Genomic DNA, 230,686 nt, shown 5'->3' on the forward strand with positions numbered 1-230,686 from the left:
TATTATTCCAATTCAGATTAAAAGATTAAAAGATTAAAAGATTAAAAGATTAAAAGATTAAAAGATGAAAGATGAGGGGTGAAAGATGAAAGGTGAAAGGTGAAAGGATAAGTTCCAAGGAGATTGCTTTTCAACGAGATAGTCTTATGCTACTTCAATTATTCCTATTGCTACTTTAATTATGACTACAGCCAAAAATTCAAATCTAGTGTCCATTGTCATTATCATTGGTTTGCTGATAACTGTCATTACTTCGGTAGTGATGATTAATCTATCAAACCAACATAAAGGCCCAGAAATCTGGAGCTCTTTTGTATATAAAAATGGTTATAACTCAGCCGCATATGAAATGGAAACCGACTTTACCAGTTACGAATCTTGTAAGGTTCATGCTCAAAGCATTTCAGCTCAATACAACAATGCGCCATGGCAGTGTGGCTCGCAATGTCGCTTTGACTCAATGCGCCAAGGCTTTGAATGCGAGTCGATGGTGAACGATTAATATAGCCAATACAGAATATAAATGTCCGCAACTATGTTAATTCTATAACCATTAACGATGATTAATATTAACGATTGTAAAGGTAAGCTTCAGTACAGGTTTTATGTCGTAAGATACTGCTATCAAACGTCATCTATCTTGAGGTCATAAAATGAAAAAAATATTAGTCTGTGGCGTGTTATTCGCATCAACTACAGCCATTGCTAGTCAGCCAGAAGCTTATACTGATACGGCGCTGATTAAACCAGCGGTTAAGCAAGCTGGTGGCTTTACTGGTCCTAGCCGTGGAGAAGTCTATACTGCGGCAAATGCGCTTGAAGCAAAAGATGATACACCAGCAGTTTTAACGGGTTATATTGTTGAGTCTTTAGGTGATGAGGAATATCGATTTAAAGATGAAAGTGGCGAGATCATTGTTGAAATTGATAACGATGATTGGAGAGGAATTAGTGCTACTCCAGATACCAAATTAACCTTGCTAGGTGAAATTGATACTGAATGGACATCGACGTCTATGGATGTCGATGTGGTGAGTCTAGCGGATTAATCATCTCAATCCAGTTTTGTGAGTAAGAGTATTTCGTACTTTAAAGTGAACCTCATTAAATCATCTAGCAGTGTGTTAGAACACGCTGCTAGATGCTTTGATATATAACTTATTGATTAAAAACGCGCGTTCATTTCTATACCAAGAAGTAACCCATCTTGAGCGCCGCCATCATCATTTAACAATTTACTGGCGCTAAATTTGGCAGAAAAATTGGCTGATATCTGCCACCAGTAAGCCGTGTTAAGACCGTAATTATTGACACTCTCAGAGAGTTCGATTGTTTCACCTTCAGGGGTGAAACTGCTGCTATTAAATTGCTTTTTATCAATATCTTGCCAAGCATATTGCGCGCCTATTGACCACGACTTATTGATGTAAAAATCAGCGGCTATAAAAATGTGGTTGAAGGTATTATCAATGTCAGTGGTGAAGTAGCGTTCTGGCATAAATCCATCTTGCGCGAGTCGATAATAATAATATTGACTCGCATCGGTGTACTGCCAACGTGCAAACAAATTCAGCCCATTAATTGACTCCATTGGAATATAACTCTGAGCCTCTAGGCCAAAGGTATCGGATTGGTTATCAAAATTAGCAGCGAGTAAGCCGATTTGGAAATTCTGGCCACTGCCACTAGTGTGTTGATAACTATCTGATCCACTTTGGTTTTGGTAAAAAATGGAGATTTGCGAGCTTTCGTTTAAGTAATAACCTAGCTTAAGACCATAAAGTGACTCGTCGTAATTATATGGCCAGGCAAAGGAGTCATCGTCATCATTTATTTGCTGATAATTTGCGCCAATGAACCAGTTTGATTCAAAAACATAAGTGCCATCGACTTGATAACTGCTGGATTCGGCTAGATCTGATTTTAGGTAGTTTACGCCGAAGTTTGAAGATTGAGCCAAGAAGGTATTTAGGGCCCAAGGACCTATTTCAGTACTGACGGCATCAAAATAATAACGATAACTGGCAAATAGATAAGCGTTGTCGCTGTTGTCTGTATCAGTGATATATGAAGCACTAGTATCGTGATGAAAACTGTTATTAGCTGATGCTAGCGTATCATTAGCTTGAGCAGAAAAAGCCACAAAGCTAATAGCAATCGCAGCGGTCAGTTTGAGTGGCTGAGAGTGGCATCGTTTCATATTTTACATCCTTGTCTGTTTACTGATTTAAATAACAACTTCAGCTGTTACTGTTTGGCAACACTTGTGTGAAAATGTATCAATTATTGTTATTTATCAATGGTTTATATTTTATTTAATTTATATAAAAGTGTGAGCGATGTAAAGACTGAAGTGATGAGGCTTGAATTGTGTGGTTTCGTTTATTAGCGAATTTAAGCTATTTATTGGCTTTGAATGGCAGTGAGATTACGTAAGCTATCAATTAGCCGTTATAATCGAGAGAAAATGAGCTTATATAGACGTTGATATGCAATTAAAACCGCTTGCGAAGGGAAGGTTTCGAGATCAGTGGCAGCAGCATCATGATTCGATTGAGAAGATCATGAGGCAATGTATTACAGAAACGAAAACCGTAGAGCGTCACTATAAATTAATGGAGCAAGGTCAGCAGGTGAATGAGCTGATTTATGTTCCAAGTGGCAGAATTTCTATGGGGTATACCGCCAGAAATGGTCGTAGTTTCCAACTAGGTACCATGACATGTGATTCGCAAATATTTGGCGAAATGGAGTTTTTTACTCAATATCTTTGTCAGTTGGATATTATTGCTGAAGAACCATTATCTATATCAATTATTAATGGCGATAAGTTACATGAGGCATTAGTTAAAACCCCACAGTTTGCATTATTTTTTGCCAGTGCAATTGCAATAGACTACCAAGATACCGTGGATATTTTGACTCGAAGAATGTTGTATCCCATTGCTTACAATATTGCCTACGATTTATATCATCAGTACCTGCATGACCAGCCCGTTGAAGGATTTAATCGGTGTTACTTAGAGGCCGAGCGCTTTGCTACCACTGACAGAGTATATCGAAGAGCAGTTAAAAAGCTGGAAGATTTAGCACTGATCAAGCGTGAAAAAGAAGGCATTATTATTCAAGACTTAGCTGGACTGAAAGCTTTTATAGAACAATAAAATGATTACATTAACGGTTTATATAAAAGCCTCTGTATCATTTTGATATCAGAGGCTTTTTTAATAATTTATTTTCCGTTTATGCTGTAGCTTTAGTCGCTAATGACGCTTGTTGGCGACGAGAAGCAATTAACATCATAATAATTAATGCGTAAATGACAGGGATAGCATACATCACAGTTTGCAGGCCAATGATACTTTCAAACATTGAACTAATCGCTGGGCTGAACATTGCGCCAGCACTACCACTGATTAAGATATAAGACACATTTTTGCTACTTGCTTGTTTGACGAATGATACGCCGTAAGCAATGAAAGCATTATACAGCGCCGCACAAGCAAAACCGTAGCCATAGGTTAAGTAGCCAATCCACTCTAAGTTAGTTGTCGTTACAATTAAGCTGGTAATGACTAACGCGAGGGAGATCATTCCCATAATAAAGTGCTGAATTTTAACTCGCGATACAATGGCTGTTGAGACTAACGCACCGATTAATGCTGCTGACCAGTACTGAGTAATAATATTGCCAGCTTCTTCAAATGGGATAGTAAATTTTTGCGACACAAATGTCGGTGCCCAAGTGAGGAAGGTATAGAGGCTCAGCATGCCCAGAAACAAGCCTACACCACCACTAATGATGCCAAGGTTCCATTCTGACTTTTCTTCAGCTTCATCGGTTGCAGATGTAGACTCACAGAGGTCAAAATTGGTTAGCAGCGCAATAGCAGCTGTAGCGAGTGCAACGATACCCACAGCTAAATAACTGTAACTCCAAGAGAGTGCATTGGTTAGGGCGTATGTGGTTATCATTGGGAAGATGACACCTGCAACATTGAAGGTGGCATCTTGTACTACAAGCATGGTGCTTTGAATTTTATCTTTCCAGACTGATACCACAATGGTGCCCGCGATACATAGCCCAACACCTCCACACAAACCAATCACTGTCATGGCAATCATGACAACGGATAGTGAACTGGTGAAATGCAGCGCTGCAGCACTTAATGCGATAGATACGTAACTGATCAGTGTGATGCGTTTGACGCCGATTTTTTCAATCAAAAAGAAAGCGGCGATGGTACCTGCTAATGCGCCGCCATTGAGTAATGAAAAAATAGAAGCTACTTCATTGATGTTAGCGGAAAACTTATTAGCAATTGGCTCGATTAGCATGCCAAATTGTGTAGCAAAACCTGCCATCACAAAGTTGGCTAAGAAACTGAGCAGAGTTAAGGATATTTTATTTTTCATAATTGGTGCCCTTTATGCTGTAACAACCCTAATGTTGTTTTATTGACTTGCTGTTTCTAATGCCAGCTTTATCATTTGGTTAAAGGTTAATTGTCTTGCTTCGGCGGTGGTTTCTTCGCCCGTTAAGCAGTGGTCTGATACTGTCAAAATCGCTAATGATTCAATTCCGTGTTGATGAGCTAACCCGTAAAGGCCTGCGACCTCCATATCGATGCCTAATACACCAAAACGTTCAAGTGCTGGGATCATATCTTCGTCTGGATCGTAATACAGATCGCCAGTGAAAATATTGCCCACCTTAACGTTAATCTGTTCTTGTTGAGCAATAGTGTAGGCTTTGTTTAATAGGCTGAACGTTGCCGATGTAGCCATTTGATAACCACTACTTCGTTTAGCGTTGGTTGGTGAGTCGGTGCCTGCTGCTTGGGCTAAAATGACGTCGTTAATTTTTACATCATGTTGCGTCGCACCTAAACTGCCTACTCGAATAATGCGCTTTACGCCAAAGTCATTTACTAATTCATGGGCATACAGCACCATCGACGGGATCCCCATCCCGTGTCCCATGACTGAAATTCTTTGGCCGTTATAAAAACCGGTATAACCCAACATGTTTCGAATGTTGGTCACTTCGACTGCATTGTCTAAGAAGGTTTCTGCAATGTATTTAGCGCGTAGCGGATCGCCCGGCATAATAATGGTTTCGGCAAAATCACCCAGTTTGCCATTGATGTGTGCGGTCATTGTATTTCCCCTTTTTTTAATTAACTCGATAATAAGTGGCGAGAACTTAAGCTGTGAGGACAAAAGTCCGCATAGATTGAAAGAGCAGCAAAAACTATCAGTGGATCACAAAATTGGCGTATGATGCGCCTTTTCAACTATTGTGATTCTCGTTACTTGCTTATGCGCCATTTAAAAACCACTCATCATCCCGATACCCCCATTGAATTTGTGAACGATACAAATAACGTCATGCTGACTCGACGAGCTGCAAGGGCGATTGTGCTACAAGGTCAGAAAATACTGATGTTGTATACCGCCCGCTATCATGATTACTCATTGCCAGGCGGTGGTGTTGATGATCACGAAGATATTGAGCAAGGCTTAGTCCGTGAGTTGAGTGAGGAAACGGGCGCGCGTGATATTCGAAATATTAACGAGTTTGGTTTATATGAAGAGTACCGCCCTTGGGCTAGGAATGGGGCAAACCTCATGCATATGCTGTCTTATTGTTATACCTGTGAAATAGATCAAGAGTTAGGTGATCCCCAATTTGAGCAGCATGAAATTAATAATGGCATGAAGCCTGTTTGGATGGACATTGATCAAGCCATTCAACATAACCTTGATACGATGGCCAATAGTGACAAGAAAGGCTTATCCATTGAGCGTGAGACCTTTTTGCTGAAGTTAATTCAACAAGAGCTACTGTAATACGCTGGATGTTTGATGGCTTAAAAGTACGACTTGTGTAACAAAAGCGTAATTCTACCAACAATTTAAAACCTTTTTGTTACGTATGTAGTGGTTGAGTTTACGGACTTCATATATGCTGCGGCTATTATTAATCTTATTGATTTTGATAGGGTTTGGCTTGTTTTAAACCTATTGAAATATCATGTTATTTGAGAAGTATTATGAGAAGCAGTTATTCACAACGTGGCTTTACGTTAATAGAACTTGTGGTCGTCATTATTATTTTAGGTGTGTTAGCTGTTGTGGCTGCACCTAAGTTTTTAAATCTGAAAACAGACGCAGTGACTGCCAACTTACAAAGCTTACAAGCGAGTTTACAATCGGCGAATTCACTGGTTTATTCAAAAGCGGCTATCGACTCGCAAACGAGTCTGGAGTCAGGTGAAGTTGAGGTTAACGGCGTAAAAATCGCAACGACAGTTGGCTACATTAGTGCGACTAAAGTGAATATACCTAAAGCTGTAGAAGGGGACTTTGCTGAGTTAGCCAGTCCAGCGGAAGCATTTACTCAAGATTGGGGGATCTATGATGTACCCAACTCTGGTGTGTACATTTTCCCACAAGGATACGATATCAATAGTAATTGTAACTTACGCTATAGCGTGACAGCGAATGCTGCAGAGCCTGCGTTTTATGATTTAACCGTTACGGGTTGTTAACTTCATCGAAAATGATAAAGCCTGAAATTTTTATTTCAGGCTTTTTTTTGGCTGTTTATATGCGGATTACATATTTTGTTAGCATAAAGCTAAAATCGATATTGGTTATTTAGCAAATTATATATGAGGTATCACTGAAAATACCTATTTCGAGGTATGCTAAATTAGTATTAGTTAATGATCTTGCTCACAATTATTGATACGTAATTGTAGTCTTTTTGTAACATTGTTTTAGATCAATATTTATAGTTTATTTCACCTATATAACATCACTCGAGATGATGAAATATAAGGATTACAATAAATGAAATTAACTACCCTCACATTAGCTGTTCTTGCCGGATTAGCGACATCTGCAGCTTACGCTGAATCAGAAAGCGTCGATCCATTAAAAAAAGCGTTTATCGATGACTCTTCAGTGAATGTGCAGTTTAGACTTCGCTATGAAGATGTCGATGTGGCGAATGTTGACCAGCAAAATCAAACCACATTACGTACTCGTTTAACTTATCAAACCGGTGATATTTATAATCTATTTGCTTTAGCAGAAGTTGACGATGTGCGTTCAACCGATAATGAACCTTTAATTGGTGATTACAAATATACTCAAATAAACCAAGGCTTTATTGGTTACAAAGGGCCTGCTGAAACCTTAGCTAAATTAGGCCGTCAACGCATTTTATTAGATAATCAGCGTTTTGTTGGTGGGGTTGGCTTCCGTCAAAATGAACAAACTTACGATGCGGTATCTGTTAAAAATACGGCGATTGAAAACCTCACTGCTTATTATGCGTATGTGGCCAATGTGAATCGTATTTTCCCAGAAGGCTCAGGTAAAGAAGAACACGAGAACGAAACCAGCTTAATCAATATCAATTACAAAGGACTCGAGTTTGTTAATTTAAGTGGTTACGGCTATTTGATTGATAATACTGATGTTGCTGCATTCTCAACTGATACCTTTGGTGTTCGTGCAACGGGTAATATTAAGTTAGATGCACTGAAAGTGAGCTATGAAGCTGAATATGCTCAGCAGTCTGAAGGCGGTGATAACCCAGTAAGTTACAGTGCTGATTATTACAAATTAGGTGCCGGTATTGATTTTGATGCTTTTGGCGCAAAAATTGGCTACGAAGTACTTGGTTCTGACAGCGGCAAAGCTGGCTTTATTACACCATTAGCAACATTACATGCCTTTAACGGTTGGACTGATAAGTTTTTATTTGGCGGTAAAGGTAACTGGGATAATGGTTTAGTTGATACCCATGTGATTGTAACGGGTAAAATTGCCGGCCTTAAACTTTTGGCTAAATACCACCAGTTTGAGTCAGATTATGGTGATATCGATATGGGTACTGAGTGGGGCGTTGCTGCTACATACCCATTTGCGAAGCATTATAGCCTAGGCGTTAAATATGCAAGCTTCAGTGGTGCTGACGAAGGTTATGATTTCTCAAATGATACCGATAAATTATGGCTGACATTCCAAGCTAACTACTAAGTTGTAAACATCTAACCAACGGCAGTTTAGGTGAGCTGTCGTTGTTGACGCTCCCCCACCTAGTTTGCAGGAATCGATTAGATTCCTGCTTTTTTATGCCATTACTTATACCGCTTTAGCGCGAAACTTCTCGCTCGGATTAACTAATTCATTTTGCGCAGCAATGGTTTGCAGTTCCCATTCTTGTCTTTGGTGAGTCTCTTTTAATACGCCGTAACAGGCATTAGTTGCATGCTCAAATGCATCGACTTCGCTCATGCCATTTAATAGTCCACCAGTGAATAAAGCGGAGATTAAGTCACCGACACCAACAGGTTGTTTATCAAATTCAAGTTGTGGGCGCTGGGTAATATAACAACCTGACTCAGTGGCGAGCATCATGGTAAAAGTGTCATCAGCAACAGAGTGCAGGTGTTTTACCAACACCATTTTAGGCCCCATCGATAACGCTTTTTGACAAGCCGCTTTGGCTTGCTCAAGGTTGTTGATTTCCATTTTGGTAAACTGAGTTAACTCAAATTGATTCGGCACAATCACATCTGCAATCGGCATCACTTCATTTATCAATTGCTCGGTAATACCATCTGCGAGAATGCAGCCCTTTTCAGGATCGCCCATCACAGGATCGCACACATAAAGTGCAGTAGGATTTTGCTGTTTGACAGTATTGACCGTGTTAATAATAGCTTGGCATTGTTCTGCGCTACCTTGGTAGCCTGATAATACCGCCTGACAGTCTGCTATTTTGCCTATATTGTCGATACCAGTGACTAGCTGATTGATATCATCTGCTGAAAAAGCGCGGCCTTTCCAGCCTTGTGAGTATTGGGTGTGATTTGAAAATTGTACCGTATGAATAGGCCAGACTTCCATTCCCATGCGTTGCAGCGGAAATACTGCAGAGCTATTGCCAGCATGGCCAAATACCACATGAGATTGAATTGAAATAATGCCTTTCATTTATGACCTACTTTTATTGAGTTGTTTGATGCAGTTATCGCTTGAATCGAGCTTAATACAACGCCTGATGTGCTGACTGAGCTATGAGCTTTTTACGTGTTATAAGTTTTAGCTTTTAAGATGCTAATTCATCGTTAGCTTATAGTCGCTTAGTATGGATATATCAATAATAGACATAGTAGTCTGTGATCTTGAAGTGTTTAAGCTACACATAAACCACAACTTAAGCGCTGAGTGCATGGCAAAACCTGCATGAATAAACGTAATAAAACGCCAATCTTATGATTGGCGTTTATCGTCATGCTAATAGATTAACTTATTAAATCAATTAAGCTTGAGCGGCTTGGTATTCAGTGAAGTAGTCATCTAAAACTGAGCGAGTTTCACGGCCAATTAACTCATATTCATAGTGAGTTAAATTAGCTAGAGAAACACGTACAGATGGATGAACAACATCAAAGCCTTTACCTGGTAGTAAAATCACGCCAGTTTTATGGGCTAAACGGAATAGGAAGTCTTTACCTTTACCGTGTTCTTTAAACCAGGTGACAAACGCGTCACCATAAAGCTTGCCACCTAAAGTATCTAGCTCAAGTAAGGTGTAGTAATCAACACGATCTTCGTTGTCTTCAACTTCAACACCCATGTTTTTATAGAGTGTGATGTAACGTTCACGAATAATACGTTTACAAGCCGCTTTGTAGTTATCTTCTAAGTCCATTAAACAGTTTAGAGAGAATAAGGCCATTTGCACTTGCTGTGGTAATGCTAAACCCGCAGTGTGGTTTAGTGCTACCGCGCGGCTATCTGCAACGATACGGTCGATAAATTTAATGCTACGTGGATCGGGCGTGATTGTTTTGTAACGGTTATCCAACTCTAGTTGATGTGCTTCAGGTAAGGCGCGCATAGCATCATCAAATACATTGCTGTGATGAATACCAATCGTACCTAAACGCCAGCCGGTTGCACCAAAGTATTTTGAGAATGAGTAAACACATAAAGTGTTGTATGGCAGTTTGGCAAACAAAGACACAAAGTTGTCGGCAAAAGTGCTATATACGTCATCAGTAATGATGAATAAGTCGCTACGTTGGGTGCTTACAAAGTCAGTTAAACGGTTAAGTGTATCGTTTGAAAACTTAACCGATGCTGGGTTAGCAGGGTTAACAACACATAATAGTTTGATGTCTGTATCCGCTAATTTTTCAATTTCTGACTGTGGTAACTGCCAAGTGGTTTCGTCTAGACGGATCTCAACAATTTCAAGGTCGTACTCAGCTAGCTCTGGGATCTCTAAGTAAGGCGTAAAGATTGGCGTGATTAACGCGATTTTATCGCCTTTCTTAAGTAAGCCATTGTTAGCCATTGTCGCAAAAGTATAGGTCATTGATGCTGTGCCACCTTCGGTAGAAAACAGGTCAAAGTTAGTGGTCATTGGCATATCGCCATACATTTCTTCACCGATGTACTGTTTTACTACTTTCTCGATGTTGGTTAGCATGCGTGAAGGGACAGGGTAGTTACAGGCTAAAAATGCGTTTACAAATTCGTGTAAGAAAGACTGCTTTTCAATGCCTAAGCGATCTTTTGCGTAGCTAATGGCTTTTTGTAAAAACTCAACGCCTTCTCTGCCTTGATTAGCTTTAGCAAACGTATCGAAACGTTCAACAACGCCTTCGCCATCAGGGATACCACCAAAGCCTTCATTTAAGTAAGAATAGCTGCGCTCTGACTCTTCTAATGCAAAGTCACCTAAGCGTAAAAATGCTTTACGTGGCAGGGTTGCTAGGAAGTTTGGGTTACCACGACCTGCATCTAATAAGGTGCGATCAGGTACTGTTTGTGCCACTTCAATCAACTTATCTTTTAGCTCAAATGGGCTTAAGTTAGCAAATTGGGTGAAATCGATAGCCATTGCTGTATCAGTGTGTTGGTTATTCATAATGTTTACCTGTTTATATTTAATAAAATTAATGTGTTGGCGAGTAAGTTGAGTTGAACTCACTCGCCGAATTCATGCTATTTAGTAGAAATTAATGAGTAGAAACTATTGAGTTGAAATGATGCCGACAATGATTGGGCCCCAAAGGGTGAGCAATACATTGGCAATGGCATAGGTCACGGTGAAAGCAAAAACCGGTGTTGCGTTACCTGCTTTTTCAAGTAAGGCTGCGAATGCTGGGTTTGCGCTTCGGCCACCAGATACACAAGCTAATGCTTCAATTGGGTTCTTAATTTTCAATACGTAGTAAGAAATAAAGAATGAAATGATTTGCGGAATAATGGTTACCGCCATACCCAAGAACAATAAAGTTAATCCATGTTCTTTAATGGTATTAATGGCTTCTGGCCCGGCTTGTAGGCCGACAATACCGACAAAGACTGCTAAACCAAAATCACGTAAGAAGTTAGACGCACCTAAAGGTAGAGAGCCTATTGCTGGTTTACGACTACGTAACCAACCGACGAATAAACCTGAGATTAAACAACCTGCACCAGAACCGATGGTGACCGGAATGCCAGCAATTTCGAAGCTGATTAGGCCAATTAACAGACCTGCAACCATACCTAGACCAAAGAAAATAAAGTCTGTAGCAAAGGCTGAACCCAAACGTTTACCGATAGATTTTTCAACACGGTTAATGTCTTTTGCGTTACCAGTTAGTTGGATGATGTCGTCTTTCGCTACGACGAAATCAGCACTGATAACTTGTGAATGACCACCACGGATAATATCGGTGATATACACACCACGGTATGTATCGATATTGGCTTGTGCTTTTATTTGCGCAATTGTTTTACCGACCAATTTGGCATCTTTAGCAATCAGTTGACGATTTTCTTCGATTAACACTGTGCCTGTCGGAATAGCGACTTCACTAGTGGCTGCACCCATATGACCCGCAATCGCTTCACGGCGACCCGTAACAATCACTATGTCACCGGCCTTGATTGAAACCGCTTTGTCGAGCTCTATGTCGCTGCCATCTCGAGCAATCATTTCGATAGCAATAGCAAGCATGTCTTTATTGATTTGCTGAATCGTTCTGCCAATAAATGGATTATTCTCATCAACTTTATAAGCACGTGAAACTAAATCAGTGATGGCGTTAAACTCACCAGGTGCCAGTTCAGGTTTACCCCCTGACATTGATTCAGCTAGTTTGATTGCTTCACCACGGATATCCCATTTCATAAAGGTAGGAATTAACCATGACACCATCAAAATTGGACCTAAAGAACCAAAAATGTAGGTAACGGCATAACCTACAGCCACATTGGTCTGCATCATTTGTTTGGCTTCTTCAGTGACATTACCTAACTGAGATATTGCATCACCAGCGGTACCAATGATGGCTGATTGAGTGAGACCACCTGCAGCAAGACCTGCGGCGGTGCCACTATCAAGATCAAACATCATTGCTGCAGCAAGTACACACAATAAGCCTGTTACAGTCATGACAACTGCTGATAGGAGGATATTAATGGTTCTAAAGTTGAGCGCACTGAAAAATTGTGGCCCGCCTTGATAACCGACGGCGTAGATAAATAACGCGAAAAAGATGGTTTTTACACCAGGATCTATTTGAACTCCGAATTGGCCAATTAGTACACCCATGATCAAGGTTCCTGCCACACCACCTAGCACAAAGCGGCCGATAGTGATTTTACCAATGAGGTAACCTAGAGCGAGTGTTATAAATAAAGCGATATAAGGAGATATGGCAAATAGTTGTTCGATAATGCTCATAGTATTTGCTGCCTTAAAAATTAATAGTTCTTTAGTGAATGTTCACTGATTTAGTTGAAACTCAAACCAATTCACCGAAGAACTGAACTTGTAAGTGAGGGGCGTGGTTTCGGCAGCAATGTTAGGGGGATAAATTAAACATGTTTAATCTTATATGAAGGATCAAACCCTCTATAAATTATTGGTAAATTTGATGAACAACTGGAAGTGATTTTTAAGCTAATGATTATAAGAGATAAAGTCTCTAACCTTGGTAAGGTCGCCGAAAATACATATTTAGAGTTTTTACTCAAATATATCCATTAAGAGATATAAAAAAAGCCAGATAAATATTGAAGATGACAAAAAAAGAGTGGATTTAGATAAAAAAAGACTGCAGCTTATCCGAAAATAAGCTGGTGCTAGAAATGGTGCTGAAAAGCTTAACCTTGGTAATTGGCGAATACCTTAACGATATTCTTTTTAATCGGTGCCACTTGTTTTGAGGGGGGGGACCACATTGCAATCGGGACGTTCAAATGGTCTTGTATTTCATCGCATTCAAAGGTTACGAGGTTCTCTTTAAAAAGTTGAGAGTTGATGACTGAACTCGGTAACACTGCCCAGCCAATATTCTGTTGCACAAATTTTATTACCAATGCCATTTGATCAATGGCTTCATAATCGGCAGATAAAACCACTTTTTCTTTCATGTCGTCATCAATCATCGACTTGAGCACGAGCTGTCGTGATGATTTCATCACAGATAAGGCTTTACTCTTTGGGGTTGTTGCTAAGGGGTGTTCTTTACCAGCATAGAGAAGAAACTGTAAATTTTTTAAAAACGTAAAGTCGATGCTATTAACGATTTTACTGCTATAAACGTTGACTATCGCAACATGGATAGTCCCATTTTCAATGCCTTTCTTAATTTCCGGTTTGGTTCGTACAACAAAGTGGACTTTCATATTCGGAAATTCAACATCAAGACTTTTACGTATTTCAGCTAATATCCCTTGGGGTAAAAAACTGCAATACGCAATAGTGATAGATTCAAGCCCACCATAAGATAAACTCAAGGCGACTTTATCAAAGGTCAGTGCTTGTTGAACTGTGGTTTTAGCGTATTGATAAAGTAACTCACCATCTTCAGTGGCTTCAACACTTCTACCAATTCGATGAAATAATTCTACTGCAACCTGATCTTCAAGATTAGTAATGACTTGTCCAATGGTGGTTCGATGTTTTTCAAGTTTGGCAGCAGCTTTACTAAAGGAGCGCAGCTCATATACTGCAACGAATGCGCGTAACTGCTCTAAGCTAAAATTCATTGGTTATTGGCTCCTATATCAATTAAGTACGCAAGTTTACGCAGCACTAGTTTTACGAGATTAAACACAAAGTTAATTAAGTTTTTACTCATCATTTCAGTGTAATCAAGCTTGAGACTAAATGATACCATTTGTCTATCACTATGCTGTGAACGGACTATTCTTTATCGGTTTGTGAACAGAGTGGGCGCGGTGTTAAGCAGCTTGTTTAGAGACTGTGTTACATCAGATTACGCATCCCTCACTAATAAGCGGCAGAAGGTAATGTTTAGCTTGAAGGGTCAAGTCCTCCCAAAGCGATTACGACGATGTCCCATAATCCCATAAAATAATGCCATTAATGAGTGAAATGACATTGTGTCCTCCGTTTTGCTCTTTCGTATATAACCTTATTGGTGACTCAGATGCCTCATGAATTTGCTATTGGAGAAGTGTATTTTCCGCCCCTGCTCATTACTGTGATGTTGGCTTATTTTATAACCGTCGCGTTGGTGTTTATTGCAAACAAACTCGGTTGGCAAAGAGTGATCGTTATGCCTGCTTTAGTCGAGCTTTGTCTGGTGGCGATTATCACCGTGTTATTAAGCAGATTTATTGCATTTACCTAATTCATCAGATTTTTGGAGTTTGTTATGTTTCGTATAATTACTACGCTGGTGATGGTTGCGATTGCTGCCGTTGCAGTGTTAAGCCAATACCAAGATTACAGTGCTAATCCGTGGACTCGAGATGGTCAGGTAAGAGCTCATATTATTCAGATAACCCCGAGAGTGACGGGACCTGTGACTCAGGTATTAGTGGAAGATAATAGCCAAGTAAAGAAAGGGCAATTGCTGTTTGAGATTGATCCTAGCCTTTACCGTGCAGAGTTAAGCAATGCTAAAGCAAAACAGTTGCAGGCTATGGCTTTATTAGATAAAGCTAAAAATGAGAATCACCGGGCTATGGCGCTTGAAAGTCGTAAGCACGGAACGGTTTCAGAACTTGATTTAAATAACTTTCAAAATGCTGTGCAAACCGCACAGGCTAATTTGGCCGCTGCAGATGCTGTTGTAGAACAGGCAGAACTCAATATGGCCTATACCCATGTCACAGCACCTACCGATGGCTTTATTACTAACCTTAATTTAAGACAGGGCGCCCAGGTTGTGGCAAACAATCCTGTTGTAGCCTTGATTGATCAAAATAGTTTTTGGATTGAAGGCTTCTTTAAAGAAACGGATTTACAAGGCGTCAATATTGGAGACAAGGCTCAAGTCACCTTAATGATGAATCCAAATAGCCCTATTAATGCTCAAGTAGAAAGTATTGGGTACGGTATCGCCAAATCAGATGGCAGCACGGGTAATACATTATTACCAAACGTGAACCCTAACTTTCAGTGGATCCGTCTCGCGCAGCGCATTCCTGTCAAAGTGCATCTAGAGCAAGTGCCTGAGAGTGTGCAACTGCGAGTGGGGACAACGGCATCTGTACAAATATATACCGGCGTTTAATTTCTGGTTAACCGAACCGTTTATATCGGTGAGTTGAGCTGCATGAGTTGGTTGTGATACTCACTGAAATTGGGGATAAAAAAATGTTAAGTCGCGCAATGAAAGAAGCGATTAAGGTTTCGTTAGCCTTTACCAGCGCAATTGTACTGGCAATATTTTTTGGCTGGGACAAACCCTATTGGGCGGCCATCACAGTCGTGACCTTAGCGTCAAATGAATCATTTAGCCACTCCATTAAAGCTGCGCATAACCGTATTTTAGGTACACTTGTTGGTGCCAGTATGGCGATTGGTTTGGTTGCTTTTTTTGCTCAAGATCGATTCCTGTTTATTGGTAGTTTTATACTACTGGCTGGCATATTTACTGCGATGTCTTATGACCGTAAGAATGGTTACTTTTTCAGAATCGCATTTATTGTCTGTGCATTAATAAGCTTTATGGGCAGCTTTGATGATGCAATATCAGTCAAGATTATCTTTTTAAGGCTACAAGAAACCATACTAGGAGTTGTTGTATTTTCATTGGTATATCAATTTTTATGGCCAATGAATTCAGAGGTAGAGTTTTACGAGCAGCAAAAAAGCACATCAAAGGGGCTACATGATTTGGTGGTGGAGTTGACCGAATGTGTCAGTGGTAAAAGAGCCTACACCCAAGAGACAGTAGCTGACTATCAAGCAAGATTATTGGCAATGTCGAATAACATTAAGTCTCACAGTTTAATTTTAGATTTACCTGCTGCAGGTAGCTATCAGCTGTCACAACAGCGTAAGCACTGGAGAAAACTGACTCTTGCTAGCGATGAAGCCATTGTTAAATTACAAGCTTGGTTAGACAAAGCGGCGCCATTAGTGAATAACACAGCGCTTCCATCTGACTCTGAACATCAACAGGGGAGCACTTTACTTAGTGAACTTGCGAATGAAGCCGTCATTATTGAACTGAATGAACAGCTAATTGAAATCAGTGACACGGTTAGTTTAATTAGAGAGGCAAGGCGTGAGCTGCACAAGTCAGCAGGCCAACTGAATCATTCTTTTGATGCAGTCGAAAAGATTAAAGTTACGAGTCATTGGCAACATGTTATTAAGCAATGGAATAATCCAACACCATTATCAATACGGCTTAAAGACTCGGCGATTGTGATGGTGTCGCTAATGGCCAGTTTTGCTTTATGGATATATTTGCCGCTGCCAAATGGTTATATGTTCCCCATGTTAGCGGCTGTATTCGCCATAAACCTTGTTACTATGCCAAAGTTCATTGTTAATCAAGCCTTGGTAGGGATGTGTGTATCAGGCACGTTAGTGCTACTACAATATACGTTCATCATGCCAGCATTGACTGAAATCTGGCAGCTTGCGGCATTCTATTTTATAAATTTACTGATTATTTGGCGGGTATGTTCAACGCCTGAATTGGCGGTTCAAAAAGTGATTGGAGCGAATTTATTAGTTGTATTAACCATGAGTGCATTGTATCTCACCCCGAGCTTCGATATTACCGCCTCACTTAATATGTTCGTACAGGTATTTTTAGCCTTAGGCGTGATTCGCTTTTTTATTGCTTGGTGCAAAGAGGGGTAAACAATTTGAAGAGTCTAGTGACTTAACAATCGCTAGGCTTATTTTGTCATTGGGCTAGAAACCCCCATAAAAGCTGACTTTTAAATGTTAATTTCAATTAATTGATTGCGTCATTAAGCTTGCGAGGATGTGATTGTTTATTGAGCTTAACTTTGCAAGGCTTAACAAAAAATCGTTTTACCTACGCTGCTTTTTTACACAGTTTACCCTCGGTTAACATTAAAGGTAATAACACTTTAATTCTCAAATTAGTCTTGTAGTATGCCAACAAATTATATTGTTCCTTCATTTTTTTCGTGAAAATGATGTGTGCTGAGTTGGGAATAACATCATGCTTATTGAGCATCAAACTGTTCGTTTACAAGTTGATAATGTACTAGTGCAGTATCATATTTTTGATACGAATGAACCTTTGATGGTGACTTTCCCCCCTAACTGCCAAGCTTTAACACAAGATCAAGTTGATGCCGATAAGCAGGCTTGGAGCTTTCAATTTTTTAGCAAGCGGAAAATGAATATTATCGCCTTTAATCATATTGGTGGGGACGATCATTATTTTGATTCTTTCATTTTTGCGCAATTTCTTCAAAAATTGTCACTCGCGCTGCAGCAATTCCCGAAAAGAATAGGCTATGGCGTGAGTAAAGGTGGATTTGCTACCGCCTTTCATGCCGACACGCTAAAGTTGGATAAAGCGTTACTGTTAATGCCGGTGAGTACCTATTGGCAGCCTTCAGCGCCTTGGGACCCTAAACTCGAGAAGCATTTTCAACTGCAAAAAGGCAATATGTCCCATCTCAATGCGAGTGAGTGCAAAACGCCTTTGACCATCATTTATGATCCTTTATACAAACCTGATGCTAATCATAAAGCCTGCTTTAAAAGCTGTAATGCTAGCTATCGTTTACCTGGTGTAGGACACCGAATAGCAAGAGCATTGGTTGATATAGGCTTATTAAAAGACATTATTCTAGCGTTCAGGGAAGGTGAAATTGATTCTGCTCGTTTTTACCAAGCGGCGCGCAAGAGAAGGTATTTATCTTATTACTTTCGTTCTCTTGATAAAGTGCATGTCGGAACCGTTTCCAAAAAACGTTTAGCAATAATCTACTTACACAAGTTTTATCGATATAAAGAACAAAGTATTGATCTTGATAAAATCAAAGCTAGATTACAAGAAAGTGTGTGTAAACGCCTAGATTATGTATGTTGCCTTGTACACGGGAAAAAAATACTTGCCATAAGAAATGTTGCAGCGGGGTCGGCATTGGTTTTCTGCTAACTCACTTTTACATCGATAGCATAAGAAGAAAACGAGCTTTGACTCGTTTTTTTATGCCTACATATTGATGAATTCAAGGTTGACGCCTTTTTTATTTACTTCCTTATTTACTTTCTTATTTACTTCCTTATTTACTTTCTTATTTACTTTCTTATTTACTTTCTTATTTACTTTCTTATTTACTTTCTTATTTACTTTCTTATTTACTTTCTTATTTACTTTCTTATTTACTTTCTTATTTACTTTCTTATTTACTTTCTTATTTACTTTCTTATTTACTTTCTTATTTACTTTCTTATTTACTTTCTTATTTACTTCCTTTCTTCCTTTCTTCCTTTCTTCTACTCGGTATATTTTTCATGATTGGTTGTTATTCATTTCTTGCAACGACGAAATAAATACAGTTGGCGCTTAATGGTAACTAATGTCAATTGAAATAGGTGATTATTTGTTCATCGAATACTTCGTTGAAAAGGAAATAACATGTTTACATTAACCAATAAGTCGCTAGTCCAATTTACTGGAATATTTTCGACTTTTGCTCTTGCTATAGCAATTAACTTTTCAACGGTGAACGACAGTTATGCAGCCCAGTATGTTTTTCCTCAGCAAAACCAAACCAGTGAACAGCAGGCTGTTGATGAAACGAGTTGCAACAGCTGGGCGGTATCTCAAACTGGCTATAACCCAAGCCAACCGCATACAGTAACAGTGGCTTCACAATCTCAAGCTGCACCTGATAACAGTGATTCGGCTGAACGAGGTTCTGGTATGCGCGGTGCAATGGCAGGCGCAGCGGCAGGAGCTATGATTGCTGAATTTGGGGATGATGACAGAAGTGATGCGGCGCAAAATGGTGCAGCCATTGGTGCAGTCGCTGCTAGACGTCAAAGTCGTCGCAGTAATATGCAACAAGCAGAGCAACAACAGGCGGCTGCTCAACAGGCAGCGCAGCAACAAGCTCAAGTACAAGCTGCAAATGTCGAAGGTGAACAGAATTATTATCAAGCTCGCGCAGCTTGCCTTGAAGGTAAAGGCTACAGCGTGAACTAATCTATTAACTCAATCCAATTATGAGCAAGGGTTATGATTCTATGCCATTACGTTGTAACTCTTGCTCCAATAACTGCCTGCCATTACTCTGAATATGTTCTAAAAATTGTTGTGCAATAACAGTTTGTCGTTTTGATTTAGACCAAACAAAAAACCATTTTGCATTTATCGGAAGCTCTTTAATTGGCAGACGAATTAAGTCATTTTGGCCGCCATATGTCAGCGTGTGAGCTGATAGAATCGAGATCCCTAACTTGGCCATCACACAATGTTTAATTGCTTCGTTACTTTCGATAGTCATCTTTACGTTTGGGTTTAGTTCATGCTCTTTAAAGAAAGCCTCAATCGCATGGCGGGTGCCTGAGCCTTTTTCTCTTATCAGAAACGGTGCTTGGCAAAGCTGTTTAAGGCTAACTTGTTTTTGTTGAGCAAGCGGGTGCGCTTGATGGGCAATGGCCACTAATGGGTTTTGTAACAGCTCAATGCTGTCAGAATCACTATCAATTGGCGGATGACTGAATACGTAAAAGTCATCAATACCTTGCTTTAAACGCTCAATGGTTTGTTCACGGTTACCTACATTTAATTGAATATCAATTTCAGGAAACTGCTCGCAAAAAGGGCCCAATAAATGCGGAATAAAGTATTTGGATGTGGTCACAACTGCAATACGTAATGTACCAGACTGACCTTGACGCATTTTACCCAGTGACATATCTAAACGAGCAAAACTGTCTAAGACTTCCACAGCTGTTTTGACCATTTCTAAGCCTGTTTCAGTAAAGACTAATTTTCGGTTAGTGAAACGGTAAATGGGTTCACCGACGGCTTCTGCAAGCTTTTTCATTTGAATTGAGACCGTAGGCTGAGTGAGGAATAATGCTTTAGCGGCTTCGTTTATGCCACCTTTATCATGAACAGCTAACAGAATTTCTAATTGCCTGATGGTGCCAATGTGGGCGTGTAATCTTGATTGCATGTTAACGACTCTTAGATGAACGATTACTTTTCGATTCAATTTACTTTGTGAGCTTACTTGAAAAATCAATATAGATACTAGTCTATTTGACCTATAGGTAATATCAATTTTTATCTATTTTATTCTGTTGTCATAATGCCGTCATAAATATCATTGAGCAGAGGTGAACATGATGGATAGGCAATGGGTGTTTTGTGTGGTGGTGGCAGTGTTAATGATGTTGCTTGGCGCTTGGGTCGCAAAATCAGACGCTGTTGGTCTAGGATTAATAGCTGCTGGGTTAGGCTTGTTTCTATTGAGCTTTTTTACTGCGTATTTAGGCCGAGATAAGCTAAAGACACCTGATTTAGTTCAGTCTGTTATAAAGGATAAAAACGAATTATGTTAATTAACATTGGTTTTTTCCTGTTGGGTGTTTTTGCTGTCTTGTCAGGAACCAAAATTGCTTTTCCTAAAAGTTTCTATCAAGCCTTAATGCTGTTTTTAATGATTGCCATTGGGTTAAAAGGGGGCGTGGCATTGGCTGAGCACGCGTCATGGACATTGTTTACCCAGTCTTTATACATATTAGCTTTTGGCTTGATACTACCGTTTATAGCCTTTGCTATTTTGTATTATATCGGTTTGTTTGAACGTCATGACGCCGCATCAATCGCTGCACATTATGGCTCGGTGAGTGTAGGCACATATGCTGTCGCCGTAGCGTATTTAGAAAGTCAGCAAATACGCTATGAAGCTTACATCCCTTTATTTGTCGTCCTACTCGAAATGCCTGCAATTGTGGTGGGTATTATGCTGGCTAAACCGAGTTTATTTAGGCAGAAAAAATCAATAGCCCAAGAGGAAAATGATAAACACGCTAGTAAGGCCTTATTACATGAAATGTTTTTCAATCAAGGGATAGTATTGATGGTGGGCAGTTTAGTGATTGGGTTTGTGGCTGCCGATGAGATTCAATCAATTACACCAGTATTTTTTAGTTTATTTAATGGTGTGTTGGCATTGTTTTTACTGGAAATGGGCATGGTTGCAGCAAGTCGTTTAGAAGATATTAAGCGAGCTGGAAGCTTTATTTTAGCCTATAGCATGGCAATGCCGCTCATTGGCGGTGTGTTAGGTTGTGGTTTAGGTGTGTTGATGGGGCTTTCAAGTGGCGGGGCGATTTTAATTGCAGTCTTGGGGGCAAGCGCGTCATATATTGCCGTACCCGCGGCGATGCGAGTCGCATTGCCACAAGCAAATCATAGTTTATCTATTAGTGCCTCTTTGGGGATTACGTTTCCGTTTAATGTGATGATTGGGATCCCTGTGTATACCGTGATGACGCTGTGGTTTGTCAATTAACGTTCCCATTACTGCGATGGCAGGGAAGCTGTTTAATGGGATGAAAGGCTGTTGCTAGATGAAACGATATCTTCACAGCCTTTTACATATAGGCGATAGAATTCTGCTTTAGTGAGCGGTTTTGAAAACATAAACCCTTGTAGATAATCACATGACAGTTGTTTTAATAACTGTTGCTGAGCAGGCGTTTCAATGCCCTCGGCGACGACTTTAACACCTATGTTATGTGCCATTGTCGTGATCGCTCTGACTAAGGCTGCGCTGCTCTCATTGGTGGTGATATTGGTGATAAAAGAACGATCAATTTTAATGATGTCGATATCGAGTTCTTGTAAATAGGCTAACGACGAATAACCTATGCCAAAATCGTCAATAGCGACTTTGATGCCATTGTTATTGAGCAGCTTTAATTGCTGCTTTATTGATGAGTCCGGTGTCATTAAGGTATTTTCAGTGACTTCAATGAGAAACGAGCCATGGGGTAGCTTGGACTTGTTACAGTCTAATATCCATTGGTCAATCCAGGTGCCAGAACGATCTATCTCGATAGGGGATGTATTGACACTAATTTGAATGACGTTTCCGCTGGTTTGATAAAACTCAATTGCATCGGCAATGGCTTGTTTACGCACCCAATTGCCGATGTCGACTATTAAGCCGTTTTCTTCTGCTAGAGGAATAAAATCATCGGGTTCTATTGTGCCTAGTTTAGGGTGCTGCCAGCGGATTAAGGCTTCGACTTTTTTGACTACAGAACCATTAATATCAAGGATAGGCTGATACATTAATAGGAATTGCTCTTCTTTTACAGCTTGTCTTAATTCCTCTGTTAATCGTCTTTTAGCAAGCGCTTGTTCTTCCATAGCGAACGAGAAAAACTCATAGCGATTACGTCCTTTATTTTTTGATAAATACATGGCCTGATCAGCATGTTTGACCACATCTTCTATGGTTTCCCCATCGTTTGGATAGAAAGTTAATCCGATACTGCTGGTAATATAAACCTGCTCATCTTTAATGGTGATTGGCTTCACTAAGCTGTTTTTTATGACCTCTGCAATTTCGCTAGCACGGCGCTGTTCATTGATGCCTTCGACAATTAATGTGAATTCATCGCCACCTAGGCGAGCGACAGTGTCATGGCCTCTTACACAGTTTTTCAAGCGTTTAGCGACTTGCTGTAATAGTAAGTCGCCATAGTCATGGCCAAGGGTATCGTTAATCTCTTTAAAGCCATCAAGGTCAATAAAGATTAATGCGAAAATCATATTGTCAGTGTCAATTAAGGACTGAAGTTTCTCATAAAAATAACGGCGATTAGGTAGGTCTGTTAAGCCATCTTGATAAGCATATTGGTGTAACTTTTCATTGGCGCTTTCAAGCTCTTCAGTGCGACTTTTTACTTGGCTTTCTAGGCGTTTGTCCCGTTGTTCAATGGTTTCAAGCATGTCGTTAAAGTGCGAGCTTAATTTTCCGACCTCGTCATCGGATAGCTCCTTCGCGCGTAAGCTATAGTCGTTAGAGTCAGACACTCGCTCTGCAATGGTGGCTAGATGTAAAATAGGGCTTAAAAAGCGTCGACGTAAAATTAACGATATTGAAAAACTGATCCCGAGTGCGAATATCAATAAAATAATAATAAATTGACCGTAAAACTTCACTCGGGTGTTGATGTAGCTGTCATCGGCTAATATTTGAATTTGGCCATATTCTTGTCCATCTAATGTCAGCGCATTACTAATTTGTGTCACATTTAGCGCAGTGCTGAGTATGCTATTGGAGTCATCGGTTTCTTGGCTGACAAAAGCAATGACGTTACCTTGGTTATCGGTCACAGTCACTGAAACAATGTCACCACGAAGCAAGATAGGTGTAATTAATTCATTGATGGCATCTTGATCATCAAATAATACCGCGGCAGTAATATTAGGAGACATCATCTTAGCTAATGTACTTAGCCCATCAATTTGTTCTCGTTTTGCGCTTGTTAATTCGTAAGCACTGAACACAAAAGTGACTGTGATAACGGAGGCGAATGACACCCCCATTAAAATCATGAGTAACTTTTTGCTGATGGTGTTCATTGAGAATAATTTAGTCATCACATCACCTTTCCAGCACGCGACCAAGTCGCAGTACTTTAGAACTCATAGTGATGCCGGATTGCTGTAATTGCTGCGGGGAGACTTCAAACCTGACTTTACCGCTAGCAATGAAAAAACGAATATGTCCGCCTGCCTCAATTAACCCCTTTGATTCGCCCACAACCATTGTGTTTTCAGCAATATAGTCTTGCTGTTTTTGCCAGCTTAACCAATCAGAAAGCGACGCAGATGAAATGAAAAGTAATTGGCATCGATTCACTTGCTCTAATTCAAATTGAATATGTCGAATAGTAATCGGGCGTTTATTGACTGAGCGTTGGTTTAATACTGACTTGGCGGTTTCTGTAAATGATGCATCAGGGCTACATATGACAAATTTATCAGGACTTAATGCGCTGTCATGCCATTCACCGTAACGGGCAAAATTATATAAAAAGCCCGCTTTAAGTGCGTATTCTTGCTCAGCAGCAGCTGCACTTTGGCTAGTTAATAGCAAAAATGAGAATAGTAATACATGCAGAAGCTGAGTGATTTTATGCATTAATTCATTTAAAAATTAGCTGTGACTTTGAACAGCACGCTTTCATCTATGTAGTTGGGGATTGTGTAGGTTTCTTGTCGGTTTGCATATTCAAGATGACTACCAGCAAATAAATTCTTCCCGGTGACTGATACTCCCCAATGCTGACTTACTGCCCAATTCCAGGTTAAATCTAACAAGGTGTAGTTTTCCGTAAGGTATGCATCGCTATTTTCTACTCTGACAGTGGCAAAGATATTATGGCTGTCAAATAGATGGACATCGGCTTTAGCAAAAATCTGTCGAGTCGTAGAGTCTCTGCCAATGGCGGGAAACGTATTTTCAGGAAGGTCGTACTCAAAGGTGTTATAGCTATAACCAAGTTCAGCGTTAAACATATCTGCAGGTACCCAAGATAAAACGATATCGCCACCTTGGGTTGTTAGGTCGGCAGTCGACACAATATCAAATTGAATTGTCGTTTGCGTTAAGGCTTGTAATGCTTGCTGTAATTGACCTGATTGAAATAGGGCAAGGGCCGGGTAAAACTGTTCAACATTAGGGTTGATATCAATAACGGCAACGTCTTCAGCCTCGGTATGATACAGCGAGACATCAAGGTTCCATGATTGCTGTGATAATCGATAACCTAACTCGTAAGATAACGATGTTTCAGCTTCAACGTCATCGTTACCGTTTAAATAGGTTTTAATATGGTATTCATCAATCGCTTCTATGCCTGTAGAAAAAGGCAAAACCTCACTGACTTTTTGACCATTAATCGCGTAATTGTCATTAAATTCAATTAAAGATGGAATACGAACGCTTTGAGATACTGCGCTCCATAGCACTTGGTTCTCTTGCGGTTTCCATAATAATCTTGCTAATGGTTGGTATTCCCAATCAGTTAAGTCATTGTGCTCGGCTCTCGTGCCGAGAACAAGGTCAAGCTCCTCTGGAATAAGAGCAAACTGAGCTTGTATAAAGCCACCATATTGCTGCAGATTATCGAACTCTTTGTCGCTATGCAGGAATAAACTGTCTTCAAAAGAAATGGTACTGTAGCGGTAATTTAAACCCCAATCGAGTTGTAATGCTTGATAAATAAAGTTCATCTGATAGTCGACATCAAATGATTCGAACTCTTCTTGTAGGTAAGTTTGCGAGCCAGATTGATTAAGCCAGGATACTTGTAGCATTTGATTCGCTGAGTCCGACATTCTGTTTTCAAGTCGCGCCATGACCCGTGAGTCTGTTCGCTCTAGTTTGTCGGTAAAAGTGATGTTTCGGTTAGTGTCATCAATCACACCACGATAATTTTGCCCCAATTTTGATTCAGTTATATCGCCTTGCACGAAACCTGACCAATGGTCGCTGGTTGAAAAATCCATCCTCCCACCAAACGAGTACTGCTGAGTGACATCATTAGGCTCTAGTACCAAGCCTTTTTCAGATGCGTCACCATCTTTTACATGACCATAAACCCGATAGCTGCCTATATCACTGATGTCATTGCCATAACGAATATTTGCATCAATATTAACTTGGCTGCCACTGGCGGCATCAGCATATAAGCCTCGTGTATCTAAACTGTTTTTGGTAATGATATTAATCACACCATTGTTGGCGTTACTGCTCCAAAGCTGTCCACCTTGGCCACGAATGACTTCAATGCGTTCAATATCATAAAGCGGTACGTTTAACGTTTCCCAGTACACCGCGGAAAACTGTGGCGTGTAAAGGCTTTGACCATCAATCATCACTAACATTTTACTGGAGAATCTTGATGCAACTCCGCGCGCTGAAATTGCCCACTGATTGTTATCAAGTTGACGTACAACGAGGCCGGGTACCATTTTTAATGCTTCTGGAATAGAGGTTGCGCCAGAGTGGGTAATTCGTTCTTTACTGAGGACATAAATTGAGGTGGCAGTGTCAAATGCGGATTGAGATCGTTTCATTGCAGATGTCACTTGAATGTCCATCGCCATCAGTGACTCTAAATCTAAATCATCGAGGGAGCCTGCGGCATAAGTCATTGGTGACAAAATCACTAGAGGCATTAAAAAAGGTAAATGTGTTCTCAATATTTCATCTCCGACAGTCTATATATGCACGAATTACTTCATGGCGCATTGTGTGCGGCTGTTACATTTTACTTTATCATGTTGAGAAAATGTTAGTGGTCTCGTCTGGTGAAATTATTTCCTTTTGCGATGTGGATCGGCTAAAACGTTGACCAAGCTGAACGTTTGAGTATTGTTGATGCTGACACCAATGTTGATGTTACCAATAAGTGTATATCAAACATCGTCTTTTTGCGTTTTCTTGAGGCGTGAATGTAATAAAAGCCAACAAATGATCTTGTCGGCTTTGATGATAAGACTATGACTGTGAATAAGTAAGCTTGACTCATTGAAGAAAGTAGTAATACGAACGTTCGAAGCCAGGGAGGACAGAGCGTTGGTATTGTTAAGCGAGTTTTGCCTTTCTATATGCTCGTTTTCTTAATGAGTCAGCTTTTAGACAGTCATCGATTAATAGGCATAGCCATTATGCTTATTGCTCAATTTATAAAATGTTGCTTGAACATAATCATCTGCGTCACCGGTATTATTTTGGTTATAAACACCTGCTTTGAAGTACATGTATTGCTCGCCTGCATCATAAGAACTGCCACTCATATTCACTTCTTCAACAACATCAGCCTTACCTTCGCGCATGATCGTTACGGTTAATGTATTACCCACTACTTTGACTTGGTAACTGAACTTTTCATCAAGGCTGATACCATCGGCAGGATCTGAAGCTGAGCTGCTACGAGACCCAATCATTTCATAGTATTGCTCCGATCCTGTAATGGGTTCATGAGCGATATAAATTGATCCTTTACTGTTAGATGGCAGTTTACGGTAGTAAAGACGTAATGGCTCATCATCGTTAGCATGAATTTGACCGACAATCACACGTCCCACTTGGCTACTATCACCTGTGGTGGTGACATAGTTAACGGCGAGTGTCGCTTCTAGGGTGCCATCAACACCGCCTGCTGCATTTTGATCTGATGAAGGTGCGCTACTAAATACCCAGTTGTTGCCCCCCACACCTTGAGTGCTATAACTGGTATCTCCGCGGCGTAACATTTCACGTAACTCAGTACGGGCGTAGCTGGTATTGGTTGAAGTTTTTGGGGCATCAATAGGGCATCTAAATACCATGCCACCATCTGCAGCAGTAAAGAAATATGGAGAACGGCTATAGCCACTCGATAACTCTATTTCTTTGATTGTGTCAGATTTTCCATCATTGTTTTCATCAACAGGGACACCTAGGGTCCAATCCACTAGTTCGAAATTTCCGGATGGTGGTAAGTCAGGATCTAAGTTACCGATAGGATTACTAGGTTCAGTAGGATCTGTAGGATCAGTTGGTGCAGAACCATCTGAGCAACCATTAATTTTGGTTTCAACAATACTATTCCAAGTATTAGATGAATTACCGTAACCCGTTATTCTAACTAACTGAGCACTGGTATCCGTTACATCGTACTCTTCTAGCCCTGCATTACTGCCACTTGATTGACCTGAGGATAGGACTGATGTCCAACTGCTACCATCTGCTGAGGTTTCCATATCAAAGTACGATGCACGCTCATTGCCTTTAAACCAAGCAACAGACACTGATTTCACTTCAGACTGAACGCCTAGGTCATAAGTAATGGTTTTACCTTCTCCATTAGATGACCAACGAGATTCAGTATCGTAGCTGTTATCAATGGTATTGCTCGGACCGTGACCATCATTAGTGCCGTTATCTGTTGCGGCTACAACGGATAGGGCGCTACTGCCTGTACAAGTGACAGGTGTAGTTGGCTCAGAAGGTTCAGTTGTGTCAGATGATGTTGTGAGTTCGAAAGAGTCAAAACGACCTTCATTACCAAAGTATTCCCCATATATGGTAACGCTAGTTGCTGAGCCACTATTAAATGATACGCTGGCCTGTTGCCAATCGCTGCTACTGATGTTGGTTGATTCGTTAAGACCGCTGCCCGATACTCCTAGCTTACCTCCACCTACAACGTAGGCAGTTAAAGTGTACGTAGTGTTGCTATCGATAGTGAGGCTTTGCTCAACTCTACCGTTACTGCCTGACATTTTTGCAGACTTACTGCCTTGATAAGCCACACCCGATACTGACGAAGGATCAATATCAGTCCAGCCCTCAAAGCTATTTTCGAAACTAGGGTTTGTAATATTGATAGTTTCAGCATTGATGAAACCGCTGGTTAAGCTGGTGGTGAGAGCGGTTGCTAGAATAGAAGCAAGCTTATGCTTTTTATGATGTTTTATCATTTTTATACCTTAGGTCGTTTCCCCATTTGAGTTAACAACTTATTCAGCAAGATCGACTGCTTTATCTCAGCAGTTTGATCTGATCATTCTATGACTAGTGAATGGCAACTGAATAAGCTGTTGCTGCCTAATACATAAAATGACCTCAGTAATGTAATACACTATTTGAAGCATTAGGTGTTATTGGTTATATGATCGTGTTACCAATTTGTAAAACTAATTCGTGAGTAAATAATGTAAATTGGTAATATTATTTTGACGCCAAAATCTTATTTGTAATATAAGCTCTATTAAGCTTTTGTATTTGTTTGAATATCTATGTAGTCAAATTTTAGTTGTTGGTCTGATTAATTCTTATACTTTTTTCATCTATCTATATAAGTATTAGCTAGGAATAAATGGGTTAACTGAAATATATTGCCTAAATTAAAATTGGTAAGGTAGCTTTTCATTTGTCGGTGATTCTTTGCAAGGAATCTTGATGTGAATAATTCAGGTATTAAAATTTGATGGCGATTTGGAATGACTTAACCAAGACTTATTCAGTCATGAACATTTATTTCATGTATGGCTCGAGGGAGAACTGTAAGAGATTAGTGATATTTACACTCTTTAAAGTATGAGCTTACCTCTCATTTTTGAACATCTATTAACAGGCTTGTAAATTTGTATCTCAGTGACAAAACTTACTGTTTTGAAAGTATTTTGTATTAACATTTCTCGTTTTTTTTTAGCTGAAATTTATGCAAGTTGTTAAAATGACTAATAAAATCAATCAATCTAGTTTATATCTCTGCTGTTTCTATAGTGGCCAAAATAAAACGGCTTTTAAGGGTTTACACTTATTTAACATCCCTCCTGCAATAGTGGTTTGAGGCTGGCAACCCCTACTTTGGTATAACACCTAGCACCTTGACCTAACCCACTAAGTGAATGACACTCAATGCTATTCAAATACCCTACAAAGTATGGATGACTATAAAAAATGTTAATTTTCTTTATTTGTATTGCGTTGTTAATCCTCGCTTACAAGTTCTACAGCCCTTTTGTAGAACGCCAAGCGGGCATTGACCCCAACGTAAAAACACCCCAAAAACGTTTCGAAGATGGGGTTGACTATGTCGAAGTCCATCCTGTGAAAGCGTATCTTATTCAATTTCTAAACGTTGCTGGTGTAGGTCCAATCTTTGGTCCTATTCTGGGCGCTTTGTATGGTCCAATCGCCTTAGTATGGATTGTGCTAGGTAATATTATCGGCGGCGCTGTACACGATTATTTCTCTGGTGTACTGAGTATTAAAAATGACGGTAAGAGTTTGCCCGAAATTGCAGGTCACTATTTTAATATTTACTTTAAAGGTGTGATGCTGATTTTCACCGCGATGTTACTGTTCTTCGTGGGTGTTGTATTTATCATGAGTCCAGCTGGACTATTAAGTAACCTTGATTATTTTGAAGGCACTATTTTTGCCAACAACGTATTCTGGGTGTTATTGATTTTAGGTTACTACTTCTTAGCAACCTTGCTGCCTATCGATAAAATTATCACTAAATTATATCCATTATTTGGTTTATTAATGATTGTGATGACCACTTCAATTGCAGTTGCTCTACTTATCAGTGCACCGCAATTGCCAGAAATGGGTGATATTTTTGCCTATTTCGACCACAGTCATTACAACAATGATTTACTTGAGCCTAATCCTGACGGATTGCCAGTTTGGCCATTACTATTTGTGACTATTACCTGTGGTGCAATCAGTGGTTTCCACTCCACACAAGCGCCAATTATGGCTCGTTGTTTAACTAACGAAAAATACGTTCGCCCTGTGTACTATGGCGCAATGATGTCAGAAGGTATTGTGGCTTGTGTTTGGGCATTAGCCGGTATTGCAGCCTTCCCTGGTGGTTACGTTGAGCTTAAGAGTATTCTTGATGCCGGCGGCCCTGGATTAGTTGTTAATCAAGTGGCGAGCACTTACTTAGGTGTCGCTGGTGGTATTATGGCGATTATTGCAGTAGCTATTTTCCCGATTACTTCAGGTGATACTGCGTTCCGTTCATTGCGTTTAACCATCATTGATGCGTTTAATATTCCACAAAATATGCGTAACCGTTTGTTAGTGGCAATTCCAATTTTGATTATCGCTTACTTCATGACTAAGATTGATTTCTCTCTTATCTGGCGTTACTTTGCGTTCTCAAACATGCTGCTTTCAACCAGTGTATTGTGGTTAGCAACTAAGTATTTATTTGACCGCGGTAGCTTCCATTGGATTGTGAGTTTACCGGCAATTATTGGTACTTGTGTAACTGTGTCATACATCATGACTGCCGGTATTGGCTTAGGCTTGCCACAGTCGATGAGCCAACCAGTTGGTATCGCAGTCGGCATTGTTTGTTTAGTCGGCCTTATCATTATGCATAATAAACGTAAGGCGGTAGCGCAATAATTATTGCCTATTAACTTAGTGTGAATAAAGGACTGCTTAGGCAGTCCTTTTTTGTGGAAGAGTTTAGGCTGATAAGCTTAAACCTAGTGATGCTACTTCAGTGATTCAATAAGATTGAAAGGGGTTATTTTGAAGGTGTACAAACCCCTGTGCCAGTTAATGCAATATGATTTAAGTTCTTTTTAATCACGTTTGACCCCACATCGTATGAGGATTCAGGGCGGCTGATAAGATATCCCTGTACACAATGGATACCGAGGTTTTTAACCAGTTCAAACTGTGAGGCGACTTCTACCCCTTCAGCAACCACTTTAAGGTTAAGGGTCTTACCTAAATCACTGATTGAATTTAAAATCTTTTCGTATTTTGGGTTGATGGTTGCTTGGTCGATAAATAGCTTATCAATTTTGATGATATCAACAGGTAAGTTGGCAAGTGTTGATAACGAACTAAAACCGGTGCCAAAATCATCTATGGCAATAAGTACGCCTTGTTTACGTAGATTTTCTAGATCTTCAATGATTTTGTTTGAGGCGTGAAATAAGCAGGACTCGGTGATTTCAAGAAGTAGAGCATTCGGTGGTAAACCTGTTTTTGTTAAGGTGTCCATTACCCAGTCGTAAATAGGCACATGCTTTAGCTGCACACCTGAGATGTTAACTGACATTCTAACTTTGTTCATGCCGGCGTTATACCAAGCTGACATTTGACGGCACGCTTCAAATAAAATCCAATTTCCTAATTCGAGTATAAGGTTTGAATCTTCTGCAATGGGAATAAATTCAACAGGTGAAATAGGGCCTTCAATGGGGTGATTCCAGCGGACTAAAGATTCAAAGTAATCGATACTGCAATCGTCAACATTGACGATTGGTTGGAAAGATAATGTAAAGCTTTGGCTAGCGATAGCCAAACGCATCTCCTCTAAAAGGTAATGGAAACGGCGAATTTTGCTGCCCATTTCAGGGGAATATACACGGAAGATACCTCTGCCATCAGTTTTGGCGCGGTACATGGCGACATCGGCCATTTGTAATAATGTATTAGGATTTGATGCACTATCAGGAAAAGTGGCGATACCAATACTGGCACCAATTTTAATCACCTTATTGCCCAGTACAAAATCACGTTCGATTTCTTGTAAGACATTTTTCGACACTTCAACAGCGCGTAAATTATCGGGAATATTTTCAATAAAAATAGAAAACTCATCACCACCTAAACGGGATAAGTTCAGTTCTAACTCAAATGACTCGCTGACTCTACTGAGCTGGTTATTACGGACAACGGTTTGGAGCCTATGAGCGACCTGAATGAGGATTTCATCACCAAAGCTGTGTCCAAATGAATCATTCACTTGTTTGAAGCCGTCTAAGTCAATGAAAAGTAGTGCTTGTCTAGTTCCGGCTTCTTCAGCTCTTTGCAGTTGTTTTTCAAGGTGTTCTAGATATGCATGCCTGTCTATAAGACCTGTAAGCTTATCTTGATAAATACTTAACTGAGTTTGTATATTTTGGGCTTTTACATGTTTGTTGAGCTCATTGAGGGCGATGCTTATCTGCGACAGGGTATTAGGCTGCTTACTTGGAGGTAATTGAATGTTAAAACTAGCCAGCAATTTGTCGGTTTCATTATTGATGAAATCTAGCGATGCATTGTTTTTACGAGCAATTCGAGACTTAATATAAAATGGAATAGCATAAGCTAATAACACCATCAACAATAACGGCATATTACTGAACATCATCATCTCGCTAAACACATCTTTAACGCGCACCACGTTTAAGTGCAGGTCCGTGCGTTCTAAAACAGCAAAGTAATGAAGTTCTGATTTTACAATATCACCTTCTAGAAACAGCAAAGCTTCCCAGCCAGCATTGGCATTAACCACATCGCTTACATCGATGGAGGTGATTTTATGGTGAAAATTATCACTATGAATTGTTTCTAAACCTTGGCTAAAGCTTATTACCAACAGTACATATAGCATCATTAAGAAACTTAATATGGTTAATAATAACTTAGAAATTCTAGTCATAAAATATCTTAATAAGTTGTTGGTTTGGGGTGTGATTTTTGTTTCATTTTTGTGAGCGGGATTATATGAGTAAAAAACATTGAACACAATAATAAATCAAGTGTTTATAGTTGTGAAAATGTCATTGTTTTATAGTGTTCTGTTAGCGTGAAATAATTTTTAGCGCTGCTTTTAAAAGGCATTGCAATAAGGTGGTAGAGGGCGCGTTTTAAATCTATAGAGTGTGATTAAATAACTGAATATATTTAAGCTATTTTCGATTAAGGCATCACTGAAAATGTTTGCAAAGGTATCAGGTTTAGATAAATCATTACATAAAAACTGGGATAACAGCTGGGGCAAGAATAAAGAACAACTCGCCTTATTACGACTAATCAACTGGTTGCTCAAGTTAGGGTTAATATTTTTTGGCACAGAGCTGTTTGATTTAACCCGTCCGCCAGTTGGGCTCACTTATGTATTTATCCTCGAATTAGTCTATGTGGCTTGTTGTTATCGCTTTCGGTTTCAATGTATAAATCGCCCTTCAATTTTATTAATGACATTAGTGCTTGATACGTTATTTTGGGCTATCTGGCTATTTTATACTGGCGGTGCGACGAATGCCTTTGTGTCATTGTTATTGCTCCCAGTTGCTATTGGTGCTGTGACATTGCCGAGATGGGCTCCATGGGTGCTGACTTTATTATCAACAGGAATGTATAGTTTGATGATGTTTACTATGCCTGAAAATCGAATTCGTCATCATGGCATGGACATGAGTTCGCATTACTTAGGCATGTGGTTTAATTTCGTCATTTCTGCCTTAGTGCTTACGGTAACCGTAGGCTATATTGCCAAACGTATCCGTCAGAAAAATGCTCAGCTTAGCTACCTTCGTGAAGCACAATTACGCCAAGAGAAACTATTAGCACTTGGCACTGTATCTGCGCAAATGGCCCACCAAATGGCCACACCGTTATCAACGTTAAGGCTATTAGTAGATGAATTAGCTGAAGAGGGTGTTGCTAACGATATTGAGCCAGAAATGCAGCAAGCGTTAATCCGTTGTGAAACAACATTGGCTGAACTGCGACTCGCTACCGAATCTATTCGTCAGCAAAAGTCTTATTCACTTAGTGTTGAAAAGTTGGTGCGCGATACACAAGAGCAAGTGCAATTATTAATGCCTGAAACTCAGTTAAATATTGAGGCTGAAAGCGAGGCTAGTGCAACTAGAGTTAAGGCTGATACTAGCTTATTGCCAGCGATATTGGCGTTAATTGAAAATGGTGCTAGAGCAAGTTTAGAGCACACATCAACGTCGAAGGTCAGTGTGTTTGTGTCAGCAGTTGAACCCAACAGTGTCAGCTTTACAATTAGAGACTATGGCTGTGGTATGGAGCCAAATCAGTTAACAGATTTAGGTAATAATATCGCTAACAATCCTAAAGGAATGGGGATTGGTGTGTTACTTAGCCATGCAAGCTTTGAGCGCTTAGGTGGCCAACTTAGTTTACGAGTCCACCCAAATGGCGGAATGATCGCCTCAGTGACGCTACCGGTAACTCAAAATGAATAAATTACTAATCATTGAAGACGATGCAGCATTGTCAGCAGCGTTAGCAAGGAGGCTAACTAAACAAGGGTTTGAGTGTGCTCAATGCGACGATGCCAGTGAAAGTTTACTAATGGCGAGGCAGTTTAATCCGAGTCATATTTTACTCGATATGAAAATAGCTGATCAAAATGGTTTGAAATTAATCAAGCCGTTAAGGCTACTTTTACCTAAAGTTAAGCTGGTGCTTCTAACGGGATACGCCAGCATTGCCACGGCGGTTGAAGCGATTAGATTAGGGGCGGATAATTATTTAGCAAAACCTGTTGATACTCAGACGTTAATGAATGCATTAAATGCACAAATTGAAGATGAAGACAGAGCTCAAACTGAATTTACCGAGCAACCATTAAGTCCGAAAAGGCTAGAATGGGAACATATTCAGCAGGTGCTGGTGAATAATAACGGCAATATCTCAGAAACTGCTCGGGTGCTGGGTATGCATCGACGCACATTGCAGCGTAAGTTACTTAAAAAGCCGGTAGCGGATAATCGATGTGCCTAATACGATTCTCCTTGCATTGCGCATTTTAATGGTCAATTTGGAAGTTGTTGTGTAAGTTTTGCTGGTTCATATAGTCCTTAATCAGCACCATAGCTCGTTCATAAACTGGACCTAATGGATGGCGACGACTAGACAAGCAATCGACAGTATTTATCCAACCGTTAGGTTCGTAATCAATATCGAGTTTGATGAGCTTACCCGCCTGAATGGGGCTGGTTACCATTTCTTCAGGTAATATTGCCCAACCAATTCCTTGCTGGGTTAGTTCATTGATGGTGTTGTGATTATTGGTGTACCACAGCTGCGAGCTAATTCCGTTACTAAACCATAACTCTTGACCAGCGGTTGCCCGCAAGACGACTTGGCGATGATGACGCAGGTCGATATCTTTAATTTTTGGTTTACTAGAAAGAGGGTGGTTTGGCGCTGCTACTGTGATAAATCGAGTATAACCAATGGTAGTAAAATCAACTTGATGATGGATTTTTCCGTCGGCATACACAATACCAATATGCGCGCAGCCTTCTTCAACTAGCTTGCCTATGTCTAAGGTGGACTCGGCAATGATTTCAATATTGGTGTTAGGAAATTCATCAGCAAGCAATGCCAGTTGTGCCAGCAGTGCAGGGCTAATTAGACTTTCTTCAATGGCGATAACTAACTCATGTTCATGTTGCTGCTCAAGCGAGGCAATTTTTTGTTCTAAATGGAGTTGTTGTAGCATCAGTGCTTTTACCACAGGTAAAAGTGCTTCACCTTCAGATGTCAGCTCTGGAACATTGCCGCTTCGGTCAAATAAGGTTTGATTGATACTAATTTCTAAATTAGCGATAGCTTGGCTAATGCCTGATTGAGCTCGGTTGAGTTTTCTTGCGGCAGCTGAAAATGAACCCGTTTCACATACTGTGATAAATATTCTAAGTTGCTCGAAACTATACATTGCCTGCTCCCAACCATTATCTCAATGCGGTAAAGGTATCACTAATCGTGATAGCTGTTAACTTTTGTTGATGGATTCAGCTTGCCATAATCTCGCTTGTTTTCAGCTATAGAACTGAATCTATAGCATCAGTTGAGGTTAATATGTCTACGTTAGAGCGTGTGTTTCATGCGGTGTTGTTTGAGTTTTTGGCCATAATTGGTTCAGTGATTGGATTGATGTTGTTTACTGAACATGAATTGGCTTCCCTTTCAGGAACCATGATAGCTATTGCGACTATCGCCATGGGCTGGAATTTTGTATTTAATCTTGGATTTGACCGTTTCTTTATTGGAGCTCGTGAAAAGAGAACCGTAAAACAGCGCATAATACAAATTGCCTTGTTTGAAAGCGGCCTATTGATACTGACCATTCCTGTGATGGCCTATATTATAGATATCAGTGTGATAGAGGCTTTTTGGCTTGATATCAGTGTGACCTTGTTTATCACAATTTATGCCTATGTTTACAATTATGCTTACGATCATATTCGCGCCAGCATCATCAGTAAACGGCAAGCACATGACAGTCTAGAGCTATCATGACATTGCCGCTTACTAACGCATGTGCATATTGCAGTTAGTCGTATGCGCTAAAGGTGTTACTTTGGCGTATCGGCTTTTTTACTCGCAACCACTTCAGAAGCCAGCTTAACAATAGGAACTAATGCAGCAATTCCTCCTTCACTAAAGGCTTTAATATCTTTGCCAATGCGCTGCATTCGCTCGACCGTAATGGTGACATCTTCAGCAGTGGTCGTGAGTTCCGTTTTGAGACTGTCAGCAAGTGCATCCCTAATTTCCATAGCAGCGGCATCAGGTTGATGATTTGAGTGGGCAAGCAGCAATAACCCAGGAATAACCGTAAAAGTGCCGTTCAAGGCCACTAACCACCATGCTTTTTGTGCATATATGCCTAAATCAGCAATGCTTAGATAAATAGCGACATTTAGCGCTAATACGGTTAAGGCAAAAAAAGACATGGCAATGGCCAGTAAAAAAGCGGCTTTGCGTTGATGTTTAAGCTCAGTTTTTAATAAGCTTTTTTCAAGGCTATACAGCATTTGAATTTTTTCAAAATCCATCTTCATGTTGAGTCCTTTTGGAAAATTCTGTTGCAAAAAATAAATGAAAATATTTAGTGAATTTAATTTGTTATGGCAATCAACTATAGCTGAGTATGGGGGAAATGTAACTTTACTCGCTGATTTGAGTCATTTAACCACCTGTTTTATTTGAAACATTCAACGGACTGCCAGTGTTTGTCATCAAGCTGTATTACTGCCTTAATAACCTTATGCCAAGGTGACAAAAGTAAGTTAAGTAGGCATAGGAAATGGGAAAATTTTCATTCGAGCATAGTTTTGAAATTGATACGCTTAAGCGGTTGATTGCCCATCATCAAGGCAAGTTTCGGCATCAATCCTTGCTTGATTTACATTACCGCGGTGAATCATTATCTGTCACAGCAATTGAATTAGGCCTGCAAGACAAGCCTTGCCCCACGGTGTTATTTGTAGGTGGGGTTCATGGGGTAGAGCGTATTGGCGCACAAGTCGTGTTGTCTTTTTTAGGTAGCTTACTTAATCGCTTACCTTGGGATAGGCATTTGCAAGCTTTATTAAAAGAAGTGCGGCTATCCTTTGTGCCAGTGGCTAACCCCGTGGGCTTTTTACAAGGCTCACGCAGTAATGGTAATCATGTTGATTTGATGCGCAATGCTCCTATCGATGCGGAAGAAAAAGTAACTTTTTTGGTGGGCGGTCACCGATTAACAAATAAACTGCCTTGGTACCGAGGTAAGAACGGCATGGAGACTGAAACTAAGGTGCTGGTGGATTATGTCCATGAGTTACAAAAAACCAGTACTAGTGTCACTGCATTAGATGCTCACTCTGGTTTTGGCTTAGCTGACCATATATGGTTTCCCTATGCTCATACTAAAAAGCCGTTTGAAGGTATGGGCTATATCTACCATTTAAAGCAATTGTTCGACCGTGGTTATCCGCATCATGGGCATTATAAAATTGCACCGCAAAGTCACTATTATCAAACCCACGGTGACATTTGGGATTATCTAGCCAAGGCCAATCCAAGTGACAGACCGTTTATTCCATTGACGTTAGAAATGGGTTCTTGGGCGTGGGTGAAGAAAAACCCAAGGCAAATTTTTAACTTTTCTGGTTATTTTAATCCGCAGAAAACCCATCGGCATCACCGTATTTTAAGGCGTCATGTGGTGTTAATGCAGTTCTTGATTGAAGCGGCTTATGCTAATGTTTTAGAAAACATCGACACTGAACAATTAGGCCGCTTACAAGTGGATGCCGAGCGGCATTGGGCGCGAAATCGATAAGACTAACAACTTGTATATTGCAGTTAACTTAACAGCAAACCACAGAGGTGTGTCATGGCAACTTGGGTATTATTACGTGGCTTAATGCGGGATAAACGTCATTGGTATGGTTTTGACGAACAGTTACGTCAAGCGGGCATAGATGTGATTACGCCTGACGCCTGCGGCAATGGCGTATTGTTAGGGCAAGCTAGCCCGTTAACCATAGGTAATTACTGCCAAGATATTTGGAATCAAATAGATACTGAATTAGTCGAAAAACAACATTATGATAGCCAATTAGTGATTGTTGGTGTGTCTATGGGTGGCATGATAGCCATTGAGATGGCCCGCCAAAGACAGCACCAAGTGCGGCATGTAGTACTTATTAATTCGAGTGCTGGAAATCTTTCACCTTGGTATCAACGTTTTCAACTTAAGTCCTTGCTCAAATCCATTTGGCAGCGTCATAAAGCGGCCAATTTAAGCTTGGTTGAATCCAGTGTTTTAAGCTATACCACCATGACTAAAGGCCATGATGAAACCGTTATTCGAGATTGGGGGAAGATGCGAGATGAAAAGCATACTTCTATTATTAATGGTGCAAGGCAAATTCTAGCGGCGGCTCGTTATCATTGCTCATCAACACACGATATTCCTGTAAGTGTGATTTGTGCGAATGAAGATAAACTGGCTAACCCGCAATGCAGTGAGGCACTAGCTAAGTATTATCAGACGCAATTATTCCGAGTTGGACATTGCGGTCATGATGCAACACTTGATCAACCCGAGCAAATACAGCAACTCATTGAAGATGCAATTATGAGTGAAGCACCAAAGTAGCGCGATTTAACTTATTGAATTGATTCTGACTTAGCGATAATAAATGCAAGTTCTGCAATATTATGCACCTGCATTTTTTGCATGACTTTTTGACGGTGCAATTCAATAGTGCGCTGGGCAATATTCAGCTCAGCTGCTATCACTTTATTTAATTTTCCTTCTAGAACCTTAAGCAAAACTTCGTGTTCACGGGCAGTTAGGCTGGCTAATCTTTGATTGATATCACTTTGTTGATTTAAGTGACTATATGCTGTTTCAGTTTCGTTTTGTGCGCGTTTTAAAAGCTGTAATAATTTGTCCCCATCTACAGGCTTTTCGATGAAGTCTATTGCACCTTGTTGGATGGCCTGAACTGCCATGGATATGGTGCCATGACCACTTAGCATGATGACACTCAATGGACTTTGAGAATGTTTGATATCATGAAGCAGTTCAATGCCGTCTTTTCCTGGCATTTGAATATCCAAGATAACAATACCTGCTTGGCTTAATTCTACTTGCTCTAAAAATGCTTCAGCAGAGGAGAAGCAGTGAGTTTTAATTCCTAAGCCATCGAGCATCCAACTGAGCGAGTCGAGTACATCTTGATCGTCATCGACCAGAAATAAATTAAACATGATTTTGCCTTTGGATCGGTATATTGATGATGATTGTAAGTCCTGTTGAATATAGCATCGCATGTTGAGTCACATTAATACCATAATCATGTGCTGATTCAGCAACATCGATATTATTCACTGCTTTAATTTTACCACCGTGCTCTTCGCAGATTCTTTTACATACGACCATGCCTAGCCCTAAACCATGGGGTTTTGATGTTTCGAATGGAAAAAACAATCGCTCTAACTTAGCTTCGCTGAGCCCAATACCATTATCCATGATAATCAGTTGAGCTTGCTCATTTACTTCAGTGACATTGATGAGTAACTGGGGTGAGTGACTATTTTCCATGGCATCTAAAGCGTTACGAATTAAGTTAACTAATACTTGCTGTAAAAGAGAAGCATCGGCATTAATGGTAACGTTATCTAGAGATAGCTTAGGTTGTAGTTTCAATCTATTAAAATCTGGTTTCATTAGATTCAGCGTATCGCTAATGAGCTCTGCTAAAGAGCATTGCTGGTATACGCTAGGCTGATGACAAAATTGCCTAAATTTTTTGATTGTGCTTTGCGCCCTGTCAACCTGTTCAATGGTTTTGTTCAATGCTGTGTGAAGCTCAGTTTGTTGCTCATCAAGCCGGTAAATACACCCTTGAGTTAAGTAGCGAATCCCTGCCAATGGTTGATTAAGTTCGTGAGCAATCCCAGAAGCCATTTCACCTGTCAGTAATACCCTTTGAGCTCTATAAAATTGTTGTTGTTGCTCAAATAATGCTTTTTGTGTGGCTTTGTGCTCCAGCATCTCATCGTGTAGCGCTTGAGTTCTCTTAACGACTAATTGCTTCACTCGTAAATGGTGTAAGTAACCTATAAATAGTCCGATGAAAATGGCAATCGCCCAGGGAGTTGCATCTTGTAGCAACCGAGTCCAGTTGGTGACGAATGGCCATCGCTTCAGTTTTTTCAATAATTCAAATACATGGCTGTCTTTCACAGGAACAGTCCAGTATTGGTATTTACCTGCAGAAGCTGCTTCATCTGAATTTTGTATACTCAATAAGGATTGAGCAATGATTTTGGCAGTTTCATGGTCGGTTTTACCCACCTTTGAAAAAGTATAATAAGGATATAACTCACTTGATACTTGGCAATGATAGTCTGAATAACTTCGGGGAAAAACCACCTGTAACTGTTCTGCAAGTTGAGGGTTATCTTGTATCGCAGCCTCTAATACACAGCTTGGTAAAATGGCGACATCGGCTTGATTATCGACTATGTATTGCAGTAACTTTCGCTGCGGAAAACCAACAAATTTTAACTGTTCAATATCTTTCTGTGGGTTGATACCTAGTTCTATTAACTGGCCCGCCATAATCTGAAAACCACCAAAAGCATTAAGATCTGTGGAAATGACCCTCATAGTGGTGATGTCTTGTATTTTTTTAATATTACTGTCTTTACGGGTAATTAAACTGGAGCCAATAGCATGCTCTGGATAGTCACTATTTTGCGGTAACAAGCTTAATAAATTACTGACTCCGTAGTCTTTTTTGAATGCGACAGTGATGAGGGCATTACTAATAATGAAATCTAATTGCTCATTCGCAACTTGTTGTACCATTTCATTGGGTGTTAAGGGGACTAAAACAAGATTTAGGCTTGTTTGAGTCGCAACATAATCAAGTGTGGGCTGCCAACGATTTAAAACAGTATTTCGAGAGTTAAAGTTAAGCACACCAATTCTAAATATTTTTTTTGGTGCCTCTAAGGTAGAAGTTGATGTTGTCGTGTTTGTGAAAGCTGAGCTGTCATTAGTGCTTTCTGGTAACGCGAAAGCGCTGAAAGCTATAAGACTCATCAACATAGCTAAAGTGGCATAAAAAGATTTAATCATTTATCACCCAATTAAATAGAATCATTCTATTATGTACTAGAGTACAAAAAATAATAATTTAATTATAGAGTAAAGTGATCTAATACACATAATGAATACCATTGCGGTTTTCCGCAATGGTATTAAAACTTCATATATGCTGTGTGATTATATTTGTTATTTATGTGCGTGCAATGGTTTGGTTGAGTTGTTATTTACTCACACTATTAAAGTTGTCTGACTTTATTTTATTTCCTTCTTCATCTAAATACCAAACAGCTTCAATAAAGCTGTTGTTATTGACATATTCTATAGCTTCTTCTAAAGGCATTAAAAATAATGTTGTCGAAAGTACATCAGCAAATATTTGATTGCCTTTTAAAACAACCGTGGTTGCTACCCCTTCAGGTTTGGGATAATTAGTTTTAGGATCAATTAAGTGATGATATTGTTTTCCGTTGACCTCAAAGTAACGCAAGTAGTTACCACTGGAAACTACGGTGATATTTTGTCCGGTAATTAGCTCATGGTACTGACCTTCAAAAGATGCACATTGCGGCAATTGGTATTGAGACTTTTTACATAGAGGGTCTTCTATGGCGGTTACAAATTGACGGTTTTCAGGGTGTAAGCCTAAATGTCTAATATTCCCACCCGCATTAATCATAAATTGGCTTGCGCCATCTAGTCTAAGTTGAGTAAACACTTTTTCGGTCATCCAGCCTTTAGCTATACCGCCTAAATCAAGGCTCATACCTGGCTTGATTACTATCGTTTTCTTGTCTGGATTATAATTTATTTGTTTAATATCAGTAAACTGTGAGGCATTGTCTAATGCGTTTTTAGTTGGGATAGAACAATCCTTCCCCTGATTTTTATCGCATTCAAAGCGCTTTTGACGCCATAAGTCAATAACGGGAGAAAGGGCAATATTAAAGTAACCATGGCTTTTTTCGTGCCAATCAATACTAGAAGCAATCAATTGAGAAAGTTGCGGGTCGATATGGTGCACTACATTAGGTGTGTTGTTAATTGTCTTAATATTTGTGACATGTGGATAGGTGGAATAGTTAGATGCTAGGTAGTGGTACTCTTGAATGACATTTAATGCATTACACAGCACTTGCTTTTCAGTTCCCTGTGGAAGATTAAATACGTCAATACTAATTGTTGTACCAAAATACTTGACCGTATGCAGTGTTGCTAGATTATCAGTAACAGTGATCATGGCATTGCTATCGCACTGATAAAACTCATTACGTATTTCATCTGAATATTTAGCAGCTATTTTGTCGGTAATTGATATGGCTTCATTTAAAATTTGTGAAGCACCAGTTGAATAACAAATATTGCTAGTGAGTAATCCACTTAATAATACTAATTTAAATATATTCATTTTATTTGCCGAAAATTGTTGCTTACTTCTATTGCGAGTGAAATAAACAAGGTGGTTATTACTTAAAAACTGTTAACTTGATCATAACTCTAAATTTTATTGATTAAACCTGCGGTTTTCCGCAATTGTCGTAATTTTTTATAAGAATATGCTGTATGTCATTAAATAAATGTTGAAGGCATTAGAAATGATAAATAGCAAAAGTTTTAAGAAGAGTTTTATTTATAGCGCAATCAGTCTTGCTTCATTAATGACGTTAGGCTGTGCAACATCAACACCTCAAGGTAAATATGTTGATGGTGTTCATGATGTACAAGCTAAGGGCAAAAAGAGTCAAATTGTTCTAGAAGTACATGTTAGTAATGGCAATATTACAGATATAAAAACCAAATCTCATAACGAAACTGAGTCTCTTTTCTTAAATGCTGAACGCTTACTGACAAAGGTGGTTGCAAACAATGGCCATGAAGGTATTGATGCTGTTTCAGGTGCAACCTACTCATCAAACGGCATTCTTGAAGCAATCAATAAACTTCCTAGAGCTGATGGCTCGACGCCAGCATATGAATCTGTCGGTTCTAAAGATGAGTCTGCTAACGATGACTTTAAACTCAAGTGGTCGATTCAGCCTAAGCTGGGCTTAATCAGTGGTGACTATTACTACGAAGAAGCACGTTTCCGTCAAGGTCATATGGGGAGCATGACGATCGTAACCAGTTCAGCTGATAAGAATGATGTCATTCTAGCTGAGTTTCAGGAGAGCGGTCGTCCTAACTACTACACCCGTATGTACCAAGATGTACCTAAGCGTATGTCTGAGTACAACTTCTCAATGGGTAAGAAAAAAGGTACTGCTTGGGTTCAGTCTGCATTGACCATGGAAAAAATGATGGTTGAACAAGACAAGTTAACCTTCGAATTAAACCCAGATTACGACCCTAAATTAGCTAATAAACTTAAGCAACCTAACCGTTTAAAGTATCAGGGTATTGATATTGTTGCAGGTGCATCTAACAGTATTCAGCAATCTATGATCCCGCTTACAGCTAAGATTTATGACCAAATTCAAGCGCAAAGTAGCCATTACAAGTTCTATCAGCATTCTGAAAAACTGTTGGATAAAAAAGGTCAATGGACTGGCGTAACAGCAATGCTTCGTTTAGTGGTAGATACCAATACTAAGCAAATTGTAAAAGGCCACTTTGATGAAATCTTTGCAGATGAAAAAGCGCAAATTAAAGATGCATCATTGAAGAAGTTTTACCGCCAGTCTAAATACGATTCAATTAATTATGTAGAGCCTGCGCGTATTGGTTTTAACGTGATGATAGATGGATTGAATGCGCATTTACAGCAAGGCGGTTCGCTATTTGATATCAATGACCTTCCAGCAACCGGTGACTCAGGAAGCTATGCTTCAACTGGCTTTACTAAGCGTTCTAATTCTTGGGATATATATCTAAGTCAAGCTGACATTCTATACAAACAAATGCGTGCTGATGACGTGATTGTAGAACACAAAAAACCGTAATTTATTGAGATGACGGTTCTACAATCAATGGTCAGGATCGTCATGTCTTTTCAAAATCGATGAAGAGAGATGCAAGATGAAAAAATGTGTATTAACAGCAGTAGCAATGGGTGTTCTTAGTTCGCCTGTTATGGCAGCAGATAGTTTTACTGATAGTCTAGATGTATATGGTCGTATTGACTATTCAATCACTAACTCAGACAGTGGTAGCGCCACTCATAACGGTAAAAGTGGCACAGTTTTAGAAAATAACTGGAGTCGTTTAGGGATAAAAGGCAGTACCGCGCTTAATCAAGATTTTAGTGTTTTTTATCAAATAGAAGTGGGTGTTAATGGTGGTTCTCAAGATAAAGGCAGCAATCCTTTTTCTTCTCGACCAACATTTTTAGGGATTAAACATTCATCATTTGGCCAACTTTCAGCAGGTCGTATTGACCCTGTATTTAAAATGGCCAAAGGTACAGCAGATGCTATGGACATGTATTCAATGAAGCATGACCGCCTATTTGCTGGTGATAAGCGTTGGGGCGACTCGCTTTTATATAGAACTGCAAAATGGAATAACCTGCAGTTTGGTGCGAGTTACATCATGGAGGACAATTACTATGAAGAAGGCGATATTCGTCGTGATAATGGTAATTACCAAGCTGTAGTAACCTATGGTGACAAGCATTTTAAAAGCAGTAACTTGTATCTAGCTGCTGCATATACCGATGGTGTTGAAGATATCAAAGGCTTCCGTGGTGTTGTGCAATACAAAATTAATAACTTAATGTTGGGGTCGATTTACCAAACATCTGAGTTAGTTAATCCAAATAAAGTTAACTGGGAACAACGTGATGGTGCGGGTTTTATTATCAGTGCTAAATACCAAATTGATAAGCTATTGCTTAAAGCGCAATACGGAACTGATGACTCTGGTACGGGTAAGATTGCAGGCCGAGTTTATGACTCATTAGGTGAAGCTGCTGATATTGTGCCAGAAGTAAGCCAATGGGCGATTGGCGCTGAATATCGCATTTCAAAATCGACGCGAGTTCATACAGAAATAGGTGAATTTGATGTGAAACAATACTCTGATTTTGATGACAGAATTGTCAGTATTGGTTTGCGTTACGATTTTTAAATCGTAATATATTCATTACTCCTCCCTTGTTCCACTCTCTTGCGCATAAGGATGTGTGCATTTACATTTTGACTCTTCTTTAAGCGCCTTATAAATTCATTATATTGCTGTGTGCTAGATAACGTTAAATTAATCAAAACACAGTATAATTATGGTGAATTAACAATAGGTGGATCTTAACGTGCTGACACAAATTTTAGTCACACTATTAGTAATAGTGGGTGCTTTTATGTATTTACGAAGTGGAAGAGGAAGTAAAGTAAGTCGCAGAGAAGCGCTTGCTGTTGAAAGCTCGCCATTTTTTAGTCGCGCTGTTATGTATGCGATGATCGCTGTGTCTATGCTCGCTTCTGCAGGCTTTTGGGGCTGGACTTGGTATGACGATAACACCATCGTTGAAGTCACGATTTCCTCTCCAGTTGAAGCCATGTCTGCTAGCTATCAAGTTCGCAAAAAAGACATTGAAGCCCAACGCATCACCACAGTTGATGGCATTCAAATTCGATTATCAAACCAAGAACGCGTAACTGTGAAAGCTGTTGAAGGCCAGTAGTCTTGTTCGAGACTTTGCTGAAAAGCTAATCTAAGCAGACAACCTAAGAGGTTAGTTTAAGCAGTTAATCTAAAAACTTATTTTTGACTGCGGGTGTTGGGAGCATGCAAGCGTCCTTTTTGCCAAAAAGACAGTAGCGATTTTTAGCTAATATACGATAAAAGTAATCCCTGAATCTGGCGGGTAATAGTTTAAATATCCAGAATAAATACCAAAAACCGGAGAGGTCTTTGGTAACTTCTAAAGCCGCATCACTTCGCAGTAAATATTCATTATCTTTTATCAAAATAAATGAATCAAAACCGACATCTTCAAGTTGATGCTTGCTTATTAGTTTTTGCGCTGTTTTACTCTGCATTGGTGTAAATACAAACAAATCTTTATGGTCGCGTTTGATGATGAAGTTGACAGCGCCATTGCAAAGGTTACATACACCATCGAAGATAATAATATGCTTTGAAATAAGCGATTCCTTATGGCATTTGTTGTAAGGGTGTTTGCTGGGACTTGAATACCGATCATATCGGTACTGTTGTTTTTATTGGTTACTTTTAGCACACTTAACTTAAAACTCAACTCTTGGTGTTCTAACAATTGAGATTTACTAAGTCTTAATTCACACTTCATCCACTGCCGATGAAAGGGAGCAACCGCATTGCCCTTTTTACTGATTTACATAAAAGCAAGTCAGCCAAACGAGGTGCTCACTCCCTACTAAATACTCTAATTAACCTCATAGCCAATATAAAAACAATAGCTATTTCTCCTTTCCCCAATCCACACAAAACTCCATGAACGTCTTTAGCAAAGGGCTTTGGTATTTATCTTTGTGGATCAATATCCAGAATTCTCTTGGCATATCAACGTCCACATTCAGTTTACTAACTCGCTGACTCTCTAGTGCGTACTTTGCTGCAATATTGGATAAGCAGCCAAATCCTAATCCAGCTGCGACTGAGTTAATTAACGCTTCTGTGGTATTGAGCTCAACGCTTTGGTGCCAGTGCTGAATATGAGGTGATAAGTTTTTCATAAAGCAGTCTCGTGAGCCCGAGCCTTGTTCTCGAAGCACCCACTGGCTTTGTTCAAGTTCAATAAGTTTAACAGTGCTTTGCATTGCTAAAGGGTGAGAAGGGGCGCTAATCACACACATTTGATCATGGCTAAAAGGGATAGAAATAATATCTGGGTGATGGTGTATGCCTTCAATTAGGGCAATGTCTAACTCAAAATCTAATAGCTTTTGGCAGATATGGGCTGAATTAGATACAAACAAACTTTGGGATGAGTGCTGATATTGCTTTCTAAAAGCGCTGAGAATATTCGGCGTTAAATGATTACCTACTGTATCACTGCTGCCGATCCGTAGTTGTCCCGTTATTTCTTGGTTGTCATTAAATACGCTATTGATGTGTGATAAGCGGTTAATTAACTCATCTGCAAGCGGCAATAGTTTCTGTCCTTCTTGATTCAAGATTAAGCGGTTATTTACTCGGTCAAATAACGGGTGACCGAGTTGTTTTTCTAGTTCGGCTAACGACAAACTGACAGCCGCTTTTGAGACAAATAATGTTTCAGCAGCAGCGGTGAGCGTTTTGTGCTGAGTAATCGCATTGAAAACATTGAGCTGTTTGAACGAGATATGTGCTGACATAACGCGAGCCTTAGAGGTTTATTAACCTTATTACTATAAATGTTAAGTATTACTTAACCTAGGTTTTAAATTGTTAGATATAAATAAACGTTTGGCAAGCGTAAGATCAACTTAATTGAAAAAGGCAGCTTGTTTGCTCCAACGTTTATTGAGCAAACAGATCAACGACATTGAGGTGATTATGTTACAAACCGCCAAAGTTAAATTACTGGCAGCACCCACCCCCATGGCAGGGCTTGCATTAGGCATTGCTAGTTTAGGCTGGAGTTGGGAAAGCCTTGCAGATATAAATGGCTACGGCCAATGGGTTAGTGCGATCATTGCCAGCATATTATTACTCGTTTTAGCGGTTAAGTTTTTGATCCACACACATACATTACGTGACGATTTAGCACATCCTGTAGTGGGTAGCGTAGTACCAACATTTGCTATGGCGACAATGATAGTATCGAGCTCACTCTGGCATTTTTCAGCATTTGCTGGAGATGCTTTATGGTTAATCGGTTTAGGGCTTCATATTGTATTTTTAGTGAGCTTTTTATATCACCGAGCTAAAGCTTTTGAGCTGCATCATATGGTACCAAGTTGGTTTGTGCCGCCTGTTGGGATAATAGTTGCTGATGTGTCGTTTTCAGGTAATCCGCATTTAGCCTTTTTAGCCCATATGGCATTGGTGTTTGGCATGTTTGCCTACGCGATTATGCTGCCTATGATGATCTATCGATTGATGTTCACCCATGAAGTCCCTGATGCAGCTAAGCCGACATTGGCAATTTTAGCCGCGCCAGCTAGCTTATCGCTTGCGGGATACTTAACAGTGACTGCTGAGCCTTCACCTGTGATTATTGCCTTGTTGTTCGGCATTGCAGTGTTAATGACCACGATTATTTATCTGGCATTTTTTAAGTTACTCAGATTACCGTTTAGCCCAGGCTATGCCGCCTTTACTTTTCCGATGGTGATTGGTGCTACAGCGTTATTTAAAATGGTTACTTGGATGGAAAGCATAGGTATGGCAGATGAGTATATTCAACAGGTGCGCTTACTGGCAGGAATTGAATTGGCTGTTGCAACGGTCGTAGTGAGCTATGTTGCCATAAGATACCTAAACTTTTACCTGCAGAGTCAAAGGTTAAGCGTTTAATGATAAACGTTAAAGAATAAGCGCTTAAAAAGTCAGTGCTTAAATAATCTATGCTTTGTTGGTATTGGATTAATTGATATTCGTTTGACAGTAATTAAAGACATTAAGCAACGAGTGAGTAGCTCATTGCTTAATGATAGTGTGAACCTGTTTAATTTAAGGTGCTTTAACATAAGGTGCTTTAATTTAAGGTGCTTTCATTTAAGGTGCTTTCATTTCTGTGTGGGTTAGCTTCACTTGATTATCTGTTAGCGGTTTTATCACTAATGTGTGTTCTATTTCAGTCGGTAATAACGGCGTGTGTTGCTGCTTTACGTACTGCTCAAAACCATTACGGTAATAAGGCGATAGTGGATGACCCGATTGTCCGCCAGGTATCGACATGATGGCGTCCTGTTCAGCCCCTGGCTGAACAATAAAGCGCTGCGATGCGCCAAAGGATTTACCTTGCACTGCTGGCATAAAGCTATCACCAAAGCCTTCGATTATTGGCATATCTAACCAGCGACTTAATTGTGGCAGCTGTTTTGAAAATGGATGTTGGATTTTTAACTGATTAACTTGGCCCCAGCGTAAATCAGCAAGCTTGCCTTTTGGGCTGTATTGCTCAAGTAAGCTTTGGATTGAAGTTTGATAAGCCGCGATTGAAAATGCTTGCCAGTCAGCATGCTCTTTAGGTAACCAACTTGCCGGCTTTTGCTCAAGTAATTGCCACATAGGAGTTTCTAAATAACGTTTTACTACCGATAAGCTGCTGTCACGTTGTTTAAGTTCGGTTTCAATTGGTGCAAAGGTTTGGTCTATTATAGCGGTTCTGAAATGTCTGACTAAGGTGTAACCTACAGAGTCTGCACAGGCACAATTGCCCCAGTTAGCAATTAGCTTAATATCTTCTGCGAACTTTTCTGGCTGTTCACTCAATACTTTAAGTAAGTATTGCTGCCAAGGGACTAAAAAGCGCGCTTCGTTATCTAGCTGTAGTTGGTAAAAATCATCTTCATTAAAACTGTCTTTTGCCATTAACCGGTCACGAATTTGAGCGGCTCTGGCGCCAAGGGCATAACCACCATCACCGAATCGTAATTGCTCCTGTGTGGATAGCACTCTTGAGTTAGCAGTCCAAATTCGTTGATTCTGAGGGTTTATCACTGTAGGCATAACGGCTTGCTGTTGCTGCCAATCAGCCATTTGGTAACCAGTAGTTGATTGGGCTGTATCTGATGGATTGTTACGTGATGGTACTGCACCTGCGATTTTCCACCCCGCACTACCTTTATTGTCTGCTAACAACATATTTTGTGCAGGAATACCTATTCGAGTGGCAAGCGCTGCTGCTTGCTCTACGCTGTCGACGGTTTCTAATGATAATAGCGCCATGTTGACGGCGTAATCTGTATGACCCACCCATGATAATGCGTAGTTAATTCCTGCAACGGTTTTTACTGGGCCATATTTTGATACTTGAACCGTATAGTTAATTTGGTCTTCAGGTAAGTCGATAGGCTCGTATTCCAACTCTATTTCAGTGTCAGAGCTAATTTCTATCCAATCAGCGGTATCGATATAGCTGTTGGTAAAGCCCCAAGCGAGTTTACCGTTAGAGCCAACAACAATAGCTGGAGCACCGGGTAATGACACGCCAGTGATTTGCTGCATTGTGTTGTTTTTTAATGCATCAGGATAATTCAGCTGAGCCCGATACCAAATGATCGGCACAGCAAATGATAAGTGCATGTCATCAGATAACATGGCTCGGCCAGACTCAGTTAACTTGCCCGTGACCGCCCAGTTATTACTACCAACTTCAAGCGGTTCTTCAATCTCTTGGATCTGGGCACTAATTAAAATCTGCTCTTCGAGTTCAGGGATACTGCCTTGATATAAGGTGATTTGACTGTCGTCTAATGCTGCTTGGTGATGACTTGGTTGGATTAAGAAGTCGACCATGTCGTTGCCAAAAGCTTGCTGTAATTGGGTTAATGCCATATCACGTTTTATGGTGTTGCCCTGTAAATCTAAGTACATGCTGTAAATAACCAATAAACTATCGGTTTCATGCCACTCGCGCGGTGAGGAGTTTGTCAGCAGGTACTCAAATGACAGCACTGTTTGATCTGCTAAAGCTTGGTTTACACCTTTAGCATATGCGCTTAAAGAAGCTCTATCTTGCTCTGGCAGTTGTTCATAAATACGTTGGGCACGTTTACGAAGTTGATGAAAACGTCTGCTTTTATCAAGCTCTAATGCGGCTTTTCCGAAAATTTCAGATAATTCACCAGCTGAGTTTCGGCGCAGTAAATCCATTTGAAAAAAACGGTCTTGGCTGTGCGCATAGCCCATGGCGTAGGAGGCATCAATACGGTTACTGGCGCTAATAATGGCTGTGCCTAAGGTATCGCGTTCAATGGTCACTGGCGATGCAATAGCATTGGTGGTTAATTTATCAGACAAGTTAGGCATACTGAGTCGTAAAACACAGTACACCGCCAATATAATTCCAGACGAAAATAAAAGTATGCTGGCAAGCGTGTACTTAGTGAGCTTAGATTGTAAAACCTTGGTAAGGCTGACAGACATGTTGAGTTACCCTATAAAATGACCTGTCTATCATAACCAAGGTTACTGAATTGTTAAAAGCTGTTTTTTTGAATAATGCATATGAAAGCAATGCAGAATGAATCAGTTAGTGCACTTAATGGTTTACTAGAAAGCGATTACCATAAACCATTACAAGAGTGCATTTACAAAAGTGCAGTCAACAGTATGCGGGTACTAATCACTAATCACTAATCACTAGTCGCAATGAGTCAGAATGAGTCACAATGATTGAGCGTATGTATGAGAATTTACTGCCAAGTCGGCTTAACCCAACACTAATAATGGTTAGTTTGGTGATGGGTTAGGGTAAGCAGTAATCAATTTAGGATAAGTAAAAGATTAAAGCTAAGGTTAATTAAAGCAGGGCTTATTGATTAATTTTAGCCTTAAATTTTGCTTTGGTGTCTTGGTTTGCTTTGTTATACCAGTAATCGAGCATTTCGCTGATTTCGGCTTGATCTTCCGCGATAGTTTTAGGTTTTACAACCACTGCTGGAATCGGAGCTACTTGAGTTTCAGTCACTAGTGTCGCTTGAGTTGTTGCTATTACAGGTGTGGCGGCTATTGGTGCCGTTACAACTGGTGCAAAAGCTGTCACAGACGCAGCGAGTTGGCTTTGGTTATAAATAGCCATTTCTTCAGGATAGTCTCGGCCTATTTGTAAGCCTTCTTTTACTAACACATCACTTTTAAAGCTAACTGATTTATCTTGGCTATTAGTTAGCGTCATGGCCGGTTGTTTATTGAATTTATTGGCTGCATTTTTATTGCGTATACTAGGTAATTCAAGTTCATATTGATCATTGTTAGCATCGAACGTTAGCACTACGGCGTTAGAATTAAATTGAGTTTGCATACCACTGTCGCGGTAATTCACCACATATCGAAATACGATTTGGTTAGTGCCTTCTGTCAGCGCGATATCGTCATCACCATCGTAAGTTTTACCATTGAGCATTTTTACTTCAACATTATTTGGAAGATCTAATATGCTGGCAGCAAATGACATTGGAGAAGTGATTAACAAGGCGAGGGCGATGAGCAAAGATTTTGAGTTCATTGTATTCTCATTTTGGCTAAACGTAGTGAGCGGACATGACGGCTAATTGTTTGACTGCTAATTAGTAGTCTAAGTTAAGTAAGTTATAGCAAAATGCGTGCAAGTTACATAATGACAAATGATTAATTTAATCAGCCTTTAAACCTGTAAACCTAATTGTTGATAGTCAAAAAATTTGCGATGTTCAGGACCTGCTAAATTGGTATTCACCTTATTTGGGTGCTTATACTCGCCCCAACTAGCCACATGAGTCCCGACATTAAGTACAGGGAAATCCTTTGTACCATGCAGGTTAATTTTGTCGTCACTTACACCGATAAACTGCAATAAGGTTTGCAAGCTATTGGGTTCGTTTAGCTTAATCGTGAGTAAATCATCTCTACCTGCAAAATAACTTAGTACTGCTTGTTGGTGGCTGAAATAACATTGCCTTAAACGAGCCTCATCCAATAAGTCATCAGCAGTTAAGTCGCCAAATGTCTGCTTAAAACAACGTTTTAGGATTGGGTGAAAGGTACCTGTTTTGTCAGCAAGGTTGGGTGCCATTTTTGTTAGAAGCATTTGTATTGAGCTGACCCAAGACTCGACAGGGCGGTCAATATAAACAAATTTAGCATCAGGAAATATCTTGTCTAATTGCGGGTAATCGCAAAAACACGGCACATCAGACACCACATCTGCCACTTCAAAAGCACGTTTAGTTAATCCGATATGCGCCACTTTAAATCCATGCTCAAGCAGTGCAACACTGACACTAGTTGTGCCAGTACGTGGCAAGCCAATAATAAATACTTTATTCATAGAAGCAGGATCAAGCCTTAAAGTGAGGAGAGTGCTTAGGTTTAGTAATTAAACTCAGTACTTAGGTTTAGTACTTAAACTAAGTGCTTAGATTAAGTGCAATAGAAAAATTAGGTACGGTATAAGACTTTAATTACATGCCAACCGAATTTGGTTTTTACAAGGTGTGGGATGATAAGCTCACCAGTAAAACAGACTTTATCAAACTGCGGCACCATTTGGCCTTTTTTGAATTCGCCAAGGTTACCACCATTTTTACCTGATGGGCATGAAGAGTGTTTTTTAGCGAGCACGTCAAATTTTGCACCTTTCTCAAGTTGTTTAATTAAATCTTCAGCTTGTTGTCTGTGTTTGACTAAAATGTGCAATGCTGCGGCTGTTCTGGCCATGTTGTTACTCTCCAATTATGTTGAGGTTAATTATAACGTGAATCCTTATTAGCAAGCTATAGCTAGCCATTAGTGAGCATGAGAGAGTGCGAATGATTTTTGTTTTAAAACGTTTTAGATAAGCTTAATGAGTTTTAACTTTGTAAAATGCGATAAGATAACTTAATGCATATAAATCGATAAGCGTAAGTTTAGAGAGGGTTTTCTTAACGGGTAGGCTGTTAAAAAATGAAAACAATAATAAAAATAATATTTTAAAGAGAGTAAGTTATGACTGATTCTGCACGGCTAATTTATGTTTACGATCCTATGTGTAGCTGGTGTTGGGGTTATCGACCTACATGGCTTGCTTTACAGCAGCAATTAACCGCGCAATTGCCTGAGTTAATTATCGAGTATCGTCTCGGTGGATTAGCGCCAGATTCTGATGTAGCTATGCCAAAAGAAATGCAACAATTTTTGTCGCAAACATGGCATAAGATAGCGTCGCAGCTGGGCACTGAGTTTAACTATGATTTTTGGCAAGACTGTCAGCCTAGGCGCTCAACATATCCTGCGTGTCGTGCGTGTTTAATTGCTCGTGAATATGGGCTTGAACAAGCGATGATTTTAGCTATTCAGCAAGCCTATTACTTGCAAGCCAAGAACCCATCCGATAATGATACATTGATTAATGCAGCGGTAAGTATTGGTATTGAGCAAGCGGCGTTTACAGAACGGCTATTATCTGAAGAAGTTAATCTGGATTTGATATCAGAATTAGAGGCTGTGCACCAACTGCCTGTTCGAGGGTTTCCTTCACTGGTGCTTAAAGTGAATGGTAAAGCTTTAGGTATTCCACTTGATTACCTGAACCCGCAAACGAGTTTAGATGCCGTGGTGAGTGCTTTAGGTTAGCTTTGTCTATGGTGCATTTTGTAACTTAAAAAACAGATACAAAAAAACCAGCTGAGCGATCAACTGGTTTTTTATTCTCTTACAGAGAGGTTAACGCTTGATTTAGTGAACTAGCTTGGCCAAATCTGGTAATGGTCAATCTGCAAATGCAGCGCTTAAATCAAGGTTAAAGGACTAAAATACCTTAAGGTATTAGTCTACACCGTGACAATCAGCACATTCAGTGATTGTTAGATCTGGTGTATGTAGATCTGTATCTAATTCGTGAGCGTCAGCAAAGCTGTGACAATCATTACACGTTTCGATGTTTGCTTCCATTTCAGCATGTTCTTCAACATTGATTGCTTCGTGACAATCAACACAATCAACAGCAAAAGCAGAACTTGCAAACATAAGTGCAGCAATCATAGCTAAATATTTCATAGTAACTCCATCATCAGTTAAGGGGCTGTATCGCCCATGTTAGGTTGAACCCTAACAACTCGCGCTGACTCAATGATCACATCTCTTAATGCAAATAAATCCGTTACTTAATAACTAAGGACACTGAATATTGGTTAGCACATTTTAAATTTAGTATTTGTAATGCAATCTTAAGCATGTAAGAGCGAACTCTTTAAGATACTTTAGCAGCTTTACTTAGATACCATTTTATTGATTTAGGTTAATTGGAACTTAAATTAGCTTTTAAAGCCACCTTTTTGCATTTTCTAACATAGATAATTCTCAAGGTTGTGATCTGCTTAATAAAATTCTAATTTTTTTAAAATGGATTTGACCATCGAAAATACACTGCATCATTGATGACCACACTCAGTATAAATGTCATAAGATGAACATAAGATGAACGCAATTTATAAATCTTAAACTGCTGATACCTTGATCCATTTATCAGGCAAAGCTTGCATTAATGGATTGAGCTGCTGAGGCTTGTCATTAAGCCAACTATCAATGGCGCTCGAAGGAATAAACAGGGGCATGCGATGATGATATTCTGCGCATTTTTCATTGGGAACAATCGTTAGCGTAACCAATTGCTGCTGCTCTGGATATATGATGCCAGCCATAAACAGTGGTTTATCGACGGCATGTGAAAAGCGGTACTTTTGTTTTTTAGTTTGACCTTCATCTCGCCATTCGAACCATGCACTACAAGGGATAATACAGCGGTGCTCACTAAAGGCGCTAGCAAATGTGGTTTTGTCGGCAACGGTTTCAGCTTGGGCGTTAATGATGAGTTTTTTAGACCATGTGGGTTGTATGCCCCAGCTTTGCTGAGTGGCCATAAGCTTGCCTTGTGAAGAGCTTAGGGTAGTAACTGGGTCAGAGGGTCTTAAATCAAGGTTTGTTTGAATACTTAAAGGTTCATCAAAGACTTGGTCAAGTAAGCCTTTCATTCCATCCAATAACACTTCCATTCTGCCGCACATATTAAGACCTTCTTCTTTATCAATTCTTTTATCAATTCTGGTTAGGTTTTTAAATCATGACAGATAAGCTTAGCTACAACAAAGTTAGCATTTTTAGTCGCCCTAATTGAATTCAAGTTAGTTTGAAATTGGACCTGAAATTGATGATTTTTTATTAAAATTCAAACGAGCGTATAAATTTTTAAATTATTTTTTGCTTCAGCGTACACGTGTAAGTTCATGAATTGACGATAATTATTTTTAAACACTGCTTTGTTACTGTAAATATTAGCTTTATTTCTTAATTAGAATATTTGATCTAATTTGTTTTTTGTGACGTAATGCACACTATTATTCTGGTCTGATGAGTGTATAACTATGAGCATAAGAACAACATTTAAAAAAGTTTTGCCGAGTATTTCAACGACTGAACAAGAAGCGCTTGATGCGGGTGATGTTTGGTTAGAAGGCTCAATTTATCAAGGTATTCCAGACTTTGCTGCGCTGCGTGATATTCCTAATGCAACGTTATCACTTGATGAACAAGCTTTCTTAGATGGTCCTGTGCAAACATTGATTGAAATGGTCGATGATTTTGATATTCAAAATGGTAAGCACTTGCCAGATGATGTATTGACCTTCCTTAAAGAAAATAAATTCTTCTCGCTTATTATTCCTAAGTCATACGGTGGTTTAGAGTTTAGTCCTTATGCTAACTCTACTATTGTAGCGACCATTGCCGCTAAAAGTTCTGCTGTAGCTGTAACGGTTATGGTACCTAACTCACTAGGCCCTGGTGAGTTATTGATGCATTACGGTTTAGATAGCCAACGTGATTTTTGGTTACCACGTTTAGCCAATGGCTTAGAGATCCCATGTTTTGCCCTAACAAGCCCAGAAGCAGGTTCTGACGCTGGCGGTATTCCTGATATCGGTACAGTGACAATGGGTGAGTACGAAGGTAAAGAAGTACTAGGTTTATCGGTCACTTGGGATAAGCGTTACATTACTTTAGCGCCTATTGCGACCGTATTAGGTTTGGCATTTAAGGTTGAAGATCCACAAGGTTTACTGGGTGGTAAAGAGCAACTTGGTATCACTTGTGCGTTAATCCCTAAAGCTCACCCAGGTGTGCAATTGGGTAACCGTCATGATCCTATGGGCTGTCGTTTTTATAACGGTACGACTCGTGGCGAAAACGTGTTTATCCCAATGGACTTTATTATTGGTGGCCAAGAAAAAATTGGTCGTGGCTGGCAAATGCTAGTGAGCTGTCTTGGCGCAGGCCGTGGTATCTCACTTCCGGCATTAGGTGTGTCAGTGAGCCAATGCTCATTTAAATCTTCTGCTGAATATGCAGCGGTACGTGAGCAGTTTGGTTTATCGATTGGTAAGTTTGAAGGTATTCAAGAAAAGCTTGCTGATATTGCTGGTAAAACTTACCTGCAAGAAGCGATGCGTGTATTAACCACAGAAGGCTTAGGTCTTGGCTTAAAACCGTCGGTTGTCACTGCGATTGCAAAATATCATATGACTGAACTTGGTCGTGACATTTTAGATTCAGCAATGGATATCCAAGCGGGTAAAGCGATTCAACGCGGCCCACAAAATACCTTAGCGTCAGGTTATGTTGCTCAGCCAATTGCGATTACAGTTGAAGGCGCAAACATTCTTACCCGTAACTTGATGATTTTTGGTCAAGGAGTAATGCGTTGTCATCCACATTTACAAAGCATGGTTGAATCTATCCATAGCGACGCAAGTGATGCAGATAAAACCTTTAATCGCATCTTTAGACAAACCATTGGTTACAGTGTAGGTAACAGCTTACGTGCATTTAAATTAGGCCTTTTGCCATTTACTGCACCAGCTCAGTCTACATTGCCTGAAGTGGTCGGTTATGAGAAATCAGTTCATAAATTGGCTTCAAAACTGGCAGTTTATGCTGACTTCTCACTATTGGTACTAGGTGGCAAGCTTAAACAAGCTGAAATGCTGTCGGCACGTTTAGGTGATGTAATGAGTTACCTATACGCAGCCATGGCATCGATTCGTTTCTACGAGCAAAAAGTGTCAGCGGGTGAACGCAGCCAAGCTAAACCATACTTTGAATACGCAACACGTTGGTCTTTATGTAAAGCAGAAGAAGCTATATTGGCGTTTTTAGAGAACTTCCCATCTGCACCTACGCGTCAGTTCATGCGTTTAATCACCATGACTTACTCAGGTAAAATGGTCAAAGTAAATGACGACTTGGTACGTGAATTAGCCGAGCAAGCTCAGCTAGACACTGCATTTAAAAAGCAGTTAACTCACTTAATCAAGCCTGTTGCTGGTGATGGTAACTACATCAATGAGCAAGCTTATTTAGCTAAGATGGCGTGTTTACCACTGCTTTCTAAAGTCAAAAAAGCACTTAAACAGCGTGTATTTAAAGCGGGTGTTCGCTTCTCAATTACACTGGATAATGCACTAGAAGCAAAAGTTGTGAGTGCTGATGAGCACAAGTTGCTGCAAGACTATAACCTAAAGCGTGAACGTGCTATCCGCGTAGATGAGTTCGATTTTGATTTAAACTTAATTTCAGATAAAGCCGATTTAAAAATTGCTAATTAAACGACAGTGATGCTTTGAAACTGACTTGAGCACAAATGTTGCTCATATCGTATTGATGACAAAAGCCGCTTCGAGCGGCTTTTTTGTGCCTGTTTGACATGGAATAAGGCGTGAAAGCTTTATTTAATGGCGGATTAAATTTTAAGCAGATCACAAATTCCGAACAATTTTACCTTTTGGGTATTTTATCAATTGGAATTTTGAGCTAAACGACATTTTTTCACCTTACTTCGGTAAATAATAAAGTAGTTATTGCTAAAGCCGGAGGATAAATGGCTCGATTTAGCTTGCTCAAAAACGTAATCGTGATGTGCTTATTTCCCGGTATTTCCTATGCTGCTGACACCATTGTAGGCGGAACAGTGGGGTATCAACACCATGGTAATTCGTCTGCTTCAGAGTTATCTAGTAGTCAAGAACGCGGCATAAATTATCAAATTAAAAATGGCTTAAAAATTAGCGACACTAGCCGTTTGTATGGTACTTACTCGTTTAACTCTGATGATATGAACCATCATCAAGGAGTACTCGTATCGTATGACCGATTGTTTTCTTTGGATGAAGCTAAACACGTGAGTTGGTTTATTGGCGGCTCAGCAGGGTTAAGTGATCATGAATTTCAATTCAATGACATTGACCAAATTTATCGAGACTCTAGCAGTTGTTATGTGTTTGGCGGTCAAACGGGGTTAATGTTCGATTTTGGCAACGCATTGACATCAGAGTTAGGCTTTCGCTATTTAAAGCATAATTTTACTTCATCAGATAAAGGCATGAATGCGACTTCGTTATCAGTGAATGATGCTGAGCAAGTATATTGGGGAATTGATTTTACTTTTTAAGCGGTGAGTTTCAGTATTTATCTGAGTTTAAGATAAATAAAAGGCTGCCAATATCATTAAGCAGCCTCAATTCTTATGCGATTTGAACTGTCATTACGACGCTTTAATCGCGTTACCTTCAGAATCTTTAAAGCTACCAACTGCAATCATAATGAAGTCGATAAGTGTCCATATACCTAAGCCACCTAATGTCAGTAACATTAATATGCCAGTACCAATTTTACCTGTGTAAAAACGATGAACACCTAATGAACCTAAAAAGAAACATAATAGTAAAGTTGGTACGAAACCTTTTTCGCTGATTTGTACTGGCGCTTCAGCAGTTTGAACTTCTGACATAAATAAATCCCTTAATTATATTTTTTGTCCCGGATAAGCAATTAATTTGCCTTTTCCATCTCTGTAGCTTCCAACGAGAAGCATAAATGTCACCACAACTGTGTGAATGACATCAATAAAAATAAGACCTGCACCGATCAGGGTGAGCGTAACGTCTTCAAACTGCAATAACGTAATGCCAACAATGGCTAGTGTTAAATCAAAAAAACCATGCAAAATTCGGCCACAATAGAAATGGTGAATTCCGAAAATCCCGAAAATTCCCGATAAAATAACTGCAATTGCATAATTTTTGTCAGATTTGACAGATTCAGTCACTTTCAACCTCCCTGATGAAAATCTTAAATGTTTTATATAGCAAAGGCTTAGGTTAATCAATTACAAATGTTAAATTTACTTATGTAATGTGCTCGAGATCTAGCAAGTTGGGTTTACTTGCTTTGCGGTTGAGTAAGGCTTAATCGATGTGTTGGTGGAGCGTTGATGTGAGGTCGTAGCTTGTTGCGAAGCTTGATGTTAAATAAAAATTTATTAGCAAGATTGTAAAGCGCCCTTAAGTTAGGCATGTTAATAACTTAGGACAATGAAACACATTCAGGGATTAATATGCCTCAAACAACGCGTAACGCTTCTATTTTAACGGGCTTGAAATCAACGCTTACGGCTTATAAAAAAGCAACTGGCAACGCAACTATTTTTTTATTGACCATTGGTATGTCTCCAGCAGCTTTTGCGGCGGACTATAAAGTGATTCATGCCGGTGAACTATTAACTGTAGCTGGTAAATCCACACTGAAAAATCATTCGGTTGTGGTTAAAGATGGCAAAATCTCTGCTGTCGAAAAAGGCTTTATACAAATAAACGACAATGAATTAACACCAGCTGACACGATTGAGTATGTCGATTTAAAACAGCAATTTGTTATGGCTGGCTTGATGGATATGCATGTGCACCTTCAAGGTGAACTTGGGCCCAATAATGACAGTGAATCTTTAAGAATGTCTGATGCCGACGTGGCGATGAGAAGTGCTTATTTTGCTAATAAAACCTTGATGGCTGGATTTACCACAGTACGAGATTTAGGTGCCAAACCTGAACAGATTTATGCCCTTAGAGATGCCATTAATAAAGGTTGGTTAGCTGGGCCTCGTATTGTTGCTTCTGGTGGTGTTTCGGTGACTGGCGGCCACGGTGATGTTGATGGGAAAAGCCCTGATTTGTTAGATATGCTGACATCAAAGACCATTTGCGATGGCCCTTATGATTGTCGCCGTGCGACTCGCCGCGCCATTAAATACGGTGCCGATGTCATTAAGATTACTTCTACAGGTGGTGTATTGTCTGATACCAATACTGGCACAGGCCAGCAAATGGCCAACGATGAATTAAAAGAAGTGATTGATGCTGCCCATGCTTTAGGTAGAAAAGTTGCCAGTCATGCCCATGCTGCAGAAGGGATTAATGCCGCTTTACGTGCTGGTGTAGACAGTATTGAGCACGGCAGTTATGCCAATAAAGAATCGATTAAGTTGTTTAAAAAATCAGGCGCCTATTTAGTACCGACATTACTTGCGGGTGACACTGTGGTACAAATGGCTAACTCAAAAGGTAATTTCATGTCTGATGCGATTAAAGCGAAAGCGATTCGTGTGGGCAATGACATGCAAAATAATTTTGCCAACGCTTACAAGCAAGGGGTCAAAATCGCATTTGGTACCGATAGCGGTGTTTCTCATCATGGTGATAATGCCAAAGAGGCTGTTTTGATGCATCAAGCAGGAATGTCGAATAAAGACATTTTAATTTCTGCTACCATAAATGGCGCTGATTTAATCGGCATGTCAGATAGTTTAGGTACGCTTGAGCAAGGTAAACAAGCTGATATTATTGCTATGAAGGTGAGTCCACTGACCCAAATCGATGCACTACTTGATGTACAGTTTGTGATGAAATCTGGCGCTATTCATAAACGATAAAGCTTGAGTTTATAGCGTTCATTCATTTTAAAAGGCTAATTCACTCATTAAGTTATGAGTGAATCAGCCTTTGTATCAGTTATGGTTGTAAGTATTAAAGGTATTTAGCTTAGTCAATTTATCTAGGTGCTTATTCTAGACTCTTATTTAAGTACCTAAGATAAGTACTTAATCTAATTATTTATCTTAGGTAAGCTGAGTGTAGCAATACAGCCTTTGGGCTGATTTTCCTCAAGGTTAAATAGCCAATTGTAGCGCTGACATAAGGTATCGATGATTACCAGTCCCAAACCATGACCTGCTAACTCAGTTCCTTGATGGCCTTTTTCTACTTCAGACAACCCTTGGCCATTATCTTCGATAACAATTCGATCGTCGAAAATACTAACCTTAATCCAACTTACTTCCTCTGCGGGCAAATTCTCGCTGCGGGCGTTAATGGCATTGTTAATTAGATTGGTTAACAGCATTTTTACCACCGCAGAATTAGGTTGTACTGTCGGTGTGCCATGCCAATTCATTATCACTTCAATGTCTTGTTGTTTAGCCTGATTAAGCGTTGTTTCAAGTGTTTGAGCTAATTCTAGCTCTGTTAATTGCCTCGGCGGGTTCGCATTAGCTGACTTTTCTTGTTTAACGATATTAAGTAACGCCTCGACCGTGTTTTGCATGTCTTGAGCTGCGCGGGTTATGCGCTCTCTTTGACGTAGCTGAAAATCTGCATCGGGCTTTTGGGCAAGCAGTTTTACAGAGCCTAAAACGATACTCAGTGGCGTACGCAATTCATGGCTGGCATACCTTGCAAATGCTTGCTCCTGTTTAATTAAAGTTTCAATTTGCTGGCGATAGTGGTTAAGACTATCAGTGAGAATACCAAATTCCTTAGTAGCGCTTTGGCTAACAGTAAACTCTGTTGGCGGTGAAGCTTGTCCAAGTTGCATACTTAATTGGTTAATTGGTGCGATTAAACGCCTAAAAAGTTTAAAAATAGCAAAACTAAATAACAGGATTAATCCGAACGTAAACACGATGATAAATCCACTTATTCCATTCCATTGTTCTTTGCTTAATTCAATATTTTCAGCTGGCATGGTGATAAACAGCTGAGTCATGCGGCCATTTAAAACAAATTCAGAACGATATAAAAATAACTCATCTGAGTCGTCATTAATCTCGCCATTAAAACCAAGTGGGTAATTTTGTAATTCACCGTAATTTGACGGAATAAAGTCAGTACTGTGAAATGCGGTTATGTTGGGCGGCAAGACTAATGGCTCGGGCGTACCATTTCGAAACTGTTTAATGACGTAAGGTGCGCTGTCTCGCAGATTATTTAAACTTACTTCATCTTCAACCCATTGCAACATGAAGATCATCATCAGGTAAATTAAGCCTGATGCCAGTACACCGATTAATACAAAGTACAGTGTCAGACGCCCTACAAAAGAGTGAGTTGAACTATTACTGGTTGTAGCATGGGATACTTGTGTTGCTAACCTTTCTGCAGCCAATGTTATTCTCCTTGGTCTAAACGTAAACCCACTTTAGGGATCGTTACTAACATAGGTTGCTCAAACGGCTTATCAAGCTGATTTCTCAATTGGTAAACATGACTTCGAAGAATGTCTTGCCCGGGAGGATGTTGGCCCCATATTTCTTCAATCAGTTGTTCGCGAGTGACCACGTTTGGCGCATTTTTGATTAACAATAATAAGATTTGGTAAGTCGTTGGTGTTAATGGGAGCTTCATGCCTCGGCGTTTAACTTGATGGCGTGCGATGTCTAACTCAAGTTCACCAAAACGCAATGTCGCTTGTGCCACATTCCCGCGATGCCTTTTTATTAAAGCTTTAATGCGGGCATCCAGTTCATCTAAATCGAAAGGTTTGCCTAGGTAGTCATCTGCGCCACTGTCAAAACCTGTCATTAAGTCGGCTTTATTATCTAATGCTGTCAGCATTAATACTGGAGTGGTGCAGCCTTGTTCTCGTAAAGTGCGGCATAAGCTTAAACCATCCAATTTAGGTAGCATGAGATCTAAAATAATAGCGTCAAAGTCTTGGGCAAGTGCGAGGCTTAATCCAAGCTCACCATTAGTGGCGTAATCAAGGTCAGCATCTTGAGCCTCAAAAAAGTCTCCCAAAATACCTGCAACATCGTGGTTATCTTCGATGATTAGTAATTTCATGTGCTGCGATTAGTCCTTGTGTGTTGATGCCTATATTGTCGCAAGTTTTTTGTCGAAAAAATGTCAATGACATTTCTTACACCGCTTATCCTTCAGGATGTTGGCATATTTTATTCTGAAGGAATAGTTAATGCGTCATTCAAATAACCTTAACCAACGAACAGAAATTTGTCTTTCGATAATTATCCCAATGTTCAATGAATCACAAAGTATCGATGTGTTGATGTCGAGGCTTAACTCTGTTGTCTCAACAATCAATGATCATTGTGAACTGGTATTTGTTGATGATGGTAGCACTGACAATACATGGGATTTGCTGCAGAAATTGAGCTTAAGTCATTGCGAACACCAATGCATAAAACTAAGCCGAAATTTTGGTAAAGAAGCGGCTATGTCAGCAGGGCTTGCTCAAGCGCGCGGGTTAGCCGTTATATTGCTTGATGCAGACTTACAAGATCCGCCAGAACTTATCCCACAAATGCTGCAAGCATGGCGGTCAGGCTTTGAAGTAGTCAACATGCGTCGTAAAAAACGCCTTGGAGAAACCTGGTTTAAACGTTTTTCTGCTGCCAGTTTTTATCGCTTAATGAACTGGATGTCTGATTCACCTGTTCCCGAGAATGTCGGCGACTTTAGACTGTTAAGCAGACAAGTTGTCGATCACATTAATGCTATGCCTGAACGTAACCGATTTATGAAAGGCATTTTAAGTTGGCCTGGTTTTACTCAAACCACCATAGAGTTTGACCGCGACCCTCGCTGTGTCGGTGAAACAAAGTGGAATTACGGTAAGTTAGTGGGCTTAGCAATGGATGGGATTACTTCGTTTAGCTTTAAACCACTGCGCTTAGCAACATGGTTTGGTGTCAGCATTGGCATGAGTGCATTTACCTATGGCATTTGGGTTGTGATTAAAACCTTAGTTTATGGCGAAGCTGTTGCTGGATATGCATCAATGATGGTGGTGCAACTGTTTTTAGCGGGCATTCAATTACTGGCATTAGGTTTGATTGGCGAATACTTAGGGCGCGTTTTTATGGAAGTAAAACAGCGACCTGTATTTATCGTTGAAGATGTTTATCACCAGCAAAGTGTGCCGCATACCGTGGTGAAATTTAAGCAGACAGCTAATGCTAAAAAGTCATCCAATACTAAAGAGTCAGCGAAGACAGTCCAACAAGCTGTATATCAGCAGCAAAAAGCGGTTGTAGATCAAAGCATTTTATTTAGTCGAAAAAATCAATTTGTTCAACTAAAAAGCTTTAGTCAATATCAATTTAGCTTGGAAAACGTCAAATGAAGTCAAAGTTATTATCAGCGCAATATTATCCTCATATTTTAATGCTACTTGTAAGTGCATTATTGATTCGCTTGGTTTCATTGGCTTTATATCCACTGATGGATACCACCGAAGCTCGCTACGGTGAAATGGCGCGATTGATGTCAGAAACAGGTAATTGGCTCACTCCGCAATTTGATTACGGTATACCGTTTTGGGGCAAACCCCCGTTGCAAAATTGGTTAAGTGCAAGCTTCATAGAACTGTTTGCAAATAATGAATTCTTTTTAAGGTTGCCGCATTTTTTAGTGGGTCTGTTGGTTTTATGTTTAGTGGTGAAGCTGGCCAAGAAATTCGCTATTAATGGCTTAACGGTTGCTACAATTTTGACTACCACCACCGTTTTTTACGTTTGCATGGGCACAGTAATGACCGACATGGGGTTATTACTGGGATTAACGCTAGCATTGGTAGGGTTTTACTTAGCTTGGCAAGGGCAATATTTGTGGGGTTATGCAGGTTTTGTTGGTCTCGCTATCGGGTTAATGGCCAAAGGGCCTGTAGCCGTCGCGATATTTGGTATTGCGACTTACTTGTGGATGGTTTGGGCAGTTGGCCCTGTCAAAATGTGGCGCCAATTGTGGCTGCGGGTGCCTTTGCTATCAGGGTTATTGCTATTACTGGCGCTGACTCTGCCTTGGTATGTTATGGCTGAACAAGCGACTCCAGGTTTTATCCAATACTTTATTGTAGGGGAGCATTGGTCTCGCTTTGTGGACAGTGGTTGGGAAGGGGACTTATATGGCACTGCACATGATGAAGTGCGCGGCACCATTTGGATTTATTTTGCAGTTGCGTGCGTACCTTGGTCAATATTTATCCCTCGCGGTTTGTATCGTATTTATCAAAACATTAATTCAACGAAAGTGGCTTATGCTAAAGCTGCATGCGCTACAGTGACCTTTGCTGAAGAAGAGCAAGAAGATGGTGAAAATAAAGGCTTTGATGACTTCACCAAGTTTTTACTATGTTGGATGGCTGCGCCGCTAATTTTATTTACTTTTGCTGGCAACATTTTACCTGCCTACGTATTACCAGCGTCGCCCGCATTGGCTTTATTAATTGCTTATGCTTGGCGAAATGCATCGATTAACCGCTTCATGATAATTGCGAACAGCATTCCTTTATTGTTGGTTATTGCGTTAGTAGTGCTAAATTCTGGGGTGAGTAAAGACAAAAGTGACAAATGGTTATTGAGCCAAAGAGTGTATGATTTGCCAGTATATTATTGGCTTAAACAGCCTTTCTCTTCAAGGTATTACAGCGAAGGTAAAGCGGTAATTGTCAACGATGAGCAGCAACTAGATCAGTTAAATCAGCAACCTTATTATATTGTTGTCAGCAAACATCAACTCACCGAACAAGGAAGCTTTGGTAGTTGTTATCTTGAGTCTGAAACTCGCAGTAAGGTGCTGATGCTGTGTGGTGAAAACTGATGCCGCAAGTGAGTTTGTTAAGGCGATCCAATAGGCTTCAATATCTGTTTACTCAGCATTTTCGTTTTAATACCTTTAGTTGCTTTTTATTGGTTGGAGGGGCGAGCTTTGTAGTGGATTTAACCGTTTATTTAATACTGTTAAATTGGGCTCAATGGGAGGCGATGATTGCACGGGGAGCGGCTTTTACTGTGGGATTGAGTTTAACTTGGTTAGGACATCGAAAGTTTACATTTCGCCATCGAAAGCAGCGCCAAACCCAAGAGCAAATATTATGGGTTATCTTGATAGCAGGTATTGCTGCTATAGCTAACTTAATTGGGTTTCAAATTGCTAGAGACTGGCTGCTTACTGTTACGCCTTTAGCAGCATTTTCTACACTAACTCAATCAGTCACTGCTGAAGTGTTAAGTCTATCGTTTGGAGTATTAATTGGGTTGGTTGTGAATTGGCTAGGCTCGAACTATCTTACTTTTAAAGCACAACCTCAGTGAGGATGAAATGGCATATATTCAATACCGTTGCTATTTACAGCAATTGATTTTTAACACGGCATTAGTTCATTACTATTCGTTAATAAAATAGCCGTACGTGTAGTGAGTTCTCACTCACTTGCTCATAGTCAATAAAAACAATGAGGTATAAAAAACCTTACTCACTGAGTAAGGTTTTTGGTTTCTAATTACTCACTTTACGAATATTACTCAATCCAGTGCAGTACATCTTTAGCCACTGACCAGCGCGGCTGTTTCGGTTGGGCGTTTTCGCCTAATATCCAATAACTATACAAAGTATCAATATAACCAGAGGATTGTTGAATCGATAACCAGCTGTTTAAAAAGATATGCAGAGAGTGATTACCTTTGGCTACAGCATAAGATGCCGGGAAGGATTTAATCTCTTCACGGTTATAAAGCGTGGTGTATTCGGGATATAAAATGGTCCACGTTTGTCCGGCTTCTAAACTGATCAGTAGCCCATCCCATGACTTACCATCATCTTCAAAGAAGATTTTATCTGAATCTATTGAGGTAAATTCGATATTATCAAACTTCTCCTCTAGGTGAGGGATAATTGAATAATCACCTACCGAAGCGACTCGAATTTTTTCAGCTTGATGGATTAACTCATCGTTTTGAAATTCGTCCGCTCGATAATCTTTTACTACAAATGAGTAATGTAGATTCAATACTGGGTTGGTAAAGTCGACAAAGCCAATACGGGTGGTGGTCATCTGTAAACCAGAAACCGTAATATCAAATAATCCGCTGTTAATCGACGCTAATACATTCTCGCTGGTGTAGGGAATAAAGGCGATTTTAAGCCCAAGTTCGGCAGCGAGTTTTTTCATTAATTCAATATCAAAGCCGACTAATTGCTTTTGGGCATTAAAAAAGGAGAAGGGAACTTGCACTGTGTTGTAACCGACTCTTAGCATACCGCTTTGTTTAATTTGCTCTATAGTGCGCGGTCCATTAACTTCTAATTCTTCAGACCAATTAAAGGTGGTGACTTCTTCTGGCACTTCAGCAGCAGAACTCATGTGGGCGACCACTTTATCCATGTTGTATTCAGTGTCGACGATGTTATTTAGCAGCCAACTGGTGGCTAATAGCGTGACACCAAAAACCACAGGCGTGATAGCGCTGCATAAAATCAGACGTTTCATACTGACCTTGGCAATACCTGCCAACATAGCCGTGCCACCAATGGCTAAAATAAAGATATTCATTGCCGCTAGTAGTGAAGTAAATCGGCTGGTAAATAAGCTAGAAACCATATAAAGCTGAAATAAATCAGATGATAGCTCTAATGAGTCCAGTAACATTGGAATCGTTAAATAAACACTGCCGAACAGACTAATTAGCCCGTTTACAGACATCGGGAAGTAACTGAGAAAATCGAGCTCTTTACCTGAAAACCATGCGGCGAAAAGCACGAATACAATCGTGAGCAACTTACCTAAATTCGGGAAGCTAAAAACCACAGGTATGATGATGTTGGCGTAGTCATCAGTTTGCGAATCGCCAATTTTATATTTGTGGAACAGCTCCTTAGTGCGTTGAATAAGCAGCGGTAAAATAATGAAAATATTACCTGCAGCAAAGGCGGTAATCATCGCATCTTTGGCGATACCAGTAATATCTCGATAGGAGAATGGGGTAATAACCATGATGATCGCGGGCAGCACCCAATAGGTTAGAATAATAGTCATCACCACATGGGCAACAAAGTAGACCTGTAGTTTTTGAAATTCATCAAAATCCATGGTGCCAGCTGTTGCAGCGGTCATTGCAAAAATACCAATAGGCATCAGCATCACAATACTTTGGGTGACCTTATTAAAAGACTCCCCGAGTAATTGCAGTGGGCGCATCAGCGACTCTTTGTCTTTAATCGAAATAAGTGCAATACCTGTCGCGACACAAAATAAAACAATGGCTGGTATATAGCTATTTGATAGCGAAAAGAATGGGTTAGAAGGAATGTATAAGTCGAGTAAGTTAACTGAATTTGGATCTTGAAGTGCAGTTAAACTGAAAAACTCGCCAGCTTGCCAATCAGGGAAGGTGTATTTAATTAAATACATGCTAAGTAAGCCAAATAGCCAAATAACCAACATCAATTTACCAACTTTAACCCCTAATGATTTGGCTTGTTCTAAGGTTAAACTGCCTAAACTGGAAATTAGCGATACGATAATATAAGGGATAATGGTCATCTGTAGTAGCTTGATAAAAGCGTCGCCTATCACAGACATCCAAGCCAGCATTTCACCGAAAAATAACCCAGCAATAATCCCGCCAGCAAAAGAGATTAATACCCAGCTAGACATACTGAGTTTTTTCTTTTTCGGCTCAGTTTGCGGCGGTTGTGTGTTCGCTTGCTCGTTTACGCCTTCCGATTTATCAGTCCCTGCATTGGCCGTTGCCATATGAATCCTTTTATATTTGTTTTTGAATTTTATCTAACAAGCGGTGGCGCTTTGTCCATGAATCGCCAGAGTTTGGTGGTAACAATCAAGGTATTGATTAATTTTAACTTCAGTATTGAATTGGCTCATTGCTCGCTCTCTACCAGCTTGGCCTAATTGATGTTGATAATCGGAGTTGGCAAGAATATGACTGATAGCGACAGCCATACCGTTGGCATCTTCTGGTGGGAGCATAAAGCCTGTAACCCCTTCATCAACGACTTCTGGTATACCGTCAACATTGCTACTAACGGTTGGCACTCCACAAGCCATCGCTTCTAGAATGACCATGCAAAACGATTCGCGGTAACTTGGCTGAATTAAACAATCTGCATTGGCAATAAAGCGTTCAACGTTTTTAACTGAGCCTGTAAAAGTGACTTTATCAAGTATATTTAGTTGCTGACATTGGGTTCTAATTTTATCAATATCAGGTCCGCTCCCAACCAAAACAAGCCTAACCTTTTCATCACAACTTAATTGGCTAAAAGCGTTAACCACCGTCTGGGTATTCTTTAATGCTCTGAAGTTTGAAACATGCATTAAGATCTTTTCGTCATCTGCTGCAAGGGATTGGCGGAGTGTTTTATCGATTAATGCAGGGGTGAAATCATCAGTATCAATAAAATTGTGTACGACATTGATGGGCTGATTAACCTCAAATTCTTGTTGAATATATTGGCGCTGAAAATTCGATACTGTGGTGATCAGGGTGCTTTGGTTCATGCTAAAGGTGTTAAGCCTTTTAATCGCGTCATCCTGTCCGACAATCGTGACATCAGTGCCGTGAATCGTGGTCACGATAGGGAAAGAGTATTTGCAGATATTACTGGCTAAAAAAGCACATAAAGAATGCGGAATGGAATAATGGGCGTGAACCAAGTCTAATTGGTATTGCTCAACAACTTCGACAATTTTAGCGGTTAAAGAATAGGTATGTAATGGCCCTTCAAATAGTGGATAGTTAACTTCATCGACTTCATGAAAGTAGATGTTCTCATGCTGGTTTATCAGCTTAAAAGGGCGTTTATGGGCAATAAAATGCACTTCGTGACCAAGGTTTGCCAGACCAATGCCTAACTGCGTTGCCACTAATCCTGAGCCACCAATGCTTGGATGGCAAACTATCCCGATACATAACTTATTCATCATTACTAACTAGTATCCTTACTAATTTGAGGGTAAAACATGAACTGATATTGATGAAAATTGAGTTTATAAAATATGAACTTAACCAATTATTTTTAGGCTAAGTTAATGAGTTTTGCAAACTTTTATCGTTATCAATTAGTCGTGTTCATGAAACAGAATGATAATAAATGTGCCATTTGAGCTGAAAGTCATAACTTTGTACTGTAAACAGGCAATATGACAATTTAACTTAATGGAAAAGGTCACAATGGTAGGGAGTTAGATAGGGATATAAAAAGCCTAATGAGATTAATTTCATTAGGCTTATAGGTGGTTTTTATAAGGGCTTTTTATAAGGACTTTTTATAAGGACTTTGTATAAGGCCCTTTATAAGGGCTGGGCCTAATCAACCCAATGTAAAACGTCTCGAATAATTGACCAACGTGGTTGAGGCGTTGTTGCGCCTTTACCCAACATCCAATAATCATAAAACTCTTGCTGGTGACCATCGACTTTACGCAGTTTTTGCCAATTATTAATATAGTTCAGTAATGACTGGTTTGACTGAGCCACCGCATACGCCACAGGATAACGATTTTTACCTTCTAAAATGGCAATGCCGTACCCTGGGAAAAATAGCGTCCAAGCAGAGCCAGCTTCAGCACTGATGACAACCGCATCATATTTATCTTTTTTCTGTCTGAAGAAGTCTTTATAGCCTTCAATTTTGACAAAAGTGAGGTGAGGCAACAGCTTTTTGGCCTCTTCAATTTTGTCGTCATGTTCTACATAAGCTACAGTGACATTTTCCATGGCCAATAATGACTCATTGGTTTTAAAGCTATTGACGCGATGATCTTTTGTGGCAATCGCAATATTAAGCTCAAGCACTGGGTCACTATAACTTAAGCGATCCATTTGCTTGATATCCATTGCTAGTCCCGACATTGCCACATCAAAAAAACCAGCTTGTAATGACACGGCCAGTTTATCTTTATGAAAAGGAATAAACTCAATATCAACTTTTAAATCTTCTGCCAGTTTGGTCGCCATTGCTGAGTCGAACCCGACCAATTGACCTGAATTATTGTAATAGCTAAACGGCACGTTACTTGGAATATAGCCAACCCTTAGCACGCCACGTTTGCGAATACTTTGCACATCAGCAATAGGCTGCGAAGGTGTTTTGCCTACTTCAGGAAATTGGCGATTCACTTTAGTGGGGACTTTATCTGCCACTTTCATATTGGCTATCACGCCACTGGTGATCTCTGGACTGGTAATAAATAACCCCATTCCAATTCGACATACCAATATCGTGACTACTGTACTGGCTAACAGGCCGCCAGACATTTTAATTAACTGCGGAGCTCGAATCTTAAGGCTGCCTTGGAATAGGCAAACGGTGAGTAATGTCAGTGCGAATAAGTTCATTACCGCTGCGATAGAATTAAACTTACCCGTAATGAAGCCTGACATAACAAACAGCTGGAATAAGTCAGAAGGTAAATGAACCAAATCGAGCATAAATGGAATAGCGACATAGACACTGCCAAACAGCGATAACAGGCCACTGACCGACAATGAAGGTATAGCGCTTAAATCGACAGGTGTGCCGTTAAACCAACCAGCAAAATAGACAAACAAAATAACGGTAAGTTTACCTATATTAGGGAAGGTAAATGCGATTGGCACAAGGATTTCAATCAGGGTTATACCATCTTCGCTGAGATTATTATGCTCGCGCATAATCTGTTTACATTCTTCAATAATCACTGGGATCACAATAAAGATGTTACCTGTAGCAAATGCGGTAACTAAGCTGGCCTTGGTTATCCGCACAGTTTGGGCGTAGGTGATAGGTGTTAACGAACAAACAATCCAAGGTAATATGACAAAAGTGAGCAATAAACACAGTACAAAGTAACTGATTAAATACACTTGCATACTGGCAAATTCATCAACGCCCATAGTACCCGCTGCTGCGGCTGACATGGCAAAAATACCAATAGGTAAAACTTTTACTAAGCCTTGGGTAATACGAGAAAAAGTCTCGGTTATGGTATGCATAAACGATAATACTTGCGCTTTGTTATCGCCTTCCATCCCTATTAATGCAAGCCCCATTGCAATACTAAATACCACCATCGCAGGTACGTAACCTGCCGCCATTGACTCAAATGGGTTTGAGGGTATATAAAGCTTAAAGTAATTAATGGGCTCGACGGGCTCAATAATACTGGTGCTGAAAAATGAAGCAGACTCTACAAACGGAAATGATAAAGGCATTAACGCTGTTAGCACTAACCCAACTAGCCATAGCAGCAACATAATGAGTCCAGCACGGCTAAAAATTAATATAGCAGTACTTTTTTGCAGTTTACCGATACCGCCAATCAGCGATACTACAATGTAAGGCAACACGGTCATTTGCATTAACAAGATGACGCCATTACCTATCGTGCTTAGCCAGCCGACTGATTCACCAAAAAAAATGCCCACAGCAAAACCAACAAACATGGCTATTAGCATTTGAGTCGAACTGGTCATCGCAAGTAATTTCTTAAACACGTTTCGTATCCATTTTGTCTGTTTTTATGCTGTTATTGATAGTGGTATCTCAGTGAACCCCATCGCTCCAATCACGCTTTGAGTACCATTTATAATGGTTGTTATAGCTTTGAGGATAATGAACAATAAAGTGATGAAGCTGTTAATTTATTTCAATATTAACAGTCTTGTAATTGATTAGGCATATTTTGTGGAATAATTTTTTAGCCTCACTAAGTTAGCAAGTGCTAATCAATATAAGGTGCTAGAGCTAACTTGATAGTAGTGATAACTGTGATATAGCTTAGGAAGGAATTTAACGCTGGGTTAGCTGAAGTGATGGTGATTAAAAAATAAAGCCAGCACAAATGATGTGTAGGCTTTATCGATGTCATAATTTAACGCTATAGAGGCTTCAATTTACCTTTTGCAGCATTAATGGTTAAGTAACCTTTATTTTGCATGAAGTCAGCAAGCTCTGTTTCAATTCGCTCAAAACAGCTTTCACCTTCTTTTTCAAAACAGGTGGCTATTTGAACCGCATCTGCGCCAGCGAGTAAGTATTCAAACGCATCGATACCAGTTTTAATTCCGCCCACACCAATGATTTGCACATCATCATCGAGTAATTCACGAAAGGCACGGACATTGGCTAAACCAATAGGTTTAATGTAATCACCGCATAAACCACCAAAACCGCCCTTAGGTTTGATAATGGGTTGCTCAGTATATGGGTCAATCACTAAGGTATTACCGATAGAGTTAATGCAAGTGATGAATTTAACGGGATACTTTTTAATGATATTGGCCGCAGCAATAAAATGTGACATATCAAAGTAGGGGGCTAACTTAATCCCGATTGGCTTATTGCCTAGCGCTGTAATAGCTGCAAGGGCTTTATCCGTTTGCTCAAAATCATAGGCAACTTGTGCTTTACCTGGGATGTTCGGGCATGAGAAGTTAACTTCAATTAAATCAACATCACTGTTTTGAAACGCACTGACCATTTCAATATTATCGTCAATACTGAAACCTGAAACGCTCACCACAACAGGTTTGCCTAAGGCTTTTAATTGCGGCACCATTTCTAAATAAGCTTTGTAACCTAAATTAGGCAATCCCATAGATTGGATAGAACCTAAAGGTAGGTTTTGGTATCTAGGCTCAGGGTTTCCTTCGCGTGATTCAATCGTGCAAGACTTTGTTACCACAGCAGCTGATGCTGAATGAGCAATAGTGTGCAGTTCATCCCAAGTAGTACATTTAGGGCCAGAGGCATTCATCAAATAACTGTCTAGCTGTATTCCAGCAATTTGAGTGGATAAATCGATTTTCATGAAGCGTCCTCTTGACTGAATTAGTATGGATAAAACAATACGACCGCTTTGTGGTGATAAGGGCTTATAGAAAGATTCACCGCCAAATTGCGCCATAGTTTATTCAGCAAGACAATAGAGACATTGATTAGAAACAAGAAAAAAGCAAAAGAGATAATAAAATTGTAATAGTGTTAACTAGAGCAAACAAACAAGATGGCCAGCATGGGCTAGGCCACCCTTTAATGTTGTTTAGGTGTGTTTATTAGCTATTTTAAACGATAAATAACCTCAACACGTTCTTGAACGCTGACCTCTCCGTATTGGTAGCTTTTAGCCATATCACTTTCCATAGCACTCATGCGCATCATGACAGGTTGGACTGGTCGTTGAGTTAAGTAACGGATTTCCCACACACCATCAAGTTCACGTTCAAAGCCTTGCGCTAATGATTGCGCCTTTTGTTTGGCATCTTTAATGGCAGCTTGTCTTGCTTGCTCAACGGCTTTGGTTTCATCTGATGATTTTAGGGCAATATTTTGCACTCGATTAATCCCTTCTTCTAAGGCGGAATCAAGAATGTCATTTAACTTAGCTAAATCTTTAACGCTTACGGTGACGTGCCTACTCGCATTATAACCTGTTAACTGTTTAGGTTGGTTTGATGGGTAGTGATATTGTGGCTGAATGTTTAGGTTAGCACTTTGAATATCTTGCTTATTTACCCCAGCTTGCTCTAAGCGTTTAATAAACTTAACCACTGCTTGATCAACTGCGGTTTTGGCTTCTTTGGCATTATCTTTACTTAAGTTCACTTGTACAGAAACTTCTGCCATATCGGGTGCGATATTGATTTGGCTAGTGCCAACGGTTTCTAAGTGTGGGAAATCATAATTAGCTGCAATGGCAGAATGGGTCGTTAAGCCAAAAAGAAGCCCTGATGCAAGCAAGGTGGTTAAGACAGTTTTTTTAAAAGAGTTGGCTTTAAATGAATAAGTCATAAATGCTCCAGCAATAATTGAAAGTGATTCGGTGTTATTGCTATAAACGGGAACAAATTTGGAAAGGGTTATTTATTTCATTTTTTATTTTAGTTTTTAACTAATAGATTCATCTAAGGACAAACAAGAGAGGGATGAGCCGACATAAGACTTAGCCTGTCGACTCATATAGGTAACTGTGTTGCCATGCCATCTTTTGAATAAGGAATGGTTTATGGATGATTATTGGCTGATTAATGGGTCGTTAATGGTTAGGTTAATACACTCGTTGGCCATTCACCCAAGTTTCACTGACCTTGGTTTTCCAAATATCTTCAGCAGGCACCGAAAAAATATCAGACTCGACTAAGATAAAGTCTGCTTTCATTCCAGGTATAAGTTGGCCAATCTCTTTGTCTTGATGAGCTGCAAAAGCGGCATTACTAGTAAAGCTGGCTAAGGCCTCAGTTAATGTCATGCTTTCTTTGCGATACCAGCCATCAAGCGGCTGATTATCATGATCTTGTCTGGTCACCGATGCATGTAAGCCATAAAAAGGGTTTGGCGATTCAATAGGGAAATCAGAGCCCGCAGCAATTACAGCGCCCGCATTAATGAGCTTTCTCCACGCATAAGCTCCTTCAATACGAGCGTTGCCAACTCTGTCTACCGCCATGTTTTTATCACTAGTAGCATGGGTTGCCTGCATTGAAGCAATAACATTAAGCTCTGAAAATCGTGAGATGTCACTGAGCTGCAACACTTGAGCATGTTCGATACGGTGACGTAAATGACGGCTTTTGCTGCTGGCAATTAACGATTGGTAATGGTCGAGTACAATCTGATTAGCATGATCGCCAATGGCATGGGTATTAACTTGAAAACCCGCTTTCATGGCCTTGTCAATGGTATCGCCAAGGGATTTTTTAGAATATAACAGCAATCCTTTATGGCCCTTTAAGTCGCTATAATCCTCAATTAATGCAGCGCCTCGGCTACCAAGTGCTCCATCGGCAGATATTTTTACACTGCTAATACGCAGTTTGTCAGTATTAATGCGATAAGGTCCAGCAGCCATCAATTGATCAAACTTTGCATCTTCGGCGTCTATCATGGCGTAAACTCGGATTGGTAATTTACTGCGTAAATCCAATGCTTGATACGCAGCTATAGTGTCAGATTGGATCCCTGCATCATGTACGCTGGTTAAGCCAAGTTTAGCTAACGAAATTAATGCCGTTTCTAATACGGTTTGTTGCTCTTCAATCGAAAGCTTTGGGATTTTATTTGTAATTAAACTCATCGCATTATCGATGAATACACCCGTTGGCTTACCATCTGCGTGACGCAGGATCTCACCACCTGCAGGGCTTACTGAATTGCTATTAATGCCTGCGATTTCCATTGCGGCTGTATTTGCCCAGCCTGCATGTCCATCAATTCGTACTAACCACACAGGTGTATTCGGGAAAACTTTGTCTAACGCATCAGCTGTTGGAAATTGCTTATTTGGCCATAGTACTTGGTTCCAGCCGCGACCTTGCACCCAGTTTAGTGACGATTGTTGCTGTCTAAATTTGTCAACGATACTCACAGCATCTTGCTCTGATTCACTGTCACGAAGTTGAGCTCGCATTAAGCTCAATCCATAACTCAATACATGTCCATGAGCATCAATTAAACCTGGTAACAAAGTGCGCCCTTGGCCATCAATATGTTGAATGTTGGCTTCGGTTTTATAAGGCAGGTTATCTTGCTCGGTATAAATTTTTTCGATGGTATCGTCATTAAATTGCAGCGCTCTGAATTGAACTAAGTTGCCATCTTGAAGGGTATAACCGTGAATGTTACTGATTAATTGGCTTTGGCTAAATGCAGGGGAACTAGCTAAACAGAAACAAGTGATAAGCAGCTTTTTGTAGGTATTTATCATGTTTTTAATCGGTCCATGTTCTTATTGTTTTGTCTTTCTTGTGTCGAACAATATCTAATTTTTGTTGTTGATTTTATGTTAACTGGTTTTTCAAATAAAAACGAGGGGCTAATTAATCGTGAGTTGAACAACATACGAGCTAGTAGAACGAAAGCAAATAGCTTTATAACTGCTACACTAAAATTCATAAAATACTGTGTGATTAAGCTGATATTCAAGTAAACATAGATTTTTTTAAAATAAAAATACTTTAGAGGTAAAGGTTGAATTGGAGAGGCTATGGATTTATTTGCATCAATATTAGTGCTCTTAGGCTTACTTGGGCTTTGCCTTGCTTTAAAGCCTGCTTACTTGATTTGTGCTTACTCTCAATTTAGTAGCAAAGGCTGGCTAACTTTACTGTTACTGATAACGCTGTTTATTGTGAGTTATTTAAGCTATTTATCATTACTGCTTAAAAACCAGGTAACGATTAACTTTATTCACTTGGTCGTGGCAGGGATCTTTTTTGCTGGTGGCTGGTTTGTTTATTTGGTCACTCATTTGAGTAAGCAAACCATTTCGAATATGGATATCTTACTGAAAGAGAAAAATCACCAAGCCAACCATGACTCACTTACAGGTTTACCCAATAGGCAGCAATATTATCGTCATATGGATAAAGTCATTGCCCAAAAGCCGGATTGTTTTTACTGCCTGATGCTCGATATTAATAATTTTAAAATGATTAACGACACCTTTGGGCATTCTGAGGGCGATCGAATTTTACAGATAGTGGCCGAACGGGTAGACAGTGTAATGCCAGAAGGTGCACTTGCTGCTCGGATTGGTGGAGATGAAATTGCGATTATTATTCCTGACCTAAAAGAGAAAGATATCTCCATTATTGCTAAAGATATAGAACAAGCCTTGTTAATCGATATTCCATGTTCAGGACATTTGATTGTTATTGGTGTCAGTATTGGTATTGCACAATATCCGAAAGATGGCCAAGACAGAAAGTCATTAATGAAAAATGCTGATATTGCGATGTATCATGCTAAGCGAAGCGAAATAGCCCACCAATATTACCAAGTCCATTTACCGTCATTACAAGTACCTCATTTATAGCTCGCAGCAGATGAAATATTCAGCTTGTCAATGAGTTGAACGATGAAATTGAGTGTAAATAAATAGAGGTTAACAAGAAACTATACAAGCGTTAATTCAGTTGTTATACAATGCGGTTCTCAAGTTTATTCAGAGATAATTATGACAACAGAACAGCGCTTACTGAATGCGGCAAAAGAGTTAATTAAAGAACAAGGTTTAATCAACTTTTCTATGTCGGACGTGCCAAGGGCTTGCGGATTATCTCGAGCTTGTTGTTATCAAAATTTTAGAGATAAAAACGAAATTCTAGCAGCGCTTTGTATTGAAGAAATTCAATTGAATATTCAAGTGATTAAAGAGCAGCGCTACCGTGATTTTGTCGGTACGTTTAGTATGGTTCTAAGACCAGTGATTTTTAATCATTTAAAAGTTAAAGATCAATTAGCGCTTGAGCATATTTTTGCTGAACTATTACTTTTGATAAACCAATTACCTGAAATTGAAGAGTTTAAGTTTTTAAAACGAGGTTGCGAGTTTATCGATATGGAAAGAATGCTGAACCCTCGCTAACTTTTGTTCAAGTATCTATAAGAAGCCTTATCCTGAAATTGCGATAAGGCTTTTTTATGCCTGCATATTTTGTGTTGGTTTCTTAGTATCGATTTGGCTCATTAGATTTACAGTCTCAAACAATTTTTCATGATGAATATTCTGTGTTTACTCATCTATTTCGTGACAAATGTTACATTGTTAATTTAAAGTAAAAGGCATAACGCAATGAATTGCCTGCTGTAAATTTGTTTTGTAGCTGTGCACCTATCGATAGCATTTCAAGTGTATCAATAGCAAGGAAGCAAAAGTTTAATGAGTGAGCAAGTCAAAAGTAGTGAAAGTGTAGCCAAGGAAACTGCTATAAAAGAAACGGCAATATTAGAAGAGCAAGCGCTAAATCAGCAAGCCGCCATTCAAGCCTCAAATGATGATCATCATCAACACCTATTAGGCCACTGTCATCACCATAATCAAATGCAACAACATCTAGATGATGTTAAGCAAGATGTTGCAGACGCTGTTGATGCTGTAGGCACAACGCTTAAAACCAACGCTGAACCAGAAATAGTATCTGAAATTGAACCCGCTAAAACTGCAACCCGCACAGTAAAATTACCCTTAGTAAATGTTTATGCCAAAGGTGGTTACTGCGTACAAATGCGCCTTGGCAGTGAAGGTAGCTTGGCTAATTTAATTGTTGATACCGGTAGCAGTACGCTTGTTGTAAAAAAGCAGGTGTATCAGCCCCATGAAGACCAATATCTACAATCTAGTCCTTTTGCCCAACAGGTCATATATGGCGCGGGTGGCTGGGATGGCCCATTAGTGCATACAAAGGTGAGTGTGAGTGAAGATGGTCTCAAGCACGACCCATTAGCTCAAGATTCTTTGGATGAAAATACCTCAACCCACGTCCCACATTTGAACTTAGCGCATCAGCCTTTATCACTTAACGATTGTCCTGTCGCGATTGTACCTTCATTACAGCAACAAAAAACGTTCGCAGATGCAGACGGTATTTTAGGTCTGGCGTATTATGGGCTTAATAAAAGCTATGATTTAACAGCCTACATCGAAAAACATAAAATTAAACCAGCCTCGACTTTTCCATGGCCTTTTTCAGAGCCAAACTCTGTGTGCCCAGCCCATTGCGAGCATGATGAAAAGAGCTGTGATGAAGCAGACGAGTCAGAGCGTTTTAGTGGCGAGGATTTAAAGCGTTTCAGAAAATTCTTGAAAAAACAGCCACAGCAGACCGTCGTACCTTATTTTACTCGCCTTAACAAAAATGGTTTAACGCACAATAAATTTGGCTTTTATTCAAAACGTTCGAGCATCCATATTGCTAAACAAGAGTATACCCAAGAGCAAATTGCAGCTGACCCACTTAACAAAGGCTGGTTAATATTGGGTGGGGGTAAAGAGCATACCGAGTTGTATCAGGGAAAGTTCAAAACCATCGATGTCATTCATAATCGTTATTACAACGTCAAACTGTATTCAATGCGGGTGGGTGAACAAGCAGAAGTAGAGGCTCCAGCATTACAAAGTCAGTATGTCGCATCCCATAAAAGTAACGCCATTATTGATACCGGCGTATCAGGTATTTTACTGACAGACTTGTTATACAAAGCCATGATGACTGGATTTAACAATGTTTCTAGTGACTTTGTAACGTTAGTCGAGCCATTCAAAGATATCAGTTTTCAAGAGAAAGGCATTGATATGGCCGAGCTATTTAAAGGCCGAGATATGACAGGCCATCATCCTGATGATTTAAGCCACTGGCCGACACTGCATTTTACATTTGACGGTGAAATCACCAACGAGTGCCCTGATTCAGAAAATGAAGTTATCGATAAAGCGATAACTGTCAGTTGTAAGCCAGAACATTATTGGCAACTCAACTCGCCAAGCCCAGGTAAAGCGTGTTTTAAAATAATAAGCCAGCTACCAAGCTGGCCAAATCAATGTTTATTAGGTTTACCGTTACTCAATGATTATTACGTGATATTTGACCGTTCAGCCCATGAAACTGGTGTAATCCGATTTGCAGAGCAAAAAAATTACTAATTCAATATTGGAGATGATTTTCAAATGCATGAATTTGAAACTGAAAGATTGTCTATGAGGTTGCTAAAAGCTGAAGATAAAGAGTTTTTTACAGGATTATATTGTGATCCTAAAACAATGAAACTTATAGCTAAACCTTTAACAGAAGAGCAATCTAATGTGATGTTTGAGAGGTCACTTACTCATATTGAAGGCGCGAATCCAAAAGAGTTAATTTGGGTAATAAGGGTGAAAGCAACGCAAGAGATAATTGGAATTCAAAATCTGTTTATTTTTGGTAAAAGCCCTGAAGATGCTGATGCAGGCTTAATTTTAACAAGAACCGCTCATGGAAAAGGTTATCCAAATGAGGCTACAGCTGCGGTTATGGATTATGGCTTAAAAAATTTAGGGATAAGAACTTTCCATACTAATTGTTCTGCTAGAAACTATGCGATCCAAAGAGTGATAAGAGCAATGGGATTTGTTGAGAGCACTGAGTCATCAGATGAACAAGTACACTATTTCAAAAACGTACAATAGAATTTTTTGTAATTGAATCACTTTCTGATACTAAGCCAAATAATTAGCTGGTTTACAATTTTAAAACCAAACCATAACTGTTATCTTACAGTTCGTTTGGAGTATATAATTAAATAGGGGACTTATGGCTGGAAGTTTGGCCTGTGTAGGTATTGGAATGACGCTAGGTGCACATATCTGCCCTTTAAGTAAAAGCTACATAGAACAAGCAGATGTCGTCTTTTCAGCCGTCTCCCATGGAATTACTGAGCTGTGGCTGCAAGAAATGCACCCTAATGTTCGTTCTTTACAGCAGTATTACCAAGAGGGGAAGTCGCGCCAAATAACCTACAACGAAATGGTTAATGCGATGATGACTGAAGTTAGGGCTGGTAAGAAAGTTGTGGGTGCTTTTTATGGTCACCCAGGGGTTTTTGCTCAGGCACCGCATAAGTCAATTGCAATGGCAAAAGCAGAAGGCTTTGCTGCAAAGATGATTCCAGGCATTTCAGCTGAAGATTGTTTGATTGCTGATTTAGGTATTGATCCTGGACGCTTTGGTTGTCAGCAATTTGAAGCCAGTCAGTTTATGTTTTATGAGCGTAAATATGACCCATCTTGTTATCTTATTTTGTGGCAAATAGGACTTGCTGGTGATCGCTCGTTGGCAAAGTTTTCAACGGGAGCTGCGCATCGACAAGTGCTAATTGAGTTGCTCGGCGAAGTTTACTCAATGGATCACCAAGTGATTCTGTATGAAGCAGCTGTATTACCAATTGATAAGATTCGAATAGAATCAGTTTCACTCAGTGACTTAAAACATGCTGATATTCACATGCATACCACTTTAGTGATCCCACCGAACCAAAAAATGAAGTTAAATGAAAAGCTTGTAGCACGTTTGGCTGAAATTGAGCAAGAATTAGCGCAGTAGGATATCGCGCAAATAAATAGTGTATTAGCATAAGTTTAATTGCTGCATTATAACTAAAATAACGTCGTTAAGTCGGCACTTTAGCAATCTTAAGGAGACAAGATGTCAAGTATTATCAAGTTATTAGAACGTATGGGGCAAGAATCAGGCTTAACAGAATCTGCAATCGAATTTGAAACAGCTATTACTGAGTCAAACTTAAATGAACAACTAAAACAAACTATGTTGAATAGAGATATTGTCGCTTTAGAAAAAGCGTTAGATATTTGCCCTGATGTTGTTTGTGTATTATTACCTGCTGATGAAGAGGAAGGTGAGGGCAATGAAGAAAAGCCATCTGAAGATAAGATAAAGATATCTGCTCAAGCGTAAAGTTAATATATATGATTAAATTGCTGTTAGTTTGTTTTTTTATTTCGTTTACTAGCCAAAGCCTAGCGAGTTCTGATGTCAAATTAGAAATTGATTCTTTACTAGCTAAGGCTGACGATCTGCGAAGTAAGGACCCACAGCAATTTAATGAATTAATTCTTAAATTAAATAGTTTAAATAATAATCTTTCTTCTAAACAAGAGGATTATCTCGAATACCTGAAAGGTTATCAATTAGCATTTAACGGTGACTTTAATCAAGCTGAATTAGTTTGGGAAAGAATAAGTGCTAAAGGCAGTACAACCGAAATTAAGTTTAGGTCTAATCTGTCCTTGATCAATATTTATGCATACACAAAAGAATGGAGCAAAGGGCTAAGCTTTTTAGAAGAAAACTTAAAAAATTTACATTTAATAAATAACCCTGAGTTAAGTCAATTAGGAATTTCAGCAGCAGCAATTTTTTATAATCAAATTGGCCAATATGAGTTAGGCTTAAAATTTGCGAATCAATTAGATAGTCTTATGCTAGAAGGCAGAAATCTATGTGTTGCTAGGCACCAAATTGCCGAGTCGAAGTTTCATTTGAAAATTTTGAAGCTTGGATCTGAAGATATAAATAACGCAATTGCTTCATGTTCATTAATCAATGAGCCTGTTTGGCAAAGTGCAATTCATACCTTTAGAGCTAGGTTAATGATAAATAATAAAGATTATAAATCGGCTTTAGAAGTTTTAACGAATAATGTTGTTGAAATTGAAAGAGTGAATTACATTCCAATTTTATCTCACTTCTATGCATTGATGGCCAAAGCCTATTTAGCAAATGATAATCAATTAAAAGCTAAAGTGTTCGGGCAAAAAAGCATTGAATTGACTGACGGTATGTCAAATACAGAATCTGAAGTAATTGCATATGATGTATTGTACAAAGTTTTACTAAATGAAGCTGATTACGAATCAGCTTTAATGTACTACATCAAGTTCGCAGAAGCTGACAAAGCTTACTTTGATGACCTAAAAACCAAATATCTCGCTTTCCAACTTGCGCAGCACAAAGCGGTTGAGCAAAAAGTCCAAATTGAATTGCTCAACAAACAGAATAAACTATTGCAAGCCAGTCAAAGACTATCGGAAAGTGAAACCGAGAATAACCGCTTGTTTATGGCGTTATTAATTATGGTCATCAGTTTGCTTGCTATTGCGGCCATTCGTTCAAACCGAAATCAGAAGCGCTTAAAACACTTAGCTGAGCATGATTCTCTCACTCAAATCTATAACCGTGGTCATTTCACCTCTGCCGCGCAAGATGCAATGCAAGCTTGCCAAATTAACCAAGATGATATTAGTTGTATCTTGTTTGATTTAGATAAATTTAAAACCATCAATGATAACTATGGCCATGCATGTGGTGATTGGGTGCTAAAAAATGTTGCCAGTACCTGTAAAAATATCGGCCGTAAAAATGACATTTTTGCCCGTCTTGGTGGTGAAGAGTTCTGTGTTATCTTGTCTCGGTGTGATGCGAATACAGCGATGAAAGTTGCAGAAGATTACCGGAAAGCGATTGCTGAGATTGATAGCGCGCCAAGTGGTAATACATTCCCGATAACAGCAAGTTTTGGGGTGACAGATAGTCGCCTGTCAGGTTACAGCCTAGAGGCGTTAACGGGACACGCTGATAATGCCATGTACCTTGCTAAAGATACTGGGCGTAATCAGGTGTGTAGCTACCGTGACGTGGTTGCAGCTGATGATTCAAATTCAGTGATAATTTAACGATGCAAATTTAGTCATTATTAAACTATGTATAGAGTTTGATTATGTAAAGCCAACCTTGACCCTGACTACTGTTCATAGATAAAGCGATTACGTTGAAAAGCGTCAATCGCTTTATTTTTGCTTAACAATCCTGTTGATGAACTGCTATTCTACTCATTCAAATATCTCGTTCGATTCTTGATCTCAATCATTCAAACATTTCGTTGTGGAGTATTCTTTTGGAAAAGTCAGCTTATTTAGATGCAATGGGTGTAACTCGTTGGCGTAGTGCTGATGCGAAAGGTAAACCCTATTTAATCATTCATGACAGTGACTCTGACATTAGCCAGAATCAATTAGTGTTAGCCGTTTTAGGCTTACTGGATATCGACGTTGCTGATTGTGATTTTGATACTGAAATGGTGAAAGGCATGCAAGTGGTTTGGGATATGCGTAAGTTACGAGTCCGCCCACGTGTCGCTTGGCTGGTGTCAACGCCTTTAACAGCGCTAGAAGTTAGCCATCAAGCTAAGCGTGAGTTATGGCAACAGATTTGTCAGCATAACGACAAGGTAGCGGCATAATGACAGATAATGGTTCGCTATTTTCTATTTCACCACTGACGCCTGAAAACGTTCAAGAGATGTATGCTGTCGAAAGCCAAGCGCATACTCACCCTTGGAGTTTAGTGAGCTTAGAAGGGTGTTTTGGTCACTTGTATCGGGTATTAGGTATTCATCAGCACAACAAGTTGTTAGGTTTTGCTATCGTGCAGCAGATAGTCGATGAAGCGACATTATTAGATATATGTGTTTCACCTATATCACAGGGGCAAGGTTTAGGAAAAAAGCTCCTGTTACAGGTACTTGCTGAAGCGAAAGCGTGTGATGCAGTCGTGATGATGCTTGAAGTGCGCGAGTCAAATATTGCTGCTAAATCCCTTTATGAAGCATTAGGTTTTGTGGAGTCTGGTAGACGTAAAAATTACTACCCTTGTGAGTTGAGTTTGAATGCTGCTGGCAAGGAAGATGCAATATTGATGGACTATTGCTGGCAAGATTAACGGAGTGCCGTTGGCAAGATTAACTTTATGGAGAGAAGCTGATTATTGCCTTGATGACGAGAGTCATGACTTCAATATTTAGACAATAAAAAACAGCGCCTAGGCGCTGTTTTTTTATTGGAAGAAGCTATCTAAATAGTTGCCAAAAGCATGAGTCTATTTAACTTCTTTACCTTGTGCTTGTAAGTCAGCATGGTAGCTAGAGCGAACAAGTGGGCCACAAGCTGCATGGGTAAAGCCAAGTTCATCAGCGAGTGCTTTTAATTCGTCAAATTCTGCTGGCGGTACATAACGTTCAACAGGTAAATGGAATTTAGATGGTTGTAAGTACTGGCCTAAAGTCAGCATTTCAACATCATGAGTTCGCAAGTCTCGTAGTACTTGAGCAATCTCTTCGTTGGTTTCACCCAAGCCCATCATTAAGCCCGATTTAGTCGGTACGTCTGGGTGACGCTCTTTAAAGCGTTTAAGCAAATCTAACGACCATTGATAGTTCGCACCTGGACGCGCTTTACGGTAATGCTTTGGCGCAGTCTCAAGGTTATGGTTGAACACATCTGGTGGCTCAGTGGCAATAATGTCTAAGGCAGCATCGATACGACCACGGAAATCAGGTACTAGAATCTCAATTTTGATATGCGGATTTAAAATACGGATTTCACGGATACAATCAGCAAAGTGCTGTGCGCCGCCATCACGTAAATCATCGCGGTCAACCGAGGTGATCACCACGTATTTAAGCTTCATGTCCTTGATGGTTTGGGCAAGCTTTTTAGGTTCTGCAGCATCAGGCTTGAGTGGGCGGCCGTGGGCAACGTCACAGAAAGGACAACGACGAGTACATATAGCACCTAAAATCATAAAGGTCGCTGTACCGTGGTTAAAACATTCAGCAAGGTTTGGGCAAGATGCCTCTTCACAAACTGAATGTAAGCCGTTTTTACGTAAAGCAGACTTAATTTCGGTAATACGCTGGTTTGATGCAGGTAACTTAACGCGTAACCAGTTTGGTTTGCGTAGCATGGTTTCTTTTTCAGAAGGAACCACTTTTACTGGAATACGTGCGACTTTTTCGGCATCACGCAGTTTTACGCCAGGTTGTAATCTTTCAGGCCTATTCATATTATTCTGCTAATCCTTGATGATGTACAAGTTCTTGGTAGCCCAATACTTTGCTTAATGTTTGAATCAGTTTTTCGCCAGCGTCTTCAACGGTTTGTGGGCCGCCTAATGCTTTGCATTGCACCATTTCAAGTCCTGCATAACCGCATGGGTTGATGCGCTGAAACGGTGCTAAATCCATATCGACATTGAGTGCGAGGCCGTGGAAAGAACAGCCTTTACGAATACGAAGTCCTAGAGAGGCAACTTTACGCTCATCAACATACACACCGGGTGCATCTGCTTTGGCGTAAGCGTTAACATCATACATTGCCAGCATATCAACAATACTTTGTTCAATATTGTTCACTAATTGTCTGACTCCGAGTTTACCGCGTTTTATGTCGATAAGTGGATAGACAACTAACTGGCCAGGTCCGTGGTAGGTCACTTGCCCGCCACGGTCGACTTGAATAACGGGAATATCACCAGGATTGAGGATGTGCTCGCTTTTGCCTGCTTGGCCTTGGGTGAATACGGGCGAGTGTTCAACAATCCATAATTCGTCGTTGCTGTCGCTGTCACGATTATCGGTATAAGCCTGCATGGCATGCCACACTGATTCGTAATCTTGACGGCCAAGATGTCTGATATGTAACGCTTGAGTTTGCAAGGGCAACCTCTCCCCTCAAAAAAGTTGGCTTATTATACGCACCTAACACCAAAATGACATCAAAGCGTTAGGTGGATCACATTTTATTGGTGATTAAAGTACGCGATTAACGCCTTCAATGGCAGCAAGGTCGGTATAAACTTTTTCGATATGCTCTTTGCTTGTCACTGTGATGCGGATTGAAATCGCATAATAAGTGCCTTTGCTTGAAGATTTTACAGTTGGTGCATAATCACCTGGAGCAAGTTGTTGAGCAACAGCGACAATGCGATCAGCAAGGGTATCATCTGCTGCGCCAATGACTTTGAATGGGCAAGAATTCGGAAATTCCATAAGTTCGCCAAAGTTTGTATTTAACATGTGTTTGCTCTCTGCAGTTGTAATATGTGCTATCTGTTCTATATGGGGTAATTATACTGTAATACAAGGCCTATAACACAGAGTCTGTGTATTTATCCTTAGCGCAAAAAATTAAAGCTACCCAAAGGTAGCTTTAATTATCTGATTAATCGCGGGTATAGCTTAACTAAACCAGCCTTCAAACATTTGCTTGAAGTAATCCATTAACTTACTGAACCAGCTACCTTCGTTAACTTCGTTAAGGGTAACCAGTGGGAACTCAGCAATGTCTTTTCCGTTAAGTTGGAAGAAGATACGGCCAACCGTTTCACCTTTAGCTAATGGTGCTGTTAGCGGCTTAGTTAACTCAAAGTTTGCTTCTAAGTTTTTAGCTTGACCACGATTGATAGTAATAGGCGTATCAGTAACCACACCTAAATCGACGGTTTCACGATCGCCATACCAGATTTTTTGAGTTACAAAGGTGTCACCCGCTTTATAAGGGGTAATGGTTTCGAAGAATCGGAATCCGTAGTTTAGTAGCTTTTTACTTTCAGCTTTACGAGCTGACTCACTGCCCGTACCCATAACAACAGTGATCAAACGCATGCCATCATTGGTTGCAGAAGAGACTAGGTTATATCCAGCGCCTGAAGTGTGGCCTGTTTTAATACCATCAACATTTAAACTGCTGTCCCATAGTAAGCCGTTACGGTTGTATTGTTTAATACCGTTAAAGGTAAATGATTTTTCAGAGTAAACACGGTATTCATCTGGCACGTCGCGGATTAAGGCTGCACCTAATAATGCCATGTCGTATGCGGTTGTTTTGTGGTTGTCAGAATCTAAACCATGTGAGTTTTCAAAATAACTTTGGGTCATACCAAGCTGTTTTGACCATGAGTTCATTAAATCAACAAAGCCATCTTCGGTACCGGCAATATGCTCAGCCATTGCAACACAGGCATCGTTACCTGATTGAATGATGATGCCTCGGTTAAGATCTTCAACGGTGACTTTTTTACCTACTTCGATAAACATTTTTGAAGAATCTGGGAAGTTTTTAGACCAAGCTTTTTTACTGATGGTCACTTCATCTTCTAATGAAATGTTACCGACCTTAACTTCATGGCCAATTACGTAGCTGGTCATCATTTTAGTTAAGCTGGCTGGGTTTAGAGATTCGTATGCATTGCTTTCAGCGATAACGCGGCCTGAGTTGTAATCCATCAAAACGTAAGCTTTAGCGGCTACTGTTGGCGCATTAGGCATAACCATGGGTGCGTTGGCTGCTTGAGAAGAAAAAGATACAGCGGAAAGCAGCAGCAAAGATTTAAGCGGAGTGTTTACAATATTCTTCATTGAGTTGCACATCTCTGGTTAGTCATGAAAGAGGTAAGTCGTTTATAAAATATTTAATGATATTACAGCGAGTTAAATAATAAGTAGCTAACTAGTTCAGCTGATTTACATAGTTAAACGACACAATTAAAAAGATTATATCATTAGTCGACCTCAATTTGGCATTAAGGTTCCTTAACACAGGCTATTTACTGGGGTCGACTGGTTATCTTTACATTCTTTTAGTTATGCTATTTAAGTCAACTAGCACAACTGAGCGATACAAGTTTAGCGGTTACTTTTTGGTTGGCGTCCTTAAGTAACTTTGTGGGTAGCCATCTTGTTTGATTTGCAGTAACAGTTTATTAGCTAGGTAGCTTTGACCGATTGGACCCAGTAATAAGCGATAAAAACCGTTAGCCGATTCAACAATGGCTGGCACGTTATATTTTGCTTCAAACTCTTTGGCTAACACATTGATCCTGACTTGATCTTTAGAGGCAACCACTTGAATAATATGCACACTGTCGTCTTTGAGCTCATCTAATGCCATCGACTCAGGTGATTCAATGTGGATTGTCTCAATGTTGACCTTTGCTGTACCACTGCCAAGCATATCTAGCTTATAAGCTGCGGCATAAGATAAGTCGATAATACGGCCTTCATGAAATGGGCCGCGGTCATTCACGCGAACGATAACTTGTTTGTTGTTTGCTTCATTAGTGACTTTGACATAACTAGGTAAAGGTAACGTTTTGTGGGCCGCTGACATTGAGTACATGTCATAGGTTTCGCCATTTGAGGTTAAGTGACCGTGAAACTTTGACCCATACCAAGATGCATAACCACTTTGGCTGAAGTCTTTTGCCGTTGGCATAACGGTATAAGATTTACCACGAACTGTGTAGGTGCGCTTATTACCTTGGCGGCTGTAAGGCTCGTATTTAGGATGTGCGTCTTCAACCTTGCTTACGTCGGGTGCACTTTGCGGCGCACGGTCATTTTTCATTTGATAACGATCATCTTGACTGGATGAAGGTGAACTTGAGCAGGCACTTAGTAGCCCAAGTACACTGACAACAGTCAAACCAATGGTGACTTTTTTCAGTTTCAGTTGCATTGATGAATTCATCACATTATTTAGCATGATATGCGGCTTCTAACTGTTGGCTGAATTGGTATACCGCCATCGCATATAACGGACTGCGGTTGTAGCGAGTAATGACATAAAAGTTATTTAAACCTAACCAGTATTCAGTGGCTTCTGGTTGTTCTAGTTTAACTAATAACGCTCGTTGGGAGGCGTCAATGTCTTTTGCTTTTGCTAAGCTCAATGTCGGCGATAATATGTCGGCAACGGTTTGAGTTGGTTTACCTTTAACCCAGACTTTCGCTTTAGGTGCTGTTTCAACAGTGTGGTTTAACTCTAAAGTGACTGGTGCGCCGCGTTGCCATCCATGTTGGTGGAAGTAGTTAGCGACACTGCCGATGGCATCTTCTTTGTTATTGAGTAAATCACGGCGACCGTCACCACTGAAGTCAACAGCGTAATGGCGGTAGCTTGATGGAATAAATTGACCAAAGCCCATAGCACCGGCGTATGAGCCTTTTAAACTGTCGTTATCTAATTGTTCTTCTTTGACCAATGACATTAAGTTGCCAAACTCACTGCGGAAAAACGTCGCTCTTGGCGGGTAATAAAATCCGAGTGTATACAAAGCATCTTGAACTTTGTAGTTGCCCATATAGCCACCGTAATAGGTTTCGATACCGATAATGGCAACAATAATTTGTGGATCAACTTGAAACTTATCGGCAGCCTTTTTAATCGTTTCTGCATTGTCATGCCAAAAAGCTAAACCTTTTTCTAAGCGTTTGTCGGTCAGAAATATTGGATAATACTGGTGCCAAGGTTTGGCTTCCCAAGGCTTTGAAATGGCATCTAATACCGCTTGATTATGGTTAGCTGTTTGCAGAAATTCAGTGACTTCTTTTTCTGAGAAGCCTTTGCCGACTTGTTCTGTAATGAATGCTTGCTTAAGTGCGGTAACTTCAGGGCTGTCTGCTGAGTTTGTTTCGGCTGCTTGAATACTAGAGCAACTTAATAATAAGGCTAAACCTGCAGCGAATGTCGTTTTTAAATGCATTAACAATCCTTTTGTTATCTTTGGTTTCATTATTTTAGTTTCATTATCTGAGCTTTATTTTAGCTCTTTATTGAAAGAGCCAATTCAGAATATACAGGGTAATACTTAACGGTCTATGAAACGCCTATGAGTATGAATACTCATTAATATGCCAAAGCCTATCATCAGAGTCATCATCGATGTTCCACCATAACTGACTAATGGCAGTGGTACACCTACAACGGGTAATAAGCCTGAGACCATTCCAATGTTCACGAATATATAAACGAAGAAGGTCAAGGTAATACTGCCAGCTAGTAATCGTGCAAAACTGGTTTGTGCGCGCGAGGCAATGACTAAGCCGCGACCAATAATATACATGTACAAAGCAAGTAGGATTAAGCTTCCAATCAAACCAAACTCTTCACCAATCACGGCAAAAATAAAGTCGGTGTGCCTTTCTGGCAAAAACTCTAACTGAGACTGCGAGCCTTGTAGCCAACCTTTACCCCATAAGCCGCCTGAACCAATCGCGATTTTAGATTGAATAATATGATAACCAGCGCCGAGCGGGTCGCGCTCAGGATCGAACAAAGTCATTACTCGTGTTCGTTGATAATCATGCATTAAGAAAAACCATAATATCGGCAGTAATGCCAACACTGCAGCTACACAGGAACCGACAATGACCCAGCTCATACCTGATAAAAACAGCACAAAAACACCTGAGGCGGCAACCAAAATAGATGTACCTAAATCAGGTTGTTTAGCAATTAATAGGGTAGGGATTAATAGGATAATTAATCCCCCTGCTAAATGGCGTTTTTTAGGCGGCAGTGGGAATTTACTGATATACCACGCCATGGTGATAGGGAATGCCAGTTTAATCAACTCCGATGGCTGAAACTCCATAAACCCAAGGTTTAACCAGCGTTGCGCCCCTTTATTAATGGTGCCAAAAAAGTGCACCCCAAGTAATAGTATGATGCCTGCAATATAGATAGGCAGTGCCCACCGCCTGAGGATTTCAGGGTTAATTTGGGCAAACACAAACATGACACACAGCGATAAGCTTAAGCGAACAAGCTGCCTTTCCATCATGGCGGCATCTTCGCCACTGGCTGAATAAATGACAAACAGGCCAAATACCATTAAAGCCAGTAAGCCTAATAGCAGCGGCAAGTCTATGTGTAGCTTTTGCCAAATGTTCTTTTTATGGGGGTGGTGTGATGCATTCATTCTGCCACCAACCATTCGTCACGTAACATATATTCGTCCAGTAAAGCGCGGGCAACAGGGCCTGCGTTAACGCCACCCCAACCCGCATTTTCTAATACTACTGCGAGTACAATTTTGGGGTTTTCGTATGGGGCGTAAGCAATAATTAATGCGTTATCTCGTAAATGCTCGGCAACGGTTTCTGAGTCATATTTTGCATCTTGAGCAACACTGAATACCTGAGCAGTACCGGTTTTCATTGCCGCAGTATAGGATGCATCAGTAAAGCGAGATTTGTCGGCAGTGCGGCGCATGGCTTCGTTGATGATTTCCCAGTTGTTATCGTCATTGAGTTTGATGGGCTCTCGTTCATCGATTGGCGTTTCGATTTTAGAGGTTTCATCTTTGAATGATTTTAATAAATGAGGCGTAAAGCGCTGACCATGGTTAGCTAAAATAGTGGCAGCATTGGTAAGCTGTAGTGGCGTTGTGGTCCAATAACCTTGTCCAATACCCACTGAAATCGTATCACCAATATACCAAGGTTGGTTGTAACGCATGCGTTTCCAATCTTTGGACGGCATGATGCCATTAGCTTCTTCATAAATGTCGATACCACTTGACTCACCAAAGCCAAACTTGGACATAAAGGCTGCCATTTTATCGACACCTACTTTATAAGCTAAGTCGTAAAAGAAAGTATCGCAGGAATCCATAATTGAGCTGTAAACATCAACCCAGCCGTGCCCCCAACGCTTCCAGTCTCGGTATTTACGTTCTACGTTAGGAATTTGCCAAAAACCAGGGTCCCAAATACGGGTCTTTTCGGTAATGGTTTTCTCTTCGAGTCCTAGTAACGCAACATGCGGTTTAATGGTTGATGCTGGCGAATATTGGCCTTGTGTAGCTCGGTTAATTAGCGGTCTAGATTTGTCATTTAGTAGGGCGCTATAGGCTTTAGAGCTAATACCATGAACAAAGAGGTTAGGGTCGTAAGTCGGACTTGATACCATGGCTAATACGCCACCATCTTGGGGATCGATAGCGACAACAGAGCCGCGGCGACCATCTAATAGCTCCATGGCTTTTTGCTGCAGTTTTAAATCTAAGGTGAGGTAAATGTCTTGCCCAGGCGTTGGCGGAGTCGCTTTTAATGTGCGAATGACACGGCCGCGGTTATTGACCTCTTCTTCTAAGTGGCCAGGTTTGCCTAGCAATAAGGACTCATAAAACTTTTCAATGCCCTGCTTACCAATGTCATTGGTGGCAGCGTAATTTTTCCATTGACCAGATTTTTCAAGCGAGGTTCTGTCACGGGCATTAATTTTACCGACATAGCCGAGCACATGGGTCATGAGCCCTTCGTAAGGGTAATGTCGCTTTAGGCCTGCTTCGACTCTAAAACCTGGGAACTGGTGCTGATTAACACTAAAGGTCGCCACTTGTTCTTCAGTTAAGCGAGATTTAATCGTCAAAGGTTTGAAGCGCCGGTGGTATCGAAGCCTTTCGGTAATGGTTTCACGCTCATCTGCACTTAACTCAATATACTCGTTAAGCTTGTCTAGCGATGCGCTAATGTCTTCGGTTTTTTCAGGAATGACTTCAAGAGTATAAAATGGCTGGTTTTCTGCGAGTAATTGCCCGTGACGGTCATAAATGAGCCCACGACTTGGCGCGACAGGTACTACACGGATACGGTTATCGTTTGAGCGAGTTTCATAATCTTGAAACGAGACGACTTGCAACTGATACAAGTTGGAAAGCAAGATACTGATTAGAATAAACACGCACAGGAAAGTAAACAAAGCACGACGTTTGAATAGCGACGCCTCGGCAGCGTGGTCGTGCATGGCAATGCGCTTTTTTGGCGACACTTGAGCTTTCTCCGATAGGGTTCAGGCTGACAAATTCAGCTTAGCTATATTAGCTGAATTAACTTCACTTTTACCAGAGGTTTACCATTAAGGGTTATTCTCTGTGGTAGGGATGGTTGTTATTTATGCTCCAAGCACGATAAAGGCTTTCGGCAACCAAAACTCTTACTAATGGATGGGGGAGCGTAAGGGCTGATAAACACCAACTTTGACTAGCGGCGGCTTTGCAATCTGGTGCAAGACCTTCAGGACCGCCAATCAATAAACTGACATCGCGGCCATCAAGTTGCCATTTACTGAGCTGCTGAGCAAGCTGGGGTGTTTCCCAGTTCTTGCCTGGCAAGTCTAGGCTTACAATGTGATTGCCTTTGGGTACAGCTGCTAGCATGAGTTCGCCTTCTTTTTGAAGAATGCGTGCTATATCAGCATTTTTACCGCGCTTTCCTGCTGGGATCTCTATAAGTTCTAACGCCATATCTCGAGGAAATCGGCGTTGGTACTCTTCAAACCCGCGGGTGACCCAATCTGGCATCTTAGTGCCAACAGCAATCAGTTGTAACTTCATTAGGCGTCGTTTTCAGTCCATAGCTTTTCTAGGTCATAAAATTCGCGTGTTTGCTGCTGCATCACGTGTAAAATTACGCCACCTAGATCAACGAGTACCCATTCACTGCTATCACGGCCTTCAACACCTAAAGGTTGGTTGCCAGCAGTTTTAGCTTCAACAATCATGTTTTCGGCGATTGCACGAACATGAGTTTTTGATGTACCAGAACAAATTACCATGTAATCAGTAATGTGTGATTGGTTTGCCACGTCTAATACCACAACGTCTTTGGCTTTTAGGTCGTCAATCTTATCGACAACAAAATCTTTTAATTCCGTGCTCTGCACGTCACTTACCTCAATATGTAAAAATAACGGAGCATTATACGCAAAATACCCTAGCTAGCGCAATTGAAGCCGTGTTCAATTAAGCATCTAAAATCGGTTTTACTTATTTTGATACAGATGATGTTCGAAAATGTACTCTTGGATCACATTTGGCACCATGTGAGAGATTTCTGAAATGTTTGTCGTTTCTGCTGCGGGAGTAGAACTCAAATTTCTTTGCCCACCTTGATAGAGGATATGTCGAATTTCAGTTGATGAGATGTCTTGCAAACTAACGTCGATAGGAAAAATTTTGCCTGTCTTGGCCAACGTTGAAACAGCCATGTTTTGCTCGAGTATTTCTGCCATCGGACTGGTTTTATCTAATTGCCAACCTGGGCGCTGGCATACAACTATATTGCACAATTTCAATATTGACTGCCATTGGTACCATGATTGAAATTGGATAAATGAGTCTGTACCCATGATGAAATAAAACTGGTGCAGTGGATATTGCTCACTAAGTATCTGTAAGGTTGTAGCACTGTAGGAGGGCATATCACGATTAATTTCTATATCGCATACTTCAAATTCGTCATACTGCTGACTAATCAATTCCACCATGGTAAGTCGATGCTGGCTGCTGACTTGGGTGGTTTGTTTGTGCGGTGGAATATGATTCGGCATTAACCAGATTTTATCGAGCTCTAGGCGTTGCTGAACTTCTAAAGCGGGTTTGATATGGCCATAGTGAATCGGGTCAAAGGTGCCACCGAGCAAACCAATTTTCATGTTTGAAGCTCGATATGGGCTAAACGTCGGTGTGCATTTGGGTCAAACAATAAACATAAATGGCTCATGGCTGTCCAATCTTCGATGCCATGCTGTTTTAGATTCATTTCCATTTTTGAAGCAAATGCCAGCATGTGTTCGATTTGATTAAGGGTTAAGCGTGTTAGTGCCGCTTGATATAAAGGTTTACGTTTATCCCAAATGCGATGTTGTTGCCATAAGCTATTTAGCTGGGCGCCTTGCTTAACAGCAGTTTTTAGATTCAACATTACATTGAGTTCTTTAAACAATGCCCACATTAAAATTGGCATGGCTGTGCCTTCACCATTTAGCTGCACAATCATGTGTTGTGCATGTTTTTGATGATTAGCCAGTAACGCGTCGGTGAGCTGGAAAACGGTAAAGCGTGATTGGTCTTCAAAGTAATCGGTTAAATTGTCACTATGAATGGGCTCATTGGGGCTTAATAATTGCAGTAACTGCAATGCTTGCTCTGCAGCTAACAAGTTACCTTCAAACAAGTTAAACAGCATGGCTTTAGCGTCCATCTGCACGTGTAACTTGTAATGCTGAATTCGATTGTCTAACCAGCGCTGAAATTGCTTCCCTTCAGGGGTAGTACATGGCAAATAAATACCCGCTGCATCAAGCGTTTTAAACCATTTACTTTTGGTTTCGGCTGAAAGCTTTGGGCCATGGATTAACAAAATGATGTCAGGATTCGGATTTTGCATCATTGAAATAAATGCGGCCGAGCCCTCAGTGCCTGGTTTTGCTTGAGGTAAGGTCAGTTCAATAATGCGACGGCTGGCAAACAAGCTCATTGATTGCCATTCTTGAATTAAGTCGTTCCAGCTAAACCCGGTTTCTTGGGTTAAATGAACGCGTTCATCAAAGCCATGCTTTTTAGCGGCTGCTAAGATTTGGCCTTTACAGTTTTCAATAAGCCAAGGGTCATCGCCAAATAACAGATAGCAACCTTGCGGATTTTTTAAGTGTTGGCTTATTTGGTCTGGATAAACCCGCATTAATCCACCTCAATAGAGGCCAGAGTTTGAATGATATTGTCAGCGGCTTGAATGCGCATTTCTTTTACCAACATATCCATTTCACGACTTTTTGCTAAAGCTGTTCGGGGATCGTCTTGGTAGTCGCGACGGATCTCTGTTTGGAATGTTTGTGGTTCAGACCCAGGCAATGTGACGGAGTAATTAACCAAGTAGATTAATTCATATTCAGCGACGTTACCTGTTGGATACAAAGACAAGGTCGCACGCTCAAGTGAGTCGTTTACAAGTCTGAGTGTTGGAGTGGTATCAGATGCGGCAACGGTTGAAATGGCATGAATACGCAATCTGTCATTCACTAGTCGAGAAAGCTCACTGTATTGATCGTTAGTGCTTAAGTGTAATTCTTCAAGCTCTGCCGGAATAGAATAACTGCGTTGTAATTTAAAGCCGCAACCTGCAGTGGTTAGAATAACCAGCGCCATCATTGCCAAGCTAATGCGTTTTACTAGCATCACTGTTATTGGCATCCTTTTACTTAAGTTTTAAATTGAAATTAATTGCTGAAGCAACCCTGAAGTTAGATTACAGGGAAATAAGTAAGGTTGCTAATCAATAGCAACCTTACAGTCTACTTAAGCAATTTGTTGAGCATTTATCATCATCTCAAAGGTAGTGATAAATGCATCAATATCGTTTATTTAGCAACGATATTTAATAGCTTACCAGGAACGTAAATTACTTTACGTACTGTTACACCATCAACAAACTTTTGCACGTTTTCATCGGCTAAACCGAGCGCTTCTACTTCTTCTTTAGAAGCGTCTGCAGCGACAGTGATTTTAGCACGAAGTTTACCGTTTACTTGAACGATGATGAGCTTGCTGTCTTCAACCAATGCTGATTCATCAACGGTTGGCCATAAGCTATCTTCGATATCTGTAGTGTTACCTAATGCAGTCCACAAGCTAAAGCTAGTGTGCGGAATGATTGGGTAAAGTAAACGAGTCACGGCAGTCAATGCTTCTTGCATTAGGGCACGGTCTTGCTCGTTAGCAGACGGCGCTTTTTGCAATTTGTTCATTAATTCCATGATTGCAGCAATGGCTGTGTTGAACATTTGACGACGCTCAATGTCATCGCTGACTTTAGCAATAGTCTTATGTAGTTCACGGCGTAGTGCTTTTTGATTGTTGTCTAGCGCTTTAGGGTCTAATGCAACCACTTCGCCTTGGGCAACATGATCATGTGCTGTTTTCCAGAAACGCTTAATGAAACGGTGCGCGCCTTCAACACTTGACTCTTGCCACTCAAGAGTTAACTCAGGTGGCGCTGCAAACATCATGAATAAACGTACGGTGTCGGCACCGTATTTATCAACCATTTCTTGCGGGTCAATACCGTTATTCTTAGATTTAGACATTTTGCTCATGCCAGTGTAAACCACTTCATGGCCTTCATTGTCGACAGCCTTGACTACACGGCCTTTGTCATCTGTTTCTTGAACAGTAACATCAGCAGGTGAAACCCAAACACGTGCGCCTTTCTCGTTGTTATAGTAATAAGCATCAGCTAGAACCATACCTTGAGTTAATAAGCGTTTTGCAGGTTCATTTGAATCAACTAAACCGATATCACGCAACAATTTATGGAAGAAGCGGAAGTACAATAGGTGCATACAAGCGTGCTCGATACCACCGATGTATTGATCCACTGGCAGCCAGTAGTTTGCTTTAGCAGGGTCAAGCATTTGATCAGCATGTGGACTACAGTAACGCGCATAATACCAAGATGATTCCATAAAGGTATCGAAGGTATCTGTTTCGCGAAGAGCAGGTTGACCGTTAACTTCGGTTTTAGCCCACTCTTTGTCTGCCTTGATTGGGCTTTGAATACCATCCATTACCACATCTTCAGGTAAAATAACCGGAAGTTGCTCAGCTGGAGTCGGCATTACAGTACCATCTTCAAGCGTAACCATTGGGATAGGCGCGCCCCAGTAACGCTGACGCGATACACCCCAGTCACGTAGACGGAAGTTAACTTGACGCTTACCTTTGCCTTCAGCAGTTAGTTTGGCATCAATCGCATCAAATGCAGCTTGGAATTCTAGACCATCGAATTCTGCAGAGTTAAACAACACACCTTTATCGGTATATGCTGCTTCACTGATGTCTACTTCGCTGTCAACTGGCTTGATCACAGCTTCAATTGCTAAGTTATATTTTTTAGCGAACTCATAGTCACGTTGATCGTGAGCTGGTACAGACATGACTGCGCCAGTACCGTAGTTCATTAATACAAAGTTACCTACCCAGATTGGCACTTCTTTGCCAGTCAGTGGGTGAACGGCATTAAGACCTGTAGCAACACCTTTCTTTTCCATTACAGCCATCGCTGCTTCGGTAGTATCAACGTTTTTACATTCTTCAATGAATGCCGCTAATTCAGGGTTATTCTTGGCAGCTTGCTCAGCTAATGGGTGACCACTTGCAATTGCAACATACGTCACGCCCATTACGGTATCTGGACGTGTTGTGTAGATATCGAACGTCTCGTCGCTACCCGCAACATTAAAGGTCATTTCGATACCTTCGCTGCGGCCAATCCAGTTACGCTGCATTGACTTAACCTGTTCAGGCCATTCGTCTAGCTGATCGATATCATTTAACAGCTCTTCAGCGTAATCGGTAATTTTGATGAACCACTGAGGGATTTCTTTTTGAACCACCTCAGTGTCACAGCGCCAACAGCAACCGTCTTGTACTTGCTCATTCGCGAGTACGGTTTCATCGTTTGGACACCAGTTAACTGACGCAGTCTTTTTGTAGACTAAGCCTTTTTCGTAAAGCTGAGTGAAGAACCATTGCTCCCACTGGTAGTACTCTGGCGTACATGTGGCGATTTCACGGCTCCAATCATAACCAAAACCTAATAACTTAAGTTGGTTCTTCATGTAGTCGATATTTTCGTATGTCCACGGTGCTGGGGCAGTCTTATTATTGATTGCCGCATTTTCAGCAGGTAGGCCGAATGAGTCCCAACCAATAGGTTGTAATACATTTTTACCTTGCAAACGTTGGTAACGAGCAACAACATCACCTATGGTGTAGTTACGGACGTGTCCCATGTGAAGTCGGCCAGATGGATAAGGGAACATAGAGAGACAGTAGAATTTCTCTTTGTTTTCATCTTCTGTTACTTCGAAGGTTTTTTTGTCTTCCCAGTGCTTTTGCACTAGGGCTTCAATTTCTGAGGGATTATATTGCTCTTGCATCAATCTATTCCGGCCTATGCCGCCCATTGTTTGATCTAACGCTAAAAAGCGCGAGTGAGATCTGCATAGAATAAACTAGAAGTGATGCATTAAAAAGGTTCAGATGAAGGAGTATTTTTTATGAGTGGACGAAGTTCAGCGTTATTAGCGCTTTATCACACGCTTTTCGAACAAGTTAAGCAGCGTTATGATGAAGATAACTCATTGACTGCAAAGAGCCTTTTTGCATCAGTAACCCAGTGTAAAGATTATTTGCAATTGAAGTCAGAAGCCGAAGCAGAAGAGTTAGCTTTAGTAGAAGAATTTTTAAAGCGTGACATTGCAAGTTACCTAAAAGACGAAAATGCCGATAATCTCAGTTATAGCCCGACTGTGATCACCCTAGAAAACACCCTTTGGCATTGGCTAGGGGAAATTACTGACCGCAGCCAAGTTGAGTGGCATGAAATTGCTCAAGACTTTAAGCATAAGGGTTTTTATATGGCGGGTGAGGTGATTAATCAAGGTAAGGTGATTTGTACTGAATGTAATCATGAAATGAGTATCGAATTTCCGAGCTTAATCCCTGATTGCCCACAATGCGATAATGAAATGTTTACCCGTGAGTCTTTGGCGCCTTAAGCAAGCTTAGCTGTTTGAACGAAGTGTTTAGGGTTATCTTGGAAGAGTACTGTCTTGCTAGCTGCGTCAGAGCGGCTAGCAACCTGTTGTGACATTATTATATTCGGGAGGGGTGTTGGCATTGCTCGCTTGGACATAATGAAAATAGCAATTGTCGTCTAACACTTTGCCGTCACCACTTAGGTCATAACCGATAAAGGTATCAGCAATACCGCGATACTCGATAGTGAAGCCGTCATCAAGAATAAGCCAATCTTCGATATCGGTATTATCTAAATAGCCCCATTTAAGGCGCGTATTAAAACTGCCGTCACCTTCTAAATCAATATCTAACAAATCATCACGATTTCCCACCGCTTGAGTCGAAAAGCTACTCATCTGCGAGCGAGCATAAACAAGATTATTCGCTGTTTTAGCACTGGCATTGAGCTGTGCAAGGCCACTGACTCTCGCCTCTGTAGAGAAAGTGATAAACTTTGGAGCCGCGACAATAGCCAGTATGGCCAAAATAATTATCACCACCACAAGCTCTATTAAGGTAAACCCTTGATTAAGTTGTTTGAAGCTCAATCGCGATGGCCTTTTTTCCAAAGAATGATTTGTTGAGTTAAACCAATCAAAAATAGCAATCCGCAGAGTAAAAGTAACGGCGTTTGACCAATGCGTTTAAACCAAGTTTCACCGTCATATAACGGTACATCTGCAACTAATACGCCTTCTTGAAATTGGGGTATTTTATGGGTGATTCGACCATGAATATCGACAACGGCTGTGACACCATTGTTAGTCGCACGAACCAGTGGACGACCTAATTCAATTGAGCGCATTTGGGCGATTTCCATGTGCTGGAGTGGGCCAATTGAGTCGCCAAACCATGCATCATTTGACACGGTAAGCAGTAAATCAGTGTCAGCATGAGTATTGGCACGTAACTGTTCTGGAAAGACGATTTCGTAGCATAGTGCTGGGGCGATTTGATACCCCATGGCGTTTAAATTTTTCTGCTGAAAATCTCCCCTAGCAAATGATGACATTGGCAGATTGAAAAACGGCGCTAATGGTCTTAATAGGCTCTCAAACGGGACGAATTCACCGATAGGCAGTAAGTGGTGTTTTTTGTAATCATTAGTGCCATTGCCTTGATAATCACCATGAGATTGAACAGGCTGGTTAGCATTACCCATTACAATGAGTGAATTATAAAATTCTTGCTGTTGTAAGCTAATAATACCGGTGATGATGGCGCTATTATTCATATTAGCGACTTTGTCGGTGTTATGCAGAAAGTCACCCACCATAGATTCTGGTGCTGGTACTGCAGCTTCTGGCCATACGACAATATCGGCATCAAAGTTTGGGCGGCTTAAGTCCATGTACTTAAGCAGTGTTGGCCATAGTGCATCTGGCTCCCACTTCATGCTTTGTTCGATATTACCTTGCACTAAAGCTACTCTAACGGTTTCGCCGCGAGGGCTAATATTAGAGGTCAATGGCGTAATGAGAGTCGCGATGATAATGATAGCGGTGATTACCGCTGCACTGATAAAACGTTTTTTTAAGACTAAAACAATACTGCCGCAAAACAGAGCGATGAGATAACTTAACCCTAGCGCACCAATAACGCTGCCAAGTTCAGAAATTGGTCCTTGAGTTTGACTGTAACCAGCCCATAACCAAGGAAACCCTGTTAGCACCCAGCCACGCATCCATTCAGTTAATACCCATAGAGCAGGGAATAAACCGAGATACTGAAATGGATGATGCCAATGTTTAAAATGGGGGAATTGACTGAGCTTGGCGGTGAGATACCCCGCTAGTGCTGGATATAGCGCTAAATACAGTGCTAGTAAGCCCATTAAGCCCATTGAGACGATTAATGGTAAACCGCCAAAAGTGTCGATGCTGACGTGAACCCAACTGATCCCGAAAGCAAAACAACCAAAACCGAAACTTAACCAATGAAAGAAGTTTTCTTTAGGGGTTAAGTGTCGACTTTGATAGAGAACAAATATCATTGCCGCAGGGTAGAAAGCCCAAATTGCGTAAGGAGCAAAAGCGAGAGTGGTACTTGCGCCCGCAGCAAAAGCCGTCACCATCCTTAACAGTGATGACTTAGAGATATTTAGTTTTTTAAGCACAGTGTTAGTCGTCGTTATCTTCTTGAAGTTTAGGATCAGGTAACTTAACACTCAGTTGAATTAACCGTCTTGTATCAGCGTTTGTGACTTTAAACTCGATATTATCGATTAGGACACTTTCATTACGCTCTGGTAAATGACCAAAGGCGTGTGACACAAGGCCGCCGACAGTATCAAATTCTTCATCGCTGAATTGAGTACCACAAGCTTCGTTAAATTCATCAATAGGGGTGCGTGCTTTAATCATAAACACGGTGTTACTGATCTTTTTGATTTCCGTATCTTCTACTGAACTATGGTCGAACTCATCTTCGATTTCACCGACGATTTCTTCCAAGATATCTTCAATAGTAACAAGACCGGATACCCCACCATATTCATCGACCACAATGGCCATATGATAACGTTGGGAGCGGAATTCTTTGAGTAGCACATCGACGCGTTTGCTTTCAGGTACCACTACAGCAGGCCTAATGACTTGGTGCAGCGAGAAAGGCTGGTCTGATTGCTTGAAGCCATATTTAAGCAAGTCTTTTGCAAGCAAAATGCCTTCGATATGGTCTTTATCTTCGTTTACTACAGGGAAACGAGAGTGAGCAGATTCAATGACTGTTTCCAGTAATTCATCAACTGTGCTATCGATTTGCAGTGTGACAATTTGGCTTCGAGGTATCATGATATCGCGTACCCGCAATCCTGATACTTCTAATACGCCATTCATCATTTCGCGTGTATCTTCAGTAATTAAGTCGCGCTCTTCGGCGCCCGCAATGACTTCAACAAGATCTTCGCGATTTTGAGGTTCGCCCTGAAACAACTGACCTATTTTGTCAATCCAGTTTTTTTTACGGGCGTTGGTACTCGGTGGGATGTCGTCACTCATAATATTTTACTAAATCATCGGAGGCACATTCATGCAATCCTTTGACTTATTTATGCTTCCTTATAGGGATTTGAAAAACCTAAGCCTTCAATGAGTTGAGTCTCTAATGACTCCATTTCTTCAGCTTCGTTGTCGATAATATGGTCATAACCCAGCAAATGCAAGCAGCCGTGAATAACCATGTGGGCCCAATGTGCTACAAGGGGCTTATTCTGTTGTTTTGCTTCGAGTTCTACGACTTCAGCAGCGATGATTAAATCACCTAAAAGTGGTAATTCAATCCCTGGAGGCGCCTCGAAAGGAAAAGATAACACGTTGGTCGGTTTATCTTTACCGCGGTAAGTATGGTTTAGCTGCTGACTTTCAGTATTTTCAACGATACGAATGGTCAGTTCAGCTGTTTCCATAGTATTACCTAATGCCGTTTTGACCCATAATTCGAACTCTTGTTGAGTCGGAATACTTTGTGGGTCATCCACTGCAATTTGTAAGTCTAGGTCCAGTTCTAAGTTTGAACTTAATTTTGAATCTAAGCCTGATTTATTGCTTAGCTGGGGGTCAAGCGTCATTGTTTACGACTCCCGTAGCTTTGACGTCTTCATTAGTCATTTGTTCATTAAATGCGTTTTGTCGCTGTTTGTATTGACGCTCTTTTTCAGCTTTTAAGGCGCTTTCTTTTGAATCAAAGGCTTCATAAGCTTCAACAATGCGGGCAACAATAGGGTGACGAACCACATCTTGAGACATAAAGAAGTTAAAGCTGATGTCGTTGACTTCGCTAAGCACTTCAATGGCCTGTCGAAGTCCAGATTTTTGACTGCGAGGCAAATCGATTTGAGTGATGTCGCCAGTAATGACAGCCCTAGAGTTAAAACCAATACGGGTTAAGAACATTTTCATTTGCTCAACCGTGGTGTTTTGGCTTTCATCTAAAATCACAAAGGCATCATTTAATGTTCGGCCGCGCATGTAAGCCAATGGAGCGATTTCAATGATGTTGCGCTCAAGCAGTTTTTCAACTTTCTCAAAGCCTAGCATTTCAAACAATGCATCATAAAGCGGACGTAAATACGGGTCGACTTTTTGGCTTAAATCCCCCGGCAAGAAGCCGAGTTTTTCGCCAGCTTCAACCGCAGGGCGAGTCAATAATATACGGCGTACTTCTTGACGCTCTAATGCATCGACAGCAGCTGCAACGGCTAGAAAGGTTTTGCCGGTACCTGCTGGCCCAATACCAAAGGTAATATCATGTTTAGCAATGTTTGCTACATAGTTAGCTTGGTTTGGGTTTCGTGGCTTGATAATGCCGCGCTTCGTTTTAATGTGCAGAGTATCGTCTTCAGCTGAAGATTCAGCTTCCAGATTTATCACTTCTTGAATGGCTAAATGGACTCTTTCAGGCTCAAGATCAGGCGTGCTGCCTTTGATGGTTTGGGTCTCAATGTAGAGTTGTTTCAATAAATTATTAACGTTAAAGGCATTACGAGGCAAACCAACAATTTTGAAGTGGTTATTCTTGTGCACAATTTCAACACCTAGGCGGCGTTCAAGTTGCTTAATGTTGTCATCATAAGGGCCACATAATGAGGCGATTCTTCGAGTCTCTGCAGGCTCGAGATACAAATTCATGGTTGTAACTTTAGTGGACAAAAATAATGCTCCAAAAACGGTATGTTTATTAACAATGAGTCTACGAGTGTTGCACTTAAAATACCACGGTATTAGGGCAAAAGCACAATAAAGGCGGCATATAGCCGCCTTTATTAACTAAAATTTATGACTGATTTTAATCTTTAGTTAGGAGTAAACTGAGTTACGCCTAAATCATCATCAGTTTTGTGTTTAGCTAAAATGTCTGACGGACGTAAACTACGACGTAAATCCATTTCATCTTCAGCACGAACAAACACGCCACGAAGAGAGTTGGTGTATACGTCAACGATTTCAACGTCAACAAATCCGCCGATGCTCTTAGGATTACCTTCGAAATTCACCACGCGGTTATTTTCAGTACGACCACGAAGCTCCATTGGATTCTTTACAGAAGGACCTTCTACTAAAATACGTTGCACAGTCCCTAACATTTGGCGGCTATAACGCATTGCCTGCTGGGTAATGCGGTCTTGTAAAATAGCCAAGCGCTGCTTTTTCTCAACCATAGTCACATCATCTGGTAAATCTGCTGCAGGCGTGCCAGGGCGGGCGCTGTAAATAAAGCTGAAACTATGGTCAAAGCTGACATCTTCAATCAGCTTCATTGTGTCTTCAAAATCAGCTTGGCTTTCGCCTGGAAAACCAATAATGAAGTCAGAGCTGATATGGATATCTGGGCGAGCTTTGCGTAAACGGCGAATAATTGATTTATATTCAATCGCCATGTGGCCGCGCTTCATGTTCGTCAGAATTCGGTCTGAACCTGATTGAACAGGAAGATGTAAGAAGCTCACTAATTCAGGTGTATCTTCATAGACATCAATAATGTCTTGTGAAAACTCGATAGGGTGACTGGTAGTAAAGCGGATACGGTCGATGCCATCAATCGAGGCTACTAAACGTAATAACTCAGCAAAAGTACAGATTTCATCGTCGTGTGTAGGGCCGCGAAAAGCGTTAACGTTTTGACCTAACAAGTTAACTTCTCGTACACCTTGTTCAGCGAGTTGCGCGACTTCTAAAATCACGTCATCGACTGGACGGCTAACTTCTTCACCACGGGTATAAGGTACAACACAGAATGAGCAGTATTTACTGCAACCTTCCATAATTGACACGAACGCAGTTGGACCATCAGCTTTGGGCTCTGGTAAACGGTCAAATTTTTCTATTTCAGGAAAGCTCACATCGATAACCGCTTTATCGCCGTTATTAATTTGAGTGATCATTTCAGGTAAGCGGTGTAAGGTTTGTGGGCCGAAAATGATATCAACACATTGGGCACGCTCTTTAATTGCTTTACCTTCTTGGGAAGCAACACAGCCACCAACACCAATAATTAAATTAGGATTTTTATCTTTTAAGGTTTTCCAGCGACCAAGCTGATGAAACACTTTTTCCTGTGCTTTTTCACGAATCGAGCATGTGTTAAGCAGCAGTACGTCTGCTTCTTCAGCATCCTCAGTCAAGGTGTAACCTTGATAATCGTCCAGCAAGTCAGCCATTTTAGATGAATCATATTCATTCATCTGACAGCCCCAGGTTTTTATGTGTAGTTTTTTACTCATCAGATACGCCGTTCTATATACCACAGAAAAATAGCCGCATATTTTAACCGCACAAAGGCTCGCTGGCTAGCCTTTGTGCACATCTAGTGAGCTTTATTCTGAAAAGCTTAATACCCGTAGTTTTTCAGGGTATTTATCTGCGTTAGCTAACTCGTTTGATTGATTGGTAAAAAAGCCTAATTGTTTGGCCATTTTTTGATTATCTGCACGAGCATTAGCTATCAAGTTTTGTTGCAGTTCATCGGCATTATATTCAAACGACACTAATTCGTTAGCTTCTTGGATTAAGAAACCGAACTCCTTAGCCATTGCCACATTATCTTGACGTGCTCTAGCAATATTTTTTTGTGGTAGCTCTCGATTAAAGCGTGTGAGCATTTCCGTGGTTTGTTGATATAAGGCATAATCAAACGAAGAACGGTAAATTACAGTAACTGTTTCCATTGGCTGTATCTGTGCGTGTGATTGAGCTGAAAACAATGCTGCAGTGGCAAGCAGACCTGTTACTAAGGCTTGAGCGATTTTTTTGGCTTTTTGCGCAAGTGGCAGTCTCAAATTAGTGGTGCTAATTTTTGTAGAATGTACGACCGTGCTGTGACTAGACATAGTATCCTCTCTTACCTTGGCATGGCGGATTTGCTGCAAGGTGTTTTCATTAGACAGTCTCAGTATAAGAAGAGGTTTACCGGTTAATGTGTCACCATTGTAAGCAGGTGTTGCTCAAAGATTATCTAGAAACATATCGACACGATTAAGCGATTATAGACACGTTTGTACATATTTTGACCGTTAGGGCTATTTGCTAATAATAAGTACAAAGTGCAATGAGAAGGGTTCAACAATGCAAGATGAAGTAAATCAAGCAGGCCAAAATAAACCAATCCAGCATGATGTAGTGATTGTGGGGGGAGGTATGGTTGGCGCTGCGGTTGCGGTTGGTTTAGGTCAGTTAGGTTTAGATATTGGCATGATAGAAGCCTATCAACCAAAATCTTATGAGCCAGAACAAGCTTTAGATTTACGTGTTTCTGCTATAAGTGTTGCTTCTGAGCAATTACTTGAACGTCTTGGAGTAATGGATAAGTTGCTTTCTTTACGTCACGTAGCCTATAAAGGCCTAGAAACATGGGAAATGGAAAATTGCATCACCCAATTTCATGCTGATCAAATAGATGAACCGCATCTAGGATATTTTTTTGAAAACCGTCTGATCCAGCTTTGTTTGTGGCAGCAACTCGATACCATGGACAATATCACCCGTTATTGTCCTGATAGTGTGAACCACTTCGAGCGTATAAATGCCGACGAACAACAGCAAATAAAAGTCACTTTACAATCAGGGGTTGAACTACAAAGTAAATTAATTGTTGGTGCCGATGGTGCTAATTCTCAAGTTCGTCAGTGGGCGGGCATTGGCATTACCGGTTGGGATTATGCGCAATCTGCGATGTTGATTAATGTGAGCACGGCGACTGCGCAACAAGATATTACTTGGCAACAGTTTACCCCAGCAGGTCCTCGCTCTTTATTACCTCTTCCTGGCAATAATGCTTCGTTAGTTTGGTATGACAGTCGCAGCCGTATTAAACAGTTAATGCAGCTAAATCATCAACAATTAGCCGAGCAAATCAGGCAACATTTCCCGCAGCGATTAGACAGTGACTTTACTGTGATTGATCGTGGCAGCTTTCCGTTAACTCGCCGTCATGCACAATCTTATTGCCAAGACAATGTGGTGATATTAGGCGATGCTGCCCACACGATTAACCCGCTTGCTGGTCAGGGAGTGAATATAGGCTTTAAAGATGTTGATGTATTAATTGCCACAATCGCAGATGCCGTTGGCAATGATCATCCTTGGTGGAAAGCTACGACCCTAAAGCAATACCAATGTAAGCGTTACAGCGACAATTTATTAATGATGTCTGCTATGGATGCGTTTTATGCTGGTTTTAGTAATGACTTACTGCCAATTAAACTGCTGCGCAATGGAATGTTGAAGATTGCAAATCACGACAACCCTATCAAAAAGAAAGTCCTTAAATACGCATTAGGCTTAGCATGAAACAGATATTCTGACTATAAATGATGCAGGGTATTTGTTGAGTTCAGTTTTGAGTGTTAAAATGCCGCGCTTTAGCGCCTTCAATTCGTAAATCGATACTTTTATATCGAAGAATTGAGGTAAGCGCGGTCATATTTTTCGCTAAAAAATGAGTGCTAATGAGTCAAATAAAACTAATTGTTGGTCTTGCCAATCCTGGTGCTGAATACGCACAAACTCGTCATAACGCCGGAGCATGGTATGTGCAGGAATTAGCGCGCTTATGCGGCGCAACGCTAGTACCTGACAGTAAATACTTTGGCCTAACTGCCAGAGTGACGATTGACGGTAAAGACGTACGATTATTAATACCAACGACTTTCATGAACCTTAGCGGTAAGTCTGTTGGAGCACTCGCCAATTTCTTTCGAATTACGCCGGAAGAGATATTAGTCGCTCATGATGAGCTTGATATGGAACCCGGCGTGGCTAAGTTTAAACTTGGTGGCGGTCATGGTGGTCATAATGGTTTAAAAGACATTATTGCGAAAATGGCCAATGACAAAGGATTCCATCGTCTACGTATAGGCATTGGCCATCCTGGTGACAAAAATCGTGTCAGCGGTTATGTCCTTGGAAAAGCGCCTGCCAGTGAACAAGAAAAGATGGATGCAGTGATCGACGAAGCAGTCCGTTCAACTGAAATATTATTTAAGCAAGACATGGCGAAAGCCATGAACAGGCTACATACTTTTAAAGCGGTTTAACTATTACTACTTATATTAAGCAGTAACATTATTCGTTTCAAAACAACTATTGATATTCACTGCCTCAGTTTTGATGCAGTTCAACATATATAAAGGTAACAAATATGGGTTTTAAATGCGGCATTGTTGGTTTGCCAAACGTAGGTAAGTCAACACTATTTAATGCATTAACAGAAGCAGGAATTGAAGCAGCTAACTTCCCGTTTTGTACCATTGAGCCAAACACAGGTGTTGTTCCTGTACCGGATTCTCGTTTAGATAAGTTAGCAGCGATTGTTAACCCAGAGCGTATTTTACCAACAACGATGGAATTCGTTGATATTGCTGGTTTGGTTGCAGGTGCGTCTAAAGGTGAAGGTTTAGGAAACAAATTCCTTGCTAACATCCGTGAAACTGATGCTATTGGCCATGTTGTTCGTTGTTTTGAAGATCCAAACATCGTTCACGTTGCTAACAAGGTTGACCCTGCTGGCGATATCGAAGTGATTAACACTGAATTAGCCCTCGCTGACTTAGATAGCTTAGAACGAGCTATCTTCCGTCAACAAAAGCGTGCTAAAGGTGGCGACCAAGAAGCTAAATTTGAAGTTGAAGTATTAGAAAAAATGCGTCCAACTTTAGATGAAGGCCAAATGTTGCGTTCATTAGAGTTAAGCAAAGAAGAAATCGCCGCAGTTGCGTACCTTAACTTCTTAACGCTTAAGCCTACTATGTACATTGCTAACGTTCCTGAAGATGGTTTTGAAGATAACCCGCATTTAGATGCTGTTAAAGCGATTGCTGATACAGAAAATGCTGTGGTTGTTGCAGTTTGTGCTGCAATAGAATCAGAACTTGCAGAAATGGATGCAGATGACCGCGTTGAGTTTATGGCTGACCTTGGCCTTGAAGAGTCTGGTCTTGATCGCGTTATTCGTGCAGGTTACGACTTACTCGATTTACAAACTTACTTCACAGCAGGCGTAAAAGAAGTTCGCGCTTGGACTGTTTCAGTAGGCGCAAGTGCACCACAAGCTGCTGGTGTTATCCATACTGACTTTGAACGTGGTTTTATTCGTGCTCAAGTAATGAGCTATGATGACTTTATCGAGTTTAAAGGTGAAGCCGGCGCTAAAGATGCGGGTAAATTACGTGTCGAAGGTAAAGGTTATATCGTTAAAGATGGCGATGTTATGCATTTCCTATTTAACGTTTAGTCGGTATTTTCAAACTATAATAGTCTGAAGATCACCGATAAAGAGTATTGAGGTTAGCTTTATTGGGATATTTTGTCGATTTGACGCTCAGTTTGGTGAACTTATAGCCGAACAACAACAATTGATGAAAATAGCTAAAAAAAGCAGTTGACCTCGATACTCTGAATAAGCATAATACGCCCCGTCCTCACGACGAGGGCAAGTAAGAATGAAGTGGCAATGTAGCTCAGCTGGTTAGAGCACAGCACTCATAATGCTGGGGTCGCAGGTTCAAGTCCCGCCATTGCTACCATCTTCTCAAGATGTAAAAGATGAGATTTGCTAGTTAGTTAAAATCAGTTTGATTTTAGAAATATGACTGGCTACCTTCTCAAGGTTAAATGAGCATCGTGTTCTGGATGTTAAACAGAGTCAGTGCGGGAGTGGTGGAATTGGTAGACACGCCAGATTTAGGTTCTGGTGCCGTAAGGTGTGAGAGTTCAAGTCTCTCTTCCCGTACCATTATTAAGAAAGCTGGCTTATAGCGGGTTTTTTAAAAAGCTTTAGATTGGGATATCGCCAAGTGGTAAGGCACCGGGTTTTGATCTCGGCATCCCCAGGTTCGAATCCTGGTATCCCAGCCATTTTAAAGTAAGTAGTAAAAGATTATTGGGATATCGCCAAGTGGTAAGGCACCGGGTTTTGATCTCGGCATCCCCAGGTTCGAATCCTGGTATCCCAGCCATCTTCGGCAATGTAGCTCAGCTGGTTAGAGCACAGCACTCATAATGCTGGGGTCGCAGGTTCAAGTCCCGCCATTGCTACCATATTTTGAAGGTAGAATAGAGGGTCATCCTTTTACTACTTAGTTAGAAAAGAGCAAGAAACAGAGTTTACTCATGATGTAAATGAGTTTATTCTGGTAAAAATTTGATGCGGGAGTGGTGGAATTGGTAGACACGCCAGATTTAGGTTCTGGTGCCGTAAGGTGTGAGAGTTCAAGTCTCTCTTCCCGTACCATCAAATTTTTCTTCAATATGTACATCTTCCTAGTTTAAGTTATACATATCCAAATTTTGGGATATCGCCAAGTGGTAAGGCACCGGGTTTTGATCTCGGCATCCCCAGGTTCGAATCCTGGTATCCCAGCCAAATTTAGCCTCACGGTTAAAGCAAAAGCCCGTCTTATGACGGGCTTTTTGTTGCTTAAAATTTAGTATCAGCGTTATGCTTGAAGCACTCTAGTACTTAACAATGGCGCTTTGATTATTCAGAGCCCTAACGGCGTTTGTTATTAGCGAGCTATCTTTAGAGAATGTGATGCAGATAAACAAGATTGAACCATCAATGTGGCAAGCGATTTTTGAGTTACAGTGTCAGGTCTATACTGAGATTGAGCCAGAAAGTTTGCAGGTGTTAAGAGGCAAGTGGCTACATTCGCCTCACTGCTGTTTTGTACTGCAAGATAAAGCGGATAACATCCTTGCTTACTTGCTCGCTCACGAATGGCACGATGAAACGCCTCCTAAGCTTTATCAGCCTCTTTTAAATGAAAATAAAGGGGATAGGCTGTTCTTACATGATTTAGCAGTTTCTAAAGCACTTAAAGGCAAAGGCGCTGGTAAAAAAATGGTAACCCAGTTAATTGATATTGCTAAAGCTGGTCATTACCAACACATTCAATTAGTCGCGATTCAGCATTCAGTGCCATTTTGGCAGAAAATGGGCTTTAGCATTGATGTAAATAATGTCGCCAGTGAGACTTATGGCGACAATGCGCAAGTGATGGTGCTAACCCTATAAAAAATACGGCCTATTGGCCGTATTTTTGTTTGTCGTTAATGCGATTAACTAGCTGGGTAAGAAGTCTATGGCCCAAATTGTCGTCATGGTCGCTACATCCTCAGCAGGAAAGCTGATTGAACGTAAAACAACCTTTAATTGGCGTTCTAATTTCGGGTTATTTAATTGGCTCGATTGAATATCGACACGACTAATGCTGCCGTTTGGTTGAATTTCAATTTCGAACATGACTTTACCTTTAAGAAAAGGATCTTTTCTCAAGGCACGGTTATACAGTGCATACAATCGTGCTTTGTTGGCCTCAAGGGTACGTCTTAACGCCGCTTCAGAACGTTGACCTGCAGAACTTGCCTCACGATCAATTTCTGCATTCGCCCCTGCGACAGCTAATACCTCTTCTTCAGCTAACCGTATTTGCTGGGTATTTTTAGTGCTAATCGCATCAGATACCACGGTTTGTTGCACGGTCGAAGTCGATAAGCTTTCACTTTGTGTATTAGCCGCTGCGGCAAGTAATTTGCGTTTTACTTTCACTTCTTGGGCTTGGTTTTGCTCAAGGTTACTTTGCGCTGCAGGTTTAACATCAAAAGCTTCACGCATCGAAAAAAGCTCATCTTTCATGGCTGCAAGGCCTGACTTTTGTGCTTTCTCTTTTGCTGCCTCTCGAGTTGTTGGTTGCACCTTCGGTGGTTCTTCCACTTTCTCGACAGGTTTTTCTTCGAGTTTTTCTGGTTCGGGTTCTGGGATAGGTTCCTCTTTTGGCTTTTCAGGTACTGGAAGTTGTTTTTCTTTCAGCATGATTTTGGCCAGTTGAGGTGGCAATTGCTCTTTGACTTCCCTTGGCACTTCCACTTGTTTTAAAAAAGGGACACCAACACCAAAGATGACATAAACCACCAGTAACAAAATTAAGATTTGTTTGAATAATCTATCTTGTCTACTTGGTTTAAACATATCACCGATATCAGAAAAGCTATTATCACTGCTATGAGTAAGGCTTACTGTGGTCATATTAGCCCTCACTCTGTGTTTTACTGGCTTGTTGCTCAACAGCGAGTGACATATTGCGATAGCCTGTTTCAGCACATGCAGCCATAATTTGTTTCAACACCAGGTAAGGCGTGTCAGAGCCTCCTATGATGGTGACCGCTCGTCCTTTTTCCTTTTCGGACTCTGTCAATTCAACACGCTTGCTAGCTTGATAGGTCAGCTCTGTGGTGATAGCGGCAATAAATTGCGCATTTTCTTGTTCGCTAAAATTGGGTTTATCGTCAGAGTTTTGCCACACTGCACGCTCTTGAATGAGCACAGTGTCTGGCAATACAGTGATAACCAGGTTCTCAACAGGCAGTTCTTCGGCAATCGATATTGGCAATTTTATCTTTTCGATATTTTGCAATACCCGCACTTCTGATTGGTTCACAATCAAAAAGAAAACCAAGATTGTGAAAATATCCATTAATGCGACAAGATTAAGTTTACCGCCAGCTTTAAAGCGCTTGTGGTGCTTTGCAAGACGCTTAGCTCTTGAAGATTGCTTCATGGCTGGCCTCCTGCGGTTGTACTGCTTGCACTTTGCTCAAGGCTATTTTCTGGGGCGTCGCCTAATGAAATAAGCGGAAATAACTCAGCATCCACTAAATTGGCGGCAACCACAGCTTTATATGACCTAACGGTATCCATTGTCGTGACGATGGTTTGGTAATCGACATTGGGCTCAAGCAACAACACGATATCTTTTTTCTCAATGGCTTGTTGTTGAAATGTCAGCTTCAAATCTTGTAAATATACAGATAATGCCTTGAAGTCATAGCCTTCGTCAGTTATTTCAAAACGTTTAAGTAAAATACCCGCAGGGTAGTTAAGGGTTAAGTGATTCGAGGTGATCACCAGCTCAAGTACCTTAGGTTCTTGATCTTCATCAGCTTGCTGAGATTCTGCAGACACAGGTAGTTGCAGATTTAAAATCCGCACTTGTGAAAACACTAAACTAAGCAGCAATACTGGCACTAACACGATCATCAAGTTCATAAACGAAGTGATATCGAGTTCAGCGTCTTCGGTATTGGGGCGACGACGGCGTCTCATAGTATTAGCCTCGATCAGAATCCGTATGCTTATTAAATGACAAAGAGTTAAGTAACTTAATGCCTGCCATTTCAATTGAATCTACAATCGTTGCTGTTTTCGTTTGTAGGGTTGAGTGGAATAAAATCAGTGGGATAGCTGTGATCAAGCCAAATGCTGTGGTGTTCATTGCAACTGAGATACTTGATGATAATAGATTGGCTTTTTCTGCTGGATCGGCACTTGCCACAGCAGAGAATGCAGCGATTAGGCCCATAATGGTACCGAGAAGACCGAGTAAGGTGGCGATATTGGCTAAAGTTGCAATAAATGGTGTGCGCTTTTCTAGCCTCAGCATGTATTCCATGATGGTTTCTTCCATCGCATATTCCACATCTTCACGACGATCAGCTTGAGAGATACGAACAATCCCTGATTGGAGGACGTCAAATACTGGCGCTTTATTGTTTTGTGCATGCTGGCTGATGGTTGCAACGTCGCCTTTTTTTAATGCCTCTTTAATCAGTGCAAAGGCTTTTTGATTAGTGCGATGTGCTGAACTTAAATATAACCAGCGTTCAATCGTGATCGCTAAACCTACCACGAGCACTAATGCGATAGGGTAAATGAATGGGCCGCCATTTTGTAAAAATGCAATGATATGGTCGGTAAAACTCATGATATTTTCCTTTTTATTGAGTTGAACGAATAGTTCTTATTAACTCGTCCTAATTGTTTTGAATCGTTAGTTACGTGTTTTCGGGTAAATTTTTATTATTGATTAATCGTTATTGGTCTTACTCTTGTTAAGGCTGAACTCTCTTACTTGTTGTTGAAACTGCTTCGGATGTATCGGGTTAAATTCAGGTAAGGTGACTTGCATGTCAGTATCCTGAATCGCAACGGGATTTGTAATCCCTTGCCAAGGCATGATGTAGAGAACTTTGGGTTGCTCTTGCGTGCCGGTCACCTTGGTTTCAATCAGTACGGGGTTATTGGGCGAGCTAGCAGGTTCGGCCGCATGTGTTTGAATTGCTGATAGGCAAAAAATACAAAACAATCCACCATTACGCAGCATTGAGCTGACAAAGCGCTTGAGTGTTGCTGAAGGAATAAATGTCGACATATTAACTTTCTCCTTCAGGCAAGGTTAAACCTGCACGCTGAATTTTAATTTCTAAGCCTGCCAACCAACGCTGAGCAAGTTGATCATCTGGTTTTAAGCGTAAATAAGATTGGTAATAGTGGCGAGCATCTAGCAATTTGCCTCTATAAAGCTCCAGTAAAACCGCAAGGTTAACTTGCGCTTCTGGGTAATTAGGCCAAATTTCAAGTGCCGTTAAGTAACCTTGTTCAGCTTGTTCAAACTTGCCTTGGGTTTTGGCTATGTTAGCTTTGATTTGATGGGCATAAGGGTTAGTTGGGTTGGCACTAATGGCATTGGCTAAATGTCCGTTAGCTTTATCTAACTGGTTTTGATTGAGGGCAATAATAGCTTGGTTAACATAGGCACCTGACAGTTGTGGTTCTGCGTTAATGATTACAGAAAACATCGCATCCGCTTGTTGCCACTCTTGTTGCTTCATTAACGCTATCGCCTGCTGATATTGCTCTAATACAGAGGCTGGAACGTTTGCCAGCTTTTGCTTAGCCTCTGCTTCATAAGCATTCACTTGGCTTGTTGCTGAGCTTGTTTGTAATGATGACTCTATCGATGCTTGGGCACCATTTGTGGTGTCTACTAGCTCAACTAATGCTGCCGAATCACTTTCTAACTCAGTGATGTTGTCGTTTTGGTTTTCTGCAACTTGAGTGTTGCTACATCCTTGTATTAAAGCAAAAAAGCTTAACCATAGACTTTTTCTAGTCATACAAATAAGCGGCGCTTTAATGAATCGCTTCAATAACATCATGAGTTACCTCCGGTTTGTTATATAAGGCGGGGGATAATTCAGTGAGTGTGGCAAAGCTTTTACCTACCCATTGGTCGTATATATTTTGCCAAGCACGTTGCGAGTTACTGATGTGGATCTCAATCGCTTTTTCTTCAAATGGGTAGGCCAATTCTTCTAACAAGATTTCATATTCTTCTAGTGCCAGTTCATCTAAATCTGATGGGCGCTCAGAGTCCATAACATCGGCCGCCAGTTGACGATACATCTCTGCAAGTTCATAAGTGGCTTGGGGCACATATTGTGCTTGCTGGAAATCTAATACTTGCTGGTAATAGTTAATTGCAAGTTTCATTTCATCTTGTTTACGTTTTAACGTCTTGTTGAGCGGCGCTGTTAGCTTAATGGTTTTAAATGTTTGCTGATGAGCTTTGGCAAGCGAAATTGCAGCAATGGAAGCGATAACGACCTCACGATTGCCAATAGCTATAGCTTGTTGGCGCTGTGTTTTGTCGGCGCTGAGAATTTGGCGATACCAATAGTATTCTTTGTTCGGTTCATTGGATACTTGGTAAAACCCACTCATTTTTAGGCGTACTTCTTGGGCTAAATCAAACGGCTTAGGGTAAGTTCTAGCGTAGGTTCTGAAGGTTAAACGGGCTTTTTCGGTATTGCCTGCCTTTAGGTAATACTCTGCAGCTGTGTACTGGGCTTCACGTTTTAATTCTGTTGAGGGCTGATTAGCAACGATAATCAGCAACTGCTCTGCGGCAAGCTCCCATTCTTCTAATGCTTCGTAAGATTGCGCCAATTTAGCGGGGATCGTGGCGCTAAATTCATGGTTTGGATATCGCTGCTGAAAGGGCACTAAGACCTCAATAGCTTGTTGCCATTTTTGTTGGGAAAGCAAAATATTGGCAGCCTCAAATTGGCCGTTTATCGCATATGGTGACTCTGGCACTCTGGTACTGATCCGTTTCAAATCCATCACGGCTAAAGCTGGGTTTTCCGCCTTATTGGCTTGGGCTTGAAAGTAGATACTGGATGCCAATAAATTGCGCATTTCTGTTTTGGCTTTATGCTGCTGTGGCTTTAGATTTGTGCTGGCATTGAGGTAATTCAGGGCGATGTCGTAAGCCGATTCTGCCTGAATATAGTGTGATTGTTGGTACAAACTATGGGCATACAGTTGGCTGACAACTTGTACTTGTGTTAATGCAACACTTGATAAGGCTTGCCCGTGACGCAAGTGATTACTGACTTGGGAGTTATCGTAACGAATAAGCCTGCTCTCTGGCTCGTTTCCAGCTTGTTGATTTACCGCTAGCGCAGCATGCGCATTTTCTTCGCTGTCATTTTTGTTGCTGGTATTACTATTGCTATTTGCCTGATTAATCACTTTGTGGCGCAGTAATACAAATTGACTGAACTGGATTAAATCATCAAATTGCTTGGCGTTAAATGCATACTGTGCGCCATCGGTAGCAAGCTCTAACGCGCGTTTATCAAGTGGGTGGTTGGCAATAAATAGCTTATCTAAGCGGGTTCGCTCCGAGATGATGGATTGTCTTTTTGACTGACTTATTGGTGTTATTTCATCGCCTTTTACCACTGACTCATCATGTTGTGACAATATGGCTCGGATGGTCAACGTGGTCGCAAATGCCGCTTTTTGCTGTAAGGCAAGTTGCTCTGCAGGTAGGGCGAGCGCATCTTTTTGTGCATAAGCGATAGCCTCATAACTGATTAAGGCTTGTTTAAATTGCTGCGCTTCATAGTTTGCATCAGCAAATAGATACTCGTCACCGTGAATAGGTTTGGTCAGTAAAGATTGAGCTTGTGGCAACTTAGCAAGTTGTAAGTAAACACTTAAAGCACTTGCAGCGGTTTTAAATCCATCTATGCGAGCTTGCCCTGGTGGAAGTTGTTGTGCACTGGCATACAGGCGACGACTGTGCTCGTCACTGAAGGCTAATAAATGCGGTAACACTTCTTGCTGCTGTGCGGTATTAGCGTGAGTCCAAAATTGGCTAGATAAGCCATATTGTTCAACGTACTGATTTTTAAGACGGTGCATCGAGGCGAACTTGCCTTGCTGTTGATATAAATCCAGCAAAGCTAATGAGTAACGCGCAGCCCAAATGTTATTTTTGTCAAATTCAATATAAGTTTGATAAGTCAGCTCTGCGTCATGCTGTAGCTCTTTTTTAAGTAAAAATTTGGCCAAATTATCAAACAGTACATGTTGATATATCGTCAGGTAAGGGGATGACTTTTGTTGGTTTACCAAGTTAAGCAGTGAGCGAGATTGCTCTTGTTGAGACAATGAAATACTCAGTACGCGTTGCGCATCGATAGCCAGATTTTGGTAGCGGCTTGCTAACTTGTTAAATTCAAAACTGGTTTGGGTTAACTGTTCATTATCAGTACTAATTAATTCTTCGTTTGCCGCAATGATGTTATCAAACACCTGCAAAAATCTTGCATCCGCTTCGGGTAATCGATTGAGCTTAAATAGCGCCCAACCCGACATGTAAATACTATTGATGAGATATTTGTCATTGTCGTTTGCCGACTCTACTTGCTGATAAGCTTGAATCGCAGCAGGGTAATCTTGCAAGTTGTAATAAATCTCACCACGGCGGAAGTTGAGTTCTGCCCGATATTGAGTATTAGGGTAGCGAGTCAGTAATGACTCCATTTCGATTAAGCTTGCATCTATCTCACCCTGCACATCGAGTGCTTTCGCAAGTTGGTACTGCAAGTGTTCATTCTCGGCTCTATCCGGGTAACGGTTCAGTAATACTTGGTATTCTGCAATAAGCTTATCGAGCTGTTGATCATTGTGTTTTAGCTGAGTTAACGCCAGCTGCTCAGCTTCTTGCGGTGACATGTCAGTCTGTTGACTGGCAACTTCATCAAAGGCTTCGCCAAACATTTGTTCTTCTAAATGTTCTGATTTGATTTGAACTAAGCGATATTCAACATGAGTTCGCACTTCTGGATCTGGCTCTAACGTCAGTAGTTGCTGGTAAATTAATGCTAACTTCGCTTTTCGCTGAGCTTGGCTTAATTGCTGTTTTTCATAGTTTACTTGAGGCTGGCTATTGGCTAAATCTGTCAATGTTGGTCGCTGTTGTTTGCTTGACGTTGGCGACTCATCGGTTAGCTGGCAACCCGCTAGACTGATTAACACTAAGCAACTTACCAATCGTGATACACCAAAGCGTTTAGGAAGAGTTAAGGCCACATTGCTACCAAGGCTTGAAACATTGCTAGTGTCAGAGTTGTTGGCTTGTAAAGCGAGTGGGTTAGTGCGCTGCATAATGCTTCTCCACTTGCTTGAAATGAGCGGTCAATGAACTCAGTGGAGAATGTTCCTGACGGGGCATGAGCTTAGTTGTGTTCAAGTTATCAGAGGTAATAGCTTTGCTCGGTGTTATATCTTGCTGGCTCATTCTTTCCAGTACCGCTGCCATTTCATGGCGTGAAGTCAGCAGTAACTGCGTTAGCTGTTGACGTTGATTTTGGGTAAATAGGCGCAGCTTTTGCTGAATCGTTAGCTGTGTTTTGTCACTTGCTTGCTTGATATCACGCGTAATATCTTCGATTTGTTTGGCTAAATTCTGCTGACGGATATCATACTCAGTGGCACCTTGTTGAGATTGCGAGACTGATTTAAAACGAACATATTGAGCATTTAATACTTGTAATTGGGTGTCGATGTCTTTTAATAGCTTTTTGTGTTGCCATAAACGTGGAATAAAAGATTGTTGTAGCTGCCAATTCAGCGCGCCTTCTACTCGTGTTAGTCGGAGTAAATCATCTTCTGTGTCACGTGTTGAGGCAATGTTAGCAAGTGCTTGTTTGCTTGATTCAATCCGCTGTAACCATGCTTGTTCGGTACTATTGGCAAACAGTTGCATTTGCTGGAAGGTAATTTCATCGACAGGAACATCGACAGCTTGGATCTGTTTGCTAAGTTGCTGCTTGCGTTCGGTTAGTTGGCTAATAAGATTTTCATAATCGCTTAATTGCTGTTGAGATAACCTTTTTTCTCTACGCTGCTTATTTAAATCGATAGTCTCAGCGAGCCAGTCACTTTTACGTTGTTGCTGAGTAAGGTTCTGTTCCAATAGGGATAAACTGGCTAATGTCGTAAAGTCATTTTTCAATGCATTGTCTGTTAGCGCTTTTTCAAGCCAAGGCTGCTTTTCGAGTGCTTCAGGACTTAACCCTTGCGGGGTTAATGCGCTTTGCATTATTAGGCTTGTGTTAAAGCGAGTTTCTAGTACTGCTTCAAAAGCGTCTAATTGTGCTAATTGTTCAAGATAAAGTGCTTCTGCGTCTTGGTAGCTTGTTAGACTTTGTTCAAGGCTTTGTTGCTCTCGAACCTGAGCGGCCAGTAATATTGCCGATTGCCAACCCATCAAAGAATAAGGATATTGGCGTTTTAGTAGATCCAATAGCGCTAATGAAATGGGATATTGCTGCAATTGCTGTGCTGAAAATGCATATAAAAATAACGCTGATTCGGTATAAGGGCTCTGTTGGGGAAAGTCTTTTAATTGTGTAAATGCTGCTTGAAATTGACCTTGTTTGACATACGACTGCGCTAATAACAGTTGCGCATAATCATTGATCGCTTGCTGCTGTACTTGCTGATCAGATTCTTGGGCTGTAACGCTTTTTTGGCTGTTTTCGATATTTTCAGCTGTCATTGGAGCGGTAAGTTCTGAAGGCGTTTTTTCAGTGAACAAGCTTTGCCAAAAGCCCGTTTCAGTTTCAGCTAAAGGCATATTTTTTATTGTAATGAGCAGGGTTTCAGCTTGTTGATACTGCTTTTGTTCAATGAAATGCAGCGCTTGGTTTAGCATAACGTAAGCCGATAACGATGAAGAAGCTGACTGGTTATCAGTTGGGTTATCGTGATTGATAGAAGCAGATGCATTAACACCACCCGCAATCTTTGCCATTATGGCAGGCTCGTTAGGCCAATAAGCCAGTTGGTTAAGAATGTGGTATTGCTCAATATAGCTGTTAGGGACTTGGGTAATACGCTGCAACGTTTGCTGAGCTTGGTATGGCTGACCTTGCTCTATTTGCTGCTCTGATAATTGCAATAATGCAACTAACTTGAGTTCAGCGGGTGAAGTATTTTTTTGAGACTGAGAAGAAGTTTGATTGGCTTGGTTTTTGTTGCCAGTTAACGCTTGCTCAATTGCCAATGTTTGCTCAAATGAAGATAAGGTACGAGTCGCTTTTTGATGAAGACCAACTGATACTTGCAGCCCAGCTTCAAACAATTGACTTTTAGCAGTATCGGCATCAAATCGTTGTCGGTTAATGCTGACTTGCCTTAACGCTGCTTGATAATCGCCTTCAAAGTAGTAATACAAGGCTTGGCGATAAAGTTTATTGCGCAGTACTTGGTTTGCTTGAGTCGTGACTTCAGTATTAGCAGTGGTCACAGTGCTTACTTCAGTTGCTGAAACACTGTTGCTGAAACCAATAGCGAATGTCATCAGACACAGTAGCGACAAAAACTTCGTTTTAGCTGGTTTATCTCGCTCTGAATGACGATATTGTTTACTAACATCGCCGGCTTGGGTTCGTTGAAGCACTGGTATCATCTGTTATAAAACCCATTCTTCAACGCTAACATCAGCTCGGTAACTTGATTCGCTGTCTTCAAGCTTTAATTCAACCATGATGGTTTCATCTGTCTTTTCAAAAGGGTGGTTGACTGCTCTTTGTATCGTGCGTCCTTCTGCATCAATGCCGGTGAATATTGCTGTTAATTGATGCTGGCCAGTTTTTAAATTGCCCATATATAGTTTTTGAATGCCGCCTTTTTCAAGCGCGCGGCGCTGACGCTGGGTATATAAAAATCCAGCCACATCTTGGTTATTTATTTTTAGCTCGACGCTATCTAAGGTAAAAAAACGTCCAACATCCACAGAGACAAAGACCGCTATTTGCGTGCTGGCAGGGAAAAGTAAATCCTCTTCTAAAATAAACAAATCACGATTGAGTTGAATGACCTGGCTTTTAATATCTTCAAGTTCGCTACCAATACCGCTTTGCGCTTGTGAGGCATCTGCCGCGACGACTGGCGATACTGAGATACATAAGCTCAAAAAGAGCGCGTACAGTGCTCGTTGAGATAAGCTGAAAAATTGTTGTGTTCGTTTCATATTATTGCCTTGGACGCAGCGTTGAATTGCGTACTACTAAAAATAAATACTGTAAAAAGCACGAATGACATTGGCTGAAAAGCTATAGAATGGCTCATTACCGACACCACCTTCAGCGGTAGGATCTCTGAAGTTGCTATAGTCAAAGGTAATGTAATCCCATTGCAGGCTGGCCTCTGAGCGGTTATCTCCAAAGGACAGGCTTTCAGGCATTAAATAAGTCACGCCTAAACCTAAGGTTAAGTCATTAAAATCACTAAGCTCTTTATCTCGAGCGAGATAATTCTGGGCATCTTGATAAGGGAACAGATCACTATAAAACTCAGCTTGAGTTTGTTGGTAATAGCGCACTTTAAACTCCAGCTCTAAGTAGTCACCAATCGGGTGACGATAGCCAAGCTCCACATCATTGGCATTGATTTCCCAGCTATCATTAAAGTATCGGTAGTGAAAAAATAGCGCTGCACGATAGGGAAGAAAGTAACTGGCTGACAATTTACTCGAAAAGGAGTTACGGGTTTCAGGGTACACTTCGGATTGATAGCCTACCCCTGAAGGGCTGGTAGTATCGATAAAACGTACTGTTCTATATGGGTTATTAAGGTAGCCTTCATCGGCAATTGCTTCAAAATTAAGTTGTGCAGTTAAGTTACGGGTTAAAATCTGACTGATGCCCGCACGAATTCGATATTGTTGGCTTTGCTCTTCAAATAGGTCATCACCGTTTCGGCGAATTTCATTGTCACCGTAAGACACTCCGAGACTAAGATTGGTTAAGTCGCCAAAGGTATCTTGCGAAACGTTAATACTAAAAGACTGGGCAAGGTAATCGTCTTCGTCACTTTGCCTAGCATTAAACGTCATTAGGGTTTTGTCATTTAGGTATTCAACACCAATTTGACCTTCATGACGTTTTTCAGTGTAAGGGCTGGCAGTACTGAGTACATCCACTGACGCAGAAGAAATACTGTCTAGATAATAATAACCTGTGAAAGCTAATGACTCGGAGGCCTTCTTTCGCAGCAGCACAGAAGGACCGTCAATTTTCATCCCGCCGCCTTCGTAACTATGATAAAGCGCATCGGCTCTATCTGGCTCTAAAACAGCCGCCCATGATAAAGGGACATTTATGCTAACGAGCAGCAATGTGATTAGCTTACATACTGTAAGGTTCATTATTCTAGTTACAGCCACAACCACCGCCTCCCGTACCTTCAGCGCCTCTTGCTGATTCACGCGCTTCAAGCACATGAGCTACATGCATATTGGCAATTGGGTGGCGACCAAAACGCATAATAGGGTCGGCTAAGTTTTGGCGCTCGTAAGGTTTTACCCAAGGCTCTATATCAAGACTAGAGCAAGCTGAGAGCGTTAATAATGAGCTTAATCCCGCACTTAACATGATGAGCTTTGTCATAGAAGACTTCATAGCGTTACTCTCTGATTAGTTTCTTGATAGCTGCGGCGTACTTTTTCTCATAGCCGTCTTGATAACCTAAGAAAACGTATCGTACGACACCATCACGATCGACCATCACAGTGGTTGGCATAGCTTTCACGTCATAGGTTTCTGAAAGGGAGTTAGTTTCATCAAAAAAGATAGCAAAGCTTAAATCTAAGTCTGCTAGGAAGTCTTTACCGGCTTGGTTTTCTTGCTCGACATTAATCCCCCAAACTGCGACACCTAAGTCTTGGTACTTATCTTGTAATTTTTGCAGTACGGGCATTTCTTTACGACAAGGTCCACACCAAGATGCCCAGAAGTTAATTAAGATAATATTGCCACGCTGCTCAGACAGCTTTTGGTTTTCGCCTTGCATATTTTTAAGGGTAAAATCTGGCGAAACTTGCCCGGTTGTCACCGCATTTGCTTGCGCGGTAAGTCCCAGCGTCGCAGCCAATACTAAGCTTTTAAGGCTCTGATTTAATTTAAACATTAATAATCCTTTATTGTTTTTATTCTGTCTTTCACTGCCTGTTATTGTTCGTTACTCAGTTGCTTATTGCGCTATGTAAACAATAACCTCAGGTTAAAAGTAAACGGCTATGCCGGTTGCAAAGGTCAAGTTATGAGTCGTTTTACTTGAGCCAGTGATTTGGGTGTCAAAAATGTAGTCACTCATGGCCAGATCCCAAGCAACCCAATCAGTTAAAAATACTCGATAGTTAGCAGTTAAGTTGACAGTAAACTGTTCATCACCAGCAAACTCAGTGCTGCCGCCACCTAATTCAAATGAAAAGACACTGTTGAACACTAAGTCTTCACTGAAAAAGATTTCGCCAGGTAGAAAGTTATACCCAATATTCAGCCCGTAATAGCGCATTTCACGTTCTTCATCTGTCAACAGTGGGGCTGTATTAGCTAGCTTTTCAAAACTGGTATCACCGCCTTCAGCTATGGCGTAACGGGCTTTGACATAAAAGTGTTCACTGATGTGGTAGCCTAAATGTGCACTAATCCAAGGGCTATTTTCGAAGTCTTCAATCGACATTAAGCCGCCTTGTAAACCGATCTCGAAATTTTCGGTATCTAATACATCGTCCAACACTTCACGACGCTCAACATCGGCTTTAACACCAACACTGTTTGGGTTTTCTTGAGCTAAGGCTCCAGCGCTGAAACTGAGCCCTAGTGCCAGCAAGCAATAAGTGAATCGGCTTTTCAAAGCGGTTTTAGCACGGCTTGTTATTGTTGTTTTCATTGCTACCTTCATGACGACTTTGATGTTAATTAATATGTTTAGAAAAATACGCTAAAACCGAGTTGCCAAGATTGCAGTTGCTCATTTTCATCTCGGTCGGTTAATGCCAGAGAAAACTTATATTCAGCCCGTAAAATAAAGTTACGGCCTAAGTGATATTTAAGGCCTGCTGCCGCACTCATTAAGGTGTTTTCACGTGATTGTGAATCTGCAATAACACTGTGAGGGCTAGTTTTAATAATGCCACCGCCAACACCAATATATGGACTAACTACCCATTCAGGAAAAGGATGGCTAATTAACATGGCTTCGAATAAATCACTGTCAGATATACTGCCAAGTGCTTTACCAGCTGATATTTCAGCGCTAAATACAGGGGTAAATACATAGCCGAGTTGGATGGTGTAAAGGTTTGCACCTTCAAAATCGCCGTACATTACCCCGGCTTCCCAATCTCGATTAAGGTATGCATCAGTCCCGAGCTGTGTTTGTTCAACGGCTTGTCCATGTTGACTAAAACCGAACAAATCATCTTCGTGAAACCAACCTTCAACCCCACGTTTGTCACGCACTTTTATCCAAGCCGTTCGCTTGACTAACACGGTCACTTCTTCACTTTGTTCTACCACATGCACTACAGGGTAGCCTGCGCTTGGGCCTGAATGTAGCTCGATAAAAGGCACGTCTATGGTCAATGTTGCTGCTGTATTTGTGTCTTGGTATGAATCGACTGTGGTGTCACGTTCAGGAATGGAAGTAGGCTCAGCCGCAAGGGCATAGCAAGGAAGCATCATTGCCATAGACAATAATATTGGGCTTAACCACTTCATGGTAAATGGATAATTAAACATGGTTTCCTTGTTGTAACATCATCATTCCTTTATGTGCTGTTGTCAGTGTTTACTACTCTTGTGTATAAAAAGGGGTGTTGTAATATTGCGCCCCAATATCTATCCACTCAGCGATTAATTTGAGTTCGTCGGCAGACAGCATGTTTTGATGAGTGACATCATTCATGGTGTCAAAAAAGTTGCTGCTAGCGCTTGCGCCGTTAGTTGACATGATGGCTGGCACATTTACTGTCGTCATAACCGGAATTGGGTTACCTTCAGCATCAAGAATAAGCTCACCTTCGCTATCAACTTGATAGACAATATTGCCATCAGCGTCGAGAACCACGACTAAGCGATCGACGATAATGCCATCAATGTCTTCTTGTTCGACATCATTGAAAAACAATTCTCGATAGCTAGTAAAGTGTGCAGGTTGGTCAGTGGACGGCGTTGCTATTAATTCAAGCTGCCCAGCTGGTACTTGGGCAAGGTTATTGTCATCAACAATGCTATGGCAGCCAGTGCAGGTGTTATCTGCAAGAACAGCTAAGGTCGTTTCATTTATTGCAAGGCGCTGCAAATCCCACAATGGTTGTATATGTTCTTCATAATTAATCTGAATTCGGCAATAAGCATTCCAATTGTTAAAGCACTCACTACCATTTGGCGCTGGTGTAGCAAGGTTTTGGTAGGAATAATCTGTACTGGGATTAACCGTAGACAATGCGGGGTTGGTCCAGCGATCTTCGTAGGTTAAGTTAACCGATAACTCGGCGATACCATTAACCATCGCATCAGCTTGAGCCATGGTTTGCCCTTGAGTGGGAATGATGTTTTGTGTGGCGTTTGTAAAAGCAGCGCCGCCCGTTGCTCCGGGGTTAATTGATTCAGCTTGCGCATCATAACGGCCGTGGGGTAATTGACTGTTTGCAGTATGACAGCCTTTACATTGCAGTGTTTCACCCGGCTTTAAACTAATCCATTGGCTATGACGCCCACCAATACGTTGACCTGATGCATCCAATACGCTGATAGCTAAAGGAACATTAGCTGGGACTTTAATTTTTACAGAGCCATCAGGTTGTATTGGCGTGTAACCAATAATTTCACGCATTAGCTGATTGCGACTACGACCAAAATCTGTATTAGGAATATCTCTGACTTCATCTGATGGCATAGGCACGCCACGAACCACTTTTAAAAAACGTGCAGGTAGCTCAGTTGCACGTGTTTGGGTTGGATCGCTGAGTTGGCTAATCCCGCCTAAATTGGCACTACTGTCTTGACCGTCAAAGTCATACACACTGCGAATATCAATGGCTGCTGCCAGCTCTTCGTGTAGTTGCGCATCAAGTTCATTGCCGATCACTTTATTGGCTATAAATGTTTTTGGCTGTGAACTCGGTTGCATGACTAAGGCTTCAGTAATCACTTTTCCTTCTTCACTATCAGCGACTAATTGCTGAGTTCCATCGGCATCATTTAATAGCCAAAGCTCGTACAAGGGATCGGCAAGTTCAAGTGTGGGATCCAATAACTGTTCATCAGTTAGCTGGCCGCAAGCACGAATTTGCTCTTCAATCACGACACGACATAAATCCCAACTTAATAAATAGCGCTGACTATTATCAGGTAGCGGCGTTAAATGGGTTAATCGTCCAGAAGGAGAAAGGTTATCTGAGAAGTTAAAGTTAAACTCGAAACTGAATGCTAAATCGTTAATGGCACTATCGTTAGCACCAGACGCAAAGGTTGGCTGTTGGTTATCAGTAAACTCTTCGATATTAATCACCACAGGGCGCTTTTGGTAGCTGGTTTCGTCTTGTGAAGAGAGTAAAAGTAAGATCTCACCATTCGGCAGCTGTTGTGGTTTAACAAATTCGATAAGTTCATCTTGCTGATCGAAGGCTACTTGATGTGAATGCCAGCCAAACATCAACTGATTATCGGTGCCATCAGGGGTCATTTCATACAGGTTTATGCCCTTATTGCCGCCCATATTATCCCAGCGACTGTACAAAATTTTACCGCTTTGCAGCACTAATGGGTGTGTGTCGTGGCTTAAATTAAAACTCAATTGCTCAATACTGCTACCATCGGCATTCATCACATGAATATTGAAGGTTTCATTATCTCGGCTTTCATCTAGGGCGGTGTATTGGGGCTTACCTTCATCTAATAAAATCGCTCTAGATAAACGCTGGCGAGTCGAAGCAAAAATGATGCGGCCGTCAGGTAAAAACGATGCCATGAGATCGTCACCTTGCTCAGCAGTGGTATCGCTGACAATCACTCGTTCAAGAGTTTGTGTTGCAAGTTGATAACGCCAAATATTCCAACTCGGTTGGTCCATTTCTTCCGCATCTTCAATTTCAGGCGCTCGAATTGACACTAAAAATTGTTGGCCATCATCTGAAACTGACAAATCTCGAATATCAATAGCCTGGATGGTGTCAGCAGGTGCATCTTCTGGCAGTAAATCAGCAAATAACTGGGCTGATATGTTAGTAACAGGGGAGTCGCTAAAGGCATTTCGTTTGACGAAAAGCTGCGCGCCGGGATTAAACTGAGCAGGGTGGCGAGAATCAAAACTGGCAGATTGAGCACCTTCATCGCCATCTAAAGCGACAAGATCTCGTTGAATATAAATAACAGGGTATTCAACTAAAACAGGATCAGCTTGCTCATCCTTAATGGCTGTATCGGTATTACATCCTGTAAGATAAAAGAAGGCCAGAATGATATAGACGCACTTCCCTGCATAGCCCCAAATTGGCCTCATTTATTACCCTTAATACGCAATTGTTATTATTGTTATTGTTACATAGTAAAAATGTAATAATTCTTGACATTATTGCCGCCTAGTCTCAGTGTTTCAATACTTTTTAGCAAAAATTATTTTGCCAAGTAAAAAATAAAGTTAACAAAATAAAAACAACAAGCTTTATGATTTTAGAATACTCGATCATTGTCTGCGTTTTTATCTTATTGCTACTAAAGCAATTGTTAGCTAAGAACAATGACAAGGAGACAGTATGAAGTTGCAACTTTATACGCTTAAAAGTCGGCATTTTTTGAATGGAATTGATGTATCCCAGCTTAAAGTTCAACAAGGTATTACTCTGCTTTTGTTGTCATGCTTGACTATTTTTTCAGCAAACACCTCTGCTGGTACATTAGAGCAAGCCAAACAGTTACATGACAGAATCGCTGGTGTCCCAGCATCAGAGCAAACACTCAATGAGATGTATGTATTGCTCAGTGACAGTAAGCCAATTGAAGCGGCTTATTTAGCAATGGAAAACCCCGCTTTTTATTCGACTACGCTTAAATTATTTGCCACTCCATGGACCAATATTGATCAAGATAGCTTTGCACCATTAAATGATTACAGCGCTACTGTGATTGGTGCGGTTCGAGATGATGTGGATTTTAGGCAGTTACTTCAAGCTGATATGGTTTATGTGGGCGATAACAGTCTAAACCTTCCCGCTTATAGCACCCGTGATAATGCTCATTATCAGGCACTTGAAGATCAATTCATTGATTTAAAGTCAGGCCTAGAGCGAACCAGTCAATCCAGTGTTAACGGCTTACCTAGCGATGCAACAGCCGGGGTGCTTACAAGTCGCGCCGCGGCAAAAGCATTTTTCTATTTAGGCACTAACAGAGCGATGGTGCGCTTTACCTTGATGAATCACCTTTGTACTGATTTAGAGCCTTTAAAAGATAATACTCGCTCACCTGACAGAATTCGCCAAGATGTGAGCCGCAGCCCTGGTGGTGATAGCCGGTTATTTATCAATAACTGTTTGGCTTGCCATAGTGGAATGGATCCCCTTGCTCAAGGATTTGCATATTATCAATATGACTTTGATGTTGAGAGCGACCCTGATGGTGATAGTGGGGCAATTACCTATAACCAAAGCGGTCAAATAGATCCTGACACTGGCACCAGAGTACAGGGGAAATACCATATTAACTCCACCAGTTTCCCCTATGGTTACGTGACAGAAGACGATGAATGGCAAAATTATTGGCGTGAAGGTGTTAATCAAAAGCTTGGGTGGGACGAATCACTCAACGGTAAAGGTTTTGGGGCTAAATCATTAGGCCAAGAGTTTGCTAACAGCCAAGCATTCGCCCAATGCCAAGTTAAAAAAGTATTTAAAACCGTATGTTTAAGAGATGCAGAGTCAACTGAAGACATTAATCAGATTGCTGCTACAACTGCATCTTTTCAACAAAACTCATATCAACTCAAGCGTGTGTTTGCTGAAGTTGGCAATTATTGTATGGGAGAATAACGGTGATATTACCTCATAAAAACCTAACTTTACTCTCTGCTATTTGTTTGCTATTAACTTTATCCGCTTGTGGTGGGGGAGATGTCGAAAGCAATCCACCTCAACAGCAAGATCCTGGCTCAGATGCCTACACAGGTCCTGCGCCTGCTACAGAAGACATTCAAAAATATAAAGTGTCGCTGTGGGATAATATTTCAGGGCAAAATCGATGCGGAGCATGTCATACCGAAGGTAATCAAGCGCCGTATTTCGCCAGTCGAGAAAACGTCAACGACGCCTACGCTGCGACTAACCCATTAGTAGACTTAACAGATCCTGCGGCATCTCGTTTAGTTGAAAAAGTCGCTGGTGGCCATAATTGCTGGTTAGACAGTGATAGTGCCTGCGGTGAAACCATGACTTCATGGATCAAGCTGTGGGCTGATGAGCGAGTCAGCAGCGCCAATACCATTGAGCTGACATCACCAGTCATACGAGAACCAGGAGCCAGTAAAAGCTTTCCCGATGATAGCGGCTTATTTAGTCAGCATGTCTATCCTATCGTAAGCCAGTATTGCAGTGACTGTCATAATGAATCAGCAACGTTTGCCCAGTCGCCATTTTTTGCCAGCAATGACATTAATCAAGCTTATGAATCAGCCAAAAATGTCATCAATATTGATGAGCCAACCCAATCACGTTTAGTGGTTCGTTTGGGTAGCGAGTTTCATAATTGCTGGACTAACTGTCAGGAAAACAGCAATGAAATGCTTGCTGCGATTACAGCAATGAGTGATGCCATTGAAGTCGATGAAATTTCACCTGATATGGTGGTATCAAAGTCATTACTTTTAACTGACGGTATTACCGCATCCAGTGGCGGCCGTTTTGAAACTGATGTGATTGCGCTTTATCAATTTAAGACGGGTGAAGGTGCCATTGCTTATGACACATCTGGCATAGCACCAGAAGCCAATTTATCACTAACAGGTGATGTTGAGTGGCTAGGCAGCTGGGGATTATCTTTTACTAACGGCAAAGCGCAAGCCAGTACCGCAAATAGTAAGAAACTGCATGACCTTATTACCTCAACGGGTGAGTTTTCTATCGAGGCTTGGGTGACTCCAAACAATGTTACCCAAGAAGGCCCAGCAAGAATCGTCACCTATTCTGCAGGTGATGATGCGCGTAACTTCACGTTAGGTCAGACACAATATAACTATGACTTTATGTTGCGCACAGAAAGCTCAACAGTAAACGGTGAGCCTGGGTTAAGTACGCCTGATGCTGATGAAGTGCTACAAGCAACATTGCAGCATGTGGTACTGACCTACAATGCAACTCAAGGGCGACGTATTTATGTTAATGGCAACCTTATTGACGCCATTGACGAAGATATTGCGCCGCTTGCATCATGGGATGACAGCTTTGCATTAATACTAGGTCGTGAAGCCTCAAACCAGCATGTATGGCAAGGAGATATTCGTTTATTAGCGATTTATAACCGTGTACTCGAGCAAGAACAAATTAGCCAAAACTACGATGTTGGAGTTGGTGAGAAATTTTTCTTACTGTTTTCAGTCAGTCATTTAATTGATTTACCCGAAACCTACGTCATGTTCGAAGTCAGTCAGTTTGATAATTATAGCTACTTATTTACTGGTGCATCACTGGTGAATATTAATGGCACGCCTGTGGCGGACAATTTTGATATGCGCGGGATCCGCCTTGGCATTAACGGCAAAGAAAGCGCTCAGGGCCAGGCATACTCTAATGTCGATTTAACCATAGACAGTGGTCAAGAAATTGCAGAACCAATACCAATTTCGGCACTCGGCACGATTATTGGCCTTGAAAAAGGTGCCAGCCAAGATGAGTTTTTCTTAACTTTCGAGCAAATCGGTGAGCACGAAAATGTTCGCGTACCGGGTGTTGTCATCACACCAGAAGAACTCCCAGCCAGCACAGAAACATCGCATATTGGTCTACGTAATTTTGCTGAAATTAACCACTCAATGAGTGTACTGACAGGTGTTGCGCAAGATACCGCCAAAGTGTTCACGACTTATGATTTGGTTAAGCGTCAGTTGCCGAGTATTGAAAATATCGACACCTTTATTTCAGCGCAGCAAATGGGGGTAACGCAACTGGCCATTGCTTATTGTGATGTTGCTATTGACGACAACACGATTCGCACGGCTTGGTTTCCTGATGTCGACTTTAGCCTTGCACCTGCTGACGCATTAAATGCAGCGCAACGCCCAGCATTGCTTAATCCGCTCATTAATCAATTAATGCCGTTGAGTCTTGCAACCCAGCCAGATGCAACTGCTGTGTATGATGAACTGGACTCTTTGGTAAGCCACTTATCAGTTTGTGGTACAAACTGTAATGCAGAACGCACCCAAACGATTGCTAAAGCCTCTTGTGCTGCAGTGCTCGCTAGTGCTGTTATGTTGATTCAATAGGAGAGTAATAATGATAAAACAGCAACTGAATATTACTTCTCATTCAAGATTGAAACTGGTCAATGTGGCAAGTGTATTAGCCTGTTCAAAAGGATTTCAACATGACTAAACCAAAGCATCTTCATCCGGATACGCCATTATTGTTTTCTGATCACCGCAAGCCAATGACACGCCGTGAGTTTATCTCAACAGGCTTAGTTAAAGGTGGTCAAGCGGTGGCTGGGCTGTCACTAATGAGCATGTTTGCTAATCCAAACCAAGCTAATGCAGCATTGTCTTCTGATTTAGAAGCACTGCGAGACTCTTGTGGCATTAGTGTTCAAGGCGCAGGCAAAATTCCTTTTATTAGTTTTGATTTAGCGGGTGGAGCCAATATTGCTGGCTCAAACGTACTAGTTGGCGGTGCTGGCGGACAGCAAGATTTCTTATCAACCGCTGGCTATAACAAACTGGGATTACCTGGTGATATGGCGCCATCAATTGCTAACCCTGATGTGGGCATGTCTGATTTTATCAATACGGATTTAGGTTTGGCTTTTCATTCTGACTCTGCATTTTTACGGGGCATATTAGAAAAAGTCTCAGCAGATACGGCATCACGTATAAATGGTGCCGTTATCCCATGTCGCTCTGACAATGACACCGGTAATAACCCGCATAACCCAATGTATGCCATTGCTGCAGCTGGTGCGAATGGTTCACTGATGCCGTTGGTTGGCTCTCGCAGCACAGATTCTGGTGGCAATTCTATGGCGCCGAATAACTTTATTGATTTAAGTATGCGCCCGACTAAGATTGATCGTCCGTCAGATGTGACGGGCTTAGTCGATGTGGGGGACTTATTTAGCTTATTGTCGCAGCGCGATGCCGTCACTGTGATGGAAAGTATTCAGCGTATCAGTGCTCAGAAAATGGCTTCAGTGAATACTCAAGTCACCCGTGACGATGTGATTAAAGATTTAGTCAATTGTGGTTATGTAAAAAGTGCTGATTTAGCAGATAGATTTGGCGATCCTTCAACCTTAAACCCGGTACTCGATCCTGATATTGTAGGCCCGAGCGGCATATTTACCATTAACGAATTTGATTCTGAATCAGAGTTTCAAAAAACCGCATCGATTATGAAGCTAGTGGTTAATGGTTTTTCTGGTGCGGGTACCGTCACTATGGGCGGTTTTGACTACCACACCGGTGAGCGTGGCACGGGAGAGCTTCGAGATTTACGCGCAGGCCGCTGTATGGGCGCCTGTTTAGAGTACGCAGCAAGGCGCAATCAACCATTAATGATGTATGTGTTCAGTGATGGCTCAGTTGCCAGTAACGGCCGCATTGATGAATCAATGGAAGGGCGAGGCAAGGGTGAATGGACTGGTGATAACTCATCAACTGGTGCATCGTTTTTCTTAGTATATAACCCTTCAGGTAAACCACAGTTGATGGGAGCTAATGCGGATCAAATGGCGCAAAACCAACAGATTGGTTTTATGCGCTCAGACGCCTCAGTGGATACCGCATCAGCACCATCGGCCAATAACGTTAACTTATTGGTTGATACTGTATTGCTTAACTACATGGCACTGCATGGTGAACAAGGACAGTTTAATACAGTAGCCCCAAGACAAGGTTTGGGGAACAGCACAATGCTGGATTCGCTGACAGCGTTTCAACCGATTGTTTGATTGAGATATAGGTTTATTTTGCTGGTTAAATTGAAAAGCTCAGAGGTTTTCCTCTGAGCTTTTTGTTTTTAAATTTGTCTTTAAGTTTAAGGTTAAAGGCAAAATCAGAATCAAAGTCGTGGCGCTTCGCCCACACCCGACGAAAGGGAAACAACAGCATTTCCCTTTTCGATATCCCTTGCCGCTCCGACGAAGTGTTATTCCTCATGCTATAGAGCGAATTTACTACCGCCTCAGACTCGCCATCCATGGCTCAACTGAGGCTATGTCGGCGTCCTGCCTCCATCACGCAAATTAGCTCAACGCATTCGGACACTTCCAACGGAGATTATTGAGCCTGCAATTTCATTTGTTGTTATAGAGCTCATTCTGTAAAGGTTTAAAATTGCTTTTGATTTTCTATGAATGATCCATTTGAATTGAGGTAAGCAAGAAAATTGTGTGAGCCCAGACAGGGATGTCTGGCTAGTTTTCGAGGGGAAGGGACGCCCCATCGTAAGCGTTAGTGATTTTTGCAGCTTGCTGAAGAAGATAACAAAGGAGTTTAAAGCTATAAGAGTTCCCATTGAAATCTTTCGCTTCTTAGAAAACCTCGTAGGGACGGCGGGGTGTTCCAAGAGGGGATTGCTGTTGATACCCTTTTGGTCGGGTGTGGGTGGAAAACCCACGATGTTAATCCAAACGAAGTTTGGAAATGAAGCAATGAAATTGGCCATTACCTGAAATGTTTATAACCCAATATGGATACTCGTATATCTAACTGAAATCTAGTAAAGTAATTATTAATCAATAGCTTTGATATGGTAGGGCGGTCAGAAAGAACTCAAAATTTAATTTTTCCAGTTTCAATGAATCTTACAGAAGCCAACGCATTAAGATTCAACAAGGTGCTAAAAACATTTGCTATGAATATTGTCTTGTAGCACATGCTTTAATTATTAGGAAGGTTTTATACAACAAGGAAGTATGGACGGAATGTTCAAACAAAATAGTGTTAATTTAGTTTGCTCTACTCTGGCAATTTTATGCGCTTACTATATCGAAGTAGTAAGTGTTTTATTTTGGTTTGGTGGGCTTCTAGTCATTCCAGCAATTGCAATTTGGTATCAGTTTAAGTTTGCTCTGGGTAACTTTATATTACGCCTCAGTGTTGCTATTTTACCTTGGTTAGTTCTTTGCGTTATTGGTCTATTTTGGGCATCAAAAACAGAGCATGACGGCCAGAGAGCCATGAATATGTTCTTTTTTGAAATGCCATTATATTCTGTTGCAGTTGGAACTGTTGTGGTGACAGTATATTTTTTCTTTAAAAAAGCTAGACTTTCTAGTTAGTTACTTTATAAGCAAGTTATCAGAAAGAGCGTACAACATATGGCTTGCGCTTTTTCGTCGCTTATTTAAATCAACTAAAATTTACCACTATTTTAGTCATTAGGTGCATCTTTCTAAATTTTACAGATGTGTGGGAGACACGGTCCAAACTGCTCCCAACTTACCCTTTAATCTAATTCTCCTGTAACCCTCTTGATACATGTAAGGTCTGCTGATTATCAATAATAATCGCTTCGTATTCTGGCAGCTTGTTAATCAGCGCCATGCCTTCTTGTAAGCCTTTAACAAACACTGCGGTAGACAGGGCATCTACATAAGTTGAGTTCTTGCCAATGATAGATACGCTAACCACTTTTCTGGCTGAGTCACCGGTTTTGGGGTTAATGATGTGATGGTAGCGTACGCCATCTTCAATAAAGTAACGCTCATAATCCCCTGATGTTGAGATGGACTCATCGCTTAACGGTAATTGCACTGCTGTTTTTTCAGCGGCGCGAGGATGTTTAATCCCCACAAACCAAGGGCGGCCGCGTCTGTCGCCTAATAATCCTGTGTCTCCGCCTGCACTAACAAGGGCATGTTCGACACCAGCGGCTTTGAGTATGGCTAGGCACTGCTTTACTGCGTGACCTTTGGCTATACCGCCTAGATCTATTCTGACATCTTGGTTTTTGAATTTAACGCTAGATTGCTGTTTATCTAATATCACTGCGCGGTAATCAATGGCATCAAGCGCTTGGCTGATGTCGGACTTAGCTGGTTTTTGACCTTGACGATAATCATATTGGTAACCGATAGAAGCGTAGGTGATATCAAATGTGCCTTGGGTTAACTCTGCTATTTGGCGTGAATCAAGCAGTAAATTAAACAGTTCTTGGTTTACCTTAACTGGGGCTATTCCAGCTTGTTGATTAATATGACTCAGTTGACTATTTGGCTTGTAAGGACTCATTAACCTGTCGATGCGGTGCATCTCTTGTTCGACCTTTTCAATAAGCTGGGCTGGCGAGTCTGAGATGCTAGAGTGTTCATTTTGCTCAAGCCAAAACTCGACATGTGCTTGAGTTCCCATGACTTGAAAAGTTTTTTGGTGCCATTGGGCGATTGCATGGGAAGGGAAAGCGAGTGTGATAAAACACAAACTGATAAAGGAGCAGCGCTTGAGCATGGAATTGAATACTTATTGTTAGATATTTTTATAACCAATAGGGTACTGAGTTATGAAGGATTTATCTACAGAGTATTCTGACTCGTGGCTTGAGTCGATTTCTAGCCAATAAAAAACGCACTCAATTGAGTGCGTTTAATCTATCCTGTTTCACTATTGCTAGTGAGTTAGAATATTAGTGACGGAACATTGCAGAGATAGACTCTTCGTTGCTTACGCGACGAATCGCTTCAGCCAGTACCGCTGACATAGTCAGTTGGGTCACTTTTTCCACTTTTAACATTTCTGGGCTTAATGGCACAGTATCGGTGACGATAACTTCATCAATAACTGATTCAGCAATGTTAGCTGCTGCGTTGCCTGAAAATACTGGGTGCGTTGCGTAAGCAAAAACACGGTTTGCGCCATGTTCTTTTAAAGCTTCAGCCGCTTTACAAAGTGTGCCGCCGGTATCGATCATGTCATCTACGATGATACAGTCACGACCTTGTACATCACCAATGATATGCATTACCTGAGCAACGTTCGCTTGTGGGCGACGCTTATCGATAATGGCTAAGTCAGAATCATCAAGTAGTTTAGCTACGGCGCGAGCACGAACTACACCACCAATGTCTGGAGAAACCACCACTGGGTTATCAAGTTCTTTACCTAACATGTCTTCTAATAGCACTGGGCTACCAAACACGTTATCAACAGGCACATCAAAGAAACCTTGAATTTGCTCTGCGTGTAAATCACAAGTCAGTACGCGGTCAACACCAACACTTGAAAGGAAGTCTGCAACTACTTTTGCTGTAATTGGTACACGAGCACTACGTACACGACGGTCTTGACGAGCGTAACCGAAGTAAGGAATAACGGCTGTGATACGGCCAGCTGATGCACGGCGTAACGCGTCAACCATAACGATAAGTTCCATTAGGTTGTCGTTAGTCGGTGCACAAGTAGACTGAATGATGAATACATCAGCACCACGTACGTTTTCATTGATTTGAACACTGATTTCACCGTCGCTGAAACGGCCTACTACTGCATCGCCAAGTTTGCAAAATAAACGGTCGGCTATTTTTTTGGCTAGTTTAGGGGTAGCGTTACCAGCAAAGAGCTTGATATCGGGCACTTTATGAACCTCAGGTGTTGGCTTGAATGTTAGTGGCTAAAAATGTTGATAAATTACTGTGAACTGAACAGTAAACATTATCGTAATACACTTTTAGAAATATTTTAGCTTTGGCTTAATCGGGTCACTAAAGGTGACTGATTCAAGCCTTTAGCAACAAAACCTTGCATAGATTTAGGCAGTTTTGCCAGAGCATCTAACGCTGTTTGTTGCTGTTCGAACTCACCGAAGACGCATGCGCCAGTTCCGGTCATTCTTGACGGCGCATATTCTACCAGCCAGCTCAATGCATTGGCAACTTGAGGGTGCTTTTCTGCGACCAACTTCTGACAATCATTTGACCAATTTTTCTGCATTAATGTATCAATAGCTAATTTAGGGGTGTTACGAGGCAACAATGGATCTTGGAAAATAGCTTGAGTAGATACATGTACATCAGGGACGATAACTAAATAATAGAATTCAGTGGGTTCAACAGGTAATAGTTGCTCGCCAACACCTTCGGCGAAAGCTGAAAAACCATTAATAAAAACAGGGACATCCGCGCCCAGCTTTAGACCAATTTCAGCTAAAGTTTGTTGCGTTAAATTTAAATTCCACAGCTTGTTTAAGGCTATTAATGTGGTTGCGGCATCGGAAGAACCACCTCCTAAACCACCACCCATTGGCAAGTTTTTACGTAACCAAATTTCTGCACCGCCTTGATAATTGCAATATTCTTGTAAAGATTTTGCGGCTTTTAGAATTAAGTTATCTTTTTCTGCGACAACTTTAGATAATTCTGAATGTAACTTAAGTGTTTTATTTTCGGTCGGTAAAAAATCCAAAAAGTCACATTGATCGATAAACTGAAATAATGTCTGCAATTCATGGTAACCATCAGCTCGTTGACCAGTAATGTGCAGAAAAAGGTTTAACTTTGCAGGTGCTGGCCAGTTTGCAGAAATTGCAGCTTGAGTATCATGAGTGTTCAAGGTCGCTGTGGTCATAGAAGTGCTTCTTTATTTAATAGTAATAAGTTAACGAATAATAAATGGACAATCATTAGCTATCGACTTTAGTGACTTAATTGTTGGTGAAATTAAAGGTTGTCAGTTATGGGCGTTAAAGCTTGCCATTGATTAATCTGAATTTTAATTTGCACGTCAGCTCGGTCTATCTGTAATAACCTAGGCACACTAGCGCCGCTTCGCTGCTGATAGCTGATGAACTTCACTTGCCAGTCTTCACCGATATCTTTGCTGGTAAAGGCTTTTATTGTGCCGTCCGAGTTATATTCTAAAACCTCATCGTCTGGAGTTACTTGCCCGGTAATCCATAACGGCAGTTTGTTGAGTGGTATTTGCATGCCACTGACTCGCGAGATAAGTTGTTGCGGGTCTCTATCGGTATAGGTTTTACCTTGAACATCGATACTAGTAAGGCCGTATTGAGAAGTCAGTGACAAGACGGTAGTGCCAATAACAGTAGTGAGCTTTAAGTCATCATGAGGTTGGTTAAAAGTATTGTCGTGAAACCAAAATAAATTAGTGCTGAATTTATCGGTATTCGAGCGAAATGCCAGTTTACCTTGAATCTCCCAGGCGTTTGCTTCACTGGCTTGACTGACGTCAATATCGGTGAGCTTATGGGGAGGTTTAACTGAACACGCTGCCAAAAAAAGACAACAAAGTAGCATCACGCGCTGTAGGGAAGATGTTAAATATCGCAAAAGATTTCGCTACCTATATATAGTGGTACTTTATGATACTGACCTAAGCGGCTATTGTAAAAATGCTTTTTGATTTTTGCATTTTTATTAGCCAATTGAAGTAAATATAGTAAGAAAGCTTTGCTTGTTAAGTGTTTATAGGCATCATAAAGTTTAAATGAATGGGTCTACTTTCCTATCTTTTTGTTAACAAGATAGAATTTTTAGAAAAAATATAGACAATTATTCGGTTTTGTTAAGCCAATTGTGTTTTTAGTTTTGGCAATTAAGTAGAATAGCCTAATTAATGATCCCGCGAAGAACTTAAAACGAGTCACATGAGCCTAGTAGCAATCGGAATAAATCATAAAACCGCCACGGTCGACCTTCGTGAGAAAGTCGCCTTTTCGCCTGACAAAATTCATGACGCCATGAAGAGTCTGGCCAGCCGCACCAGCTCTGGTGAAGCCGTGATCGTGTCGACATGTAATCGCACCGAACTCTATTGTAATAATGGATCTAAAGCAGACATTATTGAGTGGCTTGAGGATTACCATAGCTTGACGCATGAAGAGCTAATGCCATGTATCTACAGCTATGAGAATCAAGAGTGCGTAAAACATTTAATGCGCGTGTCTTCTGGACTTGATTCACTGGTATTAGGTGAGCCGCAAATTTTAGGTCAAGTGAAGCAAGCTTTCGTTAAAGCCAAAGAAGCGGGCACCACAGCGGTCACTATCGACCGTTTGTTTCAAAATACCTTCTCTGTTGCGAAAAAAGTGCGCACCGAAACTGAAATCGGCGCCGCAGCTGTGTCAGTTGCATTTGCCGCTGTTAGCATGGCCAAACATATTTTCTCGTCACTAAGCACAACTAACGTATTGTTGATTGGCGCTGGTGAAACTATCGAATTGGTTGCTAAGCATTTAAAAGACAATGAAGTCGCTGGCATTGTGGTTGCTAATCGTACGGTTGAGCGTGCTCAAGCCATGTGTGAAGAGTTTGATGCCACAGCAATTACACTGCAAGAGATACCTGACTATCTACCTAAAGCCGATATCGTGATATCCTCTACCGCCAGTCCATTACCTATATTAGGTAAAGGCATGGTTGAAAAGGCGCTGAAACAACGCCGTCATCAACCAATGTTATTAGTTGATATTGCCGTTCCACGAGATATTGAAGCAGAAGTTGGCGAATTAGACGATGCTTTCCTTTATACTGTGGACGATTTGCACAGCATCATTGAACAGAACATGGCTTCACGTAAAGAAGCCGCCGAGCAGGCAGAGATAATTGCCGATGAGCAAGCCCATGTATTTATGGAATGGGTGAGATCGTTAGAGTCTGTAGATAGTATTCGAGAATACCGTAGCCAAAGTTTGGCAATTAAAGATGAATTAGTAGAACGCGCCTTGAATAAATTGACTCAAGGTGGTGACAATGAACAAGTGATTTTAGAGCTAGCGAACCGCCTAACCAATCGCCTTATTCATGCGCCAACACAAGCGTTAACTTCTGCTAGTCGTCAAGGAGACTTGAATACCTTAGGCCAATTACGCGTCACGCTTGGTTTAGATAAAATTTAAGGTAACAACGTTAAATGAAAGAGTCGGTTATTCGCAAGCTGGAAGGCTTGCTTGAACGTAATGAAGAAGTGTTAGCATTACTGAGTGATGCACAAGTTATTGCGGATCAAGACCGCTTTCGCACCTTATCAAAAGAATTTTCTCAGCTTGAAGACATCGTAAAAAGCTTCACTTCGTTCCAAGAGGCGCAAGAGAACCTTGAGTCTGCTAACGAAATGTTAGCAGAAGACGACGCTGAAATGCGCGAAATGGCGCAAGAAGAAATTAAAGAAGCAAAATCAGAAATTGCACGTCTTGAAGACGAATTGCAGATTTTACTGCTGCCTAAAGATCCTAACGATGATCGTAATGCCTTTATCGAAATTCGCGCAGGTGCGGGTGGTGATGAAGCCGCGATTTTTGCGGGTGACTTATTCCGTATGTATTCACGTTACTGCGAGTCGAACAAGTGGCAAATGGAAGTCATGAACGCGAACGAAGGCGAGCATGGTGGATTTAAAGAGCTGATTGTTCAAGTGAGCGGTGAAGGTGTTTACGGCAAGCTTAAGTTTGAGTCAGGTGGACACCGTGTTCAACGTGTACCAGAAACTGAATCACAAGGTCGCGTACATACCTCTGCAGTTACTGTTGTGGTATTGCCTGAAGTGCCAGAAGCTGAACAAATTTCAATTAATCCAGCAGACTTGAAAGTGGATACCTTCCGCGCATCAGGTGCCGGTGGTCAGCACGTCAACAAAACCGATTCCGCAATCCGTATTACTCACGTACCTTCAGGTATTGTGGTGGAATGTCAGGATCAGCGCTCGCAGCATAAGAACCGTGCCCAAGCAATGAGTGTTCTTTCTGCTCGCCTGCAAGCTGTTGAAGATGAGAAACGCCGTAGTGAAGAAGAATCTACTCGTCGTAACTTAGTGGCAAGTGGCGATCGCTCTGAACGTATTCGTACTTATAACTTCCCTCAGGGGCGTATGAGCGAACACCGCATTAATTTAACGCTTTACCGCTTAAATGAAATTATGGAAGGCGATTTAAACTCCATCATTGAGCCATTGATGCAAGAAGAACAAGCTGATCTGCTTGCAGCATTAGCTGACGATTAATTTCAAAAACTTATTTTAATAGCTCTTTTTAATAGCTAGTTTTAATAGCTAGTTTCAATGGCTATTAAAATGACTAAGGAACGACGTTGCCACAGTCTTCTTTTTCTACCATTGCGGAATCTTTGCAATGGGCTTATAGCCAGTTGGTCGACTCATCTGAGTCGGCTAATATTGATGCAGAAGCCTTGCTTCTGCATTGTCTTAATAAGCAGCGCAGTTATCTCTACACTTGGCCTGAAAAGGTACTCACTGCTGACCAATTTAAATCGTTTCAAACCATGATTGAAAAGCGTAAGCAGGGCATGCCTGTTGCTCATATTATTGGTGAACGTGAGTTTTGGTCTCTGCCATTTATTGTTAATGCCACCACACTTATTCCACGCCCTGATACAGAAATATTAGTCGAAACAGCACTTAATTTGCCGTTAGATAACAATGCAAAAGTATTGGATTTAGGTACAGGAACCGGCGCTATTGCCTTGTCTTTAGCCTCTGAACGTCCTGAGTGGCAGATGACAGCCATCGACAAAGTAGATGATGCGGTTGAATTAGCAAAAGCCAATCGTGAAAACTTAAATCTTGCTCATGTTGAAATACTACAATCTGACTGGTTCAGTGCTGTAGAACATCAAGATTTTAATTTGATTGTGTCCAACCCTCCTTATATTGATGAAACCGATGTGCATCTTGATTTAGGTGATGTTCGTTTTGAGCCATCAAGTGCTTTAACAGCCGCAGAACAAGGTTTTGCTGATTTATTTCATATTGCCCAACACGCGACTAAACATTTATCTCAAGGTGGATACTTGTTGTTAGAACATGGTTTTGAGCAAGCGTTAGTGGTTAGGCAAAAACTGATTGAGCTTGGGTATGACAATGTGGCTACAGTGCGTGACTTTGGCAGCAATGACCGCTGCACACTAGGACAATGGCAAGGCACATTAAAAGACTAGTTACACAACATTCACCTTTGTAAAATCAGTGTTTTTCTTAAAATTGCTATAGAGCCGCTTGATCGAGTAAACTAGCGGCCATTTTATCTGTAGCTCAAAGAGAAAAACAATAATGGAAACCTTTTACAGTTTATATCCTGCTGTTAAGCACACGCACTTAACTTTCATCTTTTTAAGTGTGGTATTCTTTATTACTCGCTTTGTACTGCATATGCGTCAATCTCCAGTGATGGACAAGAAGTTTATTAAGATTGCACCGCATGTAATTGATACCTTCTTATTATTGTCAGGACTGACATTGTGCTTCATGATCAAGCAGTATCCTTTTGTGGATGCGTGGATGACAGAGAAGTTACTTGCAGTACTTGCTTACATCGGTTTAGGTGTAATGGCACTGAAAGGTGACCGCAATAAATTCTTCAAAATCTTTGCCTTTTTAGGCGCTATTGGATGGCTCGTATTGGCTGCCAGGCTGGCTCATTTTAAACAAGTTGTATTAATGGGTTAATAGAGTTTCATGGCTAAACATCAAATGAATGATGCAGTGAAGATCCCAGACACTGCATTCGAAATTACGCAGCATTTAGGTTTTTCTCAAGAGAAAAAAGCGTTATGGGCTTGGTATGAAATTGCTGGGTCGGTAATGAGCTTGCATGTTGAGGATCCACAGCAACGCTTTGACGGTTTGCTTCGTTGGTTTTATACCGACTTAGGCTTTTGTGCACGTGAAGATTACTTCAGTGTTGAAGCCGCCGATTTAGGTCGTTGCATTATGAGTCGTCAAGGCAATAGCACCACATTGGCGACTGTGATGATCTTACTGGCTAAGCAGCTTGATATTACCCTTGATGCGGTATTACTACCGGGACAAACGGTTGTGCGTTCGCGCATTAACGACAGCATCGTTTATATCGATCCGTTAACAGGGCAAGAATTAACCCGTCGCCAGCTGCATCTTTTAGTGCGCGGTGAGTTGGGTAACTCGGCATTGTTAAAGCCAAAGTACCTCAAAACGGCATCATTAAAACGCTTAATTACTCGCATGATCCATGAGCTAAAAGCAGGTTGTATTGTCACTCATCAATTTGAGCAGGCAATGGAGTGTTGTAACTTGTTACTGCAATGGCATCCTGACGACGTTAATTTAAATCGTGAACGTGCTTTTATAGCTCAGCAATTAGGTTGTATTAAAGTGGCGATTTCTGATTTACAGCATTTTATTGATAGCAGTCCTCATGATCCTGTGACTGAAATTGTCAAAATGCAGTTGAAGGAACTTAGCGACCAACCGCAGACTTACCACTAATTTGATTTAGTTTATTAAACAATTCAGGCTCATTTTATGGGCCTGAATTTTTTATTATGACTTGTTTGAATTTTATCAGTGAGGGTGTTCAAGCAAATAAAAGATAACTGCTGCCTATCGAGACAATTTCGATTACATTACCATGTTAAATTTAAAAATGACCAAAAAGTCATAACAATAAGTACTGCTAAAAGTACAAAACAACAATAAAAATAATTCACTTTGACATGCATTCACAAGGAAGATTTTAATGACATCCAGTCCTATGGTCACTAATGATGCTACTGCATTAGGCCTACTAGCCGTAATTCTCGGTTTCGTTTTTTACACCAGTTCTTCACCACATCCATTTTGGCAAAAATTCTATAAATTTATACCTGCATTATTGCTGTGTTACTTCTTGCCGTCATTGCTCAATACATTTGGGATAGTTGATGGGGATACTTCTAAACTTTATTACGTGGCATCGCGCTATCTATTGCCAGCATGTTTAGTGTTACTGATTTTAAGTGTCGACTTAAAAGCCATTTTAAGTTTAGGCCCTAAAGCGATTGTGATGTTTTTAACTGGCACCGTAGGCATAGTGATTGGTGGCCCCATCGCGCTGTTAATTATTTCAGCTATCAATCCTGATGTATTAGGTGGAAACGGCCCAGATGCCGTTTGGCGTGGTATGACAACTCTTGCGGGGAGTTGGATTGGTGGCGGCGCGAATCAAGCCTCGATGAAAGAGATCTATGAAGCAGGTGGTAGTATCTTCTCGGTGATGGTGACGGTAGATGTCATCGTTGCCAACATTTGGATGGCTGTGCTGTTATTAATGGCGTCACGAGCAAAACAAATCGATGCTAAAACTGGTGCAGATACCACTGCTTTAGAAGCATTAAAAGCGAAAGTTGAAAAGTATCATGCTGAGCATGCGCGCATTCCTTCGCTACGTGATTTAATGCTGATTGTGGCTATTGGTTTTGGTGTTACTGGCCTTGCGCATTTTGCCGCAGACTTTTTAGGGCCGTTTTTTGAAACGAATTACCCTTGGACACGAGATTACAGCCTAACCTCAAAGTTCTTCTGGTTAGTGGTACTGGTGACCTCAATTGGTCTCGCATTATCATTTAGTCCGGTAAAACAATTAGAAGCTGCTGGAGCATCGAAAGTGGCTTCGGCATTTTTATATATCTTAGTGGCAACCATTGGTCTTCATATGGATGTCTCAAAGCTCGCTGACGAGCAAAACCTTTGGTACTTTGCTATTGGTATCATTTGGATGATTGTTCATGCGAGCTTTATGCTGATTGTCGCTAAACTAATTAAGGCACCGTTATTTTATATGGCTGTTGGTAGCCAAGCCAATGTTGGCGGCGCAGCTTCTGCACCAGTGGTTGCGGCAGCATTCCACCCAGCGCTAGCCCCAGTAGGCGTGTTATTGGCCGTGTTAGGTTATGCTGTAGGTACATATATGGCGTGGTTATGTGGCCAGTTGCTACAAATTATTGCTGTTTAGCCCCGTTTTTATGTCGCGTTAAGTGGTTAACGCGACGATATTGATAAAAGAGAAATGACTATGGAACAAAAAATCATTGGTTTGAACGAACTTGAAATTGCAAATGACAAACCGTTTGTTTTATTTGGCGGCATGAACGTGCTTGAGTCTCGTGATCTGGCCATGTCGATTGCCGAGCATTATGTTGAAGTAACGCAAAAGCTAGGCATTCCGTATGTATTTAAAGCCTCTTTTGATAAAGCTAATCGCTCATCGGTTAATTCATACCGTGGCCCAGGCATGGAAGAAGGCTTGAAGATTTTTGAAGAAATTAAATCAACCTTCAATGTACCAATCATCACAGATGTTCACGAAATCCACCAATGTCAGCCAGTGGCTGATGTAGTTGATATTATCCAACTACCTGCATTTCTAGCGCGTCAAACTGACTTGGTTGTAGCTATGGCGGCGACAGGCTCAATCATTAACGTGAAAAAACCGCAGTTTTTAGCACCACATGAAATGCGTCATATCATTAAAAAGTTTAATGAAGCCGGTAACGACAACATCATTCTTTGTGAGCGTGGTTCAAGCTTTGGTTATAACAACCTTGTTGTTGATATGCTCGGTATGGATGAAATGAAGCAGTCGGGTTACCCAGTAATCTTTGATGCAACGCATGCACTGCAGCGTCCAGGTGGACGTACAGATAGCGCTGGTGGACGTCGCGCACAGGCTACAGAACTTGCCCGTAGTGGCATGGCGTTAGGTTTGGCTGGTTTGTTCATTGAAGCGCATCCAGATCCTGATAACGCTAAGTGTGATGGCCCATGTGCATTACCGCTAAATCAGTTAGAAAATTACTTAACCCAAATGAAAGCGGTAGACGACTTAGTTAAATCGTTTGACCCAATTGATACCAGTAAGTAGTTTATCGTTCTCAATAAAAAGCCCAACTTAATGTTGGGCTTTTTTGTTGCTGCTTATCAAGCATTCAGTAAGTTAGTTTTTATTGTCTGCAGTTTCTGTAATCGCATCATCTTGATTAACTTTTTCGCTCTCCTGAGACGGCGGCGGATATCGCTGTAACAAACTAATGAGTAGCAACACTGGAAAGCCGATTAAACTGGCCGCAATAAAGAAGTTAACGTAGCCATAGGCATTAACATAAACCCCGGAAAAACCGGCGATAAATTTAGGGAATAGCAGCATGATGGAAGATAACAATGCATATTGACTGGCGCTATAACCACTGCTGGTAAGGCTGGATAAATAAGCGATAAACGCTGCGGTGGCGATCCCTGCGCTAAAGTTGTCCACCGAAATTGCGAAGGTTAAGAACGGCACGTTGTAGCCAATATAGGCTTGCCAAGCAAATAATAAATTAGTGACAGCAACCAAGAGTGCACCAACAAACAGAATTTTCATGGTGCCGTAGCGCATGATTAAAATCCCGCCAGTTCCAGCTCCTAACAAGGTCATGATTAAGCCATAGACCTTACTTAAAAAAGCGATTTCTTCTTTACTAAACCCCATATCAACATAAAACACATTGGCCATGATCCCCATGACAATATCGGAAATGCGGTAGCAAGAAATCAGCAGTAAAATCAGGATGGCTGACTTGCCGTAACGCTTAAAAAAATCAACGAAAGGCAAGACACTCGCGCTATATAACCACGCCATTGCGCTGGCAACTTTAGTGGGGTATTTTTCTGCAAACTTTGCTTTGAGTTGACGCTCTTTTTCATCTGCATCTTTGGTATCAACTTCGGGCTCTTTACTAAAAAAGGTGGTGATGAGTCCAATAGACATTAGCATGGCCATGGCTAGGTAGGCGGTTTGCCATGCTTCTAAGTTGTACTCGGTATTACCAGGGTCTACCCAAGCGGCAATGGTTAATGCCCCAGCTGTTGCGACAATCATCGCGCCGCGGTAGCCCACTTGGTATGCCGCAGCGAGTGCCGCTTGCATGTCTTGAGGGGCAGATTCTATTCGAAAAGCATCGATGACAATATCTTGGGTGGCTGAAGCAAAAGCCAGAATAAGTGCAAATATCGCAAGTTGCTCTAAATCGACTAACGGATCACTTTGGGCCATGCCTAAAATGGCCGCGACCAGTCCAAGCTGGGCGAATATCATCCAGCCACGTCGACGACCGAACAAGCGCGTAAATATGGGTAAGGACATGCGATCGACAAGAGGAGACCATGCCCATTTAAAGGCGTAAGTTAATGCAATCCAACTGAAGTAACCGATAGCGGCTCGATCGACTCCCGCTTCACGAAGCCAGAAGCTCAACGTTGAGAAAACTAACATAAGTGGCAGGCCTGCAGAAAAGCCCAGTAATAACATGATGAGTACACGTTTGTGATAATAAACAGATAAGGCTTCACGGGTACGAATTAGCAGTTCTGACATTGAGGCAACTGATTGAAGGAGAATGGCTCTAGCTTATGTCGCGTAGCTGATTGGTTCAAGCCATTCTGATTGGAAATTTAATCGAGTGTTAAACAAAAGCATTGTAATTGAACATATGGGTCAAACTGTGGGCCTGATCCCGATACATCCGTGGGGGATATCGCCGCCAATATTGATGTAATCACAACAGTCATGAATTTGTTGTCTGAGGTATTGGTTACCTCTAATGACAATATCTGGCCATTCATCAAAACAGTGGAGTAAGTGCCAAAATACCTTTTCTGTGTCTGTGGGTGAAGGGGAGTTATCGCTAGTGTCTACACTGATACTTTGCCATTCCTCTAGTACATCCCACATGTATAGTTTAATTTCTTTATGCTCCAATTGGTTATCTAAAAATGCCTTACCATAATAGGCCAATTGCGGCGCTTTGGTTTCTATGAAGTCATTTGGGGTCATTGATGACATCCTTTTTTATTGCTTTCCATTGACTAAGACGGAACTAAAATTAACTGAAATTATTTATCGAATAAGACAAGGTTAATAAGCTGCGGGTGGTTCATCATTCGATAAATAATGCTCTAAACACGAAAAGCCGCAACTTAAAGGTAAATTAAGTATAGTCAGGATTGTGGAATAATTACTCAAGTTTACAAAGTAAGAGCAAATTTAGAGGCTTTAACTAGTCTTGAAAGTAACAGCGCCACAAATAGCTAAAAAAAGTGGAATGAAATCAATATTTCACTCCACTTTTAAATTTAATTTGTGCTTTAGCCAAAAAATGTAAATTTAAATAATTTACATTTATCTGTTTTCTAGGCTTGTTGTTTGGCTTTGTTGTTTGGCTTTGTTGTTTGGCTTTGTTTATTGAGCTTGTCGTACTACTAATTGTTAAACTGCGAGTTGATTATTTGGCAAGAAGCGTTGCTTTGTTTAACAGGATTTCTTTAACCGGAAAATCAGGCCAATTAAGGTGGTCATTATGCTGAGTTGGCACATATGACATCGCTTCTAACACTGCCATGCCTTCGACTACTTCACCAAATACGGCATAACCCCAACGACGTTTTGATGGGTTGAGGTTTTTGTTGTCACCGACATTAAAATAGAACTGACGTGTTGCTGAATGTGGGTCATTATCACGCGCCATGGCAATGGTCCCCATACTATTGGATAAGCCATTCCCTGATTCATTAAACAGAGGGTCCATTGATTCACGTTCTTCTAGCTCTGGATTTAATCCACCACCTTGAACCACAAAATCAGCAATTACGCGATGAAAAATCGTGTTGTCATATTCACCTTTCACTACATAAGTCAGAAAGTTATCGACAGTCAGAGGGGCACGTGTTCGGTCCAATTCAACGATGATTTTTCCCATAGTCGTATCAAACTCGACTTTTGGGTAAAGGGTATTTGGTTGAATATCGACGGCGGCATTGGCCATCATTGACGAAAATAACAATACACTGGCTACAATCCGTTTAAACATAAGGTTTTCCTAATCTATTGTATATGGTTGATGACTATTTGTTTCTGTTCTATGGCCGCTTAAACTCACCGAAATGAATTAACCTTGCAAAAAATGATGTAACTCAGGGTCATTAATGATTTTAGTAGTGAGTTCATCAATCAACTTATTCATATCAAGTTCTAAGGTGGCAAAGTCTGGACTAAAGGGGCCTTTTAATAAGCCTTTACCGTTATAAATTTTAGTGAATTCTTGGGTTTGATTTTTAGCAATGACATTGATGGTTAAATCTGTTTTTGCTTCGAAGCCAAAAGTCGACTCAGTGACATCCGTTAAAAGATAATCTAACTGGAACTCAACAGTGTTACTGGCAGCTGGATCCACTTGGTATCCTGCATTACTCATCGACTTTTTAAATACGCTATCAAGTTGTTGTCTGATAGGTTCGCTTGGGCTGACAAGCTGCGCTGCTTCATCACCTTTGTTAAAACGGACGATAAAATTTGCTTTACGCACATCAATAGTACTGACAGCGACAGTATCATAGCGATCTATTTTATTAACGACGTTAGGCACATTTGGATTAAGTGCAATATGAGTCGGAGTATGGCTAGCACAAGCTGATAAAAATAACGCGGAACACAAGAATAATGGCAATGATTTCATAGCTAAAGACAATAAAAAATGGTGCGCTCAGAATAACAGATTTCTAGTACCTTTCCAGTCCCAATAACTGAGTTAATTAGTTGGTCTAAATATAGTGATTAGCCTGCAAAAGGTATAGATGTTCGGCTTGATTTTTAATTTTAATTGAACACTATGCGTTGACATATGTTGATAATTTATCCACGTTAGAGTTAGAACTTTAAAGTAAACGGATTCAGCTTTAGGCAATCAAGTTGAATTTCAGCGGTTTATTTATATTGTTCTCTCTAATGAGTATGACGATTAACGACAAAAACATGGAAGCAGTATGTCATTGAATCATTTACAACTTGCGCCAGACAAGCTAATGAACTCTGAAGGTCAGCCTATTTATGGACACTTTGATGGTGTAGTAGGTGACTTAGCAATAAAGCAGTTTAACTATTTCAATGAGATGGATAAGCCTTGCTCTTGGTTTGCTAAGTATTTCGACTATAAGCAATTTCAATTTATCAATATCACCACACCGAGATACATTATCGGTGTAGCCATTGCTGATATCCGCTATGTGGGCAGTAGCTTTTGTTATTTGTACGATATTGAAAAGAATAAACTAACTGAAACGCAGGCATTAAAGCCATTATCTTTGGGGATGTCTGTTTCTCATTCGCCACAGCAGGGTAAAGCACAAATAAAGCATCGCCAAGGTAAAATCGAGTTCTCGATTAAAGACTCACAATGGCAGCTAAGTATTAAGACTGATGACATTAAGGCTGAGCTGGAGTTGTCGCCGCCGCCATTAAGTTTACCCATGAGTTTGTGTACACCAACAGGTTACAGCGGTTGGACTTATACTCAAAAGCACAATGGTCTCAAAGTTAACGGCAGTTTAATAATAAAAGATGAGCCTCAACCCCTTAACGCAGCCCTTGGAGGTTATGATTTTTCTGCAGGTTATATGCGCCGTGAAACAAGCTGGCGCTGGGCGTCGATAAACACACATGTTGAAGCGGGTGTTTTAGGCTTAAACCTTGCGGCAGGTGTTAACGAAACGGGCGCCACTGAAAATGTATTATGGATTAATGGTGAGCGCCATTTATTGCCTAGTGTGAAATTCGACTTTAACCGCCATTTGAGCAATGACTATTGGCACATTAGTGCTGATTTTGGTAAAGGCCCAACTACTGGCGAAATTGATTTAACGTTTAAAGCGCTAAATTGTCGCAGTGAGAAGCTTAATTTGGGTTTCTTAAAGAGTAACTTTAGACAATATATTGGATATTTTAGCGGTCATATTATTGATAATAATGGTCATAAACATCTGCTACATAATCAGCTTGGATTAACAGAAGATCATTTTGCTAAGTGGTAGCAGTTAAATAACCCGTATAAGATTTTTAATAGAATAATAATATTAGGTTTTCAATGGATTTGAACTCAATCATCAATCACCCTGAAATGTTGTTACTGGTCTTGGCACCAGTGTTTTTCGTTTGTATTTTTCTTGAATGGTACTTAGGGGATAAACGCCAAAAACTCCCTCAGTCTGCTCGTTATCACAAAGCCGAAGTGTTTTGTAATATGTGCTTAGCGGGTATGCACCAGGTAACCGATATTCTAGCTGGGTTGTTAATTGCTAAAGTGTATTTAGTGCTATTTGGCTGGAAGCTTTTTGATATTCAAATGGGCGTGTTAAGTTTTATCATCCTAATGGTGCTGCAAGATTTTTTCTATTATTGGTTTCATCGTGCAAGTCATCGTATACGCTGGATGTGGGCTGCCCATGTAGTACATCACAGTTCAGAGAATATGAATTTTAGTACTGCTTTTAGGCAAAGCTTAATGTATCCATTGGCGGGAATGTGGTTGTTTTGGGTACCGTTAGTGATTATAGGTTTTGACCCTAATTGGGTGGTATTTGTTGTGCTGCTTAACCTAGGTTTACAGTTTTTCGTACATACCCAAGCGATAAAGTCGTTAGGTCCATTTGAGCTTATTTTCAATACGCCATCACATCATCGAGTTCATCATGGTCAGAATCCTCAATATATTGATAAAAACTATGCTGGCGTACTGATTATTTGGGATAAGCTATTTGGTACTTTTGAAGCCGAAAAAGAAACCGTGATTTACGGTATCACTAAACCTGTAAATAGCTTTAACCCTTTCACTGTTAGTTTTGCTGAGTGGCGGGATATGTTGAGTGATGTGACCCAGTCAGGCTTAAGCTTAAAGCAAAGGTTTACAGTGTTGTTTTCGCCACCAGCTCAAGCTGACAAGTCAGCTAAAACTGGGAAAGCAAGCTAAAGCAGGTATGCTTTATTCTGATAAATAGAACATTCAACTTAGGCATAACCATAGATAAACCAGAGATAAAATTTGTGCGCTAAAGGCAGGTATGAATTGAAAGTGTAAAGCTGAACCTTTTGAGGTGAACATTTAGACACTTGCTGAAGATGAGATAAAGAAAGGTTTAACCTACTTAACAGATACTCGGAAGGGGTTGAGTATATGCTAAGTAGGTCTCACCAAATAAAAAAGGGCTCTTTGGGTACAGCCCCAGCTTAAATTATCAATATAAAGCCAATCACCTTATTCAATAAAACTAACTGAGCAATGAGTAGTTTTCAGTTAATCTATCAACATAGCGAAAGACTTTTTCGTTAAAGATAATGTCTTGCTAAATCGTTTAAAAATACTACTTATTTGTTTATTTATATGCTTACTTACTTTTCGGGCTAACAGGCTCTATTTTAGGTATCAAAATCCAGACTGATGCTATGGCAATAACCGCAAGTGATGCACCAATAACGAATGCTGGGGTATAGTTACCGTTAGCTGTTAGATATGGCACTAATGCTGTTAAACCTAATGCACCTAATTTTGCCGCCATTCCAGATAAACCAGCTAATGTTCCAACCGCTTTTTTGCCAAATAAATCGCTTGGCAATGTTTGCACATTTCCGATGGCGGTTTGGAATCCAAATAAGATAACCGCCATGATAATAACGGCGGTTGTTGGCCCACCTGGGTTCGCCATGGATAACAGTGCTGGCAACATAATTAAACAACCTAAGGTTATCGTCAGTTTGCGCGTTTTATTGGTGTCCCAGCCTGCTTTTAAGCGGTTTTGTGCCAATAGACCACCGAACCATGCACCTAACATAGCGCCTACATAAGGAACCCAGCCGTATATGCCAATAGATTTAACATCCATGGCGTAGACTTCGTTAAGATAAATTGGAATCCAGAAAACAAATAACCACCAGATAGGATCTATCGCTGCAGAGGCAATAATCACGCCCCAACTTTGCTTATGAGAAAGCAACTCACTCGTTGTAGGGTTGTACTCTTTAGCGTCAGCTTCATCGTCTGGTTTAGCCGTTTTTTGGCCTGTTAGAATGTATTCACGTTCTTCTTCAGTGATCCAAGGGTGAGACTTAGGCGGTGCTTTGACTAAAATAATCCAAGGGATTAACCAGAGTAAACCCACTAAACCAATGACCACGAAAACCATTTGCCAGCTAAAGTAAACAGTCATATAAGCGATAAGTGGAATCGAGATAATGCCACCAATAGCAGCGCCTGAGTTGAAGATCCCTTGAGCTAGCGCGCGTTCTTTTGTGGGGAACCAATCTGCATTACTTTTGGCTGCACCTGGCCAGTTACCAGCTTCTGCGACACCTAAAATGGCTCTAAAGATACTGAAACTGAGCATTCCTTGGGCAAAAGCATGGGCTGCAGTAGCAAGTGACCAAACACCGATAGAAAGTACGAAGCCTAGTCGGGTGCCTATCCAGTCAAATATTTTGCCAAATATCGCCTGGCCAAATGCGTAAGATAATATGAAAACAATAGAGATATTTGCATATATTTGTTTGCGCTCTAACGCTGACTCATCAGGGAATATATCTTCAACAATGTCGGGCCAAAGCACACTAAGCGCAGAGCGATCGATATAATTAATTACGGTCGCTAATGCGATGAGTAAAATGACCCACCATCGAAGATTGTTTATTTTCATTTTAATCCCTCAATGAAATCTTCCCTTGCAGGGCTAAAGGTATCTATCAAAATACCGCCAGTAGGGCATGTTGCACCGTGGTCGGCATGAGGAGGGATCATGCAGCTGTCACCAGCTCTTAAAATCTTAGTGACGCCGTCAATATTAAAATGAAACTCGCCCTCTACAACGTAAGTGACTTGAGAGTGTCTGTGGGCATGGTTATAACCAATTGCGCCTTTTTCAAACCAAATTTTTACCGCCATTAACTCTTCATTAAACCCAAGCATTTGTCGCTTTAGGCCGCCGCCGATATCTTCAATTTCCGTTTCATTGCCAAATGAGAAATGTGCACTCTGTTTCATTGTTTACTCCTACTGCGTAATGGTTAATAACTGGTATCTTCCGCTGAAGCTGTAAGGCTTTTTAAGGTAAGAAAAGTTATTGGTTGTGGTTTGTTTTTTTGGATTTTTGGTGTTGTTTTTCAAACTGTCGTCAGCCTGTTTATGTGACACGGCTAATACGAATGGCAGCGCTGCATCGGTGTCAGTTTTTAAGCTAAAACCGATAATACTGATGTCACCTTGACGTTCATATGTCATTGATTGCAATTTGCTGGTGGCATTTAAGGTGTATTCAGCTGATGGGTTGTATTCGCCATGGGGCTCTAACACGCTAACAAATCGATGTTGCTTACTGTTTGTCACACGTTGAATAAAGCTGCTTTCATTGCGAAGATTATCGTTAGGATCATTAGCGCCCAGTTGAGTAAATAACACTTGAATCGCACCATCATTAATACTGCTGTGAGTATAAAAATGGCCGTTTTTATTTAACCAAGTGACTTTTTGCAAGGCGCTACCAGCTGACATTTCACTGCTCTGAGGCTGGGATGTCGCCGTAAGCCATAAGTGCTGATAACCAGAGTTTTTACCTAATGGCTTAAGTTGATTAATAAATGACTGACGCTGGAAATTGGTATCAATGAACTGCCCTTGATAATGGACTGGGAGGTCATATTGATGCGGATTTGCGCTATTTACATCAAATACATCGAACACTAGCGGATATTCAACACCATTAGCATTAACGGATATCAATGCCATAGTACGAGTAAAACTGACGTCTTCATACGCCGTATTGATGCTTGCTGAAGCGAATGTCGCTTGTTTATCGTTATGGTAGAAAAGCAAATCTGGATGGTGCTTATTCCCTGTTCGGGTATTGCCATTAAAGTGACTGGTTTCATCAACGACTAGGGTATTGTGAGCAATGGTTTGTTTAGCCCAAGTTTTGTTTTCAGGTAAATAGCCACCACCGGACTTAGCTTCGATATTCAGAAACCTTGCTGCGCCATAATCAGCAACAATCTCTTTGCCATCATCGTAAAATTGCCAATTTAGTTTATCGAAATGCCCATGGCCTAAACCTTGCGCAGTAGCCTTGAATACTAAAGCTTGGCTGCGAACACCTTGCTTAGGTTTATGATTATTGCTGGTAGTTTGACGGCGCATAAGAACCAGTGCGCCTTCATTACCCTCTTTCCCGTCACGCAGTACCATAGATGAAAATGGGTAACGGCTTGCTAGCTTGGTAGATTTTTTTTCTGCATCTATTGCCTGAGCAAGTTTGAGACCATCGCCTGTGAGTAAAATACGATTTTGTTGTCGGGCAATATCGATGAGGCCAATGCGAGTATTAAGAGAGTTAGTATCAAGAGAATTAGCATTAAGGCTATTAGCATTGAGACCATAGGCAATACTGACGGCAATCACTAGCTCCATGGTATCGATGCCTTTGCTTTTAATTGCATCATTTAACGGGAAGAATAAGCCGTTATAGCTTAAATCAATCGTGCTATAGATTGCTTTTAATAAGATACCATTACGGTAGTTAAAGATTTTTCTCTCAGGCTGATTCTGCTCAATGGCTTTAGCAAATGTCACGAAAGGGAGTAGGGCAAAACGCTGATAATATGGGCCTTCGTTATAATAGCCGTCTGGTGAAAATAGCTCGTCCAACTGTTTGAGAAACCCGCCTTTACCAGATTTGTTTAAATCTAATAGTGCTATTTCAATCAGTTCTGGCTTATCTAATACAAAGCCTGTCATTCCCACAGCAGCGGTTGCCCATGTGCCATGATTATGAACTTTATTAAAGGTGTGCGGTGATTGGACTGAAATAAAGTCTGCCACGGGTAAAATAATGCCAGTTTCTATTGTTTTCCTGTCTTTATCGGATAAAGAGTCAATAATAAAATCGTAAGCCTGAATGGTATAAACAAGCCACATTGCTTCGTTAAGCCCTTGCCAAAATAGCTTGCCTTCATTTTTACTTTTACGTTTTGGGTGGCGGGGTAAGGTAGGGTAAAGCTCGGCATATTCCAGCAACATATCACGAACGAAATGCGAATATTTAAGCTCTTGGGTTAGCTGATACATGATGCCTGCATCATGCATGTGCTGATAGTTTTTCTTATGGCGCTCATGGGTGTAACCACCGCCACCATCAACGGGAACAGGCACAATAATCTCTTGCTCTATGAAGCGGTCAACTTCAGCTTTTTGGGCCTCAAAAGTCTGACTAAATACACCTGGTGATTGAATTGCTAGCCGCATACTTTTCACATCTTGCTGATTAATCACCAACCTAGGGTGGCTCAATGTTGCAGCCTGGGATGAAACTGAAAACAGAGTAATAAGTAATATCGCTACGAGCGAGAAAGTGATGGCTTGGTTGAGATTGTGTATTAAAGTTTTTTTCATCATTACAGCGCTTTCTTATCTGACAGGGTAACGAGGTTATTTGTCAGCTTGGCGGTTGATTCGCCAACAGTGTAAAGCTCAGTGACATTAGGTTTTTCAGTGTCGATAAACTGATTGTGTGTCACTTGGGTGATAGGTTCCCCTGTTGTGTGTTCAATATTGATATAAGCACTGTTAGCAAAACGATTTTTATTGATGTCAGTCACTTGAACACCATGAATATATAAGCTGGCTTTAGTCTTATTGCGCTTACTATTACCAACATTGATAAGGTCGTTATTATTAAAGCTGAAGTGCGGGCCAAAGGTGCTCTCATCAGTGCCACCGCGATAAAGCTTCACTAATGCTCCATCGATGTCATTAAACTGGTTGTTATTGATAGTGAGGTATTCAGCATTATAAATACCGCGATCATCAGTTTCTTTATTGAGCCTAAATAAATCACCTGAAATTAAGCTAAAACGGTTATTGATAATTTCAATCTTATTGGCAAATGCGCGCGCACCAGAGTCAAAAAAATGAAACGAGTGGTTAATGTTTAATTGGCTAATATCACTGTTAAACATACTAAATCGATAGTTGGTTAGCATGCCCGATTTACGGGTTCTGATGACGGTGTTACCTGATGAATCGGGGCTGTTTATCCCAGTTATGGCAAGGCCATCGAGTTTCAAACTTCCGCCGTTTTGTATCTCAAATAAACTGGCGCGGTTAAAGTTGATTATGGGCTTTTGTAGTGACTGGGCGATAACCGAAATGGTGTTATTAATCTCAATGATTTTTTCAATCAGATATTCACCAGCTTGTAGTGAAATGATATCGCCATCATTGGCATTACTTATCGCGTTGATTAGTTCATTTGATGTCGATACTGGGTGGGTTTTACCTGAATCAAAGATGGTTTCAGGTTCATTTTTAGGGTACCAAGTGACGCCCGTTTGATCTTTCAGAGTTGGGGAAATCTTTTTGGACGCGCCATAGTTGGCATTAACTTTATTAACTGGGTAAAGCAGACCATTAGCAGCTCGCTTTAGGGCTATCTTAGTTGGTTTTATCCCCTGAGAGATTTGGTTGTTAGTCAGCTCATTCGATAAGTTATTGGCAAATTGAATCCCTGAAATATCATCAAAGATTGAAAATGGAGCTTGTTGGTTGTTATTAACAAATAAGTTGTCATTGACGGTTGAATCTTTTGGAATTGCAGAGCGTTCTTTATCACTGCCCGCAGCCAAATGAATATGGTCAACGTCAATAAAGCTGTTGTGATTAACTTTGGCATTAATCACTTGATGATAGCGATTGAGTGGCGAGTTTGGCACACCGTTCATGATGGTAAAACCACTACCGAAACGATACCCTTTTAAGCCTTCTAGGTAGTTGTTGGTGATGGTTTGATCTCGATTAATAATTCGAATACCACCCGTGTGGTCAACACCGTTACCTAAAAACACGTTGCTGTCGATGTTATTGCCGTTACCGTGCCGCATGGTTAATGTGCCACGGGATTCAAAGAAAGTGTTGTTGCGAACTATGTTTCTGCCTGCTTTAATTGAGATAATTTCTACTTCACCATCACAGCGATCAAAATAGTTGTTTTCGATAACGGTGTAGGAATCTGTCATTGAATAGTGGCTGGTGCCAATACGGATGGTTTCCCCGCCGTTAGAGCCTAATGTTGGGCGCGGGCCAAAATAGTTATGATCGATTTGATGATGGTTCTGTTGGCTTGCTTCGCTGCGAAGTCTAACTGTTAATGTCACACCTTTATTGCGTTTTCCAATCAGATGATTATGGTCAAAACGGTTATGTTTGCCGTACAGCGCGACCCAAAAGTCTGATTTGTGACGATCTGGGTTATTAAAATTATCAATAACGACTTCAGTTACACGGGAGTGGTTGGCAAGCTCATCATTAGCTGTACGAAAGGAGATGACTGAATTACTTGGAGTATAACCGTCTTTAAAGACTAAGCCTGACACCTGTAAATATGCACCAGACATTTGTAGATTTGATTGGCCTGTTAATATCACTTTACCTTTGGTTTGTGCTGAAAGGGTAATAGGGGCATCTTTGGTGCCTTGGCCAGTAAACTTCATTTCAAAGTCTTGCCAAACTCCGTCAGTGAGTATGATGTCATCACCAGCGGTTAACTTGTTCACGGCCTGATTAAACTCTGCTTGGTTACTTACCATATAACTTGCTGCATTGAGCTGGTATGAGGCTAATAGCATTCCAAATACGAATACTGACTTTAAAGAAACAGAGAACATCTTGTCATAGTGTTTTGAGCTATGTATTGCTTTGAATGAAAAACTCATCATGACTCTCTTTATCGTTATTATTGTCAAATTTGTTCATTAAACCTGTTTTTACAGGCTTGATACTGCATCTGATTAAATTAAATAACTCCTACCTCAATAATTAAGGTAGGAGCTGCACGACTAAGTTTTACTTAAGGCTAAAACTTAACTTTTGCACCAAGGAAATATTTAGAACCAGAACGCGAGTAGTTCGAAACCATTGTGTCGTTACCACGCGTCATAATTTGCGGTTCGTCTAACAAGTTCAGCGCTTTAAGTGATAGTGATAAGTAATCTGTCACTTTGAAGTTAGCTGAGAAATCTAAATAGCTTGAGTCCTGCACATAGCGATGTGAACGTGTAGGGAACGGTAAGTTATTTGGTTGGAAGTACTGTTCACGATACTTATAAAGTATGCGGAACGTTGCCCAATCACCTTCCCAGTAGACTGACGCCAGATTAATTGTTTAATTAAATGTGAACACAATCCTTTAAACACGATCTTTAAATACAACTTTGCGTCAAATAGAAACTAACCAACGGTCAACCACTTTGTCAACCAATTTATGTTACCGCAAAGCTATAAAGTATGTGCTATTGTTATTACCAATAACATTCACTTAACTAAATCAGGACTTATATGAAATTTGTTCTGGTTAAACAAATTTGTTAAATAGGATTTGCGTTGACTAGCTAAATAGATATCATGTTAGTAATACAAGAAAATTGGTTTTAACAATTGAAGGACCAGAGATGAAAAGTAGGCGTATGTTTTGGCGCATCGTAGAAGAGATCGAAGCGTCTATTGCTAGCGGCGAATATACTCCTGGAAGTCGTTTACCTCCAGAAAGGGAGTTGGCTGAAAAGTTTGATGTTAGTCGACCAACAGTTCGTGAAGCAATTATTGCACTGGAAGTGCGTGAGAAAATCGAAGTTAAAACTGGCTCTGGTGTTTATGTCTTACAGTCTGCCAATAAAGCTGATCAAACTAATAAGATTAATGCGTTTGAACTGACGCAAGCTCGTGCTTTAGTTGAAGGTGAAATTGCCGCTCTTGCTGCAAATACCATTACTAAAGAAGAATTGGTCGAACTAAATAAAACATTGATTATGATGGAAAATAAATCATACGTTGAAGAAGCAGATGAGATGTTTCATCAGATAATCGCTAATTCCACTCGAAATGGTGCCTTAATTAAATCGTTTCAAAATTTGTGGGCATTAAGGGCGTCGAGTCAAAAGATTATTACTGACTATGCCAGTGTATGTAGCAAGGATAATAAGAAAACCCTTGATGAACATACCTCCATTTATGAAGCACTATTAGCAAATGACGCTTCAGAAGCAAGGCTTGCAATGCATAGACATTTTAATCGTTTGATTAATGTTTTATTTGATACTGTTGAGGCGCAATCATTAGAAGAAGTGCGTCGTAAGAACAGTGAAAAACGTGACTTATACTCTATTGATAACTTAGTTAACCGCTTAAGCTAACGTATTTTCACTTCCTTTAGTGAGTGTTAACTCAGGTGAATAAGTAACCGTTTTAATTAAAGCCTTTCAATATGAAAGGTTTTTTTGTCTTTATTTTTATGGATTCATGCTTACGTAAAACTTAAGCTGTTATTGTATTCTATTGATAGTAAAAGTCTTTTTTTATTTTTAAAAGTAAAAAAGGCCTCTCATAATGAGAGGCCTTTTACTTCGCTCCAAACGAGGGGGAATGATTTGGAACGAAATTACTCGATTTAAACATCAAAACTGAATGATTTTAATCATAGGTTTCACTAAATTTGACTACCTTCTTGCTAAGGTATTGATTATTCACATCAAGATTTCTAACAGCTAAACAAGCCAGCAAAACTGATTTATCAGCTTTACCTGAGTTTTAAACAAAGCCTTAATAATAAAATCAATCTTCAATTTGAAATGAAATTAATACAAATCGAGCTTGCCTGAGTGAATTTTATTAAAATTTGGTCAGCTCTTTAGCCTTTTTTCTGCACTAAAAATAATCTAAATTAATTTGATTGTTAACTATTTGTGAACCCGTTTCACTGGTTTGAATTCTGATTTCTACGCAGTATTAATGAAACAATAGTGGTAGCAACTCTATTTTGTCAACCGGGTTTTGTTTTTTGTATTACCAATTTGTGGATTAATAATGAGATTTATATGCGATCTATTAGCTTGGTTAAACTAATAGGTTATCGCTACGACAACGAGTCTTTAGTAAGCAAATACAAGTAAATGGCATCGTGTTGTATGTCTTGGGAGTAAGCCTGCGTTAATGTTTTATCAGTAAGCTTCTATCAGTAAGGTTTTACCAGAAAGGCTTTAGGGGGGAAGTTTAATTAATTAGTTAGTTTTTTATGTGTAAGTTTTTAGCTTAGATGATTAGCGATGCGCTAGTAAAAACTAACTCATCGCCAATATCTATTATTTATAGCAATGCTTAAATCTATGGTCAGTATCGCTATCACTAGCTTGGTTTTACGCACTAGTGCTGGACACAATTTAGTAGAATTCAATAACGGTAGACTCAACTAAGTATGGCATGTTTAAAACAATTATTAGCTTTATGTGGTTATTTACGGGCCTGTAAAATAACGAATTTACCGTTGGATGCCACTGTTTTACAGTTTTTAAATATCCGCTGAAGCTTAATGTGATAAGACAGATGACGGTTACCGACAACCTGCAATAAGCCGCCTGGGGCAAGCCTTCTTCGAGCATCAAGAAACATTTGCCATGCGATATGATCGGTGATGGCTTCACCTTGGTGAAACGGCGGGTTACACAATATTAAGTCCGCACTAATTTCTTCATCCAAATGCGTTAAACAATCATCCCAATGAAAGTGGCCGAGCTCGATTGGTAATTGGTTTATTTCCCAATTATGTTGGCTAGAGGCCACAGCCATTTCAGAATCATCTACAAAATGTATATTGGCATTGTTATAAAGCTGCGCAGCATGCAAACCTAAAATCCCGTTGCCACAGCCTAAATCTATGACAGTATTAAATTCACCTTTAGGCATGTTTTCAAGCATAATCCGTGCGCCAATATCTAGTTTGTTGGCAGCAAATACATTACTCAAATTACTGATAGTTAGCTTTAAATGCTCAACTGGCCAAGTCACTTGAACAAGGTTTTTACGCAGCTTACCGTCAGTGATACAGCTTATAACGCGCGTTTTCTTCCAAGTTAAACTCGCAGAAGCTGGACCGAGGTTTTGCTCAATAATTGCAAGTAGCGACTTATTGATACTTTTTGCTTTAGCGCCAATAAGTACTTGGGTACCTGCAGGTAAAACCTGAGATAAACGTTGTAATTGGTGGGCAAAGTAGGTCAGGTTTTTAGGCAGTTTTATAAGTACAAGTTGAGTGTCTGTAGGCAACAAGTCACGACTATTAAAGTGGCTAATATTGGTTTGCGCTAAATGATTGTCTTCAAGGTTCTGTTTTGCCCCTAATAAACTGGTTTTAGCATCAGTTTCAACAAATAATGGCCAAGTTGGTTCTCGTTTGGTTAAGGCGCATTGTAAGGCTCCAAAACTGTCATTAATGATAGCAGTTTTTTTCGCGGTGATTTCGTGCTCTACAATGTGCTTAATAAGGTGTTCATCAGCAGCATCCCATGCTTGAAGATTCGATTCTTGTTGTTTGGGATAGCGGTATAAATCTAATTCGATACCTGCACATGAAAACTGACTAACAATCATTATTTTTTACCTAAAACCATCACGACGAATAGCCAGTAATTATCGCAGATTAGCTAGAGTTGTGCGAGGGAAGTTGTTTCAGAGATCTGTTTTCCTTCGATTACTGATACAGTTTATTACTCAGCACTATTAAGCTGAGGTTTGCTATTGCTGTGACCAATCAGTACCATCAAGTAATTGATAACTTCATTTTTTACAAAGGATTTGTATGAACGGTGCAGGTGGTACCTCTGGCGGTATTGGATCATTTTTTATCGGTTTAATCATGATGTGTGGCGGCTTTTATATGCTACTGAAGGCGATAAAAGTAACCAGCTCATTTGGTTTTAGCCATAGCCTTTATAATGTTGGTGGAGTTAGCTTAACCAGCGGCATGATTATGATCCCATTCATGTTCGGTATCGGGCTTATGTTTTATAACGCTAAGAACATCTTAGGCTGGATCCTGACATTTGGTTCTTTAGTGGGGTTGATATTCGGTGTGATTAGTTCGATTAATTTCCGTTTCAGCCATATGAGCGCGTTTGATTTGATTGTTATTCTAGTGCTCAGTGTGGGTGGTTTAGGGATATTTTTACGTTCATTAAAAACGATTGAATCGAGCGTTAAAGAGTCATAATCCAGGTAATCAGTTACTCGATTTTAAACGCTAATATTGTAAATTTTAGCGTTTTTTTAGTTTTAGTTACTTGTAGATGAACTGCACTTGATTGATTAAGTATACTATTACCAAAGTGACTATTATTTAAGCACGTTATTATCTAGAACATCATTACCTAAATATATTGTTACCAACGAAAACCTAGCTGTTCCTGCTAATTGACAGTTATGAAAAATCGAAACCAAATCGCTTTAACGTCAACTGTCAGTTTATTGGTATCATGGCTGGCATAACGCGTTCACGAGAATTCATTTTGACAACACAAACTTCCCAGCTAGATGCAGATACTCAATTGACTACTTCACCTCAATATTCTGTTTTATCTTGGATCATGTCCTTTTTAAAACCTTATCAAATGAAAGTCGTGGCAGCGATTATCTTTTTGTTTATTGGCTCGTTCGCTTGGTTATCCCTTGGCCAAGGGGTGAAAATGATGGTTGATGAAGGTTTTGTTGCTGACAATGCCGAGCGTTTAAATGAAATTGTTTTATTCATTTTAGGTATTACTGCTATCAGTGGTAGTGCGGTTTTTTGTCGTTTTTATTTAATGACTTGGCTTGGTGAGCGTGTGATAGCTGATATTCGTTTAACGGTTTATAACCACCTCTTAAATCTCTCACCTGCGTTTTTTGCTGAACAAAGAACGGGGGAGGTGATATCGCGATTTACTGCTGACAGTACTTTATTACAAAGTGTTGTGGGTAGCAGTTTATCGATGGCATTTCGCTCGACAGTGACAGTTTTTGGCGCGATGGTGATGATGGCTATTACCAGTCTTAAACTGACGGGTTTGGTGCTTCTTGCAGTGCCAATGGTGTTTATCCCTGTGATATTTTTAGGTAAAAAAGTTCGTCAATACTCACGTAAAAGCCAAGATAAAATCGGTGACTTAGGGGCGTATATCGATGAGACTTTGCATGAAATCCATACGGTGCAAGCTTACGGCCACGAGAGTAAAGACAGAACAGTATTCAACCTCCAAGTTGAATCAGTTATGACGGCGGCAAAAGCACGTATTTTATATCGCTCAATTTTAATCTCTTCAGTGATGTTTTTAAGTATTGCAGCTATAGCGGTAGTGCTTTGGGTTGGAGCCCAGGATGTTATGCAAAATAATATCAGTGCAGGTGAACTATCTGCCTTTATGTTTTATGCCGTTATGGCTGCCGGCTCGGTTGCTACTATTAGTGAAGTTTTCAGTGAAATTCAGCGTGCTTCTGGCGCGGCAGAAAGACTGATTGAGTTAGTGCATACGCCAATTGATATTCCACAAGATTCAACACCTATTGTGTTACCTGAAAAAATTAACGGCAATCTGAGCCTTGAAGCGCTTCGTTTTGCTTACCCTAGTAATAAAGAGGATGTCATAAAAGGCATTACGCTTAATATCAATGCAGGTGAAAGAGTGGCGTTAGTGGGTGAGAGTGGCGCAGGAAAAAGTACCTTGTTTGAATTGCTACTGCGTTTTTATCAACCCAAAGCCGGGCTAGTAAAGTTAGATGATATTGACGTGTCCAAACTGAGCTTACAACAACTGAGAGAGCAATATGCTTTAGTGCCTCAAGAGTCGGTTATTTTTGCCACCAATGTATTTGAAAATGTGCGTTATGGTCGCGTGGATGCAACTAAGGAAGAAGTCATTAAAGCGTGTATAACTGCAAAAGCAGATGAGTTCATTCAAGAGTTATCAGACGGTTATGATACTTACCTTGGCGAGAGAGGAGTAAAACTCTCTGGTGGTCAAAAACAACGTATTGCCATTGCGAGGGCTATTCTTGCCGATAGACCTATTTTGTTATTAGATGAAGCTACCAGTGCGTTAGATGCGGTTAGTGAAGTCAAAGTTAAGCAAGGATTAGATAACTTAATGCACGGGCGTACTACGCTGATTATTGCTCATAGGCTGGCTACCGTGATTAATGCTGATCGGATTATTGTACTTGAAAAGGGCCAAGTCGTTGCTCAAGGTACACATCAAGAGTTGATGTTAACCAGTGAGGTGTACAAAGAGTTTGCCAGTTTACAGTTACTGACTGAGCAGAGTTAATTGCCTTGAGAATGTGGTTCAGCTCTTTTAATAAAACGCCGTTGTCAGATAAGTGATAACGGCGTTTAATTTAAGTGGATTTTTTAGTGGCTGCTTACTTCCTAAGCTCTCGTCGTAAAATTTTACCTACAGTGCTTTTAGGTAATTGCGGAGTGAATTCAATAATACGAGGAATTTTATAAGCCGTTAATTGGCGGCGACAATAATCGGAGATTTGCTGCTTAGTCTCTGCTTCATTAGTCGTTTCTTCTTTCAGCACAATTACTGCTTTAACAGCTTCACCAGACTTATCATCTGCTACGCCCACTACGGCGCACTCTAGTACTAACTCATTTTGAGATAACACGTCTTCGACTTCATTAGGGTATACATTAAAACCCGATACAATAATCATATCTTTCTTACGATCGACAATTTTATGGAAGCCTTCTTCGGTCGCAACCGCAATGTCGCCAGTTTTAAAGTAGCCATCTGCTGTCATCACTTTTGCCGTTTCTTCAGGCTTTTGCCAGTAACCTTGCATGACTTGCGGTCCTTTAACTGCAAGTTCTCCTGCACCGCCTAATGGCACTTCTTCATCGTTAATATCCAAAATTTTTACGTCAGTATTCAGGACTGGTTTACCTATGGTGCCGAGTTGCTGGTAGCCAGGGGCGTTTAAGCTCACAACAGGTGACGTTTCCGATAAACCATAACCTTCCGAGATCATGCAACCAGTCGTTTTTTGCCAAACACCAGCTGCTGCGCTTGTTAGAGCGGTTCCGCCAGAGATAGTGATGGTTAACTTACTGAAATCTAATGCTTGAAATTCAGGTTGATGACATAAGCCAACGAATAAGGTGTTAAGGCCAGCAAAACCAGTAAAAGGGTAACTTGCCATAGTCTTAATTAACCCACCAATATCTCGCGGGTTCGGGATTAATACTGAGCAACTGCCAGATTCGAAGTAAAGTACTAGATTCACCATAAAGGCATAGATGTGGTAAATCGGCAGTGGTGCGACAAAAATATCTTTCCCCGGTGTCATGGTGCTGGCAATACGAGATTTTACTTGAGCTGAGTTGGCTAACATATTGCGATGAGACAGCATGGCGCCTTTAGATAAACCAGTTGTGCCGCCTGTATATTGCAGGGCTGCTAAATCAGTTTGTTGTGGCTTAACAGGGGTATAATTGGTTTGTGCACCAAGTGATAGCAGCTGATTAAATTCCACTTTATCAAATGGTGTTTCAGCTTGCGGTTGTGGGTTAATCAAATCTAATGCGTGGGTACTAATGACCAAAGAAACATCGGTTTTATCTATGACGTTGTTTAAGGTCGGTAATAAATCAGACAGCACAACTAAAGCTTTTGCGCCTGAATCATTAAATTGGTGGATAAGCTCTCGCTCAGTATATAACGGGTTAGTATTAACGATGATAAGCCCTGCTCGAATAGCCCCATAAGCCGCGATGACAAATTGAGTAATATTTGGCAGTTGAATTGCGATGCGGTCCCCAGCGCTTAAATCACTGTGGTTTTGGATGTAGGCTGCAAAATGACGCGAAGCGATTTCGATTTCACTAAAAGTGGTTTGTTGGCCTAAACAAGCATAAGCCACATTATCCCCATAACGCTTGCAAGTTTGTTCAATCAAGTCCACCAGAGATTGATACTGGTTGAGATCAAGCTGTGTATCTGCATCGTAAGCCATGCTTACCACCTTTGTTATTTTATATTTTTTAGGTAATCAAACGAGCGTTTAGATTAGTGCTGTTTTGTATAAAAGGTCAACATAATTATTAATTATCATCTTAATTAATATAGAGTTTTTACTCCATTTTGTTGCTAAAGATCTCTGTACAACTAAAGTGGTAATGATGGTTTTTTGAACTGAAATTAGTCGGTTCTCTAGGTTTATCTAGTTAAGTGGTTGCTAATAGTTGGTTGATTTAACTGTTATTTGTCTGATTTCCCTTCTGTTTTGGTTTAATTATCTAAATTTAAGTGTTAAACACGTTGATTGTTTTGACTAATAATAGAAATTGTTAGCAATTAGGTTCTATTTGTTATAGAAATGTAAATGTGAATGAAGTTATTTCATTTTGGGAGAGACGATTTTTACTCGTTCAGGCGATTAAAACATCTGTCACAAACACATAAATATAATAAATAATGAGACACAAATGATGACTAATCTAAAGAAAAGGAAGTTTGGCTTAAATTCGTTAAGTCTTGCGGTAACAGTTGCTTTGGCCGGTTCTGTTATGTCGACACAAGCAATGGCTGAAGACGAAGAAGTCGCAGAAAACGTAGAAAAAATTGCCGTAGTCGGTAGCCGAGCCGCACCCCGATCAGTGGGTGAATCTCCTGTCCCCGTTGATATTATTAGTGCTGATGACCTAAGAAAAAATGGTTCTACTGACATGATTGATATGTTAGTGACATCTGTCCCCTCATTTAATTCACGAGCTCAACCAATTAGTGATGCTGCCACGCTGGTACGCCCAGTAAATTTACGTGGCTTACCATCAGACAGTACTTTGATCCTTGTCAATGGTAAGCGTCGTCATCGTGCTTCAGTCATTGCTTTCCAAGGCGGTGGTATTAATGACGGTGCTCAAGGACCTGATATTTCGGTTATTCCGAGTATTGCGTTAAAACAAGTAGAAGTACTTCGGGATGGCGCTGCAGCACAATACGGCTCTGACGCTATTGCTGGTGTGATGAATTTCCAATTAAAAGATAGTGCTGAAGGCGGTTCAATCAGTATCAGTCAGGGCGAGTACTATGAAGGTGATGGTGCTACAACGACTATCGATGGCAACATTGGCTTACCACTTACCGATGCTGGCTTTGTTAACATTAGTGCGCAGTATAAAACCGCAGATGCCACTAGCCGAAGTGTTCAGCGTCCTGATGCTGCAAACTTAATCGAACAAGGCAATACTTACGTTAATGATCCTGCGCAAGTTTGGGGGAATCCAGAAATTAATGATGATTACACCGTATTTGTTAATGCTGGATTTGATTTAAATGATAAGCACCGTATTTATGCTTTTGGTAATGTATCGTCACGTGAAGCGATTGGTGGGTTCTACTACCGTAACCCACATAACCGTGGCAATGTTTACTCAGTTGATGGTGGTGAAAACTTATTAGTGGGTGCTGTTAACGGCGACCAATCAACCTGTGCTCCAGTGCCAATCCCAAAAAATGCTGATGGTTCGGATGGCAACGTTTTAGACACTGCGGCATATCAAGCAATGGTTGCTGATGCTAATTGTTTCTCTATGAACCAAGTTCGCCCAGGTGGTTATACTCCTCAATTTGCTGGCACGATTGAAGATATGTCTTTCTTCGCTGGTATTGAAGGTGAATTAGGCGAGTGGATGTATGACGCTAGTGCTGGTACGGGTTCGAACAAATCTAGTTTTAGTTTGTACAACTCTTTAAACCCTTCACTTGGTTTAGCGGCTAACCCAGAAGATACACAAACTGACTTTGATACCGGTGCCTATGAGCAAGTTGAAACAACCGTTAACCTTGATTTTTCTCGTTACTTTACCTTAGGTTCGATTGAAGACATTAGCTTTGCAACCGGTTTTGAGTGGCGCGAAGAATCATTTGAAATTACTCAAGGTGAAGAAGCATCTTGGATAGCGGGTCCATATGCAGATCAAGGTTTCAATATTGGTTCTCATGGCTTTAAAGGTTTTGGTCCAGAAGCTGCGGGTAAGAATGACCGTAGTAATATCGGTATTTACGCAGATGTTGAAGCTTACTTAACGGATGATTGGTTGTTAGGCGTGGCACTTCGTTATGAAGATTTCTCTACCTTTGGCGATACATTAAATTATAAGATTTCAACTCAATATTCATTTACTGATTACCTATCAGTACGTGCATCTCACAGTACAGGGTTCAGAGCGCCAACAGTTGGACAAGAAAATGTTGTTAATACACAAACATCAATCGTCAATGGCGATCTAATTCAGACCTTTATTGCTCCTCCTACAGATCCATTAGCTGCATTTTATGGCGGTGAAGTGTTAGAGCCAGAAGAATCTGTGAACTATGCCATTGGTACTGTGTTTGAGTATGAAGATTTCTTCTTAACCGTTGATTACTACAATATTGAAGTTACAGGTCGTATTGCTCAATCAAGCCAAATTGAAGTTAAAGCAGAAGATTATGACGATTTACGAGATGCTGGAGTGGAGTTCCCTGAACTTATTTCTGCAGTAACGTATTACACCAATGATTTTGACACCACCACACAAGGTGTTGATATTGTCGGTTCTTATGAAACGGAGTTATTGGCGGGTGATACTATGTTCAGCCTTGCTTATGGCTGGACTGACACGAGTGTTGATAAATTCGACCCGAATACAACAGATGAAGGTAAGGTTCGTCGTTTAGAAGATGGTATTCCAGCTCATCGTGCAACACTAACTTGGGGTCAAACTTGGGATGACTTAAGCGTATCACTGCGCGGTAATTACTTTGGTGAGTACTATGCAACTCATGCTGATGATACTTCAGACTGGGGTTCTGAAACGGCTGATTCCGCTGTTACTGTCGATTTGGAAGTTAGCTACACTATGTTTGAACAGCTAACTTTGTCTGTCGGTGCTAACAACTTGTTTGACCAAGAAGCACAAGAACTTAAAGATGGCACTCAAGGAGCATTAGGTGCAGTCTATTATGAAAGTGGTCCATTTGATTACAATGGTGGGTTTTACTACGGTAAGCTGAGCTATTCATTTTAAGTTTTTTTAGTTTGAAAGCAAAAAAGACTGCCTTGGCAGTCTTTTTTATTACAAAAAATACAATTATTTCGCAGCAGCGAGAGCTTGAAAAACAGCATTGATTGTTAACTCAACGGGAAGCACGATGCCTTGTGGGTGACTAGGGCCGTAAACTTTATTAAATGGTGTACCCATACCGCCCTCCATGCCCACATAGTTTTCTATCATGGCATTAGGTTCACTCCAATTACCTTTCATCAGCACTATGTTGTCTGCTTCTAGCGCGATAACGACCTTTTCGCGATGAGTAACATTGGCTTTATTCGCGCGACACGGTAGACACCAGTCAGCATCTACATCAACAAATACGGTATAACCCTGCTCAACTAAAGGATCAATTTGGGCGGGGTTTAATGGCTTCCACTGCAGGCGCTGATAGGCATTATAATCTTCAGTTTTATTGAGAAAAGAGTATACCCCGGTAAAACATAAGGTCATAAAACCCAGTAGAAATATAATAGCAGTGGGTATGTTCTTGCCTTTAATTTTCAAAAAAATAAGCAAAGCGATTCCGGCAAGTAAAAGCCCGAGTAGTAACGGAAGCATCAATGTCATTGTTTATAATCTCTTGCAAAATGAAATGAGTAATTTAGCTCACTATATCAAGCTTTGCTTAAGCTGAGGTTAAATGAATGTTGTTATCCTAAAATCATGATAACGTACGCCTTTAAAATTTCCTTCGATGCTTAGGTGATATCTGCATTAATGAGTAAAAGGGGTTAACAATGGCATTGAGTACTTGGCTAGGTTTATTAGCCATTTGTTGTTTGGGCGCAATGTCGCCAGGGCCGAGTTTAGCGATGGTGTTAAGGCATACATTATCGGGTGGCCGATTACATGGCGTGGTTTGTGCGTGGGCGCATTCAATAGGTATCGGCGTATACGCATTGGTGACCCTGTTAGGCTTGGCTGTTGTGTTAGAAAAGTCGCCAATTGTTTTCAATGGTATTGCTATTTTGGGGGCTCTATATCTTGCTTGGATGGGGCTACAAGCACTGCAGTCAAAAGGTGGGATGGAGCAAAAACTTCAATCTGGAGAGTCGAGCAGTTTATTACAAGCAGCTCGCGATGGATTAGCGATTTCGCTATTTAACCCTAAAATACTGTTATTCTTTTTGGCTTTATTCAGTCAGTTTGTTATGGCTGCAGAAACATCAACTGGCCAAGCACTGATTGTACTGACACCGCTGGTGATTGATGGACTGTGGTATACGATTATCGCGGTTGTTTTATCCCATGGGCCGATACTATCCCGTTTAAGGGATAAAGCAGCTTTAATAGATAAACTGTCGGGAATCGTACTCATTTTGCTGGCTATCAGAGTGATAGTGAACTTGTTTTAGGGGTTAAACTGCCAAACTAAGTTTAAAAATGTCAGTTAGAAAAGTAAAAAGCCATCGAGAGATGGCTTTTTATATGACGCTAAGTATTATTTAGTTTTTAAATACTTGCACAGAGTCATCAGCTTTTTCTTCAGTGGCTTTTTGTCCGCCTGGAGGATTCTTAATGTGGTCGTTTAAATTCTCATTCAACATGCCTTTGTATTCATCAGAGAACCAGTTTAAAGCATTTTCTTTTTCAGCTTCTAAGTCAGCTGATTTGATTGCGGCTTCGAATGCGTTATAACGAGCAGCTGCAAAGCGTAAGGCTGTGCCAACTTTACCAATGTCATTTTCAGTTTGACCAAGCTGGTTTGCTAATGCAATAAATTGATCAGCTAGCTGATACATGGTTGTTTCTGTTTTTTCTTCAGACATGAAAATCTTCTCATAATGATTTAAAAATTAGCCAAGAGTCTACCTACTTTAGCGACAGAATAAAGAGTCAATTACGAATTAGGATCAGAATCTGTGATCACTTGGCCGTTACGGGAGTCATAATAAATCGATAGCGCGGGCAAAGGATTATAAAAGTAACGGCATTGATCAGGATTGATGTAGGTGGCTAGGTAGAGTGTATCTTCAGGAGCTGCGGTATCAGATATCGAAGGAGCATCTTGTAAAATGGTTTCCCACACTGACATGCAATCATTCTCATTATTTAGTCGAGGTGAAGCCTCAAATGGTGGCCAGTTTTGCGCAGGAAATCCCCATTGATTGATATCGAGTTGACCATCAGCGCCAGCATTTGGGTAAATTTGTAAATTGTCCGCAGGGCCTGAATTACCTAAAGCTGCCCACTTAACGTTAGCCAGTGAGATACCACTCGAAAAAGCGCCCCCAGTACCTTGTACTGTTGAAATCTCAGCATCTTGTTTAATATTGATAAACTTAGGTAACGCTATTACTGCAATCACACCGAGTATTATAATGACTACGACTAATTCGATTAGGGTAAAGCCTGAAACTCTGTTGGTGTTCAATTTCTGCATGGTAAATGAACATCCTTTTTTATCCTTGTTGTAATTAAATTTTAATGTAAATGATGTGTTTGTGCGAGTTGTTGTATTTTGAATGAGGTAAATAACCAGATGAATAGTTGGAAAGAGTTCATAACATTAGAAAAAGCTAAGCCGTATTTCAAAGCATTAACACTTTTTTTGGAAAATCAAAAACAGCTTGATAAAGTGATATATCCGCCTACGGAGGAAATATATAGTGCATTTGAGTTAACGCCTTTAGATAAAGTAAAAGTCGTCATTCTCGGTCAAGACCCTTATCACGGGGCTGGTCAGGCTCATGGTTTATGTTTTTCTGTAAAAACGGGAGTTAAAACGCCACCTTCACTGGTTAATATGTATAAAGAATTGCATCAAGACATCGATGGGTTTGATATTCCAACACATGGAAATTTAACTCAATGGGCAGAGCAGGGCGTGCTGTTATTAAATACCGTTCTTACTGTTGAGGAAAGTAAGGCTCATTCGCATTCAAAAGCTGGCTGGGAGACTTTTACTGATAACGTAATGCAATGCCTCAATGAGCGAGAGGAACCGCTGATATTTGTGTTCTGGGGAGCCCATGCTATTAAAAAGGGCAAGCTTATTGATACCGTTAAACATCATGTTTTGACAGGGCCTCATCCTTCGCCTCTATCGGCATATCGTGGCTTTTTCGGTTGCCAGCATTTTTCAAAAGTGAATCAGCTTTTGAAGCAACAAGGCGATAAAACGATTAATTGGCAGGTGTAGTGCCAATTATTACGTGAAATCAGGCTAGGACCTTTTGAACTTTTATGGCTGTTTTTGCCAACTAAACGCTGTCCTAAAGGGGGGCGATTAATAACACTTTTTGTTGAGTGAATTTAGCTTAAATGACGAGGTAGCAATTCACTTTCCTCGATTAAAATGACTTTACTTCGAACGAAATCTAAACTGTAAAGTTAAGCGGCACTCTATTGATGAATAAAAAAATGCACTTGGCTAATTAAAGGCAAGTGCATTTTTATTGTAAGCAGGAGTGGTGATTGCCATTTCTGCTTTAGGCTCAGACTAATGAAAACATTAGTTGTTACGCTTAACAGAAATCTTAGCTAAAGAAATCAATGCCTCTTTATACTCACTATCGGCAATTGGCGCTAAAGCAGCAATCGCTTTATCTGCTTCTTGATCAGCTTTTTGCTTAGTGTATTCAAGTGCACCAGACTCTTTTAGTGCCGCAACAATTTCATCGATTGCTTTAGTGCCATCACCTTTTTCAATCGCTTCTTTAATTAAGGCCTTCGCGGTGTCATTACCGTGAGCCATTGCATAAATCAAAGGTAAGGTTGGTTTACCTTCTGCTAAATCATCACCGATGTTTTTGCCAAGCTCATCGGCATCAGCGGTGTAATCTAATAAATCATCAGTCAACTGGAATGCGGTGCCAAGGAATTTACCGTACTCACCTAATGCGGTTTGTTGCTCCTTACTCACATCTGCAATCACACCTGTGAGTAAGGTCGCGGCTTCGAATAATTTAGCTGTTTTACAGTAAATCACTCGCATATAATTCTCTTCAGTGGTTTCTGGGTCATTACAATTCATTAATTGTAAGACTTCACCTTCTGCAAGAATATTTGTGGTGTCAGCTAAAACTCTGAGCACTTTCATGCTATCGAGCTCTGTCATCATTTGGAATGAACGGGTATATAAGAAGTCACCCACAAGGACACTGGCGCTGTTACCAAATAAAGCATTGGCTGTTTTACGACCGCGTCTTAGTGTTGATTCATCAACTACATCATCATGTAATAGAGAAGCGGTATGGATGAATTCAATGATGGCAGCTAACTTAAGATGCTCTTCACCTTTATAGTCGATTGCACGTGCTGCTAATACTGAAAGTAGTGGGCGAAGTCTTTTACCACCACCATTGATAATGTAAAAACCTAGTTGGTTTATTAGTGCAACATCAGACTCAAGTTGTTTGTAAATTAACTGATTGACGGCTTGCATGTCATTATCAGCTAGTTGACGAATGGCGTTCAAATCCATAATGGTCTCTAGTTATTAGGCTGTCAGGCAAATTATATTGCCCACTATATAAGGTTCAAATTGTATATTAACAAATTTTAACTAATTTTCATGCCTTAGACAGCTTTTGTTCTTAGATAGTGAGAGTTAAACCGAGCTTTTTTTATTGATTCAAATTTAACGCTTGCCAGACTGCAAATCTTCCCGTAGAATCCGCGCCCATTGTCATTAAAAGTTTTTAGCACCCGATATCTACAATTATGAATCGGAGTGTTAGTCCATTTGGAGTGAAATAGCTATGTACGCTGTTTTTCAAAGTGGCGGAAAGCAACACCGTGTTGCTGAAGGTCATACAGTTCGTTTAGAAAAAATTGAAGTTGCTACTGGTGAAACTGTAGAGTTTGATCAAGTATTATTGGTTGCTGATGGTGAGAACGTTCACGTAGGTACTCCTCTAGTTGCTAGTGGTAAAGTTGTTGCTGAAGTGGTTAGCCACGGTCGCGGTGAGAAAGTAACTATTCAAAAGTTCAATCGTCGTAAGCATCACGAAAAGAAAATGGGCCATCGTCAATGGTTCACTGAAGTTAAAATCACTGCGATCAGCGCATAATTTAGGAGTCTAACTCATGGCACATAAAAAAGCTGGCGGTTCTACTCGTAACGGCCGCGATTCAGAAAGTAAACGTCTTGGTGTTAAGCGTTTCGGTGGTGAATCAGTTGTTGCTGGTAACATCATCGTACGTCAACGTGGTACTAAATTCCACGCTGGTGTAAACGTAGGTATTGGTCGTGACCATACTTTGTTTGCATTAACAGACGGTAAAGTTAAGTTTCAAGTAAAAGGTCCTAATAACCGTAAGTTTATTAGCATCGAAGCTTAATTCTAGACTCTAATCAGTCTTTGAAAGCCCCGCCTTCTGGCGGGGCTTTTGTGTTTATTACCTCATTGTTGAATTTAGTTAACTAAACTTCAATGAAGTATTTCGATGCATAGCATTGATAGTTATTTTTTTGCAGTAAGCGATTTATGGTGATTGTATCTTCTACGCTTCCCTGCACATCTCAGTCTTTTGAGGTTATAATTGGCACATTAAGTGGTGTCAGGAGTATGTATGAAGTTTATAGATGAGGCTAAAATCAAAGTTGAAGCGGGTAACGGTGGCAGTGGCTGCGTTAGCTTCAGACGTGAGAAATATGTGCCAGACGGCGGCCCAGATGGTGGTGACGGCGGTGACGGCGGTAGCGTATTTTTAGTCGCAGACGAAAACATGAACACGCTTATTGATTTTCGATTTGTACGTTCTTATATTGCTGAGCGCGGTAAGAATGGTCGTGGCCGTGACTGTACTGGTCATGGTGGCGAAGACACGTTATTAAAAGTTCCAGTTGGAACGCGTGCAATGGATTTTGAAACTGAAGAACTATTAGGTGATTTAACAACCCACGGCCAAAAATTACTTGTGGCTAAAGGTGGTTTCCATGGTTTAGGTAACACTCGTTTTAAGAGTAGTACTAACCGTGCACCAAGACAGAAAACGCTTGGTACAGCAGGCGAAGTTCGCATGCTTAAGCTCGAACTATTGTTACTAGCTGATGTGGGCTTATTGGGCTTACCAAATGCGGGTAAATCAACCTTCATTCGTTCAGTTTCTCGTGCAACGCCAAAAGTTGCTGACTATCCGTTTACAACCTTAGTACCGAATTTAGGTGTGGTTAGCCCACGTCCAGGTCAAAGCTTTGTTATTGCGGATATTCCAGGTTTGATTGAAGGTGCTTCAGACGGTGCGGGTCTTGGTATTCGTTTCTTGAAGCATTTAGAACGCTGTCGGGTATTACTACACATCATTGATATTGATCCAATCGATGGTAGTGATCCTGTTGAGTCTGCACGTTCAATTGTGGCTGAGTTAGAGAAGTATTCACCAAAGCTGGCATCTAAGCCTCGCTGGTTAGTCTTTAACAAAATCGACTTACTTCAAGAAGATGAGCTTGCTGAAAAAATGGAGCACATCGTTAAGGAAATCGATTGGAAAGGCGACATTTACACTATGTCGGCATTCAACCGTACCAATACTGAGGATTTGAGTCTTAAATTATTAGACTTTATTTCTGCACTTCCTGCGGTAGATGAATCAACTAGTCCTGAAGATGAAGTTGAATTCAAGTGGGATAATTATCATCAAGCAAATGTTGAATCTGTAAATGAAGATTACGACGATGATTTTGATGACGATTTTGACGAAGATGATTACGATGTAGAAATCATTTATCAACGCTAAAATTGTGAGATAAATTGCACTCGATTATCATTGAGTCAATAACAGAGTAATGAAGAGAGATCAGTGTACGCAGAAACTCAAAATGATATCACTCGTCTTGTGGTACGCAGTGCGCAATTACTCTTAGCTTATGGTGCTGAATCTGATCTTGTTGAAGAGATCAGTCAGCGCCTAGGCAAAGCTCTTGGCCTAGCCAGTGTTGAACTTTCCATATCATCAAATTCCCTCGTATTAACCAGCCTAGTTCATGGCCGCTGTATTACTACCACAAGACGTATTCGAGAACACGGCATCAATATGATGATTGTGTGTGAAGTTCAGCGAATCTGTTTATTGGCAGAAAAGGGCATTTATAATGCCAAGCAAGTTAAACGGCGTTTAGAAAAAATAGAACCTAAAAGTTATCCAGCTAAATATGTCATTGGCATGATTGGCTTGTCTTGTGCAAGTTTCTGTCACTTATTTGGTGGCGATATTGCATCTTGTATGATTACCTTTATTGCATCATCAATTGGAATGACGGTTAGGCTTTCTTTAGTTAAAAAACATTTTAACTTATTGATCATTTTCTCGATTACCGCGTTTATTACCACGATGATTGCTCAACTGGGTTATGTGATTGATGTCACCCAGACGCCCAAAACAGCTATGGCGGCCAGCGTGTTAATGCTGGTGCCAGGTTTTCCGCTGATTAATGCTATTTCAGATATGGTGAAAGGCCATATGAATGTTGGAATTTCTCGCTGGGGACACGCAACTCTACTCACTTTGGCCACTGTAATTGGGATAACCCTTGCGATGGCACTAGGAGGGAGTTTATTTCTATGAATCTCATTTTAGAATTATTGCATGACGCATTTTTCTCAGCGATTCCAGCAATAGGTTTTGCAATGGTGTTTAATGTTCCAAGGCGATTTTTAATTTATTGCGGAATAGCTGGTGCAATAGGGCATAGCTTTCGAACGTTATTAATGCATTTTGACATGCCAATCGAGTGGGCAACTTTTACCGCTGCAGCATTAGTTGGGGTGATTACCATTCGATTTGCCAAAAAACATTTAGCACCACCATTGATGTACTCAGTAGCTGCCATCATTCCTATGGTGCCAGGAACTTACGCGTACAATACTTTAATTTCAATTGTGCAATTGAGTGTACAAGATCAAATTAGCAGTGATTTAACATCATTAGTTATTTTTAATGGTTTAAAAACTGTATTTATTCTAGGAGCTTTAGCTGTAGGTTTAGCAATGCCTTCACTAGTATATTATCGCACTAGACCCATTATTTAATTTCTTAAGCATCTATAAGGATTTTACATGCGCATCGCAATGATCGCCGCTATGGCAAACAATCGTGTAATCGGTAAAGACAATAAAATGCCTTGGCATTTACCTGAAGACCTAAAACACTTTAAAGCCATGACGTTAGGAAAGCCAGTAGTGATGGGACGTAAGACATTTGAATCGATAGGAAGACCACTCCCAGGGCGACATAATATTGTTATTACTCGTCAGAGTGATTATCAACCTGACGGTGTTAGTTGCGTGAACTCCTTTGGGGCGGCAAAAGATCTAGTTAGTGATTGTGATGAATTAGTTGTAATAGGAGGCGGGCAACTCTATAAAGAAATTCTACCCGTGGCCGATATCTTATATCTAACCTTTATAGATTTAACTGTTGATGGAGATACCTTTTTTCCTGAGTGGGATGATGGTAATTGGAAGTTAACAGAGAAGGTTGTAGAGATAAACGAATCACAATTGCAATATAGCTTTAACACTTTGGTTAAATAATGTTAAATTGTGTCCTGTGTTACCCTGAATAGATACTTACCCTTGATGGTAGGTACAAAATAAAAATACCTAAAAAGGAGTGTCAGATGCGTTTACTGCCAGTGGCCATAGCAGCCCTAATAGCAGCATCTTTTGTGTCAACCCCTGCCGAAGCAAATACTGAACAGCTTGTCGCAAACATTTGTGATTATGTAAAATCTAATGACAAAAACCGTTTACGTAAAAAGTTGAAAGAAAGCCGCGTAAAATTACGTAATATTTACACTGGTATTTCTTGCGAAGGTAATAGTTTATTAAGAACTGCTTATAACTCTAATTCATTAGAAGTTGGTGAGTATATTGCCAAGCGTCTTCCTGCAGGTGATTTAAATTCACCTGAAGCAGATGGAAAAAGCATTCTTGATTGGGCAAATGCTAACGGTCATAGCGGAAGTGCTATTACTGCTGCAGTGCAAGATAGAATTAACAGTGGTGAGTAAGCATTACGCTTAGTATTGTTCCCTGTTATGTTGAGGTGTAACTAGTTCGTTTGGTTAGTTACACCATAACAAGCAAGACCAAATTGTTAATTTACGCCTTTTGTTAGTACAAATAACAATTCGTCTAAAAACCGCCTAAATGGCGGTTTTTTTATGGAGTAGTTTTAAGTCATAAATCTTATAAACGCTAATTGCTGCAAATAAAATTAAATAATCGGCAGCGGTTATTGATAAATATAAAAAATATCTTTGTCGACTTTAGGTCATTTTAGACAGTAATTTGAACGCCAAAAGTTCATTTAATACAGCCCAGTCTCATTCTACTCCATACGAACTATACAATTTGGGTCATGATTAAGCGACGTTAACTTTGTTTGCTAACTTTAGGGCATTAAAAAAGGCTCCTAAGAGCCTTTTTATTAAAAGTGTTACCTTTATGTATTTAGACTTTAAATTCGCCCACAGAGCTTTGTAGCTCTTCAGATAGTACAGCAACTTGGTGGCTAGATTGTGCTGTTTGATCTGCGCCTGTTGCTGTTTCTTCAGAAATTGCAGCAATATGCTCCAACATCTCAGATACTTGCTGGCTAACAAGGTTTTGCTCTTGCGCAGCTTGAGCAATGTGATTACCAGAATCATAAGCTTTATGGACAGATTGGCTAATAGTTTCAAGAGCTAAGTTAGCTTGTTCTGTTTTATCAACACAACTGGTTGCTTGACTGCGGCCTAGTTCCATTACTGATACCGCTTGCTGTGCACCTTGCTGTAGCATTTCAATCATTTGTTGAATTTCGCTAGTCGACTCTTGTGTTCTTGACGCTAGACTTCGAACTTCATCTGCAACGACTGCGAAACCACGACCTTGCTCACCAGCTCGTGCAGCTTCAATGGCCGCATTTAATGCTAGTAAGTTTGTTTGTTCTGCAATACCACGAATAACATCAAGGATTGAACCAATAGAAGCACTGTCAGAGTGGACCTTATTAATGACTTGGCCAGCTTTAGCTACTTCATCAGCAAGAGCTAGGATAGTCACCTTATTTTCTTCAGCAAGTGTACGCATGTGCTGAGTTTCTTCATCAGCTTGCTTGATCTGCTCTAGTGCTTGGTCTGCACTCATAGAAACTTGTTGTGCGCTTGAACTTAATTGTGTTGTTGCGGTGGCAACTTGATCCACTTGGCTCTTCTGTTCTTGAATTCCGCTTGTTGTTTGGGTAGTAATTGCTGAAGTTTCTTCAGCTGCGGCAGCAAGTTGGTTTGATCTATCTAGGATGCCAACAATAAGATTGCGTAAACTATCAACTAAGCTATTGCAATTTTTAGCTAATTCAGCAAATTCATCGTGACCAGAGTCGTCAAGTTTATGTGTCAAATCACCTGAAGCCAGAATATTTAATGCTTGATTCACTTTTGCTAACGAGCGTGTTAATGGTTTAACTACAGCAATACTGACAACGATTGAAACCAAAATAGCAAGTATAACTACAAACATGGTTTTTAAACTTGCAGAGTCGATATTCTCAATTGCACTATCACTGATTTGTCCGGTGAAGCCTTCAATATTAGTTGCCAAATTAATCATCTTAGCATTAACTTCTAATCGATCTTTATCTGTTGCAGCTAGCATTTGCTCAGCTTGTTGAGCATGAGTTAATTGCTGACCTTTTAAAGCAACAATCGTATTACTGTCATTGATTAGCTTAAACACCGCTTCACTTTCTGTATTAAGGTTATTTAGCGTATTGTCGCTGATGATGCCTTGACCTTGGCGATTGATATGCTCAATTTTGACACGGGTATCACTGACCATGTAGTCGAGTTCGTTAACGATGACGTTATATTTGCTATTATCTTTAGCTGCGACTAGGTCATAAACGGTGGTGATAATATTAATAAAAGTACTGTCTACAACGCCAGCTGTTGCTGCAATACTCTGTTCTGTAGGGTCGTCACTCATTTCTAAATCAATGAGGTCTAATAAGATGGACGATGCTTCATCTGCACTATCTTCTAAGTCACCACGAAGCTGGATTAGTTTTTCATGTTTAACCAATGCATTTTCATGCTCTTCTAACATCAAACGGCTATTTTTTTCAAAACTTGTATAACTCGTTTTTAATTGCGACAGGTTTGAAGAGAATTCTTGTCGGTCTGAAATGAGGCTCGATAGTTTATTGAGCGTTTTAGTGAACTCAGCAGACTCAGTTTTGATCTTTTTCTCAACTGCAGGAATTTGGGCAGACTCGTCGGTGTAATAACCAAATAGTATTTGAATTTGCTGCGCGCTTAAATTTTGTGTCAACTCACCTGTTGCAGTGAGCGCTGGGAGGCTAATTTTTTGCAACGTTGTGGTGCTATCTTTAATTGAGCTATTGGTGAGCAGAGATACGCCTCCCAACACAATTAAAAGTAGTGTTACAACAGTAAAACCGCCAATGACTCTGGTGGCAACATTAATTTTCATAGCATACTCCGGCTGTTATTATTTTATCCCGAATTTGTCTCTTGATCGCTCAGGGTAGTGTGATCACGTGAGATCTATTAGCTTTATCGGCTAAGGTTTTTATAAGTTTAACAATTTATTAATTATTTTAGTTTTAACTGAATTATCTTTTCATTGGTTTCAGCATGCCAAAGTGTCATATGTTCCCCCCAACAGCAGCCTGTATCTAACGCTAACACATTCGCTTGATTAGTGACCCCCATTAGGGCGGCCCAATGGCCAAACACCAAAGTGTGGGTTTTCTTTAGTTCAGAATCGAACTCAAACCAGGGGGTAAGGCCTACAGATTTATCTTTAAGAGGTTTCTTGCACGCAAAATCTAAACTGCCATCATCGAGTAAATAGCGCATTCGAGTCAGTGCGTTAATGCAATATCTTAATCGCGGTAAGCCTGTTGAATGACTATCCCATAAATCAGGGGCTTCTGTGTACATTTTTGCGATAAGCGCAGAAAGGTAGTTATCTTTTTTAAGAGCCTCACTGACAGCTAGTGCTTCAGATTCAAGCGTTGCTAAATCCCATTGTGGTGGCACACCAGCATGAGTCATGATGATATTATGTGATGGTAAAGTTTGCACCAAGGGTTGTTGTCTTAACCAGTCAATGAGATGGGATATATCTTCTGCTGCAAGTAATTCAGCAAGGTTATCTTTGGGATTGGCTTTTTTGATTTTACCGTGAAGTGCAAGTAAATGAAGATCGTGATTGCCAAGCGTTATTTTGGCACTGCCTTCTAAAGATTTAAGGTAACGTAAAGTTTGTAGCGAGCCTTGTCCTCGAGCAACTAAATCACCCACAGCCCAAAGCTCATCCTTTGCAGGGTTGAAATCAACCTTTGCTAATAATAATTGCAGCTCGTCGAAACAGCCTTGTATATCGCCAACGAAATAATGTGCCATAGGTTTATTGCAAAATACCTGGAATGGCTAATCTGAATGTTGGGATCTCAGCTTTAAAAGGCTCGCCTTGTGCAGTCACCATGCCGTAGCTGCCTTCCATGAAACCAACAGGTGTTTCCATAACCGTACCACTAGAGTATTGATAAGCGGTATCAGGATCAATCGTTGGGGTTTCACCTACCACACCAGGCCCTTTAACTTCACTGGTATCGCCGTTGGCATTAGTAATAATCCAATGACGGTCTTTTAGTGTAATTGAGATTTCACTGAGATTGATAATGGTGATGGTATAACTGAACAAATACTTTTCATCTTCGGTTGATGATTGTTCTTCAAGGTATTTGGTTTCAACTTTTATTTTGACGTTAGCAGCTACTGAGGTCATTAAACTTCCTAAAAAGAAAGGGCACTTTCATTAAAAATGCCCTTGAAAATACTAACTCTTATCACAAACCAAATTGGCTAGCGCGACATATTGCTCAACGCTTATTTGCTCAGGTCTTAGAGTTGAATCAATGTTTAGTTGAGTAAACTCTTCATCAGTGATCATTTGCTTTAAGTTATTTCTTAAAGTTTTACGACGCATATTGAACGCGGTAGTACATAAATGACGTAAAACATTCACATCTTTACATGGAAAAGGCTTCACATCGTAAGGCAATAAACGTACAACAGCAGAATCCACTTTTGGTGCAGGTTTGAAGCTTTCAGGCGGTACTTCTAACACAGGCACGACTTTACAAAAATACTGAGCCATTACCGTTAAGCGGCCATAGGCTTTTGTGCCAGGGCTTGCTGAAAGACGTAACACTACTTCTTTTTGTAGCATAAAATGCATAGTTTCAATAATTTCGGCAAATTCGAAAAGGTGAAACATTAACGGGGTAGAGATGTTATATGGCAAGTTGCCAAATACTTTCATCTTTTTGCCGTCTTGCTGAAGTTGGCTAAAATCAAAATTAAGCGCATCACCTTGATTGATGGTTAATTTATTTTTTAATTCCGGATGGTTTTGTAAACGTTCAACAAGATCTTTATCTAGCTCAACAACCGTTAAGTTATCCACTGCATCTGCAACGGGTTCGGTTAATGCACCAAGACCTGGGCCGATTTCAACCATGACGTGATCATTGTCAGGAGAGATAGCGCCCACAATTCTGCTGATGACACTTTCATCAGTTAAAAAGTTCTGTCCGAAACGTTTTCTGGCCGTGTGGCCTAAATGTACTTTATTGCTACTCATTGGAAAATTATTTACTTACTTTTGTGGCCAATTCAATGGCTTTATTTAATGCACAGGTAAAACTACCGCAATCTGCTTCACCAGTGCCTGCAAGTTCTAATGCAGTGCCATGATCGACAGAGGTTCTAATATACGGAAGACCTAAGGTGATGTTAACCGATTTTCCAAAACCTAATGATTTAAGTACTGGAAGTCCTTGGTCGTGATACATAGCAAGAACCACATCTGCTTCTTGTAAGTATTTAGGTTGGAAGAGTGTATCAGCAGGCAGTGGCCCAACAATATCGATTCCCTGATCACGTAGCTCATTGAGCGCTGGGATCATGATATCAATTTCTTCTCGTCCTAAGTGTCCATCTTCACCAGCATGGGGGTTTAAGCCACATACATAAATTTTAGGTGAAGTGATGCCAAATTTTTGCACTAATTCGCTATGCAAAATCTGGATGATATGGTGTAAACGCTCTCGCGTAATAGCCTTTGCAACATAAGCTAAAGGGATATGAGTGGTCATCAATGCCACTTGCAATCCTGGTGCGGCAAGCATCATGACCACATCTTGGCAATTCGCTTGCAGTGCAAAAAACTCGGTATGGCCACTGAATGGAATACCCGCTTGGTTAATAATTCCCTTATGAACAGGGCCAGTAACTACAGCGGCAAACTCATTACTCATGTTTTTTTCACCTGCATAACGCAAGGTATCTACTACATAAGCACTGTTTAGCTCGTTTAACTTGCCACATTCAACTTCAGCTGCAAGTGTAAACGGCGCTATCGTCAAGGTTCCGGCCTCTTGAGGTTTAGCTTCAAGTGTTGGCTGGTATGGACGTAAGCTCAGTGGCAGGCCAAGCATTTTAGCCCGGCTGGTTAATAATTCTGGATCTGCACAAACAACTAACTCAGCAGGCCAAGCCTGCTGAGCAAGTTTAATAACTATATCTGGGCCGATACTCGCCGGTTCACCCGGCGTAATCGCAATTCTTTGTGTCATTAAGTTAGCTTAACCTCGAGTACTCTCTGGTTCAAAAACTTCAATGTAAGCTTCTGTACGCATTTCATCTAACCAGTTTTGTAGTTCTTCGTTAAATTTACGACGATAGATTAACTGGTGAGCACGGTTACTATTAAACTGATCGGTTGCATCAGTTGTGCGTTTTTCTTCAAGCTGAGCAATGTGCCATCCGTGAGTGGTGCGGAATGGTTCACTGATTTCATAAATTTCTAAACTGTTAAGTGTTTGTGCGAACTCTGGGACATAAACTGATGGTTCTGCCCAACCTAATTCACCACCTTTTGCTCCAGATCCTGGATCTTCTGAATACTGGCGAGCAAGGTCGGCAAAGTCTGCTTCACCTGAACGAATTTGAGATAAGAAGCTTTCTAACATCGCTTTAGCGCGGTCTTCAGAAAGGATCGGTGAAGGCTTTAACAAAATGTGGCGTGAGCGTACCTCACTGATTTCCTGAGTTTGTAAACCTCGGGCATCCATAATTTTGATGATATGAAAACCTGAACCACTTTTAATTGGGCCAATAACATCGCCATTTTTCGCATCTGTAACCACTTCAGCGAATAGAGTTGGCATTTCATTAATGCTCATGTAATCCCAAATACCACCTTCAAGTGCTTTTGGTCCTGAAGAAGAGGCAATCGCTGTACGTCTAAAGTCTTCACCGTCTTTTAAACGTTCGAGTACGATGTTTGCACGCTTGCTTGACGCTTCAAGTTGTTCACTTGTTGGGTTGCTAGGCACTTCAATCAAAATATGACCAATTTGGAACTCGACGTCTTTCAAGCCTTGTTCTTGGATCATTTTGACTAAGTTATTAATTTCTTGAGGAGATACTTGAATACGACGTTGAACTTGAATACGTTGAATTTCACCAATGGTGATTTCTTCACGTAATTGTTCACGGTATTGTCCAAAGCTCATACCTTCGCTTTCGATTTGCTGCTGCATTTGACTCACAGTCAGTTGCTGTTCTTTAGCAATATTTTCGATGGTTTGATCTAATTGTAAATCACCAATTGATAAGCCGATGCGCTCAGCCATTTGTAATTGTAAATGAGTTAAAATTAAACGTTCTATTACCTGAGTACGCAAGGCATTATCAGAAGGTAAACCTTGGCCTGCTTTTTCTGCATTGGTTTTAACCGAAGTGACCATATGGCTGATTTCGCTTTCAAGTATGATACCTTCATTTATTTGCACGGCAACGCTGTCTAATGGCACGGGAGCGGCTATCGATACTTGGCTTGCTGCCAGAGTAAATAAAGCAAAAATCATTTTCTTACAGTGTTTCATCCACAGAATCCTTGGCACTTAAATTTCTAATTATTGTTGGCGCTATCGCCAAAATAGTGTTGTTAATGTTTAATAGGACTATTTGTTTTCCACTAGGTTCAGCAATCTATCATAAATGATGCATAAATGATGGCTAATTGCTTAAGTAAAGTGGTTTACGATAGTTAAATAATCCTTCGTTTAGCATATCTTCAACACCGAGAGGACCTGAACCACCTAAACCTTTAATAATAAAGTTGAGGTATACGCCACTCTCAAATTGTTCTCTAGTATCAAGACTAGGGTTTAAATCGTCATCATAGTTGGTTTTAATGCGGTAATGATAACTTAAACGCATGGCCCAACAGCATGACTCGTATTGAACGCCAGTATAGGTTTCAATACTGCGAGACTCGTTAAGGTCGTAATAAAAATTACCCACAAAATACAAGTCATCGCTAATTGGCCATGATGTACGCATACCGACTTGTGAAATATCAACTCGGTCGTTGGTATTGGTATTCAATAAATCGGGTACATAGCGATAACTGAACTGAAGCAATTTATCATTACTTGGACGAAAATCTAATGTCACTTCACTTTTCTTTGTTTCGCCATGCTCGGTATCAAATTGCACTGCGCCGCTAATAAACCAATCTTGGTAAACATTAGCATCGACTTCTGCGGCTAACACTGATGTTGATGGCGCAGCCTCAACATTTTCATCAGTAAAATTAATTTTACTGTCTTGGAAATAAATGATTTGACCAATACTGACTTTAAGTTTTTCAATGTTAGCATCGTCAAATAAACGAGTCGTTACACCTAAAGTCATTTGGTTTGCATCTGCAATTCTATCAAGACCTGAGTAACGTCTGTCTCTGAATAGGCCAAAGTAATCTTCTTGAAGTTGAGCTGAATCATATATACCAATACCATCTTGGTTTTCATACCCAACATAAAGATATTGGAATTGAGGCTCTAAAGTTTGTCTGAAGTCAGCATCAAATAAGTGTGTTTCACGCTCGAAGTTAATTTGCCCGTGCAAGCGTACTTGGGGAATAGTACGACTGACAGAGTCTTCAAGTTCACTGTCATCATCGAAATTAGTTTGCCAGTATTGAGTTTGCAGTAATTTAACTTCACTGGTTAACGAGCCAGCAGGCCCTTGAATAGGCAAAGTGATGCTTGGCTCCATATGGAGACGAGTTGCAGTGTTATATTCGTTTTCTTTATGCTCAAAATTAGTCAATTCAGAATTAAACTTAAAATCTAATCCTTCCCAGAAATCATTAGTTTGATAATTAAAGTTAAGTTGAGGCATTACCTGATAAGGGACTTCATCTTCACCTAGTACTTTTATATCTTGGACTTTCATACCGAAATCCCAATCTTTCTCAAAGTAACTAATTTCACCTACACGGGATAACTGGTTGTCGGTAGAGCGATTGACGTCAGAGCTTAAATCGTTGAAATAGTTATTATCTGAAACATCAGTAAAGTTTGCCTGTACTCGCCAATTCTCATTAATTGAGCCTTGATGACGCCAGTGATAAAGGTAACGGTCTGGACTGTTGTCGAGTTTGTCATCATTGGCTAAATATTCTAGGTTTAGTTGACCATCTTGGTCTTCTCCCGCTAAATATCTAAACTCTGTTTTAGCGTAAAAACCACGTGATGACATATAAGTCGGCGTAAACGTTAAGTCGTACTCTGGTGCAATGTTCCAATAATATGGCGTACTGACTTCAACACCATTCGTGGTGCTGGTACTAAAGTCCGGGAATAAAAATCCAGATTTGCGTTTATCTGATACTGGAATTGTCATATAAGGAACATACATTACAGGTACGCCTGCAATGCGAATTTTAGCTTCCCAAATCTCTCCCCACTCTTCTGTACTATCGATACGGATTTCTTTCGCTTCTAATAGCCAAGAATCATCGCCCACTGGACAAGTGGTGAAGTTGGTATTTCGTAATTCGAGATTATTTTGTTCTGTGATTTTGAGCTGTTCAGCATCGCCATGTATTTGCTGGCCATGTAGCCAATACTTAGCACCATTTAGGGTCGCGCTATTGGAAATCATCTGCGCATTAAGTGAGTCAGCGGTAACGGTGAACATCTCATCAGAAAAAATGAGATTACCATTTGCATCTAGCTGCTCATTCTTTTGGTCTAAGATAGCTTCGTCAGCACTAATGTGACGAGATCCTTGACTGAAACTAACATTACCAGAGAAATGCGCTTTATCGCCCATTGCAGCTTCAGAGCGATCTGAAATAATCACAATATCTTCTGCTGTTAAATTAGGAACTTGTTGACGTTCGTCAATAGAACTAGAAACCGGAAGGTTTATCACACAATGAAGCTCAACCGCTTCTGTGTCAGAGGGTTCTTGTGCCGAGACTAGGTTAGGTAATAGGCTCAATGCCAGAAAATAGCGGATCTGCATTTTAATTAATGATTATGAATTCTTAGTCTTGACAAAATGAATCGAAAAAAGCCGCAGCTAACAACTTATCTTTAGCTGTTTCCAAATGTTATGTTGGCTATAATAAAGCAATTTTCCCATAAGAGCCATTGAGATGAGTTTATCTGATACAAGATTTATTTTACTAAGGAACTGGTTAAGTCAATATTTCAAGACAGAAGTGTCTATTGAGCTTATTTGTGGGGATGCTAGTTTCCGTCGTTATTTTCGGGTCAAACATTTAACAAACTCTTATATAGTCTCTGATTCACCCATTAAACTGGTGCCTATCTTACCTTTCATCTATATGGCACAAGCCTATAACGAGGCTGGTTTGATTGCTCCGAAAATCATAGCCCAAGATGATGAGAATGGTTTTGTTCTGCAGTCAGATTTAGGCAATGAGCAGCTTTTAAATCAATTAAATGAACAAACTGTGACGGACTTTTATCGACAAGCCCTGTCTTTATTGCCTCAAGTAGCAAAGGTTACAGCAACTGAAGAGGGCACATTACCTATTTATGATCGAGCGTTTGTTGAAAGGGAACTCGAGATATTTATCGAATGGTTACTAATAAAGCATCTAGATCTTACCTTAACTCAAGAAGATAAAACACTTATCCAGAATGCATTTAATGTACTAGCTTCAAGTGCACTTGAACAACCAAGCGTTGGTATGCACCGTGATTTTCATAGTCGCAATATTTTAGTGGTAGAAAATGGTTTAGGGTTAATTGATTTTCAGGATGCGGTAATAGGGCCTGTTACATACGATGCGGTGTCGCTGCTTAGAGATTGTTATATTAAGTGGCCCACTGAAATCATTGATGTATTAAAACGTGAACATTTTAATTTGTGCCAGCAACACGCCTTGATTTCTGAGGACGTAACTTTCAATCAATATCAGACTTGGTTTGACTTAATGGGCATACAGCGACACGTTAAAGCTGCAGGTATATTTGCTCGGTTAAATCATCGTGATGGAAAATCAGGATATTTAAAAGATATTCCGTTAACCCTAACTTATATCATTGAAGTTTCGGCTTTGTCCCCACAACTTGAAGCCTTTGGTCAATGGGTTGAGCTAAATGTGCTAAGCAAAATATCTGAGGTTTAATAGAAAGCTTGCTTCGCTTCTTTCTTGCGTAAACCCAAAGACAATAAAATTATCAGTACATTAATCACTATATTAATCGATTTCAAAAGAGGTCATCAATGAAAGCCATGATCTTGGCTGCGGGGCGTGGTGAGCGCCTAAGGCCATTAACAGATTCGGTACCCAAACCTCTGGTTAAGGCCGGGGATAAAGCGTTAATTGTCTACCATTTAGAAAAGTTGGCAGCGGCAGGTTTTAAAGACGTCATTATTAACAGTGCTTGGTTAGGTCATAAGTTACCTGAAGCTTTAGGTGATGGCAATCAGTGGGGGTTAAGTATTCAATATAGCGTTGAAGAAACAGCCTTAGAAACTGCAGGCGGAATAAAACAAGCTATATCCTTACTTGGCACTGAGCCTTTTTTAGTGATTAATGGCGACATTTATATCGATGAACTACCAGGTTTAGAGCATGCTAAAACAGTAATGAAGCGTAATTCAGAATTAGATGCTTTTTTATGGTTAGTTGATAATCCACAGCATAATCCTGACGGAGATTTTGCTATTATTGATAATCAGTTAACAGAATCTACTGAGAATAAGCTTACTTATTCGGGCATGGGAATATACCATCCGAAAATGTTTGTTGATATTGCGCCTGGTAAAAGCGCCTTAGGGCCGATATTAAGGCAAAAAATATCGCAACATAAAATCGCTGGAGGCTATAGTGCTTCTTACTGGTGTGATGTCGGCACGGTTGAGCGTTTAGAGAAGTTAACAGATTATATTGAAAGCCTTTAGCGGTTATTAAAAAACCTTAGAGTTAATAAAAGCCTTTAGCGGCTTTTAAAGTCATTAATGAATTCATTTAACCAAGATGCCATTATTATATGAATGTCTTGGTGTTATTTAGTGGGAAGTTTGATGCGTATTTGGGGCAAGTTTTTTGGTTCTCTCATTGGTTTTATGTTTGGCAGGTTTTTTGGAGCCCTCATCGGACTATGGTTAGGACATTTATTTGATAAGCGCGCTGGCTTTGCTGACATGCTGCGTAAAGGCCAAGAAAGGCAAGCTCAGTTTTTTAATACTACATTTACCGTGATGGGCCATGTCGCAAAAGCTTCAGGTCATGTTACCGATGTGGATATTCGCATCGCGTCAATGTTAATGGATCAAATGAAGTTAACCGGTGATGCAAGAAGAGATGCGCAAGCCGCTTTTAGAAAAGGCCGTGATGCTGATTTTGATTTAGTACTAACTCTTCGAGAATTTCGTGCGATGACCCAAGGTCGAAATGAAATTCTACAAATGTTTTTGGAAATTCAAATTCAAACTGCCTTGTCTGATGGCGAATTACACAGTAAAGAAAAACAAATATTATCTACAGTTGCCAAAGAGTTAGGATTGGGGCAAGCTCATTTAGATGCGCTTCTTAATCGATGGCAAGCCGAGTTTCATCATCACCAATCTGGTCGTGGAAATACCATGCAACTTGATGATGCTTATTCGATGTTGGGTAAGCAAGAATCGTCTAGTGATCAAGAAATTAAACGGGCTTATCGTAAACTGATGAATGAACATCATCCAGATAAGCTAGTTGCTAAAGGTCTCCCTGAAGAAATGATGGAGCTAGCTAAAGCCAAGGCACAAGACATTCAGTCTGCTTATGAAACAGTTAAAACGTCTAGAGGGATGCGTTAAAGGGTTTTTCAATCTTAAAAATATCAAATAGCTCGAAGAATATAACTCGAGCTATTTCAATGATGATTGTTTGTTGTATATGGAGTTACACATGAAATTAACCGCTATTGCCAGTTTCGTTACTGTTGTCACTACTGTCGCTTTTTCCCTTTCTACCCAAGCTGAAATTTATGTCGCACCATTTGGAGGTTATAGTTTTGGCAGCAGTGAATTCGATATTTCAAATCCTAGTACCGATGAAAGCGGTAAGTTAAAAATCTCAGAGTCAGAACACTATGGCGTGATGATTGGTACCACTACAAAAGATCCTGGCAATATCTATTTTCTTTACAGTACCCAAGCAACTGATCTGAGAGACGGTGCTTTTAGTGATGAAATTTTTAATGAACTCGATGTCGATTATTTTCATGTCGGTGGCAGTTTATATTTCCCCAACGGTAAATTTAAACCGTATGTGACTGTCAGTGTGGGCGCTACTCATATGCGTCCTAGTGGAAATTATTCATCAGAAACGCGTTTCTCTATGGCTTTTGGCGGTGGTGCGGCATTTGAAATTACTCCGCAAGTGGCATTATTTGCCGATGTTAGAGGCTATGCGACATTTGTGAATTCAGATAATACATTCTTTTGTGGCCCTAACGAATGTGTTTGGAACATCTCAGCCGATGTCATGTGGCAAGGACAAGCCAATGTCGGTTTAGAGGTTAAATTTTAAATAGGTGACCGAGCATGAAAATAGTTGTACTTGATGGCTATACCTTAAACCCTGGAGACCTAAATTGGGCGGCATTATCAAAGCTAGGTGATGTTGAGGTTTTTGAGCATAGCCATCATGAGCAAATCATTTCTCGCTGTGAACAAGCGGATATTATTCTCACCAATAAAGCATTAATTACTAATACGGTTATGCAGCAGTGCCCGAAGCTTAAGTATATTGGTGTAACTGCTACAGGCACCAATGTTGTTGATATGAAAGCGGCAACAGCGCGTAATATTGTGGTGACCAATGTGCCTGCTTATGGCCCTGATGCCGTAGCACAGATGGTATTTGCTTTAATCCTTCAACATGCCCAACAAGTGTCTTTGCATGACAGCGCGGTTAAGCAAGGTCAATGGACAAGAACCCGGGATTTTTGTTTCACTTTATCTCCTTTAATGTCGCTCAAAGGAAAAACCATTGGCATTGTGGGCTACGGTGATATTGGTCAACAAGTGACTAAATTAGCACTCGCGTTCAATATGAAGGTGATTATTACTAGTGGTCGAGAAAAGACAGGGTTACCAGATAATGTGACTTGGCTGTCACTTAAGGGGTTGCTGGCACAATCAGATATCATCTCATTACATTGCCCGTTAAATGAGGCCACCGAGAAGATGATAAATGGTGATAGCCTATCTTTGTTAAAAATGGGCGCTTTGCTAGTGAACACTGCACGTGGTGGTCTGATTGATGAAGCGGCATTAGCACAAGCGTTGAATCAGCATCAATTATTCGCCGCTGTTGATGTGCTGTCTACTGAGCCGCCTAGCGATGACAATCCATTATTATCTGCTGATAATATCGTGATTACGCCACACATAGCGTGGGCGACTATTGAGGCTAGACAGAACCTTTTGAATATAGCAGTTGATAATGTGCAGCAATTTTTAAACCATTCACCAGTGAATCAGGTTAACTAGCTATGTCATTGCCAATGTAATTAAAATTAGCAAAAAAGCCTAACGTTAACCGTTAGGCTTTTTACCTTATAAGTACTAGTTTTTAAGACGTAAAGTTAACTTAAAAAATAACCTTAATTTTAGTCGCCGAGCGTTTGGCTTTGGCAATTGATGAATCGATGTCTTTATCTCTTGCAAGTGCAACACCTAATCTTCTGCGCCCATCTATGTCAGGTTTTCCAAATAACTTTATTTGGGTGTCTGATTCTATTAACGCACTTTCAACGCCCTGATATCGAATGTTTTTTGATTGACCTTCAGCTAGAATCACTGCTGAAGCACTGGCGCCGTGTTGTCTAATATCGGCAATAGGCAAACCTAAAATAGCTCTAACATGGAGGGCAAACTCAGAGATATCCTGACTTATTAGCGTTACTAGCCCAGTGTCATGTGGTCGTGGCGATACTTCTGAGAAGTAAACATCATCGCCTTTAATAAATAATTCAACTCCAAATAGACCAAATCCACCTAAAGCTTCAACGACTTGCTCACCAATTTGTTGTGCTTTAGCTATGGCTTTGTTGGACATTGCCTGTGGCTGCCAAGATTCACGGTAATCCCCATCTTCTTGACGGTGGCCAATAGGATCGCAATAGTGAATGCCGTTGACTGCACTAATGGTGAGTAGGGTAATTTCATAGTCAAAATCAATAAAGCCTTCAACAATGACACGTCCACCACCTGCGCGCCCACCTTCTTGGGCATATTGCCAAGCTTGTTCTATTTGTTGCTCGGTCTTAATAACGCTTTGGCCTTTGCCTGATGAGCTCATGACTGGTTTAACAACACAAGGTAGACCAATTTGTTTAATTGCCGTTTTAAACTCAGTTAATGTATCGCAGAAAAAGTATGGTGACGTTGGGATCCCTAAGGTTTCTGCAGCAAGGCGTCTGATACCTTCTCGGTCCATTGTCAGCTGAGTCGCTTTGGCTGTTGGAATAATATTTATGCCAGTTGCTTCAAGTTCTAGGAGGGCTTGGGTCGCGATAGCTTCAATTTCTGGGATCACCATATGTGGTTTTTCGAGTTCAATAACAGCCTTCAAAGCGACTTCATCAAGCATGTTAATCACATGGAATCGATGGGCAACTTGCATTGCTGGCGCATTGGGATAACGGTCAACTCCAATGACTTCAATGCCGAAACGTTGTAGTTCTATGGCAACTTCTTTTCCGAGTTCGCCGCAACCTAGGAGCATCGCTTTAATAGAGCCTTTAGTACCAGCAGTACCAAAGTTGAAAGGAGTATGAGCGTTCATTGTTTTACCTTGTTGGGAAGCTTGTAGGGATTACACTCAAATATTTTATCTTTTATTCGCAGTTGATTGATTAGCAAAGCCTATAAATGTGTAAAGGATCACGTGAAAAGAGTTATTTTTTCAGCGAATAAACAGTGTTTTACAGTTATTTTATTGATGTTCGTATGTTATCTTGAGGTTGTGTTTATGTTTCTTTGTTTGCGATGGAGATGTTTTTAGTTTAAGGCGCTTTTATTTTCAAATGCCATACCTTTAATAGGAGAGTTATATGTTTTTGGATTATTTTGCATTAGGACTACTTTTTTTTGTAGCACTAGTGATTTTTTACGGTGTGATTGCAATTCATGATATTCCCTACGAAATTGCTAAAAAGCGTAATCACCCTCAACAAGATGCATTGCATATTGCTGGCTGGGTTAGTCTTTTTACCATGCATGCTATTTGGCCATTTTTATGGATTTGGGCAACCTTGTATCGTGAAGATAGAGGGTGGGGATTTAGTAATGGTAAAAAGCGAGAGTTAATTCTTGAAGGTGAGGTACGCGAATTAATGGAAAAGGTTGAAGATTTAAATCAGCGCCTAGCCTTTATTGAGACGCCAAAAGCTGACAAGGTTTCAGAAACCACTCCAGATCAACAACCTAAGCAAGAGGTGTAGTCATGGATCTACTACTGATTTTAACTTACACCGCGTTTTGTGTAGCAATATTCAAGATATTTAAGATCCCATTAACCAAATGGACAGTACCGACAGCCGTTTTAGGTGGGATAGTATTAATTGGTACGCTATTGGTATTGATGAACTATAACCATCCATATACCCGTTTTGCGCGTGAATACTTTGTTTCAATTCCTATCAATCCAGCTGTGCGAGGTTTAGTTGTCGAAGTAAATGTTAAGCCGAATGTTCCTGTCAAAAAAGGCGATGTATTATTTAGAATTGACCCAACGCCATTCATTGCTGCAGTGAAGCAAAAGCAAGCTGCTTTAGAAGACGCCAAACAAGCTGTGCCGCAACTAAAGGCTGCATGGGATAGTGCTATTGCAAAAGTCACTCAAGCTGAAGCTAATCGTGATAGAGCAAAGTCTGCCTATGAACGTTATGATGAAGGTAAACGTAAAGGTGGTAAGAACTCACCGTTTTCAGAACTTGAGTTAGACAACAAGCGTCAAACCTACCTTTCTGCTGAAGCACAATTTAAAGCTGCAGAAGCTGATGAGATTCGATACCGCCTTGCTTATGAATCAAATATCGATGGAGTGAATACTGACGTTGCTGTTATTCAGGCAGAACTTGATGAAGCTCAATTTAACCTTGAACGAACAGAAGTAACAGCACCCGTTGATGGTGTTGTCACTCAGATGGCCTTGCGTCCTGGTGTGATGGCTGTGCCTATCCCACTGCGTCCAGCTATGACGTTTATACCTGATGAAGATCGTTATTTTGCGGGAGCATTCTGGCAAAACTCTCTACTGCGATTAAAAGAAGGTGATGAAGCAGAGTTAATTTTAGATGCGATGCCTGGGGTTGTTCATAAAGGTCGCGTTGTAAAAGTATTACCAGCAATGGCGGAAGGTGAACTGCAATTTGGCGGTTCACTGCGTTCTTCAAATGACTTGTTCAACCGTGGTAGGGCGTTAGTGCTTATTGAACTGGAGGATGAAAACGAATTACTTAGAACATTGCCAGCTGGTGTTGCAGGGCAATCGGCTATTTATACCGAGCACTTCACCCATGTATCGATTATTCGAAAAGTCTTATTGCGCATGCAAGGCTGGTTAAATTACTTATTTGCCGAAGGTCATTAGTGAGCCTTTATCTTTATAAGCGTTTGCATTTATAAGTCTTAAGTCATGGGTTTAAGATACAAAAAAGTCCGCACTAAGCGGACTTTTTATTTCAGCGTCATTTATATCAACGACCGTCAGTATAGTAGCTCAAGCTATTTCGCTTTAGGTACAGGTGGGAATTGTGCCAATATATTACTGATTGTTTTACTTGTTTGGGCAACTTTTTCATCGCCTCCCGATTCAAAATCAAACTCGTCTGTACCACGCCAAATTAACCGATTTTCTTTAGCATCAATAATATCAACCTGGATCACTTGAATTTTAGCGCTATCGCTGCCGATTGGAATTCCCATACTTGTACCGACTCCGACACCACCATGACTACCACTAGTCCCTGTGCCTAGACCGATAGAAAGCCCGGAACTTTTTGGTTTATCCTTAGTTAAAAATGCATAGCTAACTAAGAAATCACTTTGTTCTTGTTGTTCAACAAATCCTTTAGTTGTGAGTGTGGTTCTAATGTTAGCGCGAATACGTTCTGCACTGAGTTGATCGCCTTGATCTGGAGTATCAATAAAATGAAAGCTTTCAAGTTGGCTGAAATCATATTTGGTATCGTAGTCAGAATTACTGTTAGTACTCTTACAAGCGTTTAAGCAAACTATGACCATAAACAACATGAGTAATCTTATTAGCATGGCAATCTCCGTGTGTGGCTGAGTTCATCAAAAATATTCACTGTGGCAATAGATGGCTGATGTTCTGCAACGTTTTAAAGCAGCAAATTGATTATAAATTTAAGGGTATAGCTGCGGGTAGTTTAAATAGCTTAATGTAATTTTGTCGGCTAAATCAATCTTAACAGATCTTACATACTGATTTATTTGATAAATCAGTAAAGATGAATATGCCTTTTTGACAATTTAATGCTAAGTTAGAATAATAAATAACCAATAAATAGTGGGGATATGGAACAGCTCAGTTTTCTCGAAGTACCCAGTCCGTGTATAGGCGTGTGTCAAACTGATGCGCGTGGATATTGTGCGGGTTGTCTTCGAAATAGAGATGAGCGATTTAATTGGCTGCACTTTAGTGATGCACAAAAGCATAATATCATCCGCCTTTGCTTACAGCGTAAGCGTCGTAGGCAATATGCAAAATATAAAGCTCATCAAATTGCAATTAAAGAACAACAGGCTGAAGTTAATCCGCAATTGGATTTTGAACAAGGATCAGAAAAAGAAGAGAAACTCGATTTAGGGGATTTTTCTTTAGATTAAATATCAATTCACCATGTCAGCTATTTTTCATTTAACTTTTCCCGAATGTTTAATTCGATTCTAAGTCTAGCTTTGCTTTTACAAACAAATGTTCCCGAGGCCAAATTAAGGTGAATGAAGTATTATTTTCATCACTAACCAGACTCACTCTGCCTTTATGACGATGCATAATCCGCTTGATAATGGCTAAACCTAAACCATGGCCTTTATTGCCTTTATGTTGGGATTTACTGCGATAAAAAGGTTCAAAAAGTTTCTGTTGATCTTCTTGAGGTATTTCTTCGCCGTCATTGACTACCGATAAAAAAACTAATCTCTCATCAAAACTTAAATATAATTCAATACTGGTTTGAGTATAACGTTGAGCATTAGTAACAAGGTTCTGAATCGCACGTTCGACTAATGACGGCTCAGCCATGATGATCATTTCGTCTTGAGAGTAATGGAAATTAATAGGTTTATCACTGAGTGGCATTAAACGGGAAGTGAGCTCTTTTGTCATGCTAATCAGATCGCATTTTTCTAGGGTAGGTTCTTGCTGAACTTCAAGGCTTGCATAGGTAAGCAGCTCTTGCAGTAAGGTTTCCATTTCTTTGATATCGAGTTGCATCTCATCAAGAAATTCTTGTGTCCGTTGGTCGTCACTTTTAGGCTGACAGTACTGGGGTAACAAGGCGAGAGCAAATTTTAATCTGGCCAAGGGGGTTCTTATTTCATGGGAAACCGCATTAGATAAATGTTTTTGGTTCTCAATTAAATCACTAATATGCTGCGCCATATCATTAAAGGTATTAGCCAGCGGAGCGACCTGTGAACTGGCGTTAAGCTCTATTCGAGTATTCCATTTTGCTTCGCCAAAATTTTGGGTGGCTTTCTTTAAGGTTTTTAAATCTTTTGATAGTGGCCAAACCCAAATCAATGCAACAAAGGCTAATGACAAATAAAAGCCTATGGTGAATATGCTTCGTAACTGACCGCGAGGATCGATATCAACAGGGCCTGCCATTAGTACTTGATCGCCTACAGCTATGAATTGTAGTTCATGGCTTTTATCGGCAGTGGTAGTAATGATTTGATTGTTTGAAAATACCACATCACCGCTTAAGGCAATTTCATTCTGTTCGAATAATTGTAATGGGTAGGGGTATTGTTTATTGATGAGCTTTAAGTGATCTTGGCGATCTGCTTTAGGTTGCTGTGCAAGGAGTAATGCAAAAGCAATCAAAGGTGAGTCAATATTATCGTTATCTTCGACTTGTTGTTGCCAGAGGCTATCTAATGTCCAGCCTATACCTAAAAAGCTTAAGCTTAGTAATAGGTATAGGCTGATGAAGAGTCTTTTCAAAGTCTTCTATAACCCGATTAATTATTCCACGCTTCCGGCGCGAATAAGTAACCTTGTCCCCAAACAGTTTTAATTCTGAATGGTGTTTCGATGCTATCGCCTAATTTTTTACGTAAGCGAGAAATACGCACATCAATTTTTCTATCTTTACCATCAAAATCGATGTTAAGCAGGTATTGATATATATATTGGCGGCTTAACACTTGTCCAGCTTGTGATGCTAATAACCACAATAATTCAAACTCGTGGCTTGTAAGGTCGACCTCTGTATTACCTAAGCGAATTGCTTGAGTGTGTGGATCGATGCTTAATTTACCAAAGCTTAAGCAGTGAGACTCAGGTTTTGAAGGTTGAGCCTGACGACGTAGTAAATTATTGATACGAGCGACTAATAAGCTAGGATCTACTGGCTTAACTACGTAATCATCAGCACCTAACTCTAAGCCTTTGATTTGATCTTCAGGAGAACCTAAAGCGCTCATTAATAAAATTGGACCTGCAAAATAGTCAGGTAATTTTTCACACAGGCTTAATCCATCAAGTCCAGGTAGCATGATATCAAGTAAGATGATGTCAGGCTTGTAACTAATTAATCGTGTTAAAACGGTATCGCCACGTCGTTCGACTTCAACGTGCATATCGTGTGACTTAAGGTAGTCCACAATTAAGTTGGCAAGACGAATGTCATCTTCGACCAACAAAACTCTATGAGTTGATGGGGGGGTAGCCATTAAAATAAACTCCAAGGGTTACGGTAACGTCTGCGAACTTTACGTTCAGACGTTGTGGTGATTTTTAGGATTACGTCCGCCAATTCATTATTATTATTTTTATTTATTAAGACAAAATGAATGTCTTTATTTGTTTTTACTGATATTTGCAATGAGTGTTCATCAGTTGAATCACTACACCACCGAGTCAAAGGTTGGTAATTTGATGTAATACAAACCAACTCCTCAGTTTCGACCTGCCAATTTAGCTCAATGTCAATTTCACATATGTTGCCACCTGCATCAATAAGACATAAACGAGGGGTAGCCGAAAGCTGTGCTTGCCCGATAAGCGTATCAGCTTTGGCAAAGAAAGCACTAAAAATCAGTATTAATATACCGAAAAGGTGATAGACCCTATGTTCTTTAAGGAACAAGTTTAGAACCTATATGCAGCTCCAACGAAATAGGAGCTAGAATAATCTTCATTAATAATTGGGCTGTCGATAATTTCATCAGCTAATTGAGTGTAACGTGCAGCAATTAATAGGTCCCAACGTGCCGAAAGGCTGTAACGCGTCGTGAGTTCTACTGCACTACTCCAACCTGAATCTGGTTGATATTCTTCGCTCCAGTATGCATTTTCACTGGCTCGAACACCATAGTAATAATCAATAACTTCTGAACTTTTCCACTCTGATTTTAAGGTGAAATCAAAGCGCCAATCACTGATCGCGAGCGAATAGTTCCAACTAACATTCACTTCTTGTCCATTGTGGACGTTTAATAAGTCATGGGCAGCGGCAAGTTTTAGAACACCAAACTTGCCATACCAGAAAAGCTCTGCACCACCATATACGGTGAAGTTTCTACTTTCAAGTTCATTTAAAACAATAGGTTGGCTAACGTCTTGTATTCCGAACCCCCCAATAGTAGGTAGGTCAGTGTGAGCGTCAACATTTGCCGATTGTGGCAAGAAAATATTAGATGGATCCCAGCGATAGAAAAAAGCACGCTCGTCGCTGTAACTTGTCGCTAGATTTATCGTAAAACTCTCTTGTTCGGTTAAAGTGTAACCAAAATTGAAATTATCAAAAAACCAGCTTTCACCGTAATAAGCTATTGATGGGATTACATAAAGAGGGATATCGTCATAGTCAGTAATGGGGTTGGTTTTGTTGCCGTAGCCGAAAGCGATACTGATATCCCATTCTCCGACGACAACGCAATCGCCATTCTCTTGGCAAGGCTCGTCTGCCATTACAGGTGTAATGAGTAAAAATAACACTAAAAAGACGACAAAAATTCGATACATCAAAGACCAGCAACCTATTTATATCAACATTAAAACAGCTAATAACTGCGACTTTATCACTAAATCGAGGTTGGAAAAATTGCTTTAATTAATTTGATACAAACTGATACTTATGGTTCTTGAATGTTATGAGTGTTGTTGGGTGTATTGTTTTTGGCTAAATTAATGTTTTTAAAGGTTATAGGTTGTCTTTGGTTAATTCTGTTTTCGCTAGCGAGTGCTGTCGTTGATATCCCATTTCGATTAATTGAGCATTGACGCAATCAGATACAAATTGTTGCTTCTCAATGGGGTCAATCTGTTCTTCTGCTGCGATTTTACTGCAAGAGTCAGTCAAAGAAATTAGGGTATCTTTCGGTGCTTCAATTCCATTTGCATGAGCCAAGGTGGTGAATAAAGCCGCTGAGAGTACTACAGCGTATAAAGTGGTTAACAATAATGAATGTTTCATAGCGCGTCCTTTAAGAGAACTTATTATTAATATTACTTGGATTTAAACTTGCTCAGTCAGTGACTTTTATATTTGCCTACAAACTGAGCAGTTTATTAGTCTTGTACGAAGAAAATTAGTTCACTTTTAATTTAATAAATTCTATTGCAGCCTCATTTAAACAGCGCTTTGATACATAATGTTTAAGTTTTTCAGTGGTTAATAAGAAACCTTGCTCAGTTTCTTGACCACGATATATTTCGGTCCACTTAAGTAAATGATCAATATAAGCTGACTTAGAATGAATGCCTTGCTCATTAATTGTAATTGTCACAGGGTTATTGGCAGACTTACTGATAAGTTGTCTCATTAACCACCAAGCACGATTAAACCTTACTTGAAGCCCTTCAACAGCTCCTAGGCCGATAAAGAAGTATGCAAGGTAAGGAGTGACATCAGTTTGAGTCATTAAAAAACCTGCCACTATAAATACTGCAGCTTTTACATATCGTTTTGGGCTGTGACTAATAACAACTGACTGGTCAAATGTTTCAGCAAAGTGAGACTTATCTAGAATATATTCTTTAGAAAAACTAAAACCGATATCAGTTAAGTTATCGGTTTTTGATGAAGGGCTTGTATTGCTAGCAGACATATCGCGCTCATTATCAACTTTAATGAAGCAATTATAATGTCGAAGTGATCGATTTGACTAATTTTTCCTGCAACTCAATTTGTTCAAGCTCGGTTAATTGTGAGCCATGTTGGTTGGATAAAGCAAAAACATTATCTGCACGTTCACCTACGGTACTGATAGCTGCAGAGTGGATATTAAGGTCCAGGGTTCTAAATGCACTGGCAATTTGTCCCATAAACTCATGGGTTTCCAACGCTAAAATATGCACTAGAGTCCGATCGGCCTTTTTGGAGTGGATAAACTCAATAGTCGGTTTATTGTCAAAGTTTTTAGTGTGCCTTGAAGGGCGATTTTTAGGTGGTGACATATTGTCATCTAAAATTTGGCGTAACTTTTTAGTGACCTGCTTACGTCTTTGGGCACTAAAAATAGGCTTGCCATCAAAGTCGAGCACTTTAAAGGCTTCTACAACATAACCATCTTTCGTTTTTGAGATTTGTGCTTGGTTAACGGAAATTTTTAGAGTCGATAAGGTGTTGAACAAAGAAATAAATAATCCAGGTCTATCCTTAGTGTACACAAACACATCACTACAGCCTTTTACACTACTGTCGTCGAGTAAAATGAGTGAAGGAGGTTCGCTAGCTTCATCTTGTGTCGTTAACTGGTGCTCGTGCTCCAACTCGTGAGCTAGAATCCCAAGGGTATACTTGGCAATTTCAGTGGGAATAGCATTACTGAAAAAGGACAATGGCAAACGTTTCCATAACTTATTAATGGCGACGAGTTGAGCGTCATTGGGATCTATTAAACCTAGGGCTTCTTGTTTGTGCTCTCTGACAACGGTTCTGAGCTGTAGTACATTTTCAAGACCATTACGTAGCGCTTTACGCGTCGCAAAGTATAAGTCAGTCAGTAAACTCGCTTTCCAATCATTCCACAAATCATCATTGGTGGCTTGGATATCTGCCACAGTCAAACAGTAGAGTGCATCAAGCTTGGTAATACTGCCAACGGATTTAGCGAAGGTTTTAACCACTTCAGGGTCGTGAATATCCATCCGCTGAGAGGTAATCGACATTAATAAGTGCTGCTCAACTAACCAGCTGATTAATTGTTGTTGCGATGTTTTCAGGCCATGGAACTTGGCAAACAATTTGGCATCGACTGCACCTAGTTCGCTGTGATCTCCTCCGCGACCTTTAGCGAGGTCATGAAACAATGCGGCAAACAGAATCGATTCTTTAGCCTGAAAACGCTCAAAAATATCAGCCGCCAATTTTTGATCCGCTGAGACATTATCTTGAGTGAGCTTATAAAGGTTTTTGAGCAATTTATGGGTATGCTCATCGACTGTATAGGCATGAAATAAATCAAATTGCATTTGACCGACAACTTCACGCCACTGAGGTAAATATGAGGCTAAGATACCATGTTGGTGCATCAAGGTGATGGCCAAACCCATGCCGTGTGGGTGTTTAAACAGGCTAACCAATAGTTCTCTGCAGACTTGGTAATCTTGTAAGTCACCCATTAATCGACGACGTACTTGTCTTAATAAACGTAGTGTTTCCGGTGTGATACCAGTGACTTTTTCATGGTGAATTGCAATGTAATTAAACATCGACATAATTTGTGAGCGGTCAATAAAAACATCTTGATTTTCAGCGTGAATTTGGCCGTTATATATTTGGAAATTCTCATTAATTTCGATAATGTCTGGTTTTTTCTGCGGTACAATTTCACGCTCGAAATAAGCCATTAGCATTAGGTTTAATTCACGGATACGTTTCATTGCTCTGAACAATTGACGCATCATTTTTTCAATGGCGATATTTCCGCTATCACCAAAACCTTGCAGGCGTGCAACCTCAGCTTGATGTTGAAGCAATAAACGGTTTTCTGAACGATTAGATGCTTGATGAAGGGCAAAGCGCACTCGCCAAATGAAGTTCTGACACTCCATTAATTCGGCATATTCATCGTCAGTAAGGAATTTAAGTCGGCGTAAATCTTTTAAATCATCAATGGAGAAATGCTTTCTGGCTATCCAAGTGATGGTTTGGATGTCTCGCATGCCACCGGGGCTATTTTTTAAATTGGGTTCAATATTAAAGGCAGTGCCTTGGGCCTTATTATGACGAACCTTTTGTTCATCATATTTGGCAATAAAAAAAGCCTCGCTTGACCAAACTGTTTCACCATAAAGCTTACTAATCACCTGATGTTGATGGTTTTCGTGGCCACAGATATGTCTTATTTCTAGCAATGTTGTAGCAATGGTGACGTCTTCGGTACATGCAAGGTAAGTATCATCTAAGCGTCTAACTGCGTGACCTAAATCTAAGCCTAAGTCCCATAATTGGGTTAAAAAATCACTTAAGGTGCTAGCATCGGTTGCGGACAAATCTGCATCGTGAATAATACAAATATCAATATCGGAAAAGGGGTGAAGGGTTTTACGGCCATAGCCGCCAACGGCATTAAGGGAAATAGTGTCTGTTTCAAACTGAAATGCTTGCCAGAGATGATTAAGTAATATGTCGAAAAACTGCGCTCGATGCTGCAGAATTTCAGCGATAGAACAACTGCTGATTTGCTGTTCTAACCAGGTATCAAACTCAGCAATGGCCTGTTTAAGTTCTACGATGGTCATTTCTGGCTGTAAAATCGGATAAGCTGGTTGCAAAGACATGTTACTCCTTATTGTTTTGCTCACAAACAGAGTATTCGATCTAGTTTGGTAACTCAAACGATGCCTTAAAATGATTATGAATAAGTTAATTCTTTTAACTAGTTAAATGAGAATAAATTATTAATGCGCAGTAAAAGAAGCCGATTAGACCAGTTCATTGCACAGAAACTGCAGATCTCTAAAAAAGCGGTTCGCCAGCTATTGCTTGCAAATAGAGTTGAGCTTGATGGGCAGATTTGTAAGTCCGTGGATCAGCAGATTAATGAGTTCAGCCAAATTTGCTTTGATGGCAATTGGTTGCAGCGTAATAAACGCCAGTATTATATGTTGAATAAACCCATAGGGGTGGTCAGTGCCACTAAAGATGATATTCACCCTACGGCGTTATCTTTACTTTATGGCATAGAGCCTGAACTACTTCATATTGCGGGGCGATTAGACTTAAATTCAACTGGGCTGCTATTAATCACTAATGACAGTCAATGGTCGCAAGCTTTAATGGCGCCTGAGACCAAAGTAGACAAACAATACCTAGTGACATTAGCTAACCCGATTGATGATACTTATGTCAGTGCTTTTGCTGAAGGTATGTACTTTGGTTATGAAGATATAACGACTAAGCCCGCAAGACTAGAGCCTGTTAATGATTTTCAGGCAAGAGTGACTTTACAGGAAGGTAAATATCATCAAATAAAACGTATGTTTGGTCGCTTTCGCAATCCTGTAGTAGGCCTTCATAGGGAGTCTATTGGTGATATTATTTTAGACTCGACATTAAAGTCTGGAGAGTATCGTCATTTAAATAAAAAAGAGGTTTAAATGAAATAAAGCTGTTAACTTAAGCTTAATTGAAACTGAAGAATGCAGAGTTAGATCAAATTACTGTGTAAATTTTCATGCTACCTTCTATTGAATTAATCATTTTTAGGTATTGGCATGGATATAAAAGCCTTAAAAAAGATCAGTGAATTGGATGTATTCAGTTTATTAGTGTTTAAAATTATCTATGAAACTGGCTTTGCTAATCTTGCCGCCAAAGAACTCAGTGTATCGGCGCCCAAAATAAGCCGCTGCTTAACGTCTTTGAGACTGACCTTTGACGACGAATTGTTTTATCGTCGCCAACAAGGCTTAAAACCGACCGCACTTGCTGAGCATTTATATCTCCCGATTTGTGAATTTTGTGAATCTGCCTCAAATATAGAAAGAATAGCTTGTGCAGGTAATAAAACTAATTCATCTAATGTGCTTAATATTGCAGTGACGCCAATTATCATGACGTCACTTGCTATGTCATTAGGCCGTGAAGAAGTTATGGATGTATTAGGTAAGGTTAGGGTACATCTGTGGAATGAAAACTCAGAAGAAAAAATTCACCAAGGGGATATTGATCTTGGCATTAATTTCGGCGCAGCTTGCGCGACAGAGTTAGAATCAGAAATCATCGGTGTATCAGAGTCAACTTCGATAGTTGCCCGTCGTAACCACCCCATTTGGGAAAGTGGGCATATAAGTTTGGAAGACATAGCCAATCATCCTTTCTTGATACTTGAAGGCAAAGGTTTTAATGATAAATTAGACCCTTTTCAGATTTACTGTCGTCAATCTGGAATTGAACCCCCAAGTATCAGTAGAGCGACCTCGATTTCAGAGTGGTTTTGTCATTTACTCACTATGAGAAGCTTTAGTTTTATGTCTACCGCAGAATCACAGATATTGGCAAAAATTGAAGAAATTAGAGTAGAAAAACTGCCTGCTTATGAAAGGCAAAAACTTGTAGGAAAGTGTTTAGTACCTGAATATAACCTTATTGAACGCTCAACGCCGTATCGTCGGTATTGTGAGAAAAGCAGAGCGATTATTGTGGAATCTTTGAAGCAGATAATTAGCTTATAATTTTCTATCACGTTTTATTGATATTAAGGTTTCTTTAATTTTCTCTATTAAAACACTATTTTTTAGCTAAACCATAGTCGTATTTACGAGTTGATAAATTAGAGCGAAGGCATATTGCCTTCGCTTTTTTTATTTCAATTTTAAATGTGAAAAAAGATAAATTGATCTCAATCAATTTAATAAAACCATATAGTTATGTAAATTTCACATTTGAAAATTACCAACCTCGAATTGTAAAATTCTGTGTCAAGAATCTTCAAATTTCAATCACAAATGTAGCACAATATTAATACATCTAAAGAGGTATCTTTTATATTTGAACGACTGCGAACGCAGAGTCAAATACCTTAAAAAATGGGATACGATGATGAAAAATTATAAAAAGTCGATACTTGCAGCGGCATTGATGACAGCCGTTGGGCTAACAGGCTGTAGTGATGGCGAAGATGGGCAAGATGGACAAGATGGTGCTCCTGGGCAAGATGGCGAACCAGGTACATCCATTGGTAATGTCGTTGATACAGTTGATGCAGCTACTGATTTTGTGCTGACAGTTTCACCAGAAGATATCGTGGTTGTAGGCAGTGAAGATTTTGCAGTTAAATTTACCGCAACAGGTAAAAATGCGAAAGGTGAAGAATTACCTTTTACCGGATTAGATCAAGTAGCGTTTTATGTGATGAATCAAGCGGCTAATGATACCGATACCGGTGCACCCATTTTATGGGAAAGCAATGGTTTAGCGAATGACTTTAGCTATAGCATGTATTGTACGCTTACCGGTACTGCTGATTCTTGGGGGACAGAGGTTGATGCCTGTACTTTAGTTGAAGATGAAGCCAATCCTGGTACATACACCGGTACTTGGGAGCATGATGGCAATGCACCGATAGTACTTGAAAACGGTGATGCAAATAGCCTTCATCGCGTCATGGTTCGTACCTACAATGTTGTAGATAGTTCAGGTACTGCTATTTCAGACAAATTACTTTCTACTCCAATTGACTTCATTCCTGCAACTGGTGAGATTGCGATTTCAGAAAAAGATTCTGTATCTAATGCTGCATGTATTAAGTGTCATGGCCAATTAGACGGTTATGATGATGCTGACGCACGTATAGGTAATATTGATGCTCATCATAACTACCAAAAAGTAGAGAATTGTGTTGCGTGTCATAACCCTGCTTATGCTGGTGGCGAAGATGACCCAACAGTGGGTTGGAATGCTAACTGGAATGCAATGATCCATACACTTCATGCTGGTCATCATCTTGATCTTGAAGGTGAAGCTGAAGAAATGTTTGGTGAAATTGGTTTCCCTGCTGAGCTGAATGAATGTACTACATGTCATGACAGTGGTACTCAGTGGAATGATAATGTCTACGCTGAAGCGTGTGTGTCTTGTCATACAGATGTTGACTTTGAAACAGGTGATGGTCACTTAGGTATTGTGCCTGAAAGTGATGCGGCTTGTTCTGGTTGTCATGGTGCGGGTAGCTTAAGCCCACTGGAAGCTCATGGTGTCGGTGATAGAGCTGTGTTATCTGATAAATTCATCATTGATATCCAATCTGCAGTTGTTGAAGATTCTGAAGTTGATGGCATGAGCACATTAGTTGTTACCTCTGAAGTGAGCATGAATGGCGAGCTACTGGACGCAACAACATACGCTGCAATGGCTGACTACATGACTAACAGTGGACGTGGTCTGTTAATTGGTACTCTTAATGCCGATACTGGTGCACTTACCCATGGTTATGGCGCTGATGGTGGCTTTAAGATGGACTTTGTTGGCGGCGTAATGAGCGCTGATGGCATTGTAGTCAACGAGGCTGAATTTGCTACTGACTTATTAGTAGGGCCAATTTACGCGACTGCTGAAGTACAGTTATGTGGCGCTGATGGCGAAATTGTTACGTGTACAACCGATGACGATGGCAACATTGAAGAAACCGGTGTCGCTAACCAAGCTGAAACTAAGTACTTTAACTTAACAGATGGTGACGCTGCGGTTGAAATGCGCCTTGCAGATGCTGATCGCACATCAATTAGCGAAGCTAAGTGTAATGCTTGTCATGGTAACCTGACTCATGTGAAAAGTACTCACGGTGTAACTGAGTTTACCCAATGTGCTTATTGTCATAGTGAGAACTTAGGTGGCTCTCCAAGCTATCATCCAACTGCAGTTTATAAGACGGATGAAGTTGATGCTGACGGTAATGCTATATGGGGCACAGTTGAAGGGTTATCTTTTGCTAACCGTGATCTTGTAACCGTATCTCACCGCTTCCATGCTGGTTATTTTGATGGCACACCTGCAATTTACCGTGATGCCGATGGCGAACTAAATGGTTACTCAGCGCCTTTAAATAACTGTAATTCATGTCATAAAGACGATAGCACATTATTTGCTGCTGACGGTGGATTGACATCTGGTAAGCGCTCTGTTGAAACTGACGCAGGCTTTATCTCTCCAATCTCTGAAGCTTGTCGTAGTTGTCACGTTAGCGCTTCTGCTTTAGCTCACTTCAAGAGTAATGGCGCATACGTTCAAGACGAACCAGGTTCAGTTGTTGATTTACCTGTTGAATCTTGTTCAACCTGTCACGCTGAAGGTAAGACTTATGGTGTAGATGTCATGCACTCAGGCACTAGTCATTAATCAATCGCGTTTTGTAAGCGTTAGCATTTCCTGTTATTCCTGGAAGAGGCAGTGAAATGTAAAAAGGAGCCGTAAGGCTCCTTTTTTATTTACATAAATTAAACCTTTATTGATGATTACTATCAAACCACCATGGATTTATTGCATTAATAAATGGCAGGAAATGTAATCAGTAACTTTTCATTTCTGATGTTCATTTTTGTGATTAAGTACAAGAATCGTCACTCATGGCTTCACTTATTTAGGGGGGTCTAAACTAGTTAAGTACATATATCTGTAACAGGTGTCACGATTTATTTAATTTAGTGATAACAAGCAAGTATTGGCATCAGTTGCTTGGTTGTTTGCGCACGTTAATATGCAAGTTATTGAATTTAATGTGTATAAATTTCTATTTGTTTACCTTGGTTCTATAGGTTATTCATCGTTTAAAAGTCATTGATTTGCTTGTCACAATGGGCCTCGATTAAAATCAGCGCCGTAAAGATTAACCATCGTTAATCTAAACGGCGTAGGCTTTCTACAGCGTTGCTTTGTAACTGACTCAAATGGGCAGTTTAACGAGGGAGGGTTGGCGTTTTGTTTTCGCCGTGACTGACTTAATTGTCATTTCCAGCAGGAATATTCCATGTCGACACCATTAGCCCACTCAACATCATCAGTTCATTCAACGCCTCTGGCCAACCCAGCACCATTAGGTTTAATGGGATTTGGTATGACAACGATTTTACTTAATATCCATAATGCAGGTTTTTTCCCTATCGATGCGATGATCCTTGCCATGGGTATTTTTTATGGCGGTATTGGCCAAGTGATCGTTGGCATGATGTGTTTCAAGCGTGGTGACACTTTTGGAACCACTGCATTTACGTCATATGGCTTATTTTGGTTAACCTTAGTGGGTTTGTTAGTTATGCCTGAAATGGGTATTTCACAAGCAAGTCCTGCAAGCTTTATGGGCTGGTACTTAGGATTATGGGGCGTATTCACTGCGTTTATGTTCGTTGGTTCATTGCGCTACCCTCGTGCTAAACAAGTAGTATTTGGTTCGCTAACAGTATTGTTCTTCTTATTGGCTGCACGTGATTTCACTGGCTCTGAACTGATAGGTACTATTGCGGGCTTTGAAGGCATTTTCTGTGGTGCCAGTGCAATTTACTTCGCTATGGCCCAGGTACTGAACGCTGAATATGGTCGCGTTATTTTGCCTATTGGTGAGCTAAAGCAAGTTGGTACAGCAGTTAATACAGACGTTGACTCAAGCGCAATTTTAAAGGCAGCGTAGTAGTTTAAATTAAATCCTTTGGTTTTATTTCATTAGGTTTAAGGCAAAAAAAAAGTTGACATCACTGTCAGCTTTTTATTAACAAGCATTAAATTGGCTTGTATTAACTCTGCTGTAATCGATACAGCCATTTTCCATAAAGGAAAATACCAACCGCAGAAATCGTACCAATAGCTGCAATGATATACCACGCCATACCGATGTTATGGCTGTTATAAAGTAAGGTCGTTAACTCTTGTGCTGGCTCTCCAGTAAAGGTGACTAGAGTGGTAAAAGCTTCACCTTGTGGGATTGCATCAATCTTAGTCGCATTCATGCCACGTTCAGCAAGGAGTTGCAATGAGAACACTTCTTTCGACGCATACATTTCATATAGCTTAGGACCAAAGTAACCTTCTAGTGTCCAGCCTATCCCCTGAGGTAACATCACAAAGCCTAGATACATGGCTTTTTTACCTTCAGGAGCAATATTCCCCATAAACTCGTTTTTCTTTGGGCTTATCATCATTTCGCCAAACGAGAACATCGCAATTGCCAGAACTATCATCCATGCGGCATTAGTTGCACCAATAAACACAAAGGCAAGGATACTTAACAAGCAGCCACCGAGCATTGCAGTAGTAATACGGTATTTAGCAGTAAGTGCCGCCACCAAGAAACAAGTCGTCATGATCATGCCAGCATTAAGGTTAAGCATGCCTTCTGGCATCACCTTAGTACCCGTATTATCAAGTCCTAACCAAAACTGGAAAAAGCCATTGGACGTGCCTTCAGGACCAAATAGCGAGGTCACAATCACGCTGGTATCAACCCATTCGGCAATGTGAATCGGCAAGACATCGAATAGGGCGTTAAATAAGAACCAGAAGCCTGCAAACACCAACATGTAGTAAATAACCACAGGCTTTTTAAGCTCGTTTAATGCATCGCGCCACAAAGCTTCTTGCTTAATTTCGCCAGATTTAATTTTACGATTACGTTCTAAACGTTCTTCTTTACCTGGCTCTTTATAGGCCAGTAAAAATAGGAAGTTAAATGAAATGATTGCCGCACAAGCGTAAAACACGTTGTCCCACGAAAGCTGACGCATGTGAACAGCGACTAATGGACCAAGGAAACCACCAATATTAACCACTTGGTAGAATATCCCCCAAGCCATTGAAGTATTTTGTCTTCCGGTTGAGAGGACTAAGGTTCCTTGTATGCCGGGTTTAAAGATCCCGGTACCCGCAGCCAACAAGATGGCACCGAACAAGAAGCCATAAAAACTTGGGAATAGGGCCATCACTAAGTAGCCAGCGATTTTGATAATCGTTGAGGCAAAAATCGTTTCTTTGTAGCCTACACGATCTGAAATACCGCCAGTAAACACGGGAATAAAGGTTTGCATAAATGCCCAAATAGCGATGATGACACCATAATCGCTAAGGCTAATACCTAGACCACCTTCAGAAGTTGGCGCTTTCGCATAAAGGCCTGCACTGGCTTTTACGCCATAGTAAGCGATACGTTCAACCAGCTCCATGCCGCCGACGATCCAAAAAATATAACTGAGACTGGCGATCGATGCCCACATTCCCAGCTGTTTAACTTCACTTAGGTCGTTGCCTGAGTGTGAATTATCACTCATATTTCACCCTTTATTATAATTATTATTAACAATAAGCTGGCAGACACTTTACCTAATTTGAAACAAAATACAAAAGAACTGTGATAAAAATTGCACTTTATGACGAATGTTAAAATTTTGGACGGATATTTGCCGCGAAGAAATACTTAGATAACTGAAATGTCGATGTATTATCAGTCAAGTTGATGCTTTTTTGATTTTGGATAACCGTTCTTCAGATTTTAATTTAACCAGTTAAACCTCAGCAGTAGATGAATTTAACATTCAGCGCAGTGTCAAAGCCTCAGTCATGATTTAAGCAAAAATAGGCCGACTAGATTAGGAAAACAAGCGGCTCATTAAAAATACCAACGAGTGGCTAGTTGCCATTGTTGTTCAAGTAGCTCTTGTGGTAAACCTTGTTCAACTTTTGCATCGCGAGTAGAGTCAATTCGATTGTATTCTGCTTGGATAAACCAGCTTTTTTGCAAGCGATATTGATAAGACAAAGTAAGGGCATTGCCTTGTTCATTGTTGTTATCGTCAAGGGTGGCATCATTGTCCGATACTTCAAAATCTTCAGCTCGAACACTAACACGATGTTTATCCCAGCGTTTGCTTATTAGAATAAATGCGGCTTGATAATCATTGTTGACGACATCAATACCGTCAGGCGACTGCATTAATGTACTGCCGAGCATTAATTGGCTAATTAACTCAATGTTATAAGGTAAACGCCATTTAAGACCCGCATGTGAGAACTGAGTTAGCCAAGCGTATTGGCCATCTTTTACGATACGAGTATTGGCATTATTATCATAATAACCTAGTGATACCTCGCCATTCCCTTTCATTTTCCATTGGCCATGTATGTGATAACCAAAGCGATTATCTAGCTCAATAAAGGGATCTGACTCTTTGGCTTGTTCATCTAAGCTGCCTCCTTCAAGGCTAGGCATATTGCTTAATGGCAATGACTCATGCAGCAAAGTTTGACGGGAACTGACAGTCCAGCCATGCCAGGCAAGCATGGCTCCTGCAGTGTCATTGTGTTGAAACACTGATGCAGATAAAGCTAAATCATGTTTAGATGAATGAAATTTCCCTAAACGCTCAAGGGTGACTTCAGCGCCAAGGTGACGAAACTCCTCACCTAACCAGCTGTTGATGGCTGAATAACTTAAGGTATAAGGCGATGACCAAGCTGTAGCGATATTTTCTAATGAAATGTCTGGGTACATTAGGCCTAATCTGGTTTTTATTCTTAAACCATTTTCCCAAGGTAAACTTCGATAATTTATAAAAGCTTCAGTAATCCCAACACTATTTCGGTTACCATCGACATAACCATTAGCGGTAACATGTGCTGAGAGAGCATTTTCCCAATCTACTTTATAGGTAAGGCCAACTTGGGAAAGTGATAGTTGGCTACCATCATCAAATCGAAACTTTCCTAAGCCACCGTCGACATAAGATTGAGTTCCGTCAGTGTAACTGGCTCTTACATCAATGATGCCAGATATATGATGATCTGCAGCTATAGCGCCATAGCTGCTTAAACATAATATCAAAATCCATTTTTTCATCCGTGAACCTTATTATTTTAAATTATTACGGACTTGCCTAGTTAGCTGTAACTAGACTGAGTTAACCACTGAGTCAACCGAGTAGCATCGACTGGTTTTGAAAGATAAAAACCCTGTCCCATTTCACAGCCACGCTGCGTTAACCATTTTAGTGAACCCTCATCTTCAATCCCTTCTGCCACGACTTTTAGCCCTAAATTATGGGCAAGCTGTAGTGTTGAGTTAACAATGATTTGATCGTCTTCATTAATCATAAGGTTTTGCACAAATGACTTATCAATTTTGAGTTCATCAACAGGTAACTGTTTAAGTTGCGCTAATGAAGAATAACCCGTGCCATAATCATCAATAGACAGTTTTAGACCGTGTTGCTTAAGCTCTGTTAATTGTTTGATGGCATGCTCAGGATCGGCAACAACCGCATCTTCGGTGATTTCCAGTGTGAGCGCCTCAATCGGCACGCGTTTATCTTTTATGGTCTGTAATACGTAATCACAGAACTGATTATCTTTTAAATTTTCAGGTGAAATATTCACTGCGATAGCAAGCTCAATGCCTTGCTGTTGCCAACGAAGGTATTGATCCAATGCTTCATTAATCACCCACTGTGTTAAGGCATTCATTTGACCCATTTGTTCTGCGATGGAAATAAAGCTATCTGGGGGGATCATGCCTCTGACAGGGTGTTGCCAGCGAACTAATGCTTCAACATGAGTGACTTTATTCAGTGTTAAGTCGAGTTTAGGTTGGTAGAACAGCACTAGCTCATCTTGTTCGATAGCAGGTTTTAAATCATTAACTAACTGAAGCCTGTCTAAGGTATTAACATCTATTTGCTGGTGGTAGATTTGTAGGTGTAAACGATTTTTCTTGGCATGTTGAAGCGCGGTATCAGCTTGGCGTAATAAGGTTTCAAGATCGCTAGGGTAATAAACAAAGCTGATCCCTATGGTGGTTTGTAAGTGCAAAGAGATATCTTGATAGCAAAACTCAGTTTCAACGCTTCGCTGGATTTTTTTAATTAATGCTGTCAGTGTTTTTTGTTCTGTATGTTCGATAGCCAGTACAAATTCATCTCCACTTAAACGACACACTAAATCAATTTCATCAAAGCTTGCTAAACGTCGTCCAATTTCTTTGATGACAACATCGCCAACGATATGACCTAAAGTACCGTTTATTTCTGTCATTCTGCGAATGTTGATTAAACAGATAGCGATAGGCGACTTATCTTCAAACCAATTTGAAGTGACTCGTATAAGCTCGTTTTTGTTGCCAAGACTTGTAAGAGGGTCATGATAGGCCTGAAAAGTAATTTTGTTTTCTCGACTTAATATGGCCTGTTGCATCGCGGTAATTTCTTCTGCTAGCTCGTGCATCTCCGCGCTGCTACCAACCTCGACTTTAGAATTATAATTCCCCTTGGCAATGAACCTTGCTTGTTTAATGAGTAGCGTAAGGGGTTTAGTTACGCCTCTAGCGATAACAAATGCAACAAATAAAGAAATTGGTAACATCAGTAGAATAAGTAAAACTTGTTGAAACCAATGTTTTTGCGCTGATTCTAGTGCATCACTGCGACTTAAAAACATGAAAGCATGTAGTTGGCGTTCATCATTGTCTTTTAGGCTGACTTCACCTAAATCAGATTGCCATAAAATATAATCATCATGGGGTTGATTTTGCTTAATAAAATCGGATATGACTTGGTTGTCTGTTTTAGAAAAACTTGAACTTGATAGGCTGATTAACTGATTAGTGTACTGCTCAGCAGTGAGTACGAATCCTGTGTTTAGACCTGTTTGTTGTGATAGTGACTGAGTTAACTCATCACCGATGACATAACCAAATCCCACCCAACCTATGATGTTTGAAGCTCCACTGGTTAATGGCGAGAAACGTAGCTGATAAACATGGTTCTCGAGAGGGTATAAAGGGCTAATAGTCTCAAATTCCGTCGCCAATGACATACGGAATGCTTTGTCTTGCTCAGGGCCAACCTTTACTTTTCCCTGATTTGGCCCATCTGGGGTAGTGAGTAATTGACCGATGACTTTTCCTTCAATATCAACGGCAATGGCAAGATCTGCATTGATGCGTTTTCGATGATTGTTTAATGCGACGAGAAAGCTACGGCTGTCATCGTCAATAAAGACATCTTTAAGGCCAAAATCTTTCGCTGCAGTTTCCGCAAAAGCAGATAAATAATAATTTCGATTGTCGTATTCAGACTTAAAAACTAACTCTGCCACAGAAAGTTGGTTTGCAAGTTGGTGCTGCTCTAGGCGCTTATTAGTGTAATAAGTAATGGCAAACGAGATTGCCTGCACTGCGATTAAAAGCACCATAAAAAAGGCAAAAATGCGAGTTTGAATACTGTTGAACGATTTAAGCATTTTTAGCATTAGTACCCTTCCAGAAAGTCAAAGTCATCTAAACTTTGTTGACTAGGAATGTCATCCATAGAGGCATTTATTTGTATTGTTAGGGCTTCAGGTAATGGGGTGCTAACTGTTTGGCTATATTTATTATCTTCAATTTGTAATTGAGGATGCCAGATGTTGAGCTGATATTCATTATCAGGGACAGAGTCAAACTCGACATGACCTAGATTATTGGTGACAGCATAAAATGGTGTGTCGACCACTAATACGTGACCACTCATCCAGTCATGTATATTACAGCCCATCGAAATATGACCTGCTTGATCGAACACCATATCTTTTTGGGCATTATCTTTACGTAGTTTAAACGAGAATCGCTTTGGCCCTGAAGCTGAATAAATATGGTGGGTAATATCATCGTCATTAACAAACTTGAGCTGGTAACCTTTTTGGATAACGGTGATATAGGGGCTAAATTGTTTGTTTTGTTGATGTACTTCAACAGGGGGCCTAGCAGGTAATAGGGCGTCAGCAGGTTTTGGTGTCATGGGGGTAAGATAGACCACCATATTTGCCATAGGAGAAGTATTGGCATCAACTAAAAGAAATTGCTGACTCATTGTTGGTAAGCTGACTAGGGTGCTGATTGTTGCACTTATTAATGCGCTAAACTTTATGTTTGTTGTTATTAGCGACTTTACTGCTATGACTGTGTTCACTTTGACCCCTAGTATCACTTTGGTTGAGATATCTAACCTGCTGATAAAAGTGTTGCCCTTTACCAAGCACACTATGACTTAGCAAAATAAGAACGGAATTAAGCTTATAATATTTCACAAATTAAAGATGTTTTCATAACAAAAATAAATCGAAGCCAAATATTATTTAGCTTCGATTTTTATTGTTTGCTTCTATGAGAGACTGGTGCTGAGTGGCACCTTTACACAGGAGGGTTTATATTGAGCGGGAAAACGCTTTAGTGATGGGATTAACCACAACACTTCTTATATTTTTTGCCACTACCACAAGTGCATGGATCGTTGCGGTTTATTTTTGCTTCAGCAATGACTGCTTTGGGTTTATTTAAAATCCCTTCTAATTGCAGGATATCTTCGGCAACTTCTGGGTTAATTGTGATATTAGCCAATAACTTATGCTGCTCAACTATGAGCTGAACTTCATGCATACGGCTTTCATTTTGCACGGTTAATTTCAGCGGGTTGGTAGCGGTTCCAATTTTAGCTTGGCGTTTAGTGTTGTAGCCACTTTCGCCGTAGGCAGGTTTTGGCGTTTGACGGCCTTTAAAGAAAAATTTGTCTGACATATTCGTATCTGCCTATCGGTAAAAAGTAAAAGTTAACTATCAATTAGCGCGGTATCATATGGATTAAGTCGTTAGCCAAATTCCACAAAAATTGAAAAATATTCTAGAGGCGATGCTTATACAGCAAATCGTTGCTGTTGACTAATAAAACAGCCTTAAATCATCTTTTTATGTTGATATTGCTACATGAACTCTAAAATTCGACTCAGTGCAAGTAAAGCTGCTTATTGGTAATTAACTTCAATTGTGTAACTGACTTGTTGAAGTCCTGTCAGTTTGTCATCAATGACATCTACTTTTCCGCCAACTTCAATTACGGTTGTGGAATCTGATAAAGAAAATGACTGTTGTTGGGTGCCATTGGGTAAAATTGGGGTAAAGGCGATATTGGCATTATCACTTGGGTATACCACAACATTAATCAATGCTTGTTCGTGACCGCTAATAGCAAACTGGCCTAATTGATTGTCAGAGCTAATACAACCAGAACCTTGGCGGGAAAACTGATCGAGCTGACAGTTAACGCTGATTTGATTGCTAATTATTCCTAGGTTTATTGCTTGAGTTTGCTCGATTGCAATTGGAGACACGAGGGTAAAGTGAGCTTGGGCTATAGCTGTTGTTAAGATAAATAAGGACACAAGCTTTTCCCAATCGGTGCGATAGATTAATTGTAGTCGTTGGTGGATATATACGCAGTATATTGTTGTTATTTAGATTCTCGCTTGAGTGTTTGTGTGGGGAAGGTCACATATTCGCCTGGCGCGAGCGTAATGGATTGCGATTGTCGTTGTTTGTTTATTTCTATTTGATATTCACCTGGCACCAATTGCTCAAAGATAAAGACTCCGTCATATTCTACTCGCGCATGATATTTAGCCTCTTGTTTATCGATAAGGGTGATAGGTATTCCTTTGGCAGCGACACCGTCATCATAGAACACTTCGCCGTCTAACTCTGCTGTAAACAACACGGGGAAAAGCACTTCCGCAACATTGCCCGGATGGGCTTGAATTATTAAAGTACTGTTAAGGGGTAATAAAAAAGGATCGGGCAGTGAACGTTCATTTAGTACAAGTTTATGAGGTCTTGATGTTTGAATATGGGTTATGAGAAGTTGACCATTATCATCGGTTTCACTATCAGCATTGGTGTGACCGGAAAATTGCAGTCCACTCATGGCCAGTTCATTGTCATCGAATAGGCCATTATTATTATCATCCTGAAAGGCAATTATTTTAACACTCCCCGTATTTAAATGGCTTACTCGATCCAATAGCCAAGTATTATCGGCTGCGATTAACAGCGCGGAGCTACTCCATTTGAATTGTGCAAACCAGTCGCCTTCAGAGTCATTTTCAACAGAAAACCTAAGGGTGCTTGCATCTAAAAAGTAAGATAAAGAATTCTTAACAGTGACTTCTGCGCTAGCCATAGGTTGATAGCGAACTTCAAATTGATAGTTACTGCTGTCGGTAAATGAAGTGCTGACATTGGATACGAGCTGAGTTAATTCTGTATCTGGTATCAGAGCAAGATCTGCGTAGCTTCGTAAATACCAATCATCAATCCGACCTGAAAGCGCAAGTCTGTTTGCCCACACCTCACTGCTAGCGATATTTTGCCAACTCAATTCATTGCTTAATGATAGGTGCTGCAATTGGCCTGCAACCGTAGCCGCAATAAACAAACTATCGCTACCTAGGTTTTGGTCTTGCCAGCGGCCACTGAGCGCCCAGCTCATGTTTGTGTGCTCTAAGTTACCACTTAAATTAACGCTGGCGAGTTGTTTTAGCTGATTGTCTTGATTATCCCAAGATTCAAAATCATTATATTTTGCCCATTCTGTTTGCCAGTCAATTAACTCGTTACTGCCTTGGGCGATGAGGTTGGCCGCTGTACCCGTTTTATTACCCGTGAGGTTAAGCTGCCATACACTATTATCTGTCAAAAGATTTAGAGTGACAGTCGGATTGAAAAGCCATTTATCTTTTGATATCTGTTGCTCAATGATGGCAAGCCCAGCTGTAAAATTATCTGTAACCGCCCAGTTTGCACTAGCATAAACTTGCTTTAAATTATCTTGTTCACGCTGCATTGCCCCAAAATTCATTCCAAAGCTATTGGCTTTCATTTGCGAAGGGTCTAGTAACTTACTGAAAGATTCTGTGCGGGTTTCGCCATTGGGGCCGAAAAAACGAAGTTGATATTGGTTTAAGCCAATATAATAGGGGACTTGTTCAAATCGGTATTGGCCGTTATCCGTAATTCGTTGTACGCCAATTAAACCGCCATTTCGATAAAGTTCTACATCCCAACCTGGTTCTAACTCGCCATCAATGACGAGGTATCGAATATCATCAGTAAAAGCATCGCCAGCATTAATAACGACACCCTCACCAGTGTTTGAACTGGAAACAAGTGCTAAGTTATGGGAGTCGATACTGCCAAGTCTATAATAGTTAACCCAAGTATCAGCCATTTGTTTTTCAATATAAGCATTCAGACTTTCTCCATAGTCTGACCATGAATACCCTGCGTAGGCGCTGTGACCTAAAAGATGAGTACGAGCTTGGATGAAACCATCAAATCTGGGTTCTTGTGTGTCTGTTTGTTTACGTTGGGATACACCTAAATCAGCATGCAGCGCTAAATCACCCAAGTTAGCGTATTGGGTGTTAATGTGGCGTTGATTTGTTGGTGTGTTCGCTTTTTGCTGGTCGTTGAATTGTTGATAGCGTTTTTGTCGAGCGAGTAATTGGCTTAAAGGGACTAGCGTGTTTTCAGTTATTTCGAGCATTTGTCTTGCGTGATCAAATTTAATCTCTAATCCTGTTATCTGCTTAACCACAGAAATATCTAGATATAAATCCCAATCATCAAAATACACTTGAGTTGCGCTGTGTTCGCAATCGCTATTTTGGGCTGTAAAGCGCATAAGCCCCTGGTTAATTTCCACAGGGTTATCTGTTGTTAAATACCAACCGGTCAAACTGAGTGGATACATTTCTGTTTGTAACGGCATCATCAGGATATCTGCTAAAAATTGCATGGGCAGATATACAACTCCATCGTTTTGATAAATGAACATTTCATCACTTAAGCGTTCACTACCATAGTTAAATTGACTGACAAGAAATTGCTCTTCATTTGCAGCAGATGAAATGTAGGTTCGATTAATTAATCCTGAGCAAGTTAATTCATTTACTTTAGGGCTAGCCACTTCAGGTGTAGAAATGGGCTGCTTTGGAATAGGCTGTTTAGAAATAGAGTCTTGAGAAATAGCGTGTTTAGTACTAGTTTCTTCTGGATGAATAGCTAACGAACTCGATGGCTGTGACGAAAGATAAATAGGGGCGGTTACTGTACTTACGGCCATATTTTGTTGTGTAAGATTGGATGAGTGGGGCGTCTTGATGCTTTGAGTTTGAACATTGTTATGTTCTGCTTCAATTAATTTTCTATTGTCTAATTTGTTGATTGTTTCTTGCGGCATTCCAGTGGAAAAAGCAGACTTACTGACCACTTGTGCTGGGGTTATTTGATTTTCATTATCTGTATTGTCAGCGTTATTACTAACGACACTATTATTAATGGCAATATCATTAATTGCACTATCACTTTTTGCGTGATAACTCCTAGCTATAGACGGATTTAGAATGATTTCCTTTATAGCTTCAGGCTCATGAATTTTTCTAGCTCTTGTTATTTGTTGCGATGGAGGAGGGAGCTCAAGTGATGATAAAAAAGTGTGTTGATCTGACTTCCAGGGCTTTAAAGACTCAAGCCCTGGATTGACTAATTCGATATAAAACAAAAGTAAGCTAATGGCTAAAGCATATTTTGCTAATCGATTTATCTTCCGTTTGATCACGGTAGGATTAATCAGTTAAGAGTTATTATCAATGAATGTCCTTTTTAAACATTAAAAATTAACGGTTTGCTCAACCGTTTTTGCTTCAAATAAACCATCATTTTCGATGTATTTTACCAATAGTTTGGTATTGGGTTTTAGAGGTTCATTCAGTGTAATTGCAAAAGAACGACGTTCATTCTCAGTATAAATAGACGCATTTTTCAAACTACCCAAAAGTTCGTTAGTATCAGCATCAAACACCTCTACATCACCATAACTGCTTCTTTGTCCTTCACGGACGATTTCGACAATTAACTGCTGTTTATCGTCTTGAATATTGAGACCGTTAGACTCGATAGTGAGTTCAGCTGTTAACTGCCCTACACGCATGATCACAGGAATAGCAATACGTAAGTAGGCAGTAACCGATAGTTTCATTGTGTCAGATGGCTTACTTGCTTCTGATTCAGTGGTAGAAGCAAGTGGAATTTGATGAAACACAATGTAGCTTCGATATTCTCCTGATTTAATATCTTTTGGTGGTCTTACAGCAAGACGGACTCGGGTACCTTGCTCGGGTGACAAACTGACTCTCCTTGGTGAATAGCGAGTAAAAGGGGTCAAGGATGTAGAGGGAACCTCAGATTCGAGCAGTTCAAACTCACCAGAATCTAATAACCGTTTATCTTCAAGGTAAATTTCATAGCGTGAAGTTTCACTGCTTTTGTTAACCAATGAAAACACGGCACTCTTATCGCGTTTATTATCGAGTTCAACGCGTGTGGGGGTAACTAAAAGGTTTGCATACACACTTGGAACTAAAAAGAGAACCAAAGTGGCAAGAAGGAATATTTTTTTCATGGCAATGCCCAGCTAAATTTATATGCAACATGTTGCAATTATTATAATTTTTTATTGTTAGCTTACTTCGAGCTTGTTTTGTAAATCAGTTGAGATATAAGAATTAAATCCCGTAAAACCACTACGGGATTTAGTTTACGTTTTCTTAAATAGATTAACCACCTATTTGTAAGTTACTAATATTAAAAATCAATAATATTAGTAGGTTACTGAAAGCGTATAAGTTAGTGCGTGTGTACCTGGAGCAGCACTTGCTGCAACAATATCCAATGTACCACCTACGTCAACAGCAAGTGTGTTACTAGCCACAGTACCAGTTGCACTAGCAAGTGTTGGCGTGAAAGTGACACCAGATACAGAAGTATCTGCAGCTGAAAGCGATAAGTTAACCGTGCCATCTGCAGCTGTTACTGTGAATAAACCGGTATTGGCAGTATTACCACCTGCAACACAAGCTGCGCCAGAAGTGGTGTCTGAATAATCTAAAGCACATTGTCCATCAGCTGCAATAGATACGTCGCCGAATTCCATTTGCTCAGTTTGAGCGACTGTGATTGGGTAAACTAAGTTGAAATTTGCTGTGCCTGTCGCATCTTCTGCACCGGCTTGAGTAGAAAGAAGTAATGTTGAAGCTATAACTGTAGATAATAGTATTTTTTTAGTCATTTTTATGTTCCAAGGTAAAATATTATAGTTTTAATAGCCCATACTTTTTGTGCGGATAATTATCGTATTTAAACAACGACTTATTTGCAGGGCAAAGTCAAAGTAACATTGTTGAAATATTTTGCAACACTTTGATTACAATTTCAGGGTGTACTTTTGATGTAACTGAAAGTTCTAATTTATAACCTAGGTGAATATGGGGTGAATAGTTAAAAAGTATTAGATTTCAAACTAGTGTTTAACTTGCTGAAAATCAAAACTATAAACCATAGGTTTTGAGGTTTTTAAATACAGCTTTTAGTGCGGGCAGTTCTATAAATACACTGTTTATGTATGTTTTATGCGTAATGTTAAACTTTTATGACAGTGATTGTGTGGTTGTTTTTTAATCTGTTGTGTGCGCTTTTAAAACTGAATTTGTATTGTATAGTGACTTTATTTGTATCGACTGAATTGATAAAAGAACAATGCCAAATTACTTTGATTGTTGATTTTTTATGATTAGATTGAGAAGATGTTGAAGTTTGTACAAAGTGATACATTCAGAAGGTTTGTATTAATGTGCTGTTGGGGCTTACTTTTACCTTAAATCGGTTTTTTTGATCCTTAGGTTTCTAATGTGTTGATAATAAAAATAAATTTACACGGGCAATATATTTATGCGGTTTACTGATTGTGTTATTAAACCATTTGACGCTTTAAAATTATGTTTGTTAGCTTTGTGCTCGAGCTTAATAAGCTTGACCGCCTCAGCACAAATAGCCATCACTGAAATTCAACCAATAAAATTTCCCACAGTTCTACAAAATAGCGGTTCTAGCACTACTGTAGTCGTGAATTGGAAAGGCGCAATTGGTAATTCAACTAATTCTACTTTGCTGGATAATGACTATTATCAAGGCCGATATTTTATTACCTCTGATGGTTCTTCTCCCATTGATATCAACTTTATGAGTTTAGATAATGAACCATTAATCCAACTCAAAAACTTTAAGATCCGTTATAAAAACACCACTTATAAAACATTTCCTGTATTGGGGTTAGATAATCCTGGGATAGCTGGAGAGTACATAGATATTGGGGCAAAGGTGGTGGCAAATAAGAAGTCGAGTCAAGGGTTTAAGTATCCCCAATATACCTTGAGTGTGAATGAGCAATAATGGGTTAGCTGTTTAGAGTCGATTAACGCTTAACACCCAATAAAAAAGCCATCAACGGACATTGATGGCTTTTTAACGCTGCTATTTATTCACGATTTTGTGAATTAGTTAGCCTTCTAATTTAGCAAGTTCAGCCTTCTGCTCAGTAAGCTTTTCAATATCACGTTGATATTCAGCTTGCTTAGCACGTTCTTTCTCAATTACGGCAGCAGGCGCTTTAGCAACAAATCCTTGATTAGATAACTTGCCTTCGATGCGCTTAAATTCACCTGCAGCTTTTTCAAGTAACTTGTCAATGCGAGCCACTTCCTTAGCGACATCAATTAAACCTGCCATAGGAATCAGTAATTCCATGTCACCCACAAGTTGTGTGGTAGACATTGGCGCAGTTTCACCATCAGCTAGAACAGTCATTGACTCAAGTTTGGCTAGTGTTTTGAAGAAGGTTTGATTCGCTTCAAGACGAGCCTTGTCTTGCTCAGTTACGCCACGTAGTAAAGCATTAAGTGGTTTAGAAGGCGCAATGTTTAATTCGGCACGAATGTTACGGACCGCGGTAATCACTTGCTTAACCCACTCAAGGTCTTCCATTGCTTCGGCATCAACTTTAGCTGCATCAAATTCTGGGAATTGAGCCAGCATCAATGTCTCACCTTCAACACCAGCAAGCGGTTTTACACGCTGCCAAATGGTTTCAGTAAGGTAAGGCATCATTGGATGCATTAAGCGCTGCATTTGCTCTAATACTGTAACCAGAGTATGGCGAGTACCGCGAAGCTGAGCTTCAGTGCCACTTTGCATAACAGGCTTAGTTAGCTCTAAGTACCAGTCACAGAATTGGTTCCAAGTGAACTCGTAAATAGTGTTAGCAGCAAGATCAAAACGGTAGTTAGCCATGTGATCGTCATAAGCTTTAACGGTTTGATTAAACAAGCCGATAATCCAGCGATCAGCAAGTGATAGCTCCATTTCACCTTGTTTGCCATCAACTAATAGTTGACCACAATCTAACGCTTCACCAATAGCATCTTCATCAGCACCTTCAGTTTGAACCTCGGTGTTCATTAATACGTAGCGTGAAGCATTCCAAATTTTGTTACAGAAGCTGCGATAACCATCTAGGCGTTTCATGTCCCAGTTAATGTCGCGACCCGTTGATGCCATAGAGGCTAATGTAAAACGAAGGGCATCGGTGCCGTGTGCTTCTATGCCTTCGCTAAATTCTTTACGGGTACTTTTTTCAATTTTAGCGGCCATTTTAGGCTGCATCATATTACCAGTACGCTTTTCAACTAGTGACTCAAGGTCGATGCCGTCAATCATGTCTAGTGGATCAAGAACATTACCTTTAGATTTAGACATCTTATTACCGGCTTCATCACGGATAAGTCCAGTGACATAAACCGTTTTGAAAGGCACTTGAGGTTTACCATTTTCATCTTTGATGAAATGCATGGTCATCATGATCATGCGGGCAACCCAGAAGAAGATAATATCAAAACCAGTCACCAACACATCTGTTGGATGGAATGCCTTTAGCTCTTCAGTATTTTTCGGCCAACCTAAAGTTGAGAATGTCCATAACGCTGAGCTAAACCAAGTATCTAATACATCGTTGTCTTGGCGTAATACCACAGAATCATCTAATTTATGCTTAGTACGAACTTCTGCTTCGTCACGGCCAACATACACTTTACCTGACTCGTCATACCAAGCTGGGATACGGTGTCCCCACCAAAGTTGACGCGAAATACACCAGTCTTGAATATCGCGCATCCAAGAGTTGTACATGTTCTCGTATTGTTGAGGCACAAACTTGATATCACCGTTATCTACGGCTTCCATAGCTGTTTTCGCCATAGGTGCAACTGATACATACCATTGGTCGGTCAGTAATGGCTCGATTACCACGCCAGAACGATCGCCGTATGGCACTTTTAATCCGTGAGGGTCGATTTTACCTAATAAACCTAGTGTCTCGAACTCTTCAACAATGGCTTTACGTGCTGCAAAGCGCTCAAGACCGGCATAACGCTCAGGTAAGCTGTTATCTAGCTCGTTGTTTGCAGTGCCATCAGTGTTGACGACTTCAGCCTGACTGCGAATGTCTGCATTGATGGTTAATATGTTAAACATAGGCAGGGCATGACGTTTACCGACTTCATAATCGTTAAAGTCATGAGCTGGAGTGATTTTCACACAACCTGTACCAAACTCCATGTCAACATAGTCATCAGCAACAACTGGAATGCGGCGGTTTACAATTGGCAGCAAAATGAATTTGCCAATTAATGATTGGTATCGTTCGTCATCAGGATGAACTGCAACGGCGCTGTCACCTAACATGGTCTCTGGACGAGTGGTGGCCACTTCTAAGTAGTCTTTACCGTCAGCAGTTAGTGCGCCGTCAGCTAGCGGGTAGCGGAAATGCCACATGCTGCCTTGCTTTTCTTTATTTTCAACTTCGAGATCAGAAATTGCGGTGTGCAGTTTAGGATCCCAGTTTACTAGTCGCTTACCACGGTAAATCAATTCATCATCATATAAGCGTACAAACACTTCTTGTACGGCTTCTGACATGCCTTCATCCATAGTAAAACGTTCACGTTCCCAATCTACCGATGCGCCAAGGCGACGTAGTTGTTTTGTGATGGTTCCACCAGACTCTTTTTTCCAGTCCCAGATACGGTCGATGAAGTTTTCACGACCTAAATCGTGACGGCCTAAGCCTTCTTCTGCAAAAACTTTACGCTCAACCAGCATTTGAGTTGCGATACCTGCGTGATCGGTACCCACTTGCCAAAGGGTGTTTTTACCTTTCATACGCTGGTAACGAGTCAACGTATCCATAATGGTGTCTTGGAATGCATGACCCATGTGCAAACTCCCCGTCACGTTTGGTGGCGGGATCATGATGCAATAATTACCTTTTGACTCATCGCCATGTGGTTTGAAGTAGCCTTGCTCTTCCCAGTTTTGGTAAAGAGATTGCTCTATTGACTGCGGATTATATGTTTTTTCCATGGGATTTTTGTTTTCTCAATCTAAATTAATAGTTGGTATTGTTAACGAATCAACTGACTTAAACGCCAGTGAACTCAGTTGTTGTGAGCTCAATGCCTAGTTGCTTGTACTCTCGATAGCGAGCACGCGCAATGTGTTTAAGCGCATCATCATTAGCAACAAAATCGATAATATGCGGAAAGTTAACCGCAAATGATGGCACTTGTTCTGCAAGATTGATGAGTAATTGACGACTTTTATTAGCGCCTAACTTATCAAAACCAATCTCAACTGGTGAGCCCGTTACCGGTCCTTCCCCTTTTAAATTGTGGGGAACAAAAGCCGTTGGCTCAAATTGCCAAAGTAATTCGTCAATGGCGTATGCCTGCTGCTTGTCTTGGCAATGAATATAAATTAGTTGCTGCTGACGATAATGCTTTTCTGCTAATTGGCAGGCACTTAACAATACACTTTCGATAGCACTTGGCTGTGTATTGATGGTGGGCATTAAGTAAAACAGAGTCTTTGGCATGCTTTTACTATATTTGACGAAGTAAAGACGGATTTTACACTAAAAGCAACTCTTGGGGCTAGGGCGTACAGGGGTTAAATTAACAATTAGACGTGTTTGTTATTTAATTCATTTAGAAAAATAAAAAAGGTGAAGAAACACTTCTTCACCTTTTATTAGAAAGCTCAATATATCGGCTTGTGTAAATAAGGCTTATTCGCCTTGATCTACGCCTGCACGATTAATAAGGAATTGGCTTAAGATTGGTACCGGGCGACCCGTTGAGCCTTTATTTGCACCACTGTTCCAAGCAGTACCAGCAACATCAAGATGTGCCCAGTTATATTTCTTAGTAAAGCGAGATAAGAAACATGCTGCAGTAATAGACCCTGCTGGACGACCACCTAAGTTAGTCATGTCAGCAAATGGGCTTTCTAGCATTTCTTGGTATTCATCCCAAATCGGCATACGCCATGCACGGTCACCAGATTGTTCACCCGCATTCAATAGCTCGTGAGCTAATGGGTTATGAGATGAGAATAAACCTGATGCATGTTTGCCTAGAGCAATAACACAAGCGCCAGTTAAGGTGGCTGTATCAATAACGAGTTCAGGGTCGAAACGTTCAACATAGGTCAACACATCACACAACACTAAACGGCCTTCAGCATCAGTATTAAGTACTTCAACAGTTTGACCTGACATTGTGGTTAGAATGTCACCCGGGCGGTAAGCATCGCCCGCAGGCATGTTTTCACAACCCGCAAGTATACCGATAACATTGATTGGCAAGTTCATTTCACATAGCGCTTTCATTGCGCCGATAACACCAGCTGCACCGCCCATGTCATATTTCATCTCATCCATGCCATCGCCTGGTTTTAATGAAATTCCGCCTGAATCGAATGTTAGACCTTTACCGACAAGTACAATTGGCTTTTCAGTTTCATCTACTGCGCCTTTGTACTCCATCACAGTCATGATTGATTCATTAGCACTTGCACGGCCAACCGCTAAGTATGAGTTCATACCCAGTTTAGC

At 40.5% G+C, this 230,686-nt stretch carries 201 protein-coding genes and 7 tRNA genes (1 of these 208 cut by a window edge); 90 read left to right on the forward strand and 118 right to left on the reverse strand.

All coding sequences use genetic code 11. From position 1 onward, the window contains the following. The first annotated feature begins 181 nt into the window (after positions 1–181). The gene (locus QPX86_RS04955) at positions 182–502 is read left to right on the forward strand and encodes a hypothetical protein (RefSeq protein WP_220753163.1); all 321 of its coding nucleotides are present in this window, start codon (positions 182–184) and stop codon (positions 500–502) included. Between the two features lie 151 nt (positions 503–653). Next, positions 654–1,049, forward strand: a complete 396-nt coding sequence (locus tag QPX86_RS04960; RefSeq protein WP_220753162.1) for a YgiW/YdeI family stress tolerance OB fold protein — start codon at positions 654–656, stop codon at positions 1,047–1,049. Between the two features lie 116 nt (positions 1,050–1,165). On the opposite strand, the gene QPX86_RS04965 is transcribed toward QPX86_RS04960, so the two are convergent. Next, positions 1,166–2,200 carry a putative porin gene (locus tag QPX86_RS04965; protein WP_285164530.1) on the reverse strand — a complete coding sequence of 345 codons (1,035 nt, stop codon included), beginning with the start codon at positions 2,198–2,200 and terminating at the stop codon, positions 1,166–1,168. A 289-nt stretch (positions 2,201–2,489) separates the two neighbouring features. Here QPX86_RS04965 and QPX86_RS04970 point away from each other — a divergent pair, with 289 nt between their 5' ends. After that, positions 2,490–3,164 carry a Crp/Fnr family transcriptional regulator gene (locus tag QPX86_RS04970; RefSeq protein WP_220753160.1) on the forward strand — a complete coding sequence of 225 codons (675 nt, stop codon included), beginning with the start codon at positions 2,490–2,492 and terminating at the stop codon, positions 3,162–3,164. Between the two features lie 79 nt (positions 3,165–3,243). On the opposite strand, the gene tsgA is transcribed toward QPX86_RS04970, so the two are convergent. Then, complete coding sequence (gene tsgA / locus QPX86_RS04975; RefSeq protein WP_220753159.1) at positions 3,244–4,416, reverse strand: MFS transporter TsgA; 1,173 nt, start codon at positions 4,414–4,416, stop codon at positions 3,244–3,246. A gap of 39 nt (positions 4,417–4,455) precedes the next feature. After that, positions 4,456–5,160, reverse strand: coding sequence for a purine-nucleoside phosphorylase (deoD, locus tag QPX86_RS04980; RefSeq protein WP_055024784.1), 705 nt, complete (start codon positions 5,158–5,160; stop codon positions 4,456–4,458). A 162-nt stretch (positions 5,161–5,322) separates the two neighbouring features. Here deoD and QPX86_RS04985 point away from each other — a divergent pair, with 162 nt between their 5' ends. The 3 genes from QPX86_RS04985 (at position 5,323) to QPX86_RS04995 (ending at position 8,055) form a co-directional block, all read left to right on the forward strand. Continuing rightward, the gene (locus QPX86_RS04985; protein ID WP_285165137.1) at positions 5,323–5,853 is read left to right on the forward strand and encodes an NUDIX hydrolase; all 531 of its coding nucleotides are present in this window, start codon (positions 5,323–5,325) and stop codon (positions 5,851–5,853) included. Positions 5,854–6,056: 203 nt separating this feature from the next. Continuing rightward, on the forward strand, positions 6,057–6,554 hold the full coding sequence (locus tag QPX86_RS04990; protein ID WP_220753158.1) for a type II secretion system protein: 498 nt from the start codon (positions 6,057–6,059) through the stop codon (positions 6,552–6,554). 304 nt (positions 6,555–6,858) lie between these two features. After that, the gene (locus QPX86_RS04995; RefSeq protein ID WP_055024782.1) at positions 6,859–8,055 is read left to right on the forward strand and encodes an alginate export family protein; all 1,197 of its coding nucleotides are present in this window, start codon (positions 6,859–6,861) and stop codon (positions 8,053–8,055) included. Positions 8,056–8,160: 105 nt separating this feature from the next. On the opposite strand, the gene pdxY is transcribed toward QPX86_RS04995, so the two are convergent. From pdxY to QPX86_RS05015, 4 genes are all read right to left on the reverse strand, one after another. Continuing rightward, entirely contained in the window at positions 8,161–9,015 is an 855-nt protein-coding gene (pdxY, locus tag QPX86_RS05000) for a pyridoxal kinase PdxY (protein ID WP_220753157.1), read from the reverse strand. A 328-nt stretch (positions 9,016–9,343) separates the two neighbouring features. Then, complete coding sequence (locus tag QPX86_RS05005) at positions 9,344–10,960, reverse strand: bifunctional aspartate transaminase/aspartate 4-decarboxylase (protein ID WP_285164531.1); 1,617 nt, start codon at positions 10,958–10,960, stop codon at positions 9,344–9,346. A 105-nt stretch (positions 10,961–11,065) separates the two neighbouring features. Then, positions 11,066–12,769: an aspartate-alanine antiporter gene (gene aspT / locus QPX86_RS05010; protein WP_055024779.1), complete on the reverse strand. Its 1,704-nt coding sequence runs from the start codon at positions 12,767–12,769 to the stop codon at positions 11,066–11,068. A 422-nt stretch (positions 12,770–13,191) separates the two neighbouring features. After that, complete coding sequence (locus QPX86_RS05015; RefSeq protein ID WP_285164532.1) at positions 13,192–14,079, reverse strand: LysR family transcriptional regulator; 888 nt, start codon at positions 14,077–14,079, stop codon at positions 13,192–13,194. Between the two features lie 404 nt (positions 14,080–14,483). Between QPX86_RS05015 and QPX86_RS05020 the strand changes: the two genes are divergently transcribed. The 5 genes from QPX86_RS05020 (at position 14,484) to QPX86_RS05040 (ending at position 19,496) form a co-directional block, all read left to right on the forward strand. After that, entirely contained in the window at positions 14,484–14,687 is a 204-nt protein-coding gene (locus QPX86_RS05020; protein ID WP_055024777.1) for a DUF1656 domain-containing protein, read from the forward strand. A 24-nt stretch (positions 14,688–14,711) separates the two neighbouring features. Beyond that, the gene (locus tag QPX86_RS05025) at positions 14,712–15,575 is read left to right on the forward strand and encodes an efflux RND transporter periplasmic adaptor subunit (RefSeq protein ID WP_055024776.1); all 864 of its coding nucleotides are present in this window, start codon (positions 14,712–14,714) and stop codon (positions 15,573–15,575) included. An 83-nt stretch (positions 15,576–15,658) separates the two neighbouring features. After that, the gene (locus QPX86_RS05030; protein ID WP_220753153.1) at positions 15,659–17,161 is read left to right on the forward strand and encodes an FUSC family protein; all 1,503 of its coding nucleotides are present in this window, start codon (positions 15,659–15,661) and stop codon (positions 17,159–17,161) included. Positions 17,162–17,492: 331 nt separating this feature from the next. Beyond that, on the forward strand, positions 17,493–18,443 hold the full coding sequence (locus QPX86_RS05035) for a hypothetical protein (RefSeq protein WP_285164533.1): 951 nt from the start codon (positions 17,493–17,495) through the stop codon (positions 18,441–18,443). A gap of 483 nt (positions 18,444–18,926) precedes the next feature. After that, on the forward strand, positions 18,927–19,496 hold the full coding sequence (locus tag QPX86_RS05040; RefSeq protein WP_285164534.1) for a hypothetical protein: 570 nt from the start codon (positions 18,927–18,929) through the stop codon (positions 19,494–19,496). A 31-nt stretch (positions 19,497–19,527) separates the two neighbouring features. Here the strand turns inward: QPX86_RS05040 and QPX86_RS05045 are convergent, their stop codons facing one another. Next, positions 19,528–20,475, reverse strand: a complete 948-nt coding sequence (locus QPX86_RS05045; protein WP_285164535.1) for a LysR family transcriptional regulator — start codon at positions 20,473–20,475, stop codon at positions 19,528–19,530. Positions 20,476–20,647: 172 nt separating this feature from the next. Here QPX86_RS05045 and QPX86_RS05050 point away from each other — a divergent pair, with 172 nt between their 5' ends. Further along, entirely contained in the window at positions 20,648–20,863 is a 216-nt protein-coding gene (locus QPX86_RS05050; protein WP_285164536.1) for a hypothetical protein, read from the forward strand. Further along, the gene (locus QPX86_RS05055) at positions 20,857–21,819 is read left to right on the forward strand and encodes a sodium-dependent bicarbonate transport family permease (RefSeq protein ID WP_285164537.1); all 963 of its coding nucleotides are present in this window, start codon (positions 20,857–20,859) and stop codon (positions 21,817–21,819) included. The genes QPX86_RS05050 and QPX86_RS05055 overlap by 7 nt, the downstream gene beginning before the upstream one ends. Before the next feature lie 32 nt (positions 21,820–21,851). Here the strand turns inward: QPX86_RS05055 and QPX86_RS05060 are convergent, their stop codons facing one another. From QPX86_RS05060 to QPX86_RS05075, 4 genes are all read right to left on the reverse strand, one after another. Next, positions 21,852–23,921: a putative bifunctional diguanylate cyclase/phosphodiesterase gene (locus QPX86_RS05060; RefSeq protein ID WP_285164538.1), complete on the reverse strand. Its 2,070-nt coding sequence runs from the start codon at positions 23,919–23,921 to the stop codon at positions 21,852–21,854. Positions 23,922–23,925: 4 nt separating this feature from the next. Beyond that, entirely contained in the window at positions 23,926–24,465 is a 540-nt protein-coding gene (locus QPX86_RS05065; RefSeq protein ID WP_285164539.1) for a YfiR family protein, read from the reverse strand. A gap of 8 nt (positions 24,466–24,473) precedes the next feature. After that, positions 24,474–26,507 carry a TonB-dependent receptor plug domain-containing protein gene (locus QPX86_RS05070; protein WP_220753214.1) on the reverse strand — a complete coding sequence of 678 codons (2,034 nt, stop codon included), beginning with the start codon at positions 26,505–26,507 and terminating at the stop codon, positions 24,474–24,476. A gap of 474 nt (positions 26,508–26,981) precedes the next feature. Next, positions 26,982–28,796 (reverse strand): polysaccharide lyase family 7 protein, encoded by a 1,815-nt coding sequence (locus QPX86_RS05075; protein WP_285164540.1) that lies wholly within the window; start codon positions 28,794–28,796, stop codon positions 26,982–26,984. Between the two features lie 985 nt (positions 28,797–29,781). Here QPX86_RS05075 and QPX86_RS05080 point away from each other — a divergent pair. Next, positions 29,782–31,248, forward strand: a complete 1,467-nt coding sequence (locus QPX86_RS05080) for a carbon starvation CstA family protein (protein WP_220753144.1) — start codon at positions 29,782–29,784, stop codon at positions 31,246–31,248. Positions 31,249–31,372: 124 nt separating this feature from the next. On the opposite strand, the gene QPX86_RS05085 is transcribed toward QPX86_RS05080, so the two are convergent. Then, on the reverse strand, positions 31,373–33,286 hold the full coding sequence (locus tag QPX86_RS05085; RefSeq protein WP_285164541.1) for a putative bifunctional diguanylate cyclase/phosphodiesterase: 1,914 nt from the start codon (positions 33,284–33,286) through the stop codon (positions 31,373–31,375). A 277-nt stretch (positions 33,287–33,563) separates the two neighbouring features. Between QPX86_RS05085 and QPX86_RS05090 the strand changes: the two genes are divergently transcribed. After that, on the forward strand, positions 33,564–34,847 hold the full coding sequence (locus QPX86_RS05090; protein WP_285164542.1) for a sensor histidine kinase: 1,284 nt from the start codon (positions 33,564–33,566) through the stop codon (positions 34,845–34,847). Continuing rightward, complete coding sequence (locus QPX86_RS05095; protein ID WP_285164543.1) at positions 34,840–35,388, forward strand: response regulator transcription factor; 549 nt, start codon at positions 34,840–34,842, stop codon at positions 35,386–35,388. The genes QPX86_RS05090 and QPX86_RS05095 overlap by 8 nt, the downstream gene beginning before the upstream one ends. A 25-nt stretch (positions 35,389–35,413) precedes the next feature. On the opposite strand, the gene QPX86_RS05100 is transcribed toward QPX86_RS05095, so the two are convergent. After that, positions 35,414–36,328, reverse strand: coding sequence for a LysR family transcriptional regulator (locus QPX86_RS05100; RefSeq protein ID WP_285164544.1), 915 nt, complete (start codon positions 36,326–36,328; stop codon positions 35,414–35,416). A gap of 143 nt (positions 36,329–36,471) precedes the next feature. On the opposite strand from QPX86_RS05100, the gene QPX86_RS05105 reads away from it, so the two are divergent. Continuing rightward, positions 36,472–36,912, forward strand: coding sequence for a PACE efflux transporter (locus tag QPX86_RS05105; protein ID WP_285164545.1), 441 nt, complete (start codon positions 36,472–36,474; stop codon positions 36,910–36,912). A 56-nt stretch (positions 36,913–36,968) separates the two neighbouring features. Here the strand turns inward: QPX86_RS05105 and QPX86_RS05110 are convergent, their stop codons facing one another. After that, positions 36,969–37,457 carry a hypothetical protein gene (locus QPX86_RS05110; RefSeq protein WP_220753138.1) on the reverse strand — a complete coding sequence of 163 codons (489 nt, stop codon included), beginning with the start codon at positions 37,455–37,457 and terminating at the stop codon, positions 36,969–36,971. Between the two features lie 245 nt (positions 37,458–37,702). On the opposite strand from QPX86_RS05110, the gene QPX86_RS05115 reads away from it, so the two are divergent. Both QPX86_RS05115 and QPX86_RS05120 read left to right on the forward strand, forming a co-directional pair. After that, a complete protein-coding gene (locus QPX86_RS05115) occupies positions 37,703–38,722 on the forward strand; it encodes a M14 family zinc carboxypeptidase (protein ID WP_285164546.1) in 1,020 nt (339 codons plus the stop codon). A 54-nt stretch (positions 38,723–38,776) separates the two neighbouring features. Beyond that, positions 38,777–39,544, forward strand: a complete 768-nt coding sequence (locus QPX86_RS05120) for an alpha/beta fold hydrolase (RefSeq protein ID WP_285164547.1) — start codon at positions 38,777–38,779, stop codon at positions 39,542–39,544. An 11-nt stretch (positions 39,545–39,555) separates the two neighbouring features. Here the strand turns inward: QPX86_RS05120 and QPX86_RS05125 are convergent, their stop codons facing one another. The 3 genes from QPX86_RS05125 to QPX86_RS05135 form a co-directional block, all read right to left on the reverse strand. After that, positions 39,556–40,161 (reverse strand): response regulator transcription factor, encoded by a 606-nt coding sequence (locus QPX86_RS05125; RefSeq protein WP_192022217.1) that lies wholly within the window; start codon positions 40,159–40,161, stop codon positions 39,556–39,558. After that, positions 40,154–42,040 carry a sensor histidine kinase gene (locus QPX86_RS05130; protein ID WP_285164548.1) on the reverse strand — a complete coding sequence of 629 codons (1,887 nt, stop codon included), beginning with the start codon at positions 42,038–42,040 and terminating at the stop codon, positions 40,154–40,156. The genes QPX86_RS05125 and QPX86_RS05130 overlap by 8 nt, the downstream gene beginning before the upstream one ends. A gap of 190 nt (positions 42,041–42,230) precedes the next feature. Next, positions 42,231–43,415, reverse strand: a complete 1,185-nt coding sequence (locus QPX86_RS05135; RefSeq protein ID WP_285164549.1) for an FAD:protein FMN transferase — start codon at positions 43,413–43,415, stop codon at positions 42,231–42,233. A gap of 187 nt (positions 43,416–43,602) precedes the next feature. Between QPX86_RS05135 and QPX86_RS05140 the strand changes: the two genes are divergently transcribed. The 3 genes from QPX86_RS05140 (at position 43,603) to QPX86_RS05150 (ending at position 46,625) form a co-directional block, all read left to right on the forward strand. Further along, positions 43,603–44,946 carry an FMN-binding protein gene (locus tag QPX86_RS05140; RefSeq protein ID WP_285164550.1) on the forward strand — a complete coding sequence of 448 codons (1,344 nt, stop codon included), beginning with the start codon at positions 43,603–43,605 and terminating at the stop codon, positions 44,944–44,946. A gap of 76 nt (positions 44,947–45,022) precedes the next feature. Beyond that, the gene (locus tag QPX86_RS05145) at positions 45,023–46,072 is read left to right on the forward strand and encodes a porin (protein ID WP_192022220.1); all 1,050 of its coding nucleotides are present in this window, start codon (positions 45,023–45,025) and stop codon (positions 46,070–46,072) included. Between the two features lie 229 nt (positions 46,073–46,301). Further along, entirely contained in the window at positions 46,302–46,625 is a 324-nt protein-coding gene (locus QPX86_RS05150) for a hypothetical protein (RefSeq protein ID WP_285164551.1), read from the forward strand. A gap of 64 nt (positions 46,626–46,689) precedes the next feature. On the opposite strand, the gene QPX86_RS05155 is transcribed toward QPX86_RS05150, so the two are convergent. Further along, positions 46,690–47,088 (reverse strand): thiol-disulfide oxidoreductase DCC family protein, encoded by a 399-nt coding sequence (locus QPX86_RS05155; RefSeq protein ID WP_326521683.1) that lies wholly within the window; start codon positions 47,086–47,088, stop codon positions 46,690–46,692. A gap of 294 nt (positions 47,089–47,382) precedes the next feature. Next, positions 47,383–48,279 (reverse strand): LysR family transcriptional regulator, encoded by an 897-nt coding sequence (locus QPX86_RS05160; protein WP_220755219.1) that lies wholly within the window; start codon positions 48,277–48,279, stop codon positions 47,383–47,385. Between the two features lie 181 nt (positions 48,280–48,460). Here QPX86_RS05160 and QPX86_RS05165 point away from each other — a divergent pair, with 181 nt between their 5' ends. Further along, positions 48,461–49,423, forward strand: a complete 963-nt coding sequence (locus tag QPX86_RS05165; protein ID WP_220755224.1) for a TDT family transporter — start codon at positions 48,461–48,463, stop codon at positions 49,421–49,423. Between the two features lie 201 nt (positions 49,424–49,624). Here the strand turns inward: QPX86_RS05165 and QPX86_RS05170 are convergent, their stop codons facing one another. The 4 genes from QPX86_RS05170 to QPX86_RS05185 form a co-directional block, all read right to left on the reverse strand. Continuing rightward, positions 49,625–51,883 (reverse strand): penicillin acylase family protein, encoded by a 2,259-nt coding sequence (locus QPX86_RS05170; RefSeq protein WP_285164552.1) that lies wholly within the window; start codon positions 51,881–51,883, stop codon positions 49,625–49,627. Between the two features lie 505 nt (positions 51,884–52,388). Then, positions 52,389–53,081, reverse strand: coding sequence for a DUF2057 domain-containing protein (locus QPX86_RS05175; protein WP_220755217.1), 693 nt, complete (start codon positions 53,079–53,081; stop codon positions 52,389–52,391). Positions 53,082–53,219: 138 nt separating this feature from the next. Next, positions 53,220–53,882 (reverse strand): sulfotransferase family protein, encoded by a 663-nt coding sequence (locus tag QPX86_RS05180; protein WP_220755216.1) that lies wholly within the window; start codon positions 53,880–53,882, stop codon positions 53,220–53,222. Between the two features lie 110 nt (positions 53,883–53,992). Beyond that, the gene (locus QPX86_RS05185) at positions 53,993–54,271 is read right to left on the reverse strand and encodes a peptidylprolyl isomerase (RefSeq protein WP_220755215.1); all 279 of its coding nucleotides are present in this window, start codon (positions 54,269–54,271) and stop codon (positions 53,993–53,995) included. Positions 54,272–54,541: 270 nt separating this feature from the next. Here QPX86_RS05185 and QPX86_RS05190 point away from each other — a divergent pair, with 270 nt between their 5' ends. Further along, positions 54,542–55,168, forward strand: a complete 627-nt coding sequence (locus QPX86_RS05190) for a DsbA family protein (protein WP_285164553.1) — start codon at positions 54,542–54,544, stop codon at positions 55,166–55,168. Between the two features lie 192 nt (positions 55,169–55,360). On the opposite strand, the gene QPX86_RS05195 is transcribed toward QPX86_RS05190, so the two are convergent. After that, entirely contained in the window at positions 55,361–55,591 is a 231-nt protein-coding gene (locus QPX86_RS05195; RefSeq protein ID WP_220755213.1) for a cytochrome c3 family protein, read from the reverse strand. A gap of 440 nt (positions 55,592–56,031) precedes the next feature. Next, on the reverse strand, positions 56,032–56,598 hold the full coding sequence (locus QPX86_RS05200) for an SOS response-associated peptidase (protein ID WP_285164554.1): 567 nt from the start codon (positions 56,596–56,598) through the stop codon (positions 56,032–56,034). Positions 56,599–56,955: 357 nt separating this feature from the next. On the opposite strand from QPX86_RS05200, the gene QPX86_RS05205 reads away from it, so the two are divergent. Together QPX86_RS05205 and QPX86_RS05210 are read left to right on the forward strand one after the other, a co-directional pair. Continuing rightward, positions 56,956–59,193, forward strand: a complete 2,238-nt coding sequence (locus tag QPX86_RS05205) for an acyl-CoA dehydrogenase (RefSeq protein WP_220755211.1) — start codon at positions 56,956–56,958, stop codon at positions 59,191–59,193. A gap of 272 nt (positions 59,194–59,465) precedes the next feature. Then, the gene (locus QPX86_RS05210) at positions 59,466–60,035 is read left to right on the forward strand and encodes a hypothetical protein (RefSeq protein WP_285164555.1); all 570 of its coding nucleotides are present in this window, start codon (positions 59,466–59,468) and stop codon (positions 60,033–60,035) included. Between the two features lie 93 nt (positions 60,036–60,128). On the opposite strand, the gene QPX86_RS05215 is transcribed toward QPX86_RS05210, so the two are convergent. Together QPX86_RS05215 and QPX86_RS05220 are read right to left on the reverse strand one after the other, a co-directional pair. Beyond that, complete coding sequence (locus QPX86_RS05215; protein ID WP_153912845.1) at positions 60,129–60,374, reverse strand: TM2 domain-containing protein; 246 nt, start codon at positions 60,372–60,374, stop codon at positions 60,129–60,131. Between the two features lie 15 nt (positions 60,375–60,389). Then, positions 60,390–60,692, reverse strand: a complete 303-nt coding sequence (locus tag QPX86_RS05220; protein WP_220755209.1) for an NINE protein — start codon at positions 60,690–60,692, stop codon at positions 60,390–60,392. Positions 60,693–61,088: 396 nt separating this feature from the next. Between QPX86_RS05220 and QPX86_RS05225 the strand changes: the two genes are divergently transcribed. Beyond that, entirely contained in the window at positions 61,089–62,351 is a 1,263-nt protein-coding gene (locus tag QPX86_RS05225; protein ID WP_285165139.1) for a metal-dependent hydrolase family protein, read from the forward strand. Between the two features lie 173 nt (positions 62,352–62,524). Here the strand turns inward: QPX86_RS05225 and QPX86_RS05230 are convergent, their stop codons facing one another. Then, entirely contained in the window at positions 62,525–63,862 is a 1,338-nt protein-coding gene (locus QPX86_RS05230; protein WP_220755208.1) for a sensor histidine kinase, read from the reverse strand. A 2-nt stretch (positions 63,863–63,864) separates the two neighbouring features. After that, the gene (locus QPX86_RS05235) at positions 63,865–64,539 is read right to left on the reverse strand and encodes a response regulator transcription factor (RefSeq protein ID WP_285164556.1); all 675 of its coding nucleotides are present in this window, start codon (positions 64,537–64,539) and stop codon (positions 63,865–63,867) included. 130 nt (positions 64,540–64,669) lie between these two features. On the opposite strand from QPX86_RS05235, the gene QPX86_RS05240 reads away from it, so the two are divergent. The 3 genes from QPX86_RS05240 to QPX86_RS05250 are packed head-to-tail and all read left to right on the forward strand — an operon-like array spanning position 64,670 to position 67,808. After that, the gene (locus QPX86_RS05240; protein WP_285164557.1) at positions 64,670–65,839 is read left to right on the forward strand and encodes a glycosyltransferase family 2 protein; all 1,170 of its coding nucleotides are present in this window, start codon (positions 64,670–64,672) and stop codon (positions 65,837–65,839) included. Then, complete coding sequence (locus QPX86_RS05245) at positions 65,836–67,314, forward strand: phospholipid carrier-dependent glycosyltransferase (RefSeq protein ID WP_285164558.1); 1,479 nt, start codon at positions 65,836–65,838, stop codon at positions 67,312–67,314. The genes QPX86_RS05240 and QPX86_RS05245 overlap by 4 nt, the downstream gene beginning before the upstream one ends. Beyond that, positions 67,314–67,808 (forward strand): GtrA family protein, encoded by a 495-nt coding sequence (locus QPX86_RS05250; protein ID WP_259651383.1) that lies wholly within the window; start codon positions 67,314–67,316, stop codon positions 67,806–67,808. Before QPX86_RS05245 ends, QPX86_RS05250 begins: the two co-directional genes overlap by 1 nt. 206 nt (positions 67,809–68,014) lie before the next feature. On the opposite strand, the gene QPX86_RS05255 is transcribed toward QPX86_RS05250, so the two are convergent. The 6 genes from QPX86_RS05255 to QPX86_RS05280 all read right to left on the reverse strand — a co-directional run bounded on the left by QPX86_RS05255 (position 68,015) and on the right by QPX86_RS05280 (position 78,199). Beyond that, positions 68,015–70,249 carry a cation:dicarboxylate symporter family transporter gene (locus QPX86_RS05255; protein WP_285164559.1) on the reverse strand — a complete coding sequence of 745 codons (2,235 nt, stop codon included), beginning with the start codon at positions 70,247–70,249 and terminating at the stop codon, positions 68,015–68,017. Positions 70,250–70,282: 33 nt separating this feature from the next. Then, positions 70,283–71,440, reverse strand: coding sequence for an N-acetyl-alpha-D-glucosaminyl L-malate synthase BshA (bshA, locus tag QPX86_RS05260; protein ID WP_285164560.1), 1,158 nt, complete (start codon positions 71,438–71,440; stop codon positions 70,283–70,285). A gap of 382 nt (positions 71,441–71,822) precedes the next feature. After that, the gene (locus tag QPX86_RS05265; RefSeq protein ID WP_285164561.1) at positions 71,823–73,991 is read right to left on the reverse strand and encodes a cation:dicarboxylate symporter family transporter; all 2,169 of its coding nucleotides are present in this window, start codon (positions 73,989–73,991) and stop codon (positions 71,823–71,825) included. 383 nt (positions 73,992–74,374) lie between these two features. Beyond that, complete coding sequence (locus QPX86_RS05270; RefSeq protein ID WP_285164562.1) at positions 74,375–75,307, reverse strand: dihydroorotate oxidase; 933 nt, start codon at positions 75,305–75,307, stop codon at positions 74,375–74,377. Positions 75,308–75,555: 248 nt separating this feature from the next. Further along, on the reverse strand, positions 75,556–76,287 hold the full coding sequence (locus tag QPX86_RS05275) for an oxidative stress defense protein (protein ID WP_285164563.1): 732 nt from the start codon (positions 76,285–76,287) through the stop codon (positions 75,556–75,558). Between the two features lie 256 nt (positions 76,288–76,543). Next, a complete protein-coding gene (locus QPX86_RS05280) occupies positions 76,544–78,199 on the reverse strand; it encodes an amidohydrolase (RefSeq protein WP_285164564.1) in 1,656 nt (551 codons plus the stop codon). A 279-nt stretch (positions 78,200–78,478) separates the two neighbouring features. On the opposite strand from QPX86_RS05280, the gene QPX86_RS05285 reads away from it, so the two are divergent. The 9 genes from QPX86_RS05285 (at position 78,479) to rimI (ending at position 86,546) form a co-directional block, all read left to right on the forward strand. After that, entirely contained in the window at positions 78,479–79,309 is an 831-nt protein-coding gene (locus QPX86_RS05285; protein WP_285164565.1) for a GGDEF domain-containing protein, read from the forward strand. A 141-nt stretch (positions 79,310–79,450) separates the two neighbouring features. Continuing rightward, positions 79,451–79,861 carry a TetR/AcrR family transcriptional regulator gene (locus QPX86_RS05290; RefSeq protein WP_285164566.1) on the forward strand — a complete coding sequence of 137 codons (411 nt, stop codon included), beginning with the start codon at positions 79,451–79,453 and terminating at the stop codon, positions 79,859–79,861. A gap of 294 nt (positions 79,862–80,155) precedes the next feature. After that, complete coding sequence (locus tag QPX86_RS05295; RefSeq protein ID WP_285164567.1) at positions 80,156–81,916, forward strand: pepsin-like aspartyl protease; 1,761 nt, start codon at positions 80,156–80,158, stop codon at positions 81,914–81,916. A 24-nt stretch (positions 81,917–81,940) separates the two neighbouring features. After that, complete coding sequence (locus QPX86_RS05300; protein ID WP_285164568.1) at positions 81,941–82,438, forward strand: GNAT family N-acetyltransferase; 498 nt, start codon at positions 81,941–81,943, stop codon at positions 82,436–82,438. 124 nt (positions 82,439–82,562) lie between these two features. Further along, a complete protein-coding gene (locus QPX86_RS05305) occupies positions 82,563–83,351 on the forward strand; it encodes an SAM-dependent methyltransferase (protein ID WP_285164569.1) in 789 nt (262 codons plus the stop codon). 102 nt (positions 83,352–83,453) lie between these two features. Then, the gene (locus tag QPX86_RS05310) at positions 83,454–83,723 is read left to right on the forward strand and encodes a hypothetical protein (protein ID WP_285164570.1); all 270 of its coding nucleotides are present in this window, start codon (positions 83,454–83,456) and stop codon (positions 83,721–83,723) included. 11 nt (positions 83,724–83,734) lie between these two features. Then, positions 83,735–85,501: a sensor domain-containing diguanylate cyclase gene (locus tag QPX86_RS05315; protein WP_285164571.1), complete on the forward strand. Its 1,767-nt coding sequence runs from the start codon at positions 83,735–83,737 to the stop codon at positions 85,499–85,501. Positions 85,502–85,722: 221 nt separating this feature from the next. Beyond that, a complete protein-coding gene (locus QPX86_RS05320) occupies positions 85,723–86,067 on the forward strand; it encodes a hypothetical protein (protein ID WP_285164572.1) in 345 nt (114 codons plus the stop codon). Then, on the forward strand, positions 86,067–86,546 hold the full coding sequence (gene rimI / locus QPX86_RS05325) for a ribosomal protein S18-alanine N-acetyltransferase (RefSeq protein WP_285164573.1): 480 nt from the start codon (positions 86,067–86,069) through the stop codon (positions 86,544–86,546). Before QPX86_RS05320 ends, rimI begins: the two co-directional genes overlap by 1 nt. 156 nt (positions 86,547–86,702) lie before the next feature. On the opposite strand, the gene lipA is transcribed toward rimI, so the two are convergent. From lipA to leuS, 14 genes are all read right to left on the reverse strand, one after another. Continuing rightward, a complete protein-coding gene (gene lipA / locus QPX86_RS05330; protein WP_220751377.1) occupies positions 86,703–87,668 on the reverse strand; it encodes a lipoyl synthase in 966 nt (321 codons plus the stop codon). 1 nt (position 87,669) lies between these two features. Then, positions 87,670–88,320 carry a lipoyl(octanoyl) transferase LipB gene (lipB, locus tag QPX86_RS05335; RefSeq protein WP_220751379.1) on the reverse strand — a complete coding sequence of 217 codons (651 nt, stop codon included), beginning with the start codon at positions 88,318–88,320 and terminating at the stop codon, positions 87,670–87,672. 93 nt (positions 88,321–88,413) lie between these two features. Beyond that, complete coding sequence (gene ybeD / locus QPX86_RS05340) at positions 88,414–88,680, reverse strand: DUF493 family protein YbeD (RefSeq protein ID WP_220751381.1); 267 nt, start codon at positions 88,678–88,680, stop codon at positions 88,414–88,416. Positions 88,681–88,842: 162 nt separating this feature from the next. Then, positions 88,843–90,021: a serine hydrolase gene (locus tag QPX86_RS05345; protein ID WP_220751383.1), complete on the reverse strand. Its 1,179-nt coding sequence runs from the start codon at positions 90,019–90,021 to the stop codon at positions 88,843–88,845. A 274-nt stretch (positions 90,022–90,295) separates the two neighbouring features. After that, the gene (locus tag QPX86_RS05350) at positions 90,296–91,120 is read right to left on the reverse strand and encodes a septal ring lytic transglycosylase RlpA family protein (protein ID WP_285164574.1); all 825 of its coding nucleotides are present in this window, start codon (positions 91,118–91,120) and stop codon (positions 90,296–90,298) included. Between the two features lie 16 nt (positions 91,121–91,136). Then, positions 91,137–92,147 (reverse strand): lytic murein transglycosylase B, encoded by a 1,011-nt coding sequence (gene mltB, locus QPX86_RS05355; protein WP_285164575.1) that lies wholly within the window; start codon positions 92,145–92,147, stop codon positions 91,137–91,139. Between the two features lie 105 nt (positions 92,148–92,252). Continuing rightward, on the reverse strand, positions 92,253–93,365 hold the full coding sequence (gene rodA, locus QPX86_RS05360) for a rod shape-determining protein RodA (protein WP_220751389.1): 1,113 nt from the start codon (positions 93,363–93,365) through the stop codon (positions 92,253–92,255). Then, positions 93,362–95,218 (reverse strand): penicillin-binding protein 2, encoded by a 1,857-nt coding sequence (mrdA, locus tag QPX86_RS05365; protein ID WP_220751391.1) that lies wholly within the window; start codon positions 95,216–95,218, stop codon positions 93,362–93,364. The genes rodA and mrdA overlap by 4 nt, the downstream gene beginning before the upstream one ends. A gap of 94 nt (positions 95,219–95,312) precedes the next feature. Beyond that, positions 95,313–95,783: a 23S rRNA (pseudouridine(1915)-N(3))-methyltransferase RlmH gene (gene rlmH, locus QPX86_RS05370; RefSeq protein WP_055025767.1), complete on the reverse strand. Its 471-nt coding sequence runs from the start codon at positions 95,781–95,783 to the stop codon at positions 95,313–95,315. Continuing rightward, on the reverse strand, positions 95,783–96,112 hold the full coding sequence (rsfS, locus tag QPX86_RS05375) for a ribosome silencing factor (RefSeq protein WP_102528089.1): 330 nt from the start codon (positions 96,110–96,112) through the stop codon (positions 95,783–95,785). The genes rlmH and rsfS overlap by 1 nt, the downstream gene beginning before the upstream one ends. A 99-nt stretch (positions 96,113–96,211) precedes the next feature. Then, positions 96,212–96,883 carry a nicotinate (nicotinamide) nucleotide adenylyltransferase gene (gene nadD, locus QPX86_RS05380; protein WP_285164576.1) on the reverse strand — a complete coding sequence of 224 codons (672 nt, stop codon included), beginning with the start codon at positions 96,881–96,883 and terminating at the stop codon, positions 96,212–96,214. Continuing rightward, positions 96,880–97,911 carry a DNA polymerase III subunit delta gene (gene holA / locus QPX86_RS05385; protein WP_285164577.1) on the reverse strand — a complete coding sequence of 344 codons (1,032 nt, stop codon included), beginning with the start codon at positions 97,909–97,911 and terminating at the stop codon, positions 96,880–96,882. Before holA ends, nadD begins: the two co-directional genes overlap by 4 nt. After that, positions 97,911–98,405, reverse strand: coding sequence for an LPS-assembly lipoprotein LptE (locus QPX86_RS05390; RefSeq protein WP_220751683.1), 495 nt, complete (start codon positions 98,403–98,405; stop codon positions 97,911–97,913). The genes holA and QPX86_RS05390 overlap by 1 nt, the downstream gene beginning before the upstream one ends. Positions 98,406–98,587: 182 nt before the next feature. Then, on the reverse strand, positions 98,588–101,167 hold the full coding sequence (gene leuS / locus QPX86_RS05395) for a leucine--tRNA ligase (protein WP_220751396.1): 2,580 nt from the start codon (positions 101,165–101,167) through the stop codon (positions 98,588–98,590). A 120-nt stretch (positions 101,168–101,287) separates the two neighbouring features. Here leuS and QPX86_RS05400 point away from each other — a divergent pair, with 120 nt between their 5' ends. After that, positions 101,288–101,788 carry a zinc ribbon-containing protein gene (locus QPX86_RS05400; RefSeq protein WP_220751398.1) on the forward strand — a complete coding sequence of 167 codons (501 nt, stop codon included), beginning with the start codon at positions 101,288–101,290 and terminating at the stop codon, positions 101,786–101,788. A 75-nt stretch (positions 101,789–101,863) separates the two neighbouring features. Here QPX86_RS05400 and QPX86_RS05405 read toward each other — a convergent pair whose 3' ends face one another. From QPX86_RS05405 to QPX86_RS05435, 7 genes are all read right to left on the reverse strand, one after another. Beyond that, a complete protein-coding gene (locus QPX86_RS05405; protein WP_285164578.1) occupies positions 101,864–102,358 on the reverse strand; it encodes a prepilin-type N-terminal cleavage/methylation domain-containing protein in 495 nt (164 codons plus the stop codon). After that, positions 102,355–103,884: an apolipoprotein N-acyltransferase gene (gene lnt / locus QPX86_RS05410; RefSeq protein WP_285165140.1), complete on the reverse strand. Its 1,530-nt coding sequence runs from the start codon at positions 103,882–103,884 to the stop codon at positions 102,355–102,357. Before lnt ends, QPX86_RS05405 begins: the two co-directional genes overlap by 4 nt. Positions 103,885–103,930: 46 nt before the next feature. Next, positions 103,931–104,809 carry a CNNM family magnesium/cobalt transport protein CorC gene (gene corC / locus QPX86_RS05415; protein WP_220751402.1) on the reverse strand — a complete coding sequence of 293 codons (879 nt, stop codon included), beginning with the start codon at positions 104,807–104,809 and terminating at the stop codon, positions 103,931–103,933. A gap of 50 nt (positions 104,810–104,859) precedes the next feature. Then, the gene (gene ybeY / locus QPX86_RS05420) at positions 104,860–105,378 is read right to left on the reverse strand and encodes an rRNA maturation RNase YbeY (protein WP_220751403.1); all 519 of its coding nucleotides are present in this window, start codon (positions 105,376–105,378) and stop codon (positions 104,860–104,862) included. Then, the gene (locus QPX86_RS05425) at positions 105,368–106,459 is read right to left on the reverse strand and encodes a PhoH family protein (RefSeq protein WP_285164579.1); all 1,092 of its coding nucleotides are present in this window, start codon (positions 106,457–106,459) and stop codon (positions 105,368–105,370) included. The genes ybeY and QPX86_RS05425 overlap by 11 nt, the downstream gene beginning before the upstream one ends. A gap of 143 nt (positions 106,460–106,602) precedes the next feature. Beyond that, entirely contained in the window at positions 106,603–108,030 is a 1,428-nt protein-coding gene (gene miaB / locus QPX86_RS05430; protein WP_220751407.1) for a tRNA (N6-isopentenyl adenosine(37)-C2)-methylthiotransferase MiaB, read from the reverse strand. Between the two features lie 93 nt (positions 108,031–108,123). Beyond that, the gene (locus tag QPX86_RS05435; protein WP_285164580.1) at positions 108,124–108,636 is read right to left on the reverse strand and encodes a hypothetical protein; all 513 of its coding nucleotides are present in this window, start codon (positions 108,634–108,636) and stop codon (positions 108,124–108,126) included. A 235-nt stretch (positions 108,637–108,871) separates the two neighbouring features. Here QPX86_RS05435 and QPX86_RS05440 point away from each other — a divergent pair, with 235 nt between their 5' ends. The 11 genes from QPX86_RS05440 (at position 108,872) to QPX86_RS05490 (ending at position 113,819) form a co-directional block, all read left to right on the forward strand. Then, positions 108,872–110,095: an FAD-dependent monooxygenase gene (locus QPX86_RS05440; RefSeq protein ID WP_285164581.1), complete on the forward strand. Its 1,224-nt coding sequence runs from the start codon at positions 108,872–108,874 to the stop codon at positions 110,093–110,095. Positions 110,096–110,253: 158 nt separating this feature from the next. Then, positions 110,254–110,841: an aminoacyl-tRNA hydrolase gene (gene pth, locus QPX86_RS05445; protein ID WP_102528076.1), complete on the forward strand. Its 588-nt coding sequence runs from the start codon at positions 110,254–110,256 to the stop codon at positions 110,839–110,841. A gap of 104 nt (positions 110,842–110,945) precedes the next feature. Then, positions 110,946–112,037, forward strand: a complete 1,092-nt coding sequence (ychF, locus tag QPX86_RS05450; protein WP_285164582.1) for a redox-regulated ATPase YchF — start codon at positions 110,946–110,948, stop codon at positions 112,035–112,037. A 215-nt stretch (positions 112,038–112,252) separates the two neighbouring features. Continuing rightward, a tRNA-Met gene (locus tag QPX86_RS05455) sits at positions 112,253–112,329 on the forward strand. Positions 112,330–112,453: 124 nt separating this feature from the next. Continuing rightward, positions 112,454–112,538: transfer RNA gene (locus tag QPX86_RS05460), tRNA-Leu, on the forward strand. Positions 112,539–112,585: 47 nt separating this feature from the next. Further along, a tRNA-Gln gene (locus tag QPX86_RS05465) sits at positions 112,586–112,660 on the forward strand. A gap of 26 nt (positions 112,661–112,686) precedes the next feature. Beyond that, positions 112,687–112,761, forward strand: a tRNA-Gln gene (locus QPX86_RS05470). Positions 112,762–112,766: 5 nt separating this feature from the next. Then, positions 112,767–112,843: transfer RNA gene (locus tag QPX86_RS05475), tRNA-Met, on the forward strand. Positions 112,844–112,951: 108 nt separating this feature from the next. After that, positions 112,952–113,036 (forward strand) — tRNA-Leu (locus tag QPX86_RS05480). 57 nt (positions 113,037–113,093) lie between these two features. Then, a tRNA-Gln gene (locus tag QPX86_RS05485) sits at positions 113,094–113,168 on the forward strand. Between the two features lie 168 nt (positions 113,169–113,336). Next, positions 113,337–113,819 (forward strand): GNAT family N-acetyltransferase, encoded by a 483-nt coding sequence (locus QPX86_RS05490; RefSeq protein ID WP_220751416.1) that lies wholly within the window; start codon positions 113,337–113,339, stop codon positions 113,817–113,819. A gap of 48 nt (positions 113,820–113,867) precedes the next feature. On the opposite strand, the gene QPX86_RS05495 is transcribed toward QPX86_RS05490, so the two are convergent. The 15 genes from QPX86_RS05495 to QPX86_RS05565 all read right to left on the reverse strand — a co-directional run bounded on the left by QPX86_RS05495 (position 113,868) and on the right by QPX86_RS05565 (position 130,292). After that, positions 113,868–114,830 carry an AgmX/PglI C-terminal domain-containing protein gene (locus tag QPX86_RS05495; protein ID WP_285164583.1) on the reverse strand — a complete coding sequence of 321 codons (963 nt, stop codon included), beginning with the start codon at positions 114,828–114,830 and terminating at the stop codon, positions 113,868–113,870. A gap of 1 nt (position 114,831) precedes the next feature. Beyond that, complete coding sequence (locus tag QPX86_RS05500) at positions 114,832–115,362, reverse strand: ExbD/TolR family protein (RefSeq protein WP_220751420.1); 531 nt, start codon at positions 115,360–115,362, stop codon at positions 114,832–114,834. Beyond that, entirely contained in the window at positions 115,359–115,907 is a 549-nt protein-coding gene (locus tag QPX86_RS05505; protein WP_220751421.1) for a biopolymer transporter ExbD, read from the reverse strand. The genes QPX86_RS05500 and QPX86_RS05505 overlap by 4 nt, the downstream gene beginning before the upstream one ends. Before the next feature lie 4 nt (positions 115,908–115,911). After that, complete coding sequence (locus QPX86_RS05510; RefSeq protein WP_055025747.1) at positions 115,912–116,565, reverse strand: MotA/TolQ/ExbB proton channel family protein; 654 nt, start codon at positions 116,563–116,565, stop codon at positions 115,912–115,914. Positions 116,566–116,667: 102 nt separating this feature from the next. Then, positions 116,668–117,012, reverse strand: a complete 345-nt coding sequence (locus QPX86_RS05515) for a hypothetical protein (RefSeq protein ID WP_055025746.1) — start codon at positions 117,010–117,012, stop codon at positions 116,668–116,670. A 1-nt stretch (position 117,013) separates the two neighbouring features. Beyond that, complete coding sequence (locus tag QPX86_RS05520) at positions 117,014–117,799, reverse strand: tetratricopeptide repeat protein (protein ID WP_285164584.1); 786 nt, start codon at positions 117,797–117,799, stop codon at positions 117,014–117,016. Next, the gene (locus QPX86_RS05525) at positions 117,774–121,103 is read right to left on the reverse strand and encodes a tetratricopeptide repeat protein (RefSeq protein WP_285164585.1); all 3,330 of its coding nucleotides are present in this window, start codon (positions 121,101–121,103) and stop codon (positions 117,774–117,776) included. The genes QPX86_RS05520 and QPX86_RS05525 overlap by 26 nt, the downstream gene beginning before the upstream one ends. Continuing rightward, positions 121,090–123,411, reverse strand: a complete 2,322-nt coding sequence (locus tag QPX86_RS05530; RefSeq protein ID WP_285164586.1) for a tetratricopeptide repeat protein — start codon at positions 123,409–123,411, stop codon at positions 121,090–121,092. Before QPX86_RS05530 ends, QPX86_RS05525 begins: the two co-directional genes overlap by 14 nt. Positions 123,412–123,414: 3 nt before the next feature. Next, positions 123,415–123,975 carry an AraC family transcriptional regulator gene (locus QPX86_RS05535; protein WP_285164587.1) on the reverse strand — a complete coding sequence of 187 codons (561 nt, stop codon included), beginning with the start codon at positions 123,973–123,975 and terminating at the stop codon, positions 123,415–123,417. 36 nt (positions 123,976–124,011) lie between these two features. Next, positions 124,012–125,169: a DUF3570 domain-containing protein gene (locus QPX86_RS05540; RefSeq protein ID WP_231919061.1), complete on the reverse strand. Its 1,158-nt coding sequence runs from the start codon at positions 125,167–125,169 to the stop codon at positions 124,012–124,014. Then, positions 125,156–125,404, reverse strand: a complete 249-nt coding sequence (locus tag QPX86_RS05545; RefSeq protein WP_055025741.1) for a DUF4266 domain-containing protein — start codon at positions 125,402–125,404, stop codon at positions 125,156–125,158. The genes QPX86_RS05540 and QPX86_RS05545 overlap by 14 nt, the downstream gene beginning before the upstream one ends. 4 nt (positions 125,405–125,408) lie before the next feature. Continuing rightward, the gene (locus tag QPX86_RS05550; protein WP_285164588.1) at positions 125,409–125,912 is read right to left on the reverse strand and encodes a TlpA family protein disulfide reductase; all 504 of its coding nucleotides are present in this window, start codon (positions 125,910–125,912) and stop codon (positions 125,409–125,411) included. A gap of 93 nt (positions 125,913–126,005) precedes the next feature. After that, positions 126,006–126,677, reverse strand: a complete 672-nt coding sequence (locus tag QPX86_RS05555; RefSeq protein WP_192022254.1) for an outer membrane beta-barrel domain-containing protein — start codon at positions 126,675–126,677, stop codon at positions 126,006–126,008. A 38-nt stretch (positions 126,678–126,715) separates the two neighbouring features. Next, entirely contained in the window at positions 126,716–127,528 is an 813-nt protein-coding gene (locus tag QPX86_RS05560) for an SH3 domain-containing protein (RefSeq protein WP_285164589.1), read from the reverse strand. A 52-nt stretch (positions 127,529–127,580) separates the two neighbouring features. Beyond that, entirely contained in the window at positions 127,581–130,292 is a 2,712-nt protein-coding gene (locus QPX86_RS05565) for an HzsA-related protein (protein WP_285164590.1), read from the reverse strand. 253 nt (positions 130,293–130,545) lie between these two features. Between QPX86_RS05565 and QPX86_RS05570 the strand changes: the two genes are divergently transcribed. The 4 genes from QPX86_RS05570 to QPX86_RS05585 all read left to right on the forward strand — a co-directional run bounded on the left by QPX86_RS05570 (position 130,546) and on the right by QPX86_RS05585 (position 137,275). Further along, positions 130,546–131,817, forward strand: coding sequence for a hypothetical protein (locus tag QPX86_RS05570; RefSeq protein WP_285164591.1), 1,272 nt, complete (start codon positions 130,546–130,548; stop codon positions 131,815–131,817). 2 nt (positions 131,818–131,819) lie between these two features. Beyond that, complete coding sequence (locus QPX86_RS05575; RefSeq protein WP_285164592.1) at positions 131,820–134,264, forward strand: LamG domain-containing protein; 2,445 nt, start codon at positions 131,820–131,822, stop codon at positions 134,262–134,264. A gap of 101 nt (positions 134,265–134,365) precedes the next feature. Further along, positions 134,366–135,943: a general secretion pathway protein GspF gene (locus tag QPX86_RS05580; protein ID WP_285164593.1), complete on the forward strand. Its 1,578-nt coding sequence runs from the start codon at positions 134,366–134,368 to the stop codon at positions 135,941–135,943. A 975-nt stretch (positions 135,944–136,918) separates the two neighbouring features. Beyond that, positions 136,919–137,275 (forward strand): hypothetical protein, encoded by a 357-nt coding sequence (locus QPX86_RS05585; RefSeq protein WP_285164594.1) that lies wholly within the window; start codon positions 136,919–136,921, stop codon positions 137,273–137,275. A gap of 172 nt (positions 137,276–137,447) precedes the next feature. Here the strand turns inward: QPX86_RS05585 and QPX86_RS05590 are convergent, their stop codons facing one another. The 4 genes from QPX86_RS05590 to lolB all read right to left on the reverse strand — a co-directional run bounded on the left by QPX86_RS05590 (position 137,448) and on the right by lolB (position 141,223). Continuing rightward, positions 137,448–138,443, reverse strand: coding sequence for an FAD:protein FMN transferase (locus QPX86_RS05590; RefSeq protein ID WP_285164595.1), 996 nt, complete (start codon positions 138,441–138,443; stop codon positions 137,448–137,450). A gap of 175 nt (positions 138,444–138,618) precedes the next feature. Next, positions 138,619–139,566, reverse strand: a complete 948-nt coding sequence (locus QPX86_RS05595; protein WP_102528060.1) for a ribose-phosphate pyrophosphokinase — start codon at positions 139,564–139,566, stop codon at positions 138,619–138,621. Positions 139,567–139,670: 104 nt separating this feature from the next. Then, positions 139,671–140,555 (reverse strand): 4-(cytidine 5'-diphospho)-2-C-methyl-D-erythritol kinase, encoded by an 885-nt coding sequence (ispE, locus tag QPX86_RS05600; RefSeq protein ID WP_285164596.1) that lies wholly within the window; start codon positions 140,553–140,555, stop codon positions 139,671–139,673. 92 nt (positions 140,556–140,647) lie between these two features. After that, a complete protein-coding gene (gene lolB, locus QPX86_RS05605; protein ID WP_285164597.1) occupies positions 140,648–141,223 on the reverse strand; it encodes a lipoprotein insertase outer membrane protein LolB in 576 nt (191 codons plus the stop codon). Between the two features lie 371 nt (positions 141,224–141,594). Here lolB and hemA point away from each other — a divergent pair, with 371 nt between their 5' ends. The 7 genes from hemA (at position 141,595) to kdsA (ending at position 148,617) form a co-directional block, all read left to right on the forward strand. Beyond that, a complete protein-coding gene (gene hemA, locus QPX86_RS05610; protein ID WP_285164598.1) occupies positions 141,595–142,845 on the forward strand; it encodes a glutamyl-tRNA reductase in 1,251 nt (416 codons plus the stop codon). Positions 142,846–142,859: 14 nt separating this feature from the next. Then, positions 142,860–143,945: a peptide chain release factor 1 gene (prfA, locus tag QPX86_RS05615; protein WP_220751443.1), complete on the forward strand. Its 1,086-nt coding sequence runs from the start codon at positions 142,860–142,862 to the stop codon at positions 143,943–143,945. 86 nt (positions 143,946–144,031) lie between these two features. Next, positions 144,032–144,898: a peptide chain release factor N(5)-glutamine methyltransferase gene (gene prmC, locus QPX86_RS05620; RefSeq protein WP_220751445.1), complete on the forward strand. Its 867-nt coding sequence runs from the start codon at positions 144,032–144,034 to the stop codon at positions 144,896–144,898. A gap of 112 nt (positions 144,899–145,010) precedes the next feature. Beyond that, on the forward strand, positions 145,011–145,406 hold the full coding sequence (locus QPX86_RS05625; protein WP_220751447.1) for a SirB2 family protein: 396 nt from the start codon (positions 145,011–145,013) through the stop codon (positions 145,404–145,406). Positions 145,407–145,415: 9 nt separating this feature from the next. Beyond that, positions 145,416–146,204 carry a SirB1 family protein gene (locus QPX86_RS05630; RefSeq protein ID WP_220751449.1) on the forward strand — a complete coding sequence of 263 codons (789 nt, stop codon included), beginning with the start codon at positions 145,416–145,418 and terminating at the stop codon, positions 146,202–146,204. A gap of 250 nt (positions 146,205–146,454) precedes the next feature. Next, entirely contained in the window at positions 146,455–147,708 is a 1,254-nt protein-coding gene (locus QPX86_RS05635; protein WP_220751451.1) for a DUF819 family protein, read from the forward strand. A gap of 60 nt (positions 147,709–147,768) precedes the next feature. Continuing rightward, a complete protein-coding gene (kdsA, locus tag QPX86_RS05640; RefSeq protein ID WP_220751453.1) occupies positions 147,769–148,617 on the forward strand; it encodes a 3-deoxy-8-phosphooctulonate synthase in 849 nt (282 codons plus the stop codon). A 72-nt stretch (positions 148,618–148,689) separates the two neighbouring features. Here kdsA and QPX86_RS05645 read toward each other — a convergent pair whose 3' ends face one another. From QPX86_RS05645 to QPX86_RS05660, 4 genes are all read right to left on the reverse strand, one after another. Continuing rightward, positions 148,690–150,108, reverse strand: a complete 1,419-nt coding sequence (locus QPX86_RS05645) for an AmpG family muropeptide MFS transporter (RefSeq protein WP_285164599.1) — start codon at positions 150,106–150,108, stop codon at positions 148,690–148,692. Positions 150,109–150,228: 120 nt separating this feature from the next. Then, the gene (locus QPX86_RS05650; protein WP_220751458.1) at positions 150,229–150,567 is read right to left on the reverse strand and encodes a hypothetical protein; all 339 of its coding nucleotides are present in this window, start codon (positions 150,565–150,567) and stop codon (positions 150,229–150,231) included. A 448-nt stretch (positions 150,568–151,015) separates the two neighbouring features. Beyond that, positions 151,016–151,600, reverse strand: coding sequence for a peptidylprolyl isomerase (locus QPX86_RS05655; RefSeq protein ID WP_285164600.1), 585 nt, complete (start codon positions 151,598–151,600; stop codon positions 151,016–151,018). 78 nt (positions 151,601–151,678) lie between these two features. Next, the gene (locus tag QPX86_RS05660; RefSeq protein ID WP_220751461.1) at positions 151,679–152,245 is read right to left on the reverse strand and encodes a YajG family lipoprotein; all 567 of its coding nucleotides are present in this window, start codon (positions 152,243–152,245) and stop codon (positions 151,679–151,681) included. A 307-nt stretch (positions 152,246–152,552) separates the two neighbouring features. Between QPX86_RS05660 and QPX86_RS05665 the strand changes: the two genes are divergently transcribed. After that, positions 152,553–153,596 carry a DUF2804 domain-containing protein gene (locus QPX86_RS05665; RefSeq protein ID WP_285164601.1) on the forward strand — a complete coding sequence of 348 codons (1,044 nt, stop codon included), beginning with the start codon at positions 152,553–152,555 and terminating at the stop codon, positions 153,594–153,596. A 53-nt stretch (positions 153,597–153,649) separates the two neighbouring features. Then, on the forward strand, positions 153,650–154,531 hold the full coding sequence (locus QPX86_RS05670; RefSeq protein ID WP_285164602.1) for a sterol desaturase family protein: 882 nt from the start codon (positions 153,650–153,652) through the stop codon (positions 154,529–154,531). 415 nt (positions 154,532–154,946) lie between these two features. Here QPX86_RS05670 and QPX86_RS05675 read toward each other — a convergent pair whose 3' ends face one another. From QPX86_RS05675 to QPX86_RS05690, 4 genes are read right to left on the reverse strand one after another with little or no spacing between them, the layout of a single operon-like run. After that, positions 154,947–156,248, reverse strand: a complete 1,302-nt coding sequence (locus QPX86_RS05675; RefSeq protein ID WP_285164603.1) for an MFS transporter — start codon at positions 156,246–156,248, stop codon at positions 154,947–154,949. Continuing rightward, positions 156,245–156,592 (reverse strand): cupin domain-containing protein, encoded by a 348-nt coding sequence (locus tag QPX86_RS05680; RefSeq protein ID WP_220751469.1) that lies wholly within the window; start codon positions 156,590–156,592, stop codon positions 156,245–156,247. The genes QPX86_RS05675 and QPX86_RS05680 overlap by 4 nt, the downstream gene beginning before the upstream one ends. Before the next feature lie 9 nt (positions 156,593–156,601). Continuing rightward, on the reverse strand, positions 156,602–158,992 hold the full coding sequence (locus tag QPX86_RS05685) for a heparinase II/III domain-containing protein (protein WP_407696629.1): 2,391 nt from the start codon (positions 158,990–158,992) through the stop codon (positions 156,602–156,604). 2 nt (positions 158,993–158,994) lie between these two features. Continuing rightward, complete coding sequence (locus QPX86_RS05690) at positions 158,995–161,262, reverse strand: polysaccharide lyase 6 family protein (RefSeq protein ID WP_407696630.1); 2,268 nt, start codon at positions 161,260–161,262, stop codon at positions 158,995–158,997. 783 nt (positions 161,263–162,045) lie between these two features. Between QPX86_RS05690 and QPX86_RS05695 the strand changes: the two genes are divergently transcribed. After that, positions 162,046–162,786: a FadR/GntR family transcriptional regulator gene (locus tag QPX86_RS05695; protein ID WP_285164606.1), complete on the forward strand. Its 741-nt coding sequence runs from the start codon at positions 162,046–162,048 to the stop codon at positions 162,784–162,786. Between the two features lie 1,093 nt (positions 162,787–163,879). On the opposite strand, the gene QPX86_RS05700 is transcribed toward QPX86_RS05695, so the two are convergent. Next, the gene (locus QPX86_RS05700) at positions 163,880–165,013 is read right to left on the reverse strand and encodes a methyltransferase (protein WP_220751695.1); all 1,134 of its coding nucleotides are present in this window, start codon (positions 165,011–165,013) and stop codon (positions 163,880–163,882) included. Positions 165,014–165,224: 211 nt separating this feature from the next. Between QPX86_RS05700 and QPX86_RS05705 the strand changes: the two genes are divergently transcribed. After that, positions 165,225–165,635, forward strand: a complete 411-nt coding sequence (locus QPX86_RS05705) for a hypothetical protein (RefSeq protein WP_285164607.1) — start codon at positions 165,225–165,227, stop codon at positions 165,633–165,635. A gap of 295 nt (positions 165,636–165,930) precedes the next feature. Beyond that, complete coding sequence (locus QPX86_RS05710; RefSeq protein WP_285164608.1) at positions 165,931–167,724, forward strand: ABC transporter transmembrane domain-containing protein; 1,794 nt, start codon at positions 165,931–165,933, stop codon at positions 167,722–167,724. A 94-nt stretch (positions 167,725–167,818) separates the two neighbouring features. Here QPX86_RS05710 and QPX86_RS05715 read toward each other — a convergent pair whose 3' ends face one another. Continuing rightward, a complete protein-coding gene (locus QPX86_RS05715) occupies positions 167,819–169,417 on the reverse strand; it encodes an AMP-binding protein (RefSeq protein WP_285164609.1) in 1,599 nt (532 codons plus the stop codon). A 472-nt stretch (positions 169,418–169,889) separates the two neighbouring features. On the opposite strand from QPX86_RS05715, the gene QPX86_RS05720 reads away from it, so the two are divergent. Next, positions 169,890–172,475: a TonB-dependent receptor plug domain-containing protein gene (locus QPX86_RS05720; protein WP_220751481.1), complete on the forward strand. Its 2,586-nt coding sequence runs from the start codon at positions 169,890–169,892 to the stop codon at positions 172,473–172,475. A 63-nt stretch (positions 172,476–172,538) separates the two neighbouring features. On the opposite strand, the gene QPX86_RS05725 is transcribed toward QPX86_RS05720, so the two are convergent. Continuing rightward, complete coding sequence (locus tag QPX86_RS05725) at positions 172,539–173,069, reverse strand: thioredoxin family protein (protein ID WP_220751483.1); 531 nt, start codon at positions 173,067–173,069, stop codon at positions 172,539–172,541. Between the two features lie 170 nt (positions 173,070–173,239). Between QPX86_RS05725 and QPX86_RS05730 the strand changes: the two genes are divergently transcribed. After that, the gene (locus QPX86_RS05730; RefSeq protein WP_285164610.1) at positions 173,240–173,857 is read left to right on the forward strand and encodes a LysE family translocator; all 618 of its coding nucleotides are present in this window, start codon (positions 173,240–173,242) and stop codon (positions 173,855–173,857) included. Between the two features lie 90 nt (positions 173,858–173,947). Here QPX86_RS05730 and QPX86_RS05735 read toward each other — a convergent pair whose 3' ends face one another. Beyond that, positions 173,948–174,271, reverse strand: coding sequence for a DUF3144 domain-containing protein (locus QPX86_RS05735; protein ID WP_220751487.1), 324 nt, complete (start codon positions 174,269–174,271; stop codon positions 173,948–173,950). Between the two features lie 71 nt (positions 174,272–174,342). Next, entirely contained in the window at positions 174,343–174,885 is a 543-nt protein-coding gene (locus tag QPX86_RS05740) for a prepilin-type N-terminal cleavage/methylation domain-containing protein (protein ID WP_220751489.1), read from the reverse strand. Between the two features lie 99 nt (positions 174,886–174,984). On the opposite strand from QPX86_RS05740, the gene ung reads away from it, so the two are divergent. Beyond that, positions 174,985–175,644: a uracil-DNA glycosylase gene (gene ung / locus QPX86_RS05745; RefSeq protein WP_285164611.1), complete on the forward strand. Its 660-nt coding sequence runs from the start codon at positions 174,985–174,987 to the stop codon at positions 175,642–175,644. 312 nt (positions 175,645–175,956) lie between these two features. On the opposite strand, the gene ispB is transcribed toward ung, so the two are convergent. After that, the gene (gene ispB / locus QPX86_RS05750) at positions 175,957–176,928 is read right to left on the reverse strand and encodes an octaprenyl diphosphate synthase (protein WP_220751493.1); all 972 of its coding nucleotides are present in this window, start codon (positions 176,926–176,928) and stop codon (positions 175,957–175,959) included. 277 nt (positions 176,929–177,205) lie between these two features. Here ispB and rplU point away from each other — a divergent pair, with 277 nt between their 5' ends. The 7 genes from rplU (at position 177,206) to QPX86_RS05785 (ending at position 181,461) form a co-directional block, all read left to right on the forward strand. Continuing rightward, positions 177,206–177,517: a 50S ribosomal protein L21 gene (rplU, locus tag QPX86_RS05755; RefSeq protein ID WP_102529859.1), complete on the forward strand. Its 312-nt coding sequence runs from the start codon at positions 177,206–177,208 to the stop codon at positions 177,515–177,517. Positions 177,518–177,533: 16 nt separating this feature from the next. Then, positions 177,534–177,788: a 50S ribosomal protein L27 gene (gene rpmA / locus QPX86_RS05760; RefSeq protein ID WP_055024328.1), complete on the forward strand. Its 255-nt coding sequence runs from the start codon at positions 177,534–177,536 to the stop codon at positions 177,786–177,788. 231 nt (positions 177,789–178,019) lie between these two features. After that, a complete protein-coding gene (gene cgtA, locus QPX86_RS05765; RefSeq protein ID WP_220751495.1) occupies positions 178,020–179,186 on the forward strand; it encodes an Obg family GTPase CgtA in 1,167 nt (388 codons plus the stop codon). Between the two features lie 63 nt (positions 179,187–179,249). Then, positions 179,250–180,014 carry a threonine/serine exporter family protein gene (locus QPX86_RS05770; protein WP_220751497.1) on the forward strand — a complete coding sequence of 255 codons (765 nt, stop codon included), beginning with the start codon at positions 179,250–179,252 and terminating at the stop codon, positions 180,012–180,014. Beyond that, entirely contained in the window at positions 180,011–180,478 is a 468-nt protein-coding gene (locus tag QPX86_RS05775; RefSeq protein WP_285164612.1) for a threonine/serine exporter family protein, read from the forward strand. Before QPX86_RS05770 ends, QPX86_RS05775 begins: the two co-directional genes overlap by 4 nt. A 27-nt stretch (positions 180,479–180,505) precedes the next feature. Then, positions 180,506–180,982, forward strand: a complete 477-nt coding sequence (gene folA, locus QPX86_RS05780; RefSeq protein ID WP_285164613.1) for a type 3 dihydrofolate reductase — start codon at positions 180,506–180,508, stop codon at positions 180,980–180,982. An 86-nt stretch (positions 180,983–181,068) separates the two neighbouring features. Further along, positions 181,069–181,461, forward strand: a complete 393-nt coding sequence (locus tag QPX86_RS05785) for a DUF3718 domain-containing protein (RefSeq protein ID WP_220751502.1) — start codon at positions 181,069–181,071, stop codon at positions 181,459–181,461. 442 nt (positions 181,462–181,903) lie between these two features. Here QPX86_RS05785 and QPX86_RS05790 read toward each other — a convergent pair whose 3' ends face one another. The 7 genes from QPX86_RS05790 to lptD all read right to left on the reverse strand — a co-directional run bounded on the left by QPX86_RS05790 (position 181,904) and on the right by lptD (position 190,848). Further along, a complete protein-coding gene (locus QPX86_RS05790) occupies positions 181,904–183,925 on the reverse strand; it encodes a HAMP domain-containing methyl-accepting chemotaxis protein (RefSeq protein WP_285164614.1) in 2,022 nt (673 codons plus the stop codon). A 122-nt stretch (positions 183,926–184,047) separates the two neighbouring features. Continuing rightward, positions 184,048–184,863 (reverse strand): symmetrical bis(5'-nucleosyl)-tetraphosphatase, encoded by an 816-nt coding sequence (locus QPX86_RS05795; protein ID WP_220751506.1) that lies wholly within the window; start codon positions 184,861–184,863, stop codon positions 184,048–184,050. A gap of 4 nt (positions 184,864–184,867) precedes the next feature. Further along, entirely contained in the window at positions 184,868–185,248 is a 381-nt protein-coding gene (apaG, locus tag QPX86_RS05800) for a Co2+/Mg2+ efflux protein ApaG (RefSeq protein ID WP_285164615.1), read from the reverse strand. A 51-nt stretch (positions 185,249–185,299) separates the two neighbouring features. Next, complete coding sequence (gene rsmA / locus QPX86_RS05805; protein ID WP_220751509.1) at positions 185,300–186,106, reverse strand: 16S rRNA (adenine(1518)-N(6)/adenine(1519)-N(6))-dimethyltransferase RsmA; 807 nt, start codon at positions 186,104–186,106, stop codon at positions 185,300–185,302. Between the two features lie 7 nt (positions 186,107–186,113). After that, on the reverse strand, positions 186,114–187,100 hold the full coding sequence (gene pdxA / locus QPX86_RS05810) for a 4-hydroxythreonine-4-phosphate dehydrogenase PdxA (RefSeq protein WP_220751511.1): 987 nt from the start codon (positions 187,098–187,100) through the stop codon (positions 186,114–186,116). A 9-nt stretch (positions 187,101–187,109) separates the two neighbouring features. Further along, complete coding sequence (surA, locus tag QPX86_RS05815) at positions 187,110–188,414, reverse strand: peptidylprolyl isomerase SurA (protein WP_285164616.1); 1,305 nt, start codon at positions 188,412–188,414, stop codon at positions 187,110–187,112. Positions 188,415–188,547: 133 nt separating this feature from the next. Further along, a complete protein-coding gene (gene lptD, locus QPX86_RS05820; RefSeq protein ID WP_285164617.1) occupies positions 188,548–190,848 on the reverse strand; it encodes an LPS assembly protein LptD in 2,301 nt (766 codons plus the stop codon). 133 nt (positions 190,849–190,981) lie between these two features. On the opposite strand from lptD, the gene QPX86_RS05825 reads away from it, so the two are divergent. The 5 genes from QPX86_RS05825 to QPX86_RS05845 all read left to right on the forward strand — a co-directional run bounded on the left by QPX86_RS05825 (position 190,982) and on the right by QPX86_RS05845 (position 195,342). Beyond that, the gene (locus QPX86_RS05825; protein ID WP_285164618.1) at positions 190,982–191,983 is read left to right on the forward strand and encodes an aminoglycoside phosphotransferase family protein; all 1,002 of its coding nucleotides are present in this window, start codon (positions 190,982–190,984) and stop codon (positions 191,981–191,983) included. Between the two features lie 98 nt (positions 191,984–192,081). After that, positions 192,082–192,762: an N-acetylmuramate alpha-1-phosphate uridylyltransferase MurU gene (gene murU / locus QPX86_RS05830; RefSeq protein ID WP_285164619.1), complete on the forward strand. Its 681-nt coding sequence runs from the start codon at positions 192,082–192,084 to the stop codon at positions 192,760–192,762. A 123-nt stretch (positions 192,763–192,885) separates the two neighbouring features. Then, a complete protein-coding gene (gene djlA / locus QPX86_RS05835; protein WP_285164620.1) occupies positions 192,886–193,662 on the forward strand; it encodes a co-chaperone DjlA in 777 nt (258 codons plus the stop codon). 91 nt (positions 193,663–193,753) lie between these two features. Beyond that, positions 193,754–194,377, forward strand: coding sequence for an outer membrane protein (locus QPX86_RS05840; protein WP_220751521.1), 624 nt, complete (start codon positions 193,754–193,756; stop codon positions 194,375–194,377). A gap of 14 nt (positions 194,378–194,391) precedes the next feature. Next, positions 194,392–195,342, forward strand: a complete 951-nt coding sequence (locus QPX86_RS05845; RefSeq protein WP_285164621.1) for a D-2-hydroxyacid dehydrogenase — start codon at positions 194,392–194,394, stop codon at positions 195,340–195,342. A 100-nt stretch (positions 195,343–195,442) separates the two neighbouring features. On the opposite strand, the gene purT is transcribed toward QPX86_RS05845, so the two are convergent. Then, positions 195,443–196,639 carry a formate-dependent phosphoribosylglycinamide formyltransferase gene (gene purT / locus QPX86_RS05850; RefSeq protein ID WP_285164622.1) on the reverse strand — a complete coding sequence of 399 codons (1,197 nt, stop codon included), beginning with the start codon at positions 196,637–196,639 and terminating at the stop codon, positions 195,443–195,445. Positions 196,640–196,907: 268 nt separating this feature from the next. Between purT and QPX86_RS05855 the strand changes: the two genes are divergently transcribed. Then, positions 196,908–197,297 carry a DUF3302 domain-containing protein gene (locus tag QPX86_RS05855; RefSeq protein ID WP_220751527.1) on the forward strand — a complete coding sequence of 130 codons (390 nt, stop codon included), beginning with the start codon at positions 196,908–196,910 and terminating at the stop codon, positions 197,295–197,297. Positions 197,298–197,299: 2 nt separating this feature from the next. Beyond that, positions 197,300–198,448 carry an HlyD family secretion protein gene (locus tag QPX86_RS05860; protein WP_220751529.1) on the forward strand — a complete coding sequence of 383 codons (1,149 nt, stop codon included), beginning with the start codon at positions 197,300–197,302 and terminating at the stop codon, positions 198,446–198,448. A gap of 134 nt (positions 198,449–198,582) precedes the next feature. Here QPX86_RS05860 and QPX86_RS05865 read toward each other — a convergent pair whose 3' ends face one another. Further along, complete coding sequence (locus QPX86_RS05865) at positions 198,583–199,128, reverse strand: DUF4136 domain-containing protein (protein ID WP_285164623.1); 546 nt, start codon at positions 199,126–199,128, stop codon at positions 198,583–198,585. 270 nt (positions 199,129–199,398) lie between these two features. Here QPX86_RS05865 and QPX86_RS05870 point away from each other — a divergent pair, with 270 nt between their 5' ends. Further along, positions 199,399–199,710 carry a DUF1289 domain-containing protein gene (locus QPX86_RS05870; protein ID WP_220751533.1) on the forward strand — a complete coding sequence of 104 codons (312 nt, stop codon included), beginning with the start codon at positions 199,399–199,401 and terminating at the stop codon, positions 199,708–199,710. Between the two features lie 49 nt (positions 199,711–199,759). Here the strand turns inward: QPX86_RS05870 and QPX86_RS05875 are convergent, their stop codons facing one another. The 7 genes from QPX86_RS05875 to glnD form a co-directional block, all read right to left on the reverse strand. Next, a complete protein-coding gene (locus QPX86_RS05875; protein ID WP_220751534.1) occupies positions 199,760–201,055 on the reverse strand; it encodes an ATP-binding protein in 1,296 nt (431 codons plus the stop codon). Between the two features lie 17 nt (positions 201,056–201,072). Further along, positions 201,073–201,786 (reverse strand): winged helix-turn-helix domain-containing protein, encoded by a 714-nt coding sequence (locus QPX86_RS05880; protein ID WP_055024304.1) that lies wholly within the window; start codon positions 201,784–201,786, stop codon positions 201,073–201,075. Then, positions 201,786–202,202: a DUF3019 domain-containing protein gene (locus QPX86_RS05885; protein ID WP_220751537.1), complete on the reverse strand. Its 417-nt coding sequence runs from the start codon at positions 202,200–202,202 to the stop codon at positions 201,786–201,788. Before QPX86_RS05885 ends, QPX86_RS05880 begins: the two co-directional genes overlap by 1 nt. 2 nt (positions 202,203–202,204) lie before the next feature. After that, positions 202,205–203,080 (reverse strand): MipA/OmpV family protein, encoded by an 876-nt coding sequence (locus tag QPX86_RS05890; protein ID WP_285164624.1) that lies wholly within the window; start codon positions 203,078–203,080, stop codon positions 202,205–202,207. Positions 203,081–203,258: 178 nt separating this feature from the next. Then, positions 203,259–203,531, reverse strand: a complete 273-nt coding sequence (locus QPX86_RS05895; RefSeq protein WP_285164625.1) for a hypothetical protein — start codon at positions 203,529–203,531, stop codon at positions 203,259–203,261. Between the two features lie 115 nt (positions 203,532–203,646). Then, entirely contained in the window at positions 203,647–204,165 is a 519-nt protein-coding gene (locus tag QPX86_RS05900; RefSeq protein WP_285164626.1) for a YcxB family protein, read from the reverse strand. 31 nt (positions 204,166–204,196) lie between these two features. Then, a complete protein-coding gene (glnD, locus tag QPX86_RS05905) occupies positions 204,197–206,842 on the reverse strand; it encodes a [protein-PII] uridylyltransferase (protein ID WP_285164627.1) in 2,646 nt (881 codons plus the stop codon). Positions 206,843–206,965: 123 nt separating this feature from the next. Here glnD and QPX86_RS05910 point away from each other — a divergent pair, with 123 nt between their 5' ends. From QPX86_RS05910 to QPX86_RS05925, 4 genes are all read left to right on the forward strand, one after another. Beyond that, positions 206,966–207,661: a 16S rRNA pseudouridine(516) synthase gene (locus tag QPX86_RS05910; RefSeq protein ID WP_285164628.1), complete on the forward strand. Its 696-nt coding sequence runs from the start codon at positions 206,966–206,968 to the stop codon at positions 207,659–207,661. A gap of 117 nt (positions 207,662–207,778) precedes the next feature. Next, on the forward strand, positions 207,779–208,738 hold the full coding sequence (locus QPX86_RS05915) for a LysR family transcriptional regulator (RefSeq protein ID WP_220751549.1): 960 nt from the start codon (positions 207,779–207,781) through the stop codon (positions 208,736–208,738). A gap of 367 nt (positions 208,739–209,105) precedes the next feature. Further along, a complete protein-coding gene (locus tag QPX86_RS05920; RefSeq protein WP_285164629.1) occupies positions 209,106–211,400 on the forward strand; it encodes an OmcA/MtrC family decaheme c-type cytochrome in 2,295 nt (764 codons plus the stop codon). A 628-nt stretch (positions 211,401–212,028) separates the two neighbouring features. Next, positions 212,029–212,685, forward strand: coding sequence for an acetate uptake transporter (locus QPX86_RS05925; RefSeq protein ID WP_285164630.1), 657 nt, complete (start codon positions 212,029–212,031; stop codon positions 212,683–212,685). A 103-nt stretch (positions 212,686–212,788) separates the two neighbouring features. On the opposite strand, the gene QPX86_RS05930 is transcribed toward QPX86_RS05925, so the two are convergent. The 9 genes from QPX86_RS05930 to QPX86_RS05970 all read right to left on the reverse strand — a co-directional run bounded on the left by QPX86_RS05930 (position 212,789) and on the right by QPX86_RS05970 (position 224,971). Continuing rightward, a complete protein-coding gene (locus QPX86_RS05930; protein WP_285164631.1) occupies positions 212,789–214,315 on the reverse strand; it encodes an MFS transporter in 1,527 nt (508 codons plus the stop codon). Positions 214,316–214,653: 338 nt separating this feature from the next. Then, positions 214,654–215,880, reverse strand: coding sequence for a hypothetical protein (locus QPX86_RS05935; protein ID WP_285164632.1), 1,227 nt, complete (start codon positions 215,878–215,880; stop codon positions 214,654–214,656). A gap of 41 nt (positions 215,881–215,921) precedes the next feature. Next, on the reverse strand, positions 215,922–218,285 hold the full coding sequence (locus QPX86_RS05940) for a putative bifunctional diguanylate cyclase/phosphodiesterase (protein ID WP_259651184.1): 2,364 nt from the start codon (positions 218,283–218,285) through the stop codon (positions 215,922–215,924). Next, positions 218,285–218,983: a cupredoxin domain-containing protein gene (locus QPX86_RS05945; protein ID WP_259651185.1), complete on the reverse strand. Its 699-nt coding sequence runs from the start codon at positions 218,981–218,983 to the stop codon at positions 218,285–218,287. Before QPX86_RS05945 ends, QPX86_RS05940 begins: the two co-directional genes overlap by 1 nt. 269 nt (positions 218,984–219,252) lie before the next feature. Next, positions 219,253–219,588, reverse strand: coding sequence for a PBPRA1643 family SWIM/SEC-C metal-binding motif protein (locus QPX86_RS05950; RefSeq protein ID WP_220751559.1), 336 nt, complete (start codon positions 219,586–219,588; stop codon positions 219,253–219,255). Positions 219,589–219,812: 224 nt separating this feature from the next. Then, positions 219,813–220,229, reverse strand: coding sequence for a hypothetical protein (locus QPX86_RS05955; RefSeq protein ID WP_220751560.1), 417 nt, complete (start codon positions 220,227–220,229; stop codon positions 219,813–219,815). A 68-nt stretch (positions 220,230–220,297) separates the two neighbouring features. Then, positions 220,298–223,462, reverse strand: coding sequence for a carboxypeptidase regulatory-like domain-containing protein (locus tag QPX86_RS05960; RefSeq protein WP_285164633.1), 3,165 nt, complete (start codon positions 223,460–223,462; stop codon positions 220,298–220,300). A gap of 51 nt (positions 223,463–223,513) precedes the next feature. Beyond that, the gene (locus QPX86_RS05965) at positions 223,514–224,305 is read right to left on the reverse strand and encodes a fimbrial biogenesis chaperone (protein WP_285164634.1); all 792 of its coding nucleotides are present in this window, start codon (positions 224,303–224,305) and stop codon (positions 223,514–223,516) included. 198 nt (positions 224,306–224,503) lie between these two features. Beyond that, positions 224,504–224,971 carry a DUF4402 domain-containing protein gene (locus QPX86_RS05970; RefSeq protein WP_285164635.1) on the reverse strand — a complete coding sequence of 156 codons (468 nt, stop codon included), beginning with the start codon at positions 224,969–224,971 and terminating at the stop codon, positions 224,504–224,506. Positions 224,972–225,711: 740 nt separating this feature from the next. Here QPX86_RS05970 and QPX86_RS05975 point away from each other — a divergent pair. Beyond that, positions 225,712–226,131: a hypothetical protein gene (locus QPX86_RS05975; RefSeq protein WP_220751568.1), complete on the forward strand. Its 420-nt coding sequence runs from the start codon at positions 225,712–225,714 to the stop codon at positions 226,129–226,131. A gap of 108 nt (positions 226,132–226,239) precedes the next feature. Here QPX86_RS05975 and QPX86_RS05980 read toward each other — a convergent pair whose 3' ends face one another. From QPX86_RS05980 to pepA, 3 genes are all read right to left on the reverse strand, one after another. Then, the gene (locus QPX86_RS05980) at positions 226,240–229,155 is read right to left on the reverse strand and encodes a valine--tRNA ligase (RefSeq protein ID WP_285164636.1); all 2,916 of its coding nucleotides are present in this window, start codon (positions 229,153–229,155) and stop codon (positions 226,240–226,242) included. A gap of 58 nt (positions 229,156–229,213) precedes the next feature. After that, a complete protein-coding gene (locus tag QPX86_RS05985; protein WP_285164637.1) occupies positions 229,214–229,666 on the reverse strand; it encodes a DNA polymerase III subunit chi in 453 nt (150 codons plus the stop codon). A 192-nt stretch (positions 229,667–229,858) separates the two neighbouring features. Next, positions 229,859–230,686: the 3' portion of a leucyl aminopeptidase gene (gene pepA / locus QPX86_RS05990; RefSeq protein ID WP_220751574.1), read on the reverse strand. It continues 681 nt past the right edge of the window; the window shows 828 of its 1,509 coding nt (coding positions 682–1,509); its start codon lies beyond the right edge, outside the window; it ends in the stop codon at positions 229,859–229,861.

The organism is Shewanella goraebulensis, from assembly GCF_030252245.1.
GTDB classification, from domain to species: Bacteria; Pseudomonadota; Gammaproteobacteria; order Enterobacterales; family Shewanellaceae; genus Shewanella; species Shewanella goraebulensis.

Bases quoted from the DNA above. Each gene is read 5' to 3' on its own strand.
- QPX86_RS05510 (WP_055025747.1), bottom strand. From the start codon at position 116,565: ATGAGTTTTACCGACCATATCATTGCATTTTTACAAAATGGCGGCCCA.
- QPX86_RS05115 (WP_285164546.1), top strand. From the start codon at position 37,703: ATGGGAAAATTTTCATTCGAGCATAGTTTTGAAATTGATACGCTTAAG.
- lnt (WP_285165140.1), bottom strand. From the start codon at position 103,884: ATGGTGACGGCTTTTGCTGCGGGCGCAAGTACCACTCTCGCTTTTGCT.
- QPX86_RS04955 (WP_220753163.1), top strand. From the start codon at position 182: ATGACTACAGCCAAAAATTCAAATCTAGTGTCCATTGTCATTATCATT.
- apaG (WP_285164615.1), bottom strand. From the start codon at position 185,248: ATGACCTCAGTAGCTGCTAACGTCAAAATAAAAGTTGAAACCAAATAC.
- pdxA (WP_220751511.1), bottom strand. From the start codon at position 187,100: ATGACACAAAGAATTGCGATTACGCCGGGTGAACCGGCGAGTATCGGC.
- QPX86_RS05400 (WP_220751398.1), top strand. From the start codon at position 101,288: ATGAGTGGACGAAGTTCAGCGTTATTAGCGCTTTATCACACGCTTTTC.
- deoD (WP_055024784.1), bottom strand. From the start codon at position 5,160: ATGACCGCACACATCAATGGCAAACTGGGTGATTTTGCCGAAACCATT.
- hemA (WP_285164598.1), top strand. From the start codon at position 141,595: ATGAGCCTAGTAGCAATCGGAATAAATCATAAAACCGCCACGGTCGAC.
- prfA (WP_220751443.1), top strand. From the start codon at position 142,860: ATGAAAGAGTCGGTTATTCGCAAGCTGGAAGGCTTGCTTGAACGTAAT.
- QPX86_RS05500 (WP_220751420.1), bottom strand. From the start codon at position 115,362: ATGAAGCAATCTTCAAGAGCTAAGCGTCTTGCAAAGCACCACAAGCGC.
- pth (WP_102528076.1), top strand. From the start codon at position 110,254: ATGAGTCAAATAAAACTAATTGTTGGTCTTGCCAATCCTGGTGCTGAA.
- QPX86_RS05550 (WP_285164588.1), bottom strand. From the start codon at position 125,912: ATGTTTAAATTAAATCAGAGCCTTAAAAGCTTAGTATTGGCTGCGACG.
- purT (WP_285164622.1), bottom strand. From the start codon at position 196,639: ATGAACGCTCATACTCCTTTCAACTTTGGTACTGCTGGTACTAAAGGC.
- tsgA (WP_220753159.1), bottom strand. From the start codon at position 4,416: ATGAAAAATAAAATATCCTTAACTCTGCTCAGTTTCTTAGCCAACTTT.
- folA (WP_285164613.1), top strand. From the start codon at position 180,506: ATGCGCATCGCAATGATCGCCGCTATGGCAAACAATCGTGTAATCGGT.
- ybeD (WP_220751381.1), bottom strand. From the start codon at position 88,680: ATGTTAAATACAAACTTTGGCGAACTTATGGAATTTCCGAATTCTTGC.
- QPX86_RS05915 (WP_220751549.1), top strand. From the start codon at position 207,779: ATGGATATAAAAGCCTTAAAAAAGATCAGTGAATTGGATGTATTCAGT.
- QPX86_RS05165 (WP_220755224.1), top strand. From the start codon at position 48,461: ATGTTACAAACCGCCAAAGTTAAATTACTGGCAGCACCCACCCCCATG.
- QPX86_RS05935 (WP_285164632.1), bottom strand. From the start codon at position 215,880: ATGAAAAAATGGATTTTGATATTATGTTTAAGCAGCTATGGCGCTATA.
- QPX86_RS05280 (WP_285164564.1), bottom strand. From the start codon at position 78,199: ATGATAAATACCTACAAAAAGCTGCTTATCACTTGTTTCTGTTTAGCT.
- QPX86_RS05665 (WP_285164601.1), top strand. From the start codon at position 152,553: ATGTCATTGAATCATTTACAACTTGCGCCAGACAAGCTAATGAACTCT.
- murU (WP_285164619.1), top strand. From the start codon at position 192,082: ATGAAAGCCATGATCTTGGCTGCGGGGCGTGGTGAGCGCCTAAGGCCA.
- ychF (WP_285164582.1), top strand. From the start codon at position 110,946: ATGGGTTTTAAATGCGGCATTGTTGGTTTGCCAAACGTAGGTAAGTCA.
- QPX86_RS05790 (WP_285164614.1), bottom strand. From the start codon at position 183,925: ATGAAAATTAATGTTGCCACCAGAGTCATTGGCGGTTTTACTGTTGTA.
- QPX86_RS05090 (WP_285164542.1), top strand. From the start codon at position 33,564: ATGTTTGCAAAGGTATCAGGTTTAGATAAATCATTACATAAAAACTGG.
- lptD (WP_285164617.1), bottom strand. From the start codon at position 190,848: ATGCAGATCCGCTATTTTCTGGCATTGAGCCTATTACCTAACCTAGTC.
- leuS (WP_220751396.1), bottom strand. From the start codon at position 101,167: ATGCAAGAGCAATATAATCCCTCAGAAATTGAAGCCCTAGTGCAAAAG.
- QPX86_RS05145 (WP_192022220.1), top strand. From the start codon at position 45,023: ATGAAAAAATGTGTATTAACAGCAGTAGCAATGGGTGTTCTTAGTTCG.
- QPX86_RS05890 (WP_285164624.1), bottom strand. From the start codon at position 203,080: ATGTATCGAATTTTTGTCGTCTTTTTAGTGTTATTTTTACTCATTACA.
- QPX86_RS05315 (WP_285164571.1), top strand. From the start codon at position 83,735: ATGATTAAATTGCTGTTAGTTTGTTTTTTTATTTCGTTTACTAGCCAA.
- QPX86_RS04990 (WP_220753158.1), top strand. From the start codon at position 6,057: ATGAGAAGCAGTTATTCACAACGTGGCTTTACGTTAATAGAACTTGTG.
- QPX86_RS05285 (WP_285164565.1), top strand. From the start codon at position 78,479: ATGGATTTATTTGCATCAATATTAGTGCTCTTAGGCTTACTTGGGCTT.
- QPX86_RS05040 (WP_285164534.1), top strand. From the start codon at position 18,927: ATGTTTACATTAACCAATAAGTCGCTAGTCCAATTTACTGGAATATTT.
- QPX86_RS05120 (WP_285164547.1), top strand. From the start codon at position 38,777: ATGGCAACTTGGGTATTATTACGTGGCTTAATGCGGGATAAACGTCAT.
- QPX86_RS05310 (WP_285164570.1), top strand. From the start codon at position 83,454: ATGTCAAGTATTATCAAGTTATTAGAACGTATGGGGCAAGAATCAGGC.
- QPX86_RS05200 (WP_285164554.1), bottom strand. From the start codon at position 56,598: ATGTGCGGCAGAATGGAAGTGTTATTGGATGGAATGAAAGGCTTACTT.
- QPX86_RS05860 (WP_220751529.1), top strand. From the start codon at position 197,300: ATGGATCTACTACTGATTTTAACTTACACCGCGTTTTGTGTAGCAATA.
- QPX86_RS05670 (WP_285164602.1), top strand. From the start codon at position 153,650: ATGGATTTGAACTCAATCATCAATCACCCTGAAATGTTGTTACTGGTC.
- QPX86_RS05855 (WP_220751527.1), top strand. From the start codon at position 196,908: ATGTTTTTGGATTATTTTGCATTAGGACTACTTTTTTTTGTAGCACTA.
- QPX86_RS05250 (WP_259651383.1), top strand. From the start codon at position 67,314: ATGCCGCAAGTGAGTTTGTTAAGGCGATCCAATAGGCTTCAATATCTG.
- QPX86_RS05270 (WP_285164562.1), bottom strand. From the start codon at position 75,307: ATGAAAATCGATTTATCCACTCAAATTGCTGGAATACAGCTAGACAGT.
- QPX86_RS05525 (WP_285164585.1), bottom strand. From the start codon at position 121,103: ATGCAGCGCACTAACCCACTCGCTTTACAAGCCAACAACTCTGACACT.
- QPX86_RS05085 (WP_285164541.1), bottom strand. From the start codon at position 33,286: ATGACTAGAATTTCTAAGTTATTATTAACCATATTAAGTTTCTTAATG.
- QPX86_RS05125 (WP_192022217.1), bottom strand. From the start codon at position 40,161: ATGTTTAATTTATTTCTGGTCGATGACGATCAAGATGTACTCGACTCG.
- QPX86_RS05655 (WP_285164600.1), bottom strand. From the start codon at position 151,600: ATGTTTAAACGGATTGTAGCCAGTGTATTGTTATTTTCGTCAATGATG.
- QPX86_RS05070 (WP_220753214.1), bottom strand. From the start codon at position 26,507: ATGCCTCTAGTGATTTTGTCACCAATGACTTATGCCGCAGGCTCCCTC.
- QPX86_RS04960 (WP_220753162.1), top strand. From the start codon at position 654: ATGAAAAAAATATTAGTCTGTGGCGTGTTATTCGCATCAACTACAGCC.
- mltB (WP_285164575.1), bottom strand. From the start codon at position 92,147: ATGCATTTAAAAACGACATTCGCTGCAGGTTTAGCCTTATTATTAAGT.
- QPX86_RS05210 (WP_285164555.1), top strand. From the start codon at position 59,466: ATGGCTCGATTTAGCTTGCTCAAAAACGTAATCGTGATGTGCTTATTT.
- surA (WP_285164616.1), bottom strand. From the start codon at position 188,414: ATGAAACACTGTAAGAAAATGATTTTTGCTTTATTTACTCTGGCAGCA.
- aspT (WP_055024779.1), bottom strand. From the start codon at position 12,769: ATGAGCATTATCGAACAACTATTTGCCATATCTCCTTATATCGCTTTA.
- QPX86_RS05680 (WP_220751469.1), bottom strand. From the start codon at position 156,592: ATGAAACAGAGTGCACATTTCTCATTTGGCAATGAAACGGAAATTGAA.
- QPX86_RS05870 (WP_220751533.1), top strand. From the start codon at position 199,399: ATGGAACAGCTCAGTTTTCTCGAAGTACCCAGTCCGTGTATAGGCGTG.
- QPX86_RS05735 (WP_220751487.1), bottom strand. From the start codon at position 174,271: ATGTCTGAAGAAAAAACAGAAACAACCATGTATCAGCTAGCTGATCAA.
- ung (WP_285164611.1), top strand. From the start codon at position 174,985: ATGAATAGTTGGAAAGAGTTCATAACATTAGAAAAAGCTAAGCCGTAT.
- QPX86_RS05715 (WP_285164609.1), bottom strand. From the start codon at position 169,417: ATGGCTTACGATGCAGATACACAGCTTGATCTCAACCAGTATCAATCT.
- QPX86_RS05195 (WP_220755213.1), bottom strand. From the start codon at position 55,591: ATGAAATATTTAGCTATGATTGCTGCACTTATGTTTGCAAGTTCTGCT.
- rplU (WP_102529859.1), top strand. From the start codon at position 177,206: ATGTACGCTGTTTTTCAAAGTGGCGGAAAGCAACACCGTGTTGCTGAA.
- holA (WP_285164577.1), bottom strand. From the start codon at position 97,911: ATGCGGGTTTATCCAGACCAAATAAGCCAACACTTAAAAAATCCGCAA.
- QPX86_RS05255 (WP_285164559.1), bottom strand. From the start codon at position 70,249: ATGGCAACGGCCAATGCAGGGACTGATAAATCGGAAGGCGTAAACGAG.
- ispB (WP_220751493.1), bottom strand. From the start codon at position 176,928: ATGGATTTGAACGCCATTCGTCAACTAGCTGATAATGACATGCAAGCC.
- QPX86_RS05065 (WP_285164539.1), bottom strand. From the start codon at position 24,465: ATGCATAAAATCACTCAGCTTCTGCATGTATTACTATTCTCATTTTTG.
- QPX86_RS05170 (WP_285164552.1), bottom strand. From the start codon at position 51,883: ATGCCTAACTTGTCTGATAAATTAACCACCAATGCTATTGCATCGCCA.
- rimI (WP_285164573.1), top strand. From the start codon at position 86,067: ATGACAGATAATGGTTCGCTATTTTCTATTTCACCACTGACGCCTGAA.
- QPX86_RS05275 (WP_285164563.1), bottom strand. From the start codon at position 76,287: ATGACTTATTCATTTAAAGCCAACTCTTTTAAAAAAACTGTCTTAACC.
- QPX86_RS05505 (WP_220751421.1), bottom strand. From the start codon at position 115,907: ATGAGACGCCGTCGTCGCCCCAATACCGAAGACGCTGAACTCGATATC.
- QPX86_RS05845 (WP_285164621.1), top strand. From the start codon at position 194,392: ATGAAAATAGTTGTACTTGATGGCTATACCTTAAACCCTGGAGACCTA.
- QPX86_RS05985 (WP_285164637.1), bottom strand. From the start codon at position 229,666: ATGCCAAAGACTCTGTTTTACTTAATGCCCACCATCAATACACAGCCA.
- QPX86_RS05825 (WP_285164618.1), top strand. From the start codon at position 190,982: ATGAGTTTATCTGATACAAGATTTATTTTACTAAGGAACTGGTTAAGT.
- QPX86_RS05545 (WP_055025741.1), bottom strand. From the start codon at position 125,404: ATGAAGTCTTCTATGACAAAGCTCATCATGTTAAGTGCGGGATTAAGC.
- QPX86_RS05570 (WP_285164591.1), top strand. From the start codon at position 130,546: ATGAAGTTGCAACTTTATACGCTTAAAAGTCGGCATTTTTTGAATGGA.
- QPX86_RS05240 (WP_285164557.1), top strand. From the start codon at position 64,670: ATGCGTCATTCAAATAACCTTAACCAACGAACAGAAATTTGTCTTTCG.
- QPX86_RS05350 (WP_285164574.1), bottom strand. From the start codon at position 91,120: ATGCAACTGAAACTGAAAAAAGTCACCATTGGTTTGACTGTTGTCAGT.
- QPX86_RS05290 (WP_285164566.1), top strand. From the start codon at position 79,451: ATGACAACAGAACAGCGCTTACTGAATGCGGCAAAAGAGTTAATTAAA.
- QPX86_RS05880 (WP_055024304.1), bottom strand. From the start codon at position 201,786: ATGGCTACCCCCCCATCAACTCATAGAGTTTTGTTGGTCGAAGATGAC.
- QPX86_RS05135 (WP_285164549.1), bottom strand. From the start codon at position 43,415: ATGAATATATTTAAATTAGTATTATTAAGTGGATTACTCACTAGCAAT.
- QPX86_RS05725 (WP_220751483.1), bottom strand. From the start codon at position 173,069: ATGACATTGATGCTTCCGTTACTACTCGGGCTTTTACTTGCCGGAATC.
- bshA (WP_285164560.1), bottom strand. From the start codon at position 71,440: ATGATGAATAAGTTATGTATCGGGATAGTTTGCCATCCAAGCATTGGT.
- glnD (WP_285164627.1), bottom strand. From the start codon at position 206,842: ATGTCTTTGCAACCAGCTTATCCGATTTTACAGCCAGAAATGACCATC.
- QPX86_RS05035 (WP_285164533.1), top strand. From the start codon at position 17,493: ATGCTTATTGAGCATCAAACTGTTCGTTTACAAGTTGATAATGTACTA.
- QPX86_RS05490 (WP_220751416.1), top strand. From the start codon at position 113,337: ATGCAGATAAACAAGATTGAACCATCAATGTGGCAAGCGATTTTTGAG.
- QPX86_RS05095 (WP_285164543.1), top strand. From the start codon at position 34,840: ATGAATAAATTACTAATCATTGAAGACGATGCAGCATTGTCAGCAGCG.
- QPX86_RS05495 (WP_285164583.1), bottom strand. From the start codon at position 114,830: ATGACCACAGTAAGCCTTACTCATAGCAGTGATAATAGCTTTTCTGAT.
- QPX86_RS05635 (WP_220751451.1), top strand. From the start codon at position 146,455: ATGACATCCAGTCCTATGGTCACTAATGATGCTACTGCATTAGGCCTA.
- QPX86_RS05695 (WP_285164606.1), top strand. From the start codon at position 162,046: ATGAAAAGTAGGCGTATGTTTTGGCGCATCGTAGAAGAGATCGAAGCG.
- QPX86_RS05005 (WP_285164531.1), bottom strand. From the start codon at position 10,960: ATGAATAACCAACACACTGATACAGCAATGGCTATCGATTTCACCCAA.
- QPX86_RS05675 (WP_285164603.1), bottom strand. From the start codon at position 156,248: ATGAAAATAAACAATCTTCGATGGTGGGTCATTTTACTCATCGCATTA.
- QPX86_RS05130 (WP_285164548.1), bottom strand. From the start codon at position 42,040: ATGATTAAATCTTTTTATGCCACTTTAGCTATGTTGATGAGTCTTATA.
- QPX86_RS05055 (WP_285164537.1), top strand. From the start codon at position 20,857: ATGTTAATTAACATTGGTTTTTTCCTGTTGGGTGTTTTTGCTGTCTTG.
- QPX86_RS05075 (WP_285164540.1), bottom strand. From the start codon at position 28,796: ATGATAAAACATCATAAAAAGCATAAGCTTGCTTCTATTCTAGCAACC.
- QPX86_RS05970 (WP_285164635.1), bottom strand. From the start codon at position 224,971: ATGACTAAAAAAATACTATTATCTACAGTTATAGCTTCAACATTACTT.
- QPX86_RS05015 (WP_285164532.1), bottom strand. From the start codon at position 14,079: ATGAATTTTAGCTTAGAGCAGTTACGCGCATTCGTTGCAGTATATGAG.
- QPX86_RS05295 (WP_285164567.1), top strand. From the start codon at position 80,156: ATGAGTGAGCAAGTCAAAAGTAGTGAAAGTGTAGCCAAGGAAACTGCT.
- QPX86_RS05865 (WP_285164623.1), bottom strand. From the start codon at position 199,128: ATGCTAATAAGATTACTCATGTTGTTTATGGTCATAGTTTGCTTAAAC.
- QPX86_RS05535 (WP_285164587.1), bottom strand. From the start codon at position 123,975: ATGAAACGAACACAACAATTTTTCAGCTTATCTCAACGAGCACTGTAC.
- QPX86_RS05705 (WP_285164607.1), top strand. From the start codon at position 165,225: ATGAACGGTGCAGGTGGTACCTCTGGCGGTATTGGATCATTTTTTATC.
- QPX86_RS04965 (WP_285164530.1), bottom strand. From the start codon at position 2,200: ATGAAACGATGCCACTCTCAGCCACTCAAACTGACCGCTGCGATTGCT.
- lipA (WP_220751377.1), bottom strand. From the start codon at position 87,668: ATGAATAGGCCTGAAAGATTACAACCTGGCGTAAAACTGCGTGATGCC.
- QPX86_RS05050 (WP_285164536.1), top strand. From the start codon at position 20,648: ATGGATAGGCAATGGGTGTTTTGTGTGGTGGTGGCAGTGTTAATGATG.
- QPX86_RS05025 (WP_055024776.1), top strand. From the start codon at position 14,712: ATGTTTCGTATAATTACTACGCTGGTGATGGTTGCGATTGCTGCCGTT.
- ybeY (WP_220751403.1), bottom strand. From the start codon at position 105,378: ATGACGCTTGACCCCCAGCTAAGCAATAAATCAGGCTTAGATTCAAAA.
- cgtA (WP_220751495.1), top strand. From the start codon at position 178,020: ATGAAGTTTATAGATGAGGCTAAAATCAAAGTTGAAGCGGGTAACGGT.
- QPX86_RS05630 (WP_220751449.1), top strand. From the start codon at position 145,416: ATGGCTAAACATCAAATGAATGATGCAGTGAAGATCCCAGACACTGCA.
- QPX86_RS05225 (WP_285165139.1), top strand. From the start codon at position 61,089: ATGTCTCCAGCAGCTTTTGCGGCGGACTATAAAGTGATTCATGCCGGT.
- QPX86_RS05965 (WP_285164634.1), bottom strand. From the start codon at position 224,305: ATGAAAAAAATATTCCTTCTTGCCACTTTGGTTCTCTTTTTAGTTCCA.
- QPX86_RS05100 (WP_285164544.1), bottom strand. From the start codon at position 36,328: ATGTATAGTTTCGAGCAACTTAGAATATTTATCACAGTATGTGAAACG.
- QPX86_RS05580 (WP_285164593.1), top strand. From the start codon at position 134,366: ATGACTAAACCAAAGCATCTTCATCCGGATACGCCATTATTGTTTTCT.
- QPX86_RS05660 (WP_220751461.1), bottom strand. From the start codon at position 152,245: ATGAAATCATTGCCATTATTCTTGTGTTCCGCGTTATTTTTATCAGCT.
- QPX86_RS05235 (WP_285164556.1), bottom strand. From the start codon at position 64,539: ATGAAATTACTAATCATCGAAGATAACCACGATGTTGCAGGTATTTTG.
- rodA (WP_220751389.1), bottom strand. From the start codon at position 93,365: ATGAATGCATCACACCACCCCCATAAAAAGAACATTTGGCAAAAGCTA.
- QPX86_RS05305 (WP_285164569.1), top strand. From the start codon at position 82,563: ATGGCTGGAAGTTTGGCCTGTGTAGGTATTGGAATGACGCTAGGTGCA.
- QPX86_RS05190 (WP_285164553.1), top strand. From the start codon at position 54,542: ATGACTGATTCTGCACGGCTAATTTATGTTTACGATCCTATGTGTAGC.
- pdxY (WP_220753157.1), bottom strand. From the start codon at position 9,015: ATGAAAGGCATTATTTCAATTCAATCTCATGTGGTATTTGGCCATGCT.
- QPX86_RS05840 (WP_220751521.1), top strand. From the start codon at position 193,754: ATGAAATTAACCGCTATTGCCAGTTTCGTTACTGTTGTCACTACTGTC.
- QPX86_RS04995 (WP_055024782.1), top strand. From the start codon at position 6,859: ATGAAATTAACTACCCTCACATTAGCTGTTCTTGCCGGATTAGCGACA.
- QPX86_RS05440 (WP_285164581.1), top strand. From the start codon at position 108,872: ATGCAAGATGAAGTAAATCAAGCAGGCCAAAATAAACCAATCCAGCAT.
- QPX86_RS05900 (WP_285164626.1), bottom strand. From the start codon at position 204,165: ATGTCTGCTAGCAATACAAGCCCTTCATCAAAAACCGATAACTTAACT.
- QPX86_RS05650 (WP_220751458.1), bottom strand. From the start codon at position 150,567: ATGACCCCAAATGACTTCATAGAAACCAAAGCGCCGCAATTGGCCTAT.
- QPX86_RS05245 (WP_285164558.1), top strand. From the start codon at position 65,836: ATGAAGTCAAAGTTATTATCAGCGCAATATTATCCTCATATTTTAATG.
- QPX86_RS05690 (WP_407696630.1), bottom strand. From the start codon at position 161,262: ATGTTCTCTGTTTCTTTAAAGTCAGTATTCGTATTTGGAATGCTATTA.
- QPX86_RS05795 (WP_220751506.1), bottom strand. From the start codon at position 184,863: ATGGCACATTATTTCGTTGGCGATATACAAGGCTGTTTCGACGAGCTG.
- QPX86_RS05140 (WP_285164550.1), top strand. From the start codon at position 43,603: ATGATAAATAGCAAAAGTTTTAAGAAGAGTTTTATTTATAGCGCAATC.
- QPX86_RS05565 (WP_285164590.1), bottom strand. From the start codon at position 130,292: ATGAGGCCAATTTGGGGCTATGCAGGGAAGTGCGTCTATATCATTCTG.
- QPX86_RS05160 (WP_220755219.1), bottom strand. From the start codon at position 48,279: ATGTCAGCACATATCTCGTTCAAACAGCTCAATGTTTTCAATGCGATT.
- QPX86_RS05720 (WP_220751481.1), top strand. From the start codon at position 169,890: ATGATGACTAATCTAAAGAAAAGGAAGTTTGGCTTAAATTCGTTAAGT.
- miaB (WP_220751407.1), bottom strand. From the start codon at position 108,030: ATGAGTAAAAAACTACACATAAAAACCTGGGGCTGTCAGATGAATGAA.
- QPX86_RS05740 (WP_220751489.1), bottom strand. From the start codon at position 174,885: ATGCAGAAATTGAACACCAACAGAGTTTCAGGCTTTACCCTAATCGAA.
- QPX86_RS05390 (WP_220751683.1), bottom strand. From the start codon at position 98,405: ATGCTAGTAAAACGCATTAGCTTGGCAATGATGGCGCTGGTTATTCTA.
- djlA (WP_285164620.1), top strand. From the start codon at position 192,886: ATGCGTATTTGGGGCAAGTTTTTTGGTTCTCTCATTGGTTTTATGTTT.
- QPX86_RS05045 (WP_285164535.1), bottom strand. From the start codon at position 20,475: ATGCAATCAAGATTACACGCCCACATTGGCACCATCAGGCAATTAGAA.
- QPX86_RS05180 (WP_220755216.1), bottom strand. From the start codon at position 53,882: ATGAATAAAGTATTTATTATTGGCTTGCCACGTACTGGCACAACTAGT.
- QPX86_RS05645 (WP_285164599.1), bottom strand. From the start codon at position 150,108: ATGTCAGAACTGCTAATTCGTACCCGTGAAGCCTTATCTGTTTATTAT.
- QPX86_RS05300 (WP_285164568.1), top strand. From the start codon at position 81,941: ATGCATGAATTTGAAACTGAAAGATTGTCTATGAGGTTGCTAAAAGCT.
- QPX86_RS05925 (WP_285164630.1), top strand. From the start codon at position 212,029: ATGTCGACACCATTAGCCCACTCAACATCATCAGTTCATTCAACGCCT.
- rpmA (WP_055024328.1), top strand. From the start codon at position 177,534: ATGGCACATAAAAAAGCTGGCGGTTCTACTCGTAACGGCCGCGATTCA.
- QPX86_RS05530 (WP_285164586.1), bottom strand. From the start codon at position 123,411: ATGATACCAGTGCTTCAACGAACCCAAGCCGGCGATGTTAGTAAACAA.
- nadD (WP_285164576.1), bottom strand. From the start codon at position 96,883: ATGAAAATTGGTTTGCTCGGTGGCACCTTTGACCCGATTCACTATGGC.
- QPX86_RS05730 (WP_285164610.1), top strand. From the start codon at position 173,240: ATGGCATTGAGTACTTGGCTAGGTTTATTAGCCATTTGTTGTTTGGGC.
- QPX86_RS05435 (WP_285164580.1), bottom strand. From the start codon at position 108,636: ATGTCTAGTCACAGCACGGTCGTACATTCTACAAAAATTAGCACCACT.
- QPX86_RS05515 (WP_055025746.1), bottom strand. From the start codon at position 117,012: ATGTCGACATTTATTCCTTCAGCAACACTCAAGCGCTTTGTCAGCTCA.
- QPX86_RS05345 (WP_220751383.1), bottom strand. From the start codon at position 90,021: ATGAAGAATATTGTAAACACTCCGCTTAAATCTTTGCTGCTGCTTTCC.
- QPX86_RS05520 (WP_285164584.1), bottom strand. From the start codon at position 117,799: ATGATGTTATTGAAGCGATTCATTAAAGCGCCGCTTATTTGTATGACT.
- QPX86_RS05785 (WP_220751502.1), top strand. From the start codon at position 181,069: ATGCGTTTACTGCCAGTGGCCATAGCAGCCCTAATAGCAGCATCTTTT.
- QPX86_RS05625 (WP_220751447.1), top strand. From the start codon at position 145,011: ATGGAAACCTTTTACAGTTTATATCCTGCTGTTAAGCACACGCACTTA.
- QPX86_RS05080 (WP_220753144.1), top strand. From the start codon at position 29,782: ATGTTAATTTTCTTTATTTGTATTGCGTTGTTAATCCTCGCTTACAAG.
- kdsA (WP_220751453.1), top strand. From the start codon at position 147,769: ATGGAACAAAAAATCATTGGTTTGAACGAACTTGAAATTGCAAATGAC.
- rlmH (WP_055025767.1), bottom strand. From the start codon at position 95,783: ATGAAGTTACAACTGATTGCTGTTGGCACTAAGATGCCAGATTGGGTC.
- QPX86_RS05775 (WP_285164612.1), top strand. From the start codon at position 180,011: ATGAATCTCATTTTAGAATTATTGCATGACGCATTTTTCTCAGCGATT.
- QPX86_RS05110 (WP_220753138.1), bottom strand. From the start codon at position 37,457: ATGAAGATGGATTTTGAAAAAATTCAAATGCTGTATAGCCTTGAAAAA.
- QPX86_RS05185 (WP_220755215.1), bottom strand. From the start codon at position 54,271: ATGGCCAGAACAGCCGCAGCATTGCACATTTTAGTCAAACACAGACAA.
- QPX86_RS05950 (WP_220751559.1), bottom strand. From the start codon at position 219,588: ATGTCAGACAAATTTTTCTTTAAAGGCCGTCAAACGCCAAAACCTGCC.
- corC (WP_220751402.1), bottom strand. From the start codon at position 104,809: ATGAGTGACGACATCCCACCGAGTACCAACGCCCGTAAAAAAAACTGG.
- QPX86_RS05060 (WP_285164538.1), bottom strand. From the start codon at position 23,921: ATGACTAAATTATTCTCAATGAACACCATCAGCAAAAAGTTACTCATG.
- QPX86_RS05895 (WP_285164625.1), bottom strand. From the start codon at position 203,531: ATGAAACATTCATTATTGTTAACCACTTTATACGCTGTAGTACTCTCA.
- QPX86_RS05205 (WP_220755211.1), top strand. From the start codon at position 56,956: ATGAGCATAAGAACAACATTTAAAAAAGTTTTGCCGAGTATTTCAACG.
- QPX86_RS05980 (WP_285164636.1), bottom strand. From the start codon at position 229,155: ATGGAAAAAACATATAATCCGCAGTCAATAGAGCAATCTCTTTACCAA.
- QPX86_RS05920 (WP_285164629.1), top strand. From the start codon at position 209,106: ATGAAAAATTATAAAAAGTCGATACTTGCAGCGGCATTGATGACAGCC.
- QPX86_RS05105 (WP_285164545.1), top strand. From the start codon at position 36,472: ATGTCTACGTTAGAGCGTGTGTTTCATGCGGTGTTGTTTGAGTTTTTG.
- ispE (WP_285164596.1), bottom strand. From the start codon at position 140,555: ATGACCACAGCGACCTTGAACACTCATGATACTCAAGCTGCAATTTCT.
- QPX86_RS04985 (WP_285165137.1), top strand. From the start codon at position 5,323: ATGCGCCATTTAAAAACCACTCATCATCCCGATACCCCCATTGAATTT.
- QPX86_RS05940 (WP_259651184.1), bottom strand. From the start codon at position 218,285: ATGCTAAAAATGCTTAAATCGTTCAACAGTATTCAAACTCGCATTTTT.
- QPX86_RS05910 (WP_285164628.1), top strand. From the start codon at position 206,966: ATGCGCAGTAAAAGAAGCCGATTAGACCAGTTCATTGCACAGAAACTG.
- QPX86_RS05590 (WP_285164595.1), bottom strand. From the start codon at position 138,443: ATGCTCAAGCGCTGCTCCTTTATCAGTTTGTGTTTTATCACACTCGCT.
- QPX86_RS05685 (WP_407696629.1), bottom strand. From the start codon at position 158,992: ATGAAAAAAACTTTAATACACAATCTCAACCAAGCCATCACTTTCTCG.
- QPX86_RS05560 (WP_285164589.1), bottom strand. From the start codon at position 127,528: ATGTTTAATTATCCATTTACCATGAAGTGGTTAAGCCCAATATTATTG.
- QPX86_RS05030 (WP_220753153.1), top strand. From the start codon at position 15,659: ATGTTAAGTCGCGCAATGAAAGAAGCGATTAAGGTTTCGTTAGCCTTT.
- QPX86_RS05020 (WP_055024777.1), top strand. From the start codon at position 14,484: ATGCCTCATGAATTTGCTATTGGAGAAGTGTATTTTCCGCCCCTGCTC.
- QPX86_RS05150 (WP_285164551.1), top strand. From the start codon at position 46,302: ATGTATTTACGAAGTGGAAGAGGAAGTAAAGTAAGTCGCAGAGAAGCG.
- QPX86_RS05555 (WP_192022254.1), bottom strand. From the start codon at position 126,677: ATGAAAACAACAATAACAAGCCGTGCTAAAACCGCTTTGAAAAGCCGA.
- QPX86_RS05215 (WP_153912845.1), bottom strand. From the start codon at position 60,374: ATGTCAGAAGTTCAAACTGCTGAAGCGCCAGTACAAATCAGCGAAAAA.
- QPX86_RS05175 (WP_220755217.1), bottom strand. From the start codon at position 53,081: ATGAACTCAAAATCTTTGCTCATCGCCCTCGCCTTGTTAATCACTTCT.
- QPX86_RS04970 (WP_220753160.1), top strand. From the start codon at position 2,490: ATGCAATTAAAACCGCTTGCGAAGGGAAGGTTTCGAGATCAGTGGCAG.
- QPX86_RS05930 (WP_285164631.1), bottom strand. From the start codon at position 214,315: ATGAGTGATAATTCACACTCAGGCAACGACCTAAGTGAAGTTAAACAG.
- rsmA (WP_220751509.1), bottom strand. From the start codon at position 186,106: ATGAGTAGCAATAAAGTACATTTAGGCCACACGGCCAGAAAACGTTTC.
- QPX86_RS05585 (WP_285164594.1), top strand. From the start codon at position 136,919: ATGTTCAAACAAAATAGTGTTAATTTAGTTTGCTCTACTCTGGCAATT.